This is a genomic window from Blautia pseudococcoides (assembly GCF_001689125.2).
Taxonomy (GTDB): domain Bacteria; phylum Bacillota; class Clostridia; order Lachnospirales; family Lachnospiraceae; genus Blautia; species Blautia pseudococcoides.
Genome location: NZ_CP015405.2, coordinates 3257489 through 3488174, shown reverse-complemented (window position 1 = coordinate 3488174; position 230686 = coordinate 3257489). Strand labels below are relative to the sequence as shown.

General features: G+C 47.9%; 195 protein-coding genes, 2 pseudogenes, 1 riboswitch and 1 other annotated feature (2 of these 199 cut by a window edge). Of the genes and pseudogenes, 176 read left to right on the top strand and 21 right to left on the bottom strand.

Annotated elements, in window-relative coordinates:
* From A4V09_RS16520 to arfA, 4 genes are all read left to right on the top strand, one after another.
* Nucleotides 1–1292, top strand: the 3' portion of a protein-coding gene (locus A4V09_RS16520) for an ABC transporter substrate-binding protein (RefSeq protein ID WP_065543310.1). 121 nt of this gene lie to the left of the window's left edge; the window shows 1292 of its 1413 coding nt (coding positions 122–1413); its start codon lies off the left edge, out of view; the stop codon is at nt 1290–1292.
* An 84-nt stretch (nt 1293–1376) separates the two neighbouring features.
* Nucleotides 1377–2276: a carbohydrate ABC transporter permease gene (locus tag A4V09_RS16515; protein ID WP_065543309.1), complete on the top strand. Its 900-nt coding sequence runs from the start codon at nt 1377–1379 to the stop codon at nt 2274–2276.
* Nucleotides 2277–2278: 2 nt separating this feature from the next.
* A complete protein-coding gene (locus A4V09_RS16510; protein ID WP_274537175.1) occupies nt 2279–3160 on the top strand; it encodes a carbohydrate ABC transporter permease in 882 nt (293 codons plus the stop codon).
* A 150-nt stretch (nt 3161–3310) separates the two neighbouring features.
* Nucleotides 3311–4825, top strand: coding sequence for an arabinosylfuranosidase ArfA (arfA, locus tag A4V09_RS16505; protein ID WP_065543308.1), 1515 nt, complete (start codon nt 3311–3313; stop codon nt 4823–4825).
* Between the two features lie 49 nt (nt 4826–4874).
* On the opposite strand, the gene A4V09_RS26855 is transcribed toward arfA, so the two are convergent.
* Nucleotides 4875–5018 carry a DUF6783 domain-containing protein gene (locus tag A4V09_RS26855; RefSeq protein ID WP_408606765.1) on the bottom strand — a complete coding sequence of 48 codons (144 nt, stop codon included), beginning with the start codon at nt 5016–5018 and terminating at the stop codon, nt 4875–4877.
* Nucleotides 5019–5030: 12 nt separating this feature from the next.
* Between A4V09_RS26855 and A4V09_RS16500 the strand changes: the two genes are divergently transcribed.
* The 3 genes from A4V09_RS16500 (at nt 5031) to larB (ending at nt 8570) form a co-directional block, all read left to right on the top strand.
* The gene (locus A4V09_RS16500) at nt 5031–6404 is read left to right on the top strand and encodes an MATE family efflux transporter (protein ID WP_065543307.1); all 1374 of its coding nucleotides are present in this window, start codon (nt 5031–5033) and stop codon (nt 6402–6404) included.
* Nucleotides 6405–6631: 227 nt separating this feature from the next.
* Entirely contained in the window at nt 6632–7639 is a 1008-nt protein-coding gene (gene asnA / locus A4V09_RS16495) for an aspartate--ammonia ligase (protein ID WP_065543306.1), read from the top strand.
* A 184-nt stretch (nt 7640–7823) separates the two neighbouring features.
* On the top strand, nt 7824–8570 hold the full coding sequence (gene larB / locus A4V09_RS16490; RefSeq protein ID WP_065543305.1) for a nickel pincer cofactor biosynthesis protein LarB: 747 nt from the start codon (nt 7824–7826) through the stop codon (nt 8568–8570).
* A gap of 103 nt (nt 8571–8673) precedes the next feature.
* On the opposite strand, the gene A4V09_RS16485 is transcribed toward larB, so the two are convergent.
* Together A4V09_RS16485 and A4V09_RS16480 are read right to left on the bottom strand one after the other, a co-directional pair.
* Nucleotides 8674–9321, bottom strand: coding sequence for an SH3 domain-containing protein (locus A4V09_RS16485; RefSeq protein WP_065543304.1), 648 nt, complete (start codon nt 9319–9321; stop codon nt 8674–8676).
* A 76-nt stretch (nt 9322–9397) separates the two neighbouring features.
* The gene (locus A4V09_RS16480; RefSeq protein ID WP_065543303.1) at nt 9398–10765 is read right to left on the bottom strand and encodes an MATE family efflux transporter; all 1368 of its coding nucleotides are present in this window, start codon (nt 10763–10765) and stop codon (nt 9398–9400) included.
* A 420-nt stretch (nt 10766–11185) separates the two neighbouring features.
* Between A4V09_RS16480 and A4V09_RS16475 the strand changes: the two genes are divergently transcribed.
* The 9 genes and pseudogenes from A4V09_RS16475 (at nt 11186) to A4V09_RS16435 (ending at nt 23217) form a co-directional block, all read left to right on the top strand.
* Nucleotides 11186–12004: an FAD binding domain-containing protein gene (locus A4V09_RS16475; protein ID WP_065544831.1), complete on the top strand. Its 819-nt coding sequence runs from the start codon at nt 11186–11188 to the stop codon at nt 12002–12004.
* Nucleotides 11994–12473, top strand: coding sequence for a (2Fe-2S)-binding protein (locus tag A4V09_RS16470; protein WP_065543302.1), 480 nt, complete (start codon nt 11994–11996; stop codon nt 12471–12473). Before A4V09_RS16475 ends, A4V09_RS16470 begins: the two co-directional genes overlap by 11 nt.
* Nucleotides 12470–14779 (top strand): xanthine dehydrogenase family protein molybdopterin-binding subunit, encoded by a 2310-nt coding sequence (locus A4V09_RS16465; RefSeq protein ID WP_065543301.1) that lies wholly within the window; start codon nt 12470–12472, stop codon nt 14777–14779. Before A4V09_RS16470 ends, A4V09_RS16465 begins: the two co-directional genes overlap by 4 nt.
* Before the next feature lie 95 nt (nt 14780–14874).
* Nucleotides 14875–16293, top strand: a complete 1419-nt coding sequence (locus A4V09_RS16460; protein ID WP_065543300.1) for an APC family permease — start codon at nt 14875–14877, stop codon at nt 16291–16293.
* Nucleotides 16294–16463: 170 nt separating this feature from the next.
* The gene (locus tag A4V09_RS16455) at nt 16464–17732 is read left to right on the top strand and encodes a M18 family aminopeptidase (RefSeq protein WP_065543299.1); all 1269 of its coding nucleotides are present in this window, start codon (nt 16464–16466) and stop codon (nt 17730–17732) included.
* Between the two features lie 67 nt (nt 17733–17799).
* Nucleotides 17800–20256: a GH39 family glycosyl hydrolase gene (locus A4V09_RS16450; protein WP_065543298.1), complete on the top strand. Its 2457-nt coding sequence runs from the start codon at nt 17800–17802 to the stop codon at nt 20254–20256.
* A gap of 82 nt (nt 20257–20338) precedes the next feature.
* Nucleotides 20339–20782: pseudogene (locus A4V09_RS16445) on the top strand (reverse transcriptase domain-containing protein); the annotation flags it as partial.
* 138 nt (nt 20783–20920) lie between these two features.
* On the top strand, nt 20921–21838 hold the full coding sequence (locus A4V09_RS16440; RefSeq protein WP_065544830.1) for an alpha/beta hydrolase: 918 nt from the start codon (nt 20921–20923) through the stop codon (nt 21836–21838).
* Between the two features lie 29 nt (nt 21839–21867).
* Nucleotides 21868–23217, top strand: a complete 1350-nt coding sequence (locus A4V09_RS16435; protein WP_065543296.1) for an MFS transporter — start codon at nt 21868–21870, stop codon at nt 23215–23217.
* A 210-nt stretch (nt 23218–23427) separates the two neighbouring features.
* Here A4V09_RS16435 and A4V09_RS16430 read toward each other — a convergent pair whose 3' ends face one another.
* Nucleotides 23428–24660, bottom strand: a complete 1233-nt coding sequence (locus A4V09_RS16430) for a MerR family transcriptional regulator (protein WP_065543295.1) — start codon at nt 24658–24660, stop codon at nt 23428–23430.
* 260 nt (nt 24661–24920) lie between these two features.
* Here A4V09_RS16430 and hisD point away from each other — a divergent pair, with 260 nt between their 5' ends.
* Both hisD and A4V09_RS16420 read left to right on the top strand, forming a co-directional pair.
* Nucleotides 24921–26198 carry a histidinol dehydrogenase gene (hisD, locus tag A4V09_RS16425; RefSeq protein WP_065543294.1) on the top strand — a complete coding sequence of 426 codons (1278 nt, stop codon included), beginning with the start codon at nt 24921–24923 and terminating at the stop codon, nt 26196–26198.
* 29 nt (nt 26199–26227) lie between these two features.
* Nucleotides 26228–27715: an APC family permease gene (locus A4V09_RS16420; RefSeq protein ID WP_084043633.1), complete on the top strand. Its 1488-nt coding sequence runs from the start codon at nt 26228–26230 to the stop codon at nt 27713–27715.
* A 287-nt stretch (nt 27716–28002) separates the two neighbouring features.
* Here the strand turns inward: A4V09_RS16420 and A4V09_RS16415 are convergent, their stop codons facing one another.
* Complete coding sequence (locus A4V09_RS16415) at nt 28003–28407, bottom strand: phosphate-starvation-inducible PsiE family protein (RefSeq protein ID WP_065543293.1); 405 nt, start codon at nt 28405–28407, stop codon at nt 28003–28005.
* Between the two features lie 254 nt (nt 28408–28661).
* Between A4V09_RS16415 and A4V09_RS16410 the strand changes: the two genes are divergently transcribed.
* From A4V09_RS16410 to A4V09_RS16335, 16 genes are all read left to right on the top strand, one after another.
* A complete protein-coding gene (locus A4V09_RS16410) occupies nt 28662–29966 on the top strand; it encodes a phenylacetate--CoA ligase family protein (RefSeq protein WP_065543292.1) in 1305 nt (434 codons plus the stop codon).
* Between the two features lie 126 nt (nt 29967–30092).
* Nucleotides 30093–31832, top strand: a complete 1740-nt coding sequence (gene iorA / locus A4V09_RS16405; RefSeq protein ID WP_065544828.1) for an indolepyruvate ferredoxin oxidoreductase subunit alpha — start codon at nt 30093–30095, stop codon at nt 31830–31832.
* A complete protein-coding gene (locus tag A4V09_RS16400) occupies nt 31832–32404 on the top strand; it encodes an indolepyruvate oxidoreductase subunit beta (protein ID WP_065543291.1) in 573 nt (190 codons plus the stop codon). The genes iorA and A4V09_RS16400 overlap by 1 nt, the downstream gene beginning before the upstream one ends.
* A gap of 56 nt (nt 32405–32460) precedes the next feature.
* A complete protein-coding gene (locus A4V09_RS16395) occupies nt 32461–32895 on the top strand; it encodes an ACT domain-containing protein (RefSeq protein ID WP_065543290.1) in 435 nt (144 codons plus the stop codon).
* Nucleotides 32896–33059: 164 nt separating this feature from the next.
* Nucleotides 33060–34622: a sodium:solute symporter family protein gene (locus A4V09_RS16390; RefSeq protein ID WP_065543289.1), complete on the top strand. Its 1563-nt coding sequence runs from the start codon at nt 33060–33062 to the stop codon at nt 34620–34622.
* A 185-nt stretch (nt 34623–34807) separates the two neighbouring features.
* Nucleotides 34808–36235 (top strand): C40 family peptidase, encoded by a 1428-nt coding sequence (locus A4V09_RS16385; protein ID WP_065543288.1) that lies wholly within the window; start codon nt 34808–34810, stop codon nt 36233–36235.
* 332 nt (nt 36236–36567) lie between these two features.
* The gene (locus A4V09_RS16380; protein WP_065543287.1) at nt 36568–37926 is read left to right on the top strand and encodes a C40 family peptidase; all 1359 of its coding nucleotides are present in this window, start codon (nt 36568–36570) and stop codon (nt 37924–37926) included.
* A gap of 47 nt (nt 37927–37973) precedes the next feature.
* Entirely contained in the window at nt 37974–38171 is a 198-nt protein-coding gene (locus A4V09_RS24570) for a hypothetical protein (RefSeq protein ID WP_157123513.1), read from the top strand.
* Between the two features lie 963 nt (nt 38172–39134).
* On the top strand, nt 39135–41660 hold the full coding sequence (locus A4V09_RS16375) for an FAD-dependent oxidoreductase (RefSeq protein WP_065543286.1): 2526 nt from the start codon (nt 39135–39137) through the stop codon (nt 41658–41660).
* A 503-nt stretch (nt 41661–42163) separates the two neighbouring features.
* On the top strand, nt 42164–44491 hold the full coding sequence (yicI, locus tag A4V09_RS16365; RefSeq protein ID WP_065543284.1) for an alpha-xylosidase: 2328 nt from the start codon (nt 42164–42166) through the stop codon (nt 44489–44491).
* Between the two features lie 9 nt (nt 44492–44500).
* Nucleotides 44501–45133, top strand: a complete 633-nt coding sequence (locus A4V09_RS16360) for a YesL family protein (RefSeq protein WP_065543283.1) — start codon at nt 44501–44503, stop codon at nt 45131–45133.
* A gap of 27 nt (nt 45134–45160) precedes the next feature.
* Nucleotides 45161–46621 (top strand): glycoside hydrolase family 26 protein, encoded by a 1461-nt coding sequence (locus A4V09_RS16355; RefSeq protein WP_089280624.1) that lies wholly within the window; start codon nt 45161–45163, stop codon nt 46619–46621.
* A gap of 172 nt (nt 46622–46793) precedes the next feature.
* Nucleotides 46794–48917, top strand: a complete 2124-nt coding sequence (locus A4V09_RS16350; protein WP_065543282.1) for a glycoside hydrolase family 3 C-terminal domain-containing protein — start codon at nt 46794–46796, stop codon at nt 48915–48917.
* 211 nt (nt 48918–49128) lie between these two features.
* The gene (locus A4V09_RS16345) at nt 49129–50061 is read left to right on the top strand and encodes an ABC transporter permease (protein ID WP_065543281.1); all 933 of its coding nucleotides are present in this window, start codon (nt 49129–49131) and stop codon (nt 50059–50061) included.
* A gap of 21 nt (nt 50062–50082) precedes the next feature.
* Nucleotides 50083–50994: a carbohydrate ABC transporter permease gene (locus A4V09_RS16340; protein ID WP_065543280.1), complete on the top strand. Its 912-nt coding sequence runs from the start codon at nt 50083–50085 to the stop codon at nt 50992–50994.
* A gap of 13 nt (nt 50995–51007) precedes the next feature.
* On the top strand, nt 51008–52759 hold the full coding sequence (locus A4V09_RS16335) for an extracellular solute-binding protein (RefSeq protein ID WP_065543279.1): 1752 nt from the start codon (nt 51008–51010) through the stop codon (nt 52757–52759).
* Between the two features lie 80 nt (nt 52760–52839).
* On the opposite strand, the gene A4V09_RS16330 is transcribed toward A4V09_RS16335, so the two are convergent.
* Complete coding sequence (locus tag A4V09_RS16330) at nt 52840–54381, bottom strand: response regulator transcription factor (protein WP_065543278.1); 1542 nt, start codon at nt 54379–54381, stop codon at nt 52840–52842.
* Between the two features lies 1 nt (nt 54382).
* The gene (locus A4V09_RS16325; RefSeq protein ID WP_065543277.1) at nt 54383–56176 is read right to left on the bottom strand and encodes a sensor histidine kinase; all 1794 of its coding nucleotides are present in this window, start codon (nt 56174–56176) and stop codon (nt 54383–54385) included.
* A gap of 440 nt (nt 56177–56616) precedes the next feature.
* Between A4V09_RS16325 and clpB the strand changes: the two genes are divergently transcribed.
* The 21 genes from clpB (at nt 56617) to A4V09_RS16215 (ending at nt 84521) form a co-directional block, all read left to right on the top strand.
* Nucleotides 56617–59199: an ATP-dependent chaperone ClpB gene (clpB, locus tag A4V09_RS16320; RefSeq protein WP_065543276.1), complete on the top strand. Its 2583-nt coding sequence runs from the start codon at nt 56617–56619 to the stop codon at nt 59197–59199.
* A gap of 15 nt (nt 59200–59214) precedes the next feature.
* A complete protein-coding gene (locus A4V09_RS16315; protein WP_065543275.1) occupies nt 59215–59388 on the top strand; it encodes a DUF4250 domain-containing protein in 174 nt (57 codons plus the stop codon).
* 246 nt (nt 59389–59634) lie between these two features.
* On the top strand, nt 59635–60483 hold the full coding sequence (locus A4V09_RS16310; RefSeq protein ID WP_065543274.1) for an alpha/beta hydrolase: 849 nt from the start codon (nt 59635–59637) through the stop codon (nt 60481–60483).
* A 227-nt stretch (nt 60484–60710) separates the two neighbouring features.
* On the top strand, nt 60711–62219 hold the full coding sequence (locus tag A4V09_RS16305) for an ABC transporter substrate-binding protein (RefSeq protein ID WP_065543273.1): 1509 nt from the start codon (nt 60711–60713) through the stop codon (nt 62217–62219).
* Nucleotides 62220–62381: 162 nt separating this feature from the next.
* Nucleotides 62382–63305 carry an ABC transporter permease gene (locus A4V09_RS16300; RefSeq protein ID WP_065543272.1) on the top strand — a complete coding sequence of 308 codons (924 nt, stop codon included), beginning with the start codon at nt 62382–62384 and terminating at the stop codon, nt 63303–63305.
* An 11-nt stretch (nt 63306–63316) separates the two neighbouring features.
* Nucleotides 63317–64219 carry a carbohydrate ABC transporter permease gene (locus A4V09_RS16295; protein ID WP_065543271.1) on the top strand — a complete coding sequence of 301 codons (903 nt, stop codon included), beginning with the start codon at nt 63317–63319 and terminating at the stop codon, nt 64217–64219.
* A gap of 7 nt (nt 64220–64226) precedes the next feature.
* Nucleotides 64227–66017 carry a sensor histidine kinase gene (locus tag A4V09_RS16290; RefSeq protein WP_065543270.1) on the top strand — a complete coding sequence of 597 codons (1791 nt, stop codon included), beginning with the start codon at nt 64227–64229 and terminating at the stop codon, nt 66015–66017.
* A complete protein-coding gene (locus A4V09_RS16285) occupies nt 65998–67596 on the top strand; it encodes a response regulator transcription factor (protein ID WP_065543269.1) in 1599 nt (532 codons plus the stop codon). Before A4V09_RS16290 ends, A4V09_RS16285 begins: the two co-directional genes overlap by 20 nt.
* Before the next feature lie 17 nt (nt 67597–67613).
* Complete coding sequence (gene bglX / locus A4V09_RS16280) at nt 67614–69821, top strand: beta-glucosidase BglX (RefSeq protein WP_065543268.1); 2208 nt, start codon at nt 67614–67616, stop codon at nt 69819–69821.
* Nucleotides 69822–70044: 223 nt separating this feature from the next.
* A complete protein-coding gene (locus A4V09_RS16270) occupies nt 70045–70809 on the top strand; it encodes a class I SAM-dependent DNA methyltransferase (protein ID WP_065543266.1) in 765 nt (254 codons plus the stop codon).
* A 66-nt stretch (nt 70810–70875) separates the two neighbouring features.
* Nucleotides 70876–71760, top strand: a complete 885-nt coding sequence (gene hslO / locus A4V09_RS16265) for an Hsp33 family molecular chaperone HslO (protein ID WP_065543265.1) — start codon at nt 70876–70878, stop codon at nt 71758–71760.
* A gap of 18 nt (nt 71761–71778) precedes the next feature.
* Nucleotides 71779–73692 carry an NAD(+) synthase gene (locus A4V09_RS16260; protein ID WP_065543264.1) on the top strand — a complete coding sequence of 638 codons (1914 nt, stop codon included), beginning with the start codon at nt 71779–71781 and terminating at the stop codon, nt 73690–73692.
* A 42-nt stretch (nt 73693–73734) separates the two neighbouring features.
* Complete coding sequence (locus A4V09_RS16255; protein WP_065544826.1) at nt 73735–74829, top strand: alcohol dehydrogenase; 1095 nt, start codon at nt 73735–73737, stop codon at nt 74827–74829.
* A 38-nt stretch (nt 74830–74867) separates the two neighbouring features.
* Complete coding sequence (locus A4V09_RS16250) at nt 74868–75848, top strand: Gfo/Idh/MocA family protein (protein WP_065544825.1); 981 nt, start codon at nt 74868–74870, stop codon at nt 75846–75848.
* Nucleotides 75849–76153: 305 nt separating this feature from the next.
* Nucleotides 76154–78217 carry a glycoside hydrolase family 31 protein gene (locus tag A4V09_RS16245; RefSeq protein ID WP_065543263.1) on the top strand — a complete coding sequence of 688 codons (2064 nt, stop codon included), beginning with the start codon at nt 76154–76156 and terminating at the stop codon, nt 78215–78217.
* A 161-nt stretch (nt 78218–78378) separates the two neighbouring features.
* A complete protein-coding gene (locus A4V09_RS16240; protein ID WP_084043632.1) occupies nt 78379–78810 on the top strand; it encodes a LacI family DNA-binding transcriptional regulator in 432 nt (143 codons plus the stop codon).
* Nucleotides 78713–79390 carry a LacI family DNA-binding transcriptional regulator gene (locus A4V09_RS16235; RefSeq protein ID WP_198168549.1) on the top strand — a complete coding sequence of 226 codons (678 nt, stop codon included), beginning with the start codon at nt 78713–78715 and terminating at the stop codon, nt 79388–79390. Before A4V09_RS16240 ends, A4V09_RS16235 begins: the two co-directional genes overlap by 98 nt.
* A 377-nt stretch (nt 79391–79767) precedes the next feature.
* Nucleotides 79768–81102 carry an ABC transporter substrate-binding protein gene (locus A4V09_RS16230; RefSeq protein WP_065543261.1) on the top strand — a complete coding sequence of 445 codons (1335 nt, stop codon included), beginning with the start codon at nt 79768–79770 and terminating at the stop codon, nt 81100–81102.
* 97 nt (nt 81103–81199) lie between these two features.
* On the top strand, nt 81200–82240 hold the full coding sequence (locus A4V09_RS16225) for a carbohydrate ABC transporter permease (RefSeq protein ID WP_065543260.1): 1041 nt from the start codon (nt 81200–81202) through the stop codon (nt 82238–82240).
* Nucleotides 82240–83097, top strand: coding sequence for a carbohydrate ABC transporter permease (locus A4V09_RS16220; protein WP_065543259.1), 858 nt, complete (start codon nt 82240–82242; stop codon nt 83095–83097). The genes A4V09_RS16225 and A4V09_RS16220 overlap by 1 nt, the downstream gene beginning before the upstream one ends.
* Nucleotides 83098–83309: 212 nt before the next feature.
* Entirely contained in the window at nt 83310–84521 is a 1212-nt protein-coding gene (locus A4V09_RS16215) for a LysM peptidoglycan-binding domain-containing protein (protein WP_065543258.1), read from the top strand.
* Between the two features lie 106 nt (nt 84522–84627).
* On the opposite strand, the gene A4V09_RS16210 is transcribed toward A4V09_RS16215, so the two are convergent.
* Nucleotides 84628–85065, bottom strand: coding sequence for a hypothetical protein (locus A4V09_RS16210; protein ID WP_065543257.1), 438 nt, complete (start codon nt 85063–85065; stop codon nt 84628–84630).
* A gap of 206 nt (nt 85066–85271) precedes the next feature.
* Between A4V09_RS16210 and A4V09_RS16205 the strand changes: the two genes are divergently transcribed.
* The 8 genes from A4V09_RS16205 (at nt 85272) to A4V09_RS16170 (ending at nt 99512) form a co-directional block, all read left to right on the top strand.
* Nucleotides 85272–86087, top strand: a complete 816-nt coding sequence (locus A4V09_RS16205; protein WP_065543256.1) for a Cof-type HAD-IIB family hydrolase — start codon at nt 85272–85274, stop codon at nt 86085–86087.
* A gap of 12 nt (nt 86088–86099) precedes the next feature.
* The gene (gene addB / locus A4V09_RS16200) at nt 86100–89531 is read left to right on the top strand and encodes a helicase-exonuclease AddAB subunit AddB (RefSeq protein ID WP_065543255.1); all 3432 of its coding nucleotides are present in this window, start codon (nt 86100–86102) and stop codon (nt 89529–89531) included.
* A 2-nt stretch (nt 89532–89533) separates the two neighbouring features.
* Entirely contained in the window at nt 89534–93391 is a 3858-nt protein-coding gene (locus tag A4V09_RS25505) for a UvrD-helicase domain-containing protein (RefSeq protein WP_065543254.1), read from the top strand.
* A 227-nt stretch (nt 93392–93618) separates the two neighbouring features.
* Nucleotides 93619–95010: an alanine/glycine:cation symporter family protein gene (locus A4V09_RS16190; RefSeq protein ID WP_089280623.1), complete on the top strand. Its 1392-nt coding sequence runs from the start codon at nt 93619–93621 to the stop codon at nt 95008–95010.
* A gap of 2 nt (nt 95011–95012) precedes the next feature.
* Nucleotides 95013–95639: a sensor histidine kinase gene (locus A4V09_RS16185; RefSeq protein ID WP_330396582.1), complete on the top strand. Its 627-nt coding sequence runs from the start codon at nt 95013–95015 to the stop codon at nt 95637–95639.
* 3 nt (nt 95640–95642) lie between these two features.
* Nucleotides 95643–95930, top strand: coding sequence for a sensor histidine kinase (locus A4V09_RS16180; RefSeq protein WP_065543252.1), 288 nt, complete (start codon nt 95643–95645; stop codon nt 95928–95930).
* 68 nt (nt 95931–95998) lie between these two features.
* On the top strand, nt 95999–97735 hold the full coding sequence (locus A4V09_RS16175; protein ID WP_065543251.1) for an ABC transporter ATP-binding protein: 1737 nt from the start codon (nt 95999–96001) through the stop codon (nt 97733–97735).
* Nucleotide 97736: 1 nt separating this feature from the next.
* Entirely contained in the window at nt 97737–99512 is a 1776-nt protein-coding gene (locus tag A4V09_RS16170) for an ABC transporter ATP-binding protein (RefSeq protein WP_065543250.1), read from the top strand.
* 187 nt (nt 99513–99699) lie between these two features.
* Here A4V09_RS16170 and A4V09_RS16165 read toward each other — a convergent pair whose 3' ends face one another.
* Nucleotides 99700–100299 carry a DUF4230 domain-containing protein gene (locus tag A4V09_RS16165; RefSeq protein WP_198168548.1) on the bottom strand — a complete coding sequence of 200 codons (600 nt, stop codon included), beginning with the start codon at nt 100297–100299 and terminating at the stop codon, nt 99700–99702.
* 385 nt (nt 100300–100684) lie between these two features.
* On the opposite strand from A4V09_RS16165, the gene A4V09_RS16160 reads away from it, so the two are divergent.
* The 4 genes from A4V09_RS16160 (at nt 100685) to A4V09_RS16145 (ending at nt 103031) form a co-directional block, all read left to right on the top strand.
* Nucleotides 100685–101008, top strand: coding sequence for a PadR family transcriptional regulator (locus tag A4V09_RS16160; RefSeq protein WP_033139211.1), 324 nt, complete (start codon nt 100685–100687; stop codon nt 101006–101008).
* Nucleotides 101005–101892, top strand: coding sequence for a DUF1700 domain-containing protein (locus A4V09_RS16155; RefSeq protein WP_065543249.1), 888 nt, complete (start codon nt 101005–101007; stop codon nt 101890–101892). The genes A4V09_RS16160 and A4V09_RS16155 overlap by 4 nt, the downstream gene beginning before the upstream one ends.
* Nucleotides 101889–102758 carry a DUF4097 family beta strand repeat-containing protein gene (locus tag A4V09_RS16150; protein WP_065543248.1) on the top strand — a complete coding sequence of 290 codons (870 nt, stop codon included), beginning with the start codon at nt 101889–101891 and terminating at the stop codon, nt 102756–102758. The genes A4V09_RS16155 and A4V09_RS16150 overlap by 4 nt, the downstream gene beginning before the upstream one ends.
* Nucleotides 102759–102842: 84 nt before the next feature.
* The gene (locus A4V09_RS16145; protein WP_065543247.1) at nt 102843–103031 is read left to right on the top strand and encodes a PspC domain-containing protein; all 189 of its coding nucleotides are present in this window, start codon (nt 102843–102845) and stop codon (nt 103029–103031) included.
* 200 nt (nt 103032–103231) lie between these two features.
* Here A4V09_RS16145 and A4V09_RS16140 read toward each other — a convergent pair whose 3' ends face one another.
* On the bottom strand, nt 103232–104224 hold the full coding sequence (locus A4V09_RS16140) for a CAP domain-containing protein (RefSeq protein ID WP_065543246.1): 993 nt from the start codon (nt 104222–104224) through the stop codon (nt 103232–103234).
* Nucleotides 104225–104418: 194 nt separating this feature from the next.
* On the opposite strand from A4V09_RS16140, the gene A4V09_RS16135 reads away from it, so the two are divergent.
* The 19 genes from A4V09_RS16135 to A4V09_RS16050 all read left to right on the top strand — a co-directional run bounded on the left by A4V09_RS16135 (nt 104419) and on the right by A4V09_RS16050 (nt 127882).
* A complete protein-coding gene (locus A4V09_RS16135; protein ID WP_065543245.1) occupies nt 104419–104634 on the top strand; it encodes an alpha/beta-type small acid-soluble spore protein in 216 nt (71 codons plus the stop codon).
* Nucleotides 104635–104679: 45 nt separating this feature from the next.
* Nucleotides 104680–104871, top strand: a riboswitch (cobalamin riboswitch).
* A gap of 405 nt (nt 104872–105276) precedes the next feature.
* Nucleotides 105277–105501, top strand: a binding site (T-box leader).
* Between the two features lie 42 nt (nt 105502–105543).
* Nucleotides 105544–108192 (top strand): valine--tRNA ligase, encoded by a 2649-nt coding sequence (locus tag A4V09_RS16130; RefSeq protein WP_065543244.1) that lies wholly within the window; start codon nt 105544–105546, stop codon nt 108190–108192.
* Between the two features lie 28 nt (nt 108193–108220).
* Nucleotides 108221–110386, top strand: coding sequence for an LTA synthase family protein (locus A4V09_RS16125; protein ID WP_065543243.1), 2166 nt, complete (start codon nt 108221–108223; stop codon nt 110384–110386).
* 147 nt (nt 110387–110533) lie between these two features.
* Nucleotides 110534–111835 carry a bifunctional folylpolyglutamate synthase/dihydrofolate synthase gene (locus A4V09_RS16120; protein ID WP_065543242.1) on the top strand — a complete coding sequence of 434 codons (1302 nt, stop codon included), beginning with the start codon at nt 110534–110536 and terminating at the stop codon, nt 111833–111835.
* A complete protein-coding gene (locus tag A4V09_RS24965; protein WP_018597822.1) occupies nt 111828–111977 on the top strand; it encodes a hypothetical protein in 150 nt (49 codons plus the stop codon). Before A4V09_RS16120 ends, A4V09_RS24965 begins: the two co-directional genes overlap by 8 nt.
* Nucleotides 111978–111988: 11 nt before the next feature.
* Nucleotides 111989–113620 (top strand): tetratricopeptide repeat protein, encoded by a 1632-nt coding sequence (locus A4V09_RS16115; protein WP_065543241.1) that lies wholly within the window; start codon nt 111989–111991, stop codon nt 113618–113620.
* 133 nt (nt 113621–113753) lie between these two features.
* Nucleotides 113754–114089 carry an STAS domain-containing protein gene (locus tag A4V09_RS16110; RefSeq protein WP_104804112.1) on the top strand — a complete coding sequence of 112 codons (336 nt, stop codon included), beginning with the start codon at nt 113754–113756 and terminating at the stop codon, nt 114087–114089.
* A gap of 14 nt (nt 114090–114103) precedes the next feature.
* Nucleotides 114104–114547 (top strand): anti-sigma F factor, encoded by a 444-nt coding sequence (spoIIAB, locus tag A4V09_RS16105; RefSeq protein ID WP_065543239.1) that lies wholly within the window; start codon nt 114104–114106, stop codon nt 114545–114547.
* A gap of 11 nt (nt 114548–114558) precedes the next feature.
* Nucleotides 114559–115272: an RNA polymerase sporulation sigma factor SigF gene (gene sigF, locus A4V09_RS16100; protein WP_065543238.1), complete on the top strand. Its 714-nt coding sequence runs from the start codon at nt 114559–114561 to the stop codon at nt 115270–115272.
* A gap of 126 nt (nt 115273–115398) precedes the next feature.
* Nucleotides 115399–116013 carry a stage V sporulation protein AA gene (locus A4V09_RS16095; RefSeq protein ID WP_065544822.1) on the top strand — a complete coding sequence of 205 codons (615 nt, stop codon included), beginning with the start codon at nt 115399–115401 and terminating at the stop codon, nt 116011–116013.
* A 1-nt stretch (nt 116014) separates the two neighbouring features.
* Complete coding sequence (locus A4V09_RS16090) at nt 116015–116431, top strand: stage V sporulation protein AB (RefSeq protein ID WP_065543237.1); 417 nt, start codon at nt 116015–116017, stop codon at nt 116429–116431.
* Between the two features lie 170 nt (nt 116432–116601).
* Nucleotides 116602–117507 carry a helix-turn-helix transcriptional regulator gene (locus A4V09_RS16085; protein ID WP_065543236.1) on the top strand — a complete coding sequence of 302 codons (906 nt, stop codon included), beginning with the start codon at nt 116602–116604 and terminating at the stop codon, nt 117505–117507.
* A gap of 56 nt (nt 117508–117563) precedes the next feature.
* Nucleotides 117564–117833 carry a zinc ribbon domain-containing protein gene (locus tag A4V09_RS16080; RefSeq protein ID WP_065543235.1) on the top strand — a complete coding sequence of 90 codons (270 nt, stop codon included), beginning with the start codon at nt 117564–117566 and terminating at the stop codon, nt 117831–117833.
* 15 nt (nt 117834–117848) lie between these two features.
* Entirely contained in the window at nt 117849–118673 is an 825-nt protein-coding gene (locus A4V09_RS16075; RefSeq protein WP_065543234.1) for a DNA-formamidopyrimidine glycosylase family protein, read from the top strand.
* Nucleotides 118674–118934: 261 nt separating this feature from the next.
* A complete protein-coding gene (locus A4V09_RS16070; RefSeq protein WP_065543233.1) occupies nt 118935–120218 on the top strand; it encodes a glycoside hydrolase family 125 protein in 1284 nt (427 codons plus the stop codon).
* A gap of 148 nt (nt 120219–120366) precedes the next feature.
* The gene (locus A4V09_RS16065) at nt 120367–123489 is read left to right on the top strand and encodes an alpha-mannosidase (RefSeq protein ID WP_065543232.1); all 3123 of its coding nucleotides are present in this window, start codon (nt 120367–120369) and stop codon (nt 123487–123489) included.
* 101 nt (nt 123490–123590) lie between these two features.
* Nucleotides 123591–124265 carry a DUF624 domain-containing protein gene (locus tag A4V09_RS16060; protein ID WP_065543231.1) on the top strand — a complete coding sequence of 225 codons (675 nt, stop codon included), beginning with the start codon at nt 123591–123593 and terminating at the stop codon, nt 124263–124265.
* 361 nt (nt 124266–124626) lie between these two features.
* Complete coding sequence (locus A4V09_RS16055) at nt 124627–126360, top strand: sensor histidine kinase (RefSeq protein ID WP_065543230.1); 1734 nt, start codon at nt 124627–124629, stop codon at nt 126358–126360.
* On the top strand, nt 126332–127882 hold the full coding sequence (locus A4V09_RS16050; RefSeq protein ID WP_065543229.1) for a response regulator: 1551 nt from the start codon (nt 126332–126334) through the stop codon (nt 127880–127882). The genes A4V09_RS16055 and A4V09_RS16050 overlap by 29 nt, the downstream gene beginning before the upstream one ends.
* A gap of 55 nt (nt 127883–127937) precedes the next feature.
* Here the strand turns inward: A4V09_RS16050 and A4V09_RS16045 are convergent, their stop codons facing one another.
* From A4V09_RS16045 to A4V09_RS16025, 5 genes are all read right to left on the bottom strand, one after another.
* Nucleotides 127938–129203, bottom strand: coding sequence for an MFS transporter (locus tag A4V09_RS16045; protein ID WP_065544821.1), 1266 nt, complete (start codon nt 129201–129203; stop codon nt 127938–127940).
* Nucleotides 129204–129299: 96 nt separating this feature from the next.
* Entirely contained in the window at nt 129300–130922 is a 1623-nt protein-coding gene (locus tag A4V09_RS16040) for a helix-turn-helix domain-containing protein (RefSeq protein ID WP_065543228.1), read from the bottom strand.
* Complete coding sequence (locus A4V09_RS16035) at nt 130915–132672, bottom strand: sensor histidine kinase (RefSeq protein ID WP_065543227.1); 1758 nt, start codon at nt 132670–132672, stop codon at nt 130915–130917. The genes A4V09_RS16040 and A4V09_RS16035 overlap by 8 nt, the downstream gene beginning before the upstream one ends.
* A gap of 4 nt (nt 132673–132676) precedes the next feature.
* Complete coding sequence (locus A4V09_RS16030; RefSeq protein ID WP_065543226.1) at nt 132677–133618, bottom strand: CehA/McbA family metallohydrolase; 942 nt, start codon at nt 133616–133618, stop codon at nt 132677–132679.
* 10 nt (nt 133619–133628) lie between these two features.
* On the bottom strand, nt 133629–134090 hold the full coding sequence (locus tag A4V09_RS16025; protein WP_065543225.1) for a DUF6669 family protein: 462 nt from the start codon (nt 134088–134090) through the stop codon (nt 133629–133631).
* A 204-nt stretch (nt 134091–134294) separates the two neighbouring features.
* Here A4V09_RS16025 and A4V09_RS16020 point away from each other — a divergent pair, with 204 nt between their 5' ends.
* The 27 genes from A4V09_RS16020 (at nt 134295) to araA (ending at nt 167373) form a co-directional block, all read left to right on the top strand.
* Nucleotides 134295–135209, top strand: a complete 915-nt coding sequence (locus A4V09_RS16020; protein WP_065543224.1) for a CehA/McbA family metallohydrolase — start codon at nt 134295–134297, stop codon at nt 135207–135209.
* Nucleotides 135210–135239: 30 nt separating this feature from the next.
* The gene (locus tag A4V09_RS16015) at nt 135240–136031 is read left to right on the top strand and encodes an endonuclease/exonuclease/phosphatase family protein (RefSeq protein ID WP_065543223.1); all 792 of its coding nucleotides are present in this window, start codon (nt 135240–135242) and stop codon (nt 136029–136031) included.
* Between the two features lie 76 nt (nt 136032–136107).
* Nucleotides 136108–137046: an ABC transporter permease gene (locus A4V09_RS16010; RefSeq protein ID WP_065543222.1), complete on the top strand. Its 939-nt coding sequence runs from the start codon at nt 136108–136110 to the stop codon at nt 137044–137046.
* Between the two features lie 31 nt (nt 137047–137077).
* Nucleotides 137078–138814 (top strand): extracellular solute-binding protein, encoded by a 1737-nt coding sequence (locus tag A4V09_RS16005; RefSeq protein ID WP_065543221.1) that lies wholly within the window; start codon nt 137078–137080, stop codon nt 138812–138814.
* A 22-nt stretch (nt 138815–138836) separates the two neighbouring features.
* Nucleotides 138837–139748 carry a carbohydrate ABC transporter permease gene (locus A4V09_RS16000; RefSeq protein ID WP_065543220.1) on the top strand — a complete coding sequence of 304 codons (912 nt, stop codon included), beginning with the start codon at nt 138837–138839 and terminating at the stop codon, nt 139746–139748.
* A gap of 96 nt (nt 139749–139844) precedes the next feature.
* A complete protein-coding gene (locus A4V09_RS15995) occupies nt 139845–140807 on the top strand; it encodes a carbohydrate kinase family protein (protein ID WP_065543219.1) in 963 nt (320 codons plus the stop codon).
* On the top strand, nt 140804–142168 hold the full coding sequence (locus tag A4V09_RS15990) for a family 4 glycosyl hydrolase (protein ID WP_065543218.1): 1365 nt from the start codon (nt 140804–140806) through the stop codon (nt 142166–142168). The genes A4V09_RS15995 and A4V09_RS15990 overlap by 4 nt, the downstream gene beginning before the upstream one ends.
* 2 nt (nt 142169–142170) lie before the next feature.
* Nucleotides 142171–145353 carry an alpha-mannosidase gene (locus A4V09_RS15985; RefSeq protein WP_065543217.1) on the top strand — a complete coding sequence of 1061 codons (3183 nt, stop codon included), beginning with the start codon at nt 142171–142173 and terminating at the stop codon, nt 145351–145353.
* Nucleotides 145350–146714: a M17 family metallopeptidase gene (locus A4V09_RS15980; protein ID WP_065543216.1), complete on the top strand. Its 1365-nt coding sequence runs from the start codon at nt 145350–145352 to the stop codon at nt 146712–146714. Before A4V09_RS15985 ends, A4V09_RS15980 begins: the two co-directional genes overlap by 4 nt.
* A complete protein-coding gene (locus A4V09_RS15975; protein ID WP_065543215.1) occupies nt 146701–148278 on the top strand; it encodes an early set domain-containing protein in 1578 nt (525 codons plus the stop codon). The genes A4V09_RS15980 and A4V09_RS15975 overlap by 14 nt, the downstream gene beginning before the upstream one ends.
* Nucleotides 148279–148303: 25 nt before the next feature.
* Complete coding sequence (locus tag A4V09_RS15970; RefSeq protein WP_084043627.1) at nt 148304–150019, top strand: DUF4091 domain-containing protein; 1716 nt, start codon at nt 148304–148306, stop codon at nt 150017–150019.
* Between the two features lie 379 nt (nt 150020–150398).
* Complete coding sequence (locus A4V09_RS15965; protein ID WP_065543214.1) at nt 150399–151352, top strand: ABC transporter permease; 954 nt, start codon at nt 150399–150401, stop codon at nt 151350–151352.
* A gap of 16 nt (nt 151353–151368) precedes the next feature.
* A complete protein-coding gene (locus tag A4V09_RS15960; RefSeq protein ID WP_065543213.1) occupies nt 151369–152328 on the top strand; it encodes a carbohydrate ABC transporter permease in 960 nt (319 codons plus the stop codon).
* A gap of 36 nt (nt 152329–152364) precedes the next feature.
* Nucleotides 152365–153861: an ABC transporter substrate-binding protein gene (locus tag A4V09_RS15955; RefSeq protein WP_065543212.1), complete on the top strand. Its 1497-nt coding sequence runs from the start codon at nt 152365–152367 to the stop codon at nt 153859–153861.
* An 84-nt stretch (nt 153862–153945) separates the two neighbouring features.
* Nucleotides 153946–154629, top strand: coding sequence for a D-lyxose/D-mannose family sugar isomerase (locus A4V09_RS15950; RefSeq protein ID WP_065543211.1), 684 nt, complete (start codon nt 153946–153948; stop codon nt 154627–154629).
* Between the two features lie 199 nt (nt 154630–154828).
* Nucleotides 154829–157255: a beta-mannosidase gene (locus A4V09_RS15945; protein ID WP_065544819.1), complete on the top strand. Its 2427-nt coding sequence runs from the start codon at nt 154829–154831 to the stop codon at nt 157253–157255.
* A 149-nt stretch (nt 157256–157404) separates the two neighbouring features.
* Nucleotides 157405–157995, top strand: coding sequence for a GTP pyrophosphokinase (locus A4V09_RS15940; RefSeq protein WP_065543210.1), 591 nt, complete (start codon nt 157405–157407; stop codon nt 157993–157995).
* 258 nt (nt 157996–158253) lie between these two features.
* Nucleotides 158254–158745, top strand: a complete 492-nt coding sequence (locus A4V09_RS15935) for a SpoVA/SpoVAEb family sporulation membrane protein (protein ID WP_084043626.1) — start codon at nt 158254–158256, stop codon at nt 158743–158745.
* Nucleotides 158742–159767, top strand: coding sequence for a stage V sporulation protein AD (locus tag A4V09_RS15930; RefSeq protein WP_065543209.1), 1026 nt, complete (start codon nt 158742–158744; stop codon nt 159765–159767). The genes A4V09_RS15935 and A4V09_RS15930 overlap by 4 nt, the downstream gene beginning before the upstream one ends.
* 25 nt (nt 159768–159792) lie before the next feature.
* Nucleotides 159793–160149, top strand: a complete 357-nt coding sequence (spoVAE, locus tag A4V09_RS15925) for a stage V sporulation protein AE (RefSeq protein WP_065543208.1) — start codon at nt 159793–159795, stop codon at nt 160147–160149.
* Between the two features lie 379 nt (nt 160150–160528).
* Nucleotides 160529–161296: a tRNA threonylcarbamoyladenosine dehydratase gene (locus tag A4V09_RS15920; protein ID WP_065543207.1), complete on the top strand. Its 768-nt coding sequence runs from the start codon at nt 160529–160531 to the stop codon at nt 161294–161296.
* A 72-nt stretch (nt 161297–161368) separates the two neighbouring features.
* The gene (gene murB / locus A4V09_RS15915) at nt 161369–162280 is read left to right on the top strand and encodes a UDP-N-acetylmuramate dehydrogenase (RefSeq protein ID WP_065543206.1); all 912 of its coding nucleotides are present in this window, start codon (nt 161369–161371) and stop codon (nt 162278–162280) included.
* Between the two features lie 24 nt (nt 162281–162304).
* Nucleotides 162305–163195, top strand: coding sequence for an RNase adapter RapZ (gene rapZ, locus A4V09_RS15910; RefSeq protein ID WP_065543205.1), 891 nt, complete (start codon nt 162305–162307; stop codon nt 163193–163195).
* Nucleotides 163174–164133, top strand: coding sequence for a DNA-binding protein WhiA (whiA, locus tag A4V09_RS15905; RefSeq protein ID WP_065543204.1), 960 nt, complete (start codon nt 163174–163176; stop codon nt 164131–164133). The genes rapZ and whiA overlap by 22 nt, the downstream gene beginning before the upstream one ends.
* On the top strand, nt 164130–164384 hold the full coding sequence (locus tag A4V09_RS15900) for an HPr family phosphocarrier protein (RefSeq protein WP_018597868.1): 255 nt from the start codon (nt 164130–164132) through the stop codon (nt 164382–164384). The genes whiA and A4V09_RS15900 overlap by 4 nt, the downstream gene beginning before the upstream one ends.
* 103 nt (nt 164385–164487) lie before the next feature.
* Complete coding sequence (locus A4V09_RS15895; RefSeq protein WP_065543203.1) at nt 164488–165741, top strand: AfsR/SARP family transcriptional regulator; 1254 nt, start codon at nt 164488–164490, stop codon at nt 165739–165741.
* 135 nt (nt 165742–165876) lie between these two features.
* On the top strand, nt 165877–167373 hold the full coding sequence (araA, locus tag A4V09_RS15890; RefSeq protein ID WP_065543202.1) for an L-arabinose isomerase: 1497 nt from the start codon (nt 165877–165879) through the stop codon (nt 167371–167373).
* Nucleotides 167374–167549: 176 nt separating this feature from the next.
* Here araA and A4V09_RS24555 read toward each other — a convergent pair whose 3' ends face one another.
* Together A4V09_RS24555 and A4V09_RS15885 are read right to left on the bottom strand one after the other, a co-directional pair.
* On the bottom strand, nt 167550–167915 hold the full coding sequence (locus A4V09_RS24555; RefSeq protein ID WP_157123511.1) for a hypothetical protein: 366 nt from the start codon (nt 167913–167915) through the stop codon (nt 167550–167552).
* Between the two features lie 216 nt (nt 167916–168131).
* Complete coding sequence (locus tag A4V09_RS15885) at nt 168132–168926, bottom strand: GNAT family N-acetyltransferase (RefSeq protein ID WP_065543201.1); 795 nt, start codon at nt 168924–168926, stop codon at nt 168132–168134.
* A 205-nt stretch (nt 168927–169131) separates the two neighbouring features.
* Between A4V09_RS15885 and A4V09_RS15880 the strand changes: the two genes are divergently transcribed.
* The 50 genes and pseudogenes from A4V09_RS15880 to A4V09_RS15630 all read left to right on the top strand — a co-directional run bounded on the left by A4V09_RS15880 (nt 169132) and on the right by A4V09_RS15630 (nt 212629).
* Entirely contained in the window at nt 169132–170979 is a 1848-nt protein-coding gene (locus tag A4V09_RS15880; RefSeq protein ID WP_242963854.1) for a cache domain-containing sensor histidine kinase, read from the top strand.
* Between the two features lie 12 nt (nt 170980–170991).
* Complete coding sequence (locus A4V09_RS15875) at nt 170992–172509, top strand: response regulator transcription factor (RefSeq protein ID WP_065543200.1); 1518 nt, start codon at nt 170992–170994, stop codon at nt 172507–172509.
* The gene (locus A4V09_RS15870) at nt 172506–173492 is read left to right on the top strand and encodes an ABC transporter substrate-binding protein (RefSeq protein ID WP_065543199.1); all 987 of its coding nucleotides are present in this window, start codon (nt 172506–172508) and stop codon (nt 173490–173492) included. Before A4V09_RS15875 ends, A4V09_RS15870 begins: the two co-directional genes overlap by 4 nt.
* Before the next feature lie 18 nt (nt 173493–173510).
* Nucleotides 173511–173762, top strand: coding sequence for a hypothetical protein (locus tag A4V09_RS15865; RefSeq protein WP_065543198.1), 252 nt, complete (start codon nt 173511–173513; stop codon nt 173760–173762).
* A gap of 106 nt (nt 173763–173868) precedes the next feature.
* Nucleotides 173869–175266: an extracellular solute-binding protein gene (locus A4V09_RS15860; RefSeq protein WP_065544816.1), complete on the top strand. Its 1398-nt coding sequence runs from the start codon at nt 173869–173871 to the stop codon at nt 175264–175266.
* Nucleotides 175267–175368: 102 nt separating this feature from the next.
* Complete coding sequence (locus tag A4V09_RS15855) at nt 175369–176253, top strand: carbohydrate ABC transporter permease (protein WP_065543197.1); 885 nt, start codon at nt 175369–175371, stop codon at nt 176251–176253.
* Nucleotides 176254–176266: 13 nt separating this feature from the next.
* Nucleotides 176267–177088, top strand: a complete 822-nt coding sequence (locus tag A4V09_RS15850; RefSeq protein ID WP_065543196.1) for a carbohydrate ABC transporter permease — start codon at nt 176267–176269, stop codon at nt 177086–177088.
* 24 nt (nt 177089–177112) lie between these two features.
* Entirely contained in the window at nt 177113–180256 is a 3144-nt protein-coding gene (locus A4V09_RS15845; RefSeq protein WP_065543195.1) for an alpha-mannosidase, read from the top strand.
* 444 nt (nt 180257–180700) lie between these two features.
* The gene (locus tag A4V09_RS15840) at nt 180701–182071 is read left to right on the top strand and encodes an aminopeptidase (protein ID WP_065543194.1); all 1371 of its coding nucleotides are present in this window, start codon (nt 180701–180703) and stop codon (nt 182069–182071) included.
* A 260-nt stretch (nt 182072–182331) separates the two neighbouring features.
* Complete coding sequence (locus A4V09_RS15835) at nt 182332–183498, top strand: sortase family protein (RefSeq protein ID WP_065543193.1); 1167 nt, start codon at nt 182332–182334, stop codon at nt 183496–183498.
* 105 nt (nt 183499–183603) lie between these two features.
* A pseudogene (ystJ, locus tag A4V09_RS15830) lies at nt 183604–183945 on the top strand (NADP-dependent malic enzyme); the annotation flags it as partial.
* Between the two features lie 404 nt (nt 183946–184349).
* On the top strand, nt 184350–184667 hold the full coding sequence (rpsJ, locus tag A4V09_RS15825) for a 30S ribosomal protein S10 (RefSeq protein ID WP_065543191.1): 318 nt from the start codon (nt 184350–184352) through the stop codon (nt 184665–184667).
* Between the two features lie 137 nt (nt 184668–184804).
* Nucleotides 184805–185440, top strand: a complete 636-nt coding sequence (gene rplC, locus A4V09_RS15820) for a 50S ribosomal protein L3 (protein ID WP_065543190.1) — start codon at nt 184805–184807, stop codon at nt 185438–185440.
* A 29-nt stretch (nt 185441–185469) separates the two neighbouring features.
* Complete coding sequence (gene rplD / locus A4V09_RS15815; protein ID WP_065543189.1) at nt 185470–186090, top strand: 50S ribosomal protein L4; 621 nt, start codon at nt 185470–185472, stop codon at nt 186088–186090.
* Entirely contained in the window at nt 186090–186389 is a 300-nt protein-coding gene (rplW, locus tag A4V09_RS15810) for a 50S ribosomal protein L23 (RefSeq protein ID WP_065543188.1), read from the top strand. The genes rplD and rplW overlap by 1 nt, the downstream gene beginning before the upstream one ends.
* A 261-nt stretch (nt 186390–186650) precedes the next feature.
* Nucleotides 186651–187496, top strand: a complete 846-nt coding sequence (gene rplB, locus A4V09_RS15805) for a 50S ribosomal protein L2 (protein WP_018597896.1) — start codon at nt 186651–186653, stop codon at nt 187494–187496.
* 14 nt (nt 187497–187510) lie between these two features.
* Complete coding sequence (gene rpsS, locus A4V09_RS15800) at nt 187511–187792, top strand: 30S ribosomal protein S19 (RefSeq protein WP_018597897.1); 282 nt, start codon at nt 187511–187513, stop codon at nt 187790–187792.
* A 23-nt stretch (nt 187793–187815) separates the two neighbouring features.
* Complete coding sequence (gene rplV, locus A4V09_RS15795) at nt 187816–188202, top strand: 50S ribosomal protein L22 (RefSeq protein WP_018597898.1); 387 nt, start codon at nt 187816–187818, stop codon at nt 188200–188202.
* Between the two features lie 11 nt (nt 188203–188213).
* The gene (gene rpsC / locus A4V09_RS15790; RefSeq protein WP_065543187.1) at nt 188214–188870 is read left to right on the top strand and encodes a 30S ribosomal protein S3; all 657 of its coding nucleotides are present in this window, start codon (nt 188214–188216) and stop codon (nt 188868–188870) included.
* Between the two features lie 2 nt (nt 188871–188872).
* A complete protein-coding gene (gene rplP, locus A4V09_RS15785) occupies nt 188873–189310 on the top strand; it encodes a 50S ribosomal protein L16 (RefSeq protein ID WP_018597900.1) in 438 nt (145 codons plus the stop codon).
* Nucleotides 189300–189512, top strand: coding sequence for a 50S ribosomal protein L29 (gene rpmC / locus A4V09_RS15780; protein WP_065543186.1), 213 nt, complete (start codon nt 189300–189302; stop codon nt 189510–189512). The genes rplP and rpmC overlap by 11 nt, the downstream gene beginning before the upstream one ends.
* Nucleotides 189513–189600: 88 nt before the next feature.
* A complete protein-coding gene (gene rpsQ / locus A4V09_RS15775) occupies nt 189601–189855 on the top strand; it encodes a 30S ribosomal protein S17 (RefSeq protein WP_033143877.1) in 255 nt (84 codons plus the stop codon).
* A gap of 21 nt (nt 189856–189876) precedes the next feature.
* On the top strand, nt 189877–190245 hold the full coding sequence (rplN, locus tag A4V09_RS15770) for a 50S ribosomal protein L14 (RefSeq protein WP_018597903.1): 369 nt from the start codon (nt 189877–189879) through the stop codon (nt 190243–190245).
* 11 nt (nt 190246–190256) lie between these two features.
* The gene (gene rplX / locus A4V09_RS15765; protein WP_018597904.1) at nt 190257–190568 is read left to right on the top strand and encodes a 50S ribosomal protein L24; all 312 of its coding nucleotides are present in this window, start codon (nt 190257–190259) and stop codon (nt 190566–190568) included.
* A 22-nt stretch (nt 190569–190590) separates the two neighbouring features.
* Nucleotides 190591–191130, top strand: coding sequence for a 50S ribosomal protein L5 (gene rplE / locus A4V09_RS15760; protein ID WP_029470382.1), 540 nt, complete (start codon nt 190591–190593; stop codon nt 191128–191130).
* An 18-nt stretch (nt 191131–191148) separates the two neighbouring features.
* Complete coding sequence (locus A4V09_RS15755; protein WP_065543185.1) at nt 191149–191334, top strand: type Z 30S ribosomal protein S14; 186 nt, start codon at nt 191149–191151, stop codon at nt 191332–191334.
* A 90-nt stretch (nt 191335–191424) separates the two neighbouring features.
* Nucleotides 191425–191826, top strand: a complete 402-nt coding sequence (rpsH, locus tag A4V09_RS15750) for a 30S ribosomal protein S8 (protein ID WP_065543184.1) — start codon at nt 191425–191427, stop codon at nt 191824–191826.
* A gap of 140 nt (nt 191827–191966) precedes the next feature.
* Entirely contained in the window at nt 191967–192506 is a 540-nt protein-coding gene (rplF, locus tag A4V09_RS15745) for a 50S ribosomal protein L6 (RefSeq protein WP_018597908.1), read from the top strand.
* Nucleotides 192507–192523: 17 nt separating this feature from the next.
* Nucleotides 192524–192892 (top strand): 50S ribosomal protein L18, encoded by a 369-nt coding sequence (gene rplR / locus A4V09_RS15740; RefSeq protein WP_065543183.1) that lies wholly within the window; start codon nt 192524–192526, stop codon nt 192890–192892.
* Nucleotides 192893–192911: 19 nt separating this feature from the next.
* A complete protein-coding gene (gene rpsE / locus A4V09_RS15735) occupies nt 192912–193421 on the top strand; it encodes a 30S ribosomal protein S5 (RefSeq protein WP_065543182.1) in 510 nt (169 codons plus the stop codon).
* A 12-nt stretch (nt 193422–193433) separates the two neighbouring features.
* The gene (gene rpmD, locus A4V09_RS15730) at nt 193434–193616 is read left to right on the top strand and encodes a 50S ribosomal protein L30 (protein WP_065543181.1); all 183 of its coding nucleotides are present in this window, start codon (nt 193434–193436) and stop codon (nt 193614–193616) included.
* 23 nt (nt 193617–193639) lie between these two features.
* Nucleotides 193640–194080, top strand: coding sequence for a 50S ribosomal protein L15 (gene rplO, locus A4V09_RS15725; RefSeq protein WP_018597912.1), 441 nt, complete (start codon nt 193640–193642; stop codon nt 194078–194080).
* Nucleotides 194080–195396: a preprotein translocase subunit SecY gene (gene secY, locus A4V09_RS15720; RefSeq protein WP_065543180.1), complete on the top strand. Its 1317-nt coding sequence runs from the start codon at nt 194080–194082 to the stop codon at nt 195394–195396. The genes rplO and secY overlap by 1 nt, the downstream gene beginning before the upstream one ends.
* Nucleotides 195397–195555: 159 nt before the next feature.
* The gene (locus A4V09_RS15715; protein ID WP_065543179.1) at nt 195556–196200 is read left to right on the top strand and encodes an adenylate kinase; all 645 of its coding nucleotides are present in this window, start codon (nt 195556–195558) and stop codon (nt 196198–196200) included.
* Between the two features lie 2 nt (nt 196201–196202).
* Entirely contained in the window at nt 196203–196958 is a 756-nt protein-coding gene (gene map / locus A4V09_RS15710; RefSeq protein ID WP_065543178.1) for a type I methionyl aminopeptidase, read from the top strand.
* Nucleotides 196959–196966: 8 nt separating this feature from the next.
* Nucleotides 196967–197242 carry a KOW domain-containing RNA-binding protein gene (locus tag A4V09_RS15705; protein WP_065543177.1) on the top strand — a complete coding sequence of 92 codons (276 nt, stop codon included), beginning with the start codon at nt 196967–196969 and terminating at the stop codon, nt 197240–197242.
* 3 nt (nt 197243–197245) lie between these two features.
* The gene (gene infA / locus A4V09_RS15700) at nt 197246–197464 is read left to right on the top strand and encodes a translation initiation factor IF-1 (RefSeq protein ID WP_003022750.1); all 219 of its coding nucleotides are present in this window, start codon (nt 197246–197248) and stop codon (nt 197462–197464) included.
* Between the two features lie 658 nt (nt 197465–198122).
* Complete coding sequence (gene rpmJ / locus A4V09_RS15690; protein WP_003022746.1) at nt 198123–198236, top strand: 50S ribosomal protein L36; 114 nt, start codon at nt 198123–198125, stop codon at nt 198234–198236.
* Nucleotides 198237–198902: 666 nt separating this feature from the next.
* Nucleotides 198903–199274 carry a 30S ribosomal protein S13 gene (gene rpsM, locus A4V09_RS15685; RefSeq protein ID WP_018595060.1) on the top strand — a complete coding sequence of 124 codons (372 nt, stop codon included), beginning with the start codon at nt 198903–198905 and terminating at the stop codon, nt 199272–199274.
* Between the two features lie 99 nt (nt 199275–199373).
* A complete protein-coding gene (gene rpsK / locus A4V09_RS15680) occupies nt 199374–199766 on the top strand; it encodes a 30S ribosomal protein S11 (protein ID WP_018595061.1) in 393 nt (130 codons plus the stop codon).
* An 18-nt stretch (nt 199767–199784) separates the two neighbouring features.
* Nucleotides 199785–200378: a 30S ribosomal protein S4 gene (gene rpsD, locus A4V09_RS15675; RefSeq protein ID WP_065543176.1), complete on the top strand. Its 594-nt coding sequence runs from the start codon at nt 199785–199787 to the stop codon at nt 200376–200378.
* Nucleotides 200379–200404: 26 nt separating this feature from the next.
* Nucleotides 200405–201364 carry a DNA-directed RNA polymerase subunit alpha gene (locus A4V09_RS15670; RefSeq protein ID WP_018595063.1) on the top strand — a complete coding sequence of 320 codons (960 nt, stop codon included), beginning with the start codon at nt 200405–200407 and terminating at the stop codon, nt 201362–201364.
* 91 nt (nt 201365–201455) lie between these two features.
* Nucleotides 201456–201992: a bL17 family ribosomal protein gene (locus A4V09_RS15665; protein ID WP_065543175.1), complete on the top strand. Its 537-nt coding sequence runs from the start codon at nt 201456–201458 to the stop codon at nt 201990–201992.
* Between the two features lie 434 nt (nt 201993–202426).
* Nucleotides 202427–203347 carry a diacylglycerol/lipid kinase family protein gene (locus A4V09_RS15660; RefSeq protein WP_065543174.1) on the top strand — a complete coding sequence of 307 codons (921 nt, stop codon included), beginning with the start codon at nt 202427–202429 and terminating at the stop codon, nt 203345–203347.
* Between the two features lie 61 nt (nt 203348–203408).
* The gene (locus A4V09_RS15655) at nt 203409–203963 is read left to right on the top strand and encodes a manganese efflux pump MntP (RefSeq protein WP_065543173.1); all 555 of its coding nucleotides are present in this window, start codon (nt 203409–203411) and stop codon (nt 203961–203963) included.
* Between the two features lie 171 nt (nt 203964–204134).
* A complete protein-coding gene (locus A4V09_RS15650; protein ID WP_065543172.1) occupies nt 204135–206249 on the top strand; it encodes a glutamine synthetase III family protein in 2115 nt (704 codons plus the stop codon).
* 276 nt (nt 206250–206525) lie between these two features.
* Nucleotides 206526–207446, top strand: coding sequence for an AAA family ATPase (locus A4V09_RS15645; protein WP_065543171.1), 921 nt, complete (start codon nt 206526–206528; stop codon nt 207444–207446).
* Entirely contained in the window at nt 207443–209224 is a 1782-nt protein-coding gene (locus tag A4V09_RS15640; protein WP_065543170.1) for a cobaltochelatase CobT-related protein, read from the top strand. The genes A4V09_RS15645 and A4V09_RS15640 overlap by 4 nt, the downstream gene beginning before the upstream one ends.
* Before the next feature lie 83 nt (nt 209225–209307).
* The gene (rlmD, locus tag A4V09_RS15635; RefSeq protein WP_330396450.1) at nt 209308–210531 is read left to right on the top strand and encodes a 23S rRNA (uracil(1939)-C(5))-methyltransferase RlmD; all 1224 of its coding nucleotides are present in this window, start codon (nt 209308–209310) and stop codon (nt 210529–210531) included.
* A 406-nt stretch (nt 210532–210937) separates the two neighbouring features.
* Nucleotides 210938–212629, top strand: a complete 1692-nt coding sequence (locus A4V09_RS15630; protein WP_065543169.1) for a methyl-accepting chemotaxis protein — start codon at nt 210938–210940, stop codon at nt 212627–212629.
* Here the strand turns inward: A4V09_RS15630 and A4V09_RS15625 are convergent.
* On the bottom strand, nt 212623–214068 hold the full coding sequence (locus tag A4V09_RS15625) for a GntR family transcriptional regulator (protein WP_065543168.1): 1446 nt from the start codon (nt 214066–214068) through the stop codon (nt 212623–212625). The genes A4V09_RS15630 and A4V09_RS15625 overlap by 7 nt on opposite strands.
* A gap of 439 nt (nt 214069–214507) precedes the next feature.
* On the opposite strand from A4V09_RS15625, the gene A4V09_RS15615 reads away from it, so the two are divergent.
* The 3 genes from A4V09_RS15615 to A4V09_RS15605 are packed head-to-tail and all read left to right on the top strand — an operon-like array spanning nt 214508 to nt 218408.
* Nucleotides 214508–216559: a methyl-accepting chemotaxis protein gene (locus A4V09_RS15615; protein WP_065543166.1), complete on the top strand. Its 2052-nt coding sequence runs from the start codon at nt 214508–214510 to the stop codon at nt 216557–216559.
* Nucleotides 216560–216583: 24 nt separating this feature from the next.
* Entirely contained in the window at nt 216584–217726 is a 1143-nt protein-coding gene (locus A4V09_RS15610; RefSeq protein WP_065543165.1) for an aldo/keto reductase, read from the top strand.
* A 46-nt stretch (nt 217727–217772) separates the two neighbouring features.
* Entirely contained in the window at nt 217773–218408 is a 636-nt protein-coding gene (locus A4V09_RS15605) for an endonuclease III domain-containing protein (RefSeq protein ID WP_065543164.1), read from the top strand.
* A gap of 211 nt (nt 218409–218619) precedes the next feature.
* Here the strand turns inward: A4V09_RS15605 and A4V09_RS26850 are convergent, their stop codons facing one another.
* Complete coding sequence (locus A4V09_RS26850) at nt 218620–218754, bottom strand: DUF4129 domain-containing protein (protein ID WP_408606839.1); 135 nt, start codon at nt 218752–218754, stop codon at nt 218620–218622.
* On the bottom strand, nt 218744–219028 hold the full coding sequence (locus A4V09_RS15590; protein WP_242964144.1) for a transglutaminase-like domain-containing protein: 285 nt from the start codon (nt 219026–219028) through the stop codon (nt 218744–218746). The genes A4V09_RS26850 and A4V09_RS15590 overlap by 11 nt, the downstream gene beginning before the upstream one ends.
* A 209-nt stretch (nt 219029–219237) precedes the next feature.
* On the opposite strand from A4V09_RS15590, the gene A4V09_RS15585 reads away from it, so the two are divergent.
* The 9 genes from A4V09_RS15585 (at nt 219238) to A4V09_RS15545 (ending at nt 228383) form a co-directional block, all read left to right on the top strand.
* Nucleotides 219238–220230: an alpha/beta hydrolase gene (locus tag A4V09_RS15585; RefSeq protein WP_065543161.1), complete on the top strand. Its 993-nt coding sequence runs from the start codon at nt 219238–219240 to the stop codon at nt 220228–220230.
* 142 nt (nt 220231–220372) lie between these two features.
* A complete protein-coding gene (locus tag A4V09_RS15580; RefSeq protein WP_065543160.1) occupies nt 220373–221074 on the top strand; it encodes a WecB/TagA/CpsF family glycosyltransferase in 702 nt (233 codons plus the stop codon).
* 1 nt (nt 221075) lies between these two features.
* Nucleotides 221076–221948 carry a YitT family protein gene (locus A4V09_RS15575; protein WP_065543159.1) on the top strand — a complete coding sequence of 291 codons (873 nt, stop codon included), beginning with the start codon at nt 221076–221078 and terminating at the stop codon, nt 221946–221948.
* A gap of 225 nt (nt 221949–222173) precedes the next feature.
* Entirely contained in the window at nt 222174–223262 is a 1089-nt protein-coding gene (locus tag A4V09_RS15570; RefSeq protein WP_065544814.1) for a PucR family transcriptional regulator, read from the top strand.
* Between the two features lie 40 nt (nt 223263–223302).
* A complete protein-coding gene (gene ftsE, locus A4V09_RS15565; RefSeq protein ID WP_018595098.1) occupies nt 223303–223989 on the top strand; it encodes a cell division ATP-binding protein FtsE in 687 nt (228 codons plus the stop codon).
* Nucleotides 223979–224890, top strand: a complete 912-nt coding sequence (gene ftsX / locus A4V09_RS15560; protein ID WP_065543158.1) for a permease-like cell division protein FtsX — start codon at nt 223979–223981, stop codon at nt 224888–224890. The genes ftsE and ftsX overlap by 11 nt, the downstream gene beginning before the upstream one ends.
* Before the next feature lie 125 nt (nt 224891–225015).
* Complete coding sequence (locus A4V09_RS15555) at nt 225016–226197, top strand: S41 family peptidase (protein ID WP_065544813.1); 1182 nt, start codon at nt 225016–225018, stop codon at nt 226195–226197.
* Nucleotides 226198–226257: 60 nt separating this feature from the next.
* A complete protein-coding gene (locus A4V09_RS15550) occupies nt 226258–227127 on the top strand; it encodes a DegV family protein (protein ID WP_065543157.1) in 870 nt (289 codons plus the stop codon).
* A gap of 203 nt (nt 227128–227330) precedes the next feature.
* Nucleotides 227331–228383, top strand: coding sequence for an HD-GYP domain-containing protein (locus A4V09_RS15545; RefSeq protein ID WP_065543156.1), 1053 nt, complete (start codon nt 227331–227333; stop codon nt 228381–228383).
* Nucleotides 228384–228460: 77 nt separating this feature from the next.
* Here the strand turns inward: A4V09_RS15545 and A4V09_RS15540 are convergent, their stop codons facing one another.
* Nucleotides 228461–229435 (bottom strand): AraC family transcriptional regulator, encoded by a 975-nt coding sequence (locus A4V09_RS15540; protein ID WP_065543155.1) that lies wholly within the window; start codon nt 229433–229435, stop codon nt 228461–228463.
* A 181-nt stretch (nt 229436–229616) separates the two neighbouring features.
* On the opposite strand from A4V09_RS15540, the gene rhaB reads away from it, so the two are divergent.
* Nucleotides 229617–230686, top strand: partial view of a rhamnulokinase gene (rhaB, locus tag A4V09_RS15535; protein WP_065543154.1) — the 5' portion only. It continues 331 nt past the right edge of the window; the window shows 1070 of its 1401 coding nt (coding positions 1–1070); the start codon lies at nt 229617–229619; the stop codon falls past the right edge of the window.

Below are 230686 nucleotides of genomic sequence, written 5' to 3'. Positions count from 1 at the left end.
AGGACGCAGGGGCAGATGCGGAAGGGGAAGACGGCGAAGCAGAGCCGGAAGCAGTTACCACAGTAGGACCAGATTCAGGAACAAAGATGGAGATGTGGTCTTTCGTCGAACTGCACAACACGTTCTACGCACAGATGCTGGAAAAATGGAATGAGGAAAATCCTGACAGACAGATTCAGATGACCTTCACTACATATCCATTTGCTGATATGCACAACAAGATGATCATGGCGCTTCAGACAGGGGAAGGTGCGCCGGATCTGTGCGATATTGAGAGAGGCCAGTTCCCCAACTTCCTTCAGGGTGAAGTACAGCTTTATCCGCTGAATGATGCTCTTGAGCCTTATATGGGAGATTTGGTGCAGTCACGTTTTGATATCTATTCCAAAGATGACAATTACTATGGCGCTCCTACTCATGTTGGTGCTACTGTTATGTTCTATAACGATGAACTGTTATCACAGTACGGAGTTGACTATACAACAATTAAGACCTGGGATGACTATACTGCAGCTGCAGAGACATTGAAAGAGGCATCAAACGGCGAGGTGAAGATGACTTCTGTGGATACAGGCGGTACAGACTGGATGTGGCTGGCAATGGCTGAGTATGGTGATGATCAGGTGGATAAGGACGGCAAAGCTGTGATTCCGGAATCCATGGAGAAAATGCTTACCATGCAGCAGGGATGGCTGGACGATGAACTGGCTATGGTTTCTCCGGACGGACATGTTGATCTGGAAGCGGGATTCCAGAACATTCTGGACGGCAACATTGCTTCTTTCCCGAAAGCTTTATGGTATATGAGCCGTTTCCTGGATTACATGCCTGAGGAATCCGGCAAATGGGCTATGGCTCCCTGCCCGGTATTTGAAGAGGGACAGCCTCGTTCCGTTGGTATCGGCGGTACAGGTACAGTTGTGACCAACCAGTCCTCTGATCCGGAACTGGCAGCAGACTTTATCGCCTATGCAAAATGCTCAGAAGAAGGCTGTAAGGGAATCTGGGAGAACCTTGGATTTGATGTCTGCAACACTGCAGTATGGGAAGATACAAGCATTACACAGGATACCAGCAACAAGTTCATTGCATTCTTTAAGACAAACCCATTCGATGTTCTGAATGAGGTAAAAGATGAGATTGCAGCTATTACCGTAAATGAAAATACGTTTACATTAGGTGACTACATGTGCACAACTACCCTGAACAATGTGCTTCAGGATGGTATGGATGTGAAAGAGGCGATCCAGGATGCGCAGGATTACGTTGATTTGGAGCAGGATATAAACTGATGTAAATCAGGGTGATCGTAACGAAACAGAAAATTGCCCGGAGTGGTTTCACTCCGGGTAGTTTTTCAAGAGGGAGATGAATATATGAGAAAATTTAAGAAATTCTTCTATTCCCAGAAGGCCGCTCCATGGGTGTTCGTATTGCCATTCATTCTGAGTTTCGCCATATTCTGGATATATCCGCTGTTTAGCGCATTTAAGATGAGCTTCCAGTCCATAAAACCGGGACAGATTGAGTGGGTAGGGATTTCCAACTATACAAAACTGCTGCGTGACAGTGCATTTCATATTGCGCTGAAGAACAGTGCCACATACATGATCGGAACGCTGCTTCTGCTGATTCCGTTTCCCATGCTTTTTGCTGTGCTGATGGACAGCCGTCTGGTGAAGGCAAAGGGCCTGTGGAAAGCCATTCTTTACATACCGGCTTTGACCAGTGTGGTGATTTCAGGTACTTTGTTCCGTCTGATGTTCTCTGAGTATTCCACAGGACAAATGAATGTGCTGATGGAATTGTTGGGAAAAGCGCCTGTAGCCTGGCTGAAAAATGGGACAACGGGTATGATCGCCCTATTGATCCTGGCCTGCTGGCGGTGGACCGGAGTCAATATGCTCTATTTTGTGTCGGGCCTTAAAGGAATTGATGGCGCCCTGTATGAGTCGGCGGATATTGACGGCGCTAATTCCTGGCAGAAATTCCGTTATGTGACACTGCCTCTTTTAAAACCCACATCAATTTATGTTTTGACGATCAGTGTATATGCCGGACTGGCAATGTTCCTGGAATCATTCATGTTGTGGAACGGAAACTCCTCACCGAAAAATATCGGCCTTACTATTGTAGGGTATTTGTACAAGAGGGGGATTGAGAGAAATCAGATGGGATATGCAGCAGCGGTTGGTGTGGTGCTTTTGGTGATTGCACTTATTATCAACTTTGTACAGTTAATATTAAATGGCACATTTAAGAAGGAGGAGAGATGATCATGAGTGCAGTTTCCTCTGAGAAAAGTAAGATGGGTATGAAAAAGAAGAATACGATCCTATCCGTGATATCAACTGCTTTTTTTGCGGTATTGGGATTTATCGTGGTGTTTCCCCTGATCGCGGGAGTTCTGGCGTCTTTCAGGCCCGGGCGAGAATTGATCCGGAGAGGCCTCAGCGTTAATCTTGATTTTTCATCTATGACGCTCAGCAATTATACATACCTGTTTTCCGGGAACGCAGATTCCAAAAAATATTTTATGTGGTTCAAGAACAGTTTGGTACTGACGGTTGTGACCGTGGTGCTGACACTGCTCATCTGTTATCTGGTAGCGTATGGGCTCTCCATGTATGAGTTTAAGTTGAAAAATGTTCTTTTTTTCCTGGTAATAGCCACTATGATGGTGCCATTTGAAATCCTTATGCTTCCGCTGTATCAGGAAATGATCGATCTGAAACTGATGAATACTTCCGCAGGTGTTATATTGCCCGGTATATGCGGTGCGTCCACGGTGTTTTTCTTCCGGCAGTATATGATCGGCCTGCCAAAAGAACTGCTGGATGCAGGAAGAATTGACGGGGCTACAGAATACGGGATCTGTTTTAAGATTATGCTTCCTATTACAAAACCGGCGTTTGCAGCCATGACGATCCTCTGTGCTATGGGGGCATGGAATAATATGCTGTGGCCTATGATGATTTTCCGGGATGCTGACAAATTTACGCTGCCCATTGGCTTGAATACACTGCTCACACCTTATGGCAACAACTATGATGTGCTGATCGCTGGGTCTATGTTTGCGATTATTCCTATATTTGTCATATTCCTTTGCTTCCAGAGATATTTTATAGAAGGTCTTACGACAGGCGCTGTTAAGGGCTGATGTGGGACCGAAGCCTGACTGCCGCAAAAGCCGGACGCATGGAAGGATGCGGAAAAGCTTTTGCGGTTTTATTATCAACAACTTGTTGATATGACCATACAACTAGTATAATAAAAGAAAAAGAGTATAGAAAACCGGAGGTTTTTCATTATGAGCAGACGCGCAAAAATGGTGCTGGATAAGGAATTTCGTATCGCACCTGTAGACAAAAGAATTTATGGTTCCTTCATTGAGCATCTGGGACGTGCCGTGTACGAAGGCATTTATCAGCCGGGACATCCGGCGGCGGACAAAGACGGGTTCCGTCAGGACGTGATACAGCTTGTAAAAGAGCTGGATGTGCCCATCATCCGCTATCCGGGCGGTAATTTTGTATCCAATTTTTACTGGGAAGATTCCGTAGGCCCTGTTGCCAAGCGCCCTCACCGTCTGGAGCTGGCCTGGAGAAGCCTGGAGAAAAATGAGGTTGGCCTCAATGAATTTTCAAAATGGGCAAAACAGGTGAGTTCAGAGGTGATGATGGCAGTGAACCTGGGCACAAGAGGGATCTCCGATGCCTGCAATCTGCTGGAATACTGCAACCACCCTTCAGGGACAAAATACAGTGACCTGCGTGTCAGCCACGGCGTAAAAGATCCGCACAACATTAAAGTATGGTGCCTGGGCAATGAGATGGACGGTCCGTGGCAGATTGGCCACAAGACCATGGAAGAGTACGGACGTCTGGCTGAGGAAACGGCAAAGGCTATGCGGCTCATTGACCCCAGCATTGAACTGGTATCCTGCGGAAGCTCCAACCGGGATATGCCCACCTTCCCGGACTGGGAGGCAGTGACACTGTCCCATACATATGATTATGTGGATTACATTTCCATGCACCAGTATTACGGCAACAGGGACAATGACAGCAATGATTATCTGGCCCAGTCTGATGATATGGATGACTTTATCCGCACTATCATCTCCACCTGCGACTATGTGAAAGCTAAAAAACGCAGCAAAAAGGTCATGAATCTGAGCTTTGACGAATGGAATGTGTGGTTCCACTCCAATGCAGCGGATGATGATATCACGGAAAACCATCCGTGGCAGGTGGCACCGCCTATGCTGGAGGACATCTACAACTTTGAGGATGCCCTGCTTGTAGGCCTGATGCTCATCACTTTGATCAAGCACGCGGACCGTGTGAAAATGGCATGTCTTGCGCAGCTTGTAAATGTGATCGCCCCCATTATGACAGATGCGGCAGGCGGTGCCTGGAAACAGACCATTTTCTATCCGTTCATGCACGCTTCCAAATACGGACGCGGCGAGGCACTTCTGCCGGTTATGAACAGCACAAAACATGCCACAGCAAATCACGATGAGATCACAGACGTGGAGTCCGTAGCTGTCTACAATGAGGAGGCAGATGAGGTGACCATCTTTGCCGTGAACCGTAATCTGGAGGAAGACGTGGAGCTTCAGTCAGATGTAAGAAGCTTTGAGGGATACCGGATCCTGGAGCACATTGTTCTGGAAAATGAGGACCTGAAAGCAGTAAACGGTCTTGGAATGGAAAGGGTAGCCCCCGTAAATGCGGATGACCGCAGCAAACTGGACGGCGGCATCATCACCAGTGTACTGAAAAAAGCATCCTGGAATGTGATCCGTCTTGGAAAATAGCAGCGAATAATATCTACCGCACAGCCTGTAAAAGTGATATAATACATCACTACAGGCTGTGCGTTTTTTTGTACCGGATGCAGTGGAAGAGCGCCGCAGACGGCTGCACTTTAGAGTGTGTCTGAAAATCCATTCCGACAATCTGCACGCCACACTTTGGCGCGCAGGTCCGGCATGCTGAACATTTATACAAGGGGAAATTGAAATGAAACAAAAGACAATAGATATGACAAGGGGGAAGCCGGCAGGTATCATTGTATCCTTTGCCCTTCCCCTCATGCTGGGAAATGTATTCCAGCAGCTATATACCGTAATGGACAGTGTGATCGTAGGCAGGGGAGTAGGGGTGGAAGCCCTGGCTGCCCTGGGGACATCGGACTGGCTTAGTTTTACTGCCATGGGCGGGATCACAGGCGTGGCCCAGGGTTTTTCCGTGCTGATCGCCCAGTGCTTCGGAGCGAAAGATGAAAAACGTCTGAAGAAAGCAGTGGCCATGTCTGTGTGGACCGGGAGTCTGATCACCCTGCTTATCATGGCACTCTTTATCGGCAATCTGTCAGGACTGCTTGACATGCTGCGTGTACCGTCAAACATTCGGCAGCAGGCCTACAATTATCTGCAGATCCTCATGTTCGGACTTGTGGCAACGGCGCTTTACAACCTCTGTTCCGGGATCCTCCGTGCCATGGGGGACAGCCGGACGCCCCTTCGGGCCATGATAGGTGCCTCCGCTGTGAATATTATATTGGACCTTATCTTTGTCCTGGTATTTCACTGGGGAGTGGAGGGGGCTGCCCTGGGAACCGTGCTGGCCCAGGTGTGCTCCGGCACCATCTGCTTTATCCAACTGAAAAAATACGGTATCTGGAACATAGAGCGGGCAGACTGGAAATGGGACTGGGATATGGCAAAGCACCTGCTGGGCCTTGGGATTCCCGTGGCTTTCCAAAATGTGATCATCGGTTTCGGCGGCATTGTCATCCAGTATGTCATCAACGGATTCGGCCTTTTATACGTGGCCGGTTTTACAGCTACCAATAAGCTGTACGGCCTTCTGGAGCTGGCGGCAGTCTCCTTCGGCTACGCCACATCCTCTTTTGTGGGGCAGAATCTGGGCGCGGGGGAATACGGCAGGATCAGGGAAGGTGTGCGTGCCTCAGTCAAAATATCCGTAGGGATCGCGGTGGCGATCGGTGCGGTCCTCCTTCTTTTCGGGCGCAGCATTCTGAAAATATTTATCTCCCAAGGGGCATCCAATGCATCAGAGGTGCTGACCATTGCATATAATTATCTGGCGGTCATGGGGGCAACGCTGATCATCCTTTATCTGCTCCACATCTACCGCTCTGCCCTGCAGGGCATGGGTGACACGCTCATTCCCATGTGCTCCGGGATTGCAGAGCTGGTCATGAGAATCCTCATTGCTCTGCTGCTGCCTCTTTTAATAGGAAAAGAAGGTATTTATTTTGCCGAGACAGGTGCCTGGCTGGGCGCTATGGTCATCCTCGTAGTGGCGTACAGAAAGCGGATCAGGCGGCTGGATCAGAGTGTGTCATGCCTCACTTCGCGGAATATTTGACCCCAATTCGGTCAACGCAGCCCGCTGCGCCTCCCTCATGGGGACGCGCACAGCTTGCCGAAAGCAATTTTCAGACACGCTCTGGCGGAATTGGTTATTTACAACACTGCTTTTTTATAATAAAATAAAAAACAGTTGTTATCCGCCAAAAACAGACAGATGTCTGCTGTAAAAAATCCGCAGGTAACAAGACATTCCATAGAACATAAAAAAGGGAGGAAAGAGACATGGGAAAAGTAACAATACCAGAGAACTATCAATCATGCTTATCCAGTTATGAGACACAGGAAGCGATTGGTATCATCAAGAATCTGATGCAGAAAAAACTATGTTTGGCTTTAAATCTGAAAAGAGTGACAGCGCCGGTTTTCGTAGATCCGGCTTCCGGTCTGAATGATGATCTGAACGGTGTGGAGCGCCCTGTAACATTTGACATCCCGGATGCAGATATGAACGCCCAGGTGGTGCATTCCCTGGCAAAATGGAAACGCATGGCTCTTTACCGCTACGATTTCCATGTAGGAAAAGGAATCCTCTGCGATATGAATGCCATCCGCAGGGACGAGGAGCTTGACAACCTGCATTCCGCTTACGTGGACCAGTGGGACTGGGAGAAGATCATCACAGCAGAGGACAGGACCATAGATTACCTGAAGGATACTGTGACCAGGATCGTTAATTCCATCTGTAATGCGCTGGAAGAGGTGAAGTACCATTATGAGATTCTGGACACAGAGCTGTGCCGTGAGGTATCCTTTATCACTTCCCAGGAACTGGAGGATAAGTATCCCGACCTGACTCCGAAAGAGAGGGAGAATGCCTACGCAAAAGAGAAGAAAACTATTTTCATCATGCAGATTGGTGATCTGCTGAAATCAGGGGAAAAACACGACGGGCGTGCGCCGGACTATGATGACTGGAAGTTGAACGGCGACCTTTTGTTCTGGCATGAGCCGCTCCAGTGTGCTATGGAGATCTCTTCCATGGGAATCCGTGTGGATGCAAAAACTTTGAGCGAACAGCTTGAAAAAGCCGGCTGCAGCCAGAGAAGGGAGCTGACTTTCCATAAAATGCTTTTAAATAACGAATTGCCCCTGACCATCGGCGGAGGCATTGGCCAGTCCAGAGTGTGTATGCTCCTTCTGAAGAAAATACATGTGGGTGAGGTACAGTCCTCCATCTGGGATGAAGCCACCCTGACTGCCTGCGGTGAAGCAGGAGTTGAAATTTTATAAAGGATTCCGCAGCCAGGCAAAGTTCCCAGGGCCCAAAGCGATTCTGCATGGGGCTTGCCTGTATCTGTGAGGGGAGTGTATGGTTACAATATACCGTACTGATACAGAGAAATGAGTAACTGTTCACATCTTACATCTTGCAGGATATATAGGACAGATCAAGCACAAAGAGGAAAGGTACTATATGGAGATACAGGAAATATTGCAACAGGTGAAAAACGGAGAGATGTCCATGGAGGATGCGGAGGGGATGCTGAAGAAGCTTCCTTATGAGGATCTGGGCTATGCCAAGCTGGACCACCACCGCAAAGTCCGTTCCGGTTTTGGGGAGGTGGTATTCTGCTCCGGCAAGGCCACAGACCATCTGGTAGGCATTTACCAGCATTTTTATCAGCAGGACGGCTGTGTTCTGGGCACCAGGGCCAGGGAGGACCAGTATCTTGCCGTGAAAGAAGTGCTCCCCCAGGTTCAGTATGACCCCCTCTCCCATATACTTGTCATTGAGAAAGAAGGGGCTGTGAAGGAGGGATGCGTGGCGGTCTGTACTGGCGGCACATCCGATATTCCGGTGGCTGAGGAGGCTGCCAGAACAGCGGAATATTTCGGCGCCAGCGTGGAGCGTATCTACGATGTAGGTGTAGCCGGAATCCACCGCCTTCTCTCGCAGCAGGACCGCCTGCGCCATGCAAACGCCATTGTGGCAGTGGCCGGAATGGAAGGCGCCCTGGCCGGTGTGGTTGCAGGCCTTGTGGAGGTTCCGGTCATAGCAGTCCCCACCTCCATTGGCTATGGGGCCAACTTCGGCGGCCTGTCAGCCCTTCTCACCATGCTGAATTCCTGCGCGGAGGGAATATCCGTGGTAAATATAGACAATGGTTTCGGCGGAGGGTACATGGGTGCCCAGATCAACCGATTGATATGCAGAAAATAGATGATACAGTACAGGCGTAAAAGAAACCGGGAAGATTGCAGGTCTTCCCGGTTTCTTTCATGATGACATATTTCTGAAGAAAAAGTAACGGAGCGTATTCGTGTTAATCTGAGAGATATTCTCCCCACACATATCCTGTTTCCCCTTCATAGACGATCCTGTGCCATCCGTTATCGCAGATCCCGGTCCGTGTCACGGTGGCGCCGCCCTGCAGAACCCCAAGGACTTCCGCCTGGCTTGCAGCGTCTGCCCTTACATTTACAGGGCTTTTCACTGTGACAGTCTCTGTCTTCTCCTCCACCTCAGTGCCGGAATCCGGCTCATCGTATCCGGCCTTGCCGGAATGGAATCCTTCCGCATCGCCGCTGGGTGAAATCACTTTTGTTCCGTCTGTTGGCAGCAGTCCCGCATTATCGTCTGTTGTGATGATCTTTCTAAGCCGCACCTTACCGGTATCCGTCCCATCCAGGGGACCTACATAGATCAGCGTCACTTTGTTGCCGGGAATAATTCCGTTTTTACAGTCAAGTTCAGCTTTCGTCATATCAAAAGTCAGTTTTTCATTATCTGAAGTGATCACACTGATTTCTTTTCCGGTAAAGGCCGTCACGGTACCATCCATGGAAGCAGACACAGAATCCAGTGCAGCCTCTTCTTCCGCGGCGCTGTCATCCTTGCCGCAGGCGTTAAGCACAGTCAGACACAGGACAGACAGCAGCAGCAGGAGAAGATATTTCAGTTTGTCTTTCATTCCTTATATCCCCTTTCCCATTTTCTAATATTTTAAAGTATTTCGGTAAAATGTCAACGAAAGTTTTTCTAAAGTCTTATTGGCTGAGACGTTTTTCCAAATGTTTTTTGAAAAAGAGTAGGAATGCCGCAACCGCCATAACAGAGGCGATCCCATCTGCGATTGGCTGAGCATAAAATGCGCTTTTGGCTCCGAAAAAGATAGGAAGAAAAATGGTAAAGAGCATATAATCCCCTTTTCGGAACATGGAGAGGAACAGTGCAGTTCTGGAAAGCCCAAGTGCTGTAAATCCATCCACAAATACATACTGGAAGCTGAGGGGAATGATCAGCATTGTAAATACGCCAATTCCCCATGTGGAGAGAGAGACCAGAGACGGTTCATCTGTAAAGATCCTGATAAAGTACCCCGGAACGACTCTGGAGAGCACAAACATCACGGTTGTAAAGCAAAGACACAGCAGCAGAATATATTTTTCCGCTTTTTTCACTCTGTCCACAGCCTTGGCACCGTAATTGTAGCTGAGTATGGCCTGTGTTCCGCTGGATATTCCCAGCATGGGGCCTGTGATAAGCATCATGTAACTCTGCACAATGGTGGCGCAGGTGATGAGCGTATCGCCCTCGCCGGGGCCGCCGTACTTCTGCAGCATGGCATTTAAGACAATAATGATAACGCTGTCAGTGGCCAGGATCAGGAACGGGGAGACGCCCAGCACCAGGATCCGTTTTATGATCATGGGGGACCAGGCCGGTTTCCTGAATAATGTTATCTTGATGGGAACCTTTTTGCCTATGAGGAAGCAGAAGGCAAAGGCGCAGGAGGCAAACTGTGCAATGACGGTGGCGATGGCCGCGCCTGCCACATCCATATGCAGAACAAAGATAAAGACCGGGTCCAGGATCATGTTGGTGACAGCCCCTATCAGCACGGTGGTCATTCCCACACCGGGAAATCCCTGGCAGGTGATAAAATAGTTCAGCCCGATTGCCATGAGTGAAAAAAAGGTTCCTGCGGTGTAGATGGTGAGGTAGGTATCCGCGTATACAAAGGTTGCGGCACTTGCCCCAAACCAAAGCAGAAGATATTTTTTCGTCAGGAGAAAAAGGAAGGTCAGCAAAGCGGAGAAGACCATCAGCATGGCAAAGCTGTGGGCCAGTATGGACTGTGCCTGCTTCTTCCGCCCGGCGCCCAGGCGCATGGACATGAGGATAGAGCCTCCCAGTCCTATGAGGGTTCCAAAGGAGGTGAGGAGGGTGACAATAGGTCCGCATATTCCCACGCCTGCCAGTGCCAAATCCCCGATTTTGGGAATGTTGCCAATGAACATTCTGTCAATGATGCTGTAGAGCACAGTTACGAACTGGGCGATCATGGAGGGCACGGCCAGTTTGAGGACCAGCACCCACACCTTGTCCCTGCCCAGGTCAGTTGTCTGTTTCATGGTTTTAAGTATCCTTTCGTCTCTATTATTATGATGGCAGAACCGCAGATATTCTTATGTGGAAGTTCTGCGGGCTGCCGGTAATTTTTTACATCACGATTCCATTATAAAGAAAAAGCAGTAATTTGTCATCTGTATTTCATGATTTCCATTTGTGCGCGTGGCGAAACACTGCCGGTCATGCTGGAATTTGCAGGGGAGCGGTAAAACAGCTTGCACCTCGTAAACAGCCTATGTTATAATTTCCTCAAAGAAGGTCCAAAGTAACCGTTTGGTTGTATGAACAGTTACGGCTGAAAAGAGGCTTTCTATAATTTGGCTATTGATAGGTTGACTTTTGGGAGCACTGCATCAGCAGTGTTTTTTTGAGCGATTCATATGAATCCATGCAGGCTGCCCAAAAACGGAGAGGAATGGATTATGCTTAAGATTAAAGAGTATGTGAAGGTGAACAGTCTGGAAGAAGCCTATGAGCTGAACCGGAAAAAATCATCCCGCGTGCTTGGGGGAATGGTCTGGATGAAGATGATGAACCGAAGTGTGGGGACTGCCATTGATCTGTCGGGACTTGGACTGGACACAGTGAAAGAGACAGAGGATGAATTTGTGATTGGCTGTATGACCTCCCTGCGGACTCTGGAGACACATGCCGGGATAAACACTTATACGGACGGAGCAGTGCGGGAGAGCCTGCGGCACATTGTGGGTGTGCAGTTTAGAAATTGTGCAACTGTGGGCGGCAGCATTTATGGCAGATTTGGATTTTCGGATGTGCTCACTATGTTTTTGGCGCTGGATTCTTATGTGGAGCTGTTCAGGGGCGGCAGGATCTCCATGGAAGAGTTTACAAAGAGGAAGGCGGACAGGGATATTCTGGTGAATATCATTGTTAAGAAACATGCACAGAGTTCTGTGTATTTGAGCCAGAGGAATGCCAGCACAGATTTCCCTGTTCTGGCCTGTGCGGTATGTCTCGACGAGGAAGGTATGCGGCTTTCCATCGGAGCAAGACCAGGCAGGGCAGTTCTTATGAAAGAGGCAGCAGAAACCCCTGTGAACAATGGAAACATGAGTCCCAGGGAGTGGAACAGACAGGCAGAGCTGCTGGCAGAGAAGGCGGCCAAAACCATAACCACAGGTAGCAATATGCGGGCTTCAAAGGAATACAGGACCCATCTGGTCCGCGTTCTGGCAAAGAGAGCGCTGCTGGCAGCAGGAGGTATGGGAAATGGAAATTAAATTTACTTTAAACGGAAAAAAAGTACAGACAGAGGCTGCGCCGGATCTGCTGCTTCTGGACCTTCTGCGGGAGAAGGGCTGTTATAGTGTGAAACGGGGATGCGAGACTGCCAACTGTGGTTTGTGTACGGTATGGATGGATAAAAAGCCGGTGCTGTCCTGCAGTATGCTGGCGGTGCGCGCAGACGGATGTGAGATCATGACCCTTGAGGGAATGCAGAAAGAAGCGGAGGAGTTCGGTTCCTTTTTGGCGGACCAGGGGGCAGAGCAGTGCGGATTCTGCAATCCGGGGTTTATTATGAATGTCTTTGCTATGCTGGAGGAGATCCAGGACCCCACAGAAGAGGAGATTGCCGAGTACCTGTCCGGCAACCTCTGCCGCTGTTCCGGGTTTATGGGGCAGACAAGAAGTATCCTGGCATTTTTAAAATATAAGAAGGAACAGAGGGAAGGAGGCTGTGACAGATGAGTTATGTAAACAAACCGGTGAGAAAAAAAGATGCTATGGCTCTTGTTACCGGTCAGCCGGTGTATACAGATGATCTGGCACCCAAGGACTGTCTCATAGTGAAGGTGCTGCGAAGCCCCCATGCCCATGCGTGGATAGAGGAAATTAAGACTGACAATGCTATGAGAGTTCCGGGAATTGCCTGTGTTCTCACATATGAGGATGTGCCCAGGGACAGGTTTACCATGGCTGGGCAGACTTACCCGGAATTCAGCCCTTATGACAGGCTGATCCTGGACCAGAGAATGCGCTTTGTGGGAGACGCCGCTGCCATTGTTGCGGGGGAGACGGAAAAAGCCGTGGACCGTGCGCTGAAAATGATCAAGGTGAAATACAAAGTGCTGGAGCCTGTCCTGGATTTTCATAAAGCAAAGGACAATGGGGTCTGTATCCATCCAGAGGACAACTGGGAGTCACGTTTTCCTGTGGGGGCGGACAAGAAACGGAATCTATGTGCCCACGCGGAGGAGGGCACCGGGGATGTGGAGCAGATCCTGGCAGACTGCGACTGTGTGGTGGAGCGGACATATCACACAAAGGCCAACCAGCAGGCAATGATGGAGACCTTCCGCAGCTATACTTACATGGATCATTTCGGAAGGCTGAATATTGTGTCTTCCACCCAGGTGCCCTTTCATGTGAGAAGGATCCTGGGACGTGCACTGGGAATCGGAGCGTCCAAAGTCCGTGTCATCAAACCACGTATTGGCGGCGGCTTCGGTGCAAAGCAGACAGTGGTGGCGGAGGTCTATCCTGCCATCGTGACCGTGAAAACAGGGAAGCCGGCAAAGATGATTTTTTCACGCTATGAGTCCCAAATCTGTTCCTCACCCCGCCATGAGATGGAATTAAAGGTCCGTATCGGTGCGGATAAGGAAGGCACCATCCGGGCCATTGATGTGTACACGCTGTCAAATACAGGTGCGTTCGGTGAGCACGGCCCTACAACGGTGGGACTGTCCGGGCACAAATCCATTGCCCTTTACCGGAACACTGAAGCATACCGTTTTGTGTACGATGTGGTCTATACGAACCAGATGTCAGCCGGAGCTTACAGAGGATACGGAGCCACACAGGGTATTTTTGCGGTGGAGTCAGCCGTGAACGAGCTGGCGGAAAAGCTGCATATGGACCCGGTTGTGCTGCGTGAGAAAAATATGACAAAAGAGGGCGGCAGGTTTATCGGATACGACGGCGGCACAGAGGTGACAAGCTGTGCCCTGGACCGCTGTATGAAAAGAGCTAAAGAGATGCTTGGATGGGATGAAAAATATCCCTGCAGGGTGATGGAGAACGGTAAAGTCCGCGGCGTGGGCGTTGCCATGGCTATGCAGGGCTCCTCCATCGCGTGTGTGGATGTGGGAGGTGCCTCTGTGAAGCTGAATGAGGACGGATCCTACACCCTGAGTCTGGGCGCTACGGATATGGGGACCGGCTGTGATACCGTGCTCTCCCAGATGGCAGCAGATACCCTTGGAACAGAGTTTGACAATATTGTAGTGTTTGGGGTGGATACCGATATATCCCCATATGATTCCGGTTCATACGCATCGGCTACCACATATCTTGCGGGAAAAGCAGTGGTGAAGGCGTGTGAAAATCTCAGGGAGCGTATCTGGAGCCTGGGCGCTGAAATGCTGGAGACATCCAGGGAGGACACAGAATTTGACGGCAGCAAAGTGTGCAGAAAAGACGGAAGTGCAGCGGTCAGTCTGGAAGAGATCGGTATCCGTGGGACTTTCGGCAACAATAATTCCCTTCAGGTAACGGAAAATGCCTCCTCCTCCATCTCCCCGCCGCCGTTTATGGTAGGCATGGCAGAAGTGGAAGTGGACCGGGAGACCGGAGCTGTGGAAATGATTGATTATGTGGCAGTTGTGGACTGCGGGACACCCATCAATCCCCACCTTGCCAGAGTGCAGACAGAGGGCGGTATTGCCCAGGGGATCGGTATGGCTCTTTTTGAGGATATCCAGTACAGCCAGCGTGGACAGATGCTGAACAACTCCCTGATGCAGTATAAGATCCCCACACGTCTCGATGTGGGTAAGATTCGTGTGGATTTTGAGAGCAGCTTTGAAGGAAGCCATCCTTTCGGCGCTAAATCCATCGGTGAGATCGTGATTGACACCCCCTGTCCGGCTATCGCGGCGGCAGTCTGCAACGCCACAGGGGTGAGGGTTTCTGAGATGCCCATCACACCGGAAAAAGTAGCCATGGGAATTGCAGGAATTGATTTTGATAATTGCAAAAAAGGCGGATTTTGACGATATTTAGACAGTTGTTTTGGTACCTTGAACAGGCTGGCGATTCCCGGAGAGACTGATAAAACCCGGGAGAAAAAATCAAGGAGAGGTAGAAAATGAAACAACAAGAAAGTGAAAAGAAAATCTTGTGGTACAGCCTTGCGTTTATGGCATTTTCCGCTGTTTGGGGATTCGGAAATGTGATCAATGGATTCTCAGAGTACGGCGGATTAAAGGCAATTATATCCTGGGTGATCATATTTGCCATATATTTTGTGCCATATGCACTGATGGTAGGCGAGCTGGGCAGTGCCTTCAAGGATGCAGGCGGCGGTGTCAGTTCCTGGATTCTGGAGACGATAAGCCCCAGAATGGCTTACATGGCCGGATGGACATACTGGATCGTCCACATGCCTTATATTTCCCAGAAGCCAAGTGCTTCCTTTATTGCAGCAAGCTGGGCGATCTTCAGGGATAACCGGATCAGTTCCATGAACACAAGAGTCCTGCAGGTTTTATGTCTGGTATTGTTCCTGTTTGCCGTCTGGGTGGCATCCAAGGGGATCAATGTGCTGAAAAAGCTTTCCACACTGGCAGGCTCCACCATGTTTATCATGTCCCTGTTGTTTGTGGTCATGATGCTGGCAGCTCCGGCTATCACTCATGCAAATGTACTGGATATAGATTGGTCTGTGAAGACCTTCATGCCGTCTTTTGATGCAAAGTTTTTACTGAACCTGTCCATTTTAGTATTTGCCGTGGGCGGATGTGAGAAGATTTCTCCGTATGTTAACAAGACTAAGAACCCTGCGAAGGATTTCTCAAAGGGTATGATCGCCCTGGCTGTCATGGTTGCCGTCTGCGCTATGCTGGGAACCGTTGCCATGGGTATGATGTTTGACTCCAACAACATTCCGGAAGACCTTATGACAAATGGTGCCTACTATGCCTTCCAGACCCTGGGAGAGTATTACGGGCTGGGCAACTTCTTTGTGGTGGTATATGCGGTCTGTAACCTGATCGGACAGTTTACGGTTATGATCATCTCCATCGACGCGCCCCTCCGTATGCTGCTTGACAATGCGGATGACAATTTCATTCCTGCGTCCATGTTCAAACAGAATAAACACGGCACCTATACAAACGGCCACAAGCTGGTCATGATCATTGTGTCCATTCTGATCATTGTTCCGGCCATTGGTATCGGAAGCGTGGATACCCTGGTGCGCTGGCTGGTAAAGGTGAACTCGGTTTGTATGCCTCTGCGTTACCTGTGGGTGTTTGTGGCGTACATTGCCCTGAAAAAAGCAGGGGAGAGATTCCCGGCTCAGTACCGTTTTGTGAAGAACAGGACCTTAGGCGTTATTTTGGGAGCATGGTGTTTCCTGTTCACCGCATTTGCGTGTATTCTGGGTATATACTCTGAGGATACCTTCCAGTTTGTGCTGAACATTGTGACTCCCTTCGTACTGATCGGACTGGGATTCATTATGCCCCAGATCGCAAAACGTTCCAAAGCAAAGGGGCAGGCATAAATAACCGCAGGGGTATGTGGCAACACATACCACTGCCGAAAGAGCGTCTGGCTGCCAAACGGCAGCCGGGCGTTTGTTGTATAAAATCCCTGTTGGCAGAATGAGGCCGGACAGGTACAATAGAAGATAATAAGCCCCATCAGCGGGCAGCACTTAAGGAGGAAAATTTTATGTACAGAGAAACAGCAGAACAGCTTCTGGCTTTTATTGAGAAAAGCCCAAGTTGTTTTCACGCGGTTAAAAATATGAAAGAAATTCTTTTGGCAGACGGTTTTGCGGAGCTGAAAGAGGAAGATAAATGGGAGATCACAGAGGGAGGCAGATACTTTGTCACCAGAAATGACTCCTCCATCGTGGCATTTACCATCCCGGAGACAGGATTTGCGGGATATCGCATCATGGCCAGCCACAGCGACTCCCCCACCTTCAAGATCAAGGAAAATCCGGAGATGGAAGTGGATAAAAAGTATGTGAAGCTCAATGTGGAGCGCTACGGCGGTATGCTCTGCGCTCCCTGGTTTGATCGTCCCCTTTCCGTAGCCGGCAGAGTGATCGTAAAAGAGGGAGACGCTTTTGTTACAAAGCTTGTGGATGTGGACAGGGACCTTCTGATGATTCCCAATCTGGCTATCCATATGAACCGGGAAGTCAATGACGGGTATAAATATAATGCGCAGGTGGACATGCTTCCCCTGTACGGCGATATCTCTTCTAAAGATACCTTTATGAGGACGATCGCAGAGAACGCGGGGGTGAAGGAGGAAGACATTTTAGGACATGATATTTTCCTGTATAACCGTGTAAAGGGAAGTATCTGGGGAGCTAATGAAGAATTTGTATCCTCCTCACGTCTGGATGACCTGCAGTGTGCTTTCTCTTCTCTTCAGGGATTTTTAAAGGGAGATAAGAAAGAGTATGTGGCAGTGCACTGTGTGTTGGACAATGAGGAAGTGGGAAGCGGAACCAAGCAGGGCGCGGCTTCCACATTCCTTTATGATACACTGGTACGTGTAAATGAGTGTCTGGGACTGTCTTATGAGGAGTATCTGAGAGGGCTTGCAAAGAGCTTTATGCTCTCCGCGGACAATGCCCATGCAGTCCATCCAAACCACAAGGAAGTGGCAGACCCGGTGAACCGCCCTTATATGAACCAGGGAATTGTGATCAAACACAGCGCAAACCAGAAATACTGTACCGACGGTGTTTCCGCAGCCATTTTCAAAGATTTATGCAGGGAGGCAGGTGTGCCTTTCCAGACATTTACAAACCGTTCCGATATTCTGGGAGGCTCCACGCTTGGAAACATTTCCAATACAAAAGTGGCATTAAACGCTGTGGATATCGGTCTTCCGCAGCTTGCTATGCACTCTCCTTACGAGACGGCAGGGGTGAAGGATACCCGCTATCTGATTCAGGCTGCTGAAAAATTCTTTAAATAATGGTCTGCTGAGGCACGGAATACTAGCTGATACCACTAAACCGCCAGGATGAAGGGAGAGATCATCTATGGATGAGATTCGTTTTGAGCTGGACTGTGACTTAGGTACACCCCATTTCCATGAAGAGGTGGAAATCCTGTATGTTCTGTCAGGCAGAGTGGCTGTGATGACGGAAGGAGAGAATTTTGTGATGGGACCGGAAGCCCTTGTGGTTTTCAATAGTTTCCAGCATCACGAACTGTACCGGGAAGCAGGCAGCCACACGTTGTCAGCCTATATTTCCCTGGAAGTTATGCTGCAGGCGCAGGTTGGGAATATTCGGTGTATCAGCAACCTGCAGCCGGAACAGGAGGAGTGGTTTGGACTTCTTCGGGTCAAGCTGGCGTTGATCTTCAGGGATCACAGGCAGAGCCGGGGGGAACGGCGCCTGTATATCTTAAGCGAGCTGTTGGGGCTTTTGGGAATCTTAAAGCAGCAGTTTGAGAAGAAGGAAGAAAAAGGAACACGGGGCGGGGCAGGGACAGAGCGTATAAGAGAAGTTCTGCTCTATATTGGAAAACATTATGCGGAAGAGATGTCACTGCAGGAATTGGCCTCTCATTTTTATCTTTCCCAGAGTCATTTATCCAGAGAATTTCAGAGACTGACAAGTATGGCTTTTTCAGATTATCTGAGAAATCTGCGTTTGAGCAAAGCTGCATATATGCTGTTACAGTCCTCTGCCTCCATAACAGATGTGGCGTTGGCCTGCGGTTTTTCCAATACGAATACAATGATCGAGGGTTTCAAGCGGCAGTATGGATGTACGCCGGGAGTTTTCAGAAAACAAAAATCAGAAGCGGTGAAAGAGGGGGAACTGCAGGAATCCCCCGACGGGGTGTCCTATATAAGTCTGTTTCGGCATATTCAGTATGCAGGGGAGCTGCAGCCGCTGAATAAGCGGATCGAGGAGCCTCTGCAGCTGGAGATTGATGTGAAAAAGGGGAATACCCCCTGTGTTCTCTGCCACAGAGAGGCCGCCAGTGTGGGCTGGGCCAGGGACCTTATGCTGGAACCGGTGCGCAGTGCGGTTCGCAGGGCCAGGGAGGAGATTGGATTTTGCTACCTGTTCACCCATGGTATTCTGGATGACAGTATGGATGTCTATCACGAGAAGCCGGACGGGACTCCTTATCTGAACTTTACTTATATTGATATGATTTTTGACTTCGAGAGGTCCATAGGCATAAAACCATGGATCGAGCTTGGCTATACACCTAAAAAGCTGGTGTCCCATATCACTAACATTTTCGGAACGTCATGTATTAATCTGCCTTCTTATCAGGAGCGATGGGTGTTTTTGATAGAAGGGGTCATGCGGCATCTGATAGAGCGGTATGGGATTCTGGAGGTCAAAGAATGGAGGTTTTCCCCATCCCCCGCGGTGTATTCCTTTTACGGTGTGTTTTCCGAAAAGGAATATCTGGATTATTACTGCTATACAGCCAGAGCGATCCGGCGTATCCTGCCGGAGGCTTGTATCTCCGCCTTTGGGCTGGATACAGGGGCAGTCACACAGCCGGGTGACAGCACGCTGCAGCATTTTGTAAAATACTGTGCGGAACATGACTGTATGCCGGATGAGTTCAGTTTCCAGTGTTTTCACAGTGATTACAGAGGGATTGATAAGAGGGAAACAGAAATCAGGATCTCTTCGCAGGAGGGAAATGTAAGCAGGGAGCCCATACCGGTCAGCAAAGACCCGGATATCCTGTCAAAAGAGATAAAAGCAGTTCGTAAGATTTTGGATGCAAATGGAGGGGCGGGGCTGCCAATTGTGCTCAACAGTTGGAATTCCACTATATGGCAGAGAGATTTGGGAAATGACACCTGCTTCAAGGCGGCATTTATTGTCAAGAATGTACTGGAAAATGCCGGGTCTGTGAAGGCTCTGGGCTTTAATTATCTTACCGATTATTCTGAGAAGCTCTTTGCGAACCCAAATGTATTTCATGGAGGGTACGGCCTTATCACCTATCAGAATCTTCCGAAGGCAGGTTATCAGGCCTATAGTATGCTGAACGGGCTGGAGGAGATTTTAGTGGAATCAGGGAGCGGTTATACGGTTACCCGTTCCAGGGACTGCCGCCGCATTAGGATTCTGCTGTATCATTATTGTCACTACGACAGACAGACCCGGATCACGTCCCAGATCCCCGAGGAGGAACAGAGGACCTTTGACAGGTATTACAGTTTCCGCGATGAGGGTGGGCTCAGTTTCCGGATCCATCTGCAGAAATTGGAGGAGGGCAGCTATGATATGGAAAGCTATGTGGTGAACCGGGAATACGGCAGCAGCTATGATCTGTGGATGAGCCTGGGAGCCCCCAAGGAGTTCACAGAGCGTCAGAGGGAATATCTGGAGAGACTGGCAGTGCCCAGGTATCAGTACGGGCGGTTTCAGGTCATGGATACAGGAAGACTTGATTTTTCTGCACTTCTGGAACCACATGAAATCAGGTTGATATGCATAAATAAGAGATAAAAAGACTGGAATTTTCCCGGTCTTTTTATTTTTTGTACGCCTGGCGGCGCAGGTTGCCAGTGGGTGAAAGTTTTGCGAAGATTCTTATGGATACAGACCACACAAATCTGCATTAGATGCGGTTGAGACGACGAGGAAAAGATGCTGGAAATATGACTATGTTATAGAGCTGGATGTAAAAGGACTATTTGACAATATCCACCATGAATTGTTAATGAGAGTGGTACGCAGACACGTAAAGGAGTCCTGGATATGTATGTACATTGAAAGATGGCTCAAAAGTCCTTTTGTACTGCCGGATGGAAGCAGGATTGAAAGGAAGTCTGGAACACCACAAGGAGGTGTCATTCGTCCGATACTGGCAAATAAGTTCCTGCACTATGTCTTTGATATGTGGATGAAAAGGAACTTTCCAAAAGCTCCGTTTGAAAAATACGCAGATGATGGAGTGGTTCATTGCAGTACCAAAAAAGAAGCTTACCCGATTGCCTTTATCCTGTTTGGATGCTTTATTTATATAGGTTGATTGCTGTTAAAAAGACCGGAGGAAACCGCTGACGCGGAAAAGACAAACGCCATGCATGATGAAACTGGATCGTTGAGCGGGAGATTGTGCGGAAAATATATGATAGACTTTTCGATAAGAAAAGACGGAGGTGTCAAGATGGAAATCAAATCATGGACTTATGAGGAGTATCCCGGATATACAGAACAGGTGCCGGGTGCAGTGATGCGAAAGACAACGGGAGACGAGGTGGGGGTACGTTATCTGCATGATGTGGAATATGCCAGAATTGGCGATGTACCTCTGCACCTGCAGATCCTGCTGCCCTTTACCAGAAATGAGCCGGATAAAATATATCCGTGCATGGTATTTGTCCAGGGTTCTGCCTGGATGGAACAGGACGTGTGGATACAATGCCCCATGCTGTCCGGGCTGGCAAAGAAGGGGTATGTGATAGCTGTTGTACAGTACCGCCATTCCGGCATTGCCCCATTTCCGGCACAGGTTCAGGATGCAAGAAATGCCATACGGTATATGAGGAGCCATGCTTTGGAATATCATGTGGATCCGGAAGCGATCGTAGCCGGCGGGGATTCATCAGGGGGTCATACATCCATGTTCTGTGGAATTGTCAGGGACGGCGGGGAGCTGGATGACAACCTGTTTCCGGGAGTTTCTGCAAAGGTGAAAGGTATACTGAATTATTATGGTTCCATCAGTATGATGTATGAGGACGGGTATCCCACCACGGTAAACCATCATCTGGAGGACAGCCCGGAAGGAATGCTCATGGGAAAGGTAAATCTGAAGGCACACCCGGAACTCTGCCAAAAAGGCTCTGTGGAGTGTTATATTACGCCGGAGCTTGAAATGGCTCCCACTATGATCGTACATGGCACCAAGGACAGGACAGTTAATACCTATCAGAGCGTACAGCTTTTTGAGAAAATGAAAGCATGCGGCAAGGATGTCCGTTTATATCTGCTGGAGGGCGCAGACCATGGCGGCGCTGAGTTCTGGACAGAGGAGATGTGCTGTCTGGCCCATAGGTTTATACAATATTGCCTGGAAAAATAAAAGGTTGAGGAAGTAAGGAGGGACAAAAGATGTCTAAAAAGATTAGTATATTTGAAAAAGTGCTGTACGGCTCCGGTGATATCGGACTGAACGCCATGTATACCTTGTTCAGTTCCTATGTTCTTTATTTTTACACAGATGTGATTGGCATGAATGCGGCGATCATTGGGTCCGTTATTCTGGCTTCCAAGATTTTTGACGGGATTTCAGACCTGATCGCAGGGCAGTGGATTGACACGCATAAAGGAAAAGGAGGACACTGTATTCCAATCCTGATGAAATGGAGTATTCCCCTTGTGGTCACCAGCGTGCTGGTTTTCCTGGTTCCGGATACCAGTATTGCGGTGCGGGTATTGTTTGCGTTTGTCACCTATAACCTGTTTAACACGGTTATGTATACCTTTGTGGGACTGGCCCACAATACGCTGGCATCCTATGCCACTGATGATTCGGTAGCCCGTTCTCAGATGCTTTGCTATAAGATGCTGTTTGCCGCAGCAACACAGATGGTCATGGCAAATGCCATTCTGCCGCTGGTGGAACTGTTCGGAGGTCAGAAATCCCAAGGGGCCTGGGTAAAAGCCAGCCTGGTATTCAGTCTGGCAGGCCTTGTTTTTCTGTATTTGAATGCATTCTTTGTAAAAGAGCGGGTTGACAATGAAGCCCAGCCGGAAAATATCCTTCAGAGCGTAAAAGTAGCGTTCCGCAATAAATACTGGTTAATGACAGTCGTGATACAGATTTGCTGTTCTCTTCAGCTTATGTTCAATTTATCTATTTCTGTTTATTACCTTCAGAATGTAGTGGGGAACCTGGCACTGATGGGAACCTATGTCACCTTATCCAATCTGCCAGGTGTTATTGTCATGATCGTGCTTCCAAGTTTTCTTCATAAAATGTCAAAACGAAACCTGGCGCTTATGGGGACGGTGCTGTGTCTGGGGGCTCAGATCGTATTCTGTGCCGCGCCGAATGATAATATAGGTATTCTTCTCGGAACCGCACTTACCCGGGGGATCGGGTTCGCATTTATTATGGGACTGGTCAACGCAATGACAGGGGACACCATAGAGTATGGAGAATGGAAAACGGGTGTGCGCGTACAGGGAGTGCTGTTTTCCGCAAAGTCTGTTTCTGAAAAACTGGCGCAGGGAATACTGACCTCTGCATTCGGTTTTTTCCTGACAGCCATTGGTTATAACGGACTGGCAGATGTGCAGGCGGCCTCCGCGATCAGCGGGATTGATACTTTTTTCCGTTTTGTTCCTCTTGGGGTTTATATCATATTGATCGTTATTTTGATCTTCTACAGGCTGGACAGGGAGTTTCCTTCCATCCAGAAAGAACTGGAGAGCCGGAAAGCTTCCAAAACACAGTGAAAAAAAGCGGCTGTATCAAAAAATCCTGCCGGCACTTGGCAGTGCACGGATCGCCCTGGCAGTGTGTTTGCTGACCGCATGGTTTATCCGGCGTTAAAATGTCTGTAAAGAGGATGCGCACCCTTGAGGTTTAATCGTGCGGCATCCTCTTTTTTTAGTTTGCGCGCCATGGGCGCGCTCTAACCGGTGTAAGTTCTGAACCTGTATAGTTTATTTTCTGGCATGGTAAGGCATCAGATGCATTTTCTCACCTTTCACATGAAACCCAAATCCCAAGTTGTTCCCCGAATCCGTCACAGCTCCGCAGTCCTCGGAATCCTTCAGACAAAAACCAGCTTTTTCCAGGGAGGAGAGGAAATGATCCACCTGAAAGTTGCTGCTGCTGCACTCCGGGTACTGGCTTAGGAGGAGCCGCATGGATTTGGGGGCATTTTCAAAGTAGAAATAGGTGCCCACTAATTCCGCCTGTACAGTCAGATAGGGAGCGATCCTTTCATATAAGAACGTGTCATGATAAAAATTATGTTCATTTGCTGCAAAGAAGTCAAGATGCACATCTATGCAGTTCTCTTTCAGCGGAAAACGGGTGCTGGAGTCTGCCAGATACAGGATGTCCAGTTCCGGTTTCTGGCGTTCGATCAGATGTTTGTACATGAGAAGTGTTTCTGGGTATTTGTCAACGACTAGGTACAGGCTGTCTGTGGGCAGATATTCCAGGTGGTTGTGCATAAAAAACCAGGCATTGACGTATGTCTCCGCAACTACTTTTTTGTGCAGGCCGGTCTCTTGGATCTGTTTGAGCATCCAGTTATAGGAGCGCTGGAAGGTGCTGATCAGGGCAGGCGGAAGGTCCTTGTAAAGTTCCCTGGTGATATCCGGAGTGTCCTGCAGATTTTCATTTTTGTTTGGCGTCATGAGGATGCCTGAGGAGATATGGGCGCTGTAACCACAGGCGCAGGATAAGTTCCCTTTGTAAATAAAGCGCTGGTCCATTTCCACCTCAGACAGGGACAGGGGGCCGCCACAGACAGGGCAGCGCAAAAGCGGCAGGGCCGAAAGAGGGACACCGGTACTGTGCTGCGGTACACTTTCACGGGCTTCCATGGCTTTAATGTGTGAGTCCAGATGTTCCAGTATCTGCTGTTTGCGCCCGATTTCTTTCCTGCAGAAGTCGCGTTTTCCCTTGAAGATTTCTTTCAGTTCTTCCATATCCTGCGGGTCTGCTAATCCTGAGATGCGTTTCAGGGACAGGATAACGTGGATCTCCCGCAGAGAAAAATCCAGCTCTTTTAAGCCCAGGATCCATTCCAGATCCCTGACAGTCTGTTCATCAAACACATATTGTCCTCTGGGTTTGGGCGGAACCAAGAGACCGTAATTGATATAATAGTAGATATTATCCACGGAAATGTGGTATTTTTCTGATACTTTTCCTATGCGCACAGCCCTGCACCTCCTGCAAAATCCATATTCGTGTCATGCCCGGCAAAACACGGAGTTATTCGCGGGCAACGAGCCAAGTGGGCATGCTTGTATGCACATTTGACTTACTTTGACTTATACTAGCATAAATCTGGAGTATACTCAAGATTTTCGGCGGTTTTTAGAAAAACTGGATATTGACCTAAAGCGGACTCTATGATTTATTATGGTATCACGATAAAGAAAACGTATGGAATTCATATAAAAGTGAGGTATGGATCATGAAAATATTGAAAAAAGCCCAGGAGAGAACCGAGGAGGACAGAAAAGAACTGTCCCGTATGGTGCAGGAGATCATTGATAATGTTAGGACAAACGGAGATGGAGCGCTCAGGGAGTACAGCAGAAAATTTGACCAGTGTGAAAGAACTTCCCTGCGTGTTTCAAAGGAGGAGATCAGGGAGGCTTATATGCAGCTTTCCCCCCAGGAGGTTGCGGATCTAAAAGCAGCGGCATCCAACATACAGGCATTTGCCCAGGCACAGAGGGAGACTGTGAAGCCTCTTGAAAACTTCAGCCCCATGCCGGGGATTTTTCTGGGTCACAGAATCATTCCTGTAAAATCCTGCTGCTGTTACGTGCCGGGAGGAAATTACCCCCTGTATTCCACAGCCCTGATGCTGATCATTCCCGCCAGGACCGCAGGAGTGGAGCGTGTGACAGCGTGTTCCCCTGTAATGAAGGGAACGGGAAAAATCAACCCTAAGACACTGGCGGCTATGGACATTGCAGGAGTGGATGAAATTTACGCGGTGGGCGGGGCACAGGCTATCGCGGCATTTTCCTACGGGACAGAGGAGATCGCGCCGGTGGATATGATCGTAGGGCCGGGCAACCGTTTTGTGACGGAGGCCAAGAGACAGTGTTACGGCCAGGTGGGAATTGACTTTGTAGCCGGTCCGAGCGAGGTGCTGGTAATTGCCGACGGCAGCGGCACACCGGGAATCGTGGCAGCGGACCTGCTGGCACAGTCTGAACATGATGTCAATGCAAAAGGCATGGTAGTCACTACAGACGAGGCATTTGGCAAGGCAGTGATGGAGGCAGTGGAAAAGGAACTGGAAGTGCTGGAGACCGCAGATATTGCGAAAAAATCATGGGAGACATACGGTGAGGTGGTTGTGGTGTCTGACCTGGAGGAGGCAGTGAATATAGTAAATGCGTATGCGCCGGAACATTTGGAGCTGAATGTGGAAAACCCTGATGCCTTGATTCCCGGACTTTGTAATTATGGCTCCCTGTTTATAGGGGAGAATACGGCAGAGGTGTTCGGGGACTATGCATCCGGCACCAACCATACGCTGCCCACGCTGAAAGCGGCCCGTTATACAGGGGGCGTATGGGTGGGAACCTTTTTGAAAACCTGTACGCAGCAGAGTATGACGCCTGAGGCTATGAGAAATATTGCACCCCTGGTTTCCAGGCTGGCTGAAGGTGAGGGACTGAAAGGCCACAAACAGGCTGCCCATATCCGATTTTCAGAGGCAAAGCAGGACTAAATTGACAGAATGAAGAGGGAGAGATAATCGTGAGTAATCAGAATACAAATACATTGAAAAGAACCTTCGGGATGAAAGAAGCGGTCACGATCACAGTAGGGACCGTAGTTGGTGTAGGTCTGTTCACAACAGGTGCCAATGTGGTGGGCGGCCTGGGACCGGCGGTCATCCTGGCTACTTTTGTTGCTATGCTTATCAGTATTTATCCGGCGCTGCTGTATGCGGAGATGGGAGCTGCGCTCCCCTACGCTGGCGGCACATATCAGTACGCATCCCTGGGTATAGGAAAACCCATGGGAATGCTTGCCGGGTGGAATTTTATAATTTCCCTGGTAGCGGTTACCAGCGGGGAGGCACTGGCCTTTAGTTTTTACTTCAAAACTTTTTTCTCTGCACTGGGTATTGAGCTGCCTGTGAGCGACCGTGTGGTTGCCACAGTGGTGGTAATTGCGTTCATTATCACAAACGTCCGGGGTGTGGAGATGACCGGAAGGCTTCAGAACGGATTTATGTTCTTCTTCTGGGGCGTGGCGGTCATCTGGTTTTTGACCATGATCCCCAACGTGAATATGCCCAATTTTGTCAAACTCCCTGATTTTATTGCCCAGTCCACCCCGCTTGGTTTTATCGCATCCGTCAGTATGATATGGTGGTGTTTTGCTGGGTTTGAGACCTGCTGCGCCATGGGTGAGGAAATCAAATATCCGCAGATCAACATCCCCCGCGCACTGTTTCTCGCACCGTTTATTGTGTTTGCGGTGAATGCGGCATTCCAGTGGTTCCTGGTGGGAATTGTTCCCACAGAGCAGATAGCCACCTTGTCCACAGCCAGCGCACCTTTTGCGGAGGCTATGAAAACAGCGGGTATTCTTGGATTTCCATTGATCCTTCTGGCAGCGGGAATTGCTTTTGGCGGTGACTTCTCAACCTTGAATGCCAGTATTGCCGTGCCGCCCAGGTATCTTTTTACCATGGCACGTGACGGAGCTATGCCGAAGGTATTTGCAAAGGTTCATCCTAAATATAAGACGCCTTATATTTCCATCATTGTCCTTGGCCTGCTTTCCGCCTTTTTGATCGCGTCCAACTCTATGATCTACATCGCATCCGTGAGTCTGTTCGCAGATTTGTTTTACTATGTGATCGGCATTGCGGCCTCTTTCGGGCTTCGTAAGAAACACCCTGATTTAAAACGGCCTTTTAAGGCTCCGGGGATCATGATCGGAGCGCCGGTCAGTGTGATCATCTACCTTGTCATGATGACACAGCTTGACAGGGAGGCACTTGTGACAGGTGTTATCTGGTGTGCGCTGGGGCTGATCATATATGCTGTCTGCAGGAAACGTTACCAGAGTGATGAGACGAAGGAAGTGGACCGCCTGATCATGGAGGAAGAGATCCCCACACCTCAGGAGAGACAGAAGATGGATAAAGAATACAAAATTTGGAGAACCGTGGTGACGTGCGCTGTTGTCATTGTTGTTTTGGCGTATGTGATACCGTTTATTGTGGTGTAAGTTGAAACAGCTTGATATAAGTCTGGCTTCCCTGACAGCCGGTGCGGATTGAGAAAATGATCCGTGCCGGCTGTTTTTGGTATCGACATCTAGTACCCACCTGCGTAAATATGTCGATATATAGTTGCTGCTATTTACGCCAAAACCACGCCTGTAAGCTAGTTGTAGAGCCTGCTGCGCCGTCGCTTTGCAGACGCGCTTGCAGATATCAGGCACGAGGTGCTTGTACCGATGGAATGACAGGCATGAGACAAGCCGCATAGCACAGGGGCTATGCGGCTGGGGTTCTACAGTTTATCGTATATTTTTTCCTTGTTATCCGCGGATTTGAGCAGCAGATATTTACGGACAGCAAAGATAATGGCTATAGATATAATTCCGATCAGGGTGTCGATCATATCAAGATGCTCCACGATCATCTGTCTGGCAATGGCAAACATAAGTACCTCAAGCAGATTTTCAGCGGTATGTTTTGCAAGCATCTTTACAAACTCCACTCCAATGATCAGAGTCAGGATATTGCCCAGAAATTCATTGAACTGACTGGCCTTTATGCTGAGCAGGGGGATGCTGATGAAGTTGTAGATCATGGGTATGATCAGGACAATTATGACGATCAGCATAATTGCGGACAGAGCAATTTCAGTATAGCGGGAAATTGTGTAAATCAATTCGTTTAATTTTTTCTTCATGCTTATCTCCGTTTCTTTTATACTATGGATTTAAAATTTGCGATCAACACATTCTCGTTTTTCACATTTTAACATAAAATGAGAGAGGAGCAAAGAAAATACGCAAAAAATAACGAAATATTCCTAAGAAAATCCGACTGCTTCATTGCTTTGACGTGATAAATATGATAAGATAGGAAGCACAGACAGCTCTGCGGGGAGGCAGCAGGTTTCCCTGACACGGATGAGGGCTGAGAAATGAAGGGAAGAAAGTTATGATTTGGGCAAAAGAAGAGACACTATCCCGGGAGGAGATCAAAGAGATTCAGACCACGCGCCTCAGAGAGACGGTGAAGCGTGTCTATAATACAGTGGAGCCTTACCGGAAAAAGATGGATGAGGCAGGCATCAAGCCGGAGAATATCAGAGGTCTGGAAGATTTACATAACCTGCCGTTTACCACAAAGCAGGACATGAGGGACAATTATCCCTTTGGGCTGTTCGCAGTACCGAAGAAAGATTTGATTCGTATCCACGCATCCAGCGGAACAACAGGTAAGCCCACAGTTGTAGGTTATACCAGAAAAGATTTGGATATCTGGTCAGAGTGTGTCTGCCGTATTGCATGTATGGGCGGGGCACAGCCTGACGAGATCGCGCAGATTTGTTTCGGGTACGGTATGTTTACCGGAGCGCTGGGCCTTCACTATGGTCTGGAAAGACTGGGGGCTGCCATTGTTCCTTCCTCTACCGGGAATACGGAAAAGCAGCTTATGTTTATGAAGGATTTTGGTACTACACTGCTCATCGCCACACCCTCCTACGCGTTGCGTATCGCGGAGGTGGCGGAGCAGATGGACATTCATCCCCAGCGTGATCTGGATATGAGGACTGCCCTGGTAGGAAGTGAACTGATGACAGAAGCCATGCGCCAGGAGATGTACAAAGCCTGGGGCGATCATATGAATATCACGCAGAATTATGGTATGAGTGAACTGATGGGACCGGGAGTCTCCGGAGAATGCCTGGAGCTGAACGGTATGCATGTCAATGAAGACCATTTTATACCTGAAATTATTGACCCCAGAACCGGTGAGGTCCTTCCGCCGGGAGAGAAGGGCGAGCTGGTCATCACCTGTATTTCCAAGGAGGCGCTGCCCCTGATCCGCTACCGTACCAAAGACATCACAAGGCTTATGTACGAACCCTGTAAGTGCGGCAGAACCACGGTGAGAATGGAGAACCTGCTGGGAAGAACAGATGATATGCTGAAGATCAGAGGTGTAAATGTGTTCCCAAGCCAGATTGAGGAGGTGCTTCTTAATATTGAGGAGTGCGGACCCCATTATGAAATCGTGGTGGACAGAAAGAATCACAGTGACACCCTGGAAATCCGTGTGGAAGTTCTTTCTGATTATATGATGGATTCCTATGCAGCCCTGCAGGAACTGGAAAGGAAAATCAAGTCCAAGATCCGTGTGGTTCTGGGACTGGACGTGAAGGTTTCCCTGGTATCTCCAAATTCCATCCAGCGTTTTGAAGGGAAAGCGAAACGAGTGATTGATTTAAGAAAGAATTAGTTTTACAATAGTCTTTATATATAGTAGAAACGCAACTGTTCAGTACTTCACAGTTACCTGCAGGAATCCATGCAGACTTGCTGAATAGCTGTGCAGAAACACAATAACAGAAAGAAGGTAGGAAACGTGGGCGAAAAGAAAATCATGCTTGGCAATGAAGCCATTGCAAGAGGTGCCTGGGAAGCAGGGGTAAAGGTTTCCGCAGCATATCCCGGAACACCCAGTACAGAGATCAGTGAGAACATAGTAAAATATAAGGAAATTTATGCAGAGTGGGCCCCAAATGAGAAAGTGGCAACAGAGGTAGCCATCGGTGCCTCCATCAGCGGTGTGCGGGCCATGGCATCTATGAAGCATGTAGGGCTGAATGTGGCAGCAGATCCGCTCTATACAGCAGCCTACACCGGTGTGACTGGAGGTTTGGTTCTGGTGGTGGCAGATGACCCCGGAATGTACAGCTCACAGAACGAGCAGGATACCAGAGCGGTGGCAAGGGCGGCACAGGTTCCGGTATTGGAGCCGTCAGATTCCCAGGAAGCGAAAGATTTTGTGAAGACTGCTTATGACCTCAGTGAAAAATATGATACCCCGGTATTTGTGAGAACAACCACACGTCTGGCTCATTCCCAGGGAATTGTAGAGCTGGAAGACAGAGTGGAGAGAGAGGACACTCCTTATGAGCGCAAGTTTCAGAAGTACGTTATGATGCCGGGCAATGCCATCAAGCGTCATCCGGTAGTGGAAGAGAGAATGATAAAGCTGGCTGAGGATGCCAACAGCCTGGAGATCAACAGGGCAGAGTATCATGATACTTCGATTGGTTTTATTACCAGCGGTATTCCATATAATTATGTGAAGGAAGCCATGCCAAACGCAAGTGTACTGAAATTAGGTATGGTACATCCGCTGCCGAGAAAGCTTATAGAGGAGTTTGCGTCTAAGGTTGATAAGCTTTACATATTTGAGGAACTGGAGCCTGTATTTGAGGAGCAGATCAAATCCTGGGGTATTGCTTGTTCAGGAAAAGATGTATTTACCTTGCAGGGGGAATACAGTGCCAACATGATACGCAGAAAAGTGTTAGGAGAGGAAATCGAGGCAGCGGCACCGGCACAGGTACCCGCCCGTCCACCCATCCTCTGTCCAGGATGTCCTCACAGAAGCGTATATTCTGTGCTGAAAAAAATGAAGATCCACGCAGCAGGCGATATTGGGTGCTATACCCTGGGAGCGGTTGCTCCGCTGAGTGTTGTGGATACCACAATCTGTATGGGAGCATCTATCAGTTCCCTCCACGGAATGGAGAAGGCCAGAGGAAAAGAATATGTCAAAGACTGGGTGGCTGTTATCGGTGATTCCACATTTATGCACACAGGTGTGAATTCCCTTATGAACATGGTTTACAACCAGGCTACAGGAACGGTCATCATTCTGGATAACTCCACAACAGGTATGACCGGTCATCAGGACCATGCCGCAACAGGTAAAACCCTGAAAGGCCAGGTGGTGCCTGCCATAGATATCTACAAACTCTGCAAGGCGATTGGTATTGAGCATGTCAATGTGGTGAATGCATTTGATATTAAAACACTGGAAAAGACGATCAAGGAGGAAGTGGCAAGAGACGCTGTCTCTGTGATCATCGCCCAGGCACCTTGTGTACTTTTAAAAACAAATGTGTTTAAAACAAAGTGCAGACCGGTTTCAGAGAAATGTAAAAAGTGCGGACTTTGTTTAAGACCGGGATGTCCGGCCCTCACCAAGAATGAAGATGGAACGATTTCCATTGATGATACCATGTGCAATGGCTGCGGACTTTGCAAACAGCTCTGTCCCGCTGATGCAATAGAGGAGGTAGAAGTGTAATGGCAACAAGAAATATTATGATAGTGGGAGTCGGCGGTCAGGGAACACTTCTCACCAGCCGTATTTTAGGAGGACTCGCCGTGGAAGGCGGATACGATGTAAAGCTTTCCGAGGTGCATGGAATGGCACAGAGAGGCGGCAGTGTAGTTACTTTTGTCCGTTACGGAGAAAAAGTTCAGGAGCCCATTGTGGAGGAAGGTCAGGCAGATGTGCTCATTGCATTTGAACGCCTGGAAGCTCTGCGTTACCGTCAGTTTCTTAAAAAAGACGGTGTGATCATTGTAAATGACCAGAGAATTGATCCTATCACAGTTGTGACCGGAGTAGCGGAATACCCGGAAGGTATTCTGGATACGCTTCGCCAGACGCACAAGGTCTATGCAGTGGATGCTATGAAGGTGGCAAGGGAACTGGGCAATACAAAAGTATTTAATGTTATTGTGCTGGGGGTTGCTGCACAGCATATGGATTACTCCGGGGAAGAGTGGCTCAATGTGATTGAAAAGACCGTTCCGCCTAAGACTGTGGAAATAAATAAAAAAGCGTTCCTGACAGGATATGAATTAAAATAGCAGAAAATTCCCTGTTTTTACAGATACAGAAGACAGAGAAAGGATAGGTAGCGTAAATGTTTATTGAACAATTGTCCATATTTCTGGAGAACCGTCCGGGTAAACTGAAAGGGATCGCTGACGCGCTCAAGGAGAATCAGATCAATATTATTTCCCTGGGACTTTCCGATACCACGGACTATGGGATCGCCAGGATGATCGTGTCTGATTCCGCCAGGGCGAAACAGGTACTTCTGGAAAAGGGATACACAGCAGTACTGACTCCGGTGCTTGTAGTGGAACTGCAGCAGGAGGTGGGTGCACTGAGCCGGATCATGGATACATTAAGCGCAAAAGGACTGAATCTGGAATATATGTATGCACTGGTTACCGGCAAAGAGGGCGGCGCCATGGTGGTGAAAACTTCCGACCAGGCACGAACATATCAGACATTAAAGGATGCAGGTATGAAGATGTTCTCAGAAGAAGAACTAAATGATTTGAAAAAATAGAAACCGGATAGATAATTATTCTGAAAATCTACAAGAAGATAAGAAGCGTCCGCTTTTCTGAGCGGAAAGCGGCGCCTCTTTTTCTTTGCAATCATTGCTTTAATGGTTTAAACCGTTGCGGTTTAAAGTATAAGCGAATATATATATAAAAGGAGAATAAAAAAATGGAAATTAAGATACTGTTTTTGCTGCTGTTTTTCGGCTCTATGGTGGGTATTGGCCTGTATTCCCGAAAACATGCTACAAATGTAGCTGGGTTCGTGCTGGGAGGGAGAAGTGTAGGTCCCTGGCTTACCGCGTTTGCATATGGAACCTCCTATTTTTCCGCAGTGGTGTTTGTAGGATATGCAGGACAGTTTGGATGGAAATACGGACTGGCAGGTACATGGATCGGGATTGGAAATGCCATGATCGGAAGCCTTTTGGCATGGGTAGTTCTTGGAAGAAGGACACGTGTTATGACAAAGCATCTGCATGCAGCTACCATGCCGGATTTCTTTGGCAAGCGTTTTGACAGCAATGCACTTCGGATCGCTGCGTCAGCCATTGTATTTATTTTCCTGGTTCCTTACACAGCATCTATTTATAACGGGCTGTCCAGATTGTTTGAACTGGCCTTTGATGTACCGTATGCGGTGTGTGTAGTGGTTATGGCAGCTCTGACCGGAGCATATGTGATCCTGGGCGGTTATATGGCCACAGCTATCAATGATTTTATACAGGGGATCATCATGCTGTTTGGCATTGCGGCTGTTATCGGGGCTGTATTAAGCGGGCAGGGAGGATTTACGGAGGCTGTGAGACAGCTTGCCAATATTCCTAGCGATGTACCGGTGACTGCAGGACAGTCAGGGGCTTTTACATCCTTCTTTGGACCAGACCCTATAAACCTTCTGGGTGTAGTTATCCTGACTTCCCTGGGTACCTGGGGACTTCCGCAGATGGTTCAGAAATTTTACGCGATCAAGGACGAGAAAGCAATCCAGACAGGGACTGTGGTTTCTACAGTTTTTGCCATTATAATATCAGGAGGATGTTATTTCCTTGGAGGTTTTGGCCGTCTATTTGACAATCCTTCCTTATATAAAGCGGATGGTACAGTTATATATGATGGTATTGTTCCTTACATGTTGTCCACACTGCCGGATATATTGATCGGTGTTGTGATCGTACTGGTGCTCTCCGCGTCCATGTCCACCCTCTCTTCCCTGGTACTGACATCCAGTTCCACGCTGACGCTGGATTTCCTGAAGGGGACTGTGGCAAAGGATATGAGTGAGAAAAACCAGCTTCGGGTTATGCGCGGACTGATTGTGGTGTTTATAGCCATTTCGGTAGTGCTGGCCCTGGATCCTCCTACATTTATAGCACAGCTTATGGGAATCTCATGGGGGGCATTGGCAGGAGCGTTCCTGGCACCGTTTTTATTCGGCTTGTATTGGAAAAGAACAACCAAACTGTCCGTATGGGTCTGCTTCATAACAGGAATCGGTATAACGGTCTCCAACCTGTTCTTACATTATATTGCATCTCCCATTAATGCAGGCGCTTTCGCCATGGTAGTTGGGTTTGTTGTTGTGCCCGTGGTGAGCCTGGTCACTCCTAAAATGGAGAAAAACAAAGTGGAAGATATTTTCTGCTGTTACAATCAGGAAGTGGTATCCACGCCTAAAAAGGTACTGCCCCAGGACAAGGAAGACGGTAATTCCCTGGTGGTTGAAGCATAATTTTTAAAAGTGGATCTCACTAATTGTTACGGAAAAATGCCATTTTGTAACAAAAAATTAATGATTTGGAAATTTAACTCTTGCATCTGTAATAATTATGTGGTATTATGGGTGACAGATAAGAAATATTTCAAAAATGTTACAAGTAGTTACAGAATTAGACATGATTAGTGAGGTACATAATAATGAAAAAAAGATTTCTTATTCTCAGTCTTATTTTTACAATGGCCATGACCCAGGTTGTGCCGGTAGCAGCTGCAAGAGAAGATGATGTGCAGGCTGAGAAGGCAGAGACACAGAGTAAATTATCATCAGCAGAGAGCAAAGAATCTGAGTTGGAAGACCAGAAAACAGCGTTATTGAACGAAATCGACTCCATTGACCAGAACCTTGTACAGGTTATGGCACAGATAGATATTCTGAATGGTGAGATTACAGATAAAGAGAGTGCCATCGACAAGACAAAAGATGATTTGGCTGTTGCAGAGGCGAACCGTGACAAACAGTATGAGGATATGAAGAAAAGAATCCAGTACCTGTATGAGAACGGCGGGACCAATGCTTGGGCACAGATGCTCTTGGAATCTGACAGTATTACCGGACTTCTCAGCAAAGCAGAGTACACAGAGAAGATGTATGATTATGACAGAGATGAGCTGAAGAAGATGAAGGAAACTGTTCAGGAAGTAACAGACCTTGGCAATCAGCTGGCTCAGGAGAAAGCCGAACTGGAAGAGATGAAACAGGCTCAGGAACAGCAGCAGGCAAGTCTGCAGAGTGCTCTTGATGAGAAGAAAGCCACGGCATCCGATTATGAAACACAGATTGCAAATGTGCGTGCACAGGCAGATGAATACAGAAGCCTGATCGAACAGCAGAATGCAGAACTGCAGAAGATCCAGGAAGAGAAAGCCCGCCAGGCAGAGGAAGCTAAAAAAGCCGAGGAAGCCAGAAAGGCTCAGGAGAAAGCAGCTCAGGAAGCCGCGCAGCAGCAGGCACAGGAAGATGCCGAGGAAGAGGACAACAGTCAGAACGGCGGGGATGTAAGCGCTGATAACGGTAATACCAACGATAATACCAACGATAATACAGATAATGATGTCTCTGGTGATAATAATGATGCAGAGGAGCCGGAAGACAATAATAATGTGACACCTCCGGCAGTAGAACCGGAAACACCGGATTATAATGAACCTGAGACACCGGATTATGAAGAGCCGGAAGAAGATCAGGGCAGCGACAGTGGTTACAGTGCAACAGGACAGGCAGTTGTGGATTATGCAAGCCAGTTTATCGGTAATCCATATGTTTGGGGCGGAACAAGCCTGACAAACGGTGCTGACTGTTCCGGATTTGTACAGTCTGTATTTGCACACTTTGGATACAGCCTTCCGCGTGTAACGGATGACCAGGCAGGTGCAGGCCGTGGAATTTCTTATTCCGAATCCCGCGCAGGTGATATCATTGTATATTCCGGACACGTTGGGATCCTTACCGGAGACGGAGGGATCGTACATGCATCCAACTCTGCACCGTATCCGCAGGGTGGAATCAAGTATTCCAGCAATGCTCTCTACAGACCATATATTGCAGTCAGAAGAATTGTAGAGTAATTACATAGCAGCAATACACTTTGATACTTAACAGGGCCGTGCCCCGTCACCAATAGGTGGCGGGTGCGGCCTTTGTATATTTTGGTGATAGCTGAAAAAACAGGAAATGATAGGGGTTGACTATGTGCCCTATAAAGGCATAACGATATGGCCGGATTTTATAAAATATTACTATAAAATTTATTTTTGTAACAAAAACTTAAAGAATTCAGGGATTTCCTCTTGCAAGTGTAATAAATTTGTGATATCATAAGCGGGAAGTGAAAATTATTTCGGAAGTATTACTTAGAGAGTAGTAAATATTAAATACCAACAGTGAGGTACATATCAGTATGAAAAAGAGATTCCTTTGTCTCAGCCTTATTTTTGCACTGGCCGCAGCACAGGTGATGCCGGTAGCAGCTGCAAGAAAAGACGAAGTGCAGGCTGAAAAAGCAAACACACAAAGCAAACTGTCCGCAACAGAGAGCAAGGAAGCGGAGTTGGAAGAGAAAAAGAATAATTTACTTGGGGAGATTGATTCTCTGGATCAGAATCTGGTTCAGGTAATCGCACAGATTGACATACTGAAAGGTGAAATCTCTGATAAAGAGGGCGCCATTGTTGAAACAAAAGAGGATTTAGCAGAAGCAGAGGCTGACCGTGATGAGCAGTATGCTGCAATGAAAAAGAGGATTCAGTATCTGTATGAGAACGGCGGAAGTGATGCATGGGCACAGATGCTTCTGGAGGTCAACAGCATTACAGACCTGCTCAGCAAAGCTGAATACACTGAGAAGATGTATCAGTTTGACAGGGACGAGCTGGAGAAACTAAGAGATACCGTTCAGCAGGTAACTGACCTGGGCAATCAGCTGGAGCAGGAAAAGGCCGAGCTGGAAGAGATGAAACAGGCGCAGGAAGACCAGCAGGTGAACTTAGAGGCAGCGCTGGAAGAGAAAAAGGCAGTTGCTTCTGATTATGAGACTCAGATCGCAAACGTTCAGGCACAGGCAGATGAGTACAGAAGCCTGATCGAACAGCAGAATGCAGAGCTTCAGAGAATCCAGGAAGAAGAAGCAAGACAGGCTGCAGAGGCAAAGAAGGCGAAAGAGAAAGCTGCTAAGGAAGCTGAGGCTGCGGCACAGAGACAGGCACAGCAGAACACAGCGAATACACCGGATAACAATACCAATACGAACAATAACAACACCAATAACGATGTGGATGATGAGGACGAGCCAGAGACTCCAAGCAATAATGGCGGTGGCGGTAACAGCTATGTACCGGAACCGGAGACTCCTTCATATGAAGAGCCGGAAGAAGAAGAACAGGGCGGCGGCGGATACAGCGCAACCGGAGAAGCAGTTGTTGCCTACGCAAGCCAGTTTATCGGCAATCCGTATGTATATGGCGGTAACAGTCTGACAAACGGTATTGACTGTTCAGGATTTACACAGCAGGTGTTCGCTCATTTTGGATATAGTATTTCAAGAACAAGTGATTCACAGGCTGGAGACGGACGCGGAATTTCTTATTCCCAGTCACGCGCAGGCGATATCATCGTTTATTCAGGACATGTTGCTATCCTGACAGGTGACGGCGGTATTGTACATGCATCCAACTCTGCACCGTATCCGCAGGGTGGTATTAAATATTCAAGCAATGCGCTGTATAGACCTTATATTGCGGTTAGACGTATTGTGGATTGATTTTGTACATAGTTTGGGACTCATGCTTTTGGGGCATGAGTCCTTTTTTGGTTAATGGGATGGGGGACGGGGAATGCAAAGTATCGGGAGCGGGCCGGTGTCTATGTGGGGTGAGCGAAGCGTTCCGCTGCCGGGAAGCTAACCTGCTCTCAGTCGCTAAATTCATCGGCAATGGCCTCTTCATTAAGCGTCTGGGGCAGGTGGATCTTCCCGGCGCTCCTCTGTACATCGCTCACCCCACATAGACACCGGCCCGCTCCCGATACTTTGCATTCCCCTGGTAGTGAAAGGCGGAAGGGATAAAAGTAAAAAAGATAATAGCAAAGGCAAAAGAGAAAGATAAAGGCTAAAAGATAAAGGCTAAAAGATAAGAGCCAAAAGATAAGTACAAAAAGATAAGAGCCAAAAGATAAGTACAAAAAGATAAGAGCCAAAAGATAAGTACAAAAAGATAAGAGCCAAAAGATAAGTACAAAAAGATAAGAGCCAAAAGATAAGTACAAAAAGATAAGAGCCAAAAGATAAGTACAAAAAGATAAGAGCCAAAAGATAAGAGCCAAAAGATAAGTGCAAAAAGATAAAGGCCAGAAGATAAGGGCTAAAAGATAAAGGCCAAAAGATAAGAGCCAAAAGATAAGAGCCAAAAGATAAGTGCAAAAAGGTAAAGGTCAAAAGATAAAGGCCAGAAGATAAGGGCTAAAAGATAAAGGTCGAAAGATAAGAGCCAAAAGATAAGAACCAAAAGATAAGGTCAAAAAGATAAGGTCAAAAAGATAAAGGCAAAAAGATAAAGACCAGAAGATATGGCAAAAAGATAAAGACCAAAAGATAAGAACCAAAAGATAAGAACCAAAAGATAAGAACCAAAAGATAAGGTCATAAAGATAAAGGCCAAAAGATAAGAGCCAAGAGATAAGGGCCAGAAGATAAAGAAGAAAGATAAAGAACAAGAAGTTAGAGACAGAGGATAAGAAATAAATAATAAGGAATAAATGATAAGGAATAAGGAGTGAGAAATGAAGGGGAGGAGTATGTGGTAAGAAATATTGTGGTGTAAGTGTAAATAGGGGGTGGTAAAGTGGAGGGAAATAGTATATATTTTGATTATGAGGGTTATAGGTAAATAAGAATTTCTTTTTTGAAGGATTTGGAATATAATGGGGTTGTGGGGTAAAACTGATAATAAAGAGAGAAAGAAGGTATAGGAGTTGAAGACATTGGAGCTTAGGAAGAATTTTTATTGGACAGGAATTGTGGATGCGGATTTGCGGGTATTTGATATTATTATGTATACGGAGTTCGGCACTACATATAACTCTTATGTGCTGAAAGCCGGGGATAAAACGGTTTTGTTTGAGACGGCTAAGGTGAAGTTCTGGGATGAATATCTGGAGAAGGTCCAGGAGATCACAGCGGTTGATAAGATTGATTATCTTGTTGTAAGTCATACGGAACCGGATCATGCAGGCAGTATTGAGAATTTGCTGAAGCTGAACCCGGGACTTAAGATTGTAGCTACAGGCTGTGCACTTGGCTTTTTGAAGGAGATTGTAAATGGTGACTTTACCGGGATCGCGGTGAAGGATAATGAGACCATGAAGATTGGGGACAAGAATCTGCGGTTCCTTGTGGTGCCGAATCTGCATTGGCCGGATACCATGTATACTTATATTGAGGAAGAACAGATTTTAGTGACTTGTGATTCTTTTGGGTCCCACTATGGATTTCAGGATGTGTTGGCAAGTAAGGTGACAGACAAGGAAGGTTATATGCGGGCTACAAAGTATTATTTTGATTGTATTTTGGGACCGTTTAAGCCTTATATGCTGAAAGCGCTTAAAAGGGTGCGTGAACTGGATGTGTCCATGATCTGTACCGGACACGGGCCGGTGCTTGATGATAAGATTGAGCAGATGTATGACATTTATGAGGAATGGTGTACAGTTGTGAATCCTAACAGCACGAAAACCGTAATTATCCCTTATGTGAGTGCTTATGGGTATACCAAGACATTGGCAGAAAGGATTGCAAAAGGCGTGGAGGACAGCGGGAATGTGGCTGTGCGGAGTTATGATCTGGTAGATGCAGAGCAGGAGAAGGTGTTGGAGGAACTGGGATTTGCAGATGGCATCCTGTTTGGTACACCGACTATTTTGGGAGAGGCGTTGAAGCCTGTCTGGGATTTGTTGATTTCCATGTATCCTGTGACTCATGGGAAGAAGCTGGCAAGTGCATTCGGCAGTTACGGATGGAGCGGTGAGGGCGTGCCTCATGTGATGGAGCGGCTGGAACAGCTTCGTATGCGGACCATTGACGGCTTTCGCGTTCGTTTTAAACCAAGCGAAGGGGATTTGATCGATGCTTATGACTTTGGTTATAATTTTGGGTGTATGCTTCAGGATAAGGAGAATGAGAGAAAGTCAGGCAGAAGCAGGCTGGTGAAATGTCTGGTCTGCGGAGCTATTTTTGATTCGTCTATTGATATTTGTCCGGTTTGCGGAGTGGGAAGAGAGCATTTTGTACCTGTGGAGGAGGAAGAGAATCAATTCCATCAGGATACAAAGAATTTCTATCTTATTCTGGGAAACGGCGCTGCGGGAATCAGTGCGGCGGAGGCTGTCAGGCAGAGGGATAAAACGGGGTCCATCACTATGATCTCTAATGAAATATATAGTACCTATAACAGACCTATGCTGACAAAATCAATTATGGCGGATTTGGATGCCAGTCAGATTGCTGTGCATGAGACTTCATGGTATGAGGAAAACAGTGTATTTCAGATTTTGGGACGCCAGGTGGACAGGATTGATACAGACAGTAAAGAGGTAGTTCTGGATGATGGTATGAAGCTGAAATATACGAAACTTATCTATGCTTTGGGGGCAGAGTGTTTTGTGCCGCCTATGAAGGGTGTGGATAAAAAGAACGTGTTTGCTATCCGAAGGCTGGATGACACGAAAAAGATTGCAGATGTGCTTCCTCAGGTAAAAAATGTAGCAGTGATCGGCGGCGGTGTGCTGGGCCTGGAAGCTGCATGGGAATTGAAAAGAGCAAAGTGCAGGGTGACAGTGCTGGAGCTGGCGCCTGTTATTATGGGACGTCAGCTTGATGAGCCTGCGGCTGAATTGTTGAAGAAGATAAGTGAGGCCCAGGATATCGAGATCCGTACAGGCGTTAAGATCGCGTCTATTGAGGGAGATGATTTTGTTTCCGGAATCCGCATGGAGGATGGTGAGGTTCTCCCGGCTGATATGGTGGTAGTTTCCTGCGGAGTGAGGGCGAATACCGCAGTGGCAAAAGAGGCAGGTCTTGAGGTGGACCGTTCTGTTGTGGTCAATGCCAGGATGGAAACCAGTATGGAGGACATTTATGCGTGCGGAGACTGTGCCCAGTATCAGGGGATCAATTATGGATTGTGGAGTCAGGCTGTGGAACAGGGTAAGACAGCCGGAGCCAATGCGGCAGGTGATAATTTGGAATATGAGACCGTATCAGCGGCACTGAATTTCCATGGAATGGGGACCGCGCTTTTTGCTGCGGGCGATAATGGAAAGAATCCGAATTTGATTTATAAAACAGTTGAATTTAAGGATATGGGAAAGAAGCAGTATCAGAAGTTTTATTTCCTGAATAACCGGCTCTGTGGTGTGATTTTGATCGGAGATGTAAGCCGTCTGGCAGAGATGACAGAGGCGTTGGAAAAACATGCCACGTATCAGGAAGTAATGAAATAGTAAATAGTATTTATGGGAAAACCAGGCAGGGGCGTGCGTCCAATGCCTGGTTTTTTGCGGTTTTCAAAGGGAAACTTTCCATACGGCAGATAAACCGGTTGTTCCTTTTACAATCTTTATACCAGAGTTTCATGACAAAAAGAACCGGCGCCTTTGTGGCGGCATTGTACGTGCCTGGGGAAGAATGCAGGATGTAGACCATGGCCACGCGGGCACAGGCAGTATACCCTTGATGGTCTTAAAAAGATTTAAATCCGAGTAATTGCGGGCTGGGCTTATGTAGGCCCTTTTGCGGCCGTGGAAAATTATGAGCCGGAAGGTACCCATCTATTTCCCGACGCCCCTTTATGGTTCAGCGGCAAGGTTTTGCTCTGATTTTGTGTGTGTTTTTTCTTGAATTTTGTCTGTATGCAGAAAGCAGACACTCACTTATAATGCATATCAAGAGGAAGTTCGTATATGGTACTCTTTTTTGATTATATTAGTGCAGGAGGAAACAGGATATGAAATTCAGTAACGGATGCTGGCTGCAGAAAGAAGGGTGTGAATGTTTCGCGCCGCAGCAGGTTTATTATGTGAAAAAGGAGCAGAAAAGGGTAGTGATCTGTGCACCGACTACCAGAATCAGGCACAGAGGAGATACGCTGGGAGGAATTAATCTGAATCTGGAAATTACCTCGCCTATGCCGGAGGTGCTGAGGGTCAGAATCTGTCACCACAAAGGCGTGAGAAGAACCGGCCCGGAATTTGAACTTGAGGCAGGGGAGACGGTTGATTTGGATGTCAGAGAGGAGGAAGAAACCATAAGGATCTCAAGTGGTACGCTTTGCCTGGTGCTGACAAAAGAAAACTGGAGTATGACATATGAACGCAGGGGTGAAGCACTTTCTAAGAGCAGCGGGCGCGATCTGGCGTATATGAAAACGGACTGGAAAGGGTATGCCTATGACAAAGGCAGCCAGGATGCTTATATGCGGCAGCAGTTGGGATTGTCAGTAGGAGAACTGGTCTATGGTCTTGGAGAGCGTTTCACGCCGTTTATCAAAAATGGACAAAGCGTGGACATTTGGAATGAAGATGGGGGAACAAGTACAGAACAGTCCTATAAGAATATACCTTTTTACCTCACGAACAGGGGATACGGTGTATTCGTGAACCATCCGGAGAAAGTATCCTTTGAGGTTGGAACAGAGCAGGTATCCAAGGTGGAATTCAACGTACCGGGTGAGTATCTTGATTATTTCTTTATCAATGGTCCGTCTATGAAGGAGGTGCTGGAGCGTTATACCGGTTTGACAGGAAAACCCTCCCTGCCGCCGAAATGGACCTTCGGGCTTTGGCTGTCAACATCATTTACCACGGATTATGATGAGGAAACAGTTATGAGTTTTATTGATGGGATGGAGGAGCGGGGAATACCCCTGCAGGTATTTCATTTTGACTGTTTTTGGATGAAGGAATTCCACTGGAGTGATTTTGTATGGGACAGCAGGGTATTTCCTGATCCGAAGGGAATGCTTTCCAGAATAAAAGAAAGGGGTTTGAAAATATGTGTCTGGATCAATCCCTATATTGCAGAGGAATCCTGGCTGTTTGAGGAAGGCATGGATAAGGGATATCTGGTGGAGAGGGAAAACGGGGATGTGTGGCAGTGGGATATGTGGCAGCCGGGCATGGCGCTGGTGGACTTTACCAATCCTAGGGCCTGCAGATGGTATCAGGAGAAGCTGGAAAGTCTTCTTGATATGGGCGTGGACTGTTTTAAGACTGATTTTGGGGAGCGGATCCCCACGGAGGGCATCCGATATTATGACGGCTCGGACCCGGTGAAGATGCATAATTTCTATACCTATCTGTACAATAAGACGGTGTACGAACTGCTTCAGAAAAAGAGAGGAGCCCAGGATGCCGTATTGTTTGCAAGGTCAGCCACGGTTGGGGGACAGAAGTTTCCGGTACACTGGGGCGGAGACTGCTGGTCCAGTTATGAGGCTATGGCAGAGAGTTTGCGAGGGGGATTGTCCCTTACCATGTCAGGCTTCGGATATTGGAGCCATGACATAGGTGGTTTTGAAAGCACCTCCACACCGGATGTGTACAAGAGATGGGCAGCCTTTGGCCTGCTTTCTTCCCACAGCAGGCTTCACGGAAGTACCTCTTACCGTGTGCCATGGGCATATGACGAAGAGTCTGTGGAAGTCCTGCGGCGCTTTACGAAGCTTAAATTGGAATTACTGCCGTATCTCTGCAGCAGTGCTTGCGATACGGCCAGAACCGGTATTCCCATGATGAGAAGTATGGTGCTGGAATTTGAACAGGATCCGGCCTGCTATTACCTGGACAGGCAGTATATGCTTGGGGAGAAGCTGCTGGCAGCGCCTGTTTTTGGTGAGGACGGGGAGGTATCCTATTATCTTCCCCAGGGGACCTGGACGAATTACCTTACAGGAGAGACTGCCCCGGGGGGAATCTGGCGGAAGGAGCGTCATGGATATGATTCTATTCCTCTTTGGGTAAGAGAAAATTCGATTCTTCCAACTGCATGCCGTCTGGTCAGAGCAGCAGATTCTTATGCAGAAAATATGGAGCTGAAGGTATATGAACTACAGGGAAAGGCAGGGACAGTGGTATACGAGGATGGGAAAGAAGTGTTCCGCATGACCATAGAGCAGAAAAAAGAAACAATACTTTGCAGAGTGACAGCACGCGGCAGCTTCCGGATCCGGTTTCTGAACCGTGCATTCAGCAGCGTGAGCGGAGGCGTTCTCATACAAGACGGACGGGACTGCGTCATAGAAGCTAAGGAACCGTCTGTAATAATCAGTATATAGGAGGCGCTTATGAAATTTAATATGGAAAGTCCTGTTTTCCGGTTTCTGGAAACCATGACAGATTTTATTGTTTTAAATGTTATATTTTTGTGCACCTGCATTCCTGTTATTACAATCGGCCCGGCTGTATGCGCATTGTTTTCTGTTACCCTGCAGGAGGCAAGGGAGGAGCATGGATATATGGTTCGCCCTTATCTGCAGGCGCTGAAGGCGAACTTCAAATCAGCGTTTCAGCTTTCTCTTATTTATGCGGCAGCCGGTGCTGTACTTTTGTTTAATCTGGTGTTTTGGATACAATATGATACTTTGGCTGGAAAGCTTGTGTTTTTGATTCTTGTGTTCTGTTCATTTATATATTTATTTTCCCTTTGTTATGGGATGGCCCTGAATGCAAGATTTGAAAATACGGTCAGACGGACACTCAAAAACTCCATACTGATTGCGCTTTCCAACATGAAATATTCTGTGATCTTACTGTTGCTTTTGGCTTTGTCAGTTACATTATACTGTATGTCAGGTGCCTGCCGCATATTTTTTATAATATTTGGCTTTGCATTTATATCTTATTGTCAGGCATACATCCTTGTAAAGGTATTTGAAAAATATGAACCTGAAAGGCCGGTAAAAGCCATCCGGGGTTAATGAGGAAGATAAGGAGGTATAAGAGATATGACAGAAACAAACTGTTTAAAGAGAATGAAAAAAGTGACGATGAAGCCGGCAAAGTGTGCGGTTGATTTGGGAGACGGCAGCGAGAGGGGACTTTATGTAAACCAGGATTATATTCTTCAAAAATTACACAGGCCGCACAGAGCCATTAATTTAATGTACTGCTATTATCCTCTTGATGAGGGCTGGCCCTGCAGGGCCAGCAAAGCCTTTCCGGGGAAAAGCGGCGAATCCAGTTGGGACTACCCTTATGACGATTATTTTCCCTATCTGGGAGGTGCAGAGGGGAATAGGGAAGGCGAGCCGTTTACTTCTATAAAAGATGTCCGGAGACATGGGCAGGATGTGATACTTACGCTTACTTGTGACACTAAGATTACAGAAGCCCAGATGATTGCAGTCGCAAAGGATCTGAGAACCTTTGGAAGAATCATGCTGCGCCTGAATCATGAGGCAACAGGTACTTGGTTTTCCTTTAATAAAAGAGCTTCTTATCAGGAAGTGGCGGATTTTTTTGTTAAATTCCACTGTGTTTTAAAAGAATACGCACCGAATGTGAGAACGATCATCTGTCTGGGAGGAATAGAAGAATTGGATTCCTGTGAAATCACGAAAGAACAGGAGTTCAGGGACACCATAAATAAAGCAGATATCTGGTCAGTAGATCATTACCTGTCTCTAAACTGGGGATGGCCTTTTGAGGTGGCGGAGAAAGATAATTTTAAACATAACTACCGGCTGACATCCCATATATACGAATTAGCAAAACTCAGCTATAAACGTTACAGATATTTGAATCACGGGGAAGAAAAACCCATGGTAATATCAGAGTTTAATGATGACGGAGATGTAATGGGGCCTTTTGCCCAGGCAGAACGGGTAAAAGAATTTTTCCAGATAATAGCAGAGGATAAGGAGAAATGGCTGAGCGGTTTGACGCTTTATCAGTTCCGGGATGACGGAAGACTTGGACTGGAGATAACGGATCCCAATAACCGGGACGTTGGGATTGAACAGCCGGTCTTGTCTGTATACAGAGATATTATACATCAGGACTTTTTCAAGCCTGTTATAGCCGGAGAAGAATATGCCGCATTACCTGTGACCCTTCGGTGGGGAGGTTCTGAGGATGCGGAAGGGATATGTATGGAGATAAATCTGGAATCCATGCCCGTGTTTGCAGAAGCCTGTTTTGAAGGGGAATTAGCAGAAGCAAATTTCATGATGGAGCTCAACGGACATTGGTTCTATAAAGCGCCGGGAACCACATTTGTAGATTTTATGCCGGCCTTTTTTGAAACAACCGTAAAAGCAAATACGATACTGCCACTACATATCTTTGCACCGCCGGGGGATGGAGAGAATCACCCCTCCCAGGGAAAGGACTGGCAGGAGAACTATTATTATCAAGTGACAAAACTGCCGGGGATAAGAGTAAGATACGAACCGGTTTTTGTATAAACGTAACTATTCAGTAGGTCTGCGCATTCACTGCGCTGACCGTAAGAAAGCATTCCGCAGCCAGGCAAAAATCCCATCGCCAAAGGCGATTCTGCATGGATTTTTGCGTGTGACTGTGAGGGTACTGAACAGTTACGCATAAACGAATATAAGCAGACAGAGGAGAGAGGTTATGAAAAATTTCAGGAAAGAAAGGGCTGAAGCCAGAATAAAAGCCCAGGAACGTGTATCTGAAATGACACTTCTGGAAAAGGTGTCCCAGTTAAAATACCATGCCTCCCCGGTGGAACGTCTTGGCATACCTGCTTACAATTACTGGAATGAAGCACTTCACGGTGTTGCAAGGGCAGGTACTGCCACTGTGTTTCCTCAGGCGATTGGGATGGCAGCGGCTTTTGATGAGGAGGCTATGCAAAAAGCAGGCAATATCATTGCCACGGAAGGAAGAGCAAAGTACAATGAATACGCAAAGCATGGGGACAGGGATATCTATAAGGGTCTGACTTTTTGGTCCCCTAATGTAAACATATTCCGTGATCCCCGTTGGGGGAGGGGGCACGAAACATATGGCGAGGATCCATATCTGACCTCCCGTTTGGGGGTACGTTTTGTAGAGGGGATTCAAGGGGAAGGACCTGTTATGAAAGCAGGGGCGTGCGCAAAACATTTTGCGGTGCACAGCGGGCCGGAAGCGATCCGCCATGAATTTGATGCTGTTGTCACCATGAAAGACCTGTGGGAAACGTATCTCCCCGCATTTGAGGCTCTGGTGACACAGGCTGATGTAGAAGCGGTAATGGGAGCTTACAACTGTACCAACGGGGAGCCGTGCTGTGCGCATAGATATCTGATGGAGGAGGTGCTTCGGGGACTGTGGGATTTTGACGGCCATTTTGTATCAGACTGCGGAGCGATCAGGGATTTTCATGAAAACCATAAGGTGACAAAAAATGCCAGAGAATCAGCAGCTCTTGCGCTGAAGCGCGGCTGTGATATCAATTGCGGAAATACCTATCTGCATCTTATGGGCGCTGTGGAAGAGGGGCTGGTCTCGGAAGCGGATATTACAAAAGCAGCAAAAAGAGCACTTGCGTCCAGATATCTGCTAGGATTGCTAGATGGCAGTGTATATGATGAAATTCCATATGAAGTGGTGGAATGTAGAGAACATCTGGAGACAGCCGTTGATATGGCAAGGAAGGGCAGCGTTTTACTGAAAAATGACGGTATTCTTCCTTTAGATAAATCAAAACTGAGGACGATTGGAGTGGTGGGACCAAATGCGGACAGCCGCGCCGCGCTGATTGGCAATTATCATGGAACCGCGTCCAGGTATATTACAGTTTTGGAAGGCATTCAGGATGAAGCCGGCGAAGAGGTACGTGTGCTGTATTCGGAAGGCTGCCATCTGAAAAATGATAAAGTGGAGAATCTTGCCTGGAAGCAGGACAGGATCTCCGAGGCGGTCATCACTGCAGAGCATAGTGATGTAGTGATCATCTGCGTCGGCCTTGACGAAACCTTGGAAGGCGAGGAGGGAGATGACGGTAATTTTTATGCCTCAGGGGATAAAAAAGATCTGCATCTTCCCAAAGTACAAGAAGAATTAATTGAAAAAGTAACGGCTGCCGGCAAGCCCACAGTAGTTGTGTTAATGGCGGGAAGTGCCGTTGATTTAAACTATGCGGAAGAGAATTGCAGCGGCATTCTTATGGCCTGGTATCCTGGGGCAAGAGGGGGAAAAGCAATTGCGGACCTGCTGTTTGGCAAAGTTTCACCGTCCGGTAAGCTGCCTGTTACATTTTACAGGGATTTGGAAGGAATGCCGGAGTTCACGGACTATTCCATGAAAAACCGGACTTACCGCTATATGGAAAAAGATGCACTCTATCCATTCGGATATGGGCTGACTTACGGGGATGTACAGGTGACAAAGGCCGAAATTCTGAATAAGGCGGCAGAAAACTCATGCATTGAATTAGAAGTGACAGTAAAGAACAGGGGAACTAGAGACACGGAAGAGGTGGTGCAGATCTATATAAAAGATTTAGATTCCCCTCTGGCGGTACATAACTGCAGTCTGTGCGCATTTAAAAGAGTTATGCTCAAGGCAGGAGACGCGGAATCAGTAAAGCTGGCGGTTCCCAATTCTGCTATGAATGTGGTCAATGAGCAGGGAGAACGCCGCGTTGTAAGTAAGAATTTTAAGCTGTTCGCAGGCATTTCACAGCCTGACCAAAGAAGCAGGAAGCTTACAGGCACAAATCCCATAGAACTAAAAGTAGTTTTGGAATAGGAAAACAGAATCTTACAGAAAAAAATGAAGATATAATACTGAAAAAAATAGAGTTTTTCACAGGAAAACAGAAAAACACATTTTTTTCCACATTTATAAACTGATTTGGATGGTAGGACTAAATAAGAGAAAATGCTATACTGCTCATGTAAGAAAGATGCTGCAGCAAAAAACAATTTTATATTTTTATTAAGAATAGGAGACAAAGAGGATGAAAAAGTCTGTTCCAAAAAAAACAACTGGAAAACAGGCACAAAGCCGCAGGCTGTTTTATTGTATCGTTCCCTTTATTGTGCTGTGTTTTTTGTTTTCCTATTTTCCTCTGCATGGGTGGTTATATGCATTTTTTGATTATAAGCCGCCTTTGAAATTGTCACAATGTGATTTTGTAGGGTGGAAATGGTTTAGAACGCTGTTTACAAATACGACACAGATCATGCAAATGTTTCAGGTTATGAAAAATACCTTTGCCATGAGCCTGCTGGGAATCTTTACATCAATTCTGCCTATGGGGTTTGCCGTGTTTTTGAATGAAATTAAATGCAAGTGGTTTAAAAATCTGGTTCAAACCCTGACTACCCTCCCTAATTTTATAAGCTGGGTATTGGTGTATTCTGTAGCGTTTAGCTTGTTTACAGACAGCGGCATGGTAAATACATGGCTTCAGAATATGGGGATCATAACAACACCTGTTAAGTTTTTGGACAGCGATACCCATGTCTGGCTGTGGATGACATTATGGAATATCTGGAAAGGGCTTGGCTGGGGAGCGATTATGTATCTGGCTGCCATTTCAGGAATTGACGCAGAATTATATGAAGCGGCCCGGGTTGACGGGGCAAACAGATTTCAGCTTATGCGCAATATCACACTCCCTGCGCTGATGCCCACATTCTTTGTATTGCTCATGATGGCAGTCGCCAACTTTTTGAACAATGGTATGGACCAGTATTATGTATTCCAGAATTCGTTTAATAAAGCGCATATTCAGGTATTGGATCTTTACGTGTACAATATAGGTATGACGGGCAGCAGTTTATCCCTGGCCACGGCAATTAGTATGATGAAAAGTATTGTCAGTGTAACGCTGCTGTTTATTGTGAATTTTGTATCGAAAAAAACACGCGGAGAATCTATTATTTAGGGAGGGAAAGAGTGGAGCAAAATGACAGGAAAAAAACATAAAAGAATAAAGGCCAGTGATGCATCATTCAATATGATAAATCATTTGGTATTTTTACTGCTTACATTAATTTGTGTTTATCCGTTTTATTACATGATTATCAATACGGTCAGCGCCAATGACCTGAGCGCCAATGGCTATATTAATTTTTGGCCAAGAGCAGTACATTTTGATAACTATGTACAGGTTTTGTCCCTGGACGGATTATCAACCGCGGCTCTTGTATCACTGGGCAGAACCGTTATGGGTACCATTTGTACGGTGTTTGCCTCCGCGTTTCTGGGATTTATGTTTACCCAGGAAAATATGTGGCATCGGAAATTCTGGTATCGCTTTTTTGTCATCACAATGTATTTTAACGCAGGTCTGATTCCTATGTTTGTCACTATGCAGACCCTGCATTTGACAAATACCTTTTGGGTGTATGTGATACCGGCAATCGTACAGCCGTTTAATATCATTCTGGTAAAGACATATGTGGAATCTATGCCAAAATCCCTCCAGGAAGCAGCCGAGATTGACGGGGCGGGAATCTTCACCGTCTTCGGAAAGATTATCCTGCCTACTGCAAAGCCTATTCTTGCCACAGTGGCTATTTTTTCAGCAGTAGGACAATGGAACTCTTTTCAGGATACATTGATCTATATTACGGAACAGAAGCTGTATTCCCTGCAGTATCTGTTGTATATCTACATAAACCAGGCCAATTCCTTGGCAGCTTTGGTGAGAAACAGCGGAACCTCCGCTATAGCGGGAAGTCTTGCCACACAGCAGACCCCCACATCTATTCGTATGACGGTTTCCGTCATCGTTGTGCTTCCGATTTTGTTTGTATATCCGGTTTTTCAGCGGTTTTTTGTGAAAGGGATCATGATTGGTTCCGTGAAAGGATAAGGAGTAAAGGATAATGAAAAAGAGATTAGTGAGTATATTTTTATGTGTCGCGATGACAGCGGCAACGGTTTTATCAGGATGCGGAGCCAGTGAGGATGCGGACGGCACGGCCTCCAAAGAAAGCGGCAGCAATGAAAAGTATAAAGAGTTTCTTACAGTGGATGTTTTCGATACGCTGGCCAATTATCAGGGGATTCAGTCGGGATGGTTCGGCAAGATTGTGAAAGATAAATTTAATATGGAATTAAATATTATTGCTCCGAATGTTGCAGGAGGCGGTGATGCTTTGTTTCAGACACGTTCCGCCGCAGGAAATTTAGGAGATCTTGTTATTGTGGGGACACAAAACGGACGCCTGAACGATCTGGTAAAAGCGGGCCTTCTTATGGATATGACAGACCTTCTGAAGAATAAAGCTGTTATGAAAGAATATGAAGATGCAATCACACAGACAAAGCAGCTTACTGAACAGGATGGAATATATGCAATACCCAGTGAAATCTCTGACAATTCGCCGGAATCTGTGGAAGACGGAATTGAACCGCTTGTTTCACCGCTGGTAAGATGGGATGCGTATAAGGCTGCAGGCTACCCTGAGGTAAAGACACTTGAAGATTATATTCCGGCCATGAAAGCCATGCAGGAGCAGGTGCCGGAGAGTGATTCAGGAAAGAAAACCTATGCAATTTCAATGTTTAAAGACTGGGATGACGGCCTGATGGTAGGTGCAAAGAATTATGCGTCTCTTTATGGATATCTTGAGAGCGGTTTCGCTATGGCGAAGGCCGACGGAAGTGATATTCAGGATGTGATTGCCGATGAGGGTTTGTATGTGCGCTCACTGAAATTCTTGTTCGACGCGAATCAGGAAGGGCTGGTAGATCCTGAGTCCACAACTCAGAATTGGGATACGCTGGCTAATAAATACCGCGATGGGCAGGTGCTCACATCACACTGGTCATGGCAGGGAAAAGACTGCTATAACACAGCAGAAAATAAAGAGGCAGGCAAAGGCTTCATGCCGCTTATGATTGACGACATGGAGTGTTTTGCGTATGGCTGCTATGCACAGGGAAATACAAAGAATATGATAGGTATTGGCAGTAAGGCAGAAGACCCTGAAAGAATGGCAGATTTCATTGACTGGCTTTATTCACCGGAAGGAATGGAATTGTATCAGGCCGGACCGGAAGGTTTAACCTGGGAAATGAAAGATGACAAGGCTGTCAGGACAGACTTTGGAAATAAGGCATTAAATGGTGAGAAAGTAAGTGTTCCGGAAGAATGGGGCGGGGGAGAATATACAGACGGAGTTTCAGCATTGAATTTCAAAGCGTTGTCCGTAACGAACATAAATCCGGAAAATAAGGAACCGTATTCAAGGGCAATGTGGTCATCAGAACTTGAGAAAAACAATACTCCGCTGGATCTTGACTGGCAGGAATATACAGGGGGAGCCAAGACAACAGTAGAATTTCTTGAAATGAATGATGCGCTTTCTGTTTCAGCCGGCACTTCTTATTCCCAGCCGGAAGAGCCTTCCGATATCACCACATTGAGAAATCAGTGTAAGGAAGTGATCAAAGACAGTTCCTGGAAGATGGTCTTTGCAAAAGATGAGGCAGAGTTTAAGTCTGTACTTAAAAATATGCAGGACACGGTGAAAGGACTTGGTTATGACCAGGTACTGGAATTGGATATTCAGAATGCAAAAGATGAGGCAAAGGCAAAAGTAAAAGCCATAGAAGAATATAATAATAAGTAAGAAACAGAACCCCGAAACCGATAAATGCCCACATCGGTTTCGGGGTGCATTTTTCTCCGGGAAGATTGGAGAATCCGCTCTTATATTGTGGAATGGGTTCTCCGGTACTCCGCGGGACTTACCCCGATCAGCTTTTTGAATTTTTTGTGGAAATAATCCACATTCGTATATCCTACAAGCTTTGCGATCTCATAGACCTTATACTCCTGACCCAGCAGAAGCCTTTTAGAGTTTTCAATCCTGACTTGGTCCACGTAGGCGTTAAAATTTTTCCCCGTGCTTTTATGAAAGACCTTGCCCAGGTAAGAGCTGTTATAACCGAATATTTTTGCTATGGAGTTTAATTTCAGGTTTTCTTTATAATTGTGATCAATATACTGCAGGATACCGTCCATAATACTCTCGAAGGTAGGGGAACCGATGGCGTTCATACACATTTCAAACTGGACAAGAAAGAACTGAAGAATCTCATAAAGATAATACTTTTCTTCAATGGTGTTCAGGATAGCGGTATTATCGGGAATAGGTATATTAATATTTCCGTAAGTATGTGTAATAATGAATTTTACCTGTATCATTATGTCAGCCAGATAATGTTTTAAGGCAGAAGTATCTATACATGAATAATAGACGGCCTCTTTCAATTCATCCAGTACATTTTCTAACATATAACGGTTTCCTGACTGAATGTAGTCAGAAATACGCTGGGAGTAAATGTTCTCAAAAGAAAAATTTCCGGCAGGCGAAAGAGAATCTTTTGGAAAGTCGGGATAACCCAAAACATGCTGGTTATACTGACAAAAAAACCTGCGGGTCATCAAAAAGCGGGCATCCTCAAATGAGACATGAAGGTGTTCTGCTGAAAAGACCGGTCTGCCATAGGTAAGAAACAGTGAATCCAGGGGAGAACCTTTCTGGGGATGACTGATATAGTGATGGAGTAAGTCTTTAAACCGATTCAAAGTAATGTCACCCTTTAAGATAATGATATCCTGATTATCAAGCTTCGTGTATTCCAGGGAATTATGGTTGTTGTTGGCAAGCCTCAGGATATCTGCAAAATCCCATGTGGTTCTGAAAGAGTCCTGATTATAATTTGTATAGATAACGACCTGATAAACAGAGGCCTCCAGCATCATATCATGGCTGTCTATACATGGATGATCCGTGTGATCAAGCAGGATATCGCGGAGAATAGAATCCCTGGCTTTGCCGCGGTACTGGACAAACTTCTTCTGAGCATTTTGCTCAGATAAAACAGAGGCCCTGGCATCCAGAACCGCTTTTTCCAACTCATCCTCATCAATAGGTTTTGTAAGATAACAGGTAACGCCATAACGTATAGCTTCCTGTGCGTACGAAAAATCAGAATAACCGCTTAAGATTATGAATTTACCCTGGAACCCCTGTTCCTTTGACTGTTTTATTACTTCCAGCCCGGAAAGTTTAGGCATTCGGATATCTAACAGTACCACATCCGGTTGTAATTTTAGAATCTGTTCCAGAGTATCCTGTCCGTTTTTTCCTTCTCCGGAAATATGAAATCCTAATTGAGACCAGTCCAGAAGGTAACGGATTCCTTCACGGACATCAATTTCATCATCAGCGATAAATAATTTCATTTTATTGTTCCTCCTTCGTAGTCAGCACCGGAAGAATCAGCGTAACCAGAGTTCCGCAGTGCTTCTTGCTTTTTATTTGCATTCCATATGCAGATCCGTAACAAAGCCGGATTCTTTGGTTGATGTTGTAAAGTCCTATACTTTTTGAAGAATCTTTTGTATGCTGATAGATTGTCTGATCCATTTTTTGGAGTTCATCAGGAGTCATGCCGCAGCCATTGTCAAAGATATCAACAAATAAGTTTTGTTCCTTCTCCGTGATATGTATGATAATATGCCCATCCTGTTCGATATCCTCTAAACCGTGAAGAATGGCGTTTTCGACGATTGGCTGCAGAAGAAGAGGAAGAATCTGATAATCCTTCAAGTCCATATGGGGCGGCGTTTTTAAGGAATAATTAATCCGCTCATGAAAACGCAGTTTTTGGATGGACATATAGATATTTATATAGTCCAGTTCTTTTGAAAGAAATGTAAATGATGTTGCTGTATTTTCCAAAACATACCGCATGGATTTACCTAAGAGTTTTACAGCGTTTGCCACTTCGTAGTTACCGGCTTTCAAGGAGCGCATACGAATCGTTTCCAGTGTGTTGTAAAGAAAATGCGGGTTGATCTGATTGGATAACATTTTAAACTCCATTTGCTGCTGTTGATTCGTTAGTTCCTGCGTGCGGATCTGAGCCTCATAGACGGACGCTTCTTTTGCCAAAATATTTTGAATCATGGTATTCAGATCTGTAAAGGCCTCCGATATTTCATCTGTGCCAGGGAATGTATCCAGGATCGTGTAGCTGCCATGGCTTACATTATGCATGGTTTGTCTTAATTTGATAACGCGGTGGCCAAAGTATTTTGAGAAGGCGTATATAAAAGTGCTGGTGATCAGTAAAATCAAGAAAAGGATCACAATATGAATTCTGGTGATTTTATTGATATATGGAATGCCGTCATAATCCAGCGAGGCCACATAGAAGCTGCTGTCTGAGTAATGAGTGGTGAGACGGGAAACACATCCAATGGAAGTTCGATCCTTAAGCTCTATTTTACCCAGATATGTTCCGCTTAAATTTTCGCCATATGCAGCCAGAGAAGAATCCGGCGGATTTTTTCTGCTGCAATAGAAGAAATCTTCGCCGCCCAGCCATAATACGGTATGGAGGCCGCTGTTTTCAATTCTGTTTTTAAGGTGATTATCGCTGACAGACAGATTCATAATCGCGTAGCTTTTAATTAAAGGCAGAAAAATACGGGTATGAAGACTGAGGATGACCTGGGGATTCCCAAAATCATCCAGTACGGTTTCCTTCGTCCAAAAAGGAGTGACGCTGTGGGAGGCCTGCTGATACCAGTCTTCATTTTTTACGTCTTCTGTAATTTGATGTATGTATTTCCATTCAGGCAGTGAAGTGTTAAAGGTATAGACAGATATATCCTGTATGGAAGCATCCTGCGCAAGAAAATGGTGAAAACCATGATAATTCTCCATGATTTGAAGACTGTCCTTTGGTGAATTAAAATCTTCACTTAATATTTGGATCAAAGTCTGTTCAGAGGCTAAAGACTGCGCTTTATCATAAATATTACTTGTAAGATCCAGCAGAATAGATTTTACTCTGAGGTTATCAGAATAGGATTGTTCTTCATAATGTGTAAGCAGGAGAGAACGTGTATTATATATCAAATAATTGCCTATAGAAACAACAGGGATAAAAATTGCAATGAAAAAAATAATATAAAGCTGTTTCTGGACTTTAATTCTGGTAAGCAGGCTGGAAAACTTTTTATAAACCATGGGAACCTCCGCTTTTTTATAACACTTCAGATACCTGAACTGTCATGCTCTTTTCTGATTTAATTATATTAGTTTTTTTCATGAATTGAAAGACACTGGGGAAACTATTCTACGGTATTTTTCAGTGTAGATATACGGTACTTATTAGTGGCGCGGTTTATAAGAACTGGCTTCTGCAATGGACGACAGCTTTTCGGCGTTGGATTTCAAAACGGACGCCCGGCTACGGGCTGCGCTGAAAAACGAAGTTACCGAAAGCGCCGTAATCATGGTTGCGCAGCGTATCAAGCTGTCCGGATTCACGTTCCAACTGTGGAAACGAGTAATTTCCGGTGCGGTACAATAAATTAGCACTCGACTCTTGACAGTGCTAACAAATAGTGTTATATTAGCACTAGAACAAATAACAAAAAGCTCAAATCTCGAAATGGAGGGATTTTATGAACATCAGCAAATTTACACAGAAATCACTTCAGGCAGTTCAGGACTTGGAAAAGACAGCTTACGAGTTCGGCAACCAGGAGGTCGAACAGGAGCATTTACTATATAACCTTTTACATCAGGAAGACAGCTTGATCCTGAAACTGATTGAAAAAATGGAGATCCAGAAAGAACACTTTCTGAACAATGTAGAAAAAGCATTAAATGCCCGGACAAAAGTATCCGGCGGCCAGCCCTATATCGGACATTACCTGAATAAAGCACTGGTCAGTGCCGAGGACGAGGCAAAGGCCATGGGAGATGAATACGTCTCCGTGGAGCACCTGTTTCTGGCCCTTATCAACAACCCAAGCCCGTCCATGAAGAAAATCTGGCAGGAGTACGGAATCACAAAGGAGCGCTTTCTGCAGGCACTTAGCACTGTGCGGGGCAACCAGCGTGTGACCACTGACAATCCGGAGGCCACCTATGACACATTGAACAAATACGGCCAGGATCTGGTGGAAAAAGCAAGAGAGCAGAAGCTTGACCCGGTCATCGGCAGGGATGCTGAGATTCGTAATGTCATTCGTATTTTATCCAGAAAAACAAAAAATAACCCTGTACTGATCGGTGAGCCGGGCGTTGGTAAGACCGCGGCTGTAGAGGGCCTTGCACAGCGGATCGTTCAGGGCGACGTGCCGGAGGGGCTGAAAGATAAGAAAATTTTTGCCCTGGATATGGGTGCCCTGGTGGCAGGCGCCAAATACAGAGGTGAATTTGAGGAACGTCTGAAAGCAGTGCTGGAGGAAGTGAGAAAAAGTGAAGGACAGATCATTCTGTTCATCGACGAGCTTCATCTGATCGTAGGCGCAGGCAAGACGGACGGAGCCATGGATGCAGGCAATATGCTGAAGCCCATGCTGGCAAGAGGTGAACTGCATTGTATCGGTGCCACCACTCTGGATGAGTACCGCCAGTATATTGAAAAAGACGCGGCCCTGGAGCGGCGGTTCCAGCCGGTAACAGTGGACGAACCAACCGTGGAGGATACCATCTCCATTCTTCGTGGCCTGAAAGAGCGTTACGAGGTATTCCACGGCGTGAAGATCACCGACAGTGCGCTGGTAGCTGCAGCCACCTTATCAAACCGCTACATTTCCGACAGGTTCCTGCCGGATAAGGCCATAGACCTGGTGGATGAAGCGTGCGCCCTTATTAAGACAGAGCTGGATTCCATGCCTACAGAGCTGGATGACCTGCGCAGAAGGATCATGCAGATGGAAATTGAGGAGGCTGCCCTGAAAAAAGAGAACGACCGTCTCAGCCAGGACCGACTGGTGGATCTGCAGAAGGATATGGCAGAGCTGCGCGATGAATTTAACGGAATGAAAGCCCAGTGGGACAATGAAAAATCCTCTGTGGAAAAGCTTTCCGGACTGCGTGAGCAAATTGAAGATATGAATAAACAGATCCAGGTTGCCCAGAGAAATTACGACCTGAACGAGGCCGCAAGACTTCAGTACGGCGAACTTCCCAGGCTCCAGAAACAGTTAGAGATCGAGGAGGAGAAAGTGAAGGACCAGAATCTGTCTCTGGTACACGAGAGTGTCACGGACGAGGAGATCGCAAGGATCATTTCCCGCTGGACAGGTATCCCGGTTGCCAAGCTGACGGAGGGCGAGAAGACCAAGATCCTGGGTCTGGCGGCAGAGCTGCACAAACGTGTGATCGGTCAGGAGGAGGGCGTGGAAAAGGTAACAGACGCCATCATCCGTTCCAAAGCCGGTATCAAAGACCCCAGCAAGCCCATCGGTTCCTTCCTGTTTTTGGGACCAACCGGTGTAGGTAAGACAGAACTTGCCAAGACACTGGCGGCTGCCTTGTTTGATGACGAGCAGAATATGGTGCGTATTGATATGAGTGAGTACATGGAGAAATATTCCGTGTCACGTCTGATCGGAGCGCCTCCGGGATATGTGGGATATGAGGAGGGCGGACAGCTCACAGAGGCTGTCAGAAGGAAACCTTACTCTGTAGTCCTGTTCGATGAGATTGAAAAGGCACATCCGGATGTCTTCAATGTTCTGCTTCAGGTGTTGGATGACGGCCGTATCACAGATTCCCAGGGCCGCACCGTTGACTTTAAGAACACGATCCTGATCATGACATCCAATCTGGGTTCCACCTATCTTCTGGACGGCATTGAACCAAGCGGTGAGATCAGCCAGGAAGCCAGAGATATGGTTGATAAGGACCTGCGTGTGCACTTCCGTCCGGAGTTCCTGAACCGTCTGGATGAGATCATCATGTTCAAACCGCTCACCAAGGAGAATATCGGCGGTATTGTGGATCTGCTGGTTGAGGATCTGAACCGGAGGTTAAAAGACCAGGAACTCTCTTTGCGCTTGACAGATGCGGCGAAAGATTATATTATTGAGGGCGGATACGACCCCATTTATGGCGCGCGTCCTCTGAAACGTTACCTGCAGAAATACGTGGAGACACTGACTGCGAAACTCATTCTCTCCGGCAATGTGGGCACAGAGGACACCATTGTCATTGATGTGGAAAAGGGTGAACTTACAGCCCGCAGGGCATAAGAGGTGAGAGAGACTATGATACCAAAAGATCCGGTGATGCTGCTGAGCTTTGCCAACATGAAACTGAGAGATTTCTATTCTTCTCTGGATGCTATGTGCGAAGACCTGCAGCTTGACAGAAAAGACCTGGAGAATAAACTGGGCGCAATAGACTACGCCTATGATGAAAAATTAAATCGTTTTATCTGAAACAAAAAGCCTGTATGCCAAGATGTAAATCTTGTGGCATATGGGCTTTTTACGATTTTTATGTCTTGCCAAGACATGCATATGTGATAGAATAAGAGCAGATGAACATTCAGAAACAGCCGTTGCGATTTCTGCTCAATGTTTAGGCAGGTATTTATATGAGCAGGGAGAGAATACAGTGCGCGGCTATGTAACGGTTCAGTTTTTGAACTGTTACGCAGCAATAAAGATCAGGAGGATCAGGCAATGAAAAGAACAATTCAAGTAGAGATCAAAGAGCCTCAGTATATCGTGGACACCAATGTCACCTTCGCCCAGGTGCGTGACTGGTTTGGGCATACAACGAAAGATTTGAAGATGGATATTATTTTTCCGGAACAGGGGGAGAAAAGAAGTCCGTGCATTATCTGGATATGCGGCGGAGCCTGGCAGCAGATGAGCAGAAGTGCCCATCTGGTCTATCTGGCGGATTTGGCAAGACAGGGATTTGTGGCTGCCAGCGTCCAGTACCGGACCAGCAATGAAGCCGTATTTCCTGCTCAGCTTCAGGATATAAAAGCAGCGATCCGGTATCTGAGGGCACACGCGGAGCGTTACTGCATAGACAGCGGACATTTCGGCGTTATGGGGGAGTCCGCAGGCGGACATCTCACAGCCATGGCTGCGCTGACGGGGGACAGAGGAGAGTTTGATACAGGGGACTATCTGGAGTATTCAAGTGCTGTACAGGCAGCCTGTCCTTGGTACCTTCCTGCAGATATTACCAAAATGCCTGTGGATACGGCAAGGGATATGCAGGCCGCACCGGAATCTCTTTTGATAGGTATGAACGCAGCCCATCACCAAAAAGAAGCCCTGAACGCGTGCCCGGTCAGCTATGTGACAGAACAGGCACCGCCGTTTTTACTGCTTCACGGGGTATGTGACCGCACAGTCCCCTTTTCCCAAAGCGAGGCCATGTACGCCGCTCTTGAGGAAAAAGGCGCTGAAGTACAGCTTATCGCCCTGGAAGGCGCGGACCATGCGGATATCCGCTTCTTTCAGAGACAGGTGTGGGATTTGATCACAGGATTTTTTAAGGAGAAACTGGTGTAGAAAAGCGGAGAGTAACGGGGCGGATACCGTTGAACCGTTACAAGGATAATTTCATATGAGCCGGGACAAAGCCTGTATACCAAGATATAAATAAGGTATACAGGCTTTTGATGTTGTCTTCATTTGTCAAATCAGTGATATTTTTAAGTCAGACCAGTTATAGAAAAGAAACGGGGAAAAGAATACCATAGACGTATCAAAGGAACAGAAATGAAGGAGGAAATCACATGAAGAAAAAGATAGTAGCTGCCATGCTCACAGGGGCCATGGTGTTATCACTGGCAGCCTGCGGAGGCGGGAACGGCAGTGAGGGCGGGGAGACAGCGTCCGGGGAGGACGGAAAGGCCCCCTACACAGTGACCATGGTGCTGCAGGGCAGCCAGCCCGCCGACGAAGAGCGGATCGAGGGGAAGATCAATGAGATCCTGGAAAAGGAAGTAAATGCAAATCTGGACATTGTAGTCCTCCCCTGGGCCAGCGCCACACAGCAGCTTCAGCTTATGCTTGCCGGTGATGAAAAGATTGACTGCTTTTATACAAATGCCACCAATGCCATCCAGTACATGCACAGCGGACAGATCATGGATATGTCAGAACTGGTGGGAAAGTACGGTAAAAACTTGAAGGACATTTACGGTGAAGATGTACTGAACAGCAACACAGTGGATGGTTTCATGTACGGTGTGCCAAACCAAATAGAAAGGGGAAGTATCCCTGCTGTCTTCATGAGAAAAGACCTGGTGGAGAAATACAACATAGATACATCCGCGGTCAAAGCTCCAAAGGACATGGAATCTGTGTTTGAGGCAGTAAAGACAGGGGAGCCGGACATGACCATGCTGTTTTCCATCAATGAGGGAGATACACCGGTGACAAGGCTGTTCGGAGGCGACCCTTTGTCAGATGCCAACTACCTGGGTGTGCTCATGGATCAGGAAAACGACACTACCATCACCAATTTCTTTGCCAGCGACTGGTATAAGGATACCACCACCATGCTCTATGACTGGTATCAGAAAGGATATATCAGCAAGGACGCGGGAACAGACACAGAAAACTGGCGCACTGTCTGCAAGGCGGGCAATCTGTTCTCCCTGTTTTTTGCCTATCATCCGGGAACGCCCGTGGAATTCAAAAGCTCAACCGGGTATGATTTTGAGATTGTTCCGTTCAGAGACTACCCGATCAAAAACTGCCAGACCTACAACGGCGTTATCTATTCCATTGCGCAGAACTCAGAGAACCCGGAAAAGACCATGGAAACCCTGGATTATATCTATGGCAGCCCGGAGATCATGAATCTGCTGAACTGGGGTGAGGAAGGAGTGGATTATGTCATAGAGGATGAGGAAAACGGCATCATTAATTATCCGGAAGGCATCACTGCCGACAATGTGGGATACAGCCTGAATCTGGGCTGGGAGCTGCCCAACCAGTTCATCGCACACAAATGGACCGGCTCTGATCCCCAGCTTTGGGAGAAGATGGAGGAATTCAACGATTCCGCAAAAGAGTCAAAAGCAGTGGGCTTCTGCTTTGACAATACCCAGTATGAGAGCCAGGTAGCCGCGCTTGCCAATATTGTAAAACAGTACACCGGCTCACTGAACAGCGGTTCCGCTGACCCTGAGACGTATCTGCCCGAATTTTTGGATGCTCTTGAGGCAGCAGGTATTGATGAGGTCATTCAGGCAAAACAGGAACAGTTTGACAAATGGCTGGAAGAGAATAAATAGACCGGATCATTTTTGACAGCAGCTTGCTGAAAGCAATTTTCAGACACACGCTAGGAAACAAAAAAGCTCTTAGTGCGGCAGCTTTTTTGCCGGAAAGAAAACCGTTGCCAGGGTGTGCCGGAAGGGATTTTCAGACATGCTCTAAGACAGAGGAGGAAGAATATGAAGAAAAAATCCAGGCTCAGTGTCTACAAACAGCACTGGCCTTTATACCTGATGCTGCTGCCGGGCCTTTTGTACCTGCTGATCAACAACTATATTCCCATGGGAGGAATCGTGATCGCCTTTAAGAAGCTGAACTTTTCAAAAGGCATATTTGCCAGTCCTTGGTGCGGTCTGGATAACTTTAAGTTTTTATTCCAGTCAAAGGATGCATGGATCATTACCAGAAATACACTGCTTTACAACGTTGCCTTCATAGCGGTAAATATGATCGTAGGTATCGCGGTTGCCATATTGATCTGTGAAGTGCGGAACAATAAAATGAAAAAGCTCTACCAGAGCGCCATTCTGCTGCCGTTCCTTATGTCCATGGTGATCCTGAGCTACATTGTTTACGCACTGCTCAGTTCCGAGAACGGCCTGATAAACAACACCATTTTAAGCGCTCTTGGAAAAGAACCGGTGCAGTGGTATCAGCAGCCGAAATACTGGCCCTTTATCCTGGTATTTGCCAACTGCTGGAAGGGTGTCGGATATGGGTGCCTCATCTATATCGCCTCGATCATCGGCATTGACCCGTCCTACTATGAGGCCGCCAGCCTGGACGGCGCAACCAAATGGCAGCAGATCACAAAAATCACCCTGCCAAGCCTGGTACCTACCATTATCACCCTGCTTCTGTTAAATATCGGACGTATTTTCTATTCGGATTTCGGCCTGTTCTATCAGGTGTCCATGAATTCCGGGGTTCTCTTTCCGACCACCAATGTGATTGACACCTATGTGTACAGAGCACTCATTGAGCGGGGAAATATCAGTATGTCCTCCGCGGCAGGCGTGTACCAGTCCATTGTGGGATTTGCTATTGTTCTGCTGAGTAACTGGGTCGTGAGAAAAGTAGATAAAGAACAGGCATTGTTTTAGGAGGAGAGGGAATGAAAAATTCAGCAAAAGAAAAACGGTATCAGTTTTTTATCAATATAATTCTGATCCTTATGACATGGATCATTGTACTGCCCTTTGTACTGGTGTTCATTTCTTCCGTCACAGATGAAAATACACTGATCCGCAACGGCTACTCATTTTTTCCTGAGAAATTAAGCCTTTACGCTTACCAGTACATTATCAAACAGGGAGAAAAAATACTGCGCGCGTACGGGGTCACTATATTTGTCACGATCGTGGGCACCATACTGAATATCAGTTTGTCCGCGCTGATGGCATATCCGCTGACCATCAAGACACTTCCCCACAGAAGGGCACTGACCTTTTTCGTATTTTTTACCATGCTCTTCAACGGCGGCCTGGTACCTACATATCTCATGTATGTGAATTATCTTCACATCAAGAATACGATTTTTGCGCTTCTTCTGCCGAACCTGCTGCTGAGTGCCAACAATGTGCTGATGATACGCAGCTATTTTATCACAAGTATACCGGATGCCCTGTTTGAAGCGGCCAAGATAGACGGGGCAGGGCATATGAAGATATTTACCAGTGTGGTGCTGCCTCTGGGTAAGCCCATCCTTGTGACTATGGGACTCTTTTCCGGACTTGCCTATTGGAACGACTGGACCAATGGTTTATACTATTTATCAGGGAACCAGGGACAGAAGCTGTTCGGCATTCAGAACCTTTTGAATCAGATGATCACGGATATCCAATACCTGGCAAGCGGAAAAGTCGTGGGAAATATCGGCGCGGAGGTAGCCAAGCTTCCCACCACATCCATACGAATGGCCATTGCGTTCATAGCCATGCTGCCGCTGTTTATCGTGTATCCATTCCTTCAAAAATATTTCTCGGAGGGAATCACTCTGGGGGCAGTGAAAGGATAAAAAACCCATGAAAGTTCCAAAATACAGAAAACAAAAAAGTATGGCTCAGCAGATGAAGGCCATCCTCATCATTCTCATGGTGGTGCTGGCTGTGTATGTGGGTGTCAGCGCCATGCTCCTTGGAAGGACCAGAAAGCAGGCCATTCAGGAGATGGACGAAATGTCAAGGCTCTATACAGATGAGCTGGACAACCGCTTCCTGCGGATCAGCCGGAGCCTGTTTTCCAATATCAAGGAAAAGAACCAGGGGTATTCTGTATTGGGGGACTATATTGAGATCATAGAGCATTCCGATGATTCTGTAAAAATAAACAACGCGGTCAGCAACCTGCGGAGGATCTGTCTCTCTTATGCGTGGGAGTACGGCACAGAATACCACTTTTTCCTGTATTTAAAGGAAAATGATATGTTCACCATGCTGACCATGACAGGAGAGGGGTATGACATAGATAAGGATCTGGAGGATGCTGTGAGAAACCAACTGGGGCTTATCACGGATACCTCCTACTCGGTCAAGAAGAAGTGGAACCGTATGGACTGCGGCGAAGAAAATTATATCTGCAAAATAGCCCAGAGCCAGGATGTGTACATGGGCTGCTACGTGAATGTGAAAAGCATTCTGGAGCCTTTCACAGACACGATCGTGGGGGATGACGGCTATGTGCGTCTGGTGGACGCTAAAAACCGGGTGGTGGGTCAGATCACCAGCAAAGGCATCGAACAGGAACCGGATTCCCGTGAAGCAAACAGTGGATATTCGCTTGGCAAAAATCTGAAACAGGCACCTTTTGGTATCCAGATGAAGATATCAGGGGACAAAATACTGGGCGTCATGATGGGCAGCCTGGGATTTCTTTTAGTCCTGGCAGCAGCAATGGTCCTGGCCGGGGCCGCCATCCTCTTATATCTGAAAAAATATCTGCTGGAGCCTGTTCGGAAATTTACGGATAACCTGACAAAATATGATGACGATGACTATACCTTCCACATCACGGAAAACAACCTGATGGAGCTGGAGCAGATTGACGGCAAGTTCAAGAACATGATACATCAGATCCGCCGTCTGAAGATCACCCTGTATGAACAGGAGCTGGAGAAACAGAAGATAGAGATGGATTATCTGAAGCTGCAGATCCGGCCTCATTTCTATCTGAACTGCCTGAATTTTATATACAGCATGATAGATTTTAAACAGTACGGTACTGCCCGTAAGATGACTAAGACCACCTCAGACTACCTTCAGTATGTATTCCGCAGCACCAGCGGTCTGGTGCCTGTAAAAGCGGAGGCAGCACACTGTGAGGACTATCTGAAAATACTGCTCCTGCGCTATCCGGACAGCTTTGAATACTATTTTGAGATAGATGAAGAGGTGGAGGATGGGGAGATATTCCCTTTCATGCTCCAGGTTTTTGTGGAGAATGCGGCAAAACACGCGCTGACCCTGGAGGAGAAGATATTGATCTCAGTCACAGCATTTCCGGAGGACAGGGAAGAGGGGAAATACATCAATCTGTATATTTCCGACACCGGAAGGGGATTTCCCAAGCATGTTCTGGAGAGGCTGAAGCAAGGGGAGGGAATCAGCGAAAACGGCAGTCATGTGGGAATTGAAAACTGTCTGAAGCGTTTCCGTTATTATTACGGGGGACAGGGGGAGATCAATTTTGACAACAGCCCTCTTCAGGGGGCCATTGTGGATATCCACATTCCTTTCCGGAAACATAAGAAGGATCTTGGTCCGGGGTTGGCAGACAAAACGGTTCAGGGAGGTACGGATGAATCTGTTATTGGTTGACGATGAGGAATATGTGATAGAGAGTATTAAGAAAAATGTGGACTGGGACCTGCTGGATGTGGAGCAGATTTATACGGCGTCCTCCATGCAGCAGGCCCAGACGGTCATGGGACTCATGCCCATCCATGTGATCGTGAGCGATATTGTCATGCCCAAAGGCAGCGGCTTCGATTTTATGGAGTGGGTGCGCAGGGAAGCCTGGGAGGTGCAGGCCATATTTCTCACCAGCTATGCCGAGTTTGATTTCGCACGCCGTGCCATTGCCCTGGACAGTGTGGATTACCTGCTGAAACCCATAGACTTTACAAAACTCACCGCGGCCATTCAGAAGGCATCCGACAGGGTAAAGGCGGCCCGGAATTATCAGGTTTACCGCCAGGAGAGCAGAATCTGGGAACAGAACAGGGAAATCCTTCTGAAAAATTTCTGGTCTGAGCTGCTCTTGGGCAGGCTAAAACAAGCCGTCATAGAGGAGGAAATCCAAAAAAGACATCTGGACTATAAGCCGGAGGACAGGTTTCTGGCTGTGCTCTGGCATTTGTCCGGCAGAGGAGGAAGAGAGAAAAGGGAGCACTGGGATGAAAACATTCTTTTATTTATCATAAAAAATATTCTGGGGGAGCTGGCAGACGCTTATCAGGTGGCTTTGGAAACGGTAGTTCCTTGTGGGAAGGACAGCTATACGGTTATCTGCCGGGGCGCGGTCCGGAATCTGGAAAGACTCAGCGAGGAAGGTGTATTTTCCTCTTTTCGGAATCTGCTGGGGGAACGCATGCAGATGGATATCTGGTGCGGAGCCGGCAGCAGCGTGGAGATCAGTGTTCTGGATGACTGCCTCGTCCAGTTACAGGATATGCGGGACAACAGTCTGACGGTGTGGGATAAAGTCCTGTATCTGTCCGATTTCCGGCAGCCCTGTATTTCTTATCAGAATAAACAGCGCGCAGTGTGGGAGGCCCTTCTCGCCGAACAGAAACCGGAAGCGCTGCTAGGCAGTATGCGGCAATACCTGACAGAGCTTGCAGGGCGCGAGCTGGTCACACGTGACATATTAAAAAGCTTCCGCATGGACATTACCCAGATAACCTACACCTGGCTTGCCGCCAGGGAGATCAAGGCCCATCTGCTCTTTGCCGGAAGTGAGAACGAACAATATTACCAGGAGGCCCTGGAGAGTGTGGAAGGTGCCATGCAGTTTGCCTCCCACCTGGTGACCAGGGCTGTGGAATACACAAAATACATCAACAAAAGCGAATCCGTGGCAGACCAGCTAAAAGAATACATAGACACACACTACCAGGAGGATATCAGAAGGGAGACCTTAGCTGAACTCGTATATCTGAATGTGGACTATATGTCCAGAATCTTTAAAAAAGAGGCAGGCATATCCATCAGCGCCTACCTGATGCAGAAACGGGTGGAGGCGGCGAAAAAGATGCTGACCCAGAGCAGCCTGCCCATCAACACGGTTTCCATCTATGTGGGATACAGCAATTTCTCCTATTTCACAAAAATGTTCCGGGAGAACACAGGATACTCACCCCTGGAATACCGCAGAAAATTTATAAAGAAGCAATAAAACAGAGAGGAACGATCATGACAAGACAACAATTAATCCAACTTTTAAAAGATATGCCGCTTCAGGAAAAAGTGAATCAGATGCTACAGGTGGCCGGCAATTTTTACATGGACGATACCGTCATCACAGGCCCTATGAAGGAGAACGGCTTCACAGAGGAGAACATCTCCCAGGCCGGTTCCGTTTTAGGTGCCCTCGGCGCATCAAAAATAAAAGAGATCCAGAGAAACTACATGGAAAAACATCCGCACAAAATCCCGCTGCTCTTCATGCTGGACATCATCAACGGCTTCCGCACCATATTCCCCATCCCTCTGGGACAGGGTGCCACCTTCGAGCCGGAGTTATCCGAAAAGTTAGCAGCCGCAGCAGCCAAAGAGGCTGCCGTCAGCGGCCTTCATGTGACTTTTGCCCCCATGGTGGATCTGGTAAGGGATGCCCGCTGGGGCAGAGTCATGGAATCCACCGGGGAGGATACCTATTTAAACTGCCTTTTCTCCGAGGCCATGGTCCGGGGTTTCCAGGGGGATGATCTGAAAGCCCCCTACAAAATAGCAGCCTGTGTGAAACACTTTGCAGGATACGGTGCCCCCACAGCAGGCCGCGATTACAACACCGTGGAGCTTTCCGAACACACCCTGCGTGAATTTTACCTTCCCTCCTACAAAGCCGGCATCGACGCAGGCGCAGCCCTGGTCATGACCTCCTTCAACACCATAAACGGAGTCCCGGCAACCGGAAATAAATGGCTCATGCGCCATATCCTGCGAGAGGAGATGGGCTTTGACGGAGTTCTCATATCCGACTGGGCTGCCATTGAGGAGATCATTTACCACGGCTACTGCGAAGACAGAAAAGAGGCAGCCGTAAGAGCAGCCGAGGCAGGCGTTGACATTGACATGATGACCGGCATCTACTCTGAGCATCTGACAACTCTCATAGAGGAGGGAATCCTGGATGAAACGCTGATAGACGAAGCAGTTCTCCGCATTCTGGAACTGAAAAACAAACTGGGCCTCTTTGAGAACCCATACAAAGACGCGGACGAGACCAAAGAAAAAGAGATCATCCTATGTGAAGAACACAAAGCCCTTGCCAGGGAAGCCGCCCGCAAATCCTTGGTCCTCCTGAAAAATGAAGGCGTGCTCCCACTGAAAAAAGGACAGCACCTTGCCTTCATCGGACCCTACACAGACAACCGCAGCATGTCAGGCTCCTGGTCCTTCATCGGCCGCCCAGAAGACACCCTGACCCTCCGGGAAGCTGCCCTGGAATTCCTTGACAGCACAGAAGCCGCCTTCCATCCGGGCTGTTCCCTCCTTGGAAACGACATCCACCTGGAAGGTTTCACAGAGCAGACCGGGGAACCCGTTTCCCCCGTTCAGCAGCAGAAAATGCTCACAGAGGCCATAGAAGCCGCCAAAAAAGCAGATCTTGTCATCATGCCCTTAGGCGAGCACTACGTCCAGTCCGGCGAGGCCACCAGCAACGCCAACATACAGATACCAGAGATCCAGCAGACCCTCTTCAACAAAATTTACCAGGTAAACCAGAACATTGCAGTCATCCTCTTCTCCGGAAGACCCCTGGACATCAGAGCGCTTTCCCATAAAGCCAAAGCCATCCTTCAGGTCTGGATGCCCGGAACCGAAGGCGCCCACGCGATCATGGACGTCATCACAGGCACCTTCAGCCCCAGCGGTAAACTCCCCATGAGTTTCCCCTACAGTGTCGGCCAGGTCCCTGTCCACTACAACGAATACGCCACCGGCCGTCCCTATACCGGAGCAGACAAAGACCGCTTCCGCTCCAAATACCTGGACATCCCCAATGCTCCCCTATATCCCTTCGGATACGGCCTGAGCTACACCACCTTTTCCATCTCCCCCATAGAGCTGGACAAGTCCGCAATGACCAAAACCGAAACCATCCAGGCCTCCATAACCATAAAAAACGAAGGCTCCTTACCCGGAACCGAAGTCATCCAGCTCTACATCCACGACCGGGCCGCCACCGTCGTCCGCCCCGTCAAAGAGCTGAAACACTTCCGCAAGATCCACCTCCAGCCCGGTGAATCCCAAAAAGTAACCTTCCATATCACCGACCAGGACCTCCGGTTCCTCACCGAACACTCCCGCCTGGAAAGCGAACCCGGCACTTTCGACCTCTACATAGGCACCGACAGCACCACCACCAACCAAACCCGGTTCACCCTCTTACCCTAACTAAAAATTAAATACATATACAATCCCTCTCCCGCTTATAGTTGTAACAAGCAGGAGAGGGATTTTTTCTTTTCCTTTCCGCCCACCCTGACGCCGCACCGGATCCCCCGTCCGCATTGCATCCCGTCCGCATTGCATCCCGTCCGCATTGCGTCCCGCCCCCTCTTGCACCACCCCCCTTTTCGTGATAGTATAAAAAAGAAAAAACCCACGGAGGCACCCCATGAGCTCCTACGAAAATTTTGCCCGCGTATACGACCTCTTCATGGACAACATCCCCTATGAAGAATGGTGCACATATCTCACCGGGCTTTTGAGAAAATATAACATAGAAGACGGCCTGATCCTGGAATTAGGCTGCGGCACCGGCAATGCCACCAGGATCCTGTCATCTTCCGGCTACGACATGATAGCCATAGACAATTCCCCGGACATGCTGGAGATCGCCATGGAGAAAAAAGCGGAAGACGGCCAGGACATCCTCTACCTTCTGCAAGACATGCGCGAATTCGAGCTTTACGGCACTGTGCGGGCAGTAGTCTCCATCTGTGACAGCATGAACTACATCACAGAAAAGGAAGACCTCCAGGAAGTGTTCCGTCTGGTCAATAATTACCTGGATCCAAAAGGCATTTTCATATTTGACCTGAACACCCCCTACAAATACAGGGAAATCCTGGGCGAACAGACCATAGCTGAGGACAGGGAGGATGCCAGCTTTATCTGGGACAATTATTTTGATGAGGAGGAGAACATCAACGAATACGACCTCTCCCTCTTCATCCCGGAGGAGCACAGCGGGGAGATCCTCTACCGCAAATACGAGGAAGTCCACTACCAGAAAGCTTACACCCTGGAGGAGATCAGACATGTCATAGAGGCATCCGGCATGAAATTCCTGACCGCTTATGATGCCTTTACCCATGACCCGGTAAAGGAAGACAGTGAGCGCATCTATATCCTTGCACAGGAATGCGGAAAAGAATAAGCGATTTCCACAGGCTGCACCATCAGAAATACACCTGTGAGTTATTATAATAAAAGGAGAAATAACATGGCAGACTATATAGTAAGAGCAACCGCAGCAAACAGCCAGATCCGTGCCTTTGCTGCAACCACAAGAAATTTGGCAGAGCACGCCCGGGCAGCACACAACACAAGCCCCGTGGCCACAGCAGCCCTGGGCCGCCTTCTCACAGCCGGAAGCATGATGGGTGTTATGATGAAGGGCGATAAAGATTTACTGACATTGCAGGTCAAGGCAGGAGGCCCTCTGGAGGGTATCACCGTGACTGCGGATTCCAAAGGAAATGTAAAAGGCTACGTGGGCAACCCCAATGTCATCCTCCACGCAAACGACAAGGGAAAACTGGACGTGGCGGGAGCTGTAGGCGTGGGCTTCATGAATGTGATCAAGGATATGGGTCTGAAAGAGCCGTATGTAGGCCAGACCGTACTGCAGACCAGTGAGATCGCCGAAGATCTGACCTACTATTTCGCCACCAGCGAGCAGGTTCCCTCCTCTGTAGGCTTAGGCGTTCTGATGGAAAAGGACAACACCGTAAAACAGGCAGGGGGTTTTATTATCCAGCTCATGCCCTTTACAGAGGAAAAGGTGATCAGCCGTCTGGAAGAAAACCTGAAAAATGTAACATCTGTGACCACCATGCTGGAGGAGGGCCACACCCCCCAGTCCCTGCTGGAAATTCTGCTGAATGGTTTTGACATAGAGATCAACGAGACCATCCCCACACAGTTCTACTGCAACTGCAACAAAGACCGGGTGGAAAGAGCGCTCATCTCTGTGGGCAGAAAAGAGCTGCAGGACATGATCAATGAGGGGAAAGAGATTGAGATGAACTGCCATTTCTGCAACAGGAATTATACATTCTCTGTGGAAGAAATGAAAAATATATTAAAACGCTGCAAAAGAGGGTAGAGAAAGGTCAGGTACAATATGAGAGATGGTTTTATCAAAGTAGCAGCCGCCACACCGGATGTACTGGTAGCAGACTGTGTACACAACAGACAGGCAATCGTAGAGAAAGCCAGGGAGATGGCAAAGAACGGGGCAAAGGTCCTGGTATTTCCGGAACTCTGCCTGACAGGGTATACCTGCCAGGATCTGTTCTGGCAGGAAACCCTGCTGCACAGAACAGAGGAAGAGCTTAAGATCATGCAGAGAGAGCTTCAGGATATTGACGGACTGATCTTTATCGGACTGCCCCTGCGGCATAAAGGAAAGCTCTACAATGCGGCAGCTGTGCTGAATCAGGGCAGGATCCTGGGGTTTGTTCCCAAGCATCATCTGCCCAATTACGCTGAATTTTATGAGGCCAGATATTTTGTACCGGGTCAGGCTTTTGACGGATATGTGGACTGGCAGGGGGAAAAGGTTCCTTTTGGCATGAATCTGCTGTTCCACTGTGCGGAAGTGCCGGGTCTCTGTGTGGCAGCGGAAATCTGTGAGGATCTGTGGGCGCCTAACCCGCCCAGTATATTCCATGCCATGGCAGGAGCCACTTTGATCGTCAATCTCTCAGCCAGCGATGAGACAACGGGAAAAGACGCTTACCGCAGGGAACTGGTAAGCGGACAGTCCGCGCGCCTGATCTGCGGATATGTGTATGCCACGGCAGGCAACGGGGAGTCCACCCAGGATTTGGTATTCGGGGGACAGAACCTGATTGCGGAGAACGGCACTGTCCTGCGGGAGGCAAAACGTTTTGCAAATGAGACCATTTACGGGGAAATTGATGTGGAGCGTCTGGAGAGTGAGAGACGGAGGATCTCCACCTGGCAGCCGGAGTCCAAGGAAGAGCATACGCAGATCTATTTCCATGTGAAGGAGGAACAAACGCCTCTGTCCAGATTTTTTGACCCCAGTCCCTTTGTACCGGAAGATAAAACGGACAGGGACAGAAGATGTGACGAAATTCTAACGATACAGGCTATGGGCCTGAAAAAGCGTCTGGACCATACCGGCAGCAAAGCCGCGGTCCTGGGTATCTCCGGTGGTCTGGATTCCACCCTTGCCCTGTTAGTGACCGCCAGGGCATTTGATCTGTGCGGCCTGGACAGAAGCCGGATCACAGCAGTGACCATGCCATGCTTCGGCACCACCGACAGGACCTATACCAATGCATGTGAGCTGACAAGAAGGCTGGGAGCCTCCCTCCGTGAGGTTGACATAAAAAAGGCAGTACTACAGCATTTTGAAGATATCGGACATGATTATGAAGACCACAGTGTGACCTTTGAAAATGCCCAGGCAAGGGAGAGGACCCAGGTCATCATGGATATTGCCAACAGCCTGGGCGGTCTTGTGATCGGAACGGGAGATCTGTCAGAGCTGGCTCTGGGCTGGGCGACTTATAACGGGGATCATATGTCCATGTACGGAGTCAACGGCTCTGTTCCGAAAACACTGGTACGACATCTTGTGCGCTACTATGCGGATACCTGCAAAGAGCCGGAACTGGCGGCTATCCTGGAGGACGTGCTGGATACGCCTGTAAGCCCGGAGCTGCTTCCTCCGAAGGATGGGGTTATTTCCCAGAAGACAGAGGATTTGGTAGGCCCGTACGAGCTGCACGATTTCTTCCTGTACTATATGATGCGTTTCCAGTACGGACCGGGGAAAATTTACCGGATCGCCAGAATTGCCTTTGCCGGCATGTATCATGACGAAGTGATATTAAAATGGCTGAAGAAATTTTACTGGAGATTTTTCTCCCAGCAGTTCAAGCGCTCCTGTCTGCCGGACGGCCCTAAGGTGGGAAGTGTGGCGGTGTCACCGAGAGGGGATCTCCGGATGCCCAGTGATGCGTGCGTGAGGATCTGGATGGATGAACTGGATACATTGGGATAACAGGTTCGGGAAAAGAAGGTGTAAAAGTTGCAGAAAAATAAGATGCGTGCTGTTGTATATCAGGGAAAGGGAAACATAGCCCTTGAAGAGCGGGATATCCCTGTTATCCGAAATGCCGCGGATGCGGTCGTGAAAGTTACTCTCACAACCATATGCTCCAGTGATATCCATATAAAACACGGAGCGGTGCCCAGGGCAGTGCCGGGAACCATTCTGGGCCATGAGTTTGTGGGACAGGTAGTGGAGACCGGAAGTGCTGTAAAGAAGGTCCGCCCCGGTGACCGGGTGGCTGTCAATGTGGAGACATTCTGCGGGGAGTGCTTTTTCTGCAGAAGGGGATTTGTGAATAACTGCGAGGATGAAAACGGCGGCTGGGCGCTTGGATGCCGCATAGACGGAGGACAGGCGGAATACTGCCGCATTCCCTATGCGGACAATGGCCTGACTAAGATACCTGACCATGTGACCGACGAGGAAGCCCTGTTCATCGGAGACATTCTTTCAACCGGTTACTGGGCTGCCAAACTGGGCGGATTAAAACCTGCGGATACGGTTGCGGTCCTGGGCGCCGGTCCCACAGGTCTTTGCACCATGATGTGTGCCCGGTTATACAGTCCGGCAAAGATCATTGCCATAGATGTGGATGCAGACAGGCTGGAACTGGCCAAAAGACAAGGGCTGGCTGACGTGGTGGTATGCCCCATGCCGGAGCGCTGCCGCTGCGGGGCGGAGGATTATGCGGACGTGGCAGGAAAAGTGCAGGAGTATGTTGTAGGGCGTATCCTCTCAGAGAGTCATGGGAGAGGCGCTGATGTGGTATTTGAAGCTGCTGGCGGGGCGGATACTTTTGAGACGGCATGGAAGATTGCCAGGCCCAATGCGGCTGTCGTGGCAGTTGCCATGTATGAGGAAGAACAGGTCCTTCCCCTGCCCCGGATGTACGGCAAGAACCTGACCTTTAAAACAGGCGGAGTGGACGGATGCTATTGTGAGGAGATCATGGAGCTATTGTCAGCGAAAAAACTGGATACAAGCTGCCTGATCACGCACAGGACGAGCCTGGACGGTATCTTGAAGGCATATGAAATATTTGAAGGCAGGCAGGATGGAATAATAAAATTTGCGGTGAAACCATGAGGATACAGCGGAAATTTATTCCGCAGAAGGAGACAGGCATGAAGAAACTAAGAATGGGTGTGTTAAGTACAGGGAATATTGCTGCGACTATGGCGGAGACACTTGGGTATATGGAGGATGTGGAACTGTACGCAGTGGCGTCCAGAAGCCAGGAGAAAGCGGATGCTTTCGCGGCAAAATTCGGATTTGAAAAAGCATACGGTACATATGAAGAAATGGCAGCGGATGGAAAGGTGGATCTGGTATATGTGGCAACTCCCATTTCCGAACACTGTGCAAATGTAAAGATGCTGCTGGAAAACGGCAGGAATGTCCTGTGTGAGAAAGCATTTTCCGTAAATGCACAGGAAGCCCGGGAGATGACGGCGCTGGCAAAAGAAAAAGGTCTGCTGCTGGCAGAGGCTATGTGGGTGAGATATATGCCCATGGCGGAGACACTGCAGGAAGTCATTGCCTCGGGGGCCATCGGTAAGCCGTATACCCTGACCGCCAATCTGGGATACCTTCTGGAATCCGTCCACAGGATGATGGTGCCGGAACTGGCGGGGGGTGCGCTGCTGGATGTAGGTGTTTACACCCTGACGTTTGCATCTATCGCGTTTGGAGATGATATTTCATCCATAGATACCTCTGTGGTAATGACAGACACAGGCGTGGATGCGCAGAGCAGCATTACCCTCTGCTATCCGGACGGCAGGATGTCTGTGCTGAACAATTCCCTCCGGGCGCTTTCTGACAGACAGGGGGTCATTTACGGAACAAAAGGTTTCCTTGTGGTGGAGAATATCAATAATTTTGAATCCATCACGGTCTATAATGAGAAACGGGAAGTGACTGCCCGGTATGACCAGCCAAAGCAGATAAGCGGTTATGAATATGAGGTGAGAGCCTGCAAAAAGGCCATAGAGGAGGGACTTTGTGAGTGTCCTCAAATGTCCCACAGCCAGACAGTCCGGATCATGGAGCAGATGGATGCAGTCCGTAAGAATTGGGGACTTTGCTATCCTATGGAAAAATAACAGGATTTAACAAAATAACAGCGGCCTGAGTTCAGAAGTGGCGCAGTGATCAGAACAATAAAGCTAATACCGGGGAATGTACGAGAGTACGTTCCCTTGTTTATTTTTGCCGTTGTTATTATGACTAAAATTATCTCTGGAAGTTTGTGCATAAAACCATATATGAGTAGAAAAATCCTGAAAATATGCCATAATGTATTTAATATATATTGTATGAAGTATAAATTATGCGCAAAAGGTATTGCGGCATAAATAGGCATGTGCTATGATGTCCAAATAATAATGGAGAACCAGGAGGAATAGACATGATACGGAAATACACATACGGAAATCCTTTCTGTACGGATGCGGTTGTAAAGGAGATAACAGCAGAGGATCATTCGCTGCCTTACCTGAAACAGACGGTACAGGATGGCAGACTCATATTTTCCTGCCGCCTTGGGGAAAAGGACTTGGTATACGGACTGGGTGAAAATGTGAGAGGAATCAACAAAAGGGGATGGCTTTACAAGAGCTGCTGCGCGGATGAACCGAACCATCTGGAAGACAGGCATTCCCTTTACGCGTCCCATAACTTTTTGGTGGTCGCAGGTGAAGAGACCTTCGGTGTTTTTTTCGATTACCCGGGAATCATCAGTTTTGATGTAGGCTATACCCATATGGATGAACTGGTCATTACACTGGAGGAGCCGGACGCTGATGTATACATCCTAAATGGCAGTGGTATCCGCTCAATTGTAAAAGAATTTCGGGGGCTTATTGGCAGAAGCTATATTCCGCCCAGGTGGGCATTCGGATACCAGCAGAGCCGATGGGGATATCAATGTGAGGCGGACATCCGTGAGGTGGCAGAGGAGCACAGGAAAAACCATCTGCCGCTTGACAGTATTTACCTGGATATTGATTATATGGAACGGTACAAAGACTTTACCATTGATGAGGAACGCTTCCCTGATTTTGAAGGCCTTGTGAGAGATATGAAGGCACAGAACATCCGACTGGTGCCTATCATTGATGCGGGTGTAAAAGTGGAGGAAGGTTATCCGGTCTATGAGGAAGGTGTGGAGAAAGGTTATTTCTGTAAGGATAAAGACGGAAAAGAGTTTATCGCCGGTGTATGGCCGGGACAGGTGCATTTTCCTGATGTGTTAAACCGTGAGGCACGGGAGTGGTTCGGAAATCAGTATCAGTTCCTTTTGGATAAAGGAATAGAAGGTTTCTGGAACGATATGAACGAGCCATCCATCTTTTTTGCACAGGACCGCATGGATGATACCATTGACGCCATTGCAGAGCTGAAGGGAAAGAATCTGGATCTGGATACTTTCCAGAAATTTACGGGTCTGGTGGATAGTCTGGCAAACAATACGGAGGACTTTAAAAAGTTTTACCACAGCACAGATGTTGGAAATGTGCGCCACGACAAAGTACATAACCTGTTCGGCTATAACATGACCAGAGCGGCCGGAGAGGCATTTGAGCGCCTGTGCCCGGACAAGAGGATCCTGATGTTTTCACGCTCCTCCTACGTGGGTATGCACCGGTATGGCGGTATCTGGACAGGAGACAACAAGTCCTGGTGGCAGCACCTGCTTCTCAATCTGAAGATGATGCCGTCCCTGAATATGGTGGGAATACTCTACACAGGCGCCGATATCGGCGGCTTTGGTTCTGATACTACGGAAGATCTGGTCATGCGCTGGATCCAGCTTGCCATGTTCTCCCCGCTTATGAGGAATCACACAGCACTGGGGACCAGAATGCAGGAGGTTTACCGGTTTGACCATACGGAGCAGTTTGCGGGTATACTGGGGATCCGCTATGGACTGCTGCCCTATATTTACAGTGAATACATGAAAGCGGCCCTTTTCGGGGATATGTACTTTATGCCTCTGTCTTTCGTATACACGGAAGACACCTTTGCCTCCCAGGTGGAGGACCAGCTTTTAGTGGGGGACAGCCTTATGATTGCTCCGGTCTACACCCAGAATGCGGAAGGAAGGTATGTATATCTGCCTGAGGAGATGGCACTTCTCCGTTTCCGGAGCCTGACTGACTATGATACGGAAATCCTCCCCGCAGGACATCACTATGTGAAGGCAGGGCTTAGTGAAATGCCGGTATTTCTGCGTCCGGATAAAATATTGCTCCTGTCCGGCGGCGGAGAGTATACCGATGAAGTGGACATGGACCGGGTAAAGGCTGTTGCATTTGTAAAAGAAGGCGCATCTTATGAGTGGTATGAGGATGACGGCAAAGGGAAAGACTATGAAAACCCCGAAAATTATGGTAAGATTGTAGTCGACAGAAGCGGCAGATGTACTTATACAGGAAGCCGCAGAAAAGAGATCACTACAGAAATACTGTAAACAGATTGGGGTAACAGTTCAGACAAGCTGAACTGTTACGCATCCAGCCATTAAAAATCGCTTCGCGATGGGCTGGATGCCTGCTGGCACTACTTTTTCATACGGTCAGCGCAGTAAATGCGCAGACCTGTCTGAACTGTAAACAGATTGGGGACTTTGAAATGATTACAATTAAAGAGATAGCCAATATGCTGAACGTGAGCACCACCACGGTGTCAAACGTCATTCACGGCAAGACAAAAGAGGTTTCGCCAGCCAATGTGGAGCGTATCAGGAAGGTTCTGGAGGAGTATGACTATATGCCGAACATCAATGCCAGGAATCTGGCAAGCAAACGCTCCAGGATCATTGGTATGGTAGTCAAGGTCAACGGAAAAGAAAATCCATTTAAAGACCAGTTCTTCGGCGAACTGCTGGGCGCAGTGGAGGAGCGTGTGAGGAGCAAAGGTTATAATCTGATGGTCTATGCACTGAATGATGTACAGGCAGTTTATCTTGTCCTGGAACATGGATGGACTGGTGACCTGCGGTTTTGTGGAGGGGGAAATCTCATATCTGCAGGAACGCTACAAAAAGCCCATTGTGATCATTGATGATTATGACACCGATGATTTGGACAACTGTATCAACGTCCGTCTGGAAGATAAAAAAGCAGCATATGAAATGACAAAATATGTGATTGGCTGCGGCCACAGGAAAATAGCCTTCCTGGCAGATAATAATATAAACCTGGATCATCAGCGCTTTCTGGGATACTGCCAGGCCATGGAGGAGGCCGGACTATCCGGCAGTGAAGACCATTTCCTTAAGATACGATCCGGAAACAGGGGAGAGCAGGATAACCTGGAGGAGCTGTATGAAAAGTCTTTTGCATACACAGCGGTCATATGCGCCTCGGATTATTATGCATCTATGCTTCTCAATGCGCTGCAGGACAAAGGCAGGAAGATCCCGGATGAACTTTCCATCACAGGATTTGATGATGTGGAGTATGCATCCCTGGTAAGACCGGCACTGACCACAGTGCGTCAGGATATCCAGGAGAAAGGCCGGGTGGCTGTTGATATGCTGGTGAAGATGCTGGAGGGAAGACCGGAGGAGGCAGAGACACTGGTTGTACTTCCTACCCGGATGATCATTCGGGATTCCGTAAAAAAGATCAATTACGAATAAAATAATATTAAATGCCGTATGGCCCGCAGGGAGACTGCAGCCGTACGGCATTTTTGTCTTTTATTGGTTTTATACAAAATACACAAGGAAGCAGAGTGGTCACAGCAGACGTCATACAATATAAACTTTTGCGCAAAAGTATATAGATGTCGAAATTTGTAAAAAAGGTTTTGCGAAAAACCTATTGTAAGATATATACAAAAATATAGGCTATAACAGGTTAAAATGGGGACAAATTCTGTTAAAAATGGAGAAATGCATATTAGGTGTTATAAAAAACATTGATTTTACGTGGTGTTGGTGGTAAGATACAAAACATCAAAACCTTATGCGCAAAAGGTATAAAAAGATAATCCTTAGAAAGGTTGGTAAGAGAAATGAAAAAGAAGATTTTAGCGGCACTACTTGCCGGAGCAATGACAGTGACACTGGGAGCATGCGGAGGGAATACAGACAGTGGAAATGACACCGGCACGGCTAATGACAACACACAGGGGACGACAGACACAGCGAATGTGAGCGGAGATGCCATTCGTTTTATGAATACAAAAATTGAGATTGACGGAGCTTTAAAAGAGTTTGCAAAGCAGTACCAGGAGGAGACAGGGCAGGAAGTTGTCGTAGAGTCCCTGGGCGGCGGCGTGGATGTGAACGGACAGCTCAAAAACTATTATGCAGCAGGCAATATGCCGGATATCTTTGGGTTTGCTGCGGACTCTTACAAATCTTCTTTTAAAGACTGGCTGGAACCGTTGGACGGAGAGTCATGGATTGAAGATACGGATTATGCATTTAAGGGAGAGGACGGAAAAGTATACGGAATGCCGTTTGCACTTGAGGGGATTGGTATTGCCTATAACAAGGACATACTGGATAAGGCAGGTATTGACCCATTGACACTGACCAACATCAATGCTTATAAAGATGCATTCGAGAAGATTGACGGCATGAAGGATGAGCTGGGAATCACATCTGTATGCGCTGTGGCAGCGGAGTCAGGCCAGATGTACTGGTCCACCGGAAATCACATGATGGCGGCTTATATTTCCCAGGGAAAAGACAGGGCAGATAAAGACATTATTGATAAATTGAATGCGGGCGGGATTGATAAAGACAGAATGGGACAGTTTGCTGACTGGCTTCAGTTATTGTTTGATTACTCAGACCAAAACGTATTGATCTCCGGTACATATGATGACCAGCTTGCACTGTGGGCAACAGGAAAAGCAGCGTTTATCACACAGGGCAACTGGATCGATCCTTCACTTCCCACATACGAGGCAGATTTTACATGCGGTATTGCACCTGCTGCTTTTACAACAGAGGATACAGAAGGTATTATTGTAGATGCGCCGGCTGTTTGGGGTATTTATAATGAGAGCGATAAGATTGACGCCTGCAAGAAATTCTTGAAAGCACTGGCTGAGAGCGAAGAGGGACAGAAAGCCCTGGTTGAGGACTGCGGAATGGTTTCCCCGTATAAATCCTGCACACTGGAGCCAAGCACACCACTTGCGAAGAGCATGCTTCCTTATATCAAGGACGGCAAGACATATGCCTGGGACTGGCTGACACAGCCGGAAGGTATCGCACAGAATGCCACAGGCGCTGTATTTGAGCTGTACGCAAAAGGACAGCTGGACAAACAGGGATTTGTAGACACCATGGAATCAGTGATCAAAGATTATGTAGCGACTAACGGAAGCAATTAACCAGTTTTGCCGGCGGTTTTCCCTGAGGGTGTGCACGGATAAAAATTCCGGGCACATGGGGGAGGACAGCCGGTAAATTTTCAAAAGGGGAAAAGGCATGAATGTTCAATTGAAAAAAACAATAGCAATCGCTGGTATGGCTGCGGGCATTATATGTATGGCAGCAGCACTGTATATGGATTTTTCCGGCAGCTCCGCAACGGTCAGAGGGCCGCTTCTCATAGCAGGGGCTATGCTTGTGATGGCTGGTGTGTACCTGCTTCCAACCAGAAAACACCGCTCCATTATCAATGTACTGTTTTTGTTTCCGCTGATCTTCGCGTTTGCGGTGACGGTGCTGATTCCGTTTGCCTGTGGTATTTTCTATTCCATGACAAACTGGAACGGGATCAAATTTGACAAGTTTGTGGGACTTGGCAATTACATAAGTATGTTTAAATCAAACGATTATATATACTCATTTGTAGTAACCTTTATTTTTACGGTTATCAACATGCTGGCTGTCAATCTGGTGGCTTTCGGACTGGCTCTTCTGTGTACGTCAAAAGTAAAGGGCAGAAATTTTTACCGGGCGGCTTATTTTATCCCAAACCTGATCGGTGGTATTGTTCTCGGTTATGTGTGGCAGTTTATTTTCAACAAGGTTATGACAACAGTGATCGAGGGCAGCACCTCCATGCTGACAGACCCTAACCTGGCTATCGCGGCGATCCTGATCGTGAGCACCTGGCAGTATGCGGGTTATATTATGATGATCTACGTGACAGGGCTGCAGAGTGTGCCAAAGGATATCCTGGAGGCATCCAATGTAGACGGGGCAAATCAGATCACAACACTGCTGAAGATCAAAGTTCCTATGATCGCCAATACTTTTACCGTATGTATTTTCCTGACGCTTGTAAATTCATTCAAGCAGTTTGACCTGAACCTGGCCATCACCAACGGTGCGCCCAGCCGTATCCTGGCGGGAAAACCCATCCAGGCCACGGAATTTCTGGCTCTGAACATATATAATACGGCGATCAGTAAGAATCAGTATGCACTGGGGCAGACAAAGGCTGTGGTATTCTTTATCATCCTGGCTGTTGTTTCCCTGACACAGGTATCCATCAGTAAGAAGAAGGAGGTTGAAATGTAATGAAGGCACAGAAAATAAGAACCGGAATCGCAGAGCTTATCGGTGTGATTCTTACGATCATCATCCTGGCTCCTTTCCTGCTGGTTGTTGTGAACTCTGCAAAAAGCAGCGCAGATATCATCACAAGCCCCATTTCCCTGCCGGAGCATTGGGGGCAGATTTTTACAAATCTGAGTAACGTAATACATAACCAGAACTTTAATTACTGGAACTCTTTTTTCAGCTCTCTGCTGATAACAGCGGTTTCCCTTTTGCTGCTGACGGTGTTTTCCAGTATGGCGGCATGGGTTCTGGTGAGAAATAAGACGAAATGGTCAAGCTTTATTTTTATGCTTTTTGTGTCAGCCATGGTCATTCCCTTCCAGGTGGTCATGCTGCCGCTGCTTTCCACATTCCGGGAGACCTCCAATATTTTCGGGATTCAGATGCTCCAGAGTTATAAGGGGATCATCTTTGCCTATTTGGGATTCGGCGGATCTATGTCGGTGTTCATACTGCATGGATTTGTGAAGGGGATCCCTTATGAACTGGAGGAGGCTGCGTGGATCGACGGGTGCAGTCCCGAGGGGACTTTCTTCCGGATCATATTCCCGCTTTTGAAGCCTGTGCAGGTAACGGTCCTGATACTGAACGGTATCTGGATCTGGAATGACTATCTTCTGCCTTCTCTGATGCTGGGGCTGAACGGACGGATCAAAACGCTGCCGGTTGCGGTCAGCAGTTTTGTGGGTTCTTATGTGAAGCAGTGGGATCTGATCTTGTCGGCAGCGCTGCTTGCCATGATACCCATCATTATCCTGTTCTTGTTTGCACAGAAGCAGATCATACAGGGAATGGTGGATGGAGCGATCAAATAGAAGGGGATTTTGATAAATATAGTTTGCTGTGTAAGACGCCGGATGCCCCGATGGCCGACGCAGACTAACCATGTGGAAGGCAGCATCACAGCAGGCGTTAGGGGTATAGAAGCGAGTTTGCTGAGTTTATATGATAAAACGGAACAATTGAGAAGAAAAGTGACAGATGGGAAAAGGGGTCATATGATAGAGAAAAAAGGATTTTTATTAATATGATCAGAAAAGTATTTTCATATATATTGTTATCAGCGGCTTTTGTGCTGCTCACTTGTACATCCGTGTCTGCGCTCCCGGCGGCGGAGGGGGAACAGCACCGGGGGATTGACGTTAGTATGTGGCAGGGGGATATAGATTTTGAGGAGGTGGCAGAGTCCGGGGTGGATACTGTTTATATCCGCTCCAGTCTGGGCAGTGATTATACGGACCCGTATTTTGAACAGAATTATGAGAGGGCACGGGCAGCCGGGCTGGATGTGGGATTTTATCATTATGTGACAGCCAGGACTGTTTCCCAGGCTGAGTACCAGGCACATTATTTTGTGAATACCATTCAGGGGAAGGAGTTCCAGTGCCGTCTGGCAATGGACTTTGAAGACCTGACAAAACTGAGTGCTGCTGAGGCCAATGAAATTGGGCTGGCGTTTATCAGAACCGTGGAAGAGTTGAGCGGCAAAGGGATCGTGGTGTATAGCGACGCTTATCATGCAGGGGCTGTTTTTGGCGGCGGACTCACAGAGTATCCGCTCTGGATCGCGGAGTATGGTGTTTCTGAGCCTTCCTCGTCGGTGAATTGGGATTCCTGGGCCGGATGGCAGTATTCGGATATGGGAAATGTGGCCGGAATCTCCGGGCCGGTGGATTTGGATCTTTATACGGATGCCATGTTTATGGAAGAGCCGGGCAGTGTGCCGGGTCCTGTACCGATGCCGGAGCCTTCGGTATCCGTGGTTGAATATACAGTTAAGAGCGGGGATACACTCTGGGGAATTGCAGAGATGTATAGGACCAGTGTTTCAGCCATCGTTTCGGAGAATGGGATCGCAAATCCCAATTTGATCTATCCGGGTGAGGTTTTGAGGATCACGCTGGCGGATAATGTGCCTTCTTCACAGATGAATAACACATATCTGGTGCGCAGAGGGGATACTCTTTGGGGGATCGCACAGATGTACAGAACTTCTGTTGAAAGACTTGCGGCTATGAACCATATTTCTGATCCCAACCTGATTTATCCGGGTGAGATCCTTCAGGTATCTTCCTCGGGAAGTACAGGGGATGTGGGAAGGACTTATGTTGTGCGCTACGGCGATACTTTGTCTGGGATCGCACTCAGGTACGGTACCACGGTTTCGCAGCTTGCGGCAGCCAATGGGATAGAAAATCCCAATCTGATCTATGCAGGGGAGGTGCTCACGGTAAATTGAGAAGCGGTTTCAGAGAAGAACAGATGTGATCAACAGACGAAAAAAACGGGGATGTTCCGGAGCATCCCCGTTTTTTAAATTCGGCTTGTTATGCCGGCCGCGGCGTTCAATCCACTTTTGCTTTGTCCAGCGCCTCGTTGATGGCATCCAGCAGAAGCATCGAGGTGTATTTGTTCTCGTCCGTATAGGTAATGTTTTCCGTGGTCTGCGATGCGTAGATCTGGCTGGAGAGCGCATCCAGTGCGGGCTCCATCAGCGGATACATGGCAGTGGTGGTCTCGCTTAGATTTACCAGAGATATGGCATTTATGTGGTTTTCGTCCACAGTAACCTCAACGTCAAATGTGTTGCCATTTAGTGTGATGGGGCTTTTATACACGCCAGCGTGGTAGACAGCGGCTGAAGTGGCGGCTGAGTCGGCTTTCCGGTCTTTTCCGAACATCATAAAGAGAAGAACCGCCAGAAGAATGGCAAGTACCACGAAAATAATGGTATAAATGACTTCTTTCATATGTAATACGACAATCTTGGTCTTTGAGCTCATGGCTGCACCTCCTGCATTCCTTTTTATAACTTATTATGGAAGTGGGGAAAATATGCAAGGATTCTTGAAAGGGGGACAAATTGTTGGAGGGCCTGGAGGGGGAGGTAACTATATGAGTATGCCGTAAGAAAAACAAGGTTGGTTCCCTCTGTGATTTGTGATACACTGGTTGCAGACATTTTTGTCATCAAGGAGGCAGGAGAATTATGAATTACCGATTGCTTGTGCTGGATATTGACGGCACAGTTACCAATACAGAGAAAAAAGTGACGCCCAGGACAAAAGCGGCCATAAAAAAACTGCAGGAGCAGGGAACTTTGGTAGCTATCGCTTCCGGGCGGCCCACCAGGGGAATTGCTCCGGTGGCGGATGAACTGGAGTTTGATAAGTATGGGAGTTATGTGCTGGCTTTTAACGGGGCCAGGATCGTGAACTGGAAGACAAAGGAGTGTATCTATTCCAAAACGCTTCCTCTGGGTATGCCCAGAAAGCTCTACCGCAGTGCAGTGCGGCATGAGGTGGGGATCATCACTTATGAGGAGGAGCAGATCATTGCGGGAACCACTCCGGATGTCTATATGGAGACAGAATCAAAGATCACCGGGCTGCCCATTTGTCACAGAAAGGATTTCCCTAGTTATGTAAATTTTCCGGTGAACAAATGTCTTCTCACCGGGGAGCCGGATGAGCTGGAGCGGATTGAGCCGCTTTTGGCGGAGGAATATCTGCACGAAGCCCAGATCTTCCGCTCAGAACCGTTTTTCCTGGAGGCAACGCCCAAAAATGTGGACAAGGCCTACTGTCTGGAAAAGCTTTTGAAGATTTTAGGCATATCCAGGGAGGAGATGGTGTGCTGCGGGGACAGTTATAATGACATTTCCATGATACAGTTTGCAGGGCTGGGCGCTGCCATGGCAAATGCCCAGGAAAAGGTCAAGGATGTGGCTGACTACATTACCGTCCGGAGCAATGATGAGGATGGGGTGGAAGAAGTGATAGATAAATTTTTTATAACTGATTAGAGGAGGAGATTTATGCCGCTGCATTTTATTTTCGGTGCTTCAGGAGCCGGGAAATCGCATTATATTTACCGGAAAATCATACAGGAGTCCATGGAACATCCGGAGAAACAGTATTTAATTCTGGTGCCGGAACAGTTTACCATGCAGACCCAGAAAGAACTTGTAATGATGCACCCCAGAAATGGGATTCTTAACATTGATGTTCTGAGCTTTGAGCGCCTTGCCTACAGGGTGCTGGAGGAGACAGGGGAATCCTGCGCCCAGGTGCTGGAGGAGACGGGTAAGAGCCTGGTCCTCCGGAAAGTATCCCAGGAAAAGAAAAAAGATTTGAAAATCCTGGGGGAGAAAATGAAAAAGCAGGGCTATATTTCCCAGATGAAATCCATGGTGTCAGAGCTGAAGCAGTATGAGGTCACAAAAGAGGATATGGATACCATGCTGGACTATGCCAGCGACAAGCCGGAGCTTTATTATAAGCTGAAAGATGTCTCTGTGCTGTACCAGGGATTTTTTGATTACCTGGAGGGGAAGTTTATCACCCAGGAGGAAGTGCTGGAGGTTCTGGGCCGGGTGGCCGGGCAGTCCGAAAAATTGTCAGAAAGTGTGATGGTGCTGGACGGCTACACCGGGTTTACCCCCATTCAGCTTCAATTACTGGAACAGGTCCTCCCCCTGTGCGAGACCATGTATGTGACCGTGACCATGGATAAACGCCTGGATGCTTACCGCCAGGGAAGCCCCCACCATCTTTTTCACCTGAGCAGGGAAACAGTGTCAAAGTTATGTAAACTTGCCAGGGCGGCAGGAAGTCAGGTGGAGGAGACCTGGGTAAAGGGAAAAGGAAGGTTTGCCGGCAATGAACCCATGGAGTTTTTGGAACAAAACCTGTTCCGGTTTAAAAAGGAGATCTATACCAAAGAGCAGCAGGCAGTCCATATCCGGGAGAGCAGAAATCCGGCACAGGAGATGGAGGAGACTGCCCTTTTCATACGCCGCCTGATGCGGGAAGAAGGGTACAGATGCCGGGATTTTGCGGTCATCACCGGGGACATGGAAACCTATGCGGATCATGCAGCAAGAGCTTTTTTGAAGTTTGATATCCCCTGTTTTATTGACCAGAAGAAGTCTGTGTTCATGAATCCCTTTGTGGAATTTCTACGCTCGGCTGTGGACATGCTCTTGGAAAATTACAGCTATGAGAGTGTTTTCCGGCTGCTGCGCTGCGGGCTTCTGGATCTGCCCGGACAGGATATGGACAGGCTGGAAAATTATGTGCTTGGCATGGGGATCCGGGGCTTTGGCAAATGGCAGGAGGAGTGGGTACTTCACTACCGGGGAGAAAAGCCGGAGGAGGTTGTGGAGATCAACAAAATACGAAAACAGCTCATGGAGACCCTGACGCCTTTTACAGAGCAGATGAAGACCAGAAAAGGAACTGTTTTAGAGCGCGTGTCCGCGTTTTATGGGTTCATCACCACATGTGATATCCAGGAAAAACTTGACAGGAGCGGGAAAAACTTCGCTTCCGAGAACGCCATGGACAAAGCCAAGGAGTACGGGCAGATTTATCCCATGATCATGGATCTTTTTGACAAGATGGCAGAGGTCCTGGGGGAGGAGAAAGTAAGTCTTAGGGAATTTAAAGAGCTGCTGGAGGCCGGTCTCTCCGAAGTGAAGATCGGTATCATCCCTCCAAACTCGGACCAGGTGCTGGTGGGGGATATGGAGAGGACCAGACTGAAAGACATAAAGGTGCTGTTTTTTGTTGGTGTCAATGACGGGAAGATTCCAAGAGAGGACACTGCCGGGAAAATCCTGTCGGACCTGAACCGGGAGGATTTAAAAAACTCCTCTGTCACACTGGCGCCCACTTACCGGGAAAACCTGTATACACAGCGGTTCTATTTATATCTGAATTTGACGAAGCCTTCGGACAAACTGTATCTGTCGTACAGCAGGGCTGACGATGGAGGAGAACCCATGACCCAGTCTTTCCTGATCGGTGCAGTGCAGAAGCTGTTTCCAGCCCTTGTTTTAGAACGCCCCTCCGAAGATTCTGCCTGGAAGGTAGAAAATCCCCAGAGTGCACTGGAGTATCTGGCCCAGGGATTCAAGGAGATCCTTGATAAGGAGCCCTCCCCTCTCTGGAAGGAACTGTTTTCCTGGTACCAGAAGCAGGAGGTATGGCAGCAGACCGTGCAGAACATGGTGGAAGGCGCATTCCGGGTCAACCCTGAGGACGAGATTGGAAGAAGTGTGGCGAAGGCCCTCTACGGCACCACCCTGGAGAACAGCGCCACACGTCTGGAACTGTTTGCCCAATGCGCCTGTGCCCATTTTCTGGCCTATGGCCTGGAGTTAAAAGAGCGGGCCAGATACGAATTCAGCCCTATGGATATGGGAAATGTGCTGCACAGCGGCCTGGAGCGTTTTGCTAAGAAAATGCATGAGAGCGGCATTCCCTGGACCGCGCTTGATGAGGAACAGATAGAGGAGATGGGGGAAGCCTGTGTGGAGGAAGTCGTCTCTTATTATGGAAATACCATACTGAAAAGCAGTGCCAGAAATGAATATATGGTCAGCCGGGTAAAACGGATGATGAAGCGAACCATCTGGGCATTGACCAGCCAGATGGAGCAGGGGGCCTTCACGCCAAGCCGCTTTGAGGTCTCCTTTGCCATGGCGGATTCCCTGGAGAGCATTAACATCACGTTGTCAGAAGAGGAGAAGATGAAGCTTCTGGGAAGGATTGACCGTGTGGATACCTGTGTGGAGGAGGACAAGATCCTGGTGAAGGTCATTGACTATAAATCAGGAAATACTTCTTTTGATCTGCTGGCTCTGTATCATGGCTTGCAGCTTCAGCTTGTGCTGTATATGAACGCGGCTCTGGAATTGGAGCAGAGGAACAATCCCGATAAAAAGGTGGAGCCTGCAGGGATCTTTTATTACAATATCAAAGACCCTGTGGTGGAAAAAGTGGAGGAGGAGGACCCGGAGGCGCTGAACCGTCGTATTCTGAAGGAACTGCGCATGAACGGCCTGGCTTCCTCAGACAGAGGCGTACTGGAAAAACTGGATGTAAATCTGAGGGAGAACGGTGTTGCCTCCCTGAGCGTCCCTGTGACCATCAATAAGGACGGAAGTCTGTCACGAAATTCCAGCGCGGTCAGTCCGGAGCAGTTTCATTTGATATCTAATTATGTAAACCAAAAGATGAGGGAGATCGGCCGCAGGATCCTGGCTGGGGAGGCAGAGACTCTGCCCTATGAGATGGGAAAACGGAATGCCTGCCAGTATTGCCCCTATAAAGGGGCCTGTGGATTTGACGAAAAAGTGGCGGGATACCGCTACCGGCGGCTGAATCCTCTGAAACCGGAGGAAATATGGAATAAGATGAAAGACGGGGAAAAGTCCGGGGACCCTGTGGATAAGGAGGTGTAAGTATGGGAGTGATGTGGACAACAGAGCAGCAAAAGGTCATTGATGCCAGGGGATGCAACATACTGGTCAGTGCAGCAGCAGGGAGCGGCAAGACGGCAGTGCTGGTGGAGCGTATTATAACCATGATCACCGACCCGGTGCATCCGGTGGATATTGACAGACTGCTGATCGTGACATTTACACGGGCGGCAGCAGGGGAGATGCGGGAGCGGATCCGTCTGGCAATTGAGAAAAAGCTTGCAGAGGATGAGGACAATGAACATCTGCAGAAACAGAGCACCCTGCTTCACCACGCGCAGATCACCACCATTGACAGCTTTTGTTCTTATGTGGTAAAGAATTATTTCCACCTGATCGACCTGGACCCATCCTACCGGATGGCGGAGGAAGGAGAGCTGCGCCTGATGCAGGGGGATGTGGCAGCTCAGGTGCTGGATGACGCGTACGGCAGGAAGGAGCCGGAGTTTCTGCAGTTTGTGGAATGTTTTTCCACCGGTAAGACGGATGAGGGGATTGAGGACATGATAAAGCGGCTCTACACCTTTTCCGTCAGTTATCCGTATCCGGAGGAGTGGCTTTTATCCTGTAAGGAGGCTTATAATATTTCTTCCAAAGAGGAACTGGAGCAGGCCGGGTGGATGCAGATGATAAAAGAGGATATCCAAAAGAGCCTGCAGGAAGCCATGAGCCTGGCAGATGCGGCTCTGGGCACGTCCATGGGAGAGGGAGGCCCTTACTATTATGAAAATGCACTGCAGTCTGACAGGACCTTTGTACAGAAGCTGCTCAAGTCTGATTCCTTTGAGGAATGGCAGAAATTGTTTTCCGGTCTTGCTTTTGCCAGGCTTTCAGCCAAGAAAGACCCGCAGGTATCGGAGGAGGCAAAAGAACTGACGAAAAATCTGCGGCAGCAGGTGAAGGATTTGCTGGGGGAGCTGAAGGAGCAGTATTTTTCTCTCTCCCTGGATGCGGCTGCCCGGTACGTGCAAATGGCCGGAGGCCCGGTGCGTGTGCTGATCGACCTGACGCTGCAGTTTACACAGGCCTATGCAGAGAAAAAAAGGGAGAAGAATATACTGGATTTCCCGGATTTGGAGCATTTTGCTTTGAAGATTTTAGTAAATCACTCGGAAGAGGGGGACAGGAGGACCCAGGCGGCGAAAGAGCTTGCCGGAAGGTTTGCTGAGGTCATGATAGATGAGTACCAGGACAGTAACTTTGTCCAGGAAAAGCTATTGAACGCGGTTTCTAAAATGGAGGATGGAAGCAACAATATTTTCATGGTGGGGGATGTGAAGCAGAGTATTTACCGTTTCCGTCTTGCAAGGCCGGATCTGTTTATGGAGAAGTTCAAGACCTATTCCACAGCAGGCGGCGACTGCCTGAGAATAGACCTGCACAAAAATTTCCGAAGCAGGAAAGAAGTGCTGGACGGCGTGAATTTTCTCTTCTATCAGATCATGGGGGAGGCCCTGGGAAAAGTAGAGTATGACGAAGCGGCAGCCCTGTATCCGGGGGCATCCTTTCCCCCATATGGAAAAGAGGAGGAGAACAGCCGCCCCCGATCAACGGGCCTGGCTGGACAGGATGAGGACACGGAAACGCCGCTGCTTAAGACGGATGGGACCGAATGGAAAGGTACAGAACTGCCGTTGGCGGAGGCAGAGCATCAGGACACAGGACCGATGCTGCTAAAGACGGACGAAAGGATGTGGAAGGACACGGAACTGCTTCTGGTGGAGACGGATGAGGAAGAATGGAAGGTCATGGAATCCGGTGAAAACGTGCAGGAGCTGGAAGCCAGGGCTGCTGCGGGAAAGATTCAGGAAATTGTGGGTTCCTTTCCTGTTCTTGACAAGGCTGCAGGGAAATATCGTCCGGCCAGATTCAGTGACTGCGTGATACTCCTCAGGACACTGTCCGGCTGGTCGGAGACCTTTAAACGTGTCCTGAACGCCCAGGGGATTCCCGCCAGTGTGACCACAAAGACCGGGTATTTTTCCGCGTCAGAGGTCATGACTGTGTTAAACTACCTGCGGATTCTGGACAATCCACTGCAGGACATCCCTTTTACAGGAGCCATTCACAACCTGCCCGGCGGGTTTTCCATGGAGGAGCTTGCGCGTGTGAAATGTGTAGGCAAAGAGAAAGAAATATCAGGGATGTATCAGGCGCTTCTGGCAGCGGAAACACTGGATGAATGTGAGGATGCAGAGGACAGACAGATTGGAGAAAAGGCACACAGATTTCTGGAGCTATACAGAAGTATCCGAAAGAAAGTTCCCTACACACCCATGCACGAGCTGCTTTGGGAAATTTACGACAGAACAGGGCTTTTTGACTATATCCAGGCAGGTGCTTCCGGGGAACAGCAGAAAGCAAACCTGCTCATGCTGCTTCAGAAGGCCAAAGACTATGAGAGCACCAGTTACCGGGGCTTGTTCAACTTTGTACGGTATATAGAAAATCTGCAGAAATACCAGGTGGATTTCGGGGAGGCCAACATCCTTTCCGAAAATGAAGACACAGTGAAGATCATGAGTATACACAAGAGCAAAGGTTTGGAATTTCCTGTTGTATTTGTCTCCGGCATGGGAAAACAGTTCAACCAGCAGGATGCCAGGGCATCCCTGGCCATGCACCCTGATCTGGGTGTGGGCGCAGACTGGGTGGATGCCAAATACCGCACAAAAACGCCAACGCTCCTTAAAAAAGCGGTGCAGCGTCAGATACAGATCGAGAATCTGGGAGAGGAGCTGCGTATTCTCTACGTGGCGCTGACCCGTGCAAAAGAAAAACTGATCCTCACAGGCTGTACCTCCAGGCTGGAGAAGCGGCTGACAGCCCTGGAGCCTCTTAAAAAGCAGGAGGAGCGCAGGATATCCTACGGCAGACTTGTAAAAGCCCGCTGCTATCTGGACTGGATCTTTCCAGCTCTTGCAAGGCACCGCTGTATGGACCGGGTATATCTCTCCCATGAAAAACGCCCTTACGCGCTGAATCCCCTCCATAACCATGAGGCAGGTTTCCGTGTGCAGGTGATCTCGCCTGCAAAGCTTACCCTGGAAGAGGCGGAGACCAGGATGATACAGATGATGAAAAAACAGGAGATACTGGGATTTGACACCAACGGAAGCTGGAATAAGGATGCAAAGGAGCAGATAGAGGAATGCTTCACCTACACCTATCCTTACCTGGACCGGGAAAAAATTCCGGCAAAAGTTACGGTTTCCCAGGTAAAGCGGCTGCATATGGAGGATGAGGAGAGCACGGACTGGTATGAGGAGGAAGAGGTGGTTCCTTATATCCCTTCATTTATTGAGAAACGTGAGGAGGGTCTGACCGGAGCCGGAAGAGGTACCGCATACCACAGAGTATTTGAATGCCTTGACTTTTCCAAGGCCGGTTCCGTAGAGGAGGTGGAGGAACAGCTTGCTTCTCTGGAATCTGAGCACAGGATAGACAGGGAGGTCCGGCGTACAGTTTCGCCCGGCGATGTGTATCAGTTTGCTGTTTCTCCTATTGGAAAACGCATGGCAAAAGCCCAGGCCGCAGGAATGCTTTATCGGGAACAGCCTTTTGTCATGGGGATTTCTGCCGACCGGCTGCGAGAAGAGTATGCTGGGGATGAGAGCGTTTTGGTACAGGGGATTATTGATGCCTTTTTCTATGAGGAGGGCAGGATCATGCTGGTAGACTACAAAACAGACAGGGTACGGCGCAGAAATGGCAGTGATCTGGTTGAAAAATATAGGGTTCAGCTTGATTACTATACAGAGGCCCTGGAGCGGATGACGGGGAAAAGAGTGGCTGAGAGGTATATTTATTCTGTGGATCTGCAGAAGGAAATAGTAGTGTAGGTAGGTGGCGGCGGGGTTTAGACAACCGCCCCAACACCCCATCCGCCTATTAACAATCCCCCTGCATGCAACACCCCTTCCCATGATTTTAGATTTACAAACCCTCCCTCCCATGGTATGATATGGAGAAAGAATAAAACGTTAATGCGATGACGCAGTGGAACAAAGGGGCAGACGGTTGGGTAGTCTGTCCCTTTCTGCGTTGCTGCAGGTGAGGGAGGAAATGTATGGATTTTGCTGGAATACTGAAGACGGTGAATGATTTTGTATGGGGTCCCTTTATGCTGATTTTGCTGGTGGGCACAGGTGTTTTTCTTACCTTTCAACTGAAATTTCTGCCATGGCGCAATTTGGGTTTTGCTCTGAGATCAATTTTCAAAGACCCTGAAAAAGACAGTATGGGAAACAGAGAGGGAGATATCACCCCGTTTCAGTCCCTGATGACTGCATTGGCTGCAACCATAGGAACAGGCAACATCGTAGGTGTGGCAACCGCTATGGTCATGGGAGGGCCCGGGGCAATCGTCTGGATGTGGATCTCCGCTCTCTTTGGACTCTCCACCAAATATGCGGAGAGCGTTCTGGCTGTAAAATACAGGGAGATGAACGCGGACGGCGAGATGGTGGGCGGCCCCATGTATACCATGAAAAATGGGTTCCGTAACAAAAAAGTGGGGGCTGTGCTGGCAACACTTTTTGCGGTCTTTGCAGTTCTTGCATCCTTTGGAATCGGCAATATGACACAGGCCAACTCCATTGCGGATGCACTGAACAGCACCTTTAAAATTCCCAACATCGTTACAGGCGTTGTGATAACAACCCTGGCACTTGTAGTTCTGGTGGGCGGGATCAAGAGCATAGGAAAAGTTTGTGAGAAGGTTGTGCCTTTTATGGCAGTGCTGTATTTTGCCTGCGGAGTGGGTGTTATCATTATCAATGCAAAACATATACCTGACGGTCTCGGCCAGATATTCGGCATGGCATTTTCCGTAAAGGCAGTAGCCGGCGGTGTTGGCGGAAATATCATAGCCACCATGTCATCTGCCATGCGCTGGGGCGTTGCCAGAGGTGTGTTCTCCAATGAGGCCGGCCTCGGTTCAGCTCCGATTGCGGCAGCAGCAGCCAAGACCGATTATCCCTCCAGACAGGGATATATCAATATGACAGGAACCTTTTTTGACACGCTGGTGGTCTGTTCCGTCACAGGTCTTGTCATTGCATCCTCGGGTGTGCTGGGGATAAAGGATGCTTCCGGTGAATTGGTGACAGGCGTAAATCTGACTATAAAAGCTTTTGAGAGCGCCCTGGGTCCTATGGGAAGTTACCTGGTTTCCATCGGGATCATGCTGTTTGCCTTCTCCACAATTCTTGGTTGGGAATACTATGGGGAGAAATCTTTGGAATTTCTGGTCCGCTCCACAAAGATGAACAGGATTTACAGGGTACTGTTCTCCTTTATCACATTTGTGGGTGCTACAAGGACACTGCAGATCGTATGGGATTTCTCAGATACCATGAACGGGCTGATGGCGATTCCAAACCTGATCTGTCTTCTGGTGCTGAGTAATGTGGTGGCACAGGAATGTTTTGATTTCCAGAAAGAAGTAAAGAAAAAGTAAGACTGCTGCACAAAGTTAAGAAAAGAGAAGTCTGCGGAGGACTGCCGCAGGCTCTTTTTTGGCTATACCCCCCCTGGCACCGCTGGCGGTTCCGGCAGGAGGCTCCCATATTCTGTATATCTGCGGTCAAACAGCTTCTGTATGGCATGGAACGGATACAGAACGGTGAGCTGGATTTCACCATGGAGCGGAAAAAGCAGGATGAATTCGGCATGATCATTGACAGTTTTAATTACATGCTTGTGCGCATCAAGGAACTGCTTCATACGGTTCAGAGACAGCGGAACAATTACTACAAGCTGGAGATGCTGGCACTCAAATCAAAATTGAATCCCCATTTTCTCTATAATGTGTTTGATATGATCTACTGGAAGATGGTCTTAAAAAATGAGTATGAGATTGCCGATGTGGTGGCAACCCTTGCTGACATTCTGCGGTACTGTGTAAACCATAAAAAGGAATTTGTCACAGTGCAGGAGGATATGAGATACTTGTCATCCTACCTGTCGTTCCAAAGACTTTTGCTGAATGAAAAACTGCAGTATGAGATCCGCATACCGGATGAGCTGTCAGAGTGTGAGATGCCCAAGCTGCTGATCCAGCCTTTGGTGGAAAATGCTATTAAGTAAGGGATGAATGAACAGGAGGGACAGCTTCATGTGAATCTCAGGCAAGAGGGGGAATACCTGATCTTCGAAGTCTGGGACAATGGAAAAGGGATGCCCGCAGAAACCAGCAGACGTCTTTTGGAGGAGGATGCCGGGGATCAGGGCGGATTTGGAGTGCGCCTTGTGAAGGCCATGGTAAAAAGTACATATGGGGAGGAGTGCGGCGTATCCATTTACAGCAGAGAGGGATGGGGGACGAAAGTTACCGTACGGATTCTCAGAGATGTGCCGGTGCCGGAATATATCAGATAAAGTTTGTCTTTCCATGAAAGAGGTGATAAGATAAATAGGAAAAAAATAATAACCGGTAGGAGAACATCATGAGAAAACTGCTAATTTATATGAAAGACTATAAAAAAGAGTCTGTTCTGGCACCGCTGTTCAAGCTTCTGGAAGCATCCTTTGAACTGCTGGTGCCTCTTGTCATGGCCCGGATCATTGACCGGGGGATCGGAAACGGGGACAGGCATTATGTGACCGCCATGTGCCTGCTGATGGTGAGCCTTGGTATTATCGGGCTTGTCTGCTCTGCGACGGCACAGTATTTTGCGGCAAAGGCCGCGGTGGGATTTTCCACAAAACTGCGGCACGTATTGTTTTCCCATATCCAGGGACTATCCTTTACGGAAATGGATACCATGGGAACCTCCACGCTGATCACCAGAATGACAAGTGATATCAATCAGGTGCAGAACGGGGTCAATATGGTGCTGCGCCTGTTTCTGCGCTCCCCCTGTATTGTGTTCGGCGCAATGATAATGGCGTTTACCATTGACGTGAAAGCCGCGCTTATCTTTGTGGTGACTATTCCTCTGCTCTCTGTGGTAGTTTTTGGGATCATGCTGATCACCATCCCTCTGTATAAGAAGACCCAGGCCGCCTTAGACAGGGTGCTTGGGATCACCAGGGAAAATCTCACCGGAGTCAGAGTCATCCGTGCATTCAATAAGGAAGAGGAAGAGAAGGAACGCTTTCAAAAGAGTAATGATACCCTCACAGCCATGCAGAAACATGTGGGGAAAATCTCAGGTCTTATGAATCCCATGACCTACGTGCTCATCAACGGCGCTCTGGTAGTGCTTCTGTGGACAGGAGCTATACGGGTGGATACGGGATATATCACACAGGGACAGCTCATTGCCCTGGTGAATTATATGTCCCAGATCCTGGTGGAGCTGATCAAGCTGGCAAACCTGATCATCACTATCACCAAAGCCCTGGCCTGTGCAAACCGCGTGGAGAGTGTTTTGGAAATACAGTCCAGTATGCAGGACGGAGGCAGGAAATCCCCGGCAGAGACAAAAGAGAGCTGCGCAGCCGTAGAATTCTGCCATGTGGGGCTTACATATAAAAATGCAGGAGATGAATCTCTGACGGATATTAACTTTAAGGCCGGGAAGGGACAGACCATAGGTATCATAGGAGGCACCGGCTCCGGAAAATCTTCCCTGGTGCATTTGATCCCCAGGTTTTATGATGTCACGGCAGGAGAAGTCCGGGTGAACGGAGTGGATGTGAGAAATTATCCCATCCACGAGCTCCGCCAGAAGGTGGGCATGGTCCTGCAGAAGGCATCGCTGTTTAAAGGAACCATACGGGAGAACCTTCTATGGGGAAACCGGGGGGCGTCTGATGAGGAGCTGTGGCGTGTACTGGAAATATCCCAGGCAAAGGAGTTTGTGGAGAAAAAGGAGGACGGCCTGGACACAGAGGTGGTGCAGGGAGGAAAAAACCTTTCCGGAGGACAAAAACAGCGCCTTACCATTGCCAGGGCTTTAGTGAAAAACCCGGAGATCCTGATCCTGGACGACAGTGCGTCAGCCCTTGACTTTGCCACAGATGCCAGACTGCGCCGGGCTATAGGGAACCTGAAGGACAAGATGACGGTATTTATTGTATCCCAGAGAGCCTCCTCTGTCATGTACTCAGATTTGATCCTGGTGATGGAGGACGGTCATCTGGCAGGGGCGGGCAGCCACGGGGAGCTTTTGAAGACCTGCACCGTGTACAGGGAAATTTATGAATCACAGTTTGAGCGCAGAGAGGAGGAGGCATAAGATGGACAGGAAAAAATCAGCACAGAGGGAAACACTCCGGAAGGTACTCAAATATGTGCGGCATTATTGGCCGTTTTTGATCCTGTCTATTGGGGCGGCGGCAGTGACGGTGGTCCTGACTCTGTATGTGCCCATCCTGACAGGTGAGGCCATTGATTATATTGTAGAAAAGGGAAAGGTTGATTTTGTCTATGTGCTGCACACACTGCAGAAAATCGGCATTGTGATCCTGTTTACAGCCCTGGCCCAGTGGATCATGAATGTGAGCAACAATAAGATCGCCTACCACACGGTTCAGGATGTGCGGAACCAGGCATTTCGGAAAATACAGATACTTCCGCTGAAATACATGGATGACCATTCCTACGGCGAGGTGGTAAGCCGTGTGATCGCAGATGTGGACCAGTTCTCAGACGGGCTGCTGATGGGATTCACCCAGCTTTTCACAGGGGTGATCACCATTCTGGGGACTCTGCTTTTTATGCTCACCAGAGATGTGGGGATCACGCTGGTGGTGGTGCTGATCACACCGCTCTCCCTCTTTGTGGCAAACTTTATTGCCAAGAGGACATTTACCATGTTCAGGCAGCAGTCAGAGGCCCGCGGGGAGCAGACTGCCCTTGTGGAGGAAATGATCGGAGGCCAGAAAGTGGTCCAGGCATTTAATTATGAGGAGGAAGCCCTGGAGCATTTTGACGAGATCAACAAACGGCTGGCAGACTGTTCCCTGAAAGCTATCTTCTTCTCCTCCCTGACAAATCCCTGTACCCGTTTTGTCAACAGTCTTGTGTATGCAGGGGTTGGTTTGGTGGGGGCGCTGTCTGTCATAAGCGGCGGCATAACAGTGGGACAGCTCTCTTGTTTCCTGAGTTATGCCAACCAGTACACCAAGCCCTTTAATGAGATTTCAGGTGTGGTGACAGAGCTTCAGAATGCGCTGGCCTGTGCTTCCCGTATCTTCGCGCTCATAGAGGAAACGCCTCAGATACCGGAGCCGGAGGATGTAAAGACTCTGGAACATACAGACGGAAAAGTGGATCTGGAGCATGTATACTTCTCCTATTCACCGGAGGCAAAACTGGTGCAGGATTTCAATCTGCATGTGCAGCCCGGACAGAGAGTAGCCATCGTAGGCCCCACAGGCTGCGGGAAAACCACGATCATAAACCTGCTCATGCGTTTTTACGATGTGGACAGGGGCAGTATCCGGGTCAGCAGCCGGGATATCCGCAGTGTTACCAGAAAAAGCCTGCGGGGTGCCTATGGGATGGTGCTGCAGGATACCTGGCTCCGAACAGGTACAATCCGGGATAATATTATTATGGGAAAACCGGATGCCTCGGAGGAGGAGATCAAGGCGGCGGCCAGGGCTTCCCATGCACACAGTTTTATCAAGCGCCTGCCAAAGGGATATGATACGGTGATCACAGAGGACGGCGGCCTGTCCCAGGGACAGAAACAACTTCTGTGTATCACCAGGGTTATGCTCTGCCTTCCGCCTATGCTGATCTTGGATGAGGCCACATCTTCCATTGATACCAGGACCGAGATGCATATTCAGGAGGCATTTGCAAAAATGATGCAGGGCAGGACCAGTTTTATTGTGGCTCACCGCCTGTCCACCATACGGGAGGCGGATGTGATCCTTGTAATGGATAACGGAAACATTGTGGAGCAGGGGGATCATAAGTCACTGCTTGAAAAAAACGGATTTTACGCCAAATTGTACAACAGCCAGTTTTTGTCCGGACAGGATACGGCTGCGGTTACAGAATAAAAGAAACGGGCCGGGAGAAATCGTAACATTCTCCCGGCCCGATATGTATATACGCTGCCTCTCACAGTTACAGGCAAAAATCCATGCATGATCGCCTTTTGTAATGGGATTTTTGCTTGACCGCGGAACACTTTCTTACGGTCAGCGCAGTGAATGCGCAGACCTAATGAATCCTTACGCTTTTCTTTCAGTTTGCTGCCGATTCGCGGAATACAAGGGTGTATTCTTTATCACTGTCCTGGGTCACAGGGACCAGCAGTTCCTGGATCAGGCGCCGGGCCTGTTCATTTGCCGTTGTCAGCAGATCGCTGTCAGCGGCATTTTTCTCCGCGTCTTCCTTGGCTGCCTGCAGGGCAGTTACGGTATCCTCTTTGTTCTGGGGATTGAACAGTGCTATTTTTTCATCGTAAAACTCCAGGCTGTCCGGGTCAATATTGATGTCCTGGATCACGGCTTCCGGAAGGGTCACGGTGATGGTTTCGCCGGATACGTCCACCTGGGCTTTGGAAAGGTCAATGCCTGCCTTGATATGGGCATCGTAGATCATGGTAAAGCCTTTCTGGGTGATAAAACGGATCTCACCGGCCTCGTAACGGATCAATCCTCTGTATTCCAATCGGGCGGTAGCCAGGTCACTTGCCTGGGTTAAACGGGCAGTGATAGCGGAGACGGAGATGTCTGCCTTTTGATATTTGCGCCCCTCCCAGTATCTTCCCAGAAATACGCCGAAAATGACCAGGATCAGGACGCAGACTACGCCGATCATCTTTGCTATTTTATTTTTCATTTATACCTCCGTGTTTTAGAATGGTAACGGTCCGGTACCTTTACAGTATGCTGTATGCTTAGGTTTTGTACAGTAGCATCCTTTGCGCAGCATCTTTTGGAGAAGGTATTCCCGGACGGGAATCCGCGGACAGTGGCCAGCAGTTACCATTGCGGGCTTCTTTCTACATTATACGTCTTTTTCCGACATTTGAAAAGAAAAACATGTTTTTAATATAATACTATTGACAAAAGTATATTATATAGCATATAGTATTAAATATAAAATAGTATTGTAGAAAATATAATATTATATAAATCCTAAGTGTCCCGGAGTTCTATTATTTCATGCCGGGAGGCAGCCGCGGCAGTACAGGCGGCATATACGGAGAAAAGGAAGTGAGAATATGGTTTTTAATACAGGCGCCGCGCTGCTGGACGCAATTGTACTGGCGGTGGTCTCCAAGGAGGCAGACGGCACATATGGGTATAAGATCACCCAGGATGTCCGGCAGGTTTTGGAGGTATCCGAATCCACACTGTATCCGGTACTCAGAAGGCTTCAGAAGGATGAATGCCTGGAGACCTACGATCAGGAGTACGGGGGCAGGAACCGAAGATATTATAAGCTGACAGAGAGAGGTATGGCACAGCTGAATCTTTATAAGACAGAGTGGAAAAACTATTCCACAAAGATTTCCAGATTGTTCGAGGGAGGGATACCAAAATGAAACGAAAGGAATTTTTAGCGCAGCTGGAACGGCTGCTTTGGGATATTCCGGTGCAGGAGAGAGAGGAGGCACTGGATTTCTACAACAGTTACTTTGACGATGCAGGGGAAGAAAATGAATCCTCTGTTATACAGGAATTGGGAAGTCCGGGCAAGGTGGCTGCCATCATCAAGGCAGACCTGGGTGAGAACCGGAAGGACTACGGAGAATACACAGAGACCGGATACAGCGACGGGATATTTGATGACAGGAATATGCCGGAGCGGGCAGGTGCGGATAAGAAAGAGCAAAGTACCGGCAGCGGGGAACAGACACAGCGGGATGGCAGTGCATATGATGGCCGGAGAAGTTATGGCAGCCAGAATGGATCCAGCGGTCAGGAAAGCACGGAAGGGAGCAGCAGCCAGGACGGTACAGGACAGTATGGAAGCGGCGGTAAGGGATATGACGGCCCTTACAGCAGAAGCGGTTACGGTACAGGGAAAACCCATAGGAACAGAAGCGGAATCATGTGGGGCATCATTATTGTATTTGTAATGTTCGCTGTTCCGGTAGTGGGCGGGATCGGCCTTGGTATCCTCGGTATACCTTTTGGCCTGCTGGCAGGTGTGGCCGGTATTATCGCAGCAGTTATGTTCAGCGGGGTAGCTCTGCTGGGCAGCGGCATTGCCATGGTGGTTTACGCACTGATCCATATGCTGGGAAATCCGGCGGCAGCACTGGCTATTTCCGGAGCGGGAATCATCATGTCCGCTGTTGGTATCCTGCTGGTCATGGTATTTATATTGTTTTTAGCAAAAGTGGTGCCTGCAGTGTTCCGCTGGGTTGTTGATTTGATTCAGAGAATCGTTCATAGAGGAATGAGGGGAGGTGACCGTTCATGAAGAAATTTACAAAATTTTGTTTGATCACAGCATTGGTTCTGGTAATTGTAGGCGGTGCCCTGTTTTTAGCTGGGATCATCATGGGCGCTACCTGGGGCGGTGTGTCTGCGGCTGTGGAAAACAGTATGGACTGGGAGCCTTTTAGAAACTGGGTACGTCATGACAATGATTATGAGTTTTCAGAGTCTGTAGATGACATAAAGGAAACATTGAACGGGAAAGCGGTTAAGGAATATGAATTTGACGCAGACCAGGTCTTGGATTTGGATGTGGAGACAAAATACACATATGTTTCTGTAGTGCGTTCCTCCGCCAGCGATAAAATTCGTGTCAAGGTTTATTCCAATAAAGATAAGGTAGTGTTTGATGAGGATGACGGTCAGCTCTCCATAGAAAGGTCCTACAGAAAGCGCTCTATTGAAAAATACCCTATTGAGATAGAGATTCCAAAGAACAAGAAATTTGTTGACGCGGAATTCCAAATCGGGGCTGGAATACTGGAAGTGCAGGACCTGGAGGCAGAGAATCTGACCATGTATGTAGGCGCAGGAACTGTGGAGACCAGTGGAAGCATCAGGGCAAATGAGGCGGAACTGGGTGTAGGCATGGGTACCATGGATATTCATTTTATAGAATTTACTACAGGGTATGTGAACTGCGGAATGGGAACCGTAACCGCAACGCTGGCCGGAAAACGTCAGGATTACGGCACGGATATAGACTGCGGATTAGGCGCTGTAAATGTGGGAAGTGAGTCCCACAGCGGTATCAGCTCATTGAGGACAGGTGACAGCAATGCACCAAAATATATGGAGATAGAATGCGGAATGGGCACTGTGGATATATTATTTGAGAATGGAGATTGAACAGTTACAGCGGGGATTGATACCGTTGATCAGTAACAGGAATTGTAAATCAGAAAAATTGTTTCAGATGAAAGGAGAATCATTATGTCTGATAAGAGATTGTATAGGTCATCTACAAATTATATGCTGGCAGGTGTGTGCGGAGGGATTGCGGAATACTTCAATATCGACCCAACACTGGTGAGGCTTGCATGGGTGATACTTTCCTGCTTTGGGATGGTATGGACTGGAATTGTGGCGTATATTATTGCCGCAATTATCATTCCGAAATAGGGAAGGAGATGAGCGGCAAGAATCGTGTATTATTGCCGCAATTATCATTCCGAAATAGGGAAGGGAGATGAGCGGCAAGAATCGTGTATTATTGACGCAATAAGGATCTCAAAGATTGTTAATAGGGAAGACCGCGGCTGCAGTGGGGGACACTGGGCCGCGGTCTTTGGTGTGATGTGTGCTTATGAATGTGTGTGTGTTTAGTAAGTGAATAGCTGGGTCCAATAATTGGTACCGGAGGCGTTCTGGTGGTAGCCTACACCGATCTTGGTAAAGTTTTTATTGAGAATGTTGGCTCTGTGGCCTTCACTGTTCATCCAGCCGTTCATAACCTGCTCCGGGGTTTTCTGGCCCCATGCAATGTTTTCTCCGGAACCGCGGTAGGTGACACCCTGCTGGGTCAGTGCGGTGCTGAAGGAACTTCCGTCAGGACGTGTGTGGGAGAAGGATTTCTCAATCTCTTTAGCTCTGACCTGGGCGGCAGCCTGGATGGATGTGTCGGCTGTCACTGGTGAGAGGCCGGCTTTGGCGCGTTCCTGATTTACAAGGTTTACTACCTGCTTTACAAAATCAGCGTTCTCTGTGTCATTGTCCGGAACACTGGGATTTCCCGGCTGGTTGTTGTCCGGGGTGTCCGGATTTTCCGGGAGACTGCCGTCCGGAGTGCCCGGATTTTCAGGCTGGTTGTCATCCGGAGTGTCCGGGTTCTCAGGCTGGTTGTCATCCGGAGTGTCCGGGTTTTCAGGCTGGTTATCATCCGGAGTGTCCGGGTTCTCAGGCTGGTTATCATCCGGAGTGTCCGGGTTTTCAGGCTGGTTGTCATCCGGAGTGTCCGGGTTCTCAGGCTGGTTATCATCCGGAGTGTCCGGGTTCTCAGGCTGGTTGTCGTCCGGAGTGTCCGGGTTCTCAGGCTGGTTGTCGCCCGGGGTGTCTGGGTTTCCGGGCTGTCCTATGCCTGGGAGTTCCGGGCAGAGAGATTCCAGCCAGCCGGGAATGGAGCAGTCAATGCCCATACTCTCCAGCTTCTGTTTTAATTCATCCAGATTGGAAATGTTTCCGGCTACAATAATACCTTTGCCCTGCAGATTCTGTTTTACATCCTCAATGGAAGCAGCCTGTACACGAGCGGGAGCCATTCCCATGGCGCTCACCACAGCCAGTGCCAGAAATCCCGGTAATATTTTGTGTTTCATAAAGACCTCCTTATTTGTTACGAAAATGTTATGTAGTTGTTACAAAGTGAATAATAACACGATTGGGACAGGAAAGAAACAGGGAACAACTGGAATTGGAGTACAGCAGAATATTTTTGATATATGTTTAAAAAGAAAAGAACAGGTCATACTTGAAAGAGACTTTAATTATTTATGAAGGAGTGTGACTTTTCATGAGCAAGAAAAACAATGAGAAGATTGACTTAAATAAGATTCCCCGGGAGGAAATGCTGAAATATGAAATAGCAGAGGAACTGGGACTGCTTGACCAGGTTTTGGAATCAGGATGGAAAAGCTTATCAGCCAAGGAGACAGGGCGAATCGGCGGGATCATGACAAGAAGAAAACGGGAAAGCAAGAAGGCAGAGAATACATCCGCAAACAGATAAAAGGTCTTGACTGAACCTGTGGAGAATGGTAACATAAATGTGTATAATTCCATAAAACGATCAAGTGCATCCGCACTGGCCGCACAGTGCTGGTGAAAAGGGAATCAGGTGCAAGTCCTGAGCGATGCGGTCACTGTAAATGGAGAGCAATGCCAAAGTGCCATTGCATGAAAGTGTGAGAAGGCGGCTGAGCGATGAACCATAAGCCAGGAAACCTGCTTGAGAGCAGTAGGGTGAGAACTTCCGTGCAAAGTTTAGAACCTGAATCTCTATAAGAGATTCTTATTATGGAATGCCGAAAGGCCGAAACCTGAATTTATAGAATTATGCAGCAGATTAAACGGCAGGGATCCCTCTGATCCTTATGCCTCGTGTATCCGCACCCTTTTATTATAGAAGGAACCCGTAACAACCCGGCAGGTCTGTGCATTCCTTACGCTGATCTTCAGAAGAAATTCAGCAGCCGGACAAACATCCCATATCCAAAGGGATACTACTGAATGGTTACGGAACGGGGAGAGGATCAGAGGGGTAATATCCCTTGCAAAGTGAGTAATAAGTCCGCAGAAACGGGCTTATTTTTGTGTTTTCACAATTTATTCACTTGACAAACCAGGATAATGTGATTATGATGGGACGTATGAAAAGGTGATGAGAAAGAGGAGTACATCCTGGATTCTGACAGAGAGAACGATCCACCGGCTGCAAGGTCGTTTCAGGGGAATGGATGGAAGGTAGCTTTTGAACCGGAGGGCTGAACTGTGTGGTTTGTAAAGGATGAATCAGGAGTAGGCCTTCACGCGTAGTCTGCGTTAACGGACATGAGTGAGAAAAAAAGGTGGTACCGCGGAATATTTCGCCCTTTACAGTGCAGTCTGTAAAGGGCGTTTTTTAATTAAGGAGGAGATTATGAGCAAGGAGCTTGCCAAGACTTATGACCCCAAGGGTCTGGAAGACAGAATTTATCAGAAGTGGCTGGACAACAAATATTTCCATGCCCAAGTGAACAGAGACAAAAAACCATTTACCATTGTGATGCCCCCGCCCAATGTAACAGGCCAGCTTCATATGGGACATGCGCTGGATGAGACTATGCAGGATATCCTGATCCGCTTCAAGAGAATGCAGGGCTACGAAGCACTGTGGCAGCCGGGCACAGACCATGCAGCCATAGCAACAGAAGTCAAGGTTATTGAAAAGCTGAAATCACAGGGCATTGATAAAAATGAGATTGGCAGAGAAGAATTTCTGAAGCACGCCTGGAAGTGGAAAGAGGAATACGGCGGAAAGATCATTAACCAGTTAAAGAAACTGGGCGCATCTGCTGACTGGGACAGAGAACGTTTTACCATGGATGAGGGATGTTCCGAGGCAGTGCAGGAAGTTTTCATTAAATTATACGAAAAAGGATATATCTACAAAGGTTCCCGCATTATCAACTGGTGTCCGGTATGCCAGACGTCCATCTCAGATGCAGAGGTAGAACATGAGGACCAGGACGGATTTTTCTGGCATATTAATTACCCTATCGTGGGAGAGGAAGGCCGTTTTGTAGAGATCGCAACCACGCGCCCCGAGACCCTTCTGGGAGATACGGCTGTTGCAGTCAATCCTGAAGATGACAGATACAAAGACCTGATTGGGAAAATGCTGAAGCTGCCTCTGACAGACAGGGAAATCCCGGTTGTGGCAGACGAATATGTTGATAAAGAATTCGGTACCGGGTGCGTAAAGATCACACCGGCCCACGACCCCAATGACTTTGAAGTGGGAAAACGCCACAGCCTGCCGGAGATCACCGTCATGAACGATGATGCCACCATCAATGAGCTGGGAGGCAAATATGCGGGTATGGACCGCTATGAGGCCAGAAAGGCTATGGTCAAAGACCTGGAGGAACAGGGACTTCTGGTGAAAGTAGTGCCACATGCCCACAGCGTCGGCACCCATGACCGCTGTCACACCACCGTGGAGCCAATGATCAAGCCCCAGTGGTTTGTAAGGATGAAAGAGATGGGGGAGGCTGCCATTCAGACTTTGGAAGACAAAAGCCTGCAGTTTGTTCCGGACCGTTTTGATAAGATCTATATGCACTGGCTGGAGAATATCCGTGATTGGTGTATTTCCCGCCAGCTCTGGTGGGGCCACAGGATTCCCGCCTATTACTGCGACAAATGCGGGGAGGTAGCGGTTGCCAGGGAGATGCCAAAGGTTTGCCCGAAATGCGGCTGTGATCATCTGACCCAGGATGAGGACACCCTGGATACCTGGTTTTCCTCCGCGCTCTGGCCTTTCTCCACATTGGGATGGCCAGAGAAAACAGAGGAGATGGAATATTTCTATCCCACAGATGTGCTGGTAACAGGATATGACATTATTTTCTTCTGGGTTATCCGTATGGTATTCTCAGGATTGGAGCAGACTGGCAGGACACCCTTCCACCATGTGTTGATTCACGGTCTGGTTCGTGATTCCCAGGGCCGTAAGATGAGCAAATCCCTGGGGAATGGAATTGACCCTCTGGAAGTCATCGACAAATACGGTGCGGATGCACTGCGTCTTACCCTCATGACAGGAAACGCGCCTGGAAATGATATGCGTTTCTACTGGGAGAGAGTGGAGGCAAGCCGCAACTTTGCCAACAAAGTATGGAATGCATCCCGTTTCATTATGATGAACCTGGAAAAAGCGGAGGTTCCGGCAGAGATTGATATAAGCACCCTGACAAGTGCAGATAAGTGGATCCTCTCCAAAGTGAATACTCTGGCAGCAGAAGTCACGGAGAATCTGGACAAATACGAGCTGGGCATTGCAGTTCAGAAAGTATATGACTTCATCTGGGAAGAGTTCTGTGACTGGTATATCGAAATGGTAAAACCAAGGCTTTACAATGATGAGGACAACACCAAGGCAGCAGCACTCTGGACGCTGAAAACTGTTTTGGGCAATGCGCTGAAGCTCCTTCATCCTTATATGCCGTTTATCACGGAGGAAATCTTCTGCACCCTGCATCCGGAGGAGGAATCCATCATGACCGCCTCCTGGCCGGTGGAAAAACAGGAGTGGAGTTTCAAAGAGGATGAGCGCGCAGTGGAGATCATCAAGGAGGCTGTAAGAAGCATCCGTAATGTGCGTACAGATATGAATGTACCACCAAGCAAAAAGGCTAAAGTATTCGTGGTCTCAGAGGAGGAAGGAATCCGTCAGGTATTTGACAACGGAAAGGTATTCTTCGCAACTCTGGGATATGCCAGTGAAGTGACCATTCAGGCTGACAAAACAGGGATTGCGGACGACGCGGTCTCCGCAGTGACTTCAAAGGCTTTGATCTACATGCCCTTTGCGGAACTGGTGGATATAGAGAAGGAGATTGAGCGCCTGAACAAAGAAGCTGAGCGTTTGAACAAGGAGCTTGCCCGTGTAAACGGCATGCTTAAAAACCAGCGGTTCCTGAGCAAAGCGCCTGAGAGCAAGGTAGCTGAGGAGAAGGCCAAACTTGAGAAATATACAAATATGATGGAACAGGTAAAGGAAAGGCTTGCACAGCTTGGCAGATAACTGCGCAGGCTATAGGAGAGTTAAATATATGAATGAGAAGTGGTTAAAATATCTGAATCTGCTTTCTCTGCCGATTCAGATGGTAGTGGTCATGATGGGGTATTTTGTCATAGAAGCAATCTCCAGGCATTCCGTCGGCGAGGCATATACCTATATGACGGAGAGGCCCCTGGTGTTTCTGTACAATTCCTTTCTGATCTTTACTACCACGCTGATAGTTTATCTGGTGCGCCGGAGGGTTTTTTTGAGGACCCTCCTGGCAATCTTCTGGCTGGTCCTGGGAATCATCAACGGTGTGCTGCTGGCGAATCGTGTCACACCGTTTACCGGGCCGGACCTGCATCTGCTCACGGATGCGTTTAAGATCGCCAACAAATATTTATCACCGGTCTTTTTTGTGATCGTGATCATTCTGGCAGTGGCGGCCCTCATTGGCCTGGTATTTCTGTTTTTGAAGGGACCGAAATATCAGGGAAAAATGACTTACAAGCTGAATATTCCCCTTGTGCTTGCAGGGGTGCTGGCCTTTGCGGGAACCACCAAGCTGGCACTGGAAAAGAGAGTGCTGTCCAACTATTTCGGAAATATCGCATTTGCTTATGAAGATTATGGGTATCCCTATTGTCTGGCCACCACTATTTTCAACACAGGTATCAGCTGCCCAAGGGATTATTCGGAGGCCTCCATCAATAAAATAGAGAAAAGTGAGAGCGGTCTGGCTGAGACAGGGGAGAAACGCCCCAACATTATTTTCCTGCAGCTCGAATCTTTCTTTGACCCCACACTTGTGAATTTCCTGCATATCTCTGAGGACCCCATTCCCACTTTCAGGAAACTGATGAAGGAATATTCCTCCGGCTACTACAAAGTACCCAGTGTGGGTGCCGGAACAGCCAACACGGAGTTTGAATCCATTACCGGTATGAGCCTGCGCTATTTTGGGCCGGGTGAGTACCCTTACAAGAGTATTTTGAAGGAGACAACCTGCGAAAGTGCGCCATATGTGCTGAAAAACCTCGGATACAGCACCCACGCCATACACAACAATGAGGCAAACTTTTACGGCAGGAAGAATGTCTTCGCCAATCTGGGATTTGACACCTTTACCTCAGAGGAATATATGGCAGAGCAGGATGACACCAATCCCAATGACTGGATGCGGGACAGGAATCTGACAAAATATATTATGGAATCGTTGGAATCTTCAGATGACCCGGATTATATTTACACCATATCTGTGCAGGGACACGGGGATTATCCGGAGGAACCCATGATTGATGACCCAAAGATCACCGTGACCGGCGGAGAGTCGGAGGCTGTGAATAATAAATGGGAGTATTACTGCAACCAGATATATGAGATGGACCAGTTTGTCAAAGAACTTACGGAAACCCTCTCTCAATATGATGAGGATGTAGTGCTTGTCATGTACGGAGACCATCTTCCCACCATGGGTCTGAAAGTGAAGGATGTAAAGAACCGTTATCTGTTCCAGACAGAGTATGTGATCTGGGACAATATGGGCCTTGAAAAAAAGGATGCCAATGTGGCAGCCTACCAGATGGCAGCAGAGGTTATGGACCGTGTGGGAATCCATGAGGGAAATATATTCCGTTTCCATCAGGCCAGACGCCAGACGAAAAATTATCAGGTGGATCTGGAGACGCTCCAGTATGATATCCTGTATGGAAAGCAGTATGTCTACGATGGGGAGAATCCTTTTGAGCGGACAGAGATGCGTCTGGGTGTAAAAGATGCTGTGCTTGAAAAAATAGAGAAGATTTCTGACGGCAGGTATTATATAACCGGGGAGAACTTCACGCAGTCCGCGTATGTGGAGGTGAACGGAGAACTTCTGGACGCCACATATATCAGCCCAACAACCCTTCTGCTCAATGATGTGGAACTAAAAGACGGAGATGAGGTGGATGTGGCGATCCGAAGCAACAGCTCCACCCGTAAGGTGCTCACCAGAACAGATACCATTATCTACAAGGTGCCTGTGGAACCTCTTACCCCGGAGGTTCCGCCCCTGGAGGGTGAGGACCCCAAGGACGATGCAGATGTGATCGACCCCAATGCGGTCGGCAATGGGGACGGGGAAGCCCAGAATCCTATTCAGGAGCAGAACAAAACCGATTCCGGTGAAGGGCACATTGAGGTGCCGGATCCGGAAAACCCGGTACAGAATTAAAAACTTTTAAAAGAACCGACATAATTTGCTTGCATATTGTCACCACTCCATTATAATGATAAGTGACCTTATCCTTATAAAGGGAAGTGGTGACTTTCCTATATAGTTATCATAAGGCTTACCAAAGACGGAAAGAAGGAAAAGTTTTTGTTTACTTATGAAGAAGCAGCAGCATACATTGAAGAAATTCCTAAATTTACAAAGAAAAATAAATTGGAACACACCAGGAAATGCCTGGACATGCTGGGCAGTCCCCATAAGAATAGAAAGATGATCCATGTGGCAGGAACCAACGGAAAGGGAAGCGTCTGTGCTTTTCTGTCCACCATGCTGGAGGAAGGCGGTTACAAATGCGGACTTTTTACATCCCCGCATCTGATGAAGATCAATGAGAGATTTCAGATCAATGAGCAGATGGTCTCAGATGAAAAATTTCTGGAAACTTTTCTCAGGGTGAAGGAGCTGTCCGACCGCCTGGTGGAGCAGGGGGATTATCACCCCACGTATTTTGAGTTCCTGTTTCTCATGGGAATGCTGATCTTTGATGATGAGGATGTTGATATGGTTGTACTTGAGACCGGCCTTGGGGGAAGACTTGATGCTACCAACTCCATTTTGAATCCATTGGCCTGTGTCATCACATCAATCAGTCTGGACCATGTGGAATATCTGGGAGATACCATAGACAAAATAGCCGGCGAAAAGGCAGGCATTATCAAGAAAGGCGTGCCGGTTATCTTTGACGCGAACAATGAGACAGCAGCCGCTGTGATACGCAGGCGCGCAAAGGAACTGGGGTGCCCCTGCTATGAGGTGAAAGCAGGGAGCCAGAAGCTTTTGTCCTATACGCCAAAAGGAATCGGTTTTACCTTTGATTCCGGTGTTTACGGGACCACAGAACTGTTTGTCCCGTTTATTGCAGAATACCAGATGATGAATGCCTCACTGGCAGTGGAGACAATGGGTGTCCTGAAGGATATCCACAGGATAGAGAAGGAAACTCTGGAAACAGGTCTTAAGCATACCAGATGGCAGGGCAGAATGGAGACTATACTTCCGGGCGTGATCGTGGACGGTGCCCATAATGAGGACGGGGTTGCCCAGTTTGTGGGGACAGTCCGGCATTTTCAAAAAGAGTATTCTATAAGCCTTCTGTTTACAACGGTTTCGGACAAGGACTATGCGGATATGATCCGCAGGGTGTGCGGCGGCCTGACTTTTGCCAATGTGGTGACAACGGAGATATGGGGCAGCAGAAAGCAGTCATCCGTGGAGCTTGCAAAGCTTTTTAAAGCAAACGGATGCAGCAATGTACTGGCAGTGCCGGATTCGGGAGAGGCTTTTGAGAAGGCATACGCCCTGAAGGGGGACGGTCTGCTGTTTGTTGTGGGATCTTTGTATCTTGCCGGGGAGATAAAGGATTACGTTAGGAGGAGAATGAATGATTAATTACGAGGAAGAACTGAAAAAATTTCAGCCGTGCCTGGATGTGGATGATGCGGAAGGCAATATCTACAAACAGGATTTGACGGATGTGATTGATATTTTGAAGGAAATGCTGAAAGAAACCAATGGAACGGCTAAGAATTAGGGAGAAGACAGATGAATTGTATGATATGCCAGGCACAGCTCAACACTTCACCTTACTGCCCAAAGTGCGGGTGTAATGTGACCGCCCAGAAAAAGGCAGTGGCACTGTCCAATCTCTATTATAATCAGGGGCTGGAGAAGGCACAGATCCGTGACTTGTCCGGGGCAATTACCTGCCTGAAACGAAGCCTTAAGATGAACAAATGTAATATCCAGGCCAGGAACCTGCTGGGGCTGGTGTATTTTGAGACCGGAGAGGTAGTGGCCGCTTTAAGTGAATGGGTCATCAGCAAAAATATTATGCCGGACGGCAATGTGGCGTCAGATTATATCAACAAGCTGCAGAGCAATGCCAATAGGCTTGACACCATCAACACCAGCATCAAAAAATATAACCAGTGTCTTGCATACTGCCGGACCGGCAATCTGGATATGGCTAAGATGCAGCTCAAGAAGGTGCTTACCAGCAATCCTAAGCTGATCAAAGGCTATCATCTGCTTTCTTTGATATATATAAAAGAAGGTGCCTATGAGAAGGCCAGGAAACAGCTGAAGATCGCTGCCAAGATAGACAAGACCAATACCACCACACTGCGTTTTCTGCGGGAGGTGGATGACCAGACAGGAAGAATGACCAGCCTGGAGCCAAGATTCAAGGCAAAGGAAAAGAACCGCCAGGAAAAGGACGGGCGTGTCATATACAACTCAGGCAATGACACCATCATACAGCCCCCGGAATACAGGGAGAGAACCGTGACCAACACGCTGATCAACCTGATCATCGGGCTGCTTGTGGGGGCATCAGCCCTCTGGTTCCTTATTGTTCCGGCCAAGACCCAGAAGATCAATAATGAGGCCAACAAGAAAATCGTGGAGTACAGTGACAAGGTGGCTACCCAGGCTGCGGAGATAGACAGGATGCAGCAGGAGATAGATGCCTCGTCCCAGTCTGTGAACACAGCCAATGAGCAGATCGCCCAGGCTAATACCAAGTCTGAGAGCTATGATAATCTGATCAAGGCCTGGCAGGCCTACAACGGCGGGAATTATCAGAATGCAGCCAACGCTCTGGAGAGTGTGGACGCGTCCCTGCTGTCCGTGGATGCCAAGTCCATGTATGACAAGATTATGAGTGAGATCGGAGAAACGGTGAAGGCCGCATATAAGAGCACGGGTATCACAGCGTATGAAAACCAGGATTATGCAACAGCCATTGAAAATCTGCTGAAAGCCCAGGATATCGGAGACCCGGATTATGACTCCATGTTCTATCTGGCCCAGTCTTATCAGAAGAGCGGAGACAACGAAAATGCCATAGTATGGTATCAGAAGATCATAGACGCATTCCCGGGCACCAGCTATGCCAGCGACGCTAAGGACTACATGACAGCCATCGGAGGAACGCCTGCCGGAGCCTCGGCAGGGCAGGACGGGGGCGGAGATGGTTCCCAGGCACCTGCTGATGAGGGACAGCCTCAGGAAGATACAGGGGATCAGCCCGATGAAGGCCAGGAGGACGGAGGCGGGGAAGACGGTATGGAACCCGGAACCGGTGACGAAAACCAGGATGACAATAACGGCGATGACAACAGCGGTGATGAAGGTGACGGACAGGATAGCCGGGAAGACACCGGGGAAGAATAACCTAAGAGAAACCTTGAAGGAAAGGGTGTGCATGAATGTATGCACATCCTTTTGTTGTCCGTAGAAAAATATGAGATTTCTGCGGGCGGCAGTATCCGGATGGGATACATTGGAAGAGTAAGGGGAAATGAGTATGGAAGATGTGTTAAAAAAGAGGGGCAACTGCCTGATGGTCTATGTACCACAGGAGCTGGACCATCATTTTGCCAGCCAGATCACCGATGAGGTGGACAAAGAGCTGAAAAAAGGTAATGTCCGCCAGCTTGTCTTTGACTTTTCCGGCACCACCTTTATGGACAGTTCCGGAATCGGTATGCTTATGGGAAGATACCGCCTGCTGCATTACAGCGGGGGCAGGGTGTCGGCAATTCATGTAAACGACAGGGTAAACCGTATTATGCGCCTGTCAGGCATCTACAAATATATTGAAATCAGCCAGGAAGCTGTCTGGCACCAGAAAAGAAGGTAAGGGGGAAGGTAGATATGGAGAATACCAATGAAATGACATTGGAGATGGACAGCCGTTCCTGCAACGAAGGGCTGGCACGGATCACGGTGGCAGCGTTTGCCACCCAGTTAAATCCCACACTTGAGGAGGTGGCAGATATTAAGACGGCTGTCTCTGAGGCGATCACAAACTGTATTGTACATGCTTACGAGAAGGAGACGGATAAGATCAGGATCGACTGCACTATCTGCGGCAGAGAACTCACCGTGGCGGTGACTGACCACGGGCGTGGGATTGAGAATGTGGAGAAGGCCATGGAGCCCATGTTCACTACAAAACCGGAGCAGGACCGCTCGGGCATGGGCTTTGCCTTCATGGAGGCATTTATGGATATGCTGGAAGTGGAATCTGAGCCGGGAAAGGGTACTGTCGTCCGGATGAAGAAAAAAATCGGAACCGGAATTCAGGTATTTGAGTAGAAGGAGGCTGTATGGAGGATATCCTTGCCCTTATCGGGCGTGCGCACCAGGGAGATAAGGAAGCAAGAGATACGTTGGTAGAGAAAAATATTGGTCTGGTACACAGCATTGTAAGGCGTTTTTTAAACCGTGGGGTGGAGGCAGAGGATTTGTTCCAGATAGGGAGCATTGGTCTTTTGAAGGCCATCGACAAATTCGACACTTCTTATGATGTGAAATTTTCCACCTATGCAGTTCCCATGATCACAGGGGAGATTAAACGTTTTTTGCGGGATGACGGTATGATGAAAGTCAGCCGTTCCTTAAAGGAGATATGCTGCCGGGCTTACACAGCCAGAGAGGAACTGATGATAGAGAACGGGAGAGAGCCGGAGATGGATGAGATCGCAGAGCGCATTGCAGTGACCAGAGAGGAACTGGTAATGGCAATGGAGTCGGGGGCACAGATCGAGTCCCTGCAGAAGACCATATATCAGGGAGACGGCACGGATATCTCCCTTGAAGACAAAATAGAGGAACAGAGAAATGACCAGGAGCATCTTTTAAACCGCATGATGCTGGAGCAAATGCTGGGTACATTGAATCCGGAGGAGAGAAAACTGATCTATATGCGTTTCTTCCAGGAGAAAACCCAGACCCAGATCGCGGGGGAGCTGGGCATATCCCAGGTCCAGGTGTCAAGGCTTGAGAAAAAAATACTGAACTGCCTGCGGGAAAAGCTTTGAGGAAAGGCACAGCAAGTGTGCTGTTTTAAGAATAGTTTGCACAGGAAAATGTCATACTATCCCTGTAATAGTGATTGCAGTCAGGAGGATTACGTCCGGCTGTCTATGTTCAAAGGAGATATTTACATGAGTGATATTTTATATGTGCAGACAGAGAAAAATGTGGAGGTACATCAGCCGGAAGTTTATCTGCAGGATGTGGCGAAGCTGTCCTCCAGCAGCACAAGTGTGCTGAACAGGAACCGGGTGAGAAAGGTGTTTACCGTACCGGACGGAAAGCCGGGGCGTTATGTGGTATCAGCCCTGGAACTGGTGGATGCGATCCAGGATAAGGAGCAGACTGTGGACGTGACCCATATCGGCGAGGCAAATTTTGTCATTACCTATGAGACACAGAAACATAAACACGTGTTCTGGAGCTGGATGAAGACGGTTCTGGTGTGCTTTCTGACATTTTTCGGCGGCGCTTTTTCCATTATGACATTTAATATGGATGTGGATACTTCCGGGCTGTTTTTTCAGATCTACAAACAGCTCACAGGCAATATTTCCACTGGGCACACCATTCTGGAGTTTACCTATTCTCTGGGAATCGGCCTTGGGGTGGTATTCTTCTTCAACCATTTCGGGCACGGAAAGATCACACAGGACCCTACTCCTATGGAGGTACAGATGCGTGTCTATGAGGACGATGTGGATAAAACTCTGATAGAGAAGAAGAACAGGAAGGAGAAGAGCTGAAATGTGGTTTAGTGAACTGATTGCTGCCATCATAGGTTTAAGCGGCGGTATGGTTGTGGCCACCGCGCTGGCAGCCTTTATTATCGGACTGGGTATTATCCCGCGGTATGCAGGCGTTACCCATACAGGACATAATCTGCTCCTCTACGAGGACGCTTTGATTCTGGGCACTTTTCTCGGGAATATTTTTTATCTGTATCAGTTCCACCTGCCTCTTGGGCAATGGGGACTGGCAGTTATCGGCATATTCTTCGGCATGTTCCTGGGAAGCTGGATTATTGCTCTTGGTGAAGTGGTGAATGTATTTGCCATTATGGCAAGACGGGTGGGCCTTACAAAAGGTGTAGGGCTGGTAGTCCTGTCCATTGCCATAGGTAAGACATTGGCAAGTCTGATTCAGTTTTTCATAATGACATGAGAACGAATCTTGTGGGCTGGATCAGGCCTGTGTTATACTGGAGGAAAAGAAAGGGATACCCTGTCATGGAAGAATGCCGGTGGGATATGGAGCAGAATGCTCCATATCTGTGTATCCTAAGGCAATGCCGGTGTCGGGGAGAGATGTTATGGCACAGACGGGATGGAAAAATGAAGAACAGCAGGTTATTTGAGATATTATACATATTAATGGAGCACCGTGAGATAACAGCCAGAGAGCTGGCCGTAAGGATGGAGGTATCTGTTCGCACCATATACCGTGATTTAGATACACTCTCCGCTGCAGGCATACCGGTCTATACAGAGAAGGGGCACGGAGGCGGAATCCGGCTCATGAAGCATTTTCAGCTTGACAAGACTCTGCTTGGGGAGGATGAACAGGAGCATATCATGACGGCTCTCCAAAGTCTGGACGCTGTGGGAGCAGGGGACAGCAGCAGACTTCTTTCTCAGCTTGCCGGGCTGTTCGGCAGGCAGACGGTGGACTGGCTGGAAGTGGATTTTGAGACCTGGGGTGCAGGAAAACAGGAAAAAGAATATTTTGAGCTCTGCAAGTTTGCCATTCTGCACCGAAACCTGCTGACCTTTCAATATTATAATTCCTCCGGCATCCAGAGCAGGAGAACAGTGGAGCCGGTGCGTCTTTGTTTTAAAGGCGGACACTGGTATGTGTCAGGATACTGCAGAAAGAAACAGGCATTTCGCCTGTTCCGCCTGAACCGTATCCGGGAACTGCAGATGGAGGAGGAGATTTTCCCTATAAGGAAGGCGGCTGAGACCGGGGAACAGCAGGAGAAAATGATCGGGAAAGCGATTCCCATAAAGCTGAGTTTTACGGAGGCAGCCGGGTTTCAGGTGTTGGATTTTTTTGCGGAGGAAGATATTGTACGTCTGGAAGACGGGGGATTTGTGGTAAACGCAGCATTCGCGCCGGGCAGATGGCTGACAGGATTTATCTTATCCTTTGGAGCGGACGCAAGCGTTCTTGAGCCGGAATGGCTGAAAGAGCAGATCAAAAATGAGGCGGATAAAATAAAAAAACTATATCATATATGACATAGGGTGTCATATTACATAGTGTATTCTGTAAGAAAAACAGGAGGACATAGAATATGGAAGATAAAAAATTTTGTCAGAGCTGCGGTATGCCCATGGAAAAGCCGGAGGACTTCGGTACCAGCAATGATGGGGGAAGAAATGAGGAATATTGCTGTTACTGTTATAAGGAAGGCAAATTTACCTATGATATGACAATGGAGGATATGATTCAGTTTAACCTGAAATTCAACGAAGAAAACGGAAACCCATTCGGTACCCAGGAGGAGGCCAGAAAAATGATGGAGTCCTGGTTCCCTACACTGAAGAGGTGGAAACAGGCTTAAGGGAGGACAACTACTATGCTGGAACTGCCGGAGAGCCGGACCATAGCAAAGCAGATAACAGAGACCTTGCATGGAAAAACCATTGACTATGTGACAGCGGGACATACGCCCCATAAATTTGCATTTTTTCATGGGGACAAAGAGGAGTATGATGAAATGCTCCAGGGGCAGTCAATTATAAAGGCCGTGAACCGGGGAGGTATGCTTGAGATTGACACGGAGAGCTATATGATCATCCTGTCAGACGGCGCCTATCCCAGATATTATGAGGAGAAGGCAGAATTTCCGAAAAAACATCAGTTGTTTTTAGCCTTTGATGACGACACGGCGCTTACGGTATCGGTTCAGATGTATGCGTTTATCGGTGTGTATCCTCTGGGGGAGTGCGACGAAGAATATTACCGATCCTCCATCAGTAAGTATACGGCGCTGGATGAAGGATTCACATATGAGTATTTCAAAAGTCTGTACCCTGATACCGGGAAAAAGATATCGGCCAAGACTTATCTGGCAACAGAGCAGCGCATTCCCGGTCTGGGAAATGGTGTTCTGCAGGACATCCTGTGGAATGCGGGAATTGACCCCAGGTTTGATATGCGGGAGGCAGAGGAGGAAGATTTCCGGAACCTCTACGAGTCTGTGACCGGTACGCTGGAGCAGATGTGTGACGGCGGGGGAAGGGATACGGAACGTGATCTTTTGGGAAACAAGGGCGGGTATATTACCCAGCTCTCTAAAAACTCCCTGCATCAGCCATGCATGCGGTGCGGCGGAGAGATAAAAAGAGCCGCATATATGGGCGGGAATATATATTTCTGTGAGAAATGCCAGAAAAGATAGGGAACACCCGGGCAGTTATTGGTTTAGCCAGAACTGCCGGGTGTTTTTATGATGTAATAATGTTTTATCATTTACCAATGTGTTATATCTCATGGACGGAGAGCTTTTAAAAGTCCAGAGGCTCTTTATTTAAAATGCGGACAATCGTGGAGAATAGAAAAGTTTACAAATTTCAAGAGATATTTCACTATACACTCCCCCTGGTTTTTGATAGGATGGACACATAACAAATTACATGAAAGACCACAGGAGGACTTTATAATGGAAAATCCCAAAATCATTGAAGAATTGATAAAAGAAGCAGAACAAAAATGTAAAGAGGAGCCATATCTTGCGGAGGTGTTCCGCAATTGCTTTACCAACACACTAAACACCACAGTAAAAGAGATGGAAGACGGAACCACCCACGTGATCACAGGGGACATCCCTGCTATGTGGCTGCGGGATTCCACTGCACAGCTCCGTCCGTATCTGCTGGCGGCTGGGAAGGACGAGAAGCTGACACAGGTCATCGCAGGCCTTGTGAAGAGACAGTTTCACTGTATTTTAAAGGAACCCTACGCCAATGCCTTTAATGAGACGGATAACGGAAACTGTTGGGAAAAAGATTTTCCGGACCAAAATCCATGGGTGTGGGAAATGAAATTTGAGGTTGACTCTCTGTGTTATCCGGTACAGCTCGCTTATCTTCTCTGGAAAAATACCGGATATACGGAACACTTTGACAACACATTTTTAACCGGGATCGAAACTATCATGGATGTATTTGAACGGGAACAGTATCATGAGTCCCGGTCGGAATACCGTTTCCAGCGGAAAAACTGCGTTTTTACAGATACTCTGTCCAGAGAGGGAAAAGGTGCATTGGTAAAAGAGGGGTGCGGTCTTATCTGGTCAGGATTCCGTCCAAGTGACGATGCATGTACATATGGATATCTCATTCCCTCCAATATGTTTGCCTGTGTCATTCTGGGATATATGGCAGAGATATGCCGCAGTTTCCTTCATGAAGAGCTTACCGCACAGCGGGCAGAGCGGCTCCGCGAGGAGATAACAGCGGGAATCGAGTCATACGGAATTGTCAGGACTGCGGAGTTTGGAGAAATTTATGCTTACGAGACAGACGGATTCGGGCAGTACAATCTTATGGATGACGCCAATGTGCCCAGCCTGTTATCCATGGAGTATCTGGGATACATTCCCAGGCGCCGTGATGTGGCGGAAAATACAAGAAGATTTCTGCTCAGTGAAGCAAATCCGTACTATTTTAAAGGGGACAAACTGTCAGGCATCGGAAGTCCCCACACACCTTCCAGATATGTCTGGCATATTGCCGCAGCCATGGAAGGCCTGACCGCAGACCGGGAAGAGGAAAAAGTGCAGGTGCTCAGGCGCCTTGCGGGGACAGACGGTGGAAAAGGCATGATGCATGAGGGAGTCTTTGTGGATAACCCTGAGATTTTTACAAGAGAATGGTTCTCCTGGGCAAATGCCATGTACAGCGAACTGATGCTGGACTATCTGGGATACAGGGTAAAAAAGTAAAAAGACCGGTCAATTATGACACTTGCGACCGCCTGAAAACCGCACTAGAATTTGTACAGGAAACCTAGAAAAAGGAAAATTGTTATTTCCCGTAAAACATGTAAAATAGAGACATAAAGATAATCAAAAGCGCGAAGCAGGAGGTATTATGTTTTTAACAGATAGAAAATTACAGAGGCGAATGGACGAAGTAAAGAAATACAGATACCGCGGCGTAACTTCCATAGGAGAATTCCTTATGTGCGAGGATGAACAAAAAGCAGTGAATCCCCAGGTTCCCATAAACTTTGATGGTTGGGGAAGGATCAGCGAAGGGGAGCGCTGGGCCGGCAGGGACCGTTATCTGTGGATGCACAGGGAGATCCGTATTCCCGCAGAGTGGAGCGGCAAAAGAGCGGTAGGTATCTTTGACTTCGGAAATACCGGAGCAGGAAACAACAGTGGATTTGAGTCAATGTGTTACCTGAATGAGGAACCTTTCCAGGGTGTGGACGTGAACCATCAGGAAGTATTTTTCCCGGAGAAATACTTTGGGAAGGCGTTAAGCCTTACCTTCCGCCTCTGGTCAGGACTGGAGGGCGGCGGAGTACCGGCAGCGCAGGAGCATCAGATCAGGAGAGCAGACCTGGCCTGGCTGGATGAGGAAGTGGATGATTTTTACTATCTGGGAACCATGGTGCTGGAATCCATTGAAAATCTGGATGAGAACGATCCTGTCCGTTATGATCTGAGAAATGCCCTGGACGAAGCCTGCCACTGTATTGACTGGGCATATCCGGGAAGCGATGAATTTTATGAGTCTGTCCATCAGGCGGACCGGGTGTTGAATGAGAAGATTGACCGGATGGATAAACACTCCCTGGTAAATGTATACTGTGTGGGGCACACCCACATCGATATGGCCTGGCTGTGGAGATTAAAACATACCCATGAGAAAGCATCCCGTTCTTTCTCCACTGTGCTTCGTATGATGGAAATGTTTCCGGAATATATTTTCCTGCAGACACAGCCCCAGATTTATGAATATGTGAAAGAGGATTTTCCGGAAATTTATGAAAAAATCAAAGAACTTGTGAAAGAGGGACGCTGGGAAGCAGACGGAGCCATGTGGGTGGAAGCAGACTGCAATCTGACAAGCGGGGAGTCCCTGACACGCCAGATATTGATCGGAAGCAGATTTATCAAGGATGAGTTCGGAAAAGATGTGGAATACCTATGGCTGCCGGATGTGTTCGGCTATTCCTGGGCACTTCCCCAAATCCTTAAAAAATCCGGTATTGATATGTTCATGACCACAAAGATAAGCTGGAACCAGTTCAACCGTATGCCTCACGACACCTTTAAATGGAAGGGGATCGACGGCAGCGAAATCCTGACCCATTTCATCACCACGCCGGAACCCTGGAATGAACCGGGCTCCTGGTTCTATACCTACAACGGAAAGCTGATGCCAAAGACCGTGAAGGGGGTATGGGATGCCTACAGTGAGAAGGAGATGAACAAGGACCTGCTCATTGCCTACGGGTTCGGGGACGGCGGCGGCGGTGTGAACCGTGATATGCTGGAACAGAGACGCAGGCTGGATAAGATTCCGGGGCTGCCCCATGTGAAAACCTCCACAGCAGGGGAGTATTTCAGAAAGCTGAAGGACACTGTAAAGAACACAGACCAGTATGTAAACACCTGGGACGGAGAACTATATCTGGAATACCACAGGGGAACTTACACAAGCCAGGGTTATAACAAGCGCATGAACAGGAAGATGGAGCTTCTGTACCGCCGCGCAGAGTGGATGACCGTGATGCAGGGACTGATGGCGGGAAACCTTGAAAAAGCCCAGCAGGAAAGCCTCACAAAAGGCTGGAAACTGATCCTGACCAACCAGTTCCACGATATCATTCCCGGCTCTTCCATCCATGAAGTTTACGAGGACTGTCACAAAGACTATGCCAGAATTGAGGACATAGCCGTTCAGGTGGAGGATGATTTTACAAAGAACACTGCCCTGCAGCAGGAGAATACCTGGACGGTATGGAATGCTTCCGCATGGCAGAAAGATGAATTGGTTTCACTCCCCTGCACGGATGACGGGTACTTTACAGACGAGGAAGGCTGCGTTCTGCCTGTACAAAAAGGGGAAAATACTGTTTATGTAAAAGCAGAACAGGTGCCGGCCATGGGACATAAGGTTATCTGTTTCCATCCCAAAGATCAGGGCAGGGATGAGCAGAACAGCTTTGTGATCCGGGGAAGAGAGGTTGAGACACCATACTACCTGGTATCCCTGAATGATTACGGACAGATGACCAGGCTCTATGACAAGACCTTTGCCCGTGAAGTCCTGGCACAAGGACAGCGGGGAAATGTCCTGCAGATGTTTGAGGATAAGCCTATTGACAACGATGCATGGGATATTGATATTTACTATCAGCAGAAGATGAGGGAGATCACTGAGATGACAGCATTTGAGGTGACCGAGTGCGGCCCTCTGAAGCTGACGATCCATATGGAATGGAAATATATGAAGTCCTCCATATCCCAGGATATGAGCCTTTACCGCGATTCAAGGAGAATTGACTTTAAGACAGATGTGGATTTCCATGAGAGACAGCAGTTGTTAAAAGCTGCGTTCCCGGTTGACATCCGCTCCACCTATGCCACTTATGATGTGCAGTACGGCAATGTAAGGCGTCCGAACCACTGGAATACAAGCTGGGACCAGGCCAGATTCGAGAGTGTCGCCCACCGTTTTGCAGACCTTTCCGAGAGAAATTACGGTGTCAGCATTTTAAATGACTGCAAATACGGACATGATATCAAGGACAATGTGATCCGCATTTCCCTTCTGCGTTCCGGTCTGCAGCCGGACCATCTGCAGGACCAGGGAATGCACACTTTCACCTACGCGCTTCTGCCTCACGGCGGGGATTTCGTGGAGGGGCAGACCGTGCAGGAAGCATGTGCGCTCAATGATCCTATGAAAGTAACAGCGGGAAAGACCAGGGTGGATTTTGAAAGCTTTGTCACATTTGACAACGAGCAGGTGGAAATAGACGCAGTGAAAAAATCCGAGGACGGAAACTATATTGTGCTCCGTTTCCATGAATTTGCGGGAAGTTCCCAGACGGTAACCGTGACACCGGGATTTGCGTATTCCCGCTGGATGGAGGGCGATTTAAGAGAGCGTCCTCTTACAGAGGAGAAACCGGCAGGGAAGATGAAACTTCACCTGCATCCGTATGAGATCAAGACCATACTGGTAGCGTTATAAAGGACAGCATATAAACCGTACAGTGTGCAGCAATATGCCGCCTGCCGTTTTATGATGGGGGAGGGCGGTATAAGGCCTGCGATACCCATAAAGGAGGAAAAATGTTTAGTGAAGTGTTCCAGATGGAAAAAATATTGGGATTTTGTGAGAAAATGTGGTACGTGATCGGAGCAAATATTTTGTTTCTGCTTTCCAACTTTCCGGTGCTTCTGTTTTTTCTCTTTGTGGGAGTTTCCCAGGTGCGCACCTGCCTGCCTCTGTTTCTGCTGTGCATGGTTCCCATGGGGCCGGCCCTTTCCGCTCTGTTTTACACCATGAACCGGCTTCTCTTTGGGACAGAGTCGGGGGCGTGGAGAGACTTCAGGAAGGCATATATGGATGACTGGGGGCAGAAATATCTTCTGGCAGCAGGGCATATGTTCCTCATACTGATATTTGAGATAAACATTGAGTTTTTCGCGGTCCAGGTCCCCATCTTTCCTCTGATGATCCTATTTGTCATCTTATTTGCGGCAGCATTGGTGGTGACGCCCAATCTGTACCTGCTGGCTTCCCGTTACCGGATGAAAAACAGGGATATTGTAAAGACATCCTTGATCCTTCTGGTGACCAGGCCTGCCAGCACTCTGGGAAGTATGGTTTCTCTGGGGGTTATCCTGATGCTGTTTGAACTGAAGGCAGGGACAGCGGTATTATTTATGGGGAGTTTGTATGGGTTTCTCATAACGTTTATGAACCAGAAGGTTCTGCATTCACTGGAAGAGAATCATATATGATCTTTAAAAGACACGGTGCTCCCGTGTCTTTTTTTGCAGTGTGCCAAGCATGGCACTAATCTAGCTGGTGCAAGTCCAGCCGCGGGTATTTACCGTCAAGCGTAGCGAACCACAAGTGGGTATCAGTAATGGTATGGATGAAGGAAGTGGTGTAGCAAAGTTCTTGAGCCTACATACAGAAATATGAAATTTCCTGATCTGTCTAAACCGGATTGGGAAGGACATGCAGCTATGCGCTCTGAAAGTTTAATTAAATAGGGAGGCCAAGAGAGTTCTTTGGAGCTCTCTTTTTCTTTTCCCCGGATTCTTTTCTTTCACAGGCATACATGGTTATGTTATACTTATGTGCAGGAGGAAACATATGGAAAACAAAAACCCGAGACATTTATTTCACAAATTATTCCTGAGCTACTCAGCAGTTCTTATCCTGATCGTAGGGGTGCTCATTTTATATTTTATTTCATCCAGCAGAACCCGTATGCTGGAGACGAACCAGGATTATGCGGGGAAACTGTGCGGGGAGGCGGTGCTGGAGGTGAACCGCGCAAGCTCAGATGCAGATTACCTGCACAGAGCCATCTACCAGAATAATTCTGAACTGCAGGACATGCTCAATTATTTTCGGTATGAAACAGAGGAGTATCTTAAACGCCATCTGGACACTTATGCCTCCTCCAATACAGTGGACAATAAGGACATTTACAGCTATGTGGAAAATGCGTATTCCGCATATCCGGATATCAAAAAAATAGAACTTATCAGTTACACCAATAATAAAACAACGGTATTCTATTCGGAAAACGACATTCGTGTGGATCACAACGGCAGAGAGCGGAGGAAGGAGATCCTGGATGGGGGGCTGGCATCCCCCGGCTCCTATTCATTCCAGAAGGAGATCCGGGATCCTCTCAGTATGAGGATAGAGGGATGTATTGTCTTTACATTTGACACGGGTACTATCACAGCCATTCAGGAAGAGTATCCCATGGCGGAATTGTACCTGTATTATAATAACGGAAACCAGGTATATCCGGAGAAAGATTCCCTGCTTCTGGAAGATTTCCAGCAGGAGGACGCAGGCAGGAAACTTAAATCCTATATACAGATCCAGAGTGTGGAAGATTATATAGTAGCCACCAGGCTTGATAAGCATACAGCCGCGTCCATTCCGGTTGTCCATATATTGGCTATACTGGCCATCGGTGCTGTTCTGGTCATAACAGGTGAAATTCTGATCAGCAGTTATCTGAAGCGCCTTACAAAAAGGCTGGACGGTATTATACAGGGGATGGACCAGGTGCAGACGGGAAATTTAAAAGTACAGCTTCCGGAGAACGAGAACGGGGATGAGCTGGATATGATTTCCCGCCATTTTAATCTTATGTGCCAGGAGCTGGAGTCTTATATCCAAAAAAGCTATCTGGCAGAGATAGAACAGCAAAATGCGGAGATGCAGGCACTTCAGAGTCAGATCAACCCTCATTTTCTGTACAATACTCTGGAGGCCATCCGCATGAAGGCTATCTGCAACGGGGACAGGGAAGTGGGAAAAATGCTGTATAGTCTTGCCGTTACATTCCGCAGCCAGCTGAAGGAGGCGGATGTGATCACCCTGATGCAGGAAATGCATTACTGTAAGAAATACCTGGAATTGTTTGAATACCGCTACCAGGGAAAGTTCCGTTCCAGTGTGGAGTGCGTTCCGGAACTCTCCGGGATTCCGGTCATTAAGTTTATACTGCAGCCCATTATTGAGAATTATTTTATCCATGGGATCCGTATGGAGGAGAGCGACAATGAGATCAGGATTTATGCCAGGCGCATGGGGGACGATTTATATATCCACGTGGAGGATAATGGCAGGGGTATGCCCGTGGAGGATATGGAGAATAAGAACCGGGAGCTTAAAAATAATGAGATGGATACCCGCAAATCCATCGGTATAACCAATGTCAACCGCAGACTGAAGGCGGCCTATGGGGATACATGCGGTGTGTTTTTAAAGGCAAACAGGCCGCGGGGAATGCATGTGATATTGTTGGTGAAAGTCGAGGAGAGGGAAACAGATGAAAAAAGTAATGCTGGTGGAGGATGAGGAGCTGATCCTCCAGGGAATAAGGAACATTATAGACTGGGAGGCGCTGGGGCTTGATGTGATACATATGGCGCACAACGGAAAGGAAGCGTTGTCCCTCTGGGAAAAGGAACCTGTGGACCTGGTGGTGACGGATGTGGAGATGCCTGTGATGAACGGTCTGAACCTCTTAAAAGAGATCAGGAGCAGGAATGAGAGGGTGCGGTTTGTGATCCTCACAGGATATGATGAATTTGAATATGCCAGAAAAGCGATCCAGCTTGATGTGGAGGATTACATATTAAAGCCTATAGACGAGGAACAGCTTGAGGCAGTGGTAAAAAAGGCACTCTTAAAACTTCAGGAGATGGACCAGGACAATGCCAGGAAGATGGAGGACCGCATTGGATGGCAGAAGTTCCTGGAAGGAGGAAGCGGGGAGGAGGAGCGGAAGACATTTCTCTCTCTGCTGCCCAAGGTGAAAAAAGCAGAACTTCTGTCCGCAGCGGTTATGAAGATTGACAGCAGAAGTATGCGGAAAGGGGATATGTCAGAGCTGCTGTCCATTCTGCAGGAAGAAGCGTGCAGAGTGATCCATCTGAAGGCTGACACCCTGCTTCTGATAGAATGTTTCTCCACAGATTATACCTGGAATGGCGGGGAGGGGGAGACTGCCAGGAAGATCAGAAGTGGGATCCACAGCCGCTTTTCCTACTTGCAGAACCGGTTGGAAAGCGAATTGGGTATATTTACATTTATAGGCATCGGCCCTTCTTTTACGGATTATGAAAAGCTTCCGGAGGTCTACCGGGAAGCCATGCGGCTGCAGAAGTACAGGATGCTGGACGGGTACGGGAGCTGTGTGGATGAGAACCATATTAAAAACCGTGGCTCAAAAGACGTTGCCATTGACGAGACTCAGCTCCGCAAAATGATCCTGCAGAAGGACCGGGACGGGGCGATCAATTATATTGAGGATCTGTTCATCAATAATATCAGGAAGGATGCAGATGTGAATAATCTGTTCCAGACTGCCCTTAAAATTGCCATGCTTTTATGGGACATCAAAGGGGAATATAAGCTGGAAGAGAAGAATATGCAGGATCTGTCTGATATGGTTGAGGGAATCTATGGGGCAGAGGATATCTTTGGGCTGAAGGCTATGTTTATCTCAGAGATTTCGGAGATCATCACATATCTGCATACAGAGAATTCCGCGTATACGCCGGTGGTAAAACAGATCATGACGGAAGTGCAGAAAAATTATAAAGAGGAACTGAGCCTTAAAACCCTGGCATACAAGTATCATATGAACGCATCCTATCTGGGCCAGATTTTTCAGAAAGAGGTGGGGTGCTCCTTTACCCAATATCTGAGCAACATTAAGAATGGGATTGCCAAGGATCTGATCCTGAATACTAACCGCAGGATAAATGACATTGCCCAGGAAGTGGGATATACGGATACCAGCTATTTTTACAGGAAGTTTAAACAGTGCTATGGAGTTTCCCCGGCGTCCCTGCGGGAAATGAAAAAATATTAGAATACAGTAAAAAAAGAGTGCTGCCGGGGTGTTTTCCGGCAGCACTTGCCCGTTCTCACTGGTTTTTTGACAGGGCGTTTTCACGCAGGGATTTCAGAATGCAGACCATAAGGGCTGCAGCAGTCACTATGATCCAGCTGGTCACGGTTGCGGTCCATCCCAGATGGTCCACCATGACCCCGATGGAAAAGGTGGAGACTGCGGTTCCCAGATAGGCCACAGAGTTCAGAAAACCGGATACGGTGGATACACGCCCCTGTTTTTCATAGTTCAAAGGAAGCAGGTTCACAAATAAGGTGTTGACTGCCATCATGGAGGCGGTGATCAGTGCAAACAGTATCACAGTCAGGACAATGGACAGGCTGCCTCCCAGACGTATGCCGGTCAGCGCCGCTGAAGCCAGCAGGAAAAAGGGAATGGCGGCTTTCATGGCCCGCCTGCCTGCCCGGCGGTATACATACTGTGCCGCATATGCGCCAACCAGATTTACCACGGGGAGAACCGTTGTCACCAGTACGGAGAGAGACGGAGAAGTGAGAAAGGTTTTGCTGATGAATGTAGGCACCCATGTAGCTACGCCGTCTTTCAGCATTCCGTGGATGAGTACCGGAAATACCACTGCCAGCAGGCCGGAGCTGAACAGAAGGGAGGGGAAAGGGACTGCCTTTGTATTTGGGGAGATGGTGCAGGAAGTATCTGAGGCCGTGTCTTTTTCCTTTCCGTGGTCTTGACTGTACCGCTCAATGCGGCCAAAACCAAAGAACCATACAGCGGCCATAATGCCCAGGCAGAGGGCAGCGGCACCGAACACAGCCTTCCAGCCTGCCAGCCACATGACTGCAGCGGCCAGGAGATAGGCGCCCAACGTCCCGGCCACCTGGGAGGAGACAATGTGGATACAGTAGCGCACTTTCTGTGTTTCCTGCAGCATTTCCGCAAAAATCCGGATGATGGGAGGCCAGATCATGGACTGGGCGTAGCCGTTGATGCCCCAGACCAGAGCCATGAGGAAAAAGGAATCCACAAATCCCATGACAAAATTGGCGGCAGCGGCAGCGGCAAGTCCAGTGAATATCATACGTCCGGGATGGAACTTGTCTCCCAGCAGTCCGTTGCACATCTGTCCAATGCCGTAGGCGAAGAAATATACCATGCTGACGAAGCCCGCCTGGGACCCTGCCAATACCTGTTCCTCCATCATTGCCGTCATAGCGGAAGAGAAATTCAGCCGTCCGATGTAGGAGGTGAAGTAGGCAAACCAGCACAGCAGGAACAGACAGAATGCCATTTTATTACTTTCAAGCTTGTGAAATCTTTTCATGAGATATACCTCTTCTTTCTTTTTTCTGCATTCAACAATATACATCAGAACAGAAAAAGGGAAAATGGATATATCACCATTTTGGAGTAGATATTTCTACATAGACATATTGAGCCTGTGCTGCTGGCGGAACTGAAGGGGTGTGACCCCGGCTGTCCTTTTAAAGACCCGGAAAAAGTATTGACTGTCCTCATATCCCACCCTTTCTGCAATCTCGATCACACTCAGGTCAGTATCTTTGAGATATTCCCTGGCTTTTTCCATACGGACTTCTGTGATATAGTTTACTGCGGACTGGTTCAGTTCCTTCTTGAAGACAGAGGAGAAGTAGTTGGGACTCATGTTGTAGAGTTCTGCCAGACTGTTTATGGCCAGGTTTTCGTTATAATGTTTTTTAATATATTGTGCTGCCAGAAGTATCTTATCTTTGGAACTGGCATCCTGCATACCCCGCTTGCTGATACAGTCAGTGACGATCTCCGAAATATAACGGTGTGTTTTTTCTGGAAGGCAGAGTTCATCCAGAACCCGGAAGTTGTGCAGAAGGTCTTCAACGCCGATGTATTGGCGTATCTCCGGCTCATAATATTTTAAGAGGAGGTTCAGGATACGCACCCACAAGATCCTGATGTAGGAAACCCCGCAGTTTAGGAGCATTCCCTCGGAGAACAATTCGGACAGGAGCTTGTGAATGCCGTTGATATTGCCCTGGACCAGATATTGTTCCAGGAAGTACAGCTCGGATGCAGGGAAGGATTTTCCGGAAAAAACCGTGTTGTCCTCATAGAAATAGAGATTGCCATCACCGTAGATGGTACGCTGGCGCAGTGCGGATTCCGCCTCCCCTAACATGCCGGCAGAGAACCTGCGGGTCTGGCTGCTGGTGCCCATGGTCAGATAAATACCCATCTGTTTCTCCAGAACTGTCCGCATCTCCAGGAAGAACTGCTCCACCTCCCGGCGGAGAACGGAGGATTCACTGCTGCTGCCCTCAAAGACAGCATACATCTGATGTTTGTGGATAATGCTGTTGACCAGAAGGACCTTGCCGGGGGAACTGATCTCGTCAAACACATTTTTGACTGCAAACCGGATCAGTTCCGTGTCGCCTTTACTGAAATGATTCTCACAGCTTTTTTCTTCAATGTTGATGATCCCCAGGAGGAGGCGTTTTCCAGGGGCGGGGGAAATCTTTTGATAGAATGCGGGATATTTATCTGTTGCTGAAGTTTCCTCTGCCGGCTCGTGGAGGAGGGCATTGACTTCCTTTTCCAGGGTGTACGCAATATTCTCCTCCTCCAGTTTTTTCCTGGAAGTAATGTCCCGGCGTATTCTTGTATCCACCTCCACCTGCATGAGCAGTTTGTCCAGCTCTTCCTTTAAATCCTTGTTGGACAGGGGCTTCAGCAGATACGCGCTGGCCCCCAGACTTAACGCAGTTTTGGCATATTCAAACTCGGCGTAACCGCTTAACACCATGAAGCGCAGATGGGGAGAGCGTTTCTTGGCCTCACGGATAAAAGCCAGTCCGTCCATATCAGGCATCTTGATATCCGTGATGACAATGGATATGGCATTCTGACTGACAGCCTCCAGCGCTTCAGAGCCGCTTTCTGCCTCCATGATCTGGCCGAATTCAAATCCCAGATAGCTGAGACGGGCGATCAGGCCTTTTCTAATGAGTTCTTCGTCATCTGCGATCAGCAGGTTCCTATTCATCCGTTTTTTCTCCTTTCCGAATGAGGGGCAGCCTTATATCGAACTGGCTGCCATAGTGAAGAGTGCTTTTTACGGTGATGCCGTACTTGTCCCCGCAGGCGAGTTTGATCCTCTGGTTCACATTGCGGATACCAATGTTCCGTCCTGTTTTGGTCAGGTTGTCCGCTACGTTTATGGAGCGGTTCAGTTCCTCCACTTTCTGGATATCCATGCCGATCCCGTCGTCCTCCACACGTATCATCAGACAGTTCTCCTCCTCCCAGACGGAGAGCTCCAGCGTGCCTGTGGTGGTCTGTTTGACCAGACCGTGAAGAATTGCATTCTCAATGATGGGCTGCAGGATGAAGCGGAGTGTCATGACTTGGTCTGTGTCCAGGGAGATATTGTAGAATACCTCAAACCGATTTCCATATCGCTTTTTGATAATAAAGATATAATTCTGTACATGGCCCAGTTCCTGTGCCACAGTCACAAATTCTCCGTAATTTTTCCCCAGGTTATAGCGGAAGATCTCCCCCAGTTTCTGACAGATATCGCAGATATCAAATACCTGTTTTACCGCGGCTATAGAGCTGATGGTTTCCAGGGTGTTGTAGAGAAAATGAGGATTGATCTGAAGCTGCAGATTTTTTAGCTGGGCTTCTTTGTTCTCCAGCTCCCGGATATAATTTTTTTGGATCAGGGTATTCAGCTTCTTAAGCATGTGAGAAAACTGGCGGTCCAGCTCTGACACTTCATCATTGCCTGCGATAGGCCCGTAGATATTCAGGTCACCAGTCTCGGCCTTGTGGAATTTTTGGACCAGACATCCGATCCTGGCTGAGAAGTTCCGGCTGTAGAGCCAGGCCCAGAATATAATGAGCAGAGTGACACCAAGAAGGATGGGCAGAACCATCTGCCTTACGGTCTGCTGCTTGACAGCCAGCTGATGATTGTCAAACAAAAGCAGGACGTTCAGGGAACTTTCCTTCAGATTCTCATGTTTGACGGTAAAGCCGTCAAGCAGTTCTGCGGAGTCTTCCGTATTAAGCCATGCGTCCAGCAGGGAATCCTTTCGGGGTGCTGAGGAATACAGGAGTTCATTTTTGTCACTGTAGACAATGACATCATAGGAGGAATCCTTCTCATGGTCTGTGTTGGCAGGCTTGAAGACCAGCTCCATGTATAGGTCCAGCTTTAGAAAACCCAGCTGTTTTTTTTCATAGTTATGGATATTGACATTTTCCATGTTTTTAACGAAGGAGAGAACAGGAATATTGCCTGCACTGGAGATATAGCTGAAGCTGCCTTCCTTCACAGCGCGTTCCCGCAGAAACCATTCCTCGTGTCCGGCCTCCTTGACCATGGAAGCCCGTTTTCCGTATACGGGGTACTCATCCATATCAGAGTAGAGCATACAATTGCGGATCTCTTTCTGACGGTCCAGGAGCAGGGACTTTGTGACCTCACTGCTGATCTGTTCTCCTTTAATATAAGGACTTTTTGTCTCATCCACCAGAGCTTCCAGGATCACCGTATTGTCGGCGATCACGTCCAGGCTGTATTGGTACTGGGTCAGTTTTTCATCAATATTTTTTATGTACTGAGAGGTCATCTGCCGATAGGAATTGGAAAGCTCGGTCTTGACCATGTTCTCCAGCTTGTAGAACAGAAAACTGGTGATGGACAAGGTGGGGATCAGACTGATCAAAAGAGTAAAGACAACAAGCTGCGTAAAGATGCGGTGCGAATAAATACCTTTCCATTTCATAACGTCACATCCCCGGCGGGAGGTCCTGCCCTGCAAGGTGCAGAACCGGGGCCACACAGACCAGGTTTTCCATATCCGCAGTTTTATAGTATAATTTTGGAATTGCATATTCTGCGCCATTTAGTTTCTCTATGGGGAACGTTCCGTCCGGGGACGTGGTATAAGTATCCGCAGCGGTTTTGAGTGTTACCAGATATCCGGAGGCATCCGGACAGGAGAAGCCGGGTTTTTTTGTGTCAGCCAGATGAAATGTAAGGAAGCGGCTGTCAGGGGTCATGGAAACCTCCAGAACCGGCCCTTTGGAGATACAGGTTTTCCGGCTGCGGACTGCCAGTTCCAGTTCCGCGGAAATATCACCGCCCGGTTCCCCCTGGATAAAGGTGGCAAACTGATTCCCCATCTCCCAGCGTCCGTGCAGGTCCATGCCACAGGTCATGGCAATGGGCAGCCCCTTCAGCACCAGATCTTCCCAGAGAAGCAGTCCCTTTTCATTGACCTGGTGAAGCGGTTCCGGGTTATTGAAAATTTCAATAAAATCTACGCAGCTGTAATCTGTAAGCTCCATCTCAAAGCGGCATCCCCGGGCAAAAGGGTAACCGTAGGAAAAGGGATGGGCAATGCCTGCCAGGGCATTCTTTTTTTTGATGGCCTGAAACAACAGTTCCGGGCGGCGGCGGTCAATGGTTTCCCAGGGCACATACTCTTTTAAGTTCAGACAGAGAATGTGTCCGTAATAGGTGGTGTACTCCATGCCGTAAATACACTGTATGTCCAAACTGCGCTCTTGCAGCAGCTTCTGCATTTTGGGATGGCCGGAGATGGTATTGTGGTCTGTAAGGCCAAAGGCGTCCACCTGATCTGCTTCCATCCAGTGAAGCAGATCTTCACAAGTGAGGGAAGCGTCGGACTCTGTGGTGTGATTATGTAATTCCAGTCGTTTGTACATGAGAACCTCCTTATCTGGCAGAAACCTGCAGTGTATAATGTGTGTCATCCATCAGAACATTGAAGACAAGTATGGTCACCTTCAGAACTCCTTCCAGTTCCGGCTGAGGGATACAGCCCTCTGTGGCAGAGGAGGCTGAAAAGTGCATGTGTCTGTCAGTGAGCTGCCGGTGGATACAGCCGATGAACCGGTCATTGAGAGAGGCCAGTGTGTGAATCTCCGTTTTGGTACTTTCTGCAATTTCTTTTGCCGGATCTGCATCGGGAGGCAGTTCCAAGTCATAATGGCTTCGGCAGTAGTCTGTCAGGTCCCTGACCACGTCCTCTGTGACCTCCGCCGCTGTGTATCTCTGTTTATCAAAAGAAAACCCGATGTCCAGTTCTTCGTATTTCCGGTCCAGGCATACGGTATAGGAGATCTGTCCCATAAAGTCTCTTGACAGTGTTCCTCCAACCTTATAAAGTACTTTCATAGATGTATCTCCTCCCGAAAAAAGTGTTAATAGAATTTGGTTAAATGATACTACACATGAAAACAGGATTCAATAGATTTGGGAGTATCGTAGAATTGTCCATTGATTTTTTGAGAAATCTTCATTCTATTTTGAAAAGAAAGTGCTTTATAATATGCCCATGCCAAATTGCTGAGGCAGAATTTTGGGAAGAGAGGATAGAAGATGCAGAAGAGAACATTGTATCAGTCCGGGAATTTTTATAAGGGAAATCTCCACACCCATACCACACGCTCAGACGGAAGCGGTGAACCGTGGGAGGTGGCAGAGCGGTACAGGCAGGAGGGGTATTCCTTTCTGGCTATTACGGACCACTGGGTCTACGGGGTCCATGAAGCGCTAAACAGAGAGGATTTTCTCGTATTTCCCGGCACAGAGCTGGATTTGGAGATGCCTGAGCGCAAGGACCATCATCTTGTGAGTATCGGTCTGCCTGAGACGAACCGGATTCCTGATGATTACCGTTTTGAGGAGGAGAGAACAGGCAATACCCTGTGCACACCCCAGAGAATCCTTGAGTATATGGCACAGCGGGGCAATGTCACCATCTATGCCCATCCCTACTGGTCCAAGGTGGACTCCACGGATATCAAGAATATCCACGGACTGCTGGGAATGGAGATCTACAATCATGTGGCAGAGTTTGAGGATAGTAACGGGAATTCAGAGACGTATTATGATCATTTTTTGTTTGTGAGGAACAGGACGTATTGCTTTGCGTCAGATGATACCCATGAGCTGGGGCCGCACAGCCTGGGCGGGTTTATCATGGCAAAAGCCCGGGAACTTACCCACAGGGGTATCTTCGAGGCGCTGAGAGACGGAAGCTTTTATGCCTCCTCGGGTCCTCTGATCCATGATTTTTACGTGGAGGATGGTGCTGCCTGTGCCTTCTGCAGCGGCTGTACGGACATTTATTTTAAGACCCCGCACAGAAGCGGACACCTTCATGATGACCAGGGAAATTTGAAAAGCGGAACCTTTGTCCTGAACGGAGACGAGGAATATGTGCGCCTTGTAGTGAAGAACGCGGACGGGGAGAAAGCCTGGTCACAGCCAATATGGCTCTGGCTTTTGTAAAAAGTCCTGTTGGGAGAAGGGAGGAAAAGTATGAAACTGGTCACGTTTAATATCCGTTGTGATTTTGGACAGGACAAAGAGAATTGTTTTTGCCGGCGCAGGGAACTGATCGCCGCAAAGATTCAGAAGGAACAGCCGGATATCATCTGTTTTCAGGAGGTGCTTCCCCATGTGGCAGTGTGGCTGAAAGAGAATTTAGAGGGATATTATGTGATAGGGTGCGGCAGGGATGAACATCTGAGGGATGAGCAGGTGTCTGTGGCGTACAAAAAGGACAGTGTGAATCTGATCTCCATGGATACTTTTTGGCTGTCAGAGAAACCGGAGGTGCCGGGAAGCCGTTACCCATGCCAGAGTATCTGTCCCAGGGTCTGCACTGGGGCTGTGTTTGAATATACCGAAGAACCGGGAAAGGGATTTTTGTTCCGGCTGTATAACATCCATCTGGACCATCTGGGGGCAGAGGCCAGAAGACTGGGACTTACACGGCTGTTAGAAAGGGCGGACCGGGAGCCGGCATTTGGGGGGATCCCTGTGATCCTGGCCGGGGACTTTAACGCAGAGCCGGACAGCCCGGAACTGGCAGTCCTGCAGTCCCGCAGGGATTTTGTAAATGTCACAGAGGGAATCGGCATCACCTACCATGGGTTTGAGCCGGAGGATATGCCGGAGAGCATTGACTATATTTTTGCCGGCACGCCATTTAGCTGCCGAAGTGTGGAAAAATGGGAGGACAGAGACGGGGAAGTCTGGCTGTCTGACCATTATCCGGTCTGTGCGGTGCTGGAACCTGAAGCTGACAGGGAAGAGAAATGTCCATGAAATAATTGATTTTTATCCATTGTGGAAATTCGTCAGGAAAAAATATAATAGATACCAGAAGGAAGGAGGATACCAAATGCAAAAAGAAAAGCAGCCAAAACAACAAAAGCAGCCCATTGGAAAACGGCTTGTCCGGTACTGGCCGCTGTACGTGATGCTGCTGCCGGCACTTATCTATTACACACTGATCTGTTATGTGCCCATGGCCGGCTCCGTTCTGGCTTTCAAGGATTACTCTTTTAACAAGGGCATCTGGGGAAGCCCCTGGGTAGGGTTTAAATATTTCAAGACTTTTTTTGAAAGCTATGACGCACCCAGGCTGATCCTGAACACATTCAGGATCGGGTTTATCAAATGTGTGCTGGAGTTTCCGTTCGCGATCATTCTGGCACTGCTGCTCAATGAGATCAGAAATATGAAATTCAAGAAAGTGACGCAGACCATTACATACCTGCCTCATTTCCTGTCATCCGTTATCATTGTGACCATGCTTCAGAGGATTCTTGCACCGGATACCGGTATTCTGAATCAGCTCATAGCAGGCCTTGGAGGGGACGGGGGCACATTCTTTATGATGGATGCCAAGTATTTCCTGAAGATTCTGTTCTCCATGGACCTGTGGAGAAATATCGGATGGGATTCCATCATCTATCTGGCGGCGATCAGCAGTGTAGACACAGCTCTCTATGAGGCGGCTGAGATGGACGGATGCGGAAAACTGAAGAAAATGTGGCACATTACTTTACCCGGAATCAGGGGAACCATCGGCCTTCTGTTCATTATGGGGATTGGAGGTCTGCTTTCCTCAGGCGTGGATCAGATCTGGCTGCTGCGTACGCCCGGTAACATGACGCTGGCAGATACCCTGGATGTATATGTGGTCCGGGTGGGACTGCAGGGAGGCCAGTTTGGGTATGCAACCGCCATCGGGCTGATACAGGGCGTCGTGGGATTGATCCTGGTTGTGATCTGCAATAAGGTATGTAAGAAAATTACAGAAGTCGGGCTTTGGTAGCGTGATCGGAGAAGGTAAAGGAGGAAAAGATATGAAACAAAAAGCAGTAAAGAAAGTGCTCGCCCTTGCGCTTTGCGGCGCCATGACGGCAGGTGTTCTGGCCGGGTGCGGAGGAGACGGCAAAGAGACAGCCAAAAATGTAGGTACAGAGAGTAAAGAAGGAAAACCGGATACCTGGATCGCAGACCGCACGATCACCATCCAGGCATATGTGGATGACATTGGAAATTCCCTTCCCAAGGATTTGAACAACACACCCACTATGAAGAAGATCACAGAGCTGACAGGGATCAAGCTGGATGTGAAATATACACCTGGAGACAGTGATGCAAAAGTGCTGGCTTCCCAGTTGGCATCAGGCACCATTCCGGATGTGATCGTTTCCTATCTGGACAACTCTACAAGGCCGGAGTTTCCGCTGCTGTCCAAGGCGGCAAAAGAGGGAATGTTTGCGGATGTATCGGAGTACATGAAAAACTCAGAAGTGTATTCCAGATATTATGAGGATGATTATCTTCCCTGGGATTCCTACAAGAATGTCACATTCCGGGACGACCTGGACGGCGTATATCTGTGGCAGATGAATGTGGATGCCACAGACAAATCCCTCAAATATAATCCGGAGGAGGATTACCGGGGCGGCATGTATATCCAGAAGTCTATTATAGATGCGCTTGGAGTTAATGTGGATGATATCAGGACACAGGATGATCTCTATGATCTGCTTGTGAAGATTAAAGAAGGCGGTTTTAAAGACAAGAACGGAAATGCTGTCTATCCGCTGGGACCAAAATACTGGGGCGGTTCTGTGGATACCCTGGAGTATATCTGTCCGGGATACCGCTGGGGTGTGAGCAAAAACTATAATATAGATACCGACGGAAAAGTGAAGCATGAGGCAGAGCGGGATTCCATCTATGACGAGATTAATTATATCCGCCGCCTTATAGATGAAGGGCTTATGAACCCGGAATTTTTCACCATGGACTCCACCCGTGCACAGGAGGCCTGCAAGAGTTATAACTCCGCGATCATAGCTGACGTCAATAATTATACGGATATTATTTACCAGACCGACGACTGGATCCCGCTGGGTCCCCTCAATGACATTCAGGGCGACAACAAAAAGGTGACGCACGGCAAGAGCGCAAGGGGATGTATGGCGATCTCCGCGGATGCGGAGAACCCGGAAGAGATCTTCCGGTTTTTTGACTGGCTCTCCACAAAAGAGGGACAGATGATCGCCCAGTATGGGGCAGAGGGCGTAAGCTACGATATGGTTGACGGAAAACCGGTTCTCAGGGAAGAGGTACAGCAGGCTCTGAGCGACGGCAACATGGACTATCTGCTCAACGAGGTTGGGGCGGGATTCGGCGGCAGCGGAAACTATTTCTTTGAATTTGTACTTACCAACAAAGACAATATCAATAACTTCGGAGAGGCAAGGCCGGGCGCGTCCGCTAACGATACCTTTGCCAGAAGTGTTGAGGTTGCAGCGGATTATCCTTATGAGAAAAAACTGATACCGGGACTGGACGCACCGGCGTATCTGTCCTCAGAAGGAATGGAGGATGTGAAGACACAAATGGATCTGCTCAACTGGGACGAAGTATTCGTCCAGGCATGTTTTGCAAAATCCGATGACGAGGTGAAGAGTATCATTGAGTCTTTCCGCGGTCAGTTAAAGGCAGCAGGCGTGGAGAAGTTTGAGGACTATGTGGCTGATGTCTACAACGAAGACAAAGACGCCGTCAACTTCTATCATTGACAGGTGAAAGAGGGTGTTTAAGATGAGTAAAGGCCAAAAAACCAAAATCAAGGCCAACCGGACGGATATCGCTGTGCAGGTTATTGTATATATGATTGTCATTGCTGTCTGCCTGGTGATCATACTGCCTTGTCTGAATGTGCTGGTTCTGGCATTTAATGACGGAAAGGATGCTGCCAGGGGCGGCATCTGGTTCTGGCCCAGAATACCCACGTTTGACAATATTAAGGAAGTGTTCAGGGACGGCAGTATTGTACGGGCTTATGGTTACACGATCGCCAGAACCGTGATCGGGACCGTGTTAAGTCTGACTGTGACGACCCTGGCGGCATTTTCCCTGAAACAGAAGGAGCTGCCGGGAAACAAGCTGATCACCATGCTGATAACATTTACTATGTTGTTCAGCGGAGGTATGATTCCCACCTATATCCAGTATAAGAACCTGCATCTGCTCAACAGTTTTTGGGTTTATGTGGTTCCGTCTCTGGTGAGCGTGACCTATCTTTTGATGGCAAGAACCTTTTTTGAAGGAATTCCGGACAGTCTGGAGGAGTCGGCAAAGCTGGACGGGTGCAGTTATTTTCAGATCTATACCCGTATTATGCTTCCGCTCAGCAAGCCGGTGATCGCGGTGGTGGGGCTTTACACCGCTGTGAATCACTGGAATGACTGGTTCGCCGGGGCATTCTACATGAGTGATACTTCCAAATGGCCGGTGCAGACCGTGCTCCAGCAGATGCTGAGCAAGGCCATGAGTTCCCAGCAGGAGATCACATCCGTGGCTCAGGCGCTGGCGCAGAACGCCACGGCTGTCACATCAGATTCCCTGAAAATGGCGGCAGTGGTGATCACCACAGTTCCGATTCTGTGTGTGTATCCCTTTGTGCAGAAGTATTTTGCTCAGGGTGCCATGATCGGGGCAGTAAAGGGTTGACCAAAAACCGGCTTTTAGTTCGCGCTGAAAGCCGGTTTTTGGTCTGCCGGGCAGGAAAACAGATGTTTTACAGATGAAGACAAAAGGAGCAGAAATATGAGTGAAAAGAAGTGGGATGTCTATGTCTATGGAGACGTGAATGCAGATATTATTATTCCCGGTGTGGAGAAATTTCCGGCGCCGGGCCAGGAGGAGCTTATCCCCTCAATGGAAACGTATGTGGGAGGCGGTGCGGCCCTGTTTACGCTGGGCCTTGGCAGGCTGGGACTCCGTCCGGTCTTCCAGGGCGCAGTGGGGGATGACTGTTACGGACACATGATCCGGAAGACCTTTGAGGGGGCTGGCGTGGACACGGAACTGCTTGTGACCAGGAAGGGGGAGCGGACCGGAATCTCTCTAAGCTTCACCAACGAGCATGACCGTTCCTTTCTCACTTACAGGGGAACGAACCAGGATATCAGTATGGACAGGGCAGAGGTTGAAAAGGCAGGCCAGGCCCGGCATATCCATGTGACGGGATACGAGGGGGAGGATTCCCATGAGTCCTACGCACAACTGCTGCGCCGGGTGAAGACAGAGACAGGGGCCACAGTCTCTTTTGATGTGGGATGGGACCCTACAGGGAACTGGAGCGGCAGGATCTATGAACTGTTTCCGTGGATCGATGTCCTTTTTATGAATGAGACAGAGGCGGAGCACTACAGCAGGACGGATTCGGCAGAGGAGGCTGCCCTTCATTTTGCAAGGGAATGCGGGCAGGCCGTGGTCAAGCTGGGGAAAAAAGGCGCTCTGGCAGTGAAAGACGGTGTGGTCCACCGATGCGGTTCCTATGAAGTACAGGCTGTGGACACCACCGGAGCAGGGGATTCCTTCAATGCAGGGTATATTTACGGCTTTCTGAAAGGCCAGGATATTGGGTCCTGTCTGCAGTACGGAAACGCCTGCGGTGCCTGTTCCGTATCCGCTCATGGGGGAAATACCGGTTTCCCTGAGGAAAAAGAAATGCTTCGTTTTATTGAGAAAAATAAAAAGAAAGAAATGAAAGGGGATCAACAATGAAAATAGCTATCATAGGCGGTGCCGGGGTGAGGACCGTCATATTTATCAACGGACTTTTAAAAAGATATAAAAAGCTGCATATTGACCAGGTAGCGCTTTATGATATCCAGGAGGAAAAGCAGAAGATCATTGAGCGTCTGTGCAGCCATGTTGTGGACAGGAAAGGGGAAAACCTGAAAGTATGGGCAGCGCAGACACCCGTGGAGGCTCTTACCGGCGCGGATTATGTAGTGACCACCCTGCGTGTGGGCGGTGACCATTCCCGTGTACTGGATGAGAAGATCGCCCTGAAGCACGGTGTCATCGGCCAGGAGACCACAGGGGTGGGGGGATTTTCCATGGCAGTGCGCACCATTCCTGTGCTTTTGGACTATTGCAGGATGATAAAAGAGTATGCACCTAATGCATGGATCTTTAATTTTACCAATCCGTCCGGGCTTGTGACCCAGGCTCTCAGGTCTGCAGGCTATGACCGTGTCATTGGGATCTGTGATGCGCCAAGCAGCACAAAGTTCCGTATGGCTGCCTGCCTGGGGGCAGAGGAGGATGACCTGTATGTGGAGTTCTTTGGGCTGAACCATCTCTCCTGGATACGAAGCGTGAAAAAAGAGGGAAAAGAAATTCTTCCAAAGCTTCTTGAGGATGACGGTTTTCTTGGGGGTATCCAGGAATTTGCTATGTTTGACCCGGAACTGCTGCGTACCATAGGATTTTTGCCCAATGAGTATCTGTATTATTACTATCACAGAGAGAAAGCTCTTGCCAATATCCAAAAAGCCGGTACAGCCAGAGGAGAGACTATAGAAAGGCTCAACAGGCAGATGATGCGTGAACTGCAGAACATGGATATGGATGCGGACCCCGAGGGGGCACTGCAGGTTTTCTTATATTATATGCAGCTAAGGGAGAACTCCTATATGAGTATTGAATCAGGGGCTGCCAAACGTCCGGCTGCGGAAAAAGGAAGTCTGGAGGTTCCCGATGGAATGGGGTATGCTGGCGTTATGCTGGACTGCATCGAAGGCATGCAGAGTGCAGAAGGAAAATACCTGGTGCTTTCTGTGGAAAACCAGGGCTGTATACCCGGACTGGCGGACAACGATGTGGTGGAAGTGACCTGCCATGTATCTTCTGAGGGCATCCGCCCTGTGGCAGTCACAGAGGTGCCCCCGCAGTGTGACATTCTCATACGTTTGATCAAAAATTATGAACGTCTGACCGTGGAGGCTGTGAAGACAGGTTCCCTTTCGTGCGCAGCCCGGGCACTGATGCTTCACCCCCTGGTCAGTTCCTGGTCTCTGGCGAAGGAACTACTGGAAGACTATGACGGAGCATATGCGGGACTGCTTGGAAAGGAGTAAAAATGCCGTTTGATTTTCATGATCTTGACAGAATAAAGAACCTGGCAGAGGAACTGCGGGAGCTCAGGTACAGAGATCTTTGGGATATTCCCTCCTTTTTGTTCTGGGAGGAAGGTGACAGCGCGTCCGGGGAGGACCCCATGGAGGTTGGCGTGGGATTTTCCTTTCGCGGCTGGGACAAGTATTACTGGCTGAGCACTGAGATAGAAATACCCGTGGAGCTTTGGGGCACAGAGGTGCTGGGCCTCTTTGACTTCGGAGCTTTGGCGGGAACCGGGAATAACGGGAACTTTGAAAGTCTGCTCTATGTAAATGATGTACCTTATCAGGCAGTAGACGGAAATCACAGGGAAGTATTTTTGGACCCGGAAGTATGCGGACAGAAGCTAAGTCTTAAATTCAGGCTTTGGACAGGACTAAGCGGGGGTGGCATTCCAAAGGACAATGTGATGGAGATACGCCGGGCGCAGATGGGCGTGCTGGATAAAGGGGCAGATGATCTATACTATCTAACCACAGCGGCTCTGGAGACATATGAGACTCTGGGAGCAGATAACGAGTACCGGGAGTGGATCCTGAATGTACTGGTAAAGGCTTTCTGCCTTGTGGATTTTACCGAACCGGGAAGCGGAGCATTCTACAAAAGTGTGGCGGAGGCCGCGGGGTATCTGGATGGATGTCTGGATGGCCGGGGAAAACCGGATGTCTGTGTGACAATGACAGGACATACCCATATTGACGTGGCCTGGCTGTGGCGTCTGTGCCATACCAGAGAGAAGGCTGCGCGCTCCTTTTCCACGGTGAACCGGCTGATGGAGAAATACGGGGATTATCATTTCCTTCAGTCCCAGCCCCAGCTCTATGAATTTATCAAAGAGGACTACCCGGACATTTATGAGAATATCAAAAAGCGTGTAGCCCAGGGCAGATGGGAGCCTTCCGGGGCCATGTGGGTTGAGTGTGACTGTAATATCGCCTCGGGAGAATCTATCATCCGTCAGATTCTGGTGGGGAAGAATTTTTTCCGTAAAGAATTCGGCTATGAGAGTGAGTTCCTTTGGCTGCCGGATGTGTTCGGGTATTCCTGGGCCCTTCCCCAGATTTTAAAGAAGTCCGGTGTGGATACATTTATGACTACGAAAATAAGCTGGAATGACACCAACCGTCTGCCTTACGATACCTTTATCTGGAAGGGCATTGACGGGACGGGAGTGACCGCCCACTTTGTGACTACTTCAGATCCAGGTGAGGATTACTATACATATAACGGCAATTCCGGCCCCAGGGCAGTGAAAAGTGTCTGGGATAATTATAAGAACAAAGATTTGAACCGGGAACTGCTGATCTCCTACGGCTATGGAGACGGAGGAGGCGGGCCAAACCGGGATATGCTCCGCCAGTTGGAGATGGCCGAAAAAATGCCGGGAATCCCCCATGTAAAAAAACGATCGGTGACGGAATATTTCCGTAATCTTAACAAGACAATAGAAGAGAACCCCATGGACGGTTATCTTCCCGTATGGGACGGGGAACTTTATCTGGAATTCCATCGGGGGACGTATACCTCTCAGGCGTATAACAAACGGATGAACCGCAGAATGGAATATGCACTCAGGGATGTGGAGATACAGTCGGTTTTAGCCAGGATATTTGGAAAGGTTCCATATGACGCCAAGAGGATTCTGCGTGCCTGGAAGATTGTGCTGTGCCAGCAGTTTCATGACATTCTGCCGGGGTCTTCCATAAAGGAGGTCTATGAGGACAGCCATGCAGAATATGAAAAAGCCGCTGCCCTTTTGAGGGAAGCAGACCGGGCCGCCAGCGCTGTGCTTGTGCGGGAATGTTCGGGGGCACATTTGTTTTCGGTATTTAACAACAGCAATTGGCTGAGGACTTCTGTTGTCCTGATACCCAGGGAGGAAGCAGAGTCTCTGTGCGCGCATCACGCGGGAACGGGTAATTTCTACCGGATGCAGAATGGGGCTTATAGGTCAAAGGTTCCTCTTCCCTGTGTTTGGAAAGAGGAGGGTGCGTATATCCTGGTAAAGGATATGGAACCTTTCTCCTACACAGAGATTGAATGGCAGCCGGAGGTGATTTCCTGTGGGCAGCCGGAGGAGATGACTGTGAAAGCCGGGGAGATCAGGACTCCTTTCTATGAGATCAGCTGGAATGAAAAGGGACAGCTTTCCAGAATCTATGACAGAGAGGCAAAAAGAGAGGTCCTGCCCCGTGGCGCCTGTGCCAATGTACTCCAGATTTTTGAGGACAAACCCCGCTGTTTTGATGCCTGGGAACTGGAACCCGGTATTGACAGAAAGATGGAAGAGATCACGGAGTGCACCAATATCCGCATTGGGAAACATGCCCTGGGCACGGAGGTGTCCTTCAGCTGGAAATACCATAAGAGCAGGATCCGTCAGACCATGTGTCTCTATAATGAAAAGAGGCGGATAGATTTTTGTACGGACGTAGACTGGCAGGAACGGCAGAAGCTGATGAAAGCCGCATTTCCGGTGGACATCCGGGCTGTGGACGCCAGATTTGATATCCAGAACGGAAATATCCGGCGTCCCATCACAAGAAATACAAGCTGGGAGGCAGCCAAGTTTGAGGTGGCAGCCCACAAATGGGTGGATATCTGGGAGACCGGGTACGGGGCAGCGCTTCTCAATGACTGCAAATACGGCTGTGACCTGAAAGAAAATACTATGCGGCTGACCCTTTTAAAATCAGCTACAGACCCTGACTACAGCGCAGACCTGGGCAGCCATACATTCACCTATTCTTTGCTGCCCCACGCGGAGGAATGGTACAATGCGGCAATAGAGCAGGAGGCATTCGACCTGAATACACCTCTCAAAGCCAAGGCAGGCGCCGCGGCTGTGCATGGGAGCATATTAACATTTGACAGGGATAACCTGGTGACAGATGCGCTGAAACAGGCGGAAAACGGGGAGGAGATCGTACTCAGATTCCATGAATTTCAGGGAAGACGGGGAGAAGTAAAGATAGGTACAGGATTTCACGTTGAGGAATGGTGTGAGTGTGATCTGATGGAAGAACCGGAAAGCCCCTTCATTTCATCCGGGATTCAGGTGTTCCTGGATCCATATGAGATAAAGACCCTGCTTCTGCGTGTGAAGGACGGTCAGAAAATGGAAAGCGGGGATTTGGCCACATGAGATTTATTCTGAAATGTCCGCAGACAAGTGGGACTGAAACTTTGGATATTCCGGTCTGCACGGAAGTGATACCGGATCACGCGGATGCCGGACGGCTGGCGGAACAGTTTAACCGGATGGGAAAACAGAGAGGGGAATGTTTTAGGATCCCTCTGGATGGAATCCCTTTGGAGCAGCAAAGAGAAGCAGCGCGCCTGATCGTGCGCTCTGTCTTTCAGGGGGCATATTGCTTCCGGAAAGAAGGACTAAAAGACCTTAAGGGAAAAGACATATTCGGGATGCGGGAGAGCCTGGCAGATTTTGGGGACACGGTATTTTATATAGAAAGCCATGCGGCGGAGGATGAGGGGCTGGAACGTGCTGTGCGGTACGGGGAACTGGAAGGGAGATGTATAGCCCATGCCAGAAGTCTCGGCAATCTTCCGGCCAATTACCTGGGGACAGAGGGATTATCTGCTTACATCAGGAACCTGGGCGCGGATTTAGGCGTAGAGTGCAGGATACTGGGCAGGGAAGAGTTAAAAGCCCAAGGGTTCGGCGGTATCCTGGCAGTGAACCAGGGCAGCGTGCAGGAACCCAAACTGGCAGTGCTCACCGCAGAGCGGGGGGTGGGGCGGCCTTTGACTGCTTTAGTGGGAAAGGGGATTCTCTTTGACAGCGGCGGCTATCACTTAAAGTCTATTGGAGCAATGGAAGGAATGAAATTCGATATGTGCGGCGCGGCTAACATTTTGGAGGCTTTTGAGATTCTTGTCAGGGAGGGGACGTACGAAAACCTTTTGGTCGTTCTGCCCCTGGCGGAGAATGCCATTGGCCCGGAGGCGTGCCGAATGGGAGATGTGATCACCATGGGAAACGGATGCACAGTGGAAATCTATAACACGGATGCAGAGGGAAGGCTTATCCTGGCCGATGCCCTGGTTTATGCCCAGCAGCAGGGGGCAGATAGGATTCTGGACCTGGCTACGCTTACATATTCCTGTCAGGCGGCACTTGGTGATAAAATGACAGGGATGTTCTCAAACGATGATTTTGCAAGCAGCGGATTCACATGTGCTGCACGTAAGGCCGGGGAACGGGTGTGGAGACTGCCTATGGACAGCCATTACCGGGAACTGCTTTCCTGGAGCAATACCGCAGATTTGGCAAATTATGCGCCCGGTAAAGGAGCCGGGGCCAGTGTGGCCGCCTGTTTTCTGGAGGATTTTATTCAGAAAGGGGTTAAATGGATACATCTGGATGCAGTGGGGCCAAGTGTGATGCGGGAAAGGGACGATCGGATGGCAGAGGGGGCTACAGGGGCCAATATTGCCTCCATTGTTACATTTTTGGAGAAGGGGAACTGGGATGATAGATTATAAGTTTGACGGCAGGATTTCAAAGGAAGTCCTGGAAAATTATCTGTCGCGGGCAGTGACCGCGGCAGGGCTTTTTGAGAGCAAAACCCTCTCGGATGACCTGCGTGTGATACGGGAGCTGGGAGTGAAGTTCCTGGGGCGGGCTTCAGGGATCTGGTATATGATGGAAGATGACAGGGAGCATTTTGCCAGGTCAGAGGAACTGGCAGAAAGGGTACATGAGGTTGACCCGGATATCATTCTGCAGGCCTGTATTTTTGAGTGGGTGACACAGAAGATAGAGACTGTGAGGATACCGGAGTTTGTGTTCCGTGACTTTGGGATGGAGCCGGAGGACAGGTGCTTTTGTCTGGCAGATACCCTGTTTCCGGGGGAACCTGGGGGATTCGTAAGCCACAGAGAGGAACCGGAAAAGAATGGGGGAATCCCTGATCTGAACAGAAAGGAAGCCAGGATGTGGTTTTATTACCGGGCAGCGCGCTATATCGACTGCGGCTATGAAGCGCTGCATATGGGACAGGTGCATCTTTATACGGCAGATGACCGGGGGATGGTAAAGACGCAGGATCTTTTTGAGATGATACGCAGGTATGCGTCCGTTCATGGCAGGAGACATAAGGTGCTGCTGGATGCCCACACACATGGAGTGAACCGGCGGGGAACGCTGTTGTTTGACTATCATGCCATGCCTTTTACCCGGGTTCCGCTTATGGAACGGGAGGGTACAGACCTGGTACTGGTCCGTGAGGGATACAGTGAGGGCGGATTAAATCCAAATGGCTGGTCAGCGCAGGCCATGCCCTATCTTATGGAATACGACAACTGGGGAGGCCTTGTGGTGGATGACCCGGCAAAATACTCCAGAGAGGAACTGGCCTTAAAAGACTGGTGGGGATATGATCAGATCGCCTGGTTCGCGCATCAGGACTTTGCAAAGCGGAACCATTTTCTGGAATATACATACCGGTGGCTGGAAGTGAATAATGTGAACGGCTTTTTTGAGATCCCTTTCCGCCGTATGCTGGGCGATGCCCCTGTAACCATGGAGTTGGGGGACAAAGGAGCCAAAGATACACAGACATTTTATCAGATAAACAGAAAGAGTCCGTCCTGTCCCATGGGTTTTGGACAGGAGGAGACAGTAAAGCGGCTGTGGCAGGAGGGGCACCGTCTGAGACAGCAGGCCGCCAATCCTGAGCTTCAGATCGCGTACGGCGCCAGGGAGGTCTATGATCCGGAGACAGGGATCAAGCTTCCGGAAAAAGTGGTGGTTTACGGGAGCTTCCAGCCTTATGTGGGGGCGGTGAGAAACGATTCCAACAGTGAAGTTACGCGGATGTATTATATAGGAAACAACACATACACCCTGACTGTAGTGATCCCTTATGCAGGAACCTATGATTTTGCGGTTTCCACCTATGGGACACTGTCAGCTACTTACTGCGGAGACGGGTATCCCAGAAGCGGAAGTTCCAATAAGGGAAGGTTCACAGTGGAAAAAGACAATGCTGCCGTGCGTTTCCGCTTTGATTTCACCGACTGCGCGGTGCAGGTGGAGATCTTCTGAGTGGAAGGGAAGAGGAGGAGGACAGATGCATCAGTATAAATTTTGCCTGGCGGATTCCCTGGATAAGATTTTCCCGGGAAAGCCGCCGAAAAAACGGGATCATCCCCTTTGTGCGGGAAGTTTTGCCGGGGAGCGGACGGCATTTCAGATTGCTTACACTGTGGATCATGACGAATCCCATATGCTGGAGGAAGATCTGCATTTTGAGATTGACGGCCATCCGGGGATTTCCTTTCATATATTTCGGGCAGGGCTTGTGCCCAGTGCTTACCCTTGCAGCGGTTTATCTGATAACGATTATCTGACCAGGGAACCGGGCATGTTCCCCGATGTGCTGGAGCCTCTGCCTGACGGGACCGCGCGTGCAGTGCCGGGACAGTGGAGGGCGCTTTGGATCCAGGTATGTGTCGGACAGGATATGAAGCCGGGTGATTATCCTATAGAAGTCTCTGTCCGTGTGAAAAACGGGGAGGTTTTGTGGAAAAAGGCGGCTGCCTTCAAAGTGCATGGTGGAAAACTGCCGGTTCAGAGGCTGCTGCATACGGAGTGGCTTCATGCGGATTGTCTGGCGGATCACTATAGGGTACCTGTTTTTTCCGAACAGCATTGGGAAATCCTGAGAAAGTTTATCACCCTGGCAGCAGAGAGCGGAATAAATATGGTTTTGACACCACTATTTACACCACCCATGGATACGGCTGTGGGTGGAGAGCGGACAACCGTCCAACTGATAGAGGTAGAGCGGACAAAAGAAGGATGGAGGTTTGGATTCTCCGGGCTGGGAAGATGGATCTCCCTGTGCAGGGAGTGTGGTATGGCCTGGTTTGAGATGGCACCACTGTTCACCCAGTGGGGCGCCCGGTCCGCTCCCAAGATCATAGCGCTGGAGAATGGAAGGCAGCGGCAGGTATTCGGGTGGGATACCCGTGCCGATGGAGAGGAATACCAGTCTTTCCTGCTGGAGTTTCTGCCGCAGCTAAAGGTGTATTTGCAGGAGAAAGGTGTGCTGGAGCATACCTGGTTTCATGTATCCGACGAGCCTGGAATGAACCATATAGACAGTTACCGCAGCGCGGTTCTGTGTATGCGCCGGGGACTGGGTGACTGCAGAATTCTGGATGCTCTGAGTGACTTTGAATTTTACCGTCTTGGTCTGGCAGAATGTCCGGTGGTTGCCTCTGACCATCTGGAGCCGTTCCTGGAGGCGGGGGTTGCGGATCTGTGGACGTATTACTGCTGTGTTCAGGGGGTGGATGTGAGCAATCGCTTTTTTGCCATGCCTTCCCGCAGAAACCGCATTTTAGGTGTGCAGCTCTATCTGTACCGGATGCAGGGATTTCTTCAGTGGGGATATAATTTTTACAACACCAGGTTTTCCCTGCGGCATATTGACCCTTTTGCCGTGACAGACAGTGGAGAGAGTTTCCCTTCAGGGGATGCCTTCCTTGTCTATCCGGGGCCGGAGGGACAGCCGTTTTCTTCGATCAGGCTGGAGGTTTTAAGAGATGCCATGGAGGATCTGCGGGCACTTGAGGCGCTGGAACAGTACACGTCCCGGGAATATGTGGAAGAGCTTGTCCGTGAAACGGCCGGCATGGACCTTACGTTCAAAGAATATCCAAGGGAGCATGATTTTTTATTCCGGCTGAGAAAAAGGGTCAATGGTGAGATTTCGTTCATGGCAAGGAAAGCCACTGATCTCCATCTACTTGAAGCGCTGTATCAGGAATACGGACTATAATACCATCCATTCATAACAGTTCAAAATATCTACAGGCGAATGCCTATCATTCGCCTGTCTTAAAAAATCAATCTCAAAATCCCATAATATATATGACATGGAACCCAAATAATCCCTGCTGTTCTATCTGCTTACAGTAATAGTTATGTAAACTTGATCAGTTATAGCGCCTGCATCCTGCATTCCTTTTCAAACACACCCTAGAATTTCTCCAGTTGACACTAATTTTTCCACTCCCCTGTCTAGAATTCGTACAGAAAACCTACAATTTCTCAACTATAATTTCCCCCCTTATCCATGTATAGTAAATATATACAAAACAGAACGCCAAAATCCCATGCCGGCAGGGATTTTGACGGGATGAGAGGGAGGTATTCAATTGAAACAGAAGAAGAAAAAAGAAAAGATAAGCTTCTTCACCCGTGTCAAAACCAACAAAGAACTATTGCTGTTAAGCCTTCCGGGAACCGTGTGGTTTTTCCTGTTTGCTTATTTACCACTGTTTGGTATCCTGGTAGCCTTTAAGAAATTCCGTCTGACCGGAAGCAACTTTTTTACTAGTCTTTTATCCAGTGAGTTCGTAGGCTTCGACAACTTTAAGTTCCTGTTCTCCAGCGGTGACGCATGGATCATTTTGAGAAACACGGTTTTATACAATGCTGCATTCATCATCCTTGGTGTTGTGCTCCCTGTTATTGTGGCATTAATGTTAAATGAACTCCGCAACAAGGGCATGGCTAAAATCTATCAAAGCTCCATGTTTCTGCCCTACTTCCTATCCTGGGTAGTTGTCAGCTACTGTGTCTTCGCATTCTTAAACCCGGAAAATGGTTACTTTAACTCCGTACTTGAACATTTTGGCGTAGATGGGATCTCCTGGTATACGGAGAAATCCATGTGGCCATTCATCATTATTTTCATGAGCCAATGGAAAGGTATCGGTTACAATACGGTGGTATATCTGGCTTCCATCTGCGGCATCAACAAGACATATTATGAGGCAGCCGTTCTCGACGGCGCAAGCAAATGGCAGCAGATAAAATACATTACGCTGCCGCTTTTAAAACCGGTCATCACCATTCTGCTGATCATGGCAGTAGGCGGAATCTTCAAGTCAGATTTCGGCCTGTTCTATCAGCTGCCACAGAATTCCGGTCCTCTGTATCCGGTCACCAATGTACTTGATACCTATATCTTCCGTGCACTGAAGACAAACGGCGAGTTGGGAATGAGTTCCGCGGCAGCCCTGTTCCAGTCAACCGTTGGATTTGTATTGATCATGATCGCCAACAAACTGGTATCCAAGGTTGACAGCGAAAACGCACTATTCTAGGAAGGAGGTAAGGAGAATGTCTTCAAGAAGAGAAGAACGAAAAAAAGCCAAAATGATAGAAAAGATGGAGGCTGAGGTTTGCGAATATAACAAAGTCAAAAAGCCTGCCAACGTAGTGCTGAATTTGATACTGGCAGTCATGTCACTGGTAAGTATCCTGCCCTTTATCTTTGTCATCATCATTTCACTGACAGATGAGCAGACCCTGGCAATGAACGGTTACCAGTTCATACCGGAAAAACTCAGCCTTTATGCTTATCATTATATTATAAGCGCCGGAGAAAATATCCTGCGCAGCTACGGTGTCACCATTCTGGTCACAGTGGCGGGAACTATCGTGGGCCTGTTCCTTACCGGAACCTATGCCTATGCGCTGTCCAGAAAAACATACGCATTTAAAAAGTTTTTCACTACAGTTATCACCATACCCATGCTGTTTTCCGGCGGTATGGTTGCCAATTACCTGATCGTGACCAAGGTGCTGATGCTGAAAGATTCCATATGGGCGCTGATCCTGCCCCTGTGCCTGAATACGTTCAATGTTATCGTGCTCAGAACTTTCTTTAAGACCACCATACCGGATTCCGTGGTGGAATCGGCCAAGATTGACGGAGCTTCCGAGTGGAGACTGTTTTTCAAGATCGTCATTCCCATGGCCATGCCCGGTCTGGCCACAATCGGTCTTTTCCTTACATTGGGCTACTGGAATGACTGGTTTAATGCTATGATGTATATAGACAGCCAGGACCTGATCCCCCTTCAATACCTGCTGATCAAGATTGAAAGTTCCATTGACTGGCTGGCCAGCAATAAAGCCATGATGGGTATCAATGGACTGCAGATAGCAAAAAATATGCCGAAAGAAACCATAAAGATGGCGATCGTAGTTATCTCTACCCTGCCGATCATCTTTGCCTATCCCTTCTTTCAGAGGTATTTCGTAAATGGCCTGACCATCGGCGCAGTGAAAGAGTAATTGACAAAAAGTAAAAGATTTGAGGAGGAAAATAGAATGAAATATAGAACGGTAAAACGTGCCCTGGCAATCTCTCTGGCAGCCGTCATGACAGCGGGAATGCTGTCCGGCTGCGGCAAGAAAGCAGAGACAAACGAAAAGGGAGAGGAAGTTGTAGAACTTGTCTGGTACCAGGTTGGTGATGCGCAGAAAGACGCGCCAAAGGTTCTGGAAAAGGTAAATGAATACACAGAAGAAAAAATCGGTGTAAAGATCAAAGTAAACAATGTTGCATGGGGCGACTATAACCAAAAAATGCAGGTTGTAATCAACACAGGCGATGATTGGGATATGTGCTTTACCTGTTCCTGGGCCAATGATTATCTGCAGAATGCGCAGAAAGGTGCCTTTCTGGAGTTGGATGACCTTCTGAAAGAAGAAGGAAAAGAGATGTATGACGCCGTTGACCAGCGTTTCTGGGAAGCCGCGAAAGTAGGCGGCGTAACATACGGTGTACCCAGTGAAAAAGAGATCGGCAACTGTCCTATGTGGGTATTCACAAAAGAATATGTGGACAAATATAACATTCCTTATGAAGAGATCCAGACTCTGGAGGATTTGGAGCCATGGCTGAAATTGATAAAAGAAAATGAGCCGGAAGTAGTTCCTTTCTATTTGACCAAGGATTACTCAGCGCCTACTTACATGGATAAGATCCAGGACCCCGTAGGTATTGAATACGGGGATGATACACTGACTGTGAAAAATGTATTTGAGACAGACCGGATGAAATCCACCCTGAAAACCATGAGAAAATATTATGAGGCAGGGTATATCAATAAAGACGCAGCAACAGCAACGGATGACAAATCAATCAAACGTTTTGTGACAAAAGGCGACGGACAGCCATATGCAGAACTGCTTTGGGGCAAAGATCTGGGATATGAGGTGGTTTCCACTCCCATTATGGATACCCAGGTTACAAACGCGTCTGCCCGCGGTGCTCTGACAGCTATCAATAAAAACTCCGCACATCCGGAAAAGGCTATGGAATTCTTAAATCTGGTCAATACAGATGAATATCTGAGAAACCTTTTGAATTATGGTATTGAGGGCGTTCATTGGACCAAGGCAGAGCCTACAGAAGAGGAAAAGGCTGCAGCAGAAGGCAAAGATTTCATATACGATACAAAAGTGAAACTGGAGCCCGGTGCAAACAAAGACTATGCGGTACCATACTGGGTGCAGGGCGGATTGTTCAACACCTATGTGCTGGAGAATGAGCCTCTTGACAAATGGAATACCTTCAAGGAATTCAATGATGCCTCCCAGGAAGCCCCGTCCTTTGGGTTCGATTTTAATCTGGAGCCGGTGAGCACACAGGTGGCAGGCTTCAGAAACGTACTGGATGAGTTCGGAAAATCCCTGTATACAGGAAGTGTAGACCCTGACGAATACCTGCCTAAGCTGCAGGAAAAACTGGAGGCAACAGGGATCCGGGAAGTTATTGACGAGATGCAGAAACAGATCGACGAGTGGAAAACTACAAAATAAAAGACATTCATATCCCCGCAGCACCTGGATAAGATAGAGAGAGCTGTCAGGTGCACGGGAATCGGAAAGGGACAGTATAGAGCAATGAAAAGATCCAAAATTAACGCAGCTTTAAAAGAAATGGAAGCCATGATTCAGAAACATTGTTTTGCCCTTCCTCCATTCTGCGGTTTTACGCCAAAAGACTGGGAGCAGAAAGGTCATGCATATGATGAGATCCGTGACAACATGCTGGGATGGGACATTACGGACTATGGACTGGGTAAATTTGACCAAGTCGGATTTTCTCTGATCACGCTGCGGAACGGCAACCTGAAGAATGATATGTATACAAAAACTTATGCGGAAAAGCTTCTCTACATCAAAGAGGGGCAGACAGCGCCCATGCATTTCCATTGGGATAAGATGGAGGATATTATCAACAGGGGCGGAGGCAATGTGCTGATCCGTGTCTACAACTCCACCGAAGACGGGCAGTTCGCTGACACGGACGTGACGGTAAACTGTGACGGAAGAGCGTTTACAGTTCCGGCGGGAACTCAGGTGAAGCTGCAGCCGGGTGAGAGTATTACCATCTATCCCTACATGTATCATGACTTTGCGCTGGAGCCGGGAACAGGCCCTGTACTTTTAGGGGAGGTTTCCATGTGCAATGATGATGAAAATGACAACCGGTTCTATGAACCAATCGGAAGATTCCCTGAGATTGAGGAGGACGAACCACCCTACCGTCTGCTCTGCACAGAATATCCCAAAGCAGATGATTGATCCCCGGATAGAATAAAGGAAGAAAATAAAGCGCCCGCTTACATTGAGCAGGGCGCTTATTTATAAGGAGCTGATTATGGAAATACGAAGTTTAAATACACAAGGACAAAGGCAGGCATTATACAGGACTGCCGGAACAATACCGGAGCAGTATGATAATTCTCTCCAGACAGGAAGGCAGGACTGTACGGTCTGGCGGATGAGGGAGCTGGGCAGTGCAGCTTGGCAGGAAGCCGTGGTGCCGGGTACCGTTTACACGGATTTGCTTAGAAACGGCCGGATGGAGGACCCGTTCTGGAAGGACAATGAGGACAAGATCTGTGCCCTCATGGAAAAAGATTATGAGTACCAATGCCGGTTCACATTACTTCCGGGTATGCTTAAAAACCACAGGGTTGTCCTTCATTTTGACGGCCTGGATACCCTGGCAGACATTTATGTAAACCAAATACACGCAGGAAAAGCCTATAATATGCATCGAATCTGGGAATTTGACGTGAAGGACCTCCTGCATGAAGGGGACAATGAAATACAAGTCATCTTTCATTCTCCTCTGAAATACATAGCCGAAGCCTACAAAAAATACGGAAATATGGGAAATGACGATACATACGAAGGGTTTATGCACCTGAGAAAAGCCCACTATATGTTTGGCTGGGACTGGGGAGCACATCTTCCGGATGCAGGGATCTTCCGCCCGGTTTCTCTTCTGGGCATTCAGGAAGCCAGAATTGACAACGTGTATATACAGCAGAGCCATGGGGAGGACCGGGTCAGCCTTGCTTTCCGGGTGGAAGTCCGGGAATCTGTGAGATCCCTTCCGGACGCCTTTACATACACTGTCCGCATTAAGGAACCGGAGGGCAGAACCTGGATCCTGGAGGATCCCTCCGGGGAACTGACCATTGAAAGCCCTAAGCTGTGGTGGGTCAACAACCTGGGCAGCCAGCCTCTCTATGACATCTGTGTTACACTCTGTTATCAAGGGGCTATACTGGATACTTGGGAGCAGAAGATTGGCCTGCGGCAGGTCACTATGCGCCGGGAGAAGGACCAGTGGGGGGAGAGCTTTGCCCATGAATTAAACGGAAGATCCATATTTGCCATGGGTGCAGACTATATCCCGGAAGACCACCTTTTGGGCAGGACCGGCAGGGAGAAGACGAGAAAACTGCTGGAAGCCTGCCGGGAGGCCAATTTTAATGTGATCCGTGTCTGGGGAGGAGGCTGTTATCCGGAGGACTGGTTCTATGAGTTGTGTGACGAGATGGGATTTCTGGTCTGGCAGGACTTTATGTTCGCCTGTTCCGTCTATGAACTGACGCCGGAATTTGAGGAAAATATCCGCCGGGAGTTTGCGGACAATATAAAGAGAATCCGGCACCATGCCTCCCTTGGCCTGTGGTGCGGCAATAATGAGATGGAAATGTTTGTGGATGAGGGATGCTGGGTCACAAAGCCGTCAGAGGTGAGGGATTACCTGTTCATGTATGAGCGTATCCTCCCCGAAGTCTTGTCAAAATACGACCCGCAGACCTTTTACTGGCCTGCCAGCCCCTCCTCAGGCGGTTCCTTTGATAAGCCCAATGACCCTGACAGAGGAGATGTACACGATTGGAAAGTATGGCACGGCAATCGTCCCTTTTCTGAGTACAGAAAGCATTTTTTCCGCTATGCCTCAGAATTCGGATTTCAGGCATTTCCCTTTAAAAAGACACTGGAGCAGATCACTGATGACCCGGAGGACTTTAACATTTTCTCCTATGTCATGGAAAAACACCAGAGGAATTACGGGGCTAACGGAAAAATCATGAATTATCTGCAGCAGACCTACCGGTACCCAACAGAATTTACCACCCTTTTATACGCATCCCAGCTTCTCCAGGCAGATGCCATCCGCTATGGGGTGGAGCATTTCCGCAGGAACCGGGGTAGATGTATGGGCGCTGTATACTGGCAGTTAAATGACTGCTGGCCTGTGGTATCCTGGTCCTCCATTGACTACGGCGGCAGATGGAAAGCACTTCATTATTATGCGAAACGCTTTTTTGCCCCGGTGATGATCTCCTGTAAGGAGGAGGGCTGGATGACCCAGGAGGCCAACATGAACCGGCAACATTTTGCATTTGAAAAATCCATCCGCCTCAATGTGGCCAACGAAACCTTAGAGGATAGAAAAATCAAAGTCTGCTGGCAGCTCCGTAACCAAAAAGCAGAGATTCTGCGCCTGGAGGAACAAGAGATAACAGTACCCGCCCTCTCGGCTGTGTGGCTGGAGAAGACAGAGCTTCCCCATGTGGATGTATTTACCCAGTACGTCAGCTTCCAGGCCATAGAAGTAAAAGATGGGGAAGAGAAGGCACATGTTTTATCAGAGGGGACGGTCATTTTTTCCTACCCGAAGTATTTCCGCTATGAAGACCCCTGCCTGACTTGGGAAAAAGAGGGAAATAAGATCAGGGTCACAGCGTCATCCTATGCAAAAAGTGTAGAGATCCTAAATGAAGAGGAAGACCTTGTCCTTTCTGACAATTATTTTGACTTGAACGGGGATACAAAAGAGGTGGAGATCATCTCCGGAAATGCTGATACACTCAGGCTGCGAAGCGTTTACGACATCAAATAAAGCAATATGGCTGCAGGGCGCGGAGGGAAGAGTTTATAAGCCTTTTAGAAAAAGTTCAGCCCGTCTTTATTTATGGATATGCCGGTTTATGTTATAGTAGAAGGAGCGGGCAGACAGGGGGATGGTCTGCCTATAAAGGAGGACGGTAAATGACAAATGAACAATATTATGATCTGATTGTTCCCTATCAGGATGCGCTCAACCTACTAAAGGCCAGGCTGGATGTGCTGAACCATTCCATGTATGGCAGTGCATCCCATCCTATTCACAATATTCAGTCCAGAATCAAGCAGAAACTAAGTATTGAGGATAAACTGGAGCGGATGGAACTGAGCCCCAGCTTTACAAATGCCAAGGAAAATCTTCAGGATATTGCGGGAGCCAGGGTTATCTGCTATTTTGAGCGAGATGTGGAACTGCTTGCCGAGCAGTTGAAAAAGCAGAACGATCTTATATTGATCAAAGAAAAGGACTACATTGCCAATCCGAAAAAGAACGGCTACCGGAGCTATCACATGGTTCTGGGCATTCAGGTCTGCACTATTGACAGCACGGAATACTATCCGGTGGAAGTGCAGATCAGGACCATTGGCATGGATTTCTGGGCCAGCATGGAGCACCGGGTGTGCTATAAGCAGGAACGTGATGACAAAGAGGAGATTCAGAAAGAACTTCTCAGATACGCGAAAATTTTAGAAGAAATTGAGGAAGGTTTTGAGCAGTACAATGACAGGCGCTGACTGACTGGAAATATTGACTGCGTAAGAAATACCCACGATTGCTCTGTTGAGGCAAATCTGCATATCTGCGGATTTGCCTTTCTTTTTTAATAATTTTTTCCCGCACATATTTTTATCATAACATTCTCATACTATCTGAAAGCGTAATTGTTCAGTAAAGGCCCGGTGTTCCATTCAGTTTGGTTTCTGGCCGGATGGAACACCGGATCTGCTGGATGGTTACAAGCAGCTTCTATGATCACGAAGCAGGAAAAAAGGATGGTGAAAGTTATGGCAACTGCAGCGGAGCAGGAAAAACAGAAAAAAGCCAAAGAATATGAAAAATATGTAAAGCAGGTGACGCCCACCCACAGCCTGTTTAAAAACATGTGCCGCGCTTTTCTGAGCGGCGGTGCAATCTGCGTACTGGGTCAGGGGATCATGAATTTCTGTATGAGCCAGGGATTGGATAAAGAGATCAGCGGCGGCTGGACTTCTTTGATCCTGGTACTTTTAAGTGTACTTTGTACCGGTTTCAATATTTATCCTAAAATTGCAAAGTGGGCCGGCGCCGGAACCCTGGTGCCTATTACTGGGTTTGCCAATTCAGTGGCAGCCCCGGCCATTGAGTATCAGAAAGAAGGCCAGGTGTTTGGGATCGGCTGTAAAATTTTTGTTATTGCGGGTCCGGTTATCCTTTATGGTATTCTGACTTCAGCCGTATTGGGAGCAGTCTATTATGGCCTTAAATTATGGGGGATCGTGGGATGACAGATGTGAGAAAACAGACAATCGGTAAACAGAGTATTCAGTTTGAACATGCGGTTCATATTTTAAGCGGAGCCTCCATTGTAGGAAAAAAGGAGGGGGACGGCCCTCTGGGAAAATATTTTGATGTGATAGGCGGGGAGGACGGCATGTTCGGATGTCAGTCCTGGGAGGAGGCGGAAAGCGTCCTTCAGAAGGAAGCCGTCACAATGGCGATTGGGAAGGCAGAACTGGAGAAATGGCAGATCCGCACGATTTATGTGGGCGACCTTCTGGCACAGACCATTGCCTCATCTTTTGGTATCATAGAGTTTGACACGCCGGTGTACGGGCTGTATGGAGCCTGCGCCACTATGGGCGAGGCACTTTCCCTGTCCTCCATGGCTGTGGCGGCAGGATACGGTGACTATGTGGTGGCAGTCACCTCCAGCCATTTCGGCAGCGCGGAGAAAGAATTCCGCTTTCCTCTCGGATACGGAAACCAGCGTCCCCTGTCCGCCACCTGGACGGTAACGGGAAGCGGAGCCTGTGTCTTGGGAACAAAAGGGGGAAAGGCCCGGATCACCGGCATTACCACAGGAAAGATCATTGATTTCGGCCTCAAGGATTCCCTGAATATGGGAGCCTGTATGGCTCCGGCTGCCTGTGATACCATTTACCAAAACATGATGGACTTTAACCGTATGCCCGAGGATTACGACAGGATCATCACTGGGGACCTGGGTGAAGTGGGGCAGCGTATTCTCTTTGACATGCTGAAGGTAAAAGGCTTTGACATTGAAAAGCAGCATATGGACTGCGGCATAGAAATCTATGACAAGGAGTCCCAGGACACACATGCGGGCGGAAGCGGCTGCGGCTGTTCTGCCGTAACCTTTGCGTCTTATATTCTCCCAAAGATTGAGAAGGGAGAATGGAAACGTGTTCTATTTGTCCCCACAGGAGCGCTTTTGTCCAAAGTCAGTTACAATGAGGGAAAAAGTGTGCCCGGAATCGCCCAGGCTGTTGTGGTGGAGCATTGTTAAAGCAGGATAACAGGAGGCAGTAAATATGGATTATATCAATGCATTTTGGGTTGGAGGGCTGATCTGTGCCCTGGTTCAGATACTTTTAGACAAGACAAAGCTGCTGCCGGGCCGCGTTATGGTACTTCTGGTATGCACAGGAGCTGTTCTTGGGTCAGTGGGGATCTATGACAAGCTCATGGATTTTGCCGGCGCAGGAGCCAGCGTTCCCCTTCTTGGATTTGGAAATCTTCTCTGGAAAGGCGTAAAAAAGGCCATCGGAGAGCAGGGATTCATCGGAATCTTCATGGGAGGCTTTACCTCCAGCGCTGTGGGAATCTCGGCAGCCCTCATATTCGCATACCTGGCCAGCCTTATTTTTAAGCCAAAGATGAAAAACTAGTTCTATACAATTAAGGGATTTAATAGTATAATGAAGAATAACGGCGAGCCCGGGAAGCGAGCCGTTATTCGATACGGCTTGACCTAGGTCAAGGCGGTACATTAAAGAATGGCGAGCCCGGGAAGCGAGCCGTTATTCGATACGGCTTGACCTAGGTCAAGGCGGTACATTAAAGAATGGCGAGCCCGGGAAGCGAGCCGTTATTCGATACGGCTTGACCTAGGTCAAGGCGGTACATTAAAGAATGGCGAGCCCGGGAAGCGAGCCGTTATTCGATACGGCTTGACCTAGGTCAAGGCGGTACATTAAAGAAGCGGCGAGCCGGGGAAGCGAGCCGTTATTCGATTAAAATAGTTTTTACTTAGGAGGAACCGCAAGTATGCTGCATGCATTTTCCCGTTCAGAAGGATTAATAGGAAAAGAGGGACTGGAGATCCTTGCCGATTCCAAGGTCGCGGTGTTTGGCCTGGGCGGTGTGGGGTCCTATGTGGTGGAGGCACTGGCAAGAGCCGGTGTGGGGAACCTGATCTTGGTGGACCACGATGAAGTTGCAGTAACAAACCTGAACAGACAGCTGGTAGCGCTTCGTTCTACGATCGGAAGAAAAAAAGTACAGGTAGCAAAAGAGCGCATTGCTGATATCAATGAGGACGCAGTGGTTCATACCTATGAGACTTTTTTTTCTGCTGAGACAGTCAGTTTATTTGATTTTTCCAGTTATGATTATATTGTTGACGCAGTGGACACGGTCTCTGCCAAGATCCTTCTCATAGACAGGGCAAAGGCCTGCAACAAGCCGGTCATATCCTGTATGGGGACCGGAAACAAGCTGGATCCGTCCTGTTTTCAGATCGCGGATATTGCGAAAACCAGTGTATGTCCCTTGGCAAAGGTCATGCGGACGGAATTGAAAAAAAGAAAAATAAAGAAGGTTAAGGTGCTTTTTTCCACAGAGCTTGCGCCGAAAGAAAAAAAACGCCGGATGGGCCTAAAAGAGGAAAAGGTACAGACACAGGAGACCAGGCCGTCCACAGGAAGGCCGGTGCCCTCCAGTATATCCTTTGTTCCGGGTGTTGCCGGACTGATGATTGCCGGAGAGGTGATAAAAGATTTAATTGGGATGCGACAGAAGACAGACAGAAAATAAAATTTCTGTCTGAAACTGTTTTTGCTGTGTCATTTGGATTTATATAATATTATCAAAGCAAGAGGTAAGAGAGTGAATAAAAAAATAGAAAATGAGTTTTGTCAGTGTCTGGGCAGTGACAATGTCAATGTCTATGAACCAATGAAAAAGCATACAACATTTCGTATTGGAGGACCGGCGGAATATTACCTTCGTCCTCACAGCGTGGATGAACTGCGGAAGATTTTACATATCTGTAAAAGGGAGGATCTGCCGTTTTTCATTTTAGGAAATGGGAGCAATCTCCTTGTGAGCGACAAGGGGTATAAAGGTGTTGTCATTCAGCTCTGGAAGAATGTGAGTGAGATTGAAGTCAGTGGTCAGGTCATACGGGCTAAGGCGGGGGCCCTCCTCTCCAAAATCGCAGCGGTGGCTTTGGACCACAGTCTGGCCGGGTTTGCATTTGCAAGCGGTATTCCGGGAACCTTGGGAGGCGCTGTTGTTATGAATGCAGGTGCTTACGGGGGTGAGATGAAGGATGTCCTGGAGGAAGTCACAGTCATGGATGCAGAGGGCAGCGTGATATGCCTGAAGAGGGAAGAACTGAATCTGGGATACCGGACAAGTATCGTAAAAGAAAAAGGATATATTGTACTGGAAGCAGTGCTCAGATTGGATAAAGGTGAAGCATCCCACATTAAGGAACAGATGGATGACTTCAAAGAGCGCCGTACCAGCAAACAGCCGTTGGATATGCCAAGTGCAGGGAGTACCTTCAAGCGGCCTGAGGGGTATTTTGCAGGTAAACTGATCATGGATACAGGCCTTCGCGGGTTTCAGGTGGGCGGGGCACAGATTTCTGAGAAGCACTGCGGATTTGTTGTCAATACCGGAGATGCCACAGCTGAGGATGTGAAGAACCTGATAGAGGAAGTGCAAAGGAGAGTCAGGGAGAAGTTCGGCGTTACCCTGGAGCCGGAAGTGAAGTTCCTGGGCGAGTTTTAAAGTGGTTACCAGAGAGGATTTTATATGCGTTTTGTAATTGTAACGGGAATGTCAGGTGCCGGTAAGAGTACGGCTCTGAAGATGCTGGAAGACATGGAATATTTTTGTGTGGATAATCTCCCTATACTCTTAATAGAAAAATTTGCCCAGCTTGTAAAGGACGGAAGTTCGGGAGAGATCGAGCGTGTAGCTGTGGGCGTGGATATCAGAAGCGGCAAAGCCTTATCGGAACTGGAACACGTTTTGGAGCGGCTGCGTCTGCCGGGGTTCCTGCCTGAAATCCTTTTTTTGGATGCGGACGACAAGACTCTTGTAAAACGATACAAAGAGACACGGCGTTCCCATCCGCTTTCCGGCAACGGCAGGGTGGATGAAGGGATCAAGCTGGAGCGGTCCAGGCTGGCATTTCTGCGGGAATTTGCGGATTACATTCTGGATACCAGCCAGCTCCTTACCAGAGAGCTGAAGGAAGAGCTGGAGAAGATTTTTGTGGAGAACCAGAAGTTCAAGAACCTGATGATCACAGTCCTGTCCTTTGGGTTTAAGTACGGGATTCCCGGAGACTCTGACCTGGTGTTTGATGTAAGGTTTCTGCCGAACCCCTATTATATAGAAGGAATGCGTTTTCTAAGCGGCAACGACAAACCGGTCAGTGACTATGTGATGGGATTTGAACTGTCACAGGAGTTTTCCCATAAACTGGAGGATATGCTGCGCTTTCTGATTCCCAACTACATATCCGAAGGCAAATCCCAGCTTGTGATCGCCATCGGATGTACAGGCGGCAAGCACCGCAGTGTGACGCTGGCCAATGAGCTTTACAGACGGCTGAAAAAGTCAGAAGAATACGGAATACGGATCGAACATAGAGATATAGAAAAGGATGCGAAGAAATGTCATTCTCCGGAAGCGTAAAACGGGAGCTGGAGCGCTTGGTCAGCCCTGCACGGCATTGCCAGATAGCAGAGCTTTCGGCCATTTTCAGTTTTTGCGGTGAGATACAGAGGACAGAGAAAGGCGATGCGTTTCTCTGTTTTTCTACAGAAAATGAAAGTGTTATAAGAAAGTGCTTTACTTTATTGCAAAAAACATTTAAAATAGATAGAGAAATTTCTATAGATAAACGTTTAATAAAAAGAAACAACAGATTTGTGATTGAAGTACGAGGTCAGGAAGATACCGTGAGAATTTTGCAGGCAGCAAAGTATCTGACCGCAGACAGGCAGCCAATGCCTTGTGCTGCTCTTGTGAACCCTCTGGTTGTCCAGAAGAGCTGCTGCAGGAGAGCATTTTTGCGGGGGGCATTTTTATGTGCCGGATCCATCAGTGACCCAGAGAAGTTTTATCACTTTGAAATCGTGTGTTCCACATTGTCAAAAGCTCAGCAGCTTCAGGAACTGGTGCAATCCTTTGAAGTGGATGCAAAAGTTGTAAGCCGCAAGAAGCACGAAGTTGTTTATGTAAAAGAAGGCGCACAGATCGTAGAAATTTTAGGCCTCATGGGGGCCAATGTATCCTTGATGAATCTTGAGAATGTCAGGATACTGAAAGAAATGCGCAACAGCGTGAACCGTAAGGTTAACTGCGAAACGGCGAATATTAACAAGACTGTAAATGCTGCAGTAAAACAAATGGAGGATATAGCCTATATCCGTGACACCATTGGGTTGGAACGGCTTCCGGATAATCTGGAAGAAATCGCACAGATAAGGCTGGAATATCCACAGGCTTCTTTGAAAGAACTTGGTATGTTATTGACACCGCCAGTGGGCAAATCAGGAGTCAATCACAGACTGCGGAAGATTGGCAGCATAGCAGAGGAGCTCAGAGGGAACAAGGAGGAACAGATATGATCAGTAAACCAATTACCATCGGTATTTCAAACGGCTTGGAAGCAAGACCGATTGCATTACTCGTGCAGGTAGCTAGCCAGTATGCCAGCAATATCTATCTGGAGAGTCAGGAAAAGAAGGTAAATGCAAAGAGCATCATGGGTATGATGAGTTTGGGATTAGACGCTGGTGAGAGCGTGACTGTATCAGTTGAAGGCGAAGACGAAGTCGAAGCTATGAAAAGTATCGAGGAATATTTGAGCAACAAATAAATATGGAACATTTAAGGAAAAAAGAGCAGATATGAAAAAGAGAGGCCGTCCTGGATGAGGGGCGGCCTTTTTTACGGCGCACAAATTGCAGGAGATATAAAAGATGGAGAGAGAAAAAAATACCGGAATTATGAGGGTCCGGATGCTGGGTGGTTTTTCTATTTCTTATGAGGGGGCTGCCGTTGTTTTCGACAGGAGCAGCCCGGCAAAATTTGTCCAGTTGTTTCAGCTTCTTATGCTGCACCTGAAGGATGGGATAGGCAAGACAGAACTGATTGATAATCTTTATGGAAAAAATGGTGTGGAGAATGGAAACAGCAGCCTCAACAACACCATTTTCAGACTCCGCAGACAGCTCAAAAAAGCAGGTATGCCCGATGACCCCTACATCACCGTGCAGAGAGGTGTCTGCAGGTGGAATGAGCATATAAAGGCAGTTGTGGATGTCCATCAGATGGAGGCATTGATCGAGGAGGCACATACCGCAAGCGGTGAGAAGAAGGAGGAGCTTTTGAAGGAGGCTTGCAGTCTCTATAAAGGGGAATTCTTATCCACCGTCACCTCAGAGGCATGGGCAGTGATCGCAGGTGTAAAGTACAGGGACCTTTATTTCAATTGCCTGCGGGAGCTTTTTTCTATTTTGAAAAACCGGAGGGAATATGAGGGATTGTTGTATATCAGTACCCGGGCCGCTTCTATTTATCCTTATGAGGAGTGGCAGCTTTGGCGGATCGACAGCCTGCTGGCCCTATACCGGCATAAGGAGGCGCTGAAGGTCTATGAGGAGACAGCGTCCCTGTATTTTAACGAGTTTGGGCTGACACCATCGGATAAAATGCAGGAGCGTTTTCATGCTATGAGCAGCCAGATCCAGGGCGTTACCTCTGATATGAGGGAGATACGCAAAGTATTAAAGGAAAAGACAAAAGGGAAAGGGGCTTACTTCTGCTCCCTGCCCAGTTTTATTGATATATACAGGATCATTGTGCGCATGACAGAGAGAACGGGGATGTCGGTTTTTCTCATGTTATGCACATTGACAGACAATGCGGGAACCCCCATTGAAAATGAGGAGAAGATCAGTAAGGCAGCGGAAAAATTTCAGACTGCCATTAAACTGTCACTGCGCAGGGGGGATTTATATACCCGGTACAGTTCGTGCCAGTTTCTGGTCATGCTTCCGGGCATTACGCAGGAAAACTGTTTCCGCGTGGCGGAACGTATCAGCCGTCTGTTCAAAGATGCAGGGGGCGGAAACAACCGGATCAAATGTTATGTCAGTTCCCTTATTGATGTATATGAGGAGTTGGAGGATTTTGCCCACGGTTTTTCCTCCCCTGGAAACTGGTTTAAGTAAAGGCATACAACTAAAAAACTTGTACCCTTCCTGTGAATACAACTTGTAAAGATAACCGTACAAGCTCTATGATAAAAGAAAAATACCATATATGTGAAGAATAACAAGAGAAGACACTAACAGGAGGGTGATTTTATGAAAACAGGCAGAAATTACAAGTTTTGGTTTGCTACAGGTTCTCAGGATCTGTACGGGGATGAATGTCTTAGAAAAGTGGCTGAACATTCCAGGATCATCGTAGAGGAATTAAATAAATCGGGGATGCTTCCTTATGAAGTGATCCTGAAACCGACTTTGATCACAAATGAAATAATCAGAAAAACATTCAATGAGGCAAATGCAGATGAAGAATGCGCAGGTGTTATCACATGGATGCACACTTTTTCACCGGCTAAGTCCTGGATCCTGGGTCTGCAGGAGTACAGAAAACCGCTGATGCATCTGCATACACAGTTTAATCAGGAGATCCCTTACGATACCATTGATATGGATTTCATGAATGAAAACCAGTCCGCTCACGGAGACCGGGAGTATGGCCATATTGTGTCCCGCATGGAAATTGAGCGTAAAGTGGTGGTCGGCCATTGGAGTGACAAAAAGGTACTGGGAAAAATTGCGTCCTGGATGCGTACAGCAGTGGGTATCATGGAAAGCAGCCATATCCGTGTCATGAGAATTGCAGATAACATGAGAAATGTAGCTGTGACAGAAGGTGACAAGGTAGAGGCCCAGATTAAATTCGGCTGGGAAATTGACGCTTATCCGGTGAACGAGATCGCAGAGGCAGTGCAGGCTGTGTCAAAAGGTGATACGGACGCGCTGGTGGAAGAGTATTATGACAAATATGAGATCCTTCTGGAGGGAAGAGACCCGGAGGAGTTCAGACGTCATGTGGCAGTCCAGGCTCAGATTGAGATTGGATTTGAAAGGTTCCTGGAGGAAAAGAATTATCAGGCCATTGTCACCCATTTTGGCGATTTAGGCTCACTGAAACAGCTTCCGGGACTGGCAATTCAGAGGCTGATGGAAAAAGGATACGGATTCGGCGGGGAAGGTGACTGGAAGACAGCCGCCATGGTTCGTCTGATGAAGATCATGACAGCCGGGATGGAAGGCGCCAAGGGTACTTCTTTCATGGAGGATTATACTTATAATCTGGTTCCGGGCAAGGAAGGGATTCTGCAGGCGCATATGCTGGAGGTATGCCCCACCATTTCTGAGGGTCCGGTCAGTATTAAGGTGAACCCTCTGAGTATGGGTGACAGGGAGGACCCGGCTCGTCTTGTGTTTACGGCTAAGACAGGTCCGGCCATAGCCGCTTCTTTGATTGATTTGGGGAATCGGTTCCGTCTGATCATTAATGATGTGGACTGCAAGAAGACGGAGAAGACTATGCCTAAGCTGCCGGTGGCTACGGCGTTCTGGACACCAAAGCCGGATCTGGCTACCGGTGCGGAAGCGTGGATTCTGGCCGGAGGAGCTCATCATACGGCGTTTTCTTATGATATCACGGCGGAACAGATGGGTGACTGGGCTGCGGCTATGGGAATTGAGGCGGTTTATATTGATGGGGATACTCGGATTCGGGAGTTTAAGAGGGATTTGCAGTTGGGGGGATTGTTTTTTCGGTAGAGTGAGTTAGAAGGGGGACGGCGGAACAGGGGATGAAAAAGGCATGAAAGAAAAAAAGATTTAAAAGATATAAAATAAACAAAGAGATATGGTGTTTGTCAGTGATGGTATTCCTTTTATGGAGGACTTGTCTGATAAATGCTATATCTCTTTTTTGGTGGATATTGGAGGGCGTTTTATTGGCGGGGGTGGTTGGCAGCGGTGGTGATCAGGCCTATCAGGAGGAAGAGGGCGGCGGCTGAGAAGTAGAGTATGGGGTAATGGTCGGAGAGGCGCCAGGACTCGTTTAAACCTGTGAAGGCATCTATTTGGTTGTTGGTGTAACGTTCTGCAAAGTAGAAGGCAAGGATAAAGCAGCCGGTTGTCAGGAAGGAGTTGGCGTGTGTCAGGACTCTGAGAAGGGCGGTGACTGCAAGGGCGGCCAGCCAGGCAAGGCCTATGGGGATGCCTAATTTTGTGACCCAGTATATGGGCTGGGGTATGTAGAAGTTGGCTGTGTATTCTGTGATGTATAGGAAGGGGATCAGCAGGATACAGATCACCAGGTAGGTGTGAAGGATGCGGTGTTTTCCGCCGAATATCAGGGTGTATCGTGCCAGATAGCCGAAGAGACAGCTTGCGGCTGCCAGCAGGGACCAGTTAAATTGCTGCTCCAGGGCGAAGTTTACGATGAAACAGGTTAAGACAGCAAGGATAAATGGGACTTTCTGGTTGATGGGGGTTGGAATGGAACTGGCCGTTGTGGAGGCCTTCCGGCGTCAACCCCGGGAAATTGTGTCCGGATATTTATCCTGGGAGAAAGGCTGGCAGCTTTCCTGCCGGAACCAATAAGTATAAAAATATGCAAATCCCAACCGCTCATAAAGTTTCCGTGCCCCCACATTGCCTTCCACAACCTGGAGATACGCTTCCGTGGCCCCTTCGTCGATGGCTGAATTTAAGATAGACCTGCATATAGACGCTCCTAAATGCTGCCGCCGGTATTCTTCCGCCACATGTATGGCGTATATCCCCACATGATCCCTGTCTAATATGCCAAGTCCTGTCCCTATGATCTTTCCCCCGTCATAAATGGACGCAAATATGGTGTCTTTCGGTATGGCCCTGTACATAGAGGGCACAATCTTTTTGTGTATCTCGTTTTCCGTTCCCTTTAAAGAAAACAGTCCATTCAGCCAATCCGGAGATATTTCCCGGCTTAAGAATACGGGCCTTGATGGTTTCTGCACCACGTACTTCTCCAGGTTCATGGTCATAACCTCTGTAGTGTGGGCAATGTGATACCCACGTTCCATAAGCTTTTGGTCAAAGGAACTGTCCATCAGGGGATTGATCTTAAAAATCGTGGGAGTTCCCCATCTTGCATAAATTTCCTCACAGTATGCGATTTTATCCATGAGTGGAATGGCAGACGGCCCGATCTGCTCCACACAGTTGGTCCTGTGGGTGTAAAAATAAGAAAACCGGAGAATCCATCCATCATAAATCTGCATCTGATGTGAGGGCCAGGCATTCAGGGAAAGGTCTTCGATAATTTTAATCTTGCTGTTCATCTGCGTTTCCGCCTTATCTTCATAAGATACCACAAGGGCATCTCTGTAATTTTATATCTCTTATTATATATAGATTACTCCCCAAAAGTCAAATATCTCCACCTTGGCATAGAATAAAACATACTGTAAAATGAAAAAGTATCTCATTATGGGAAAATCTGCATTTTTTTAGCTGGCAGAGAGGACCGCCCCATGATGTACAGATATGATCCGGACAGCAAAGACAAAGGAGGAGAAGAGAGAGATTTTGAATAAAAGACTGCAGAGACTGGGGATTGGCAGACGGATGCTTATGCTTCTTTTAGGTGTTTCCCTGGTCCCGATCATATTTGTCCTGCTGATCTCTTACAGACAGAGCGCAGCTACCATAACCAGGCAGACCGGAGAGCTGATTGAAGCCAACCTGGAACAATCCTCCGGAAACGTACAGAATTTTCTGGATACCTTTGAGAATCTGATCCAGGATATCTATACGGACCAGACATATGTGGATAACCTGAAGCCTATTAATATCTGGGACAGCAGCAGATTTTACCTGGCAAAACATAAGATAGAGGAAAATCTGCAGAATATTGTATACATAAATAAAAACATACTGGGGATAGCTGTCACCGGCATTTACGGGGATGTATGTTTTTATGACAGCATGACCTTGTCCGGTGCGGAGAGCTTCTGTTTTGACCTGGATAATATCAGAAACAATGAGATGGTTAAACAGGCCTATGCCGAGAAACAGACGGTCTATTCCAGGACGTATCATAAACTGGACACCAGATATGGGGAGAAAGATTATTTTTATGTGGCGCATCAGCTCACAGACTTTAATGATTACCAAGAGGGGCCTGTGGGATGTATCCTGCTGTGTGTGGATGAGAAGGCGCTGTGCGACGTGTACAGGCAGGGCAGCACAAAGTCAAACATTACGTTCGTTGTGAACCGGTACGGGGATATTATTTCCTACCCGGAGGGGAATTACGGGGAGAGGAATATATTTGCCGGGGAGGAGAAAAAGGAGCGGGGGAAGAAGGAAATAGAGCAGGCAGCCCAGAAATTTGTGGAGGACAACCGGTATCCCGGGGGCGCAAGCCTGTCTGTGCGCAGCAAAGGGGTACAGAATCAGGAGTTTTATGTGGTGAATGTGCGGGATTTGAATTATGTGCTGAAAGACCTTCATAACCTGGCCTTTCTCATTGTGCTGGTGGGCCTTCTGGCAGGTGTGATCTGTGTGCTGATAGCGGTCTCTTTCTCAAAAGAGATGGACCGTTCTGTAAAACCGATTCTGAATGCCATGGATAAGGCCAACAATGGGGATATGGATGTGCAGGTCCCGGAGGAGGGCATGGATGAGTTTGCAAGGATCGGCAGACACTTCAACAGTATGCTCCGGCAGATCCGCTCGTCCAATGAGCAGGAAAAAGAAGCCCTTGTACGGGAAAAATATGCGGAGATAAAATCCCTGGAAGCACAGATAAACCCCCATTTTCTGTACAATACCCTGGATGCCATCAACTGGGTCGCCATTGACCGGAAAGAGTACAGCATCAGTAAAATGCTCACCAGCCTGGCTCTGATCCTCAGGTACAGCATCCACAAAAGCAATGAGATCGTGGAGATCCGGGATGAACTGGAATACCTGAAAAAGTATGTGTATCTGCAGCAGCAGAGATTTGAATATTCTTTTATCTGTACCGTGGAGGCTGACGAGAATCTGATGAAGTGCAGGATTCATAAGCTGTTGATACAGCCCCTTCTGGAAAACACCTTAGTCCACGGCTTTCCGGGAAATACGGGCATGGATGAGATCAATATCTGTCTGACAAAAGCAGGGGAACACAAAATATCCATCGTGGTGAAAGATAACGGAAAAGGCATGAGGGAGGAACAGGCGGAGTACTTCAATCATTTTGATTATAAGAAAGAGCGCATAGAATCCAGTATCGGCGTGCGCAATGTCATAACCAGGATCAAGCTTTATTACGGGGAGCATGGAAGCTTCCATGTGGAAACAAGCCAGGAGGGGACTGTTATAACCATTCTGATTCCCTATGAGTAGGAGGTATACAATTTGAAGATAATAGTAGTAGAGGATGAACCGAAATCCAGAGAAGGAATCTTAAATATACTCGCCAGGAATACAGAGTATGAGGTGGCAGCAGTCTGCGGAAACGGAAAAGAAGGGCTTGAGGCAGTGAAAAAAATCAGGCCGGATCTGGTCATCTCTGACATTAAGATGCCGGTCATGGGCGGCCTGGAGATGCTGGAAAAAATCCTGGAGGAGGGAATCTCTGTCCAGGCCATTCTTCTTACAGGGTATTCTGAATTTGAGTATGCAAGAAGGGCACTAAAGCTTCAGGTGGTGGAATATGTGCTGAAGCCTCTGGAGGTGGAAGGATTTCTGGAGGTGCTGCAGAGGGCAGAGGGGAACATTAAGAAAAACAGGGTGGAGAAGGTCTCCGCGGAACAGCTTCTGTGGACGTATTTCACAGGTACGGATATGGACAGGCAGCAGACAGGGCCTATTCTCAGAGAGACCCTGCAGGTGGATGACAGGACGCAGATTTCTCTTTTCCTGATTTATCCGTGCAGTCTTGCCAATGAGACGGGAAGCGAGCTGCAGAAGCACACCACAGAACTGCTGGATTCCCTGTGCATGGAAAATTATTACGTCATGTCTCTGCCCAGACAGCAGGGATTTTTAGTGATGCTCACCGACACCGAGAGAAATAAAAACCTGTTCAAAATCTTCAAGACCAGAATTTACCACTCTCTCTGCCAGATCACGGAATGTCACTGCAGTTACGGGATACTTTACGGATTTACCGGGCTGAATGAAAGGCTGTCAGAGCTTAAGGATATGATGCAGTATGCATTTTCCCTGCCGGAGGAAACCATTCTGAGCCGGGAACTTGTGGATTCGGTTACATACAAAGAACTGGAATACCCGGATTATCTGGAACAGAGCATTTACAGGGAAATACGCAGCGGGCGCTATGAGAAAGTGCGCATGATCGGGGAACAGTTTGCCAAAACGGTCATAGACAGTGAGGGAAGGCCTGCCTGTATCCGGGATTATATCCTTAGGTTTGCGGCGGGGGTCCTTCGGGTGGCAGGGGAGACCAGGGGCAGTCTGGAAGCAGGGGAGGATACCTCTTATATCATGGAAAATATAGCCCGGAGCACTTCAAAAAGAGAGGTGAGGTATCAGTTTGAAAAGATCATGAATGCCGTTGCCAGCAGCAGGGAGACTCTTGATATTACAGAAAATGGCATGATACTCAATGTGATTGATTTCATCCGCAGCAATTATCAGAGAGAGATCACCTTGTCTGAGGCTGCTGAGGGGTGTTGTGTCACCCCGGAATATTTAAGCCGTATTTTCTGCAGGGAGACCGGGGTGAATTTTACCTCCTTTCTGCAGAATTTCCGGGTCAGCACAGCCAAGCGTCTGCTGCTCTCAGGAAATTATAAGGTATATGAGGTGGCGGAGATGGTGGGATTTCATGACCAGAAATATTTTGTGAAGGTATTTAAGAAGCTCTGCGGGGTCACACCCTCTGAATACAAAAGGGAGAATGCGAAATGAAAAAGAAATGGTGTTTTGCCGCCTTCTTTCTGTGTGTGGGCCTTGCAGCGGCGTTCCTCTTCTGGCAGGGGGAGGAGGGAAAAGAAGTACGGGAAACAGAGGAAGAGCAGAAAAAACAAATCTATGTGCTCTGTGCCTATGAGACAAAGCTGCATCAGCAGATCCTAAATGAGGTGGCAGAGTATTACTCAAAGCGCTCCGGATGTGCTGAGGTGCATATGGAGTTCATCCCGAAGGAGAATTTTAAAAAAGAGATCTGTCTCCGTATGGATAACGGAAAAACCGCGGATTTGATCATTTGTGACAACGGGATGATGCCTGCTTTGATCGACATGGGGGTGTTTGCGGATCTATCAGCGTATGTGGAAGCACAGTGTCAGGACAGCATGAACTTCCAGAAGCTGTGGAATACAACCATGGATGACGGAAAATATTATGGGATTCCCTTTACCTGCGACCCTTATGTACTGTTTTACAACCAGGATGTCTTTACGGAGAAAGGCCTGTCCGCTCCGGAAGACTGGGACGGGCTTTTAGATACCTGCAGCGCTCTGCAGGACAGCGTTGGGGACAAGTTTGGATTCGCAGCAAAGCGGCCGGAGGAGATTTACGCCTTTTACAGGGCACTGCTGTACGCCTGCGGGGGGAGCCTTAATACCATGGACCAGGAGGGCGGGGTTGAGGCAGCTGATATACTGGAGGAACTGAAAAGGAGCCGGTACATAGGAAAGCAGACCATTAACCTTACGGAAGCGGATGTAGCCCGCTCTTTTGCCGAGGGAAAAGTGCTGATGATGGCAAACAGGCTCAGTGCCTCCACCATTCTGCGCAGCTCCAGAATGGAATTTTCAGCAGGTATCATACCGCTTCCCGGCGATGTGAGGGAATCCCTGATGCTGTCAGGGGAGAATATCGGGGTGACAGAGTATGCGGACCGGGAAGCCTATCGTTTTCTCACCTACCTTTACCAGGATGATATTTAGGAAAGAATCTGCAACGCCATGGACACCCTGCCCGTAAAAGCAGCAGTGCCCTACCAGTCAAAACGCATAGGTCCGGATGAAGGCACCGGGTTTCTCAACCGTTACATTAATGAGGGATGGTGTGCGGAGACAAATAATTCCTGGTTTGAGATCGCCCAGCAGGTATCAGAGAGCCTTTATAACCTGCTGGAGGTCAGAGGGACCAAGCCGGAAGATACAGCAGAGGAACTTCAGAATGCGGTAAAACTCATTATAATAAAAAAACGTTAAGGGGTGGTCATAAATGCCCCCCTTTTTTAAATATATGGAATATACCCAACCGGGAAAAGATGATATTCTTGTTTCATCAAATAACACCGAAAAGGAGAGAACGAGTATGAAAATGAAAAAAGTGATGGGCCTGTTTCTGGTGGCTGTAATGGTTGCAGGGCTGACAGCCTGCGGAGGAGGAAACGACAAAGCAGCCCAGGCGGACGGCGGCGGCAAAGAGGAAGCGGACAGCGGAAAGAAAACCATTACCTTCTGTTTCAGGGATGACGGTCAGGGCGAGGACGGCGCGCTCTGGAAATGGATACAGGACGGATATGACACCTGGGATAAAAAAGATACGGTGGAATTGAATATTGCCCCAATCGTAGCGCAGGAGGGCGATTATTTCACAAAGGTGGCTCTCCAGCTTGCGGATAAAAAAACATGCCCGGACCTGGTTTGTGAGGATACCTTCCAGCTTCCAAATGATGTGAGCGCAGGCTATCTGACAAAATTGGATGATTATGTAAAGGATTATGAGGACTGGAATACATCCTACTATGATTCCATGAAAAAAGGCGTTACCGGCTCAGACGGTTCTGTATACGGCATTCCGTACTGTACAGATACAAGGGGCCTGTGGTACAACAGGGACATTCTGGCACAGGCCGGCGTGATCAGTGAAGGACAGGACTGGGAGCCGAAAAGCTGGAATGATATTCTGGATGCCTGCAAGGCTGTGAAGGAAAAATGCCCGGATGTAGTGCCGTTCTGGTGCAACTCCGGTGTGGCAACAGGTGAGGCAACCTCCATGCAGACATATGAAATGCTGCTCTACGGAACCGGAGAGAGGCTGCTGGATGATGATGATAAATGGATCGTAAAGAGCCAGGGCATTCTGGATTCCCTGTATTTCCTGCAGGATATCTACTCCAACGGATACGGGCCTGACCTCTCCCTTGTATTAAACGGACAGGCTTCCAACACATCCGCCAGAGAATATCTGCCGGAAGGCAAACTGGCTATCTCTCTTGACGGAAGCTGGGTTACAGGAAACTGGGCAGATACAGGCGCAGCACCGTGGCCGGAGGCTAAGGACGTGCTGGGATTCGCGGCTATGCCTACCTCTGAGGGACAAGACCCGGGAACCATTACACTGGCAGGGGGCTGGGCATTATCCGTTCCGGAGAATGCAGATGCCAAAGATGAGACTTTCGAGTTCATCAAACATCTTATGGACCCTGAAGTTTACACAGACGCTGTCATAGCACAGGGAAATATTGCCACCAGACAGGATGTAGCCACAGATGAAACATATTCCGCACAGCCATTTAAACAGATTGCTACAGAGTTCCTGGAGAGCGCTGATTTCAGACCGCAGAATGATAAATACTCCACTGTCACCACCAGCATTCAGACTATGGTGGAATCCGTGGTATCCGGCACATCTCCGGAAGATGCCATGACACAGTACGCTACCGATGTGGCACGTGCAGTGGGCGATGACAATGTAACTGAGAAATAAAAGGCTGTCCGGAGAAGATCCGGCATGATAAGCAACTGGGCGGTTTTGGCACCGTATAGTGCCGCCGCCCATATTTTTTCACGATTGAAGGGAGGGTGCTTTATGGCAAGACCAAGCCGTGCGTATGTCATAAAAGATGAGGCCAAAAAATCTATTCTGCTGCTTCCGGCAGTGCTGCTGCTTTTATGCTTTTTTATCATACCGATCGTACTGACCGTATATTATTCCTTTACCAATCTGGCACTGAGCGGTGCCAATGCCAAGAATGTGGAATTTATCGGTTTTGAAAATTATAAGAGAATGCTCACAGACCCCAGTACCATGACCAGCATCAAAAACACACTGCTCTTTTTGGTGGGCAGCCTTTTGGGGCAGAGTGTTCTGGGATTTTTGATCGCCTATTTCATGAAAGGAAAACCCAAGGGACTGCGAAGCTTTGTGGGACCCTGTATCCTGGCGGGATGGGTTATGCCGGAGATTGTGGTTGCCCTGTGCTGTATGGCATTTTTTAAGGATAACGGAACCATGAACATGATTCTGGGGGCTGTACATATTCCGGCAGTTTCCTGGCTGTTCAAGCATCCTATGATGACCGTGGTGATCGCCAACGTGTGGCACGGAACTGCGTTTTCCATGCTGAACTTTCAGTCAGCTCTTGACAACGTGTCAGGGGATATTGAGGAGGCAGCCAGGGTGGACGGTGCCAATCGTTTCCAGACACTTATCCGCATTATTGTGCCCTGCATCAAGGACACCATTGCAACCAATACCATGCTGAACACGCTGTCCACACTGGGCGTTTTCGGTCTGATCTATGCTATGACAGGAGGAGGGCCGGGTTCCTCAACCACAACCCTTCCTATATTCATGTATAATCAGGGGCTGAAAGGGCTGCAGTTAGGCTACGGTACCGCGATCGGTATGCTGATATTGATCGTAGGCGCTGTGTGCAGTGTGATTTATACAAGAATTTTGAAGGACCAGTAAGGGAGGGATTCTAATGAGTGAAAAGATGGTAAAGAGCCTGCATTGTGTATTCCTGGTGATCGTGGGGATCGTGTTTATCCTTCCTCTTCTGTGGGTGGTGATCGCATCTCTGGATACAAATGCGGGTGAGGCATTAAAGTGGCCCACACAGTGGACTTTCAGCAACTACAGTAACGTGCTGACAAACTCGGATAACCTGAGAGGCTTTGGCGTGGGGCTTGTGATCTCCTTTGCCCAGTCCCTGATCGTGGTGCTGATCTCAGGGCTTGCCGCTTATCCTTTATCCAGATATCATTTAAGCTACAAAAAAGGTTTCATGTATGTTATTCTGTTTATGACAGCGCTTCCGATGATCGCTGTCACGGTACCTGTATATAAGATTTTTCTCAGTGTGGGACTGCTGGACAGCATTCCCGGACTGGTGCTGTTTCTGTCCGCATCATCCCTGCCCTATGGAATTTGGCTCATGAAGAATTTTATGGACGGAGTGCCCGTGGAACTGGAGGAAGCTGCCTGGGTGGATGGCGCCACAACCATGAAATCCATCCGTAAGATCGTGGCGCCGCTTATGTTTCCGGGAATCTGTGTGGTATTTATCTATACCTTTTCCGGAAGCTGGGGGAACTTCTTTATTCCCTACATATTATTAAGTTCACCGGAGAAGATGCCGGCATCGGTAATGCTGTACCAGTTTTTCGGACAGCACGGAACCATCCAGTACGGCCCTCTTGCCGCATACTCCGCGATTTATGCACTGCCTTCCATCCTTCTGTATATTCTCTCACAGAACTATATGTCAAAAGGATTTACCATGGCAGGTGCAGCAAAAGGATAACGTGAAAACGGGAGGAATTTTTACATGGTGTTAATGAGAGAACGGATCGGCAAACTGCTGGAATACCTCCAGGAGCAGATCTATCCCAGGTCCTTTCAGATTCAGGACTACAGGATGACGAAGACAGAAAAGAGGTTCACGGATTTAGAGAATCTGGATACCTCCGGCTGGGACATGCTGACAAGAGAGCAGCTTTGGGGCGGTCACAGGGAGTATTACTGGTTCGAGACAAAGGTTACGATCCCTGCAAAGTTTGACGGGGAGTGCGTGGTGTATGAGCTGATGACCGGCAGAGAAGGGGAGTGGGATGCGACCAACCCGCAGTTTTCTGTTTTTGTAGACGGAAAGAGGATCCAGGGGCTGGACGTGAACCACAGGGAGATCATCCTTACGGAAAAAGCCTGCGCAGGCCGGGAGTACCGCATCATCCTGTCAGCCTTCACGGGGGACCAGAACTTTGCCCTCAGGCTCTGCTCCACCGTCAAGGTGCTGGACAGAAAGACAGAGAAATATTTTTATGATCTATCGGTACCCTTTGAGGTGGCAAGGCTTCTGCCTGAGGATGACAAGGCATACCTGACCATTCTGGGCTGCCTGAATGAATCCCTGAACCTGCTGGATCTCAGGAAAGAGGGTTCAAGGGAATATTATCAAAGCCTGGATAAAGCACAGGAGTATATTACCAGAGAATTTTATGAAAAACACTGCGGGGACAGTGACGCTTATATTTACTGCGTGGGCCACACCCACATAGACTGTGCCTGGCTGTGGACTTTGAAGGTCACGGAGGATAAGGCTGTGAGAAGCTTTTCCACTGTTCTGGAGCTTATGCGCAGATATCCGGAGTACATCTTCATGTCAAGCCAGCCGCAGCTCTATAAATATGTAAAGAAAAATGCACCGGAAGTATATGAGGAGATCAAGGAACGTGTGAAGCAAGGCCGCTGGGAAGTGGAGGGCGGCATGTTCGTGGAGGCTGACTGCAATATTGCCTCCGGTGAGGCTTTGGTCCGCCAGTTTGTGCACGGGAAACGTTTTTTCAGGGACGAGTTTGGGAAAGACAATGAGATCCTGTGGCTGCCGGATGTGTTCGGCTACTCTGCAGCCCTGCCGCAGATCATGGAAAAATGCGGTATCCATTACTTCATGACCACAAAGATAAGCTGGAATGAATTTAACAAAATGCCCTGCGATACCTTTGAGTGGGAAGGCATTGACGGCACCAGGGTACTGACTCATTTTGTGCCAACCAGGGATTACAACAAAGGAGCAGTGGACGGCGGTTTCGAGACAGAACATTTTACCACTTATAACGGATACATCAATCCGTCCCAGATGAAGGGCGCATGGAAACGCTACAGCCAGAAGTATCTGAACGATGAAGTTCTGTGCAGCTTTGGATACGGGGACGGCGGCGGCGGTCCCACAAAAGACATGCTGGAAAACCAGAGGCGTCTGGCAAAGGGAATCCCGGGCTGCCCCAAAACGGTCATGAGCACTTCCCGGCAGTTCTTCCATGTGCTGGATGAGAAAGTGAGAGGAAAGAAATATCTGCCTTCCTGGGTGGGAGAACTCTATCTGGAGTACCACAGAGGAACCTATACCTCCATGGCGAGAAATAAAAAGTACAACCGAAAGTCTGAATTTGCTTACCAGAACATGGAATTGTACGGCATCCTGGGAGAACGGCTTCTTAAAGAGTCCTATCCTGACCAAGAGATACATGAGGGCTGGGAAGTGATCCTGAGGAACCAGTTCCACGATATTCTGCCCGGATCATCCATCAAAGAGGTTTACGATGACTCCAAGGAGGAATACGAGACAATCCTCTGTGCAAACAGGGCCTATACGGACAGGAGGCTGGGCAGCCTGGCAGAACAGATTGACGCGCCGAGACATTCCGTTGTGGTTTACAACCCAAACAGCATGGAGGCTGAGGATGTGGTGTGTTTCCGGTGTCCGGAGGACCTCCTGCACCCTGCAGTGAAGGCAGGGGAGGAGATTCTTCCTGTACAGAAAAAGGATGACGGTACCTGTATGTTTACCGCAAAAGCTGTTCCCCCGAAGGGATACCGGACCTTCCTGCTGGAAGAGAATGAGGAGAAATACGAAGCCAAGATCCAGGTAACAAAAACCCATATGGAGAATGGATTTTTCTCTATTGACCTGAATGAAAAGGGGCAGTTCATCAGCATATATGACAAGAAGGCAGCCCGTGAGCTTCTTCCCGAAGGCCAGGCAGCCAATGTGCTTATGAGTTATGAGGACAGGCCCCACAACTATGACGCCTGGGATCTGAACAATTATTATACGGAAAAATCCTGGGAGATTGATGATGTGGCAGAGATCCAGGTAGAAGAGTGCGGTCCGGTGTGTGGCTGCCTGAAGGTTACCAGGAATTATCTGGATTCTGTCATCAGCCAGTATATCTGCATTTATGAAAATACGGCACGCATTGATATCAAGAATGAAATAGACTGGAAAGAGCATCAGATTTTTGTGAAGGCTCTGTTTCCGGTGGACATTCACACCGGTGAGGCATCTTTTGAAATCCAGTACGGCAATGTGAAGCGCCCCACCCATGCCAATACCTCTTGGGATTTTGCGAAATTTGAGGTATGCGTGCACAAGTGGATGGATGTATCAGAGGATGGCTATGGTGTAAGTGTTTTAAATGACTGCAAGTACGGCTGCAGTGTTCGGGACGGCGTGATAGGCATTTCTATGCTGAAATCTGCCATCTATCCAAATCCTGACGCGGATAAAGAGCACCATAGCTTTACTTACTCCATCTATCCCCACCAGGGAAGCTGGAAAGAAGCGGGAACTGTGGACCAGGCATATCTGCTGAACAATCCTCTGGAGGCGTCTGTGAAGGAGAATGAGGGGGGCACCCTGCCGGATACCTACTCCTTTGTCACATGCAGCCAGGAGAATGTGGTTGTGGAGGTTGTGAAAAAGGCCGAGGAGGAGGATGCGGTCATTGTCAGACTCTATGAGTGCTTTAACAGAAGGACAGATGTTACCCTGACATTTGCGGAGGACATTAAGACAGTCTGCGAATGTGATATGCTGGAAACAGATAGGGAGGAACTGAGACCTGAGGGAAGAAAGGTGTCCTTCCGGATGAGGCCCTTTGAGATCAAGACCCTGAAGCTTAAGCTTTAAACTATTATAATAGGAAGAAAAACAGTCAGGCCGGGATTTTGGCAGACAGCGCCTCATCAGGTGCCATGCCGGATTTCCGGCCTGATACTGTTTGTTTCTCCGTGACCACAAACATACAGCATGGGATAAAACCTGTGAGGTAACCAGCCCCACGTTACTGTTCACTCCGTGCCCAGCAACACGCTTCGCGATGCACAGATATGGAGCATTCTGCTCCGTATCGCGCTGGCTGCATCGGGATTTTGATGCCTTTGGCCTGAAAACACCTGGCGGGACAGTGGCGCGTGAACAGTAACAGCCGTACGCTCTGCATGGCCAGTGAAGTGAAACAATCTTGCATTTCCGGTCTTTGTGTAGTAATCTTTAATAAGAGAAAGGCAGAGACACGGTATCTGTTATGGTACAAAACAGCTGCGATGCCTGAATGGAAAGGTGGTAGATCAATTGACAGAAAACGCTTGGAAGAAATATGAGGACAAAAGTGAAATCTTCGCTTTCTGTGAGGATTACAGGAGATTTATATCTGACTGTAAGACAGAGCGTGAATGTGTTGCCTGGATGGTCCAGAAAGCCAGAAAGGCAGGATTTAAAAATCTTGACGATATTGTGGAGGCAGGGTCAGAACTGAAGGCCGGCGATAAGGTATATGCTGACAATATGGGAAAAGCCCTGGCCCTTTTTGTGATCGGGGAAGAACCCATGGAGAAAGGGATGCGCATCCTGGGAGCCCATGTGGATTCCCCCAGGCTTGACCTGAAACAGAATCCCCTCTATGAGGAGGCAGAACAGGCGCTTCTTGACACGCATTATTACGGCGGCGTGAAGAAATACCAGTGGGTGACACTGCCCATGGCACTGCACGGTGTGGTGGTAAAAAAGGACGGCACTGTGCTCCCCATAGTCATCGGTGAAGATGCGGATGACCCGGTTGTGGGAATCTCAGACCTGCTGGTACACCTTTCCGGAAAACAGATGGAGAAGAACGCCAGGGAAGTCATTGAAGGGGAGAACCTGAATGTGCTTGTGGGCAGTATTCCGCTGGAAGGAGTGGAGACTGAGGCGGTAAAGGCAAAGATCCTTTCTATATTAAAGGAGAAGTATCAGGTGGAGGAGGAGGATTTTATCTCTGCCGAACTGGAAGTGGTCCCTGCGGGGGCAGCAAGAGACTTTGGCCTGGACCGCAGTATGCTTATGGCATACGGGCATGATGACAGGGTGTGTGCCTATCCCTCCTTTGAAGCGACCGCGGCTGCAGAGAAGGTGAAGTATACCTCTGTATGTCTGCTGGTGGATAAAGAGGAGATCGGCAGTGTAGGTGCCACTGGAATGCAGTCACGCTTCTTTGAGAACACAGTGGCAGAGGTCATGAACGCCTGTGGGCAGTACAGCGAGCTGCTGGTCCGCAGGGCGCTGAAGAACTCCAGGATGCTGTCCTCAGATGTAAGCGCAGCCTTTGACCCGAATTACCCGGAGGTAATGGAGAAGAAGAATGCAGCCTATCTTGGACATGGGATCACCTTCAACAAATATACCGGTTCCAGGGGAAAAAGCGGGTCCAATGACGCCAATCCTGAGTATATAGCTCAGCTTCGGCATATTATGGATGAGAACAACGTATCATTCCAGACAGCAGAATTGGGGAAGGTAGATGCAGGCGGAGGCGGAACAATTGCCTACATTCTGGCCAACTATAATATGGAAGTCATTGACTGCGGCGTGCCTGTGCTGAATATGCATTCCCCCTGGGAAATAGCCAGCAAAGTGGATATCTATGAGGCCTATCAGGGATATTTGGCATTCCTCAGAAACTGCTGAAATGCGGGCCGATCCGGGATTCTGTGCTTGGGCGCAGAGGACCCGGAGACTTGATCCTGTCCGGGGTACTGGTCATGGAGTGAACAGTGACCTGATTGGCCGGGTTAAAATTTTTGCGATTTCCTATGTACATCTCAGCCGGAAAATGTTAATATAAAATATGCATGGACTTCAGCAAAAAATCAGAGTGTGTTTGAAAATTACTTCGGTAAGCTGTATATCACACTCTAGCACGAGATTACGAAATGAGGAATACACACATGTCTAAGTTTTTGAAATTTATTGTGAATCTGGTTGTGATCTGCGCAATACTTGTGGCAGCCGCCCTGCTCGTTCCTCCCTTTGCAGGGGTCAACACAGTAATGAATGACAACAGCAGTAAAGAGACCAATCTTCCGGTAGGTTCTGTTGCCTACGGAAGGGAGATAGAGGCCGCGAGTCTGAAAAAGGGCGATAAGATTATTTATACCAGCAACAATAAGGCATATGTCTATAAAGTTACGGATATGGATTCCTCCGCTGGTTCGTACAAAGTAAAAAGCGTGTACGACAAGAATGCCAAAGAGGAGACGGTTCAGCTGATCAATAATGCGGTGAAAGTCGTTGTGGTAGTTCCCTACATTGCATATGCAGCCATTGCCCTGCAGAGCAAGGAAGGGCTGATCGTAGTAGGGCTTGGTGTGATCTTTCTGATCATTCTCTTTATCCTGGCTGAGTTATGGCGCAAGGATGAAGCTGATGACGACGAAGAGGATGAAAACACTTCGGATGAGGATAACAGCGAGGAAGACGAAGATGAGGAGGATGACGAAGAAGAAAAGCTGAGCCGCAAGGAGCGTAAGCGCCTCAAAAAAGAGGAGAAGCGCCGCAGAAAGCTTGAAAAGAAGGGTCTTCTGGATGAGGAAGAGACGGAAGATGAGGAGGAAGCTCCAGATTTGAACGCTGCTCCCATACCGGAAAAGCAGCCTGATGAATATGACAGCGCTATGAAAGATGCCATGGCATCTATTGCAGAGAGTATTGCAAAGGTACAGAATGGAGAGATTGAAGCACCTGAGGAGGTACAGAAAACTGTAGTGCCCCAGGAGACTGCAGAAATCCTTCTGAACATGGATGAGGCGGAAGAAGCGGGAGTTTCGGAGGTATCTGAAATGGAAGCGGTATCTGATGACAGCGCTGCTTTGGTGACAGCAGATGAGGAAGCTGCGCAGCCGCAGGAAGAAACGGCTGCCGAAGAAGAGGTACAGCAGGAAGAGGAGATTGAACCTGAACCTGAGGAGGTGCCTGTAGTGGACAAGGAAGCCGTACTTCCTGCCCCGTCTGTGACTGAATTGCTTTCTAAGGCAGAGGCGGCGGGGGAGACGCCGGAAGTGATCGAGGATAAGGATAATGAGGTGACACTTCTGGATTATTCTAAATTGTTATAGACGAGATGGAAAAGGGATGACGTTCATTTGGACGTTGTTCCTTTTTTTGGCGGGGTGGACGGGATGGAGGGGGAGGCTGCGGTTCTCTCCGGTAGGAAAGCAGACCCCATCCTCTTTCCTATGGGGAATCCGGTGCCGGAAATTATGCCTGACCTTGCCAGGAAGGCCGGGGCCGCTGTTGTGGGGACCGGGAGAAGTGATTTCCCCAACCAGATTAATAACGTGCTGGCATTTCCGGGTATTTTCCGGGGAGCATTGGATGTGCGCGCGTCTGATATCAATGACGAGATGAAAATTGCGGCTGCTTATGCCATTGCCGGCCTGATTGACGGGAAGCATCTGAATCCTGACTATATTATACCAAATCCTTTTGACAGCAGGGCGGCCAAAGCAGTTGCCGCAGCCGTGGCAGAGGCGGCCAGAACGTCAGGAGTGGCTGAAAAGTAAGAGATATGGGTGAAGACAGACGGCAATATGGCGGCACATTCTTCCAAAAAGCGGAAATGTGCCGCTGATTCCCATATTTAGAGGAGAAAAAAACCGTGTGCGGGAAAAAATGCAAACTTTTTTCAAAAAAAGAAAAAAATACCTTGCATTCTGGAAAAACATCCTGTATACTAACTAGTGCTGTGACATTGATAGCTGTGAAGCGCGAGGTTGCTGCCAAATGGCAGGTTTTCCGTGGAGCGAATGTCAAGTTAGGAAACTGACGACAAGTCACTGTACAAAATCTTGAAGACTTACCACGGAAATGTGGGAGTGTGTGAAACGTTAGATGACACACACGGGAATGTGTACAGTCGCCGCTTGTCGTACTACTTAGTAAGTGCGAAAAGGAGGAGACTTTTTTTATGGCAAGTCAGGTAATGAGAATCACATTAAAAGCTTACGATCATCAGTTGGTTGATGCATCCGCAAGCAAGATCATCGAGACTGTAAAGAAAAATGGAGCAACTGTTAGCGGACCGGTGCCGCTTCCCACTAAGAAGGAAGTAGTAACTATCCTGCGTGCGGTACACAAATACAAAGACTCCAGAGAGCAGTTTGAGCAGAGAACTCATAAGAGACTCATTGATATCATCACACCAACTCAGAAAACAGTTGATGCCCTGTCTCGTTTAGAGATGCCGGCCGGTGTTTACATTGATATCAAAATGAAACAGAGATAAGGCATGCTTAGCGGGCTTGCCGGTAAGAGATGAGATTATCCTTACAAGGTTGATATATAGTCTATATTGACTGTCTGTCTAGGATGATTGCACAACGCAGTGTAATCCGCTGTAGATTCACAGGAGGTAAAGAAAAAATGAAGAAAGCGATTTTAGCTACCAAAGTCGGAATGACACAGATCTTCAATGAAGACGGAGTTTTAACTCCCGTAACAGTGCTGCAGGCTGGTCCTTGTGTAGTAACACAGGTTAAGACACAGGATAACGACGGCTACAGTGCAGTACAGGTTGGTTTCGCAGACAAGAGAGAAAGCCTTGTCAACAAACCACTGAAAGGACACTTTGACAAAGCTGGTGTTTCCTGCAAGAGATTTGTAAGAGAATTCAAATTAGACAGTGCAGAAGAAATGGCAATGGGCCAGGAAATCAAATGCGATGTTTTTGAAGCGGGCGATAAGATTGATGTTACCGCGATCAGCAAAGGTAAAGGATTCCAGGGCGCGATCAAGAGACACGGACAGTCCAGAGGACCTATGGCTCACGGTTCCAAATTCCATCGTCATGCAGGTTCCAACGGTGCAGCATCTGATCCAAGCAAGGTATTCAAAGGCAAAAAGATGCCAGGCCAGATGGGACATGTAAAAGTAACAGTTCAGAACCTGGAAGTTGTTAAAGTTGATACTGACAACAACCTGCTCTTAGTAAAAGGCAGCGTTCCGGGACCGAAGAAATCCTTAGTGACAATCAAAGAATCTGTTAAAAACGTGAAATAAAGTTTTTCTGGGAAAGGAGGACCACACAGATGGCAAACGTATCTGTTTATAATATGGAAGGCAAAGAAGTTGGAACAATGGAATTAAACGATGCAGTGTTTGGCGTTGAGATCAACGACCATTTAGTGCACCTGGCTGTTGTTCGTCAGCTTGCAAATAAACGTCAGGGAACTCAGAAGGCAAAAACCCGTTCTGAAGTGAGCGGCGGCGGAAGAAAACCGTGGAGACAGAAAGGAACCGGTCATGCAAGACAGGGTTCAACAAGATCTCCCCAGTGGACAGGCGGCGGTGTTGTATTCGCTCCGGTTCCAAGAGATTATGAGATCAAAATGAATAAAAAAGAAAGAAGACTTGCTCTTAAGTCCGCTCTGACAAGCAGAGTACAGGAGAACAAGATCATCGTTCTTGATGACCTGAAATTAGATGAAGTAAAAACCAAGGCAATGCAGACAGTTTTAAAGAACCTGAATGTTTCCAAAGCAATGGTGGTACTGGCTGACAATGATCAGAATGTAGTATTATCCGCTAGAAACATCCCGGACGTGATCACAGCATTACCGAACACCATTAATGTATATGATGTTCTGAAATACAATACGGTAATCCTGACAAAATCTGCTGTAGCTTCAATTGAGGAGGTATACGCATAATGGCAAACGTACAGTATTATGATGTAATCCTGAAACCGGTTATTACCGAGAAGAGCATGGCTGCTATGGGCGAGAAGAAATATACTTTCTTAGTTCATCCGGAAGCAAACAAGACCATGATCAAAGAAGCTGTTGAGAAAATGTTCGAAGGAGCAAAAGTGAAAACTGTCAACACCATGAATTTAGATGGCAAGACAAAAAGACGCGGAACAACCTTCGGCAAAACAGCAAAAACCAAAAAAGCTGTTGTTACTTTAACAGAGGACAGCAAAGATATTGAAATCTTCGAGGGGCTGTAAGCACTTAGTGAAACTGAACGTAAGTGAAGATTGAACTTAGTGTGAACGCCGTTCACGAACCTTAATGAAGCCCAGCGAAGCGAAAGCTGAATTTAGTTGAGTGAACATACCCCTTCTTTTTACAGTGGGGGCGAAGAACTTAAAATAGTAACTAAGTGCAGTCAAGAAAAATTAATCCGATATTTGACTGCCGGCATGAAAACGCCAGGATGCGTTGTGAACACAACGCTTGCGGCGTGGAGAATGAAAGGAGAGACAGAAATGGGAATTAAATCCTATAGTCCATATACACCTTCCAGAAGACACATGACAGGTTCTGATTTCTCTGAAATCACAACAGCAACTCCTGAGAAGTCTCTGGTAGTGTCCTTAAACAAAAACGCTGGACGTAATAACCAAGGTAAAATTACAGTTAGGCACCGCGGCGGCGGAAGCAGAAGAAAATACAGGATCATCGACTTCAAGAGAAGAAAAGATGATGTTCCGGCAACAGTAAAAACAATCGAGTACGATCCCAACAGAACTGCAAACATTGCGTTGATCGCATATGCAGACGGTGAAAAAGCATACATCCTTGCTCCGGAAGGATTAAAGGTTGGCATGAAGATCCAGAACGGCGCAAACGCCGAGGTTCGTGTAGGAAACTGCCTGCCTCTGTCAGAGATCCCGGTTGGTACTATGATACACAACATTGAGCTGTACCCGGGCAAAGGCGGTCAGTTAGTTCGTTCCGCCGGAAACGGTGCACAGTTAATGGCAAAAGAAGGTAAATACGCAACCCTTCGTCTGCCGTCAGGTGAAATGAGAATGGTTCCGATCAACTGCCGCGCTTCTATCGGCGTAGTAGGTAACGGCGAGCACAGCCTTATCAATATTGGTAAAGCAGGACGTAAACGTCACATGGGTATCAGACCTACCGTTCGTGGTTCTGTTATGAACCCGAATGACCATCCGCACGGTGGTGGTGAAGGTAAGACCGGTATCGGCCGTCCGGGTCCGTGTACACCATGGGGCAAACCGGCTCTTGGCTTGAAGACAAGAAAGAAAAACAAACAGTCTAACAAGTATATCGTAAGAAGAAGAGATGGTAAAACATTAGCGAAATAAGGAGGTAAGGCTAAATGGCTCGTTCATTAAAAAAAGGACCGTTCGCAGATGAAAGCTTACTGAAAAAAGTAGACGCTCTGAATGCGGCTGGAAATAAAACAGTTATCAAAACCTGGTCACGTCGTTCAACAATCTTCCCGTCCTTCGTAGGACACACATTCGCTGTCCATGACGGAAGAAAACATGTGCCGGTATATGTAACAGAGGATATGGTAGGACACAAACTCGGTGAGTTCGTAGCCACCAGAACCTACAGAGGACATGGCAAAGACGAGAAAAAATCAGGTGTTCGTTAATATTTTAGAAGGAGGCTTTTATCATGGCTAAAGGACATAGAAGTCAGATTAAAAGGGCAAGAAATGCTAATAAAGATACAAGACCGTCTGCGAAGATATCCTACGCTAGAATGTCCGTACAGAAAGCATGCTATGTACTGGATGTGATCCGTGGGAAAGACGTTCAGACTGCTCTTGGTATCCTGACATATAACCCAAGATACGCGTCAAGCGTGATCAAAAAATTACTGGAATCAGCAATCGCAAACGCTGAAAACAACAATGGTATGAACCCGGAAAACCTTTATATCGCAGAGTGCTACGCAAACAAAGCTCCGACTATGAAGAGAATCAAACCGAGAGCACAGGGCAGAGCTTACAGGATCGAAAAGAGAAACTGCCATGTTACCGTTGTGTTGGATGAGAGATAAGGAGGACAATCATGGGACAGAAAGTTAACCCACATGGACTGAGAGTCGGCGTTATCAAAGATTGGGATTCCAAATGGTACGCTGAAGGCGACTTCGCTGATAACTTAGTGGAAGATTATAATATCAGGACATTCCTGAAAAAGAAATTATACAGCGCAGGTGTTTCTAAGATCGAGATCGAGAGAGCATCTGACAGAGTAAAAGTGATCATCTATACTGCAAAACCGGGCGTTGTTATCGGTAAAGGCGGTTCAGAGATCGAAAAAGTAAAAGCTGAATTACAGAACTACACAAACAAAAAACTGATCGTTGATATCAAAGAAGTAAAAAGACCGGACAAAGATGCGCAGTTAGTAGCTGAAAACATCGCATTACAGTTAGAGAACCGTATTTCCTTCCGCCGTGCCATGAAATCTACTATGCAGAGAACCATGAGAGCCGGAGCAAAAGGAATCAAGACTGCTGTATCAGGACGTCTTGGCGGTGCAGATATGGCACGTACAGAATTTTACAGCGAGGGAAATATCCCGCTGCAGACACTTAGAGCAGATATCGATTACGGTTTCGCTGAAGCAGATACCACCTACGGCAAAGTTGGCGTTAAGGCATGGATCTACAATGGCGAAGTACTTCCAACTAAAGGGACTAAGGAAGGGAGCGATAAATAATTATGTTAATGCCTAAAAGAGTTAAACGTCGTAAACAATTCCGCGGATCCATGAAAGGAAAAGCATTAAGAGGAAATAAGATCAACTATGGTGAGTACGGTTTAGTATCAACTGAGCCGTGCTGGATCAAATCCAACCAGATCGAGGCAGCCCGTGTTGCTATGACCCGTTACATTAAACGTGGTGGTAAAGTTTGGATCAAAATTTTCCCGGATAAACCAGTAACAGCAAAACCAGCAGAAACACGTATGGGTTCCGGTAAAGGTGCCTTAGAATACTGGGTAGCAGTTGTAAAGCCAGGCAGAGTCATGTTTGAAATCGCAGGTGTGCCGGAAGAGACAGCACGCGAAGCGCTGCGTCTTGCTATGCACAAGTTACCATGTAAATGTAAAATCGTTTCTCGTGCAGACTTAGAAGGCGGTGATAACAGTGAAAATTAAAAATTATGTAGAAGATTTAAAAACAAAATCAGCTGCAGAATTACAGGAAGAATTAGTAGCTGCTAAAAAGGAACTCTTCAATTTGAGATTTCAGAATGCAACCAATCAATTGGACAATACAAGCAGAATCAAAGAGGTTCGTAAAAATATTGCCAGAATTCAGACACTGATTGCCCAGAACAAGGCAAAAGCAGCAAACTGATTATACTTGGCGAGGCCTTTTCGAGCTTAGTATAATCGTTGTTCTTTGAGCAAAGCGAAAAGAACTTCAATATGAAAGGAGCATAACCGTGGAAAGAAATCTTAGAAAAACACGTGTTGGTAAAGTTACGAGTAACAAGATGGACAAAACCATCGTAGTAGCTATTGAAGATCACGTTAAACATCCTCTTTACAAAAAAATTGTGAAGAGAACATATAAATTAAAAGCGCATGATGAAGAAAACACATGCAATATCGGTGACACTGTAAAAGTTATGGAAACAAGACCTCTGTCAAAGGACAAGAGATGGAGACTTGTTGAAGTAGTTGAAAGAGCCAAATAATTCGTAAGGAGGAATCCAAGCATGATTCAACAGGAAAGTAGACTTAGAGTCGCTGACAATACAGGTGCAAAAGAAATCCTCTGCATCCGTGTTATGGGTGGTTCTACGAGAAGATATGCTAACATCGGTGATATAATCGTTGCTACTGTTAAAGATGCAACACCAGGTGGTGTTGTCAAAAAAGGTGATGTTGTGAAAGCCGTTGTTGTTCGTACTAGAAAAGGCGCTCGTCGTAAAGACGGTTCCTACATCAAATTCGATGAGAACGCTGCAGTCATCATCAAGGATGATAAGACTCCGAGAGGAACCCGTATTTTTGGACCAGTAGCCAGAGAGCTTCGTGAGAAACAGTTTATGAAAATTGTTTCCTTAGCTCCCGAAGTATTATAGGAGGTAACCTGATGTCAACATTTAAAATTAAAAAAGGTGATACGGTTAAAGTGATCGCCGGTAAAGATAAAGACAAAGAAGGAAAAGTAATCTCTGTTAATCCGAAAAAAGGTGCTGTTCTGGTTGAAGGCGCAAATATGGTAACAAAGCACACAAAACCTTCCATGGCTAATCAGCAGGGCGGTATTGTAGAGAAGGAAGCATGGCTGGATGTATCTAACGTTATGTTAGTACATGAAGGCAAAGCTACCAGAGTCGGCTTCAAGATGGAAGGCGACAAAAAAGTGCGTTTCGCCAAAGCTACAGGCAAAGTAATAGATTAATAAGAGAGGAGGCCATTTTAAAGTGAGCAGACTGAGAGAAGTATACAAAAATGAGATCGTAGATGGTATGGTCAAAAAGTTTGGTTATAAAAATATCATGGAAGTGCCGAAACTCGACAAAATCGTTGTAAACATGGGTGTAGGCGAAGCAAAGGAAAATGCGAAACTGTTAGATGCAGCCGTAGCTGACATGGAACTGATCACAGGTCAGAAAGCTGTAACAACAAAAGCGAAAAACTCCATTGCTAACTTCAAACTCCGTGAAGGCATGCCGATCGGTTGTAAAGTAACCTTAAGAGGCGAAAAAATGTATGAATTTGCTGATCGCCTTATCAACTTAGCACTGCCCCGGGTACGTGACTTCCGCGGCGTTAACCCTAACGCGTTTGATGGAAGAGGTAACTATGCACTCGGTATCAAAGAGCAGTTAATTTTCCCTGAAGTGGAATATGATAAAGTCGATAAAGTAAGAGGTATGGACATCATTTTCGTTACAACTGCTAAGACAGACGAAGAAGCCCGCGAATTATTGACATTATTTAACATGCCATTTGCAAAGTAAATATAGGAGGGAAAATTCATGGCTAAAACAGCAATGAAATTAAAACAGCAGCGCAAACAGAAATTCTCTTCAAGAGAATATAATCGTTGCAGAATTTGTGGCCGTCCACATGCTTACTTGAGAAAATACGGAGTCTGCAGAATCTGCTTCCGTGAATTAGCATACAAAGGCCAGATTCCGGGAGTTAAGAAAGCATCCTGGTAAAAAGCCCGCACATCATTTTGTGCGCAGTGAATCTAATCAGTTCATCCGCCATTGCGGATATGGGATAAAGAATAGAAGGAGGAAACTCTAATGACAATGAGTGATCCAATTGCAGATATGCTTACAAGAATCCGTAATGCTAATACTGCAAAACATGATACAGTAGATGTTCCGGCATCTAAAATGAAACTTGCTATAGCAGATATCCTGGTTAAAGAGGGATATATTGCAAAATACGACGTTCTGGAAGACGGCGCATTCAAAACAATCCGTATCACCTTAAAATACGGTGCGGACAAGAGCGAAAAAATTATTACAGGTCTGAAAAGAATTTCCAAACCGGGCTTACGTGTATACGCAGGCAGCCAGGAGATTCCGAGAGTTCTGGGCGGACTGGGTATTGCGATCCTGTCCACAAACCAGGGTGTTATCACAGACAGAGAAGCAAGAAAACTGCACGTTGGCGGCGAGGTATTAGCATTCGTATGGTAGGCTGAAAGCAGCTTAGTGAAGTTGTACGATGCCATCCCCCCTTTTTTACGGAACGGGGATACTGTGTAGATAGAGATACTGAAAACAGAAAGGAACCATAATAGGCCTTTCCGAAAATTTAAGTAAGGAGGACAACAGGTATGTCACGTATTGGAAGACAGCCAGTAGCTGTTCCGGCAGGCGTAGAAGTTAAAATTGCTGAGAACAATTTTGTGACCGTAAAAGGCGCAAAAGGAACACTTGAAAAAGCGTTACCGACAGAGATGTCAATCAAATTAGAGGATGGTCAGGTAGTTGTTACAAGACCAAACGATTTAAAGAAAATGAAATCTTTACACGGTTTAACAAGAACACTGATCCAGAACATGGTGATTGGTGTAAGCCAGGGATATGAAAAAACTCTGGAGGTTAACGGTGTAGGTTATAAAGCTGCAAAACAGGGTAAAAAACTGGTTCTCTCCTTAGGATATTCACATCCGGTAGAGATGGAAGATCCAGAAGGACTGGAATCTTCTGTAGACGGTAATAAGATCGTCGTAAAAGGAATTGATAAAGAAAAAGTTGGCCAGTATGCTGCTGAAATCAGAGATAAGAGAAGACCGGAGCCATACAAAGGCAAAGGTATTAAGTATGCTGATGAAGTTATCAGACGTAAAGTTGGTAAAACTGGTAAGAAATAATTAAGGAGAGTGTAAAAATGGTTAGTAAAGTATCAAGAGCGAAAGTTCGCGCAAAAAAACATAGAAGATTACGAAATCATCTGAGCGGCACCGCTACAACTCCACGTTTAGCAGTTTTCCGCAGCAATAATCATATGTATGCTCAAATTATTGACGATACCATTGGAAAAACTCTGGTTTCCGCTTCTACCACTCAGAAAGAGGTAAAAGCAGAATTGGAAAAAACCAATAACGTTGATGCTGCAGCATATTTAGGAACTGTGATCGGTAAGAAAGCTATCGAAGCAGGCATCAAAGAGGTTGTCTTTGACAGAGGCGGCTTTATATATCACGGAAAAGTTCAGGCATTGGCAGACGCAGCACGTGAAGCTGGGTTAGAATTCTAATAAGGGAGGAAATGAACACATGAAACGTTCTATCATTGATGCTAGTCAGTTAGAATTAGAAGAAAAAGTAGTGTCAATCAAGCGTGTAACAAAGGTTGTTAAAGGTGGTCGTAACTTCCGATTCACAGCTTTAGTTGTTGTAGGTGACGGCAATGGTCACGTAGGCGCTGGTTTAGGTAAGGCAACTGAAATTCCCGAAGCGATCCGCAAGGGAAAAGAGGATGCTATGAAGAAACTTGTAACAGTAGCAAGAGACGAAAACGGAAGTATCACACATGACTTCATCGGAAAATTCGGAAGTGCTGAGATGCTGCTGAAGAAAGCTCCGGAAGGTACCGGTGTTATCGCCGGCGGCCCGGCCCGAGCGGTGATCGAGCTTGCAGGTATCAAAAACATCCGTACCAAATGTATGGGTTCCCGTAACAAACAGAACGTAGTTCTGGCTACCATCGCAGGTTTAAGTCAGTTAAAGACTCCGGAAGAAGTAGCAAAACTTCGCGGAAAATCTGTTGACGAGATTTTTGCGTAGGAGGATTGAAAAATGGCAGATAAATTAAGAATCACCCTGGTGAAATCTACAATCGGTGCTGTTCCGAAAAACAGAAAAACAGTAGAAGCTTTAGGTTTAAGAAAACTGAACAAGACAGTGGAAATGCCTGATAATGAAGCCGTTCGCGGTATGATCCGCCAGGTAAGACACTTAGTGAAAGTAGAAGAAATCTAATCATTGAAGAAGGAGGTGCAGTCATGGATTTATCAAATTTAAAACCAGCTGAAGGCTCCAGACAGAGCGACAACTTCAGAAGAGGCCGTGGCCACGGTTCAGGAAACGGTAAGACCGCAGGTAAAGGCCATAAAGGACAGAAAGCCCGTTCCGGAGCTAAGAGACCTGGATTTGAAGGCGGTCAGATGCCTTTATACAGAAGACTTCCTAAGAGAGGCTTCAAATGCAGAAACTCTAAAGACATCGTGGCGATCAATGTCAGCGAGTTAAACAGATTCGAGGATGGAGCAGAAGTAACACCGGCAGCTTTACTGGCATCTGGGGCTATTTCCCGTCTTGGTGACGGCGTTAAAATTCTCGGAAACGGTGAGATCACAAAGAAGATCAACTTAAAGGTTAATGCTGTAAGCGAAACCGCTAAAACTAAAATCGAAGCTGCAGGTGGAACAGTCGAGGTGATTTAATGCTTGAGACTCTTAGGAACGCTTTTAAAATAAAAGATGTAAGACGTCGAATTTACTATGTATTGTTAATGCTGGTTATTGTCCGGATTGGCTCTCAGCTGCCAATTCCGGGCGTAGACAGGGACTTTTTCAAGAACCTGTTTGCCAGCCAGTCTAATGATGCGTTCAATTTCTTCAATGCATTTACAGGCGGTTCATTTGAACAGATGTCTATCTTTGCGTTGAGTATTACGCCATATATCACATCATCTATCATCATTCAGCTTCTGACAATTGCTATTCCAAAATTGGAAGAAATGCAGCGTGACGGTGAAGAGGGCAGGAAGAAAATGACTGCCATCACCCGTTATTTAACTGTAGGTCTGGCTCTGTTCCGGTCTGTTGCTATGGTAATCGGATTCGGTAACCGCGGCTGGCTCACAGAGATGAACTTTACCAGTATCGTAGTCGCAGTCGTGACTCTGACCGGTGGTTCTGCAATGCTGATGTGGATTGGTGAGCAGATTACTGAGAAAGGTGTGGGCAATGGTATTTCCATCGTCCTGATGATCAACATCGTTTCCAGGATCCCAAGCGACTTGGCATCCCTGTTTGAGAAATTCGTCAAAGGGAATACAATCGCAAGAGGAGGTCTGGCAGCTATCATCATCCTGGCCATCATCGTGCTGGTTGTGGTGCTGGTACTTATTCTGAACGGTGGAGAGCGGAAGATTCCGGTCCAGTATTCCAAGAAGATGGTGGGAAGAAAAATGATGGGCGGACAGTCCAGTGCGATTCCCCTTAAGGTAAACACTGCCGGCGTTATTCCCATTATCTTTGCATCCTCCCTTATGTCTTTCCCGGTAGTCATTGCAAGCTTCCTGGGTAAGGGCGGCGGTACGGGAATCGGAAGCAAGATTTTAAAAGGTCTGACTTCAAGCAACTGGTTCAATCCAAATGAGCCGGTATATTCCGTTGGTCTGGTTGTTTATATCGTTCTTGTTATTTTCTTTGCTTATTTCTATACATCCATCACCTTCAACCCGATGGAAGTAGCGGATAATATGAAAAAACAGGGCGGTTTCGTTCCAGGTATCCGTCCCGGTAAGCCGACACAGGAGTATCTGGAGAAAATTTTAAGTTACATTATCTTCATCGGTGCCACAGGCCTGGTAATTGTTGCCGTTATCCCATTCTTCTTTAATGGTGTGTTCGGTGCAAATGTTTCCTTCGGCGGTACATCCATCATCATCGTGGTGGGCGTTGTCCTGGAGACGATCAAGCAGGTTGAGTCCCGTATGCTGGTTCGTAACTACAAGGGATTTTTAAGTGAATAAGCATATATGACTTAAGTGTACCCACTTTTGTGGGTGCACTAAAATGCTATATAAGGATACACACCCTGATTGGGGTCTGGGCAGCGATCCGTGGGCTATGATGCCGCGCTTATACTTTAAGGCGGAATGCGGATTGAAATACGAAAGGGGAAGAGAAGTATGAAGATTATTATGTTAGGCGCACCGGGAGCAGGAAAAGGAACACAGGCGAAGAAAATTGCGGAGAAGTATCAGATTCCGCATATCTCCACAGGTGATATTTTCCGTGCCAACATCAAGAACGGAACAGAGCTGGGTAAAAAGGCTAAGACCTATATGGATCAGGGCTTGCTGGTTCCGGATGAATTAGTAGTGGACCTGGTAGTGGACAGAGTGGCACAGGATGACTGTGAGAATGGTTATGTGCTGGATGGATTCCCCAGAACGATTCCCCAGGCAGAGAGTCTGGACGCAGCACTGGCTAAAATGGGCCAGAAAGTGGATTATGCCATTGATGTGGATGTTCCGGATGAGAATATTGTGAACCGTATGTCAGGCAGAAGAGCGTGTGTAGGATGCGGCGCTACTTACCACATCAAGTACAATCCCCCGAAAACAGAGGATGTATGTGATATCTGCGGTGAGAAACTGATCCTGAGGGATGATGATAAACCGGAGACTGTTTTAAAACGTCTCACAGTATATCATGACCAGACACAGCCCCTGATTGACTACTATACCAAGTCCGGTGTATTAAAACAGGTTGACGGAACCGTTGATATGGAAGATGTGTTCCAGGCGATCGTCAAAATATTAGGAGCGTAAAAATGTCAGTATCGATAAAAACTGCCAATGAAATTGAACTTATGAGAGAGGCCGGAAGGCTTCTGGAAAAGGTACACGACGAGCTGAGGGATTTTATCCGTCCGGGTATCTCCACCCTCGACATTGACCAGTATGGAGAAAAGCTTATCCGTGAGATGGGCTGTATACCGAATTTCCTCAACTATAACGGATATCCGGCTTCTATCTGTGTCTCTGTCAATGATGAGGTAGTACATGGGATTCCGCGCAAAGACCATATTCTCCAGGATGGGGATATTGTGAGCCTTGACGCCGGATTAATTTACAAAGGATATCACTCGGACGCAGCGCGTACCCATGCGGTGGGTGAAATCGCACCGGAAGCACAGAAGCTCATTGATGTAACACAACAGAGTTTCTTTGAAGGAATCAAGTATGCCAGGGCAGGACAGCATTTATATGAAATCTCCGCAGCCATCGGCGCATATGCGGAGAAATTCGGTTACGGTGTAGTCAGGGATTTGGTCGGACATGGAATCGGCACAAGCCTGCACGAGGACCCGCAGATACCGAATTTCCGTCAGAAGCGCAGAGGACTGAGACTTCAGGCAGGTATGACTCTTGCGATTGAACCGATGATTAATGAAGGCAGAGCCGATGTGGTTTGGCTGGATGACGACTGGACTGTGGTGACAGAGGATGGTTCCCTGTCAGCCCATTATGAAAATACCATTCTCATCACAGACGGCGAGCCGGAAATACTGACCTTGAGTGAGTAGGTGACCCTATGAGCGAGGTAAGAGCAGGAATGGCAGCCGTTTCCATGGCTGGCCATGACACCGGCAGATATTATATCATCGTCAGGGCGGAGGACGGATATGTCTATCTGGCTGACGGAACGCTTAGGACTTGTGAGCATCCCAAGAAGAAGAAATTGAGGCATGTCCGGATTCACCGCAGGATTTCCCCGGAAATTGAGAGGAATCTCAGTGAGCATGGGGAGTTGAAGAATGAAATTATCAAGAGAGTGATCAAAGAATATAGGAGTAAACAGGAGGTTTGATTTATGTCAAAGGCAGATGTAATTGAAGTAGAAGGAACAGTGTTGGAAAAGTTGCCGAATGCTATGTTTAAGGTGGAATTGGAGAATAAGCATGTGATTTTGGCGCATATCAGTGGGAAGCTGAGGATGAATTTTATTAGGATTCTTCCGGGTGATAAGGTTACGATTGAGATGTCACCGTATGATTTGAGTAAGGGCAGGATTATCTGGAGAGACAAGTAGGAATCGTTTCTGAATTGGAAATGGAGTGGAGATGCGGGCTTCTGAAGGGAGGCGTGTCTCTGCTTTTTTTTGGATATAGGGAGGCCGGAGGAGGCGGGGGAGGGGGAGAGATTGGGGTGAGCGGCGCACTGCGCTTGTCAGGGATATAACCTGCTCCCATTCACTAAATTCATCAGCAGTGGCTTCTTCATTAAGTGACTGGGGCAGGTGGATCTCCCAGACGCTCCGTGAAACGCCGCTCACCCCAATCTCTCTCCCTCCCCTGGTGTTCTCGGAAGGGAAAGTGTAAGAGGGCTGTTGTTGTTTTTAGAAGGGAAAGTATAAGATGGCTGTTGGTGTTGTTCAATGAAGCAATAGTATGAGATGACTGCTGGTGTTCACAGAAGAGAATAGAGTATGAGGGATGTTGGTATTCGGGGGGAAAGGGGAATTGGGGAATGTGTGCTTATGGGGAATAGTATATAGAAGAAATGGGTTTTTGGGGAGGTTTTTTGGTGGAAAATTATGGCGGAGTGAATAGGGTGAGAAAATGGGGTTAAAATTAAAAAAAGTGCTTGCGTTCTTGTAAAAAGAGTGTTATCATTAAAAACGTACTTTTGTGCTCGTACGTGGACTTTTTATGCCCATGTGCAGAGAAATTCAGAAAGGAGGGTTATCCGTGAAGGTAAGATCATCTGTAAAACCGATTTGCGAAAAATGCAAGGTCATCAAAAGAAAAGGCAGTATCAGAATTATCTGTGAAAACCCGAAACACAAACAGCGTCAGGGTTAAGCATGAGACTCTTATGGATTGCCTGTTAGCTGGGTATGAGATTCGAGTGAATGTTTGATGGATGTGATTTGTGTGAATTATTTTAGTGCGGCTGCAGTATGAAACGCGCGGTTGCGTTGTTCGTACTGATCAAATATAGTAATATATCACGTTTGTCGTCCTGCCGAGAGGACGATTGCAGAATATTGCTTAATACCGTCGCTCTGCCGTGACGGAAAGGCTGCGTAAAATTTTATTTTGCGGCTGGATGCATAGAGACCCGTCATTTTTATGTATCCCAATTAGGAACAATATTACCCGATTATTGGCGCTCCATAACTTAAACTGTTTCGTTATAATACTGGTGTCAATAATACATGATTATTGGTGCTCAATATCTTGATTGTTTGATACAATATGGTGTCAATAATACATGATTATTGGTGCTCAATATCTTGATTGTTTGATACAATATGGCGTCAATAATACATGATTATTGGTGCTCAATATCTTGAATTGTTTTAATACAATATGGCGTCAATAATACATGATTATTGGTGCTCAATATCTTGAATTGTTTTAATACAATATGGCGTCAATAATACATGATTATTGGTGCTCAATATCTTGAATTGTTTTAATACAATATGGCGTCAATAATACTATGAACAATGGAGGAACAAGTACATGGCTCGTATAGCTGGTGTAGACTTACCAAGAGAAAAACGTGTTGAAATTGGTCTGACTTATATCTATGGAATTGGTAGAACAAGTGCTGACCGTATTTTAGTAGAGGCAGGTGTAAACCCTGACACTCGCTGCAGGGATTTAACTGACGAAGAAGTAGGAAAAATCCGTGATGCAATCGACGAACTGAACATCGCTGTAGAAGGTGATCTGAGAAGAGAGATCGCTCTGAACATCAAGAGATTACAGGAAATCGGATGCTACAGAGGAATCCGTCACAGAAAAGGACTTCCGGTTCGTGGACAGAAGACTAAGACAAATGCAAGAACCAGAAAAGGCCCGAAGAGAACTGTTGCTAACAAGAAGAAATAATTTATGACCATAGAAAGTCATCATAGCGTGCTTTCTATAGTTGATAATATAAGAAACATGATAATTTTTGAATAAGTGAGAAAGTAGGTTAGTTTAAAAATGGCTAAAGTTACAAAAAAAGTGACAAAAAAGCGTATTAAGAAAAACGTTGAACGCGGACAGGCACATATCCAGTCATCTTTCAACAACACGATCGTTACATTGACAGATGCTGAAGGAAATGCTTTATCATGGGCAAGTGCCGGTGGTCTGGGATTTAAAGGTTCAAGGAAATCTACTCCGTACGCAGCACAGATGGCTGCAGAGACTGCTACAAAAGCAGCGTTAGTTCATGGTCTGAAGACTGTTGACGTTTTTGTAAAAGGACCGGGATCAGGAAGAGAAGCAGCAATTCGTGCGCTCTCAGCTTGCGGTCTGGAAGTTACAAGTATCCGTGACGTAACACCGGTTCCGCACAACGGATGCCGTCCACCAAAACGTAGAAGAGTCTAATTAGGAGGTTAAGAAATCATGGCAGTAAATAGAGTACCAGTTCTGAAAAGATGCAGATCCCTGGGTCTGGATCCTGTATATATGGGAATTGACAAGAAATCCACCAGACAGTTAAGAAGAGCAAACAGAAAAATGTCTGAGTACGGACTTCAGTTAAGAGAAAAACAGAAAGCTAAATTCATCTACGGCGTTCTGGAGAAACCTTTCCGTAACTACTATGTAAAGGCTGACCAGAAACAGGGTCAGACAGGTGAAAACCTGATGATCATGCTGGAGACACGTCTGGATAATGTAATCTTCCGTATGGGATTAGCAAGAACCAGAAGAGAAGCAAGACAGATCGTTGACCACAAGCATGTAATGGTAAACGGCAAACAGGTAAACATTCCGTCTTACCTGGTAAAAGCCGGAGACACAATCGAAATCAAAGAAAAATGCAAATCTTCTCAGAGATATAAAGACGTACTGGAAGCAACAGGCGGACGTCTTGTACCGGCTTGGTTAGATATGGACCAGGAAAATCTGAAAGGTGAAGTAAAAGCACTTCCGACAAGAGAGGAAATCGACGTTCCTGTTGACGAGATGTTAATCGTCGAGTTGTATTCTAAGTAATATGCACGTAGCAAGGAGGGCTTTGCATGTTCGATTTTAACAAACCCAAAATTCAAATCACAGAAATGTCTGATGATAAGAGATATGGGAAATTCGTTGTAGAACCACTGGAGAGAGGATATGGTATCACTCTTGGTAACTCTTTAAGAAGAATTATGCTTTCTTCTTTGCCGGGTGCTGCAGTGAGCCAGGTCAAGATTGACGGCGTTCTGCACGAATTCAGTTCGATTCCGGGTGTAAAAGAGGATGTGACACAGATCATTATGAATCTGAAAAACCTGGCGATCAAGAACACAAGCGACAGCACAGAACCCAAGACCGCTTATATCGAGTTTGAAGGCGAAGGTGTTGTCACAGGCGCAGATATCCAGGTAGATCAGGATATCGAAGTCCTGAACCCAGAACAGGTAATTGCCACCTTAAACGGCGGCACAGGATGCAAATTCAATGCAGAACTGACAATTACCAAGGGTCGCGGATATGTCAGCGCTGACAAAGGAAAAACAGACGATATGCCGATTGGTGTGATTGCTGTTGATGCAATTTATACTCCGGTAGAGCGTGTGAACATGACTGTTGAAAATACCCGTGTTGGTCAGGTTACTGACTTTGATAAACTGACACTGGATATTTACACCAATGGTACCCTGGACGCCGATGAGGCAGTCAGCCTTGCGGCTAAAGTACTGAGCGAGCATTTAAGCCTCTTTATTGACCTTTCTGAAAGTGCAAAGACTGCAGAAGTCATGATCGAGAAGGAAGATGACGAGAAAGAAAAAGTTCTTGAGATGAATATTGATGAACTGGAGCTGTCCGTTCGTTCCTACAACTGCTTAAAACGTGCTGGTATCAATACAGTAGAAGAACTTTGCAACCGTACTTCTGAGGATATGATGAAAGTCCGTAACCTGGGACGTAAATCTCTGGAAGAAGTGCTTGCGAAGCTGAAAGAATTGGGCTTACAGTTAAATCCCAGCGAGGAGTAAGCCTCTGATAAGAATTTATGGGCAAAAAGCAGTATGTCAGTAAGACCGAAGAAGCATGGCATAGTGTTCCACAAATGGAGGAAATATTGAGATGGCAAAATATAGAAAATTAGGCAGGACATCTGACCAGAGAAAAGCATTACTGAGAAATCAGGTGACAAACCTGTTATACCACGGAAAAATCGTTACCACCGAGACCAGAGCAAAAGAAGTTCGCAAGATTGCTGACGGATTGATCGCTATGGCAGTGAAAGAAAAAGACAACTTTGAGACAGTTAAAGTTATGGCAAAAGTTCCGCGCAAAGATGCTGACGGAAAGAGAGTAAAAGAAGTTGTTGATGGTAAGAAAGTTACCGTATATGACGAAGTGGAAAAGGAAATCAAAAAAGATGCTCCTTCCAGATTACATGCAAGAAGACAGATGTTAAAAGTTTTCTATCCTGTAAAGGAAGTTCCGGCTGCAGCTGCTGGTAAGAAGAAGAATACCAAGAATGTGGACATGGTTGAGAAAATGTTTACTGAGATCGCTCCGAAGTATGTTGACCGTAATGGTGGTTATACTAGAATCGTTAAGATCGGACCGCGTAAGGGCGATGCTGCTATGGAAGTTGTTTTGGAATTAGTTTAATATGGATTTTGGGCCTCTGGGGGAAACCTGGGGGTCTTTTTTTGTTGTGTATGAGGGGGGACGGGGAACCCGCGGCAGGATATTACCTCTGCCACACCCTGCCGCGGGTTCCCCTGAGAGCGTCCTGCGGGGGTGAAAGGGCGTCGTGTGTGTGGAACAGATGTTGAAAGAGCGTTAAGTGTGGGAACAAATGTTGAAAGGATGTCGTGTGTGGAACAGATGTTGAATGGGGGTTGAGTGTGGGAACAGATGGTGAAAGGGTGTTGTGTGTGGGGGAACAGATGGTGCAAGGGTGTTGTGTGTGGGGGAGCAAATGGTGAAAGGGCGTTGGGCAGGAAAAGTTGGGGGAGGGAAAAGATGGTGGTGGGAAATGTGGGTTGTATATTTGGGGGTTCGGTAGTAAAATAAGCTGAGATGGAAAGGGAGGATTGGTTATGGGTAAGAGGATGTTGTTTATTTTTAATCCCAGGGCTGGGAAGGGGAGTATTAAGAACCGGCTGGTGGATATTTTGGATATATTTGTGAAGGCCGGGTATGAGGTGACAGTGCATCCTACGCAGGCTTACAGGGATGGACAGAGAGTGGCCCGGCGTAAGGGCGGGGAGTATGATCTGCTGGTTACCAGCGGAGGAGATGGGACTCTGGATGAGATCGTGACGGGGATCATGGAAGGGGGGCATTCTACGCCGGTGGGGTATATTCCTGCAGGGAGTACGAATGATTTTGCTAACAGCCTGCATGTGTCTAAGAATATGCTGGAGGCGGCTGTGGATATTGTGGAGGGAAGGGCTCACGCTTTTGATGTGGGGAAGTTTAATGATGACTTTTTTGTGTATATTGCGGCATTTGGGCTGTTTACAGATGTTTCTTATGAGACGAACCAGGATTTGAAAAATATTTTGGGACATGCGGCCTATATATTAGAAGGAACTCAGAGATTGTTTAATATCAAATCTTATAATATGAGGATTGAAAGCCGGGAATGTGCCATGGATGGGGAGTTTATTTTTGGGATGGTGAGTAATGCTACCTCTGTGGGCGGATTCCGGAAACTTACAGGACCGGATGTGATGCTGGATGACGGGGTTTTTGAGGTTATGCTGGTACACAGGCCTAAGAATATATTGGAGCTGAATGAGATTATTGCATCTCTGCTGGGTGGGGCGGATACAAAGCTGATCGAGTCGTTTAAGACGTCATCACTGAAAATTTCCTGCGAGGGACCTGTTTCCTGGACCCTGGATGGAGAGTTTGGGGGAGAGCACAGGGAAGTAGAAATTACAAATATGAAGCATGCAGTACAGATCATGATCGCGGAGGATGATACGGTTCCTCTGATCAATACGCTGGTATAGGGATACCATTTCTGCACACACCGGAATACTATAATAGAAACAGAAACTAATCAGGTGTGCAATGAATTCTCTAGCTGTTTTAAAGGGTATATTGTTGATTCTTGCACTGACCATGGATTCTTTCGTGGTCAGTTTTGCTTATGGGGTTAGTAAGACTAAAATGCCTTTGGGTATTGTGGTTTGTATGAACCTGCTGATGAGTACGATTTTAGGTACAGCCATTTTTATGGGAAGCCGTCTGGCTTCACTGCTTCCGGAAGGAGTTACGGGGAGGCTTGGGTTCCTTCTGTTGTTTGGTATTGGATGTTACAGACTTTTCTCTTATTTTTTGAAGAAAGGGGAAGCGGAGTCGGAAAAGGTGAAGGCGCTGAATCTGCTGGAAGGCTTGGGGCTTGCTTTTATATTGTCCCTTGACAGTATTGCAGTGGGGATCGGGACCGGGCTGGTGCAGTCCGGGCAGGTACTGCTGGTTATTGGCTCTTTTCTGGCAGGTATTGTTGTGATGGAGGCCGGCTGGATGCTTGGGCACGGAACCCGGCATATTTTGAACCGGGATTTGTCCTGGCTCAGCGGGGTGTGTCTTCTTTTGCTGGCTATTGGCTCCCTGCGTGGCTAAATCATAAATTTTTTCTTGATTTTTGGCAGTTTTTGCGGTATCGTAGAAACAGTTTTAATGACTAAGTATCTCCGTGGCTCTCAGGTGCGGGGATGTATGGCATATAAGGGAAAAATATGGGGCCTGGGAGAGATGTAGTATGGGGCAACACAGTAAGGAAAGGAAAAACATATGAGCGAGTATACAAACGTAGCTGAAATTTTCGGAGAGGATGTGTTTAATGACACGGTCATGCAGCAGCGTCTTCCGAAAAAGGTTTACAAGGATTTGAAACAGGCAATCCTGGAGGGAAAAGAACTGTCCCCTGAGATCGCGGATGTGATTGCCCACGAGATGAAAGAATGGGCTATGGAAAAAGGGGCGACACATTATACTCACTGGTTTCAGCCGTTGACGGGCGTGACTGCTGAGAAACATGATTCTTTTATTACTGCGCCGCTTCCTAGCGGGAAGGTCCTGATGAGTTTTTCAGGCAAAGAGTTGATCAAAGGGGAACCGGACGCGTCTTCCTTTCCGTCCGGCGGACTGCGCGCCACTTTTGAGGCCAGAGGGTATACGGTTTGGGACTGTACCTCTCCGGCGTTTGTAAGGCATGATGCGGCAGGTGCCACACTCTGTATTCCTACAGCATTCTGTTCCTATACAGGGGAAGCCCTTGATCAGAAAACCCCGCTGCTGCGTTCTATGCAGGCTATTAATAAACAGGCATTGCGCCTGATCCGCCTTTTCGGTGATACAGCAGCCAAGAAAGTTACCCCCTCCGTGGGAGCGGAGCAGGAATATTTTCTGGTGAGCGATAAGAATTTTATGCAGAGAAAGGACTTGACTTTTACGGGACGCACGCTTTTCGGCGCTATGCCTCCCAAGGGCCAGGAGATGGATGACCATTATCTGGGAACCATCCGTCAGAAAATATCCGCATACATGAAGCACGTAAATGAGGAACTGTGGAAACTGGGGGTTACTTCCAAGACACAGCATAACGAGGCCGCTCCGGCACAGCATGAGCTGGCACCTATCTATGCAGAAGTCAATGTGGAGGCTGACCACAATCAGATCATTATGCAGACATTGAAACGCATCGCTTCCCAGCACGGAATGAAATGTCTGCTCCACGAGAAGCCTTTTGCCGGTGTGAATGGTTCCGGTAAGCACAATAACTGGTCTCTGACTACAGATACCGGAGTGAATCTGCTGGATCCGGGCATTACACCCCATCAGAATATCCAGTTTCTGCTTGTTTTAAGCTGTGTGTTAAAGGCTGTGGACAGACACGCTGCACTGCTTCGGGAATCCGCTGCGGATGTGGGAAATGACCATCGCCTGGGGGCGAATGAGGCTCCTCCGGCTATTATCTCGGTATTTTTGGGTGACCAGCTTACGGATGTTATGAACCAGTTGATCACAACGGGTATGGCTGACCACAGTATTGAGAGTGAGAAGCTGGAAACAGGCGTGAAATCTATTCCTGAGTTTATGCGTGATACCACAGACAGGAACAGGACCTCACCCTTTGCATTTACCGGCAATAAATTTGAATTCCGTATGGTTGGTTCCAGGGATTCCATTGCCCCTGCGAATATGGTGCTGAATACCATTGTGGCCCAGTCTTTCAAGGAAGCCTGTGATGTGCTGGAAAAGGCGGAAGACTTCGATATGGCAGTCCATGACCTGATCAAGAGGAATTTCACACAGCATCAGAGAATCGTGTTTAACGGCAACGGATATTCTGAAGAATGGGTAGAAGAGGCAGCAAAGAGAGGCCTTCCAAATATCGGATGCATGGTGGAAGCTGTGGAGGCTCTGACTTATGAGGAGTCTGTGAGTCTGTTCGAGGAGTTTGGCGTCTTTACAAAGGCAGAGCTGGAATCCCGAAAAGAGATTAAATACGAGACATATTCCAAAGCCATCAATATTGAGGCCAGGACTATGATAGATGTTGCCAGCAAGCAGATCATCCCGGCAGTGATCAGATATACAAAGAACCTGGCAGATTCCATCAATGCAGTGGTTTCCGCAGGGATTCTGGATGTGGATGTGCAGACAGAGCTGCTCAGAGATACATCTGCCCTCCTGAAGGATACCAGGGACGCTCTGAATCATTTAAAAGAGGTGGCAAAAACAGCAGCAGCCATGGAGGAAGGTAAAGAACGTGCTTTCTATTACCGGGAGAAAGTAATGCCCGCAATGGAGGCTCTGCGCCGTCCGGTGGATGAGCTGGAAATGATCGTGGATAAAGATATGTGGCCAATGCCTTCTTATGGGGATTTGCTGTTTGATGTATAATTTAGAAAAGGTGTTCCGGATGCAGATTCGGAACACCTTTTGTGTTATAATAAAAATGTGGTGTTGCAGATGCAACAGACGGCTGTTAAATGAAATGCTATGATCAGATAAAAGTGAAGGTGCCATATAAGATATAGGAAGCGTTTGATAATGATGATGCGGGTTAAGAGAAACCGGGATAGTGTCAGTGAACAGCAGGAATGAGTTATTATTTATAAAAGCTGTGGTTTGGGCAGAGTAAGCAAGAGAAGAATGAGCAGATGAGAGGAATTGTAAATGGATAAAGAATTGGAATTTTTACGGGAACAGGGTGTGGATCGCGGCCTCATTGACGGGGTGGAGGAATTTCGGTCAAGGTATGACGTGGCGGAGGAGGCGAAAGGGCGCGTGATTTGCCCGGACATGCCATTTTACGGCAGAGAAGTGCTGGAAATGGGCATTGCCGCTCTTCTGGAGGGGGAGAACCTGCTTCTGACAGGTCCTAAGGCTACAGGGAAAAATATGCTGGCAGAGAATCTGGCATGGATTTTCGCCAGGCCGGTATACAATGTTTCCTTCCATGTAAACACCAACAGCGGCGATTTGATCGGCACAGACACTTTTGTGAATAATGAAGTGGAACTGCGCAAGGGAAGTATTTACCGATGTGCGGAATTCGGCGGTTTCGGGGTTTTGGATGAGATCAACATGGCCAAAAATGATGCGGTTTCTGTTCTTCATGCTTCTTTGGATTATAGGCGCTGTATTGACGTGCCGGGATATGACAAGATAGATCTGCATGACGCCGCACGTTTTATCGGAACCATGAATTACGGATATGCAGGTACAAAAGAACTGAACGAGGCGCTGGTTTCCCGATTCCTTGTGATTGATATGCCGCCTCAGAATGAAGAGACTCTGGAATATATATTCCGCAGGAAATTTCCACAGATCAAAGAAAATGCGCTGAAGCAGTGGATCGGACTTTTCATGGATTTACAGACAAAGGCAGGCAACAGTGAGATCACTACAAAGTCTCTGGATCTGCGGGGAATGCTGGGAGCACTGAAGGCAGTTTCCTGTGGGCTTCATCCCGCGCTTGCCGTGCGCATGGGAGTCGTCAACAAATGTTTTGATGTATTTGAAAAAGAGATTGTCCAGGATGTGGTCATGACACGGATACCGGAATCCTGGAATACAGGGGATGTATTTCAATGAGAGAAGAATTTGAGCTGGAGCTGGAGAACAGAATCCGCAATCTGATGTGGACGGTGAGCGGGGACTATACCCTGGATGTAAAACCGGATTTGGAGAGTTTCCGGCGTTCCAGGTATATCGCTCTTTATGACGGCATCAAACAGGGCGCCTTTGCCCGCTATTTTGACCGGGAAGAGCTTTCCTTGTATCTGGTTAAGAAAATATACCTTCACGCCCAGGAAGGGGAATTGATCAGCCTTGCACAGCTTTGTATTGAGTGGGCGGTCTGTGACCGGATCATGGAGGAGAGGGAAGGCGTAGGGGAGATCAGGACAAAAGCTTTTGAGGACACCTTGGAGATGGATTTTTCTCAACTAGTGGGGTATGAGGCAGGCCGGTTAAAAATATCCCTTTTTAAGGAAGCTCTGAATGGGGAGGAACCAGCCACAAACAGGCTCCGAGGGTTCATGGAGAAAGTTTATGAGCTGAAAAATGCCGTGGATACTATGGAAGTCATACGGACAGTGGATTTTCTTTATAATGAGATTGTGGACCCTCAGTTTGTAAAGCAACACGGTTCTCTGGAGCGCGTGCTGGCAGTCACTTTGGAGGAATTAACAGAGTTTTCCTGGAAAGATTATCTGGAGGAGGAGGCTTTGGAGGAAACCTTTTCCGCTTATCTGGATAAAGTAACGGAGAGCATGACAAACCTGGACATGATGGAGCAGGCAAAACAGCAGGAACAGGAGGAGGACAGGGAAGAGGAGAACACTAATAAGAAAAAGGTTCTGCTGGTTGATGAAAAAGCCCTGGAACGTATGTACAGTTATGTACAGAGAAATTACGGGAAGTCCTATTTGACCGAGCCGGAGGAAAAACGTCTGAATTATTTATTGTGCAGAGGTATCCATGCGGACTGCAGCCTGTATTTTACGGAAGGGGTTTTAAAGAATCCTGTGCTCCGCAATTACCAGTATGAATACGCCAAAAAGCAGAAAGATAAAAATCTATATGCTTACCACAACAATCACAGGATGGTGAAGAATAATATCTGGACACTCACCGATATGCTGAAAAAGGCATTTACCATGCGGGATGAAACAGATGACGCGCTTTCAGACAGAGGAAAGATCATCCCCTCCCGTCTGTGGCGGATCGGCAGGACACAGGACGCAAAATTTTTTGTGCGGGAGCTGAAGCAGGATAACAGTGATTTTGTGGTAGATGTGCTGATTGACGCCAGCGGGTCTCAGAGAAGCAGGCAGGGACAGGTTGCCATGCAGGCTTACATTTTAAGCGAAGCACTGAGTAATGTGAATATTCCTCACCGGGTTATGAGTTTCTGTACTTTCTGGGACTACACTATTATGCAGCGTTTCCGCAGTTATGAAGATGACAGGAGTGCAAACAGCAACATTTTTGAATATATTACATCCTCCAACAACAGGGACGGTCTAGCTCTGAAAGCCGCGGGCCATGAATTGCTGAACAGGGATGAGGAGCACAAGGTACTGATCGTGTTAAGTGACGGCCGGCCGTACGATGTGATCCTGAACCGCCCAAACGCCAGAAATCCGCAGCCATATCAGGGAAAATACGCCATATCGGATACCGCTTTTGAGGTGCGTAGGCTGAGAAACCAGGGTGTGTGTGTTCTCGGTGTTTTTGCCGGGGAGGAAAAGGATTTGCCGGCAGAGAAGAAAATCTTTGGAAAGGATTTTGCTTATATCCATAATGTGAACGGATTTTCAAAAGTGGTGGGAAGATATCTGATACGGCAGCTGGAGAAAGAGGAATAGTGCAGACGGCAGGGGCCTTCGGTGATTTGGAGGTATCTGCCGTTCTTTTATATGGACGCGGGCAGGATTAACAGATATAATAGATGGAAAGCAGCAAGGATGTGAGCTGCGTGGTGAAAAAGCAGAGGAAAGAAAGGTTATTATGTATGGCAAATAAAGTGGAGAGCAAAAAATGTCCTGTAGTGAAAAGATGCGGAGGATGCAGCTGCAAGGGCACTTCTTATAAAGAACAGACCGATATGAAGGAAAAACAGGTGAGGAAACTTTTAAAGGGAATCTGCAAAGTGGAGCCTATTGTGGGGATGGAGAATCCTTATCATTACAGGAATAAGATACATGCTGCGTTTGCGCATCTTCGGGACGGAAGTGTTGTTTCCGGAAAATACGCGGAGGGAACCCACAGAGTCGTGCCTGTGGATGACTGTCTCATCGAAGATGAGAAAGCAGACGCCATTGTGAGGGACATTCGGGGGCTTTTGAGGTCATTTAAGATCAAGATTTATAATGAGGACAGCGGGTACGGGCTTCTGCGGTATGTCATGGTGCGCAGGGGATTTACAAGTGGGGAAATTATGGTGGTTTTAGTATTGGTGTCACCTATTTTTCCATCCAAGAATAATTTTGTGAAGGCCCTGAGAAAGCTGCATCCGGAGATCACAACGGTTGTTTTGAATGTGAATGATAAGCGGACAAGCATGGTGCTGGGGGAGAGGAACATTACCATTTACGGAAAGGGGTATATTGAGGATGAGCTCTGCGGCTGTATTTTCCGCATCTCGCCTTCTTCCTTTTATCAGGTGAATCCTGTGCAGACGGAAAAGCTGTATGGGAAAGCTGTGGAATTTGCGGGCCTTACAGGCAAAGAGCGGGTGATTGACGCATACTGCGGTATTGGCACCATCGGCCTGATCGCATCCAAACATGCGAAGGAAGTGATCGGCGTGGAATTAAATAAGGATGCAGTGCGCGACGCAGGGATCAATGCAAAGAGAAATGGCAGTAAAAATTTCAAGGTATGCCAGGGCGATGCCGGGGCATTCATGGTACAGATGGCCGCAGAAGGGAAGCGGGCCGACGTGGTTTTCATGGACCCGCCCAGAGCTGGCAGTGATGAAGCCTTTCTGTCTTCCGTGGTGAAACTGGGGCCGGAAAAGGTGGTGTATATTTCCTGCAATCCGGTGACACTGGCAAGGGATCTGCGGTATTTGGTAAGGAAGGGATATGAGGCGGTGAGGGCGGTGCCTTATGATATGTTTGCTTGGACGGAGTATGTGGAAACCGCCGTGCTTCTCGTGCAGAAGGGTTGATAAATTGGAAAGGAACTTCAGGCAAATATTCTGCTGGTTTATGAACATATTAAAAAATTTTATCTGAAGCAGGAAACAAAGTGTATTTTATCTTACTTATCCAATAAGCTACGAACTGCGTAGCGATTTAGTCGAATACATTATCGTCTGCTTTTTGTGCGGAAAATGAAAATCCCGTCAGTTCTATTTTTTCCTCTGAGCCGCTTGCGGCTGTGGATAATTTCAGCGGGCGGATGACCGTGAACGCATCACCAATTGGCAGAAAAACAGACCGGGACTACGGCAAAAACAAACATGAACCATGGTAAAACGTTGCTATTTTTATCATGGTTTGTTATACTTAACATAATATTCATGTATAGGAGCAAAGAAGGGGACAATTGTTTTTAGCACGGGAAAGGTGAAAATGAAAAACTTAAGAATCAGTAAAAAGTTGGTTATATCTTATGTTGTTATACTTCTGTTCCTTATTACAGGAATGGCCGTCAGTATTGTGAATCTTGTAGATTTCAGCAAACAACTTGAGACATTTTATGACGGGCCGTTTCTTGTAAAAGGCAGCGCCAATATGATCAACTCTAATTTTGAGAGAATGCAGAAAGCGGTGTACCGTTCAATCGCCAATGGGGATGAGGCGATCACCGGTGAGGCCATAGAAGATGCCAAAGAGTCTGCCAAAATAATACAGGAACAGCTCCCTATTGTGAAGGAACATTTTCTTGGCGACAAACAGATCATAATCAGGCTGGAGGAGCAGTTCACCAAGCTGGCGCCTATGAGACAGCAGGTCCTGGAACTGGCAGCTCAGAATAAAACAAGGGAAGCGGCAGCATATATGGAGGCCAACAATATTCCCACCATAAAAGCGGCCCAGGAAGAACTGGATCTGTTGAGTGAGAATAGCGATCTGAAAGCAGAGGAGCTGATAGAAAATATACGTGTAGACCAGAGGAATGCTATAATTATGCTGAGTTTTCTGGGAATCTGCAGTATTTTGATCAGTATTCTGTTCGGCACCTATATTACCAGGGCTATCACTGTGCCGGTTTCGGAACTGGCACAGGCTGCGGATAACCTGGCCAGTGGAAACCTGAGGGCAGCAGCCATCGGTTATACGGCAAAAGACGAACTGGGCCATTTGGCTGACAGTATGCGCAGTGTGGTGGATTCGCTTTTAACCATCATACAGGATGAGGGTACTTTGCTGGGAGAAATGGCAGACGGTAATTTTAATGTGCGGTCAAAAGCGGAGGAAAAGTATGTAGGGGACTTTGGAAAAGTGCTGGAATCTATTGAACGGATCAAAACCTCACTAAGCGATACATTGATGCAGATCGATCTGTCTTCTGACCAGGTGTCATCAGGGGCTGACCAGGTGTCATCAGGAGCCCAGGCTCTTTCCCAGGGGGCGGCAGAACAGGCGTCCTCCATCGAAGAACTTGCGGAGACCATCAGAGGCATTTCCAATCATGTAAAACATAATGCAGACTACGCGGAAGAGGCAGACCGGCGTGCAAATGCGGCGGGGAGCGAGGCCGTAGAGAGTAACCGCAGGATGCAGGATATGGTATCAGCCATGGCTGATATAAGCACCAGTTCCAGAGAGATCGGTAAAATCATCAAGACAATTGAGGATATTGCGTTCCAGACCAATATTCTTGCACTCAATGCGTCAGTGGAAGCAGCCAGAGCCGGGGAAGCAGGCAGAGGATTTTCCGTGGTCGCAGCGGAAGTCCGCAATCTTGCCACAAAATCAGCAGAAGCATCCAAAGACACTGCCGCATTGATCGAGAATTCCCTGAATACCGTCATAAGCGGTACACGTATTGCGGATGAGACAGCCCACTCGCTTGACGCGGTGCTGGAAAGTGTCCGGCTTGTAACCGGGATCATTGGGCAGATCACAGCGTCCTCCATAGAGCAGGCAGATTCCATCCTTCAGATAGAACAGGGAATTGAACGGATCTCTGAGGTGGTGCAGACGAATTCCGCTACAGCGGAAGAAAGCGCGGCTGCCAGTGAAGAGCTGTCAGCGCAGGCACAGCTTTTGAAAAATCTGACCGGACAGTTTCGTCTGGAATCAGATGCATGTCAGTGATCAGGGATCAGAAGTTCTTCCGCTTCTTTTATTCCTGATTGGACCAGTTTGCTGATCGTGAAATGAAACTCATGCATCAATAGTTCTTCCAGTTTCTCAGAAAAACGGACGGCGTCTGCTTCTTCCAGGGAACGGCTGAAGGTTTCAAAGCAGGAAATATACAGCTTCTTTTTATCATCACTCCTTTTCCATATACTGTAAAGTGTGTATCCCCAGAAAAGCTGCTGCAGGAGCTCCGTGTAAACGGTACGGACAGCCTCATATGGGGAATATTGTCTCAGCAAATCCAATGTGGCATAAGTGATCAGCTCATACTGCTGACGGTCTTTCAGTCCTGACAGTCGTTCCTGACAATCCTGTATGGCATTGGTATCCAGCGAAGATATGGTGATTTCCGAAACTTCCCTGCAGGATAAGGCCAGGATCTGCAGGCTTTTTGCCATATCTAACATCCGTTTCCGGACAGCAGGTTTTGTAAAATCGCAGTTTTTTGCTGTCTCTTTGTAAGACAGCACTTTAGTTCCGATCCGTTTGAAGGATTTGGTGGCACCCACGCCGTTGAGCAGGGAAAGTGCCCTGCGGACCGTACTCACAGATACATTTCTCTCTTTGGAAAGCTGACTCAGAGAAGGGAGAAAGGTGTCTGCAGGATACTGGCCCCGGCTGATTGAGGTGAGAAGGTCCATTGCCAGTGAGTAGCATATTTGTGATGCTTTTTTATATGGGCTCCATGTGAACGGGATCTCCTGGGACGGCCCGGGCATGGTGATCCTTTCTTCATAAAACCGGCACAGGGACAGGGAAATGGAATCCTGTGCGCTGCGGATGGATCTGCGCAGAGAATCCCAGTCTTTTTTCAGGCAAAATTCTAAAGAGCGCGGCGCATATTCCGTGACGACTGACATATGCCAAGGATTTTCGGGTGTACTGAAAAAAGGTGCCTCAAAAAAGGTAAAGATCTGCCACAGCAGCCGAAGGAAAAGATCGTTTCCCAAAGACGCATAAGCTGTCATAATGTAGTCGAACGCAAAAACCGGAGGATATGTATGATCGGCATCAGACAGATGCGTACTGTTGAGCATCTTTGCAGGTGCATTTTTAAGTCCGAGCCACTGGGCATGGCCTGTCAGCGGTCCTATTGATTTACTTAAATCAATCAGGGCATTTTTTCTTTGGGAAAAGAAGAGCTGGACATTGTCCTCTATCTGCTGTTCACTGTAATCCTTTATGACCACAGACCCTACATTCTGGGAGATGGTGATATAGCCATCCTTCTGCAGGCGCAGATATGCCCGGCGTATGGTATCCAGTGAGACAAAAAAGCTGCCTGCCGCATGTTCCATTTTGGGAAGCGTATGGCCATAATGGTAGACCCCGAATTGAATGTGTGTTTTTAATACACCATAAACTACGTTGCACAGTTCTGTATCATCTTTCACAAGTCTTACCTCATTTCTTTTGTTTCCATCAGTATTTTTAAATCAGTATAGCATGAACATAAATATTTTACCACAGGATCAAGCTGTGCGCTATGCGGAGATTCCGTGCATATCCTCCCGGAATATTGATATTCTCTATGCCAATCAGGCGGCCAGGACATGAACCGGTTCTCCGTGAACTGTTGATTCCGGAGCCTGAGAAGCAGCCGGGATATGTCAGATACCAGTTTACTGTGACATGCAGATGCTGCAGTCTGCATTGGCAGAAGCATTCAGCCCATATTCCGGGGATGATGGGGAATATACGGATTGATATGGGAATCTATTGGCCTTTTGCTGGGCGCATGGTATAATACTTGGTATATAAGTTGAATATTCTGACTGGAATTGAGCTGCTGTCCGTAAGGACCGGCCGATGCCATGATTTTGGAGGAGAACAATGTCTAATATTTCAAACAGAGAAAATAAATATGGTAACGAGCCTGTGAAAAAGAGGGAAAGGTCTGTCTCCGGGAAGATCATCAGGAGCCTGCTGTTGGCGCTGACTCCGTCACTGGCTATTTTGATTGTTATTTCCTGCATAATGGCAGCCGGTGCTATCTCAGACCTTAATGAAGAACTTTTGGATGTGCAGACAGATTATGCGGTTTCTGTTGTGGATGATTTTTTCAGCAGTAAAATTGCGTCAGTCAGTATGTTTCAGGAGAGCGCTGTTCTGCAGCATTACTTTGAAGCCGTGAATACGGCGGAGGATATTGACCGGTATGAGGGCAGGGATGTGGTAAGAAAAGAACTATCAGGGGCATTGGAGCGTATGTCTGACCAGATGGTTATGCAGGTATGGGCCGCAGACGAGAGGACGGACAGCTACTTTCTTTCAAACGGTGAGGCAGTGGATGCAAATTTGAAACAAGTCATATGGCGCCAACCCCTGCTTGATGGGAAGAAAACAGTGGTGTCAGAGCCTTACTTGGATCCCGCCTCAGGAGAATCTATTGTGTCTGTGGTTTCGCCGGTTTTTTCTGAAGATGGTGCGGATATTGCGGGATATGCCGGTTTGGATGTCTTTGTGAGCAGTCTGTCACAGCTTCTCTCAGAGATAAAGGTGGGGGAAGAGGGATATCTGGAAGTAATCTCCCACGATTCGGATTACATATACAGCGATGACCCCGCAGCAATGGGGAAAAACGTGGAGGAACTGGATATATCCAATGACTACAAAGAAAAAGTAAAAAGCGGCTACAATGGAATCGTGGATTTTCATTACAGTGATACTGCTTATACCTCCATGTTCAGAAACTGTGAAACAACAGGCTGGCTGGCCGCTGCCACACTGCCGTTGGCAGAGGTAAATGCAACCCGGAATTATCTGATCGCTGTACTTGTGCTGCTGTCGGTTATCATACTCGGACTCCTGGCTGTTATTGTGATTGCCGTTACCAGAAGGATGATGAGGCCCCTTGCGGAGATCAGCAGCAATATGGAGGAGTTTTCCGCCGGAAACCTGGAGGTTACGATCAAAGAATACGGCAATGATGAGATTGGACGTATGGCTGGCAGCATCCGTTCCTCTGTCAGCACGCTGAAAGAAATGATACATGATATTACTCATATTTTGAGTGAGATATCACATGGCAATCTGGATGTGACGGTAAATGGCAATTACATCGGCGATCTGCGGTTCATCCGGGAGGCGCTGGAACAGATCATTGAGTCACTGAATATAACACTGGGGCAGATCAATGTCTCGGCTGAACAGGTATCTTGTGGTTCAGAGCAGGTTTCAGAGGGGGCTCAGTCCCTTGCCCAGGGCGCGTCGGAACAGGCGGGCGCAGTGGAAGAGCTGGCAGAGAGTATCGGGGTGATATCCGCACAGATCGCCGCTAATGCGGAAAGTGCTGCAAAAGCCAGCCAAAGAGCCGCAGATGTGGGCCGGGAGGCGGCGGCCAGCGACATCCGTATGCAGGAAATGCTGGCAGCAATGCAGGAGCTGAGAGAATGTTCACGGGAAATAGGCAATATCGTCAAGACGATTGAGGACATAGCGTTCCAGACAAATATACTGGCGCTGAATGCCGCTGTGGAGGCAGCCAGAGCCGGAGAGAGCGGCAGGGGATTTGCTGTAGTTGCAGGGGAGGTGAGAAACCTTGCCAACAAGAGCGCCGAGGCATCCAGAAATACCACGGTGCTGATAGAGAGTTCTTTAAGAGCCGTGGAAAATGGAGCGGCGCTAGCGGACGAAACCGCAAAGACACTGAAACTTGTGGTAGAAGGAGTTGGCGGGGTGGCTGACGCCATTGACAAAATCTCAGAGGCATCCGGTGAGCAGGCCCATTCTGTAGAGCAGGTATCACAGGGAATAGAGCAGATTTACGGCGTGGTCCAGGTAAACTCCGGTACCGCGGAGGAGAGCGCTGCCGCCAGTGAGGAGCTTTCCGCCCAGGCGCAGATCTTAAAAGAACTGATTGGAAAATTCAGGATCAAAAAATAACATCAGAAGGAAAGGGAGGATAAGATGAGATACAGAGAACTTGGGAGAACAGGACTAAAGGTCAGCGAGATCGGCCTGGGTGCAGAGTGGCTGGAGCGGCACACTGCCCAGGAGGTAAAAGAGGTGGTCCTGCACTGTGAGGAAGCGGGGATCAATATTCTGGACTGCTGGATGTCAGAGCCGAATGTAAGGTCAAATATCGGCGCGGCGATCAAAGGAAGGAGACAACACTGGATCATCCAGGGGCATCTGGGCTCCACCTGGCGCGGCGGCCAGTATGTTAGGACCCGTGACCTGGCCCAGACTAAGTCTGCTTTTTGTGATCTGCTGGAGCGTCTGGGAACCGATTACATAGATCTGGGCATGATCCATTTTGTGGATGAGGAAGAAGAGTTTCATCGTATTATGGATGGGGAATTCTATGCATATGCCGGGGAACTGAAGGAAAAGGGGATGATCCGGCATATTGGAATGAGCACACACAACCCGGCAGTTGCAAAGCTGGCTGCCGTGAGCGGTAAGATCGAAATGATCTTATTCAGCATTAACCCTGCGTTTGACATGCTTCCCGCAAGTGAGGACATGACCGAGTATTTTAAAGAAAGCTATGATGAAAAGCTGGGAGGCATTGCACCTGAACGGGCGGAACTGTACAGAATCTGTGAAAAGAACGGGGTAGGCATTACGGTTATGAAAGGGTATGCGGGCGGACGTCTGTTTTCGGCTGAGACATCCCCGTTTCAAGTGGCGCTGACACCGGTGCAGTGTCTGCACTATGCCCTGACGCGTCCGGGAGTTGCCAGTGTCATGGTGGGTTATGACACGCCTGAACATGTAGACCAGGCGGTGGCGTATGAAACAGCCTCAGAGAAAGAAAAGGATTATGCCACAGTGCTTGCCAATGCCCCGGCCCACGCTTATTATGGACAGTGTACCTATTGCGGGCACTGCGCACCGTGTCCCTCCGGGATCGACATTGCCATGGTGAACAAACTGTATGACCTGGCAGTGATGCAGCCGGAGGTTCCTGCGGCGCTGAAGGCCCATTATGAAGGCCTGACTGCAAATGGGAAAGACTGCGCGGAGTGTAAAAGCTGTGAGGATAACTGCCCCTTTGGCGTGGCCGTCACAGAAAAAATGAGAAAAGCGGAAGAACTTTTTAAATAGCCCCTTCTTATGCAGCCTGAACAACAATTAGAAAGGAAAAGAGATTATGACGAAAGAGAAACTGGCACTGGAAGTAGTGGAACGGTTAAAAAAGGAATACCCTGATGTGGGATGCACCCTGGATTATGACCAGGCATGGAAGCTGCTTGTCAGTGTCCGTCTGGCAGCCCAGTGCACAGATGCCAGAGTCAACGTGGTAGTACAGGATTTATATGCAGAATATCCGGATGTGAATGCACTGGCGGAGGCAGATGTGGAGGATATTGAGCGGATCGTGAAGCCCTGCGGCCTGGGAAAGAGCAAAGCCAGGGATATCAGTGCCTGCATGAAAATACTGAGGGATGAGTACAGCGGCAGGGTACCCTCTGACTTTAATGCCCTTCTGAAACTGCCGGGAGTGGGGCGCAAAAGCGCCAATCTGATCATGGGGGATGTATTCGGGAAACCGGCGATCGTGACAGATACCCACTGTATCCGCCTGGTCAACCGATTAGGTCTTGTGGACGCCATAAAAGACCCTAAGAAAGTGGAGATGGCCCTTTGGAAGCTGATCCCCCCTGAGGAGGGCAGCGATTTCTGCCACAGGCTGGTGTTCCACGGCAGAGATGTGTGTACAGCCAGAACAATACCTTACTGTGAAAAATGCTGCCTGCGGGATATCTGTCAGAAAAATGGTGTGTGAGGATGCGCTATCTGACAAATGTGGGAGAGATCCTGGGACAACTGGTGCAGACCATAGAGAAAGCAGTGCCGGCTGGGAAAATATCTGTGTCATACCAAAGGATGAGAAGGTTTTTGGTTTGCTGAGAGAATCAGGGGGACATATGAGAGCCAGATCTGTGCCTAGGGACGGTATCATTGTGATCCGCTGAGAGAGGGGATGGATGCCGTACCTACCGCGGGCGGTACAGCATTTCCGGTGAAGCCTTCTGTCCTCCATAGCGGATTTGGCGGAAGATCCGGAACAGATCAGTTAAGGCTGCATCGGGCGCATCAAGCGCGCCGGCGGCCTTTTCTTCATATTTCAGAAGCGTTTCTCCCTCCTGGAATGGCAGACTCGACAGTTTTCCTCTGCGCCCAATGAATTTCCGGAGGCACCCAGCCTATTGGCTCCAGATAAGCTTCGGTCCAGGCATGGGCACTGGAACCCGCAAGAAGTATTTCACTGTTCTCCGTGTCACAGGTACGGTCTGTGGCAAATCCTTCCACATATCGGGTGGGGATCTTGCGGCAGCGCCCAAGTATGGCCATGGCTGTGGCAAAGGAAGTGCAGTAGCCGGTCTTTGTGTCAAAGAAAGGCATCTGCAAAATCCCTGCCCCCCCTCAGGGGAGTCCCCGGTTGCGGTATAATGATAGCTGTTCAGGTATGTGCGGATGGCTTCCAGTTCTTCGTAGGGAGTCCCGCAGCCTTGGGTGATCTTGCAGCATAGCGCAGTGGTTATTGCGCAGCAGAAAAAAAACAGGTATAATATATAAAATATGACAAAATACTACAAGGTGACAGTAAAAATATGCGGAAGAAAAATTGGATAAAAAGACTGGCTTTTGTGATGGTCATACTGTTAGTGCTGTTCGTGTTTGCAGCGAATATTGTGGTGGATCTGGCATTGGTTCCGGAGAAGATGGAACAGACCCAGGCTTTTGAAGATATAACGGAGGACAGCTACGAAGCCCTTGTCCGGACAGATGACATTGAACAGAACAGGATGTCCAGTCTGGAGAAAGCTAACCAGTGGGCACAGACATCTGACAGTCAGGAGCTGTCTGTGACAACAGAAGACGGATACCGTCTGATCAGCAGGGCGTTTTACCGGGAAGGCGGGAGTCATAACTGGGTCCTGCTGCTGCACGGTTATACCGGATGGAAAGAGGAGATGTACCCCATTGCCTATGAGTATGCTAAAAGAGGATATCAGGTTCTGGTGCCGGATATGCGGTGCAGCGGTGAGAGCCAGGGCGATTTCATCGGTATGGGATGGACCGACAGACTGGATAATCAGCTGTGGCTTGAGATGATCCTGGATGTGGATGAGAGTGCACAGATAGTCATACACGGACAATCTATGGGAGGTGCCTGCGCGCTGATGATGGCCGGGGAGCAGCTTTCGGAACACGTGGTCGCGGCAGTATCCGACAGTGCGTATACGGATGCCTACAGTATTTTTAAAAAACAGTTAAAGGACTGGTTCCATATCCCCGGATTTCCCCTGGTGGACGGTGCCAGCCTCATGCTGCAGATGCGCGGGGGCTATAGTCTGAAAGAGGCCTCTGCCCTGGAAGCTGTGAAGAAAAGTACCATTCCCCTTTTGATCATACATGGGGAGGAGGATGCATTTGTACCTGTGGAGATGGCTTATGAACTGTACGATGCGGCGGACTGTGAAAAAGAAATCCTGATCGTTGAGGGTGCGGGCCATGCCCAGGCACCCGACAAGGCACCAAAAGAATACTATGAAACCGTATTTTCTTTCCTGGAAACGCATGGAATGACCGGTTTTGGCTGAAAATACAAAGTGTAGGAAAAGGGCAGGGAAGAATCCCTGGATGTGCGGCTTGAAAAATCTCTGCCTGTCTGCTATAGTAGGTAGATAAAGCGCGTGTGAGGCGCCGGACAAGGTGCTGTAATAAGATTACTGGAGAAATATTATGCATGAAAGAATAGAGGTACTGGGCATTTCCGTGGAGAAATGTTATGTGGAGGACGTGATGGAGTGCGTCAATGAGAACTGGTTTAACGAGACGCTTTCCACTTATGGAGTCATCAATATGAAACTGCTCATGGCTGCCCAGGAGGATGAGAAGCTGAAGGAATATATTGGAATCCTGGACAAGGCTGTAGTGGATGAGCCGGAGGTTTTAAAAGCAGCAGGTGTTGAGGACCCAAGGCTTGAGGAGGAGGCTGCCAAGCATGGCTTCTTTTCCACACTGTTCTGGTTTTTGTCCCATTATAAGAACCAGGTCTTTTTACTTGGAGAGACCGAGGAGGATATGGAGACTTTCTATCATTATGTGAAGGATAAGTATCCGGATATCGTGATCCTGGGAAAAGACAGTCTTGAGGAAGCTCATGCGGACCAGGTAGACCGAATTATTAATGAGATTAATTCTTTCAGTCCCCAGGCGGTTCTGACTTGTTCCAGAAACATGGGGATTGAACGTTTTGTGGCAGATAACAGGAAGATGATGAATACAAAAATTCTGTTTTGTCTTGGAGAACGTCACGAAATCCAGAAAGAAACAGGATTAAAAAAGGGCTGGCTGGGAAAACTTTTGGAAAAGAGTACATTTAAAAAGCTGGTTTCACAGTATAATGAGGAGAATGAGGACTCGGGAAAAGGAGAAGAATAACATGCTTGCTGAGAAAAAAGGAAATTGGCGGGCATATGTGTATATACTGATTGGGACGGCTGTGATGGCCGTCTCAATCACTTCTATTTATGACCATATGCAGATGGTGACCGGGGGCTTTTCCGGTTTGGCCATCATTATCAAATCTTTGACTGAGAATCTGATGCCCGGCGGAATCCCCCTGTGGCTCACCAATGCGGTACTGAATGTCCCCCTGTTTTTCCTTGGGGTGAGCATCAAGGGATGGGGATTTACAAAAAAGTCTATTTTCGGCGCCCTGGCTCTGTCCCTCTGGCTTTTTTTGATACCGGAACTTCCCATCATACCCCATGATATGCTGCTGGCAGCCTTGTTCGGCGGTGTGATCATGGGTGTGGGAATCGGTTTTATTTTCCTGGGACAGGGTACCACAGGCGGAACAGATATGGTATCTGCACTGATACAGCACAAGATGCGCCATTATTCCATTGCCCAGATCCTCCAGGTGGTGGATGGGGCTATCGTCATACTGGGCGTGTTTATCTTTGGGCTGCAGAGGGCACTCTACGCAGTGATCGCTATTTTTGTCACCACGAAAGTGACTGACGGCTTCCTGGAAGGTATGAAATTCGCCAAGATCGCATTTATCATCACTGACCTGCACGATGAGATGGCTAAAAGCCTGATGGAGGAACTGGAAAGGGGCCTGACCGGTATATCTGCCAGAGGCATGTATTCCGGTGAGGAGAAAACCATGCTCTTCTGCGTGGTGGGGAAGAAGCAGATCGTGCGCTTAAAAGAGCTGGTGACCAGGACAGACCCCAAAGCATTTGTTATCGTGACCGATGCCCGTGAGGTGATCGGGGAAGGATTCCACAGCGGGGAAGACATGTGAGTTATCATTCCCCCAGCCGCTTCCACAGGAGGCTTTGGGCGTAAACAGAGTTGTGAAAAGAAAAGGGGAAATGTGAACAAAATGTTACATTTTGAAAAAAAGATGTAATATTTAACATTTTCTCTTTATTTTTTTTCGATTATGTATTAGTATATAGTGTAGGGTTTTTTGTTTTTATGGGATGGAAACAGAGAAGAACACTATATAATGAAAGAAGGAAAGAGAATGATATCAAACCAGGTACTACAAAACACTCTGGACGGGCTGAAAAGCATATCCAGAACAGACTTCTACATCACGGACATGGAAGGGAAAGTGATGGCATCTACTTTTTCTGAGAATGTTTGTGCACAGGAGGAAGTCCTAGCTTTTGCAAATTCCCAGGCAGACAGTCAGGTGATTAAAGGATATCAGTTCTTTAAAATCTACGATGACCATCAGCTTGAGTATGTGCTGGTTATCAATAGCGCCGGAGACGATGTCTATACACTTGGAAAGCTTGTGGTTTTCCAGATTCAGGGACTGCTGACCGCATACAAAGAGCGGTTCAATAAGGATAACTTTATCAAGAACCTGCTTTTGGACAATCTGCTTTTAGTGGATATCCATAACCGGGCGAAAAAGCTGCATATCGAAGTGGATGTGCGCAGAGTTGTATTTATTCTGGAAACGAACCAGGATAAGGATTACGGCTCCCTGGAAAATATTAAAAATCTATTGGGCGGCAAAACCGGGGATTTTGTCACTGCTGTAGATGAGAAGAGCATTATCATTGTGAAAGAGCTGACTGCCACGGATAATTATCCGCAGGTGGACAAGATCGCGAATATGATCCTGACCACTCTCGGTATCGAGAAGGACGGCAGGACCCACATTGCCTACGGTACCATTGTGAAGGAGTTAAAGGAAGTATCACGCTCCTACAAGGAAGCCCGCATGGCTCTGGACGTTGGTAAGATTTTCTTTGGAGACAGAGAAGTGATCGCTTATAGTTCCCTAGGCATCGGCCGTTTGATCTACCAGCTGCCGATTCCTCTGTGTAAAATGTTCATCCGTGAAATTTTCGATGGAAAATCACCGGATGACTTTGATGAGGAAACACTGACCACCATCAACAAATTCTTTGAAAACAGCCTGAATGTCTCGGAGACATCAAGACAGCTGTACATACACAGGAATACTCTGGTATACCGTCTGGATAAGCTCCAGAAGAGTACCGGCCTTGACCTGCGTGTGTTTGAAGATGCCATAACATTTAAGATAGCCCTGATGGTGGTAAAATATATGAAGTATATGGAGACACTTGATTACTGATATCCGGGGAAGCGGGTGTCAGGAACACAGGAGGATATTTATGATTGATTTAAAGGGCGTGAGTAAAGCATACAGTAAGGGCCAGCCGGCTCTTAACAATGTGTCGCTTCACGTAGAGAAGGGTGAATTTGTTTTTATCGTGGGCAACAGCGGTTCAGGTAAATCCACTCTGATAAAGCTGCTGCTGAAGGAACTGGATCCCACAAGCGGGTCCATCACGGTAAACGGACAGCGCCTGGATAAGTTAAGACGGCGAAAAGTGGCAAAATACCGCAGGGGAGTCGGTGTTGTGTTCCAGGATTTCCGTCTGCTTCGTGACAGGAATGTCTATGAAAACGTAGCATTTGCACAGCGGGTCATTGAGCGCCCCACACGTGTCATTAAAAAGCGCGTGCCTGAGGTGCTCACCTTAGTGGGCCTGGCTGAAAAATACAAATCCCGTCCGGACCAGCTGTCCGGCGGTGAACAGCAGAGGGTTGCCCTGGCAAGGGCACTGGTGAACCGTCCAAGCATCCTGCTGGCGGATGAGCCAACCGGTAATCTGGACCCTAAGAACTCTTTTGAGATCATGAAACTGCTGGAAGAGATCAACGAGCGCGGTACAACCGTTCTTGTCGTTACACACAACAGGGAAATCGTAAACGCATTCAAGAAGCGGGTGATTACCATGAAGAAAGGCGTCATTGTAAGCGACGAACAAGAAGGTGGATATCAGTATGAGAATTAGTACAATAGCATACATATTAAAACAGGGTGTGAAGAACATCTGGAGAAATTTAAGATTCTCCCTTGCTTCTATCGCCACCATGTCCGCATGTATATTCCTGTTTGGACTGTTTCTTGCACTGGTAATGAACTTCAGATATATCGTCCACACAGCGGAGGAAGGCGTAGCAGTTGTTGTATATTTTGAAGAAGGAACAAAACAGGAACAGATTGATAATATCGGAAAGAAGATCCAGGCCCGTGATGAGGTTGCGGAAGTAAAATACATCTCTGCTGACCAGGCCTGGGAAGAGTTCCGCGATGACTATCTGGGCGGCGACGAGGCACTGGCAGAAGGATTCAGAAACCAGGATAATCCTCTTGCCAACTCAGCAAACTATCAGGTATATCTGAAAAATGTTGAGGAGCAGAGCCAGCTTGTAGAGTATATTGAATCTCTTGACGGTGTGCGCAGCGTCAGCCAGTCACAGTCAGCGGAGAAGACCCTCTCCACATTTAATAAGCTGATCGGTTATGTGTCCCTGGGAATTGTATTTATCCTGCTGGCAGTTGCCTTCTTCTTGATCAGTAATACCATCACCATGGGTATTTCTGTACGCCAGGAAGAAATCGGGATCATGAAACTGATCGGAGCAACCGACTTCTTTGTAAGAGCACCTTTCGTGATCGAGGGTATTCTGCTGGGCGTAGTAGGGGCAGCGATCCCTATGGGAATTCTCTATGTGCTCTATAACAGAGTCATAGAGTTTGTAATGACAAAGTTCCATTTACTGTCAGGATTCCTTCAGTTTTTGGATGTATCCCATGTATTCCGGATCCTGCTGCCGGTAGGTGTGGGACTTGGTATCGGCATTGGTTTCATTGGTAGTATGATTTCCGTAAGGAAACATTTAAGGGTATAAGTTATAAAGTACAGAAGAGATGCTGCTGAATGTATGTTTCCTCCCGCGTATGCGGGGGGATCTGTTTGGCAGTGTCTTCTTTTTGTTTGGGTGAAGACAATTTTATAAGGAAAGGAACTGAAAGTGTGGACAGAAAGAAATATATCAAAGGTTTTCTGCTGGGTGTTCTCTGTACAGCCCTTATAGGCGGCGGAGTAATGGGATTTCTGTGGTTTCAGGGCCAGCAGGGCGTGCTGAATGGTTCTACAGTGAAGAAGGCAAAAGTGATCGAAGACATCATAGATGAGTATTATCTGGAGGATATTGACGAGGAAGAACTGGAATCCTATCTGTATAAAGGACTGGTGGCAGGGCTGGGTGACCCTTATTCCGGATATTATACCTCTGAGGAGTACGCCAAGCTCAACGAGAGCACAGAAGGTGAATATCTGGGCGTGGGCGTGGTGCTGCAGCAGGAGGCAAGAACAGGTATAGTCACCATCACCAGATGTTACGAAGGAGCACCGGGAGCCAAGGCAGGGCTTCTGCCCGGGGATGTGATCTACACCGTGAACGGGGAGACGACCACAGATAAGGAATTGTCAGAGATCGTTAAATTGATCAAAGGTTCAGAGGGCGAGACCGTCCATCTGGAGATCGCCAGAGAGGGAGAGAGCGACTATGTGAGCCTGGACATTCCTCTGGAACACGTGGAAGTGCCCATGGTGGAGCATGAGATGCTGGAGGACCATATCGGATATATTCAGATCTATGAATTTGCGGAGGTGACGGCTGCCCAGTATGAATCTGCATTCCAGGATTTGCAGAGCCGGGGGATGGAGCGCCTGATCGTGGACCTGCGTGATAATCCGGGCGGTCTGCTGATCTCTGTGTGTGATATCCTGGAGCAGATCCTGCCAAAAGGACTGATGGTTTATACCGAAGATAAGAACGGGAACAGAAAGGAATACACCTGTGACGGGGAAAATGAACTGCAGATTCCTCTGACAGTGCTTGTCAATGACAACAGTGCCAGTGCGTCGGAAATTTTCTCCGGTGCAGTACAGGATTATGGAATTGGAAAACTGGTAGGCACTACCACTTACGGAAAAGGGATTGTACAGATGCCCATTCCCCTCACAGACGGAAGCGCGGTAAAGCTCACCATTGCCAAGTATTATACACCGAATGGCCGCAACATCCATGGTACGGGAATCGAGCCGGATGTGGAAGTGGAGCTGGATGACAGCCAGCGCCAGCAGGTGACAATAGAGAAATCCCAGGACAATCAGCTTCAGAAGGCCATAGAAGTGGTAAAGGGAATGTAGTTGAAGAGACGGTCAATCCGTGGTAAACTGATAAAAATGGGAAAGTGAGGGAGACAGCGTATGAGTGAATATGTAATTATAACAGATAATACAGTGGATATGCCCTTGTCATGGTTTAAGGAACATCAGGTGGATTATCTCTGCCTGTCCTGTAACATGGACGGAGAAATATACGACAAGGAGCATGTTATAGAAGATAAAGAGTTTTACAGGCGTATGAGAGCGGGCTCCATGCCCACCACATCACAGGTAAATCCCACAGCAGCGGAGGAGATCTTTGAGTCTGTAGTCAAAGAGGGCAAAGATGTTCTGTATCTGGCATTTTCATCCGGATTAAGCGGAACCTATAACAGCTGCCGCGTTGCCGCGGAAGAGTTAAGGGAATCCTACCCTGACAGAAAGATAGAGGTGATTGACACCCTGGCCGCATCCATGGGGGAAGGCCTGCTTGTATGGTATGCCGCAAAGATGAAAGCGGAAGGCAGGTCCATGGAGGAAGTGACGCAGTGGGTAAAGGAGAACATCCTTCACACCTGCCATGTCTTCACCGTGGATGACTTAAACCATCTCTACCGGGGCGGACGTGTCTCAAAAGCCACAGCGGTACTGGGGACCTTGGCCAATATCAAACCAATGCTCCATGTGGACAATGAAGGGAAACTGATACCTGTGGGAAAGGTCAGAGGACGCAAAAAATCACTGGCAACCCTGGTTTCCATGATGGAGGAGCGGATTGGAAATTACAGGGGTAAAAATGAGATTGTCCTGATCAGCCACGGTGACTGTGAGGAAGACGCAGCGTACGTGGCAAAGCTTGTGGAGGAAAAATTCGGTATTACCAATGTGATGATGAACCCCATAGGCGCCACCATAGGCGCACATGCCGGTCCGGGCACGGTAGCTCTGTTTTTCCTTGGGGAATACAGATAGTCCTACGGTTAAGGACAGTGCTCTTTGCGCGGTTACAAAATTTGTAATATTGGAGATAGTGCTTGACAGTTTTTAGCAAGAGAAGTTAAACTGTTAGAAGTGAAGGATTTACCAAGGAAATGTGTATGAAAGGATATATGCACGATGGACAATAGACATGGGAGTTCTTCTGGGATTTTTCGGGAGGAGGCATTGGGGCGTTTATGAACAGCAGACAGACAATTCTGATTGTAGATGATGTGGAAATGAACCGTGCCATTCTGGACGCTACTTTTTCGGAAGATTATAGAATTTTAGAAGCTGAGAACGGAAAGCAGGCCATGGAGTTTATCATGGAGCAGCAGGACAGGCTTGCAGCCATACTGCTTGACGTAGTTATGCCGGTTATGGACGGGTTTGAAGTGCTGGAAGAAATGCAGAAACTGAACCTTACGCATAAGATCCCTGTCTTTTTGATCACAGCAGAGAACTCTCAGGAGGTTCTGAAGAGAGGATATGAACTGGGTGTTGTGGATATTATCGGAAAGCCTATCATTCCTTTCTTTATCCGTCGGCGTATCGGCAATGTGATACGGCTTAATAACATTGTGAATGAACAGGACGCTCTGCTCAGGGAACAGGCACAGGAGATCAGGGAACTGAACAGTTCCATCATTGAGACCCTCTCCACTGCCATTGAGTTCAGAGACTGCGAATCCGGGGAGCATGTTACCAGAATCCGCGATCTGACCATGATTCTTTTGCATGTCATTAAAGATTTGGACCCCTCCTGCAGGATTGAGGAGAATGATCTGCCTATGATAGCAGACGCGGCAGTCATGCATGACGTAGGCAAGATTGCCATTCCTGACGGTATTCTCAACAAGCCGGGCAGGCTTACTGCTGAAGAATTTGAGATTATGAAGACACACACCGTACGGGGATGTGAGCTTCTGGACAGTGTACCGCGGTTCCATGAGAACCCTGTATACAAATATGCGTATGATATCTGCCGTCATCATCATGAGCGATGGGATGGACGCGGGTATCCGGATGGGCTGAAGGGAGATGAGATTTCTATACAGGCGCAGGTCGTGTCTGTGGCGGATGTCTATGATGCCCTGGTCAGTGACCGTGTATACAAAAAGGCATATCCTCATGACACGGCCTATGAGATGATACGGAACGGCGAATGCGGCTGTTTCAGCCCCCTTCTGATGGAAGGACTCAGCAGAGCAAAGGATAAGATGAAAGCGTTCTATAAGAGAGAAGAATAAAAAGGTGCATCCGCACCGGCGTTGGATGAATGGACGCCGGGGGATGCACCTTTTTTGATAGTACCACTGCCGTAAGGTCAGTGGGATTCCGGCTCTCTGGTCAGGCGGTAGCTGCGGGGTGACATACCAAAACGGGCTTTGAATATCTTATAGAAATAACTGAAATTGTGATATCCCACGTTCAGGCCGATATCTGTTACAGACAGGGAAGTATTTTGAAGCAGGTAGGCAGCCTGGTTCAGCCTTTTATCCTGCAGCAGGTCCTTGTAATTTTTCCCTGTGTGCCGCTTGATGACACGGCTCAGCCAATAAAGGTCATAACCCAGTTCCCCTGCCAGCTCTGACAGTTCCCCGTCACTGTAATGTTCCTCTATGTACTGGAAGACCGTGAGTAGCAGTTCCTGTTCATAGTTTTCCTGCCCGATCTTTGCTTTGTCGATGTAATTCATGAGCTGCAGAAAGAGGAGTCCCATGGTTACCTGATTGGAGCTGCGTTTATTGGGCTGTTTGTTGTGCAGAGTCCAGATGAGATTTTCCACCAGATTTTGTATGGGCAGAATGTCTGCAACTTTAAAATGAAGGTAATTTACATTCTGGCTGCCGGTCTTCAGACATTCAATGATGAAGGTGCGCAGCATATTGTCCTCTGTGCCTATCATATCTAAGGGCTGTCCGAAAAACTCGGGCAGTATGATGAAATTGACGGCGATATCGTCATACCCTGCTTGATAGATTTCCTGGGTGGCAGTCTGGCTTAAAAAGAGAAGCTCCCCGGTGCCCAGCAGAATCTCTGCGCCGTTAATGATATGACGGGTGCTGCCTGAGCACATATAGATCATTTCTACATAATTGTGGTTATGTTTTGGGAAATGTACGAAGCGGGTGTGGGGACGGATCTGCAGGAGTTTTCCATGTTCCAGAAGTTTTTTGTTGTCAATGGTCATAGAATATTCCAGATTGTAAATGGAGGGGTTGATTTCCTTCTTCCCGTCCAGCAGTGCCTGTTCTTCCGCCGTTATTTTTTTCAGTTCTCTTAACAATTCCTGGTTCATGGCTTCCTCCGTCTTTCTGTCTGCTGCCTGTCCATGAGGTGCAGTTCTGTATTTATAGTAATATGGGAGAGAAAAAAATGCAATCGGCGGACTGCAAATAAGGTTATAAAATTATGCAAGCTGTGTACTTTTTCTTTCTCCTCTTTTCCGATAAGATGAGAAGATAAGGAGGTCGGAAATCATGACAGAATATTATCTGGCGGTGGACATCGGCGCGTCCAGCGGCCGTCACATTCTGGGACATATGGAGCAGGGCCGCGTGGTGATGGAGGAGATGCACCGTTTCTATAACGGACTGACCGTAAAAGACGGGGAAGCCTGCTGGGATCTGGAACAGTTGTTTGAGGAAATCAAGATTGGACTTAAGAAGTGCGGAAAGGCCGGGAAGATACCTGTGAGTATGGGCATTGACACCTGGGCTGTGGATTTTGTGCTTCTGGACGGGAACAATCAGGTTTTGGGAAACACGGTGGGATACAGGGACAGGAGAACAGAGGGAATGGACAGGCTTGTCCGCCGGGTTATTCCCGAGAAAGAGCTGTATGGAAGAACCGGAATCCAGAAACAGATATTTAACACCATTTACCAGCTTATGGCTGTGAAAGAAAAACATCCCGGTCATCTGGACAAGGCAGTAGCCATGCTGATGGTGCCGGACTATTTTCAGTTCCTGCTCACCGGTAAAATGGCATCAGAGTATACCAATGCCACCACAACGCAGCTTGTAAGTGCAAAAACAAAGGACTGGGATTTTGAACTGATTGAAATGCTGGGGTATCCGAAACGGATTTTTCAGCCTATTAAAAAACCGGGTACCGTGCTGGGAGCGTTCACGGAAGAGATACGGAGGGAAGTGGGCTTTGACTGCCAGGTCATACTGCCTGCTACCCATGACACAGGCTCCGCGGTTCTGGCTGTGCCTTCCAATGAGGAAAACGCCCTGTACATAAGCTCAGGTACCTGGTCCTTGATGGGGGTGGAACGAAAAGAGGCAGACTGTACGGAGGAGAGCCGCAGGCTGAATTTTACCAATGAGGGCGGCTATGATCACCGGTTCCGTTATCTGAAAAATATTATGGGGCTGTGGATGATCCAGTCTCTCAAGAAAGAACTGCAGGATATGTATTCTTTTGCGGAGCTATGTGAAATGGCATCCCAGGAGAAGATCCCCTCCCTGGTGGATTGTAATGACAGCCGTTTTCTGGCCCCGGAGTCTATGACAGAGGCAGTGCAGGGATACTGTAAAGAGAC

Bases quoted from the DNA above. Each gene is read 5' to 3' on its own strand.
- A4V09_RS16515 (WP_065543309.1), top strand. From the start codon at position 1,377: ATGAGAAAATTTAAGAAATTCTTCTATTCCCAGAAGGCCGCTCCATGG.
- A4V09_RS16510 (WP_274537175.1), top strand. From the start codon at position 2,279: ATGAGTGCAGTTTCCTCTGAGAAAAGTAAGATGGGTATGAAAAAGAAG.
- arfA (WP_065543308.1), top strand. From the start codon at position 3,311: ATGAGCAGACGCGCAAAAATGGTGCTGGATAAGGAATTTCGTATCGCA.
- A4V09_RS16500 (WP_065543307.1), top strand. From the start codon at position 5,031: ATGAAACAAAAGACAATAGATATGACAAGGGGGAAGCCGGCAGGTATC.
- asnA (WP_065543306.1), top strand. From the start codon at position 6,632: ATGGGAAAAGTAACAATACCAGAGAACTATCAATCATGCTTATCCAGT.
- larB (WP_065543305.1), top strand. From the start codon at position 7,824: ATGGAGATACAGGAAATATTGCAACAGGTGAAAAACGGAGAGATGTCC.
- A4V09_RS16485 (WP_065543304.1), bottom strand. From the start codon at position 9,321: ATGAAAGACAAACTGAAATATCTTCTCCTGCTGCTGCTGTCTGTCCTG.
- A4V09_RS16480 (WP_065543303.1), bottom strand. From the start codon at position 10,765: ATGAAACAGACAACTGACCTGGGCAGGGACAAGGTGTGGGTGCTGGTC.
- A4V09_RS16475 (WP_065544831.1), top strand. From the start codon at position 11,186: ATGCTTAAGATTAAAGAGTATGTGAAGGTGAACAGTCTGGAAGAAGCC.
- A4V09_RS16470 (WP_065543302.1), top strand. From the start codon at position 11,994: ATGGAAATTAAATTTACTTTAAACGGAAAAAAAGTACAGACAGAGGCT.
- A4V09_RS16465 (WP_065543301.1), top strand. From the start codon at position 12,470: ATGAGTTATGTAAACAAACCGGTGAGAAAAAAAGATGCTATGGCTCTT.
- A4V09_RS16460 (WP_065543300.1), top strand. From the start codon at position 14,875: ATGAAACAACAAGAAAGTGAAAAGAAAATCTTGTGGTACAGCCTTGCG.
- A4V09_RS16455 (WP_065543299.1), top strand. From the start codon at position 16,464: ATGTACAGAGAAACAGCAGAACAGCTTCTGGCTTTTATTGAGAAAAGC.
- A4V09_RS16450 (WP_065543298.1), top strand. From the start codon at position 17,800: ATGGATGAGATTCGTTTTGAGCTGGACTGTGACTTAGGTACACCCCAT.
- A4V09_RS16440 (WP_065544830.1), top strand. From the start codon at position 20,921: ATGGAAATCAAATCATGGACTTATGAGGAGTATCCCGGATATACAGAA.
- A4V09_RS16435 (WP_065543296.1), top strand. From the start codon at position 21,868: ATGTCTAAAAAGATTAGTATATTTGAAAAAGTGCTGTACGGCTCCGGT.
- hisD (WP_065543294.1), top strand. From the start codon at position 24,921: ATGAAAATATTGAAAAAAGCCCAGGAGAGAACCGAGGAGGACAGAAAA.
- A4V09_RS16415 (WP_065543293.1), bottom strand. From the start codon at position 28,407: ATGAAGAAAAAATTAAACGAATTGATTTACACAATTTCCCGCTATACT.
- A4V09_RS16410 (WP_065543292.1), top strand. From the start codon at position 28,662: ATGATTTGGGCAAAAGAAGAGACACTATCCCGGGAGGAGATCAAAGAG.
- A4V09_RS16400 (WP_065543291.1), top strand. From the start codon at position 31,832: ATGGCAACAAGAAATATTATGATAGTGGGAGTCGGCGGTCAGGGAACA.
- A4V09_RS16395 (WP_065543290.1), top strand. From the start codon at position 32,461: ATGTTTATTGAACAATTGTCCATATTTCTGGAGAACCGTCCGGGTAAA.
- A4V09_RS16390 (WP_065543289.1), top strand. From the start codon at position 33,060: ATGGAAATTAAGATACTGTTTTTGCTGCTGTTTTTCGGCTCTATGGTG.
- A4V09_RS16385 (WP_065543288.1), top strand. From the start codon at position 34,808: ATGAAAAAAAGATTTCTTATTCTCAGTCTTATTTTTACAATGGCCATG.
- A4V09_RS16380 (WP_065543287.1), top strand. From the start codon at position 36,568: ATGAAAAAGAGATTCCTTTGTCTCAGCCTTATTTTTGCACTGGCCGCA.
- yicI (WP_065543284.1), top strand. From the start codon at position 42,164: ATGAAATTCAGTAACGGATGCTGGCTGCAGAAAGAAGGGTGTGAATGT.
- A4V09_RS16360 (WP_065543283.1), top strand. From the start codon at position 44,501: ATGAAATTTAATATGGAAAGTCCTGTTTTCCGGTTTCTGGAAACCATG.
- A4V09_RS16355 (WP_089280624.1), top strand. From the start codon at position 45,161: ATGACAGAAACAAACTGTTTAAAGAGAATGAAAAAAGTGACGATGAAG.
- A4V09_RS16350 (WP_065543282.1), top strand. From the start codon at position 46,794: ATGAAAAATTTCAGGAAAGAAAGGGCTGAAGCCAGAATAAAAGCCCAG.
- A4V09_RS16345 (WP_065543281.1), top strand. From the start codon at position 49,129: ATGAAAAAGTCTGTTCCAAAAAAAACAACTGGAAAACAGGCACAAAGC.
- A4V09_RS16340 (WP_065543280.1), top strand. From the start codon at position 50,083: ATGACAGGAAAAAAACATAAAAGAATAAAGGCCAGTGATGCATCATTC.
- A4V09_RS16335 (WP_065543279.1), top strand. From the start codon at position 51,008: ATGAAAAAGAGATTAGTGAGTATATTTTTATGTGTCGCGATGACAGCG.
- A4V09_RS16330 (WP_065543278.1), bottom strand. From the start codon at position 54,381: ATGAAATTATTTATCGCTGATGATGAAATTGATGTCCGTGAAGGAATC.
- A4V09_RS16325 (WP_065543277.1), bottom strand. From the start codon at position 56,176: ATGGTTTATAAAAAGTTTTCCAGCCTGCTTACCAGAATTAAAGTCCAG.
- clpB (WP_065543276.1), top strand. From the start codon at position 56,617: ATGAACATCAGCAAATTTACACAGAAATCACTTCAGGCAGTTCAGGAC.
- A4V09_RS16315 (WP_065543275.1), top strand. From the start codon at position 59,215: ATGATACCAAAAGATCCGGTGATGCTGCTGAGCTTTGCCAACATGAAA.
- A4V09_RS16310 (WP_065543274.1), top strand. From the start codon at position 59,635: ATGAAAAGAACAATTCAAGTAGAGATCAAAGAGCCTCAGTATATCGTG.
- A4V09_RS16305 (WP_065543273.1), top strand. From the start codon at position 60,711: ATGAAGAAAAAGATAGTAGCTGCCATGCTCACAGGGGCCATGGTGTTA.
- A4V09_RS16300 (WP_065543272.1), top strand. From the start codon at position 62,382: ATGAAGAAAAAATCCAGGCTCAGTGTCTACAAACAGCACTGGCCTTTA.
- A4V09_RS16295 (WP_065543271.1), top strand. From the start codon at position 63,317: ATGAAAAATTCAGCAAAAGAAAAACGGTATCAGTTTTTTATCAATATA.
- A4V09_RS16290 (WP_065543270.1), top strand. From the start codon at position 64,227: ATGAAAGTTCCAAAATACAGAAAACAAAAAAGTATGGCTCAGCAGATG.
- A4V09_RS16285 (WP_065543269.1), top strand. From the start codon at position 65,998: ATGAATCTGTTATTGGTTGACGATGAGGAATATGTGATAGAGAGTATT.
- bglX (WP_065543268.1), top strand. From the start codon at position 67,614: ATGACAAGACAACAATTAATCCAACTTTTAAAAGATATGCCGCTTCAG.
- A4V09_RS16270 (WP_065543266.1), top strand. From the start codon at position 70,045: ATGAGCTCCTACGAAAATTTTGCCCGCGTATACGACCTCTTCATGGAC.
- hslO (WP_065543265.1), top strand. From the start codon at position 70,876: ATGGCAGACTATATAGTAAGAGCAACCGCAGCAAACAGCCAGATCCGT.
- A4V09_RS16260 (WP_065543264.1), top strand. From the start codon at position 71,779: ATGAGAGATGGTTTTATCAAAGTAGCAGCCGCCACACCGGATGTACTG.
- A4V09_RS16255 (WP_065544826.1), top strand. From the start codon at position 73,735: ATGCGTGCTGTTGTATATCAGGGAAAGGGAAACATAGCCCTTGAAGAG.
- A4V09_RS16250 (WP_065544825.1), top strand. From the start codon at position 74,868: ATGAAGAAACTAAGAATGGGTGTGTTAAGTACAGGGAATATTGCTGCG.
- A4V09_RS16245 (WP_065543263.1), top strand. From the start codon at position 76,154: ATGATACGGAAATACACATACGGAAATCCTTTCTGTACGGATGCGGTT.
- A4V09_RS16240 (WP_084043632.1), top strand. From the start codon at position 78,379: ATGATTACAATTAAAGAGATAGCCAATATGCTGAACGTGAGCACCACC.
- A4V09_RS16230 (WP_065543261.1), top strand. From the start codon at position 79,768: ATGAAAAAGAAGATTTTAGCGGCACTACTTGCCGGAGCAATGACAGTG.
- A4V09_RS16225 (WP_065543260.1), top strand. From the start codon at position 81,200: ATGAATGTTCAATTGAAAAAAACAATAGCAATCGCTGGTATGGCTGCG.
- A4V09_RS16220 (WP_065543259.1), top strand. From the start codon at position 82,240: ATGAAGGCACAGAAAATAAGAACCGGAATCGCAGAGCTTATCGGTGTG.
- A4V09_RS16215 (WP_065543258.1), top strand. From the start codon at position 83,310: ATGATCAGAAAAGTATTTTCATATATATTGTTATCAGCGGCTTTTGTG.
- A4V09_RS16210 (WP_065543257.1), bottom strand. From the start codon at position 85,065: ATGAGCTCAAAGACCAAGATTGTCGTATTACATATGAAAGAAGTCATT.
- A4V09_RS16205 (WP_065543256.1), top strand. From the start codon at position 85,272: ATGAATTACCGATTGCTTGTGCTGGATATTGACGGCACAGTTACCAAT.
- addB (WP_065543255.1), top strand. From the start codon at position 86,100: ATGCCGCTGCATTTTATTTTCGGTGCTTCAGGAGCCGGGAAATCGCAT.
- A4V09_RS25505 (WP_065543254.1), top strand. From the start codon at position 89,534: ATGGGAGTGATGTGGACAACAGAGCAGCAAAAGGTCATTGATGCCAGG.
- A4V09_RS16190 (WP_089280623.1), top strand. From the start codon at position 93,619: ATGGATTTTGCTGGAATACTGAAGACGGTGAATGATTTTGTATGGGGT.
- A4V09_RS16180 (WP_065543252.1), top strand. From the start codon at position 95,643: ATGAATGAACAGGAGGGACAGCTTCATGTGAATCTCAGGCAAGAGGGG.
- A4V09_RS16175 (WP_065543251.1), top strand. From the start codon at position 95,999: ATGAGAAAACTGCTAATTTATATGAAAGACTATAAAAAAGAGTCTGTT.
- A4V09_RS16170 (WP_065543250.1), top strand. From the start codon at position 97,737: ATGGACAGGAAAAAATCAGCACAGAGGGAAACACTCCGGAAGGTACTC.
- A4V09_RS16165 (WP_198168548.1), bottom strand. From the start codon at position 100,299: ATGAAAAATAAAATAGCAAAGATGATCGGCGTAGTCTGCGTCCTGATC.
- A4V09_RS16160 (WP_033139211.1), top strand. From the start codon at position 100,685: ATGGTTTTTAATACAGGCGCCGCGCTGCTGGACGCAATTGTACTGGCG.
- A4V09_RS16155 (WP_065543249.1), top strand. From the start codon at position 101,005: ATGAAACGAAAGGAATTTTTAGCGCAGCTGGAACGGCTGCTTTGGGAT.
- A4V09_RS16150 (WP_065543248.1), top strand. From the start codon at position 101,889: ATGAAGAAATTTACAAAATTTTGTTTGATCACAGCATTGGTTCTGGTA.
- A4V09_RS16145 (WP_065543247.1), top strand. From the start codon at position 102,843: ATGTCTGATAAGAGATTGTATAGGTCATCTACAAATTATATGCTGGCA.
- A4V09_RS16140 (WP_065543246.1), bottom strand. From the start codon at position 104,224: ATGAAACACAAAATATTACCGGGATTTCTGGCACTGGCTGTGGTGAGC.
- A4V09_RS16135 (WP_065543245.1), top strand. From the start codon at position 104,419: ATGAGCAAGAAAAACAATGAGAAGATTGACTTAAATAAGATTCCCCGG.
- A4V09_RS16130 (WP_065543244.1), top strand. From the start codon at position 105,544: ATGAGCAAGGAGCTTGCCAAGACTTATGACCCCAAGGGTCTGGAAGAC.
- A4V09_RS16125 (WP_065543243.1), top strand. From the start codon at position 108,221: ATGAATGAGAAGTGGTTAAAATATCTGAATCTGCTTTCTCTGCCGATT.
- A4V09_RS24965 (WP_018597822.1), top strand. From the start codon at position 111,828: ATGATTAATTACGAGGAAGAACTGAAAAAATTTCAGCCGTGCCTGGAT.
- A4V09_RS16115 (WP_065543241.1), top strand. From the start codon at position 111,989: ATGAATTGTATGATATGCCAGGCACAGCTCAACACTTCACCTTACTGC.
- A4V09_RS16110 (WP_104804112.1), top strand. From the start codon at position 113,754: ATGGAAGATGTGTTAAAAAAGAGGGGCAACTGCCTGATGGTCTATGTA.
- spoIIAB (WP_065543239.1), top strand. From the start codon at position 114,104: ATGGAGAATACCAATGAAATGACATTGGAGATGGACAGCCGTTCCTGC.
- sigF (WP_065543238.1), top strand. From the start codon at position 114,559: ATGGAGGATATCCTTGCCCTTATCGGGCGTGCGCACCAGGGAGATAAG.
- A4V09_RS16095 (WP_065544822.1), top strand. From the start codon at position 115,399: ATGAGTGATATTTTATATGTGCAGACAGAGAAAAATGTGGAGGTACAT.
- A4V09_RS16090 (WP_065543237.1), top strand. From the start codon at position 116,015: ATGTGGTTTAGTGAACTGATTGCTGCCATCATAGGTTTAAGCGGCGGT.
- A4V09_RS16085 (WP_065543236.1), top strand. From the start codon at position 116,602: ATGAAGAACAGCAGGTTATTTGAGATATTATACATATTAATGGAGCAC.
- A4V09_RS16080 (WP_065543235.1), top strand. From the start codon at position 117,564: ATGGAAGATAAAAAATTTTGTCAGAGCTGCGGTATGCCCATGGAAAAG.
- A4V09_RS16075 (WP_065543234.1), top strand. From the start codon at position 117,849: ATGCTGGAACTGCCGGAGAGCCGGACCATAGCAAAGCAGATAACAGAG.
- A4V09_RS16070 (WP_065543233.1), top strand. From the start codon at position 118,935: ATGGAAAATCCCAAAATCATTGAAGAATTGATAAAAGAAGCAGAACAA.
- A4V09_RS16065 (WP_065543232.1), top strand. From the start codon at position 120,367: ATGTTTTTAACAGATAGAAAATTACAGAGGCGAATGGACGAAGTAAAG.
- A4V09_RS16060 (WP_065543231.1), top strand. From the start codon at position 123,591: ATGTTTAGTGAAGTGTTCCAGATGGAAAAAATATTGGGATTTTGTGAG.
- A4V09_RS16055 (WP_065543230.1), top strand. From the start codon at position 124,627: ATGGAAAACAAAAACCCGAGACATTTATTTCACAAATTATTCCTGAGC.
- A4V09_RS16050 (WP_065543229.1), top strand. From the start codon at position 126,332: ATGAAAAAAGTAATGCTGGTGGAGGATGAGGAGCTGATCCTCCAGGGA.
- A4V09_RS16045 (WP_065544821.1), bottom strand. From the start codon at position 129,203: ATGAAAAGATTTCACAAGCTTGAAAGTAATAAAATGGCATTCTGTCTG.
- A4V09_RS16040 (WP_065543228.1), bottom strand. From the start codon at position 130,922: ATGAATAGGAACCTGCTGATCGCAGATGACGAAGAACTCATTAGAAAA.
- A4V09_RS16035 (WP_065543227.1), bottom strand. From the start codon at position 132,672: ATGAAATGGAAAGGTATTTATTCGCACCGCATCTTTACGCAGCTTGTT.
- A4V09_RS16030 (WP_065543226.1), bottom strand. From the start codon at position 133,618: ATGTACAAACGACTGGAATTACATAATCACACCACAGAGTCCGACGCT.
- A4V09_RS16025 (WP_065543225.1), bottom strand. From the start codon at position 134,090: ATGAAAGTACTTTATAAGGTTGGAGGAACACTGTCAAGAGACTTTATG.
- A4V09_RS16020 (WP_065543224.1), top strand. From the start codon at position 134,295: ATGCAGAAGAGAACATTGTATCAGTCCGGGAATTTTTATAAGGGAAAT.
- A4V09_RS16015 (WP_065543223.1), top strand. From the start codon at position 135,240: ATGAAACTGGTCACGTTTAATATCCGTTGTGATTTTGGACAGGACAAA.
- A4V09_RS16010 (WP_065543222.1), top strand. From the start codon at position 136,108: ATGCAAAAAGAAAAGCAGCCAAAACAACAAAAGCAGCCCATTGGAAAA.
- A4V09_RS16005 (WP_065543221.1), top strand. From the start codon at position 137,078: ATGAAACAAAAAGCAGTAAAGAAAGTGCTCGCCCTTGCGCTTTGCGGC.
- A4V09_RS16000 (WP_065543220.1), top strand. From the start codon at position 138,837: ATGAGTAAAGGCCAAAAAACCAAAATCAAGGCCAACCGGACGGATATC.
- A4V09_RS15995 (WP_065543219.1), top strand. From the start codon at position 139,845: ATGAGTGAAAAGAAGTGGGATGTCTATGTCTATGGAGACGTGAATGCA.
- A4V09_RS15990 (WP_065543218.1), top strand. From the start codon at position 140,804: ATGAAAATAGCTATCATAGGCGGTGCCGGGGTGAGGACCGTCATATTT.
- A4V09_RS15985 (WP_065543217.1), top strand. From the start codon at position 142,171: ATGCCGTTTGATTTTCATGATCTTGACAGAATAAAGAACCTGGCAGAG.
- A4V09_RS15980 (WP_065543216.1), top strand. From the start codon at position 145,350: ATGAGATTTATTCTGAAATGTCCGCAGACAAGTGGGACTGAAACTTTG.
- A4V09_RS15975 (WP_065543215.1), top strand. From the start codon at position 146,701: ATGATAGATTATAAGTTTGACGGCAGGATTTCAAAGGAAGTCCTGGAA.
- A4V09_RS15970 (WP_084043627.1), top strand. From the start codon at position 148,304: ATGCATCAGTATAAATTTTGCCTGGCGGATTCCCTGGATAAGATTTTC.
- A4V09_RS15960 (WP_065543213.1), top strand. From the start codon at position 151,369: ATGTCTTCAAGAAGAGAAGAACGAAAAAAAGCCAAAATGATAGAAAAG.
- A4V09_RS15955 (WP_065543212.1), top strand. From the start codon at position 152,365: ATGAAATATAGAACGGTAAAACGTGCCCTGGCAATCTCTCTGGCAGCC.
- A4V09_RS15950 (WP_065543211.1), top strand. From the start codon at position 153,946: ATGAAAAGATCCAAAATTAACGCAGCTTTAAAAGAAATGGAAGCCATG.
- A4V09_RS15945 (WP_065544819.1), top strand. From the start codon at position 154,829: ATGAGGGAGCTGGGCAGTGCAGCTTGGCAGGAAGCCGTGGTGCCGGGT.
- A4V09_RS15940 (WP_065543210.1), top strand. From the start codon at position 157,405: ATGACAAATGAACAATATTATGATCTGATTGTTCCCTATCAGGATGCG.
- A4V09_RS15935 (WP_084043626.1), top strand. From the start codon at position 158,254: ATGGTGAAAGTTATGGCAACTGCAGCGGAGCAGGAAAAACAGAAAAAA.
- A4V09_RS15930 (WP_065543209.1), top strand. From the start codon at position 158,742: ATGACAGATGTGAGAAAACAGACAATCGGTAAACAGAGTATTCAGTTT.
- spoVAE (WP_065543208.1), top strand. From the start codon at position 159,793: ATGGATTATATCAATGCATTTTGGGTTGGAGGGCTGATCTGTGCCCTG.
- A4V09_RS15920 (WP_065543207.1), top strand. From the start codon at position 160,529: ATGCTGCATGCATTTTCCCGTTCAGAAGGATTAATAGGAAAAGAGGGA.
- rapZ (WP_065543205.1), top strand. From the start codon at position 162,305: ATGCGTTTTGTAATTGTAACGGGAATGTCAGGTGCCGGTAAGAGTACG.
- whiA (WP_065543204.1), top strand. From the start codon at position 163,174: ATGTCATTCTCCGGAAGCGTAAAACGGGAGCTGGAGCGCTTGGTCAGC.
- A4V09_RS15900 (WP_018597868.1), top strand. From the start codon at position 164,130: ATGATCAGTAAACCAATTACCATCGGTATTTCAAACGGCTTGGAAGCA.
- A4V09_RS15895 (WP_065543203.1), top strand. From the start codon at position 164,488: ATGGAGAGAGAAAAAAATACCGGAATTATGAGGGTCCGGATGCTGGGT.
- araA (WP_065543202.1), top strand. From the start codon at position 165,877: ATGAAAACAGGCAGAAATTACAAGTTTTGGTTTGCTACAGGTTCTCAG.
- A4V09_RS15885 (WP_065543201.1), bottom strand. From the start codon at position 168,926: ATGAACAGCAAGATTAAAATTATCGAAGACCTTTCCCTGAATGCCTGG.
- A4V09_RS15880 (WP_242963854.1), top strand. From the start codon at position 169,132: ATGATCCGGACAGCAAAGACAAAGGAGGAGAAGAGAGAGATTTTGAAT.
- A4V09_RS15870 (WP_065543199.1), top strand. From the start codon at position 172,506: ATGAAAAAGAAATGGTGTTTTGCCGCCTTCTTTCTGTGTGTGGGCCTT.
- A4V09_RS15865 (WP_065543198.1), top strand. From the start codon at position 173,511: ATGGACACCCTGCCCGTAAAAGCAGCAGTGCCCTACCAGTCAAAACGC.
- A4V09_RS15860 (WP_065544816.1), top strand. From the start codon at position 173,869: ATGAAAATGAAAAAAGTGATGGGCCTGTTTCTGGTGGCTGTAATGGTT.
- A4V09_RS15855 (WP_065543197.1), top strand. From the start codon at position 175,369: ATGGCAAGACCAAGCCGTGCGTATGTCATAAAAGATGAGGCCAAAAAA.
- A4V09_RS15850 (WP_065543196.1), top strand. From the start codon at position 176,267: ATGAGTGAAAAGATGGTAAAGAGCCTGCATTGTGTATTCCTGGTGATC.
- A4V09_RS15845 (WP_065543195.1), top strand. From the start codon at position 177,113: ATGGTGTTAATGAGAGAACGGATCGGCAAACTGCTGGAATACCTCCAG.
- A4V09_RS15835 (WP_065543193.1), top strand. From the start codon at position 182,332: ATGTCTAAGTTTTTGAAATTTATTGTGAATCTGGTTGTGATCTGCGCA.
- rpsJ (WP_065543191.1), top strand. From the start codon at position 184,350: ATGGCAAGTCAGGTAATGAGAATCACATTAAAAGCTTACGATCATCAG.
- rplC (WP_065543190.1), top strand. From the start codon at position 184,805: ATGAAGAAAGCGATTTTAGCTACCAAAGTCGGAATGACACAGATCTTC.
- rplD (WP_065543189.1), top strand. From the start codon at position 185,470: ATGGCAAACGTATCTGTTTATAATATGGAAGGCAAAGAAGTTGGAACA.
- rplW (WP_065543188.1), top strand. From the start codon at position 186,090: ATGGCAAACGTACAGTATTATGATGTAATCCTGAAACCGGTTATTACC.
- rplB (WP_018597896.1), top strand. From the start codon at position 186,651: ATGGGAATTAAATCCTATAGTCCATATACACCTTCCAGAAGACACATG.
- rpsS (WP_018597897.1), top strand. From the start codon at position 187,511: ATGGCTCGTTCATTAAAAAAAGGACCGTTCGCAGATGAAAGCTTACTG.
- rplV (WP_018597898.1), top strand. From the start codon at position 187,816: ATGGCTAAAGGACATAGAAGTCAGATTAAAAGGGCAAGAAATGCTAAT.
- rpsC (WP_065543187.1), top strand. From the start codon at position 188,214: ATGGGACAGAAAGTTAACCCACATGGACTGAGAGTCGGCGTTATCAAA.
- rplP (WP_018597900.1), top strand. From the start codon at position 188,873: ATGTTAATGCCTAAAAGAGTTAAACGTCGTAAACAATTCCGCGGATCC.
- rplN (WP_018597903.1), top strand. From the start codon at position 189,877: ATGATTCAACAGGAAAGTAGACTTAGAGTCGCTGACAATACAGGTGCA.
- rplX (WP_018597904.1), top strand. From the start codon at position 190,257: ATGTCAACATTTAAAATTAAAAAAGGTGATACGGTTAAAGTGATCGCC.
- A4V09_RS15755 (WP_065543185.1), top strand. From the start codon at position 191,149: ATGGCTAAAACAGCAATGAAATTAAAACAGCAGCGCAAACAGAAATTC.
- rpsH (WP_065543184.1), top strand. From the start codon at position 191,425: ATGACAATGAGTGATCCAATTGCAGATATGCTTACAAGAATCCGTAAT.
- rplF (WP_018597908.1), top strand. From the start codon at position 191,967: ATGTCACGTATTGGAAGACAGCCAGTAGCTGTTCCGGCAGGCGTAGAA.
- rplR (WP_065543183.1), top strand. From the start codon at position 192,524: ATGGTTAGTAAAGTATCAAGAGCGAAAGTTCGCGCAAAAAAACATAGA.
- rpsE (WP_065543182.1), top strand. From the start codon at position 192,912: ATGAAACGTTCTATCATTGATGCTAGTCAGTTAGAATTAGAAGAAAAA.
- rpmD (WP_065543181.1), top strand. From the start codon at position 193,434: ATGGCAGATAAATTAAGAATCACCCTGGTGAAATCTACAATCGGTGCT.
- rplO (WP_018597912.1), top strand. From the start codon at position 193,640: ATGGATTTATCAAATTTAAAACCAGCTGAAGGCTCCAGACAGAGCGAC.
- secY (WP_065543180.1), top strand. From the start codon at position 194,080: ATGCTTGAGACTCTTAGGAACGCTTTTAAAATAAAAGATGTAAGACGT.
- A4V09_RS15715 (WP_065543179.1), top strand. From the start codon at position 195,556: ATGAAGATTATTATGTTAGGCGCACCGGGAGCAGGAAAAGGAACACAG.
- map (WP_065543178.1), top strand. From the start codon at position 196,203: ATGTCAGTATCGATAAAAACTGCCAATGAAATTGAACTTATGAGAGAG.
- A4V09_RS15705 (WP_065543177.1), top strand. From the start codon at position 196,967: ATGAGCGAGGTAAGAGCAGGAATGGCAGCCGTTTCCATGGCTGGCCAT.
- infA (WP_003022750.1), top strand. From the start codon at position 197,246: ATGTCAAAGGCAGATGTAATTGAAGTAGAAGGAACAGTGTTGGAAAAG.
- rpsM (WP_018595060.1), top strand. From the start codon at position 198,903: ATGGCTCGTATAGCTGGTGTAGACTTACCAAGAGAAAAACGTGTTGAA.
- rpsK (WP_018595061.1), top strand. From the start codon at position 199,374: ATGGCTAAAGTTACAAAAAAAGTGACAAAAAAGCGTATTAAGAAAAAC.
- rpsD (WP_065543176.1), top strand. From the start codon at position 199,785: ATGGCAGTAAATAGAGTACCAGTTCTGAAAAGATGCAGATCCCTGGGT.
- A4V09_RS15670 (WP_018595063.1), top strand. From the start codon at position 200,405: ATGTTCGATTTTAACAAACCCAAAATTCAAATCACAGAAATGTCTGAT.
- A4V09_RS15665 (WP_065543175.1), top strand. From the start codon at position 201,456: ATGGCAAAATATAGAAAATTAGGCAGGACATCTGACCAGAGAAAAGCA.
- A4V09_RS15660 (WP_065543174.1), top strand. From the start codon at position 202,427: ATGGGTAAGAGGATGTTGTTTATTTTTAATCCCAGGGCTGGGAAGGGG.
- A4V09_RS15655 (WP_065543173.1), top strand. From the start codon at position 203,409: ATGAATTCTCTAGCTGTTTTAAAGGGTATATTGTTGATTCTTGCACTG.
- A4V09_RS15650 (WP_065543172.1), top strand. From the start codon at position 204,135: ATGAGCGAGTATACAAACGTAGCTGAAATTTTCGGAGAGGATGTGTTT.
- A4V09_RS15645 (WP_065543171.1), top strand. From the start codon at position 206,526: ATGGATAAAGAATTGGAATTTTTACGGGAACAGGGTGTGGATCGCGGC.
- A4V09_RS15640 (WP_065543170.1), top strand. From the start codon at position 207,443: ATGAGAGAAGAATTTGAGCTGGAGCTGGAGAACAGAATCCGCAATCTG.
- rlmD (WP_330396450.1), top strand. From the start codon at position 209,308: ATGGAAAGCAGCAAGGATGTGAGCTGCGTGGTGAAAAAGCAGAGGAAA.
- A4V09_RS15630 (WP_065543169.1), top strand. From the start codon at position 210,938: ATGAAAAACTTAAGAATCAGTAAAAAGTTGGTTATATCTTATGTTGTT.
- A4V09_RS15615 (WP_065543166.1), top strand. From the start codon at position 214,508: ATGTCTAATATTTCAAACAGAGAAAATAAATATGGTAACGAGCCTGTG.
- A4V09_RS15610 (WP_065543165.1), top strand. From the start codon at position 216,584: ATGAGATACAGAGAACTTGGGAGAACAGGACTAAAGGTCAGCGAGATC.
- A4V09_RS15605 (WP_065543164.1), top strand. From the start codon at position 217,773: ATGACGAAAGAGAAACTGGCACTGGAAGTAGTGGAACGGTTAAAAAAG.
- A4V09_RS15590 (WP_242964144.1), bottom strand. From the start codon at position 219,028: ATGCCTTTCTTTGACACAAAGACCGGCTACTGCACTTCCTTTGCCACA.
- A4V09_RS15585 (WP_065543161.1), top strand. From the start codon at position 219,238: ATGCGGAAGAAAAATTGGATAAAAAGACTGGCTTTTGTGATGGTCATA.
- A4V09_RS15580 (WP_065543160.1), top strand. From the start codon at position 220,373: ATGCATGAAAGAATAGAGGTACTGGGCATTTCCGTGGAGAAATGTTAT.
- A4V09_RS15575 (WP_065543159.1), top strand. From the start codon at position 221,076: ATGCTTGCTGAGAAAAAAGGAAATTGGCGGGCATATGTGTATATACTG.
- A4V09_RS15570 (WP_065544814.1), top strand. From the start codon at position 222,174: ATGATATCAAACCAGGTACTACAAAACACTCTGGACGGGCTGAAAAGC.
- ftsE (WP_018595098.1), top strand. From the start codon at position 223,303: ATGATTGATTTAAAGGGCGTGAGTAAAGCATACAGTAAGGGCCAGCCG.
- ftsX (WP_065543158.1), top strand. From the start codon at position 223,979: ATGAGAATTAGTACAATAGCATACATATTAAAACAGGGTGTGAAGAAC.
- A4V09_RS15550 (WP_065543157.1), top strand. From the start codon at position 226,258: ATGAGTGAATATGTAATTATAACAGATAATACAGTGGATATGCCCTTG.
- A4V09_RS15545 (WP_065543156.1), top strand. From the start codon at position 227,331: ATGAACAGCAGACAGACAATTCTGATTGTAGATGATGTGGAAATGAAC.
- A4V09_RS15540 (WP_065543155.1), bottom strand. From the start codon at position 229,435: ATGAACCAGGAATTGTTAAGAGAACTGAAAAAAATAACGGCGGAAGAA.